The following is a 229436-nucleotide window of genomic DNA, read 5'->3' as shown; positions in this document are numbered from 1 at the left end:
ACCGCGGCACTGAAGACACCCGAGCAGCTTTCAAGCAGCGCGTTAAAATCACGAAAACTCGTCTTTCTTAGCTCTGACGCGATTCTCAGCAAGTGGATGCCCGTTTCGCTCATGCCATTCTGACTGCGCAGAAAACGCAGCACGGTTTTCATCAAACCAGGCTTGCCGGTATCTTTCCAACAATGGCCCTTTTTCCTCCAGACGTCGGTGTTCATTTTCAACACCAGCCTGCGCTTCAAAGATCCATTTCTTATCTGTCATCGAACCAGACACCGCTTGCATCGGAAACTACAATCGAACCCTCGGTAGTACTGCGCCTAAATTTCGATCTAAGATCCTCGGGCAACCGGTTCAGCGCATCTTCGACAATATCGACAAGCTCGTTTCGATCAATTGCACTTCCAGGCAGTATTTTGAGATTGAGATACTCAATTACATCTCGCCCAGAAAAGCCCAACGGGCTAACAAAAATCAGATCCGGGTCAATGCTCTTGCTGCGGCGCTCAGCGAAAAACTTTTCGGCTTCAACTGTCGGAGTTGCCAACTTGCGCGCGAACCCATCGAACCAAACATCATATTCCTGTTCTGTCAGATCGCTGGGGGAGATTTGTCCATCGAAGGCAGCTTTGACCTGATCACCGAGATCTGACCCACGCACCAGGTTTCCATCTTCATCGAAACCGACGCCAAGGCCCTTTCGCCGCCGTTCTTCAAAAAAAACTCGCTCTCTCGGCCCAGGATTGGTCACCTTCTCCATGAAAAACGTATCCCAGGCCTCCTGCTCCTCTGCAGTGAGATCATCTGGCGACAACTTTCCGTCAAGCGTAGCTTTCACTCGCTCATTGACGCCGTTGTTTCCCTTGTGTTCTCCTGTCATCTCACACGCCCTTTGCGGCAAATGATAGTACAATAGAGTTGGTAACACTACGCAGGCATTGCGTTACCACGAACTGGCTCGCCCGCAAAAAAAACAGGGAGACTTCAAGTGAATGCGATCGAAACAGCATTCAACATCGCCGGTGCCAGCACAGTAGTAATTGGCGTCCTGTACGCACGGCATCTTCTCAATACTGCCGGTCGTGACCATTCGCATGATCCGGAACTCGTCAAGCAGTTCCGCGAAACAGCACCGTATCACCTTCTCGAAGATCTGGTAGCCGACTAAATGAATATTTTTATTGATTTCGAAGCATCGTCGTTCAGCCCCCAATCTTGGCCTATTGAGGTTGGGCTGGCATGGCTCGAAGGCAGCAAGGTCATTGTAAAGAGTCGACTCATACGCACGCGAGCAGGTTGGGATCCTGCTGATTGGGATCCGAAATCCGAGGCCATTCACGGTCTTCCGTATTTGAGCGTTCTCAGCGCCGGATTGGACGCTGACGCCGTCAGCCAGTGGCTTCTGGATATTGCACGGGAAAACAGCTTGATCTCAGATGCGCCCGAGTATGATCAACGTTGGCTTGACCGATTGCTCGAACGGCCCGGTCCGCAAATCATGGATTTCGACCAAGCTGTATGGAATGCATTTTCGGATGACGGGAATCCTGCCACCTCCCGCGTGGCCCGTGTTTACAAAACTAAAGCGAACCGACCCACGACGCACCGCGCTGGACCAGACGCGGCCGACTTGGCTTATGCGTGGCGTGCCGGGACAAAGAAATGAGACAGCTCCAACCAGCCTTTCTGGATGCCAGGTCTGCAATCTTCTGAGCGCTCATCTTCCTGGCATTCTGGGTTGAGCATTTTTGAGCTATCTGCAATGCAAAGACTGCGAGTAACAACAGCTTGGGCGCGGTATTGCGAACGTGCATATCCCAAGCTCGAAGGGCACACTTTTTCACGCCCTGCACCGTACAATACTATGGTGCAGTGTCAGAAATCGTCATCCACTTCCCTGTGTCGCACTTGAAATGCCCGCTGCAGTAGAAGAGCATTTTTCTGTCTCTGCTCATGCAGCCGCGGGCTGACAAATCGCGGATCATACTCTTCGGGCTCATACAATGGAACGCTTAGCATAGCGGCAACTGCAAATGTCTCGCCGATTGGTACGCACAAATCTCCGGCTTCTATCTGCTTTACTTGTAACGCCGACAATCCGGCTTTTTCGGCAAGCATTTCGACTGACATCTTATGCTGAAGCCGTACTTCCTGTATCATCAAACCGAGTATCTCAGCTGCTTCTGCGGCCATTTCATTGTGTCTGCCTTCAATAGTGCCTTGGGTATCAATAAAGTCAGGAGGATTTCCAAGTTGTCCGTCAAGAATGCCAAGTTTGAGCTTCTTGTCGGTCTGATCTGGCATCTCAATCTCTGCTTCAGCTATTGGTCAAATCAAAAAACCTCATTCGCCCGGCTTAAGTCAAAAACGTCTACGCATGACCTCTTTTGCCCATCCGTGCTCCACCATGGGGACTGTTCCCGCCGAATCCCTTTGTCGGTTTGATTGGCACCGCTGCGGAAATGCGGAAACTGTTTAGTTCCGTTGTTAATTAAAACGACGCGTTCAAGCAAAGCCGGGTCTGGGATTTCAAGTGCTGTTTCGTAGAGCGCTCGAGACATACAGATCCCAGCTCCTTGATCGACACATACATATCCCTGAATGGCATCTCTAAACAGATGCATCCAACGGTTCTCTTCCAATCCCACTTGCTCTGCTGCCAAGGTTGTCCAACCCAGTGGGGATATCTCCAAAGCCTCGCACTCTTCACCACGAAACTGCTGGCTTCGGCATCGGAATTTCGTGGCGTGAGCAAGCTCCTGCCCTACCAATAGAAGTGCTCCTTCAAAGCTGGTGCACCCATTGATTTCAAGTTCCAAAAGCGGGCGCAGGAATGGGCGATCGAGAAGGCTCGTTACGAAACGGCGCGCCAAAGGTTGCGGAATGCTCTTAACGATGACTTCGTCTCGGGCCTTTCTTGCCGCCAAATCCGCCAAGGCTATGAAATTCAACGAACCACCTTCAAGCACTCGTGTCGCTCCAGATCTCTTTATCTATTTTTTAGATAATCTAAAATCCAGATTAGGGATCGTCAAGCACACAAATGTTTGGCGGTCATGTCAAAAACTATTAGAAGCAGTGGGCACAAAGCTTTGTGCCAAGCCATTGTAGACGCAAGGAAGCGTTCAGGATTGTCGCAGGAGCAATTGGCCGAAAGACTACATTGCCAGCAATCCTTAGTGGCCCGAATAGAAAGCGAAGAACGCCGTATAGATGTTGTTGAGCTTATTGTTATTTGCAGGGCTTTAGGCGTCGAGCCTGAAGAAGTTTTAAAAACTACCGAAGCTGCCACGCGGCACGATCATTATCTTTAAACTTATCCGAAAAAGACCAAAACAAGTTGGCTCCTTGTCTGGAACATGCGGAAGCACGTTTATCTCCAACTTTCAGAACAATTATTTGGGACCAGAAATCAAATCGAGGATGCAAAGACTGATGGGCAAGACAACGTTGCAAGTCAGGAAGTGGTTTGTGCCGACGATGCCAAATTAGACCTTGGCCCAGTTGAACTCCGAAACGTCTCCTACAAGACACACGCATTTGGTGTTTCGGTGCCGCCCACCGGGACAACGAGGTACCGAGTGATGTCGTCGACCCTATGTTGGGACCGGATGTGAAATTCTGGAAGCCCGAAGAAAAAATAAACTGGCCACACCCCGCAAAACTGGCATGGCATCAGGACAACATTTTTTTCCAAATGGCCGCCGAAGGTTCCGCTCCTTGGGAATAAATATTAGCTTGCGAATATGAAAAACTTAATTTCCCGCGGCATATCGAAGGCCCTTGGCCGTGGCAGACCACAGCCACTCGAAAACTCAGAGGCTATTCTGGAGGAAATTAAGAGTACTCAAATGCCACGGGAAAAATCCAAAATCTTGTCGCGCTGTCTGTCGATTGATTTGGAAGTTGATCCCAAGGAAGCCAAGTTGTTTGCCTTTGCAGCCGTGCCGGAAGGAGATGGAGAGGGGATTATTCATCGGAAAGGCGATCCGAAGGCCGCGCTTGAAAAGCTCGACTTGTTTTGCGCCGGTTTCGCACATGTCATTGGGCACAATATTCTGCGCCATGACCTGCCGCATCTCATGGCGGTCTCACCGCGCTTCGCAAAGCTCGCGGACGGACCGATTGACACGCTGTGGCTCAACCCCTTGGCGTTCCCGCGCAATCCCTATCATCATCTGGTCAAGCACTACCGTGATGGACGACTTCAAAGTGGTCACGTCAACGATCCCGAGCTCGACGCGCGTCTTGTTTTCGAGGTTCTTCGCAACCAGATCGAAGCCTTCGTATCGCTGAACACGTTGTCGCCAGAAACGATGATGGCCTATCACTGGTTGTGCTGCCGAGGTCCCGGTAGCGACGGATTTGATCGGTTGTTCAGCGACGTGCGCGGGGCGCCTATCCCGACAGAAGCAGAAGCGCACAAGGCCATTCAGAAGTTGCTTAAAGACTTGGCCTGCGGCGCGCAGGTGGACGGCTTGCTCGAGCGGCTCTCGGACACTGGGCTGGGCTGGCCGATGGCATATGCCCTTGCCTGGATTTCGGTCGCTGGTGGGGATTCTGTTATGCCGCCTTGGGTGCGGGCGCAATTCCGTGACGCAGCACGGCTCGTCAAAGACCTAAGAGATACGAATTGTCGTGATCCGCATTGTGCCTATTGCGCAGAGCACAACGATCCCACCCGTGCACTCGAACGCTGGTTCGGCTTTCCAAGTTTCCGCCCGGAGCCAATCGACGAGGACGGACGCCCGCTTCAAGAAAAGATTGTGGCGACGGCCATGGAGGGCGACAACCTCTTGGGTATCCTTCCAACGGGCACGGGTAAGTCTATCTGCTATCAGATTCCCGCGCTGTCTCGGTTCGACAAGACCGGGGCATTGACCGTCGTTATTTCGCCGCTTGTGGCGCTGATGGCGGACCAGGTTCAGGGCTTGGTTCGGGCCGGAATTTCCTCGGCGGTTACGATAAACGGGCTATTGTCTTTGCCTGAGCGTCAGGATGCGCTTGACAAGGTGCGGCTTGGGGATGCTGCGATCCTTTTGATTTCGCCCGAACAACTGCGCAGCACAACAGTTCGATCCGTTCTGGCACAGCGCGAGGTGGGGCTGTGGGTGCTGGACGAGGCGCACTGCGTGTCTAAATGGGGGCACGATTTCCGACCCGACTATCGCTACGTTTCGCGGTTTATCAAGGAAAGCTCAGCCGATGAGCCGGCTCCGGTACTTTGCTTGACCGCAACGGCAAAGCCGGACGTCGTGCAGGACATCCGCAGTCATTTCAAAGAGCGGTTGGGGTCCGAACTGGCGTTGATCGATGGTGGCGCGTCGCGTTCAAACCTGAGCTTCCAGGTGCTGCCAACGCAGCGGGCAACCAAGATGACCGATATCCTCGACACGATCGAGGCCCAACTTCCTCGCGAGGGCGTGTCTGGGGCGGTCGTCTATTGTGCGACCCGAAACGCTACAGAGCGCGTGGCGGAGTTCTTAAAACAACAGGGCATCGCCGCTGAACGGTATCACGCAGGCCTTAGCGCCGATGACAAGCGTGAGATTCAAGAGGACTTCCGCGTCGGCAATCTGCGCGTGATCGCGGCCACCAACGCCTTTGGGATGGGGGTCGACAAGCCGGACGTCCGTCTGGTGGTACACGGAGACGTGCCGGGGTCACTGGAAAACTACTTGCAGGAGGCGGGTCGCGCCGGACGGGACCGCGAGCCTGCAAACTGCGTCCTGTTGTTCAATACAGAAGACGTTGATCGTCAGTTCAGCCTCAGTGCGCGTTCTCGACTCGCGCGGCACGAAATCGGCGCGATCCTGAAGGCGCTTCGGCGTCTTGATGCTCGGACAGGAAAAGGCGGTGAAATTGTCGCAACACCCGGTGAGATCGTTCATGAGGAGAAAGAACGAGATTTCCAGCGGGACAGCAATACCGACGATACGCGAGTTAAGACGGCCGTCGCCTGGCTGGAAGAAGCCCATCTTCTGAACCGCGAAGAAAACCGGGTGCAGGTGTTCCCCGCCTCGCTCCGAGTAATAAGCATGAAGGAGGTCCGCGAAATCCTTGCATCCGCTGAGATCACCGAACGGCGGCGCGAGGATCTGGCCGCCATCGTGCTGCATATCATTAACGCGCCGCAGGAAGAGGGCATCACCACGGACGAGCTCTGCGGGGTCACTGGACTGACGATGTCGGGCGTTCGCAAAGCTTTGGCGGATCTCGAGGCCCTGGGGATTGCAAAGGATGATACAAACATCACCATCTTCGTACATGTGCGTGTCGAGAATGCCTCGCCGAAACGCTTCCAAGCGGCATCCCGGTTGGAAGCTGACCTTATTGCGACCCTTAGAGAGCAAGCACCAGACGCGGACATCAATGAGGCTTTGCCCTGCCATCTGGCCTCAGTGGCGCAGGCCCTGCGGGAGCGAGGACACGCCTCCGTGCGGCCCGATATTGTCGAGGGGCTGCTCCGCGGGATCGCGCAGGATGGCCGCGACATGGATGGCGGCAAAGGCAATATCGGCCTGCGTAAGGTGTCCAAAGGCAGTGTCATGGTACGAATGCAAAGATCATGGGGAGTAATCGAACAGACCGCTCAGCTTCGCCGGCAGGCCGCAGAGCGTTTGGTTTCTTACTTGATCAACAAGGTTCAGGCTGGCCTACGTGGGAAAGATGTTCCTGTCGAGACCACGCTTGGCGACCTTCTTGCAGCGATCAACAGCGATGCGCTGTTGCGGGCATCTGTCAATGATCCAGCAAAGCTGATGGACCGGGCGCTTCTGTGGCTGCACGAACAGCAGGTGGTGACTCTGGGCAAGGGATTGTCCGTGTTCCGCTCCGCCATGACGTTGCACATCAATCGGAAAGGCGGCACTTTTACCACCCAACATTTCGCGCCGCTCGAAGACCACTACTCTGAACAGACCGTCCAGACCCACGTGATGGCGGCATATGCGAGCAAAGGCATCGACGATATCGATCAGGCCCAGCGGCTCGCGCATGACTATTTCGCAATGGATCAGTCCGACTTCATGAAAGCTTGGATGCCGGGGAAAATTTCGGAATTCAGACGGCAGGCAACGCCTCAGTCCTATGCCGAGATCGTCGACAATCTGGGGAATTCTACACAAGAGCAGATCGTGCGTGACGACCGCGAACAGACCAATGTGCTTGTCCTCGCGGGGCCGGGATCGGGCAAGACCCGCGTGCTCGTCCATCGTGTCGCTTATCTGGTCAGGATCAAGCGCGAGGATCCAAACGGTATACTGGTGCTCGCCTATAATCGTCACGCGGCGGCCGAGATCCGGGAACGCTTGCGTCTACTGATCGGCGAAGATGCTCGCTTCGTGACGGTCTTGACCATCCATGCCTTAGCCATGAGGTTGATTGGCGCGAGTTTCGCCGGACGGGTGGCGGCCGATGAACCTGATTTCGAGACGCTTCTGATCGATGCGGCACGTCTCTTGCGTGGCGACGGGCTGGACAAAATCGAGGCCGAAGCCTTGCGAGAGACCTTGATCCAAGGGTTCCGATGGATTCTCGTGGACGAATATCAGGACGTTGGGCCCGAGGAATACGCCTTGATCGCCGCGGTGGCCGGTCGCAGTATCGACGACCCCGATCAACGGATCAGCCTGTTCGCGGTCGGCGATGACGACCAGAATATCTATGCGTTTGCCGGCGCATCGGTGCGCCACATCCGGCAATTCGAACAGGATTATTCAGCCAAGCCGGTCTTTCTGACCGACAATTACCGCTCGTCGAAAAACGTCATCAGCGCAGCGAACGCCGTGATCGAAGGATCTCGGGAACGTATGAAAACAGGGCATGGGATTACTGTCGACAAATCGCGGCAAAAGGACCCCGCCGGGGGTATCATGGAAAGCCTCGACCCGGTTGCGCAGGGGCGGGTCCAAATCCTTGGCTGCCCAGCCGGAAATGACGCTCAGGCCCTTGCGGCGGTCAACGAGATGATCCGCCTGTCAAAACTGATCCCGGATTGGAGCTGGAAGGGCGCGGCAATCATTTCTCGTGATTGGCGCAAGCTTCTGCCGGTCCGCGACTTTGCCGAGGCACATGGAATTCCCGTCGAAATGGCGAACGAAAACTTGCCAAGTGTTTGGCGTACCCGTGAGATGCGGACGTTCATCGACGGCCTTCGCGAGAGGCACACAGCCTTGGTCAGCTTGGGTGATCTTACGGAAACCCTGAATGCGATACCCACAAGCCGTTGGACTGACCGGATCGGCGAGGGACTCGGCCAACTTGCGCGTGAAGTTGATGGCAAGGCGCTCCCGAGCACTGACGTGATCGAATGGTTCGCTGAATGGTCGAAGGATTCATGGGGCGAGCAGCGCGGCCTCAAATTGTTGACGGCGCACCGCGCGAAGGGACTCGAATTCGATGATGTCGTGATCATGGATGGAGGTTGGGAACGGCCTTCGCGAAACGAAGATCAGGACGCGCCGAGGCGATTGTTCTATGTGGCTATGACACGTGCGCGGCGCAATTTGATCGTCATGAGCAACGACAATCACGAATACCTTCCCAGCGTGTCGCCTTCCGTTGTCACGCGGCAAGTGGTGCCCGACTTGGGGACAGTCCCTGGCCCACGCAGGTTCTTTCAATCGCCCGAAATGAAGATGGTCGACCTGTCATTCGCAGGACGCCAAGGAGTTCGGCACGTTGTTCATGACGCGATCGCTGAAGCGCAGGTCGGCGCGCCAGTCAGGCTCTCCAGTGTCGGAGATCGCTGGCAGATCGAGGATCTTCAAGGGCGGGCCCTCGGGCGGATGGCAAAAGCATTCTCGCCCCCGATTGGCGCGAAATTTGTCACCGGCGAGATTGCGGCCATCATACACTGGCGTAAGGAAGATGCCGATGAGAGTTTTCATCACCTGATGAAACGCGACAGGTGGGAAGTCGTTGTGCCAGAGCTTGTCTTCGAAGAGGTCAAGAGGACTGAAAGGGTTTTCGGAAAGCACCAGAACGGCAAGTAGGGCGGCAAGCGGGAGTTCGCTGCGGATAGCATGGAGGTCTCCTTTCCCATCGATTGCTCCCCGCGAAGGGCTCGCCGGTTCATGCATCTCTTCGGCATTACCATTGGCGACCGAGGTTCCAAGAGATTGCGGTAGTCGAGAAGTCGCAGCGGGGTCAGGCTAATCTGCAGGCGCTCCGGCAATTTGGGCCTCTTGTGCCTCCTTATTGCGCCAATCTTTCGGGGATATGCCGAAGTTCCGCGTGAAGGCTCGGGTGAGTGCCGATGTTTCGGACAAGCCGACCAATTGGGCGATCTCCTTGATCGAATGATCAGATGTGGTGAGCAGTTCGGAGGCCTTTTCCATCCGCAGCCGGTTGATCACCTTGGACGCCGTTGTTCCGTAGGAGGACAAGCGCTTGTTCAGCACCTTGGTGGTGATGCTGCACATCCGGGCGGCCTCGCTCACCGTCAGCGCCGGATCGGACAGCCTTGATCGCACGAGAATTTCGAAGCCTTCGAGGTAGTCCAGGGGCACATCGACCTGAACCGGTTCTTCGATATCATTGTCGTGGTTCACGAGGAGTTCGGGGTTGATTGGAAGCGACAGCCAGGCCGCCGGAAAGCGGATGGAGAATCCCCTGTTGTTGCACTTGATGCCCCGCACGCCATGAAACTGCTCCGGCAGCAGGGTCGGATCGCAGAGGCGCAGAACAACCTGGGTTGGATCCCATCGGAAATCGAGAACACGGTGCAGCAGGGAGATCCAGATCCCGACGAGAAAGGCGTCCGAATGGCCCGGCGACACCTCGGGTTCGAAATTGCGACTGGTGGTGAAGTAGGCGTGTTCCTCCTCGATCAGGAGCCGGAAGGACACCGCGTTGCTTTCCTTCGAGACGATCTGGGTGAACCGGGTGAAGAAATCGCCAAGGGTCACCGACTGGCCGAGGAGCGCCCCACGCGGCAGGAACTTCAACAGGTCTGTCTGTTGTCCCGCCAAGGCGCAGATATCCGGCCGGGTGATGTCGGCGATGGAGGCCAGCGCCGCATAGACCGTGTCATGCGGGATGAACTCGGCCGGGTTCAGGACCTGTTCCTCGCTCAATCCATGCAGCCCGAGCGCAAAGGCCGGATCCGCATCGAGCCGCCGCATCATCGCTACGACGGGGCCGAGGACCGTAGCACGTACGAGGGACAAACCGTCCTTTTGTTCTCCTTGCGGCATCCACATCACCCTTTCGCTCTCCGACACGCTACGGGCGCGGGCGCCTGACGGCCAAGCAGAAATTGGCTGAAATTGACCGGATCGGGTCAGAAAAATGCACCACGGGATCAGCGGGTCAAAAGAATCTCGGGGCACATGTGCATAGTGGGAGGATCGGTCCGCAGGAAGACCGACCCCTGGGAGGACACCGAATGACAACACTCAACCTGAAGGCGTTGCTGCCGGCCATGTCAATGGCAATTGCGCTCACGACGCCTGCCATTGCGCAGGATATCCCCAACATTCCCTCGGAGGTCACGCTGTTCAAGAACGTGATGGTCTTCGACGGGGTGAATGACGGCTTGAAAGATGTCGACGTGCTCGTCGTCAAGAACAAGATTCACAAGATTGCAGAGGACATTCCCGAATCCGGCACGTGGGAAGTCGAAGTTCGAACGGGCGGAAGCAAGCGCCTGCCCGATCCTGTTGGCGGTATCGACGGCTATTCTTTCACCATCCAGACCGAACGCGGTATCGAGACCAAAGAGGTCGAGGTCAATGTGATCGACGGCGGCGGACGCACCTTGATGCCGGGACTGATCGACAGCCATGTGCATGTGAATATGTACAAGGATGGCACGATCCCGGGCCTTCAGGACACGACATGGGAGGAGATCGGCGCACGTTCTGCGGCCTTTGCGCAGGAAATGCTGGCGATGGGCTTCACAACCGTGCGCGACATGTGCGGTGCACATGGTGGACTTCGTGCGGTAATCGACGAGGGTTCGCTTCCGGGCCCGCGGATATACTCGTCCGGCGCCTGCCTCAGCCAGACCGGTGGTCATGGCGACTGGGGGATCGCCGGGCAACGCAAGAACGAAAGCAATCTTGAACGGCTGGAGATCACGCGGCTTGTCGACGGCCCTGCCGAAGTGCTCCACGGCGCGCGGCGGAACTTTGCGCTTGGGGCCAACTACCTCAAGATCATGGTCAGTGGTGGTGTGACCTCCATCAAGGACCCGATCTACCAGTCCGCCTTTACAGACGAAGAAATCGCCGCTGCCGTCGAGGTGGCCGGGGACATGGATTCCTATGTCGCCATGCATGTCTTCATGGATAGCGACCTGTCGCGCGCGCTCGATCTCGGGGTCAAAGTGGTGGATCACGGCCTGACCATAACGGAACCGACGATGCAGAAGCTGGTAGAGAAGGAAGCGTTCTTCTCGCCCAACCTGACCGCGTTGGCGCCCGAGGCGCTTGAGCATCCGATGCACCAGGACCCGACCTTCCCGCCGACGGCGAAGTTCCTCTGGTTGCGGAAAAACAGCGAGCAGTTGTTTGATCTGGTGCGGAAGTACAAGCCGAAGATGGTGTTCGATTCCGACTACGTGCTGCTGACCGGTGTGCCGTACCGGCAGTCGATGGACTTCACCAAGGCTTTCATGGCGCGTGAGTTCGGCAACCTCTGGGCCTTGCAGATGATGACCTCGAATGGCGGCGAACTGGCCGCACTGACGGGACGCGGAAACCCCTATCCCGAAGGCAAGCTCGGCGTGATCGAGGAAGGTGCCTATGCCGATATCCTCATCGTTGACGGAAACCCGCTCGAAGACATCACTGCCATCGGCGCTGTCGATACATGGTTCGATGCCGAGCCACGCGGGCAGGACGTGCCGAGCATTCGCGTCATCATGAAGGACGGCAAGTTCTACAAGAACACGTTGAACTGAACTTTCGGCGGGGCGCTGGCTCCGCCGTCAACATTGCGGAAGGGCAAACTTATGAAGCATCTTTTCAAGTCCACATTACTGGCGGGCGTGGTGTCGCTCGCTGCCGGCATGTCCTCTGCGCAGGACGAAGCGCTGCCGCAGACCCTGTTCACCAATGTCCATGTTTTTGACGGCGTGAACGAGGCGCGGATCGAAAACGCCAGCGTTCTGGTCGAAGGCAACCTGATCAAGGAAATTTCGACGGACGGGATCGAAGCGCCCAACGCAACCATGATTGACGGCGGCGGGCGCACGCTCATGCCGGGGATGCATGACCAGCACGTGCATTTGCTGGTGTTCAACCCGCTCAGTGACGGGTTGCGCCAGAACATCACGCCCTTCCATCTTGGTGGCGTTGCAACGATCCGGTCCGAGCGCATCCTGATGAACGGGTTCACGACGGTTCGTGACCTCGGCGGACCGGCAAAGTCCATCGCGCGGATCATCGATACCGGTATGTTCCCCGGCCCGAGGATCTATTCCTCGGAGGCCTTCATCACGCAGACATCGGGCCATGCCGATTTCCGCAAGCTGAACGACCGGCATCCAACCCTGTCGGGGCAAGGCCCATCGCATTGGGTCGACACGGACATGAGCTTCATCGCGGATGGCCCGGAGCAGATCCGCATGGCGGTGCGCGAGAACCTGCGGCGCGGGGCAACCCAGATCAAGGTCATGGTCAGCGGTGGGGTCACGTCCGAGTTCGACCCGCTGCATTCGCTTCAGTACCAGGCGGACGAGATCCAGATGGCGGTCAAGACCGCCGAGCAATGGGGCACCTACGTCACCTGCCACGTGTTCACCGAGCAGGCGATCCGCAACTGTATCGACAACGGTGCAAAGACCGTTGAGCACATCCCGTTCCTGACCAAGGAGGCCGCCGAGATCATGGTCGAAAAGCAGATCATGTTCGCGACGGCGGTAGCCCCGGTCTACTCGGTGACGACCGAACAGGCGGAAGCCTTCTACACGCCAGCCTCGTTCGCCAAATGGAAGAGTGTCCGTGACGCCGCCGCCAACATGATCGAGGTGATCCAGACGACACCGGGCATGATCGACCTCTACACTCTGGGCACCGATCTCATCAACAACTGGGACCAGACGCTTGAGCAGGACAAGAAGATGAACGACGAGTTCAAATACCTGCACGAGGCCAAGTTCAAACCCTTCGACATTCTGCGCATGGCCACATCGAACGGCGCCCGCATGAACCGGCTTACGGGCTTGAACAATCCGTATCAAGACGGCCCGCTCGGCGTGGTCGAGGAAGGCGCTTACGCGGATCTCCTGCTGGTCGATGGCAACCCGCTCGAAGACATCCTTCTTCTGGCCGATCCTGATCCCAACCTGAAGGTCATCATGAAGGACGGCGTGATCTACAAGAACACGCTGGACTGAGGAGAGCGCGGGGCGGTCTCCCTCGTCCGCCCCGCGTTTTTTTGCCCGACGCAATCATCCCGGAAGGACTGACCGTGAAACACCTCACTCTTGCCACTCTCATGGCCCTCTGCAGTTCGATGGCGGTTGCTCAGGAGTGCGACGTCGCGCTTCTCAACGGCCGCGTCATGGACCCGGAAACCAATCTTGATGCCGTGCGCAATGTCTGCGTGACCGGCGACAGGATCACCGCGATCACCGAAGATGCCTTGACGGGCAAGCGCGAGATCGACGTTTCCGGGCATGTAGTCGCGCCGGGATTCATCAACACCCATTCGCATTCCTTTGGCGGCTTCGATCAGAAGATGATGGCCCATGATGGCACGACGACGATCCTCGATACCGAGAGCGGCGTGGCGGATGCCGACCTGTTCTACGACAAGTACGAGGGCAATTCCTTTCTCAACTTCGGTTCCGGGATGGGGCACGAGGAGATCCGGCGTGTCGTGATGGATGGGGTTTCAGTCGAGCTGGCATCCGATCCGACCTACATCCTCAAGTCACGCGGTGCAGCCGAGGAAGAAGACGGACATGCCAGCTGGGCGCTGGATGTTCCGACTGCGGATCAGCTCGTCGAAGTCATGACCATGTATGAAAAGGGTCTTCGCGCCGGGGCGATCACCGTCAACACGACGGTGGGATACATGGGATACAACACCTATCCGAAGGAGATTTTCGCGCTTCAGAAAATGGCGAAGAAGTATGACCGCTTCTTTGGCGCCCATACCCGTTTCGGTCCGACCGAGAGCCTGCCGCTCTACTATTCCCTGGGCGCAAACGAGGTGATCGCAAACGCCGTTGCGCTCGACGGGGCCCTGATCCTTTCCCACATCCAGAACCAGGGGTGGGAAGAAATCTACGAGCTTGCGCGCCGCCTGCAAATGCGCGGAATGACCATCTTCGCGGAATACTACCCGGCCATCACCGGCAATCCGAACATCGCGACACCGCAACTGCTGCCGGACAAGATCGAGGCGAACAATATCGTTCCGACCCGCGATATCTTCGATACCAGCACCGGCGAACTCTACGAGTCCGACGAGGAGTTCTTCCGGCAGCAGAAGGAGGATCCGAGCAAGCCGATTTTCATCACAGTCCGCCCCGAAGCAGACCTGGAGCGCTGGATCCACATGAAGGATATTGCGATCGCCAACGACATCGTCGGCTTCACCGTCGATGGCGAACCGCTGCCGATCGAGGCCGATTTCACGGAGTACGGGGGGCACCCGCGCAATGCCGGCACCTATGGCATCGTGTTCCGCGAGGCCCGTGAACAGGGCATCGCGCTGATGGAGATGGTGAACAACGCCTCCTACATTCCCGCGAAGTACTTTTCCAAGGTGGACCTGAAGGCGATGCAGGAACGCGGCCGGATGCAGGAAGGCATGATCGCGGATATCACGATCTTCGACCCCGACACGATCACCGAAACATCATCGATGAAGAAGGGCATGAACGGCTCCTTCACCAAGGGAATCCCCTACGTTCTGGTGAGCGGGCAGGTCATTATCGACGACGGTGTCGCTAATATCGACCTGCGGCCCGGGCAGCCGATCCGTTACCCGGTCATCGAAGGGGGCGAGATCGATCTGGACCTCGGGGACAAGGAATTCACCTGGCACGCCGACATCGAAACGCCAGAGGATGAGCATTCCGAGTTCCCGCTCCGCCCTGCCGAGCTGGAACACTCCATTCCCGGAGCTCCGGGGCATTGAACCCACAAGAACGGTCAGGGCAGCCATGCTGTACTGACCACAACATCGAAGCAATTCCGGGTGGCAAGATGAACAGGATCCTTCTTTCGACAGCCCTTTGCGTCTCTGCGACAGTTGCAGCGGCGCAGGACACAAAAGACATGCGCACCTTCCTGTTTATCGGCGCATCCAACAGCGCCGCCTGGGAGATGCAGATCGCCAATCCCGGGGACCGCGCGGCCTCGGTGAAGGGTGGGATCGAGGCGCTCGGCGGCGAGCTTTTGAGCTACTATTGGGGGCTTGGGAACGGGAAGAACTACATCACCGTCGCCCTGCCGGACGACCCCACCTTCATCCAGGCCTTCTATGTCAGCCGTCTCGGTGACGGGTTGCTGGAGGATTACCAGATGATCGAATTGATGAGCAGCGCCGACATGGCCGAAGCCCTCGCCCGTGTGCCGGAGATCAAGGCGCAGGACGATCTCAAGTAACCGGACTGCACACTCGGGACGATCCAGAAGGGAACATCAAATGAACTTCAGCCCTGTGTGTGTCGGCGGAGTCGTATTATGCAAATAGTTGCCATTGGCCTGCTGTCCGCCTTCTTTCTCTTCGCCAGTTCGATCAAGATCCTTGGCTGGCAGAAGCTCATCTTCGAAACGCAACTGGCGATGTTCGTCAAATACGGGCTGAACCGTCAGATCATGGCGCTTGTCGGTGGTGTCGAGCTTTTCGGGGCGGTGGCGATCTGGTTTCAAGGCAGCTTGCTCGGGCCGCTCGGGGCCGCTGCCCTTCTGGGCACGTCGCTTGGCGCAATCGGTTGTCATCTGATCTGGGACACTTGGAAAGACGGTGTGCCTGCCATGATCACGGCTACGCTTTCGGCCTTCGTCCTCTGGACGGGCCGGGATGTCGTACTGGCGATACTTGCATGAGCGGGCCGAAGAAGAATCAAGAGCAACAAGAGAGACCTCATATGGGACAGGCAAGGCTTCTCGGTACGGTCATCGTCGCTGGCTTCTGGTTATCAACCGGAGCCTTGGCGCAGGAAAGCCGGTCAACGTCCGCCCTGGAGGCCGCCGCAGCGGTCTCGCTCGGTGGCCCGGCATCCACGCAGGCCCAACTGGAACAAGACCGAGTGCGGCGGTTGCAGGACTCTCGCTGGCCGGGGCTGGATGCGGCATTGGACCCCTTGGAGGCATCGCGGCAACGCTTTGCCGAACGCACCGGCCTGAACCTCTCCTTCGACTACCAGGCCTATTACCAGTCCGCGACCGAGAGCCTGACCGATATCGACGAGGCCGCCTTGGGCCAGGCGCGCATTCTGGGCCAGTGGACGCTGCTCAATCGCGGCGGCGAAAATCCCGGGCAATTGGTCTTCACATTGGAGAACCGCCATCTGCTCGGCACGGACATCGCGCCAAGCGGGCTTGCCGGGGAAATCGGCTATGCGGGCGTCACCGCAACGACATTCAGTGACACCGACACGACCCTCTCCGTCGCCTACTGGTCCCAGACGCTCGCTGGCGGGAAGGCCGGTTTCGTGGCCGGCCGGATCGATCCGGGAGACTACTCGGACATCCTCGGCTACGTGAACCCACGCACGACTTTCTCCAATTTCTCGATCCTGTTCAGCCCGGTCCTGCCGATCCCCGATCCCGGCTTCGGCATTGCGGGGGGCGGTTTCCTGACCGACCAGATCTATGCCCTCGGTGTCCTGTCGGATGCAAACGGCTCGCTGACCGATGTCGAGTGGTTTCCCGGTGGCCCCGAGTTCTACAAATACGCCGAGATCGGATGGACGCCCGAACGCTCGAAGCGCTTTCTAACCAACGTTCACCTCGGGGTATTTCACGTCGATGAACGCACCGAGGCAGGCGTGCCGGAGAGCTACGGGGCGATCCTGTCTGCCAACCACACGATCAACGAGGAATTCATGATCTACGGACGCCTCGGCTGGTCGGAGGGTGAGGCGCCGATCGCCCGACGCGCAGCCAACGCTGGACTTCTATGGCGGCCGGGCCTCTATGACGACCTCTTTGGGTTTGGCGCGACCGTTGCGGACCCGGTAGATGAAACGCTCGACACCCAGACCACAATGGAGGCCTTCTATCGGTTGGACCTGTCGGACAATGTCGCCCTGACGGCGGACGTCCAGCACATGATCAACCCGGGCTTCAACGATCAGGACACGACCGTTTTCGGCTTGAGGCTGCGGATCAATCTTTGACCTGAGTAGCGGCGGATAGAATGCCGTCTGGTTGGGAGTGTCGTGCCTGCGCCGGAACGGCCCATGCAGCCATCGCGGCCAAGGAGGCGACCCCTTGGATGATTGGCATTGCGTCAGGCGAAAGTCTTGACGGCAGAACAACCGTCGAATTTGGCTTGTTGCTCTGCAATGTCAGCCATTCCAATGAAGCTGTCGGATGCTCTCAAGCGGGGGCATGGCGGTTCGCTTAGATCTTTCCACAGAAGGCGGCCACGGAGGTCGCCACCGTCAGAAAGGTTGGAACCGATGACAAACACCCTCAAGAACACCGTATTCGCCGCCCTTGCCGCCTCACTCGCCCTCGCTGCCCCGATGGCCGCCAATGCCGGTGACATCGGTGAGAAAGCCCTCAAGGGCGCTGTGGCCGGCGCCGTGCTGACCGAAATCACCGGCGGCGACGCCAAGGACGGCCTGGCCCTCGGCGCAGCCGCCGGTGCGCTCGGTGGCAAGATCGCCGAAGACCGGGATCGTCAAGATCGCAAGGACGATCGCAAGAAGGGTGGCAACAAGCACAAGCGCTGATCCCGCAACGAGACAACCGGAACGGTTTACCCCTTCCAACCGACGCTGGAGAGATCCGGCATCTGCTTCAAACCCGTTAGGCCTCATGCCTGCCGGGTTTGTTGCGTCAGGGTGGTTCAGGAAGACGGAGAAACGTGAAAGTGCGGGCCTATGATCCGAGCAGTCCGGCCTCTACTCAGATCGTTCGCCCTATGCCAGGGGCGCTTCTGTTGCTGGCTGCTCCCTGAAGTCGCTGGGGGGCTGTCCGTACCATCTTCGGAATGCCGTGCTGAAGGTACTGGCGTCGCTATATCCGAGAAGATAGGCGATCTCGGTGAGCGGAAGCGTGCTGTTGAGCAGATAGTCCCGGGCCAGAGCCTTTCGCAGATTGGCGACGACCGCTGCGAAGCTCGTGCCCTCGTCGGTCAGTCGGCGGGCCAGCGTTCGGGCGCTCATCCCAAGTTCCGCCGCAATTGCGTCCTGCTGGGCCGTGCCGGCTGCAAGACGCGCCGTGATCTGCCTCTCAACAACCCGGGCCACACTGTTGGGTGTCTGCGGCATCCGAGCCAGCGTGTTCTCGCAAATGACCGAAAGCGTCCGCTGCAAGTTGTCGTCGGCCGTCAACAGCGGCACATCCATATCAGCCGCCTTGAAGGCAATGCTGTTCTCCGCGGCACCAAACAGGACATTGCAGCCAAAGAACCTGTCGAGGGCCTCGGTGCCGGTCAGCCGCTGATGCGCGAACCGAACATGCGTCGGACGGATTTGCCGATTGGAGTAGTCCCGCAGGGCGAAGACCGTGCCAACGGCTCCAAACTCGGCATATTGCCCGGTCGGAATGCTTGCTGGCACATCGTAGTGCCAGGTCAGCCGGGTGGTTTCCGGGCCTTCTTCCATGGCCGTCTTGCTCGCGTCACCGATCACGCGCTGAAAACGGGTGATGTTTCGAAGGTAACCGCCAACGGTAGGTGCCGAAACGCCGACATAGGCGAGCAACCCGGCCTTCCTGACCAGGTCCGGCGACTGTGCCAGGCGGTATCCGACAAGGTCGTCCCTGGTCAAAGCGCTCGCCTTTTCAAACAACCAGGCAGTCTTGTCGAAGGACCAGCGAGCATCCGGGTCTTCGAGTTGAGATCTGGTTATCCCGAACTCCTTTCGGATATCCCGCTCGGAAAGGCCTGTTTTCTTCAACTCACCGACAATGATCTGTCCCCAGATTGCGCTGTGTTTTGGAATCTCGGATTTCATTTCTGGTCCGTAGTCTCGGTGTCTGACGTGTTGCGCCACGTTAAGGCCCGTCTGACCTTCTTGCCAGTTGCCAAAGCCAACGTTCGAACAACGCAACGCCCGTTTCGTTCAATACCCGCAGTGCCTTTCACACACTCGCCACCAAGGTAGGCGCGACGTCGGTCGCGAGTAACTCGAGATCCGTGCGGTGTGACACACCGAGTAGCGGCGCACATCGTCCGGGTTGGGCAGCTTGCTTGTTCGCTGTGGCTTTCGAAGCCGCCATTCTCGGCGCGCTACTTAAAAGTCCGCTCTGGGCCGAGCGTATAGCCTTAGATTGGAGGTACGGCACGCACGGCGACCAATTGTCTGGCCGCCACCCTTTCGCGATGTATCATATACAGCCCCGCACTGATGATGATCGCAATGCCAAGCAGGCTAAGCGTGTTCGGGAAGTCATTGAAGACAAGATAGCCGAACAAGGTTGCGACAGGCAGCTCAAAATACTGCAGCGGTGCCAGCGTGACGGAAGGCGCGAAAGACAGCGCGTAGGTCATCATCATGTGGCTCACCGTCGCGAAAAAGCCAGCGCCAAGAAGCCACAACAATGCGATGTCTGTCGGCCAAACGGGATCAAACAAATCAGAGCCGGAACCTTGCGCAACAATTAGAGCTGGAATGCAAAACAGGCTGGCGATCAGGCCGGTGTGGAATTGCAGGGTCACAGGGTGCACCCGACGCGACAACCCCCGGGTCACAAGAATGTAGAAAGCGAAACCAACTGCCGTGCCAAGCGGAATAATGGCAACCGCGCCGAAAGCTGCGAAACTGGGCTGGATGACGAACAACACCCCGACAAACCCCACAAGCGCTGCGCCAACGCGACGCGGGCCGACGTCTTCACCAAGATAGAACTTGCCGACCAACAAGACGATGAACGGGGCTACGAACACGATTGCCAGCGCATCGGCAAGGGGCATCACCCGGATCGCGGCAATAAAGCAAAATGTTGCGAACACCAGCAGCAATGAGCGGAAAACCAGCACCATCACCTGACCTTTCGCCACGCGCAACGACAGTCCCATTATCCAGATGAAAGGCGCCATTAGCGCGCATTGCACCACAAACCGCGCAGCCGTAATCTGTCCCACCGGCACACTGGCCGACGCGAGTTTCGCAGACACGTCCAGCAAAGGAGCGGTTAGGCAAAACCCCAGCATCAGAGCAACGCCGACAAGGGTGCGATCCGGAGATTGAGGTATGGGTTCAGCAGAGGTCATCGTTTCATTTAGAGATGTCGCCAAATGCGTGTCTGTTCTCAATACGACGACAGGCAAAAATCCCGCAATGCACGAGTTCGGGTTGAATTGGATATAGCGCTCGTGGCGAATGTCTCCTCTGAAGGGCCGCACAGTCGCATCAGGTGGCTGGGTCAAAGGGCAGATAATGGCCCTCCTTGCATCGCATAGCGCCCACATCCAGAACGTACTGCACTGCATCTGTGTTCAGCCTCGAGCCCTTTCTACCATTTGGTTGACGAGTAATCCCGCAGCCGATAACCAGTGTTCAATGGAAAACACTACGACTATCGCAATGACTTGGTGGCTGGCCTCCTGACAGGGTGGCCGGATGACCAAACGTATTCCGAGGCCGCCGCATGGGCGGCCTTTTGTTTTCCGAGCTTCCCGGTGCGCCGCCTCCTTTTTATGAGAAGACGCAAATGAACAAACCAACCATTCTGACAGGTGACCGCACCACAGGACCGCTTCACATCGGGCACTATGCAGGCTCGCTTGCAAACCGGCTGCGCTATCAGGACAGTCATGAACAATTTCTGCTGCTGGCGGATACTCAAGCCCTAACCGACAACGTCCATGACCCGCAGAAGGTGCGGCGCTGCGTGATGGAGGTCGCGCTGGACTATTTAGCCGTGGGCATTGATCCCGGTCGCACTACAATCTGCCTGCAATTGCATCTTCCGGCGCTGGCCGAGCTGTCGGTGCTCTACTTGAACTTTGTCACGGTCGCGCGGCTCGAACGCAACCCGACGATCAAGGACGAAATTCGCGTGCGCGGGTTCGGACGGGATATCCCCGCCGGATTTCTATGTTACCCGGCGGCACAGGCGGCGGACATCACCGCTTTCAAGGCGACGGTCGTGCCGGTCGGTGAGGATCAGGCCCCGCTGATCGAGCAAACGAACGAGATCGTCCGGCGCATCAAAGCAACCGCAGGCGACGCCGTCTTGCCCGAGGTGCGGGCGATCATCCCCCGGGCGGGCCGGTTGCCCGGTATCGACGGCAAGGCCAAGATGTCGAAATCCAGCGGTAACGCCATTGCGCTGTCCGCATCGTCCGAGGAGATCCGAAATGCTGTCAGGGCGATGTTCACCGATCCGAACCACCTGCGTGTCGAAGACCCGGGCCGCATCGAGGGCAATGTCGTCTTCACCTATCTCGACGCCTTCGATCCGGACCAGGACGGGCTTGCCGAGCTCAAGGCTCAGTATCGGAGAGGCGGGCTTGGCGATAGCAAGATCAAGGCGCGTCTGGAAGCTATCCTTCAGGAGCTCATCGCCCCAATTCGCGAGCGTAGGGCACAGCTCTCCGAAGACCGGGGATACATTCTTGATGTGATCAAAGAAGGCACGGAACGGGCGCGAGAGCGCACCGAGACGACAAGGCGGGAAGTGGTGAGTGCCTTACATCTGTTCCAGTTGTAGATGACCAGAGGCGGGCAACCGGATGAAAGTCCGTTTCGCCCGCGCTTTCGACCTTCGCCCCTCTCTCACTCACGGTGCCCGACCTATTGTCATGTCGTAAGCTTAGGCAGCAGTTTCATCTCGCTCATGGAGGGCCGGTGAGTTAAAGGCCGTTAGCAACCAACCGTAGTCCGGATCGAACGTGTACAGCCGTTCCGGCGCTAAACGCTCTTGCAAAAGGTCGATGACCGCTGCCTCGTAATCACGTGAACCTTCGAACAACTCCTCAAAGGTAGTCCTTGAACATTCAAACTCGACCTGATCGATAATCGGCATCAATCCGGGGCGCCCTTGGCGGTCAACCCAATCCCACCGGGTGATCAGTACGCCGCTTGCCGAGCAGAACTCTGAAAAGAGTTCAAATCGGACGCGCCTGTCCTTTTCGTTGAGGATCAAGCGGCCGTTGGCGACGGCATCAGCCAGAAGTTTGAACAAGCCAACATCTTTATTCATCGTGTTCCCTTTGTTTTGCTGTTTGCATGGGGGACGTGTGTTCACAGCAGGAAAACAAAAAATAGTTTGTTTGGGAGATCGAAGGTTTACCAGCCCATTCGAGCTATGATGACACGCGGCAAGTACCCACTTTGTGGCTGAAACCCAGATAGATCAGCCGAAGCCCCTGCCCGTTACAACGTTGGTTGGCCGGCTTACAGTCAGACACAACCAGAGATCGGTACACATAACACCCGTTCAGCGACGTTCGCGCTTTGTAGCGGATTCGGCGCTCGCGCAGGAGTTGACTTACCGGGTCGGCATCAAAGCCGAGCAAAATAGTGAGAGAAACAAGAGTTCTGGAACGTGGCAACGATGTCAGTGTCAACTTGTAAGCGACGGACTAAACTTTATTTTGATAAATCCAGTTCAGAAAGGCATCCACATCTGACAAGTCTTTTACTCCGATGCGTTTACGGACTGCTTCAATGACTTCGCAAACCCGACCGTATGCGTCTGGTGAGAAGAGAGTGACCGTATTGGGTGGGTTTGCACCGAGTGCGCGCAATGCGGCCGCGGTATTGCCGTTAAACACAGCATATCGCTTAGGCGCATAAGTGCACAACATCTCAGTAACCATATTGATTCCCACACCCTTTGTCTCTGAAGCAGGCCCCCTCATTTTTGAGTAACCTTCTTTGACAGGGAGTTTTGCTGCGTTCTCCGCAAGCGCAAACAGCTTTAAGGTTTTCTTGGGCTGAGTAAGCGCAGCCTGCCCACGTCGATGAATGTCGCCAGAATGCCAGAGGTGATTGTGCCCGTCCCCGGACGTAACAAGATCTCGGAACAAAGATTGAAATTTGTCTCTATCAAATTGTGATAGACTTTGCCGCGCGGCCATATTTGAAAGTTCTCTCTGAACCAACCTTGCGCGCCGTCGGTCGCGCCTCCGCGTCATAAGCGCTTCCATCTGCAGACGGTCCTGACGAAATTCTTCGTGAAGGGAGGTCAACGTCGCTAAGTCGAACACAGCGGTGTTAGCTTCATCAATCTCTTTCTCGACGCGGCGCAGGGTATGCTGCGCTATTTCGTACCCAGAACAGTACTGTTCAAGTACGATTGGATCGAGTTCCTCGGATGTGTTTTCCGATCGATACGATGAGAACACATCGTTTAACTGTGCGAGCAACGGATCGTTCAGTTCAAGTTTCCAAGACAGAGAAATTTCTTCATTCTTAGTCAAGGCTCCTCCTGTGAGGTTCGCCGAGCCCATCAATATTCGCGCATCTGTTTTTCCTATGCCCAAGTATATCTTTGGGTGAAATGTCGATCCTGAAGAGTTTTTGACCAAATAAACTTTGAGCGTTTCGTATTGCCGCGAGAGATCGAGGAGTTCCTTGAGGGCCTTAGGCTCGGTTATCCAAAAGTCACGGCCAACGAACATCTCAAGTTTCGCACCGGCAGTCAGGCGTGAGTGAAGCGCCCGAATAACCTTTTTGAGCCCTTTTGCCTTCAGAAATGCTACGGCAATCGAAATTTCAGTTGCATTTTCAACGACACGCCGCAATGCGTCCAGATGATTTCCTGTAACGCTCTCGCTTGCGTTACGCACCAGGCAAGGCTCTTTAATACCGGTTGCGCCATCTTTCATGGTATTTCGCGTTCCTTTTTCTTTGGAAGCCTTCATTATGTGAACGTTTTATGCTCTTAAACCTGAAGCACCCCAAGCAGGCTTGCGGTTTCATTTTTGGCTCTCAATCAGCTTTGGCCTTGGTGCCAATTTCCGCATTTGTGGTAGTCCTCAAGGGTCGTCACCCCTTTCGGTTTCCGAACGCTATCCCCTCAAAACTCAATTTAACCCGTCAGGCGTATTTTAATGCGTAGTCAACAAATTCCTTGTGTAGCGATCGCTTCACACTCCACCTACCTGCCCCGTCCGGCTTTTCTCGCTGGTCACAAGTCGTGAGTACCAATCGTTGTTTAGCTCGAGAGATACCAACAAAATAAGCTGATCGCTCCTCTTTCTCCTTACCCCAAAAGGTCTCTTTTTCGACGCCCATCATCACTACGGTGTGGAACTCAAGCCCCTTACTCTTGTGGATCGACATTATTCTAACTGAGTGATCGGTAGAAAACGCCGCCAAAGCCACGTCGAGTTTGGTTCCATCTTTAGTAAGTTCCGATATGTGTGTCACTGCTTTCTCAATCAGCTCATTGAGCCTATTGCCCTGAGAATAATCGGCCGAAAGCGCAACAACGACATCGCGACCTATCACTTTGATTAACTTGTCCACGACCTCTGCGAGCGAATTTTGATCCGTATACTTGATTTGCCCGTTTGCCAATTTTCCGCGAACATCTGCGACAAACCGATCCCATCGCGAACGGGCACGATATTCCTGTTCTTCGTCGAGACTTTCATTGTACACCACAGCCTGCAGAAGGCGGCGAAAGGCTTCCGGTTGTGCACTTCCACTGACCACGAGGAAAAAGTCCGTCAATAGTCGCACGACTGGTTCGGAAGCGAAGTCCTGTGTTTGGTCTTCCTCACGAAATGGTATCTTTTTCTCGCGAAATGCAGCTCGCAAGGCTTGGCAATATAGGTTCTGCTGCTTGCTTACGAGCACGGCGATATCGGATGGGGGCAGACCGTCCTTCTCTATCCATCCCTTGACCATATTTGCCAGATAAGAGGCTTCATCCTTGGCGTCCCCAAATTGAAGAACATCGATCTCGCCATCGTCGCCAACAAGATTGTCCTCATCGACCGCGGCAGACGGATCCATAACTCTAACCATCGCGTTCTGCATCCTTCGAAGCCGAGGCGCAGAGCGAAAGTTATGATATAAATTCAAGGCTTTTGCTTCGAAGTCGCCAACATAAGTCTTAAAGATACCGTCGAGCGCTCCTGCCCAACCCATGATCCGCTGTTTGGAGTCGCCCACAGCAACCAACTTAGTGTTCGAACTGAGGAAACAGGCTGTGATCAGTGCATATTGTTCTTTTGTGCAATCTTGGAACTCGTCCAAGAATGCATGACTATAGGTCTGTTGTATGGCCTTCCTTGCAATTGAGCTTGATTCAACAATCGTAACGGCCAGCGGCACCATATCATTAAACGTTATGGATTTTCCTTGCACCCGAGCAGCCCCGATACTGTAGTCAGCGTCAAGGGCATCTGCCCCTGTAAGCGCCAGCCGGAAACGATCGATGATACGCTTGCTGAACGCATGGAATGTATAGCTATCAAACCGTGCCGCCAGTTCCGGGCCTAAGCGTTTGTAAACCCGTGACTTTAGGTTGTGGCTCGCGTCTACCTTAAACGATATCGCAAGGATTCTCTTGGGATAACGGCACACGCCTGTGCGTAGTAAAAAATCCGCTCGCTGCGCCAACATCTCAGTCTTGCCAGCACCAGGGCCGGCGGTCAGTAGCAAGTTCTGATCCTTATCTGTTGCAGCTGATTGAGCGTTTGGCTCCAGGATTAAGTTATCTGATGGTCTCCAACGATCCGCGCGTATCATTCGGGTAGAGCCTGCAGTTCTTTTCGAATTTGCGCGAGCATACGATTTAATACGTCAGGCAAATCATTTTTCAGTTCTTGGTTCGTCAAACTGGCCATTGCCTGAATATGCCAAACGGGTTTACTGCCAAGATTGAACCGCTTGTGATAGGCATCGAAGTACTTGAGTTCATCTTCCTCGTATTGGTTGCCTACAACGTCATGCTTCTTTCCCAGAACCAACTTGAGATCATCTTCATCAGGGTTTTGAAGCTGTTCATCACCGAGATCGTAGGCTTCTGGATAGGCCCTTAGCATGAGAAAATCGAGATCAAGTGGGGACGAAAAGAATACTCCATGATCTTCAAGACGTGAGAGCCATCCGAAGTCGTCTATCATCAGACCATCGTCGCTGTCCCATTTGGGGATACTGTTTACTTCCGCCAAAGTAATGCTTGTATTCTCAACGTCAGCATATTCCAATAGTTGCCTGGCCGCATACTTTAGCCTTCCCCAACCGCCCTGAAACCGTGCCAGATCGAGATCAAGCAGAGTGACATGAGGGATCCCGAGACCATGCAAAAGGCGCCAGAAGTGGTTAACATGCCGCCCACCGAGCGGAACTACAGAAATCGACGCGTCGTCGGCCAATATCCCTTCCGCAGCAAGCAGTCGTGGTAACACAACTTCTTCGCTGTCACCTTCACCCAGAACGACGAAGCGAGAAAAATATAGCTCCGGAAAAGATTTTACAGCCTCACGAACGAATTTGTGCGCGACGTCGTCATCTTTGGGCAATTCGATATGCCTGATTATAGTGGTGCGGTTCTCATCCAGCCGCATGTATCTAATGGTTTCCGGTGGAACACGTCGCATGAGCGACGGCGAGTGGGTAGCAAGAAAAGCCTGAGCATCCTGCCCGCCGGCGAACTTCTTGAGTGCCTGGACAACGCGTCCAAGATAGTGTGGTGATAAGCTGTTCTCTGGCTCCTCCAAAGCGATTAAGGTGAATACCGCAGGCCGCAGTTTATCGATGTCAAATGCCTCCAACAGTTTACCATCGAGCACATCTGAGCCGATCTGGTAAATACCCAGTACAATCGACAGATAGAGAATAGACTGCTGCCCGTCGCTTAGACGCGAAAAATCGACGACTTGCTCACCGTGGCCGGGCGTGAAACCAATATTAAGGTGACGTAAAAGGTTTTCTAAATCGCTTCGACCAAAGGAAACCGATGGGCTTGCAAAATAATCACCCTTGTGCAGATCGCCCCATTGGCTCGAAAGCGCGCCTGTCAGACCCTCGATTGCCTCGTTTCCGGCAAGAGCTGTGCTGATTTCTTCTGTTAAACCGGAGACTTTGTCACGTTCACTGGACCAGTCTGCCGATCGAAGGGCACGGCCTAAAAGTGCGTTCGCCGAATAGGAGATATGATCTGCTGGGTCACGCCGGGCGGGCAAATAGTGAACTTGAATAGAATTCCGGTCGTGCTTCGCAACTCGACTCTGCTCGAGTGGGTTTCCATCATTGTCCGCCTTCATGACAAAGGTGAAATTCTCCTCGATGTCATCATCAAGATCGAGCGTGGCTTCCAGCCGGAAACGTACTTGAGCCGGCCCGTTTACACCTACCAATTGCATGTGTGAAAAATTGCCGGGAATCGCCGGTGCTTCTTTGTTCTCCTCTGTCTCCAGTTCAGGGAACTCGAAGTCGGCCTCAATCCAGAGTTCCCGGTCGGCCGGTTCGTCGTTGGGCTGTTCGTCATCCGCGATGTGAAAATCAGACTTTCGAACCTTGCGCTGAGCAGGATCCAGGCTAAACATTCTCATCAAAGCTTGCAGAACCACTGTCTTTCCCGCCCCATTTGGACCGAGGAGAAATGTCAGGTCATCCAATTCCAATTCTGTGTAAGGCGCAGAAAATGATCTGAAATTGCTGAGGCGCAAACGAACGAGTTTCATAATTCTCCTAATCTTCTACTAAAATTCCAAAACGAATTCGCTCTTAAGCTAAGAGCACAAGCAGCTATATTCGCGTATTACGTGTGTTTGAAATTGGGCTCAAGACTCTAATGGAATTTCAAATACAAGAATGAACAGCCAGGGGTATTTCGCCCGACATTAAGAACTCAATCGACGCAGACCATGCTGAAACCCACCAAGGAGCTTGACCACCGTACAGACACGGCGTTCGCCACCTTACAAACAAAAGTGTGCCAGAGAGCCACAACAACAAAACCAAGTTGCGAACCCAAAAAATCGCGACAGTTCGCTGGAGCAAGACAGTTTTGCCAGACCAGCAAGTGAATAACGAGGATTGGTCCTATCGGACCAACGCGCCTTGGCACACGCCAGCTTTTTGGAGCGCGCGCGCGCCAAGGCGCTGACTACCCCAAAGGCATTCCAATTCCCTTGGATACGCCACCGCCTCAAAAGCGGTGGCAAAGTTTTTATGGTGAAAGTTGCAGTTTGGGCTGGTTAAATTGCAAACTGATGCAGGCTTTCACAACAATTTACATGGAGTTTCATCCATCACATTAGGAATACCCGCAACTGCGGCAGGTCATGCACCCTAAAACCACTACCATGTCGAACTATCCCTCATAATGGTCATCGAAACTTTTATTTTACCGATGGCCTCTCCTAACCTTCATACAACACCATGAAGGCAGGAATCATGAAGGAAGAACTTAAATTTTCTTTTTTTAGTCATGCAATTATATATTTTTTTGATCTTTTAACCATGCATAATAGCAAAAAGCTGAAATATGGCTGGCGGCTGGTCGACCACGAAAATGGGCATTTTACCGGGGTGGACACATCGCTTCCGAACAAAGCCCTGCGCGCGGCATTTCTAGGGCGTGAAATCCCCGCGCTGGCCGCCTATGAAACCATCCGGCCTGAGGTCAAGTACGGCGAAAACAGCCGCATCGACTTTTTGCTGACCCAACCCGGCCTGCCCGATGCCTATGTCGAGGTCAAAAGTGTCACCCTGTCCCGCCAACCCGGTCTGGCCGAATTTCCCGACAGCGTGACCGCGCGCGGCACCAAACATCTGGGAGAGCTGGCTGCAACGGCAGCGCAAGGCCACCGGGCGATCATGCTGTATCTGGTGCAACGCACCGACTGCGACCGCTTTGCTCTGGCTGCCGATATCGACCCCGCCTATGCAGCCGCGTTCGAGGCCGCACAAGGGGTCGAGCGGCTGATCTGCGGTACCACGATCACGCCCGAAGGGGTCTGGGTCGACACCGACAAGATCTGGCACGTCGACGGTCGCCCTTAGTCAAGAATTTGGAAGTCGCCCAGATAAGACCCCGTGTCGGGGTTGAACGCCTGATAACCACCGCTTTCTGTCCGGCCCACCGTCGCGCACAGCTTTGCCCCCTGCCGGAACGCGGCCCATTGACTGCATATTGCATCGCCTTCCAGCCACCACGCGCCTGTGTCTTGCCCTAGCCGAGGCACCAGCACCGCGAACTGGCCATCGCGGCCAATCCGCGCCGAGCCCGAGATGTGAAACCGTTCGAATGTGATCCTACGATCCTGCGCCAAAAGCGCGGCCACATCGGTCGCGGACAGCGTCTGAACCTCTTCCCGACATCCCACAAGGGTCAAAACTGCAAGGATCAGACCCTTTTTCATATTCACCATCCTTTACGCGCCACACATGTCTGTACCGGCTTTCTGCACTTGCGCAGATCACAAGATCGCGCGCAAATTTACTTTTGACACGCCATGATTTAAGATCATAACCCATACTGAAGGTTGAATTTCCAGGCTTTGCGCCTCATCTGAACCATCGATCCCGCCGCGACCGGACGCCCTCTGGTACTTTCTGCACAAGCAGCGTAAAAGGAGCGCTGCGCGAAACATTTGGAGCCTCGCACCGATGAAAGAACATCGTGGCCGTCTGACCAAGGACGGTATCCGCATTTACGAACAGGGTGACTTTGCCGGGATGCACGCGGCAGGGGCCTTGGCTGCGCGGATATTGGATGACATCGCCCCGCATGTCTTTCCCGGCCAAACCACAGGCGCGATTGACGGGCTGATCACTCAGATGGTCGAAGACGCGGGCGCGACCTCGGCAACCATCGGCTACAAGGGCTATCAGCACGCCAGCTGTATCAGCGTCAATCACGTGGTCTGCCACGGCATTCCCGGTGACAAGCGGTTGAAAGAGGGCGATATCCTGAATATCGACGTCACGGTCATCGTGGATGGCTGGTTCGGTGACACCTCGCGCATGTATGTGGCCGGAAAGCTGCCCCGCAAGGCTGAGCGTCTGATCCAAGTGACCCATGATGCCCTGTTCAAGGGGATCGAGATGGTTAAACCCGGCAACACTTTCGGTGATATCGGCCACGCTATTCAGGCCTATGTCGAAGCGCACCGTATGAGCGTTGTACGCGATTTCTGCGGTCACGGTCTGGGACGTGTGTTCCACGCGCCGCCCAACGTGCTGCATTACGGCCGCCCAGGCACCGGCGCTGTGTTGGAAGAGGGCATGTTCTTCACCATCGAACCCATGGTCAATCTGGGCCGCCCCGAGACCAAGACGCTGGCCGATGACTGGACCGCTGTGACCCGCGACAAGTCTCTGTCGGCGCAGTTCGAACATTCGGTTGGCGTGACGGCAAACGGGGTTGAGATTTTCACCCTGTCGCCGGGTGATATGTTCCACCCGACCTATTCGTCCTGATCTTTGGCCTGATCGCGTAGAAGCTTCAGCAACAGGGTCTCGTCCCGCCACGGGATGACGGCGTCATGGATGAAAACCGGCGCGCGCAGCGGTTTACGCTCGGGGCCGGTGGCTGAGTCTGTGGCAGCATCCTGCTTGGGTGCCCAGAACAATGGGAGTAATGCGCGATCCATGCGGCAAGCCTAGCATGTTTGGCAATCAGAGTCCCAAAAGCTCGGGTAGTTGTGACATCTGCGTGAACACCTCGGCGCCCAAAGCGGACAATCCCGCGCCGTCATCATGGGCGGCATAAGCCAGACAGCGCATCTCGGCCCGGATCGCAGCAGTGACGCCATTTTCGCTGTCTTCGATGACAACCGGGCGGACAGCACCGAAATGCTGCGCTGCGGTCAGAAACAGGGTCGGGTCCGGCTTGGCGGTCCCCATTACCTGGGCCGAGAACATGACGTCCTTGAATCGATCCCAAAGCCCGTTCTGGCCCAGCGTGATCTGCATTTTCTCTGGGCGGCCATTCGAGGCCACGCAATAGGGAACACTGGCGGTCTCCAGCCGCCGCAACACGTTCCGAACACCGGGCACCAGAGGCGTTCCGGCGCGCAAGGCGGCGTAAACCTCGGTATAGATTTGCTCCACCCAGTCGTCGGGCAGATCTGCCCCAAGGTTGCGCGCCTGTTGGTGGACGCCGCTCATGGTGCCGCCTACGAACAGAGACATGCATTCCGACAGCGACACATGCAAATCGTAACGTGCAAGGTTGTCGACCAGAACCTGATTGGTCAGCCTTTCGCTGTCCACCAGAACGCCGTCACAATCGAAGATGACCAGATCATGCATCGGCGCGGTCCTTCCACATCAGAGTGATATGCGTGTCGCCGTATTTGCGGGCGTCTTGCAGGATGAACCCCTCGGGCGGTTGCATCGGCGCGTTCTCCTCCCACACAATCAGCGCGTCGTCCGCGAACCACCCTTGGGTCAGAGCCGCGATGGCCTTCTGGCCCATCGACTTGCCATAGGGCGGGTCGAGGAAGAGCAAATCATAAGGCGCGTCGGTGTTTTCACCCAGCCGGGTCGCGTCGCGTCGGATCAACTGGGTGCGGTCTGCACTGCGGGTCAGGTCGATATTCTTTCGGATCAGACCCTGCGCCACGCGCCCGTCATCTACGAAGGTCACATGGGAAGCACCACGCGACAGTGCCTCAAGCCCCAGCGCACCAGTGCCTGCAAACACGTCCAGCACACGCAGCCCGTCAAAATCAATCTGATGGCTGAGGACGTTGAACAGGCTTTCGCGCACCCGGTCCGTGGTAGGCCGCAGATGCGCGCCCATGTCGCCTTTGCCGACCGAGGCCAGGGCTCGGCCTCGGAAATCTCCGGCGATAATCCTCACGCTTTGAGCAGCGGTTTCAGGTCCGCATTCGGGTCAGCCACAACGGCGGGATCGGCGGTTTTTCCTGCGTCGATCAGGCGTTTGCCGACCATATAAGCACGAGGGTCGTTCATCGCATCCACCGCAATCAGTTGATCGCCTTTGTAGTACCAGAAGGACACGGTTGCGCCCTCACCTTGCCGGGTCACGACGCGGTCATAGCCCGTGTTCAGACCCGCGATCTGCAGCTTGACGTCATACTGGTCGGACCAGAACCACGGTGTTGCAGTGTAATCCTTGGCCGCGCCCAGCATGTTCTGGGCCACGATCTCGGCCTGATCAATGGCGTTGGGCACGCTTTCCAAACGAATGCGCCCTTCGCCATGCGGGAAAGACGCACAATCGCCTGCCGCCCAAATCGACGGATTGGATGTGCGGCCATGGGCGTCGGTCTTGATACCGTTCTCCAGCTCCAGCCCCGCCATCTCTGCCAGTTGGGTCGCGGGCGCGATGCCCACACCAACCACAACGAAATCAACGGCAATCTCGGTGCCATCGGTCAGAACCGCGCCCACCACCTTGCCATCCTCGCCCAGCAGACGGTCCAGCCCGACGCCTTCACGGATATCGGCACCGTATCCGGAATGCAGCGCGCGGAAGTAATCGCTGGTCTCAGGTGCAGCGACCCGTTGCAGGATTCGGTCTGCCATCTCGACCAAGGTCACATTGACGCCGCGCTTGGCGCAAACCGCAGCCGCCTCGAGCCCGATATAGCCACCGCCCACGATCAGCGCGCGGGCGCCGTCGGTCACGCGCGGCTCCATCTCGTCGATATGAGCCAAATCCCGCACCACATGCACGCCTGCCAGATCGCCACCAATCGAGGCAGGCAAGCGGCGGGGGTCAGACCCGGTGGTCAGGGCCAGTTCGTCATAGGAAATGACTTCATCACCCAGCCACACGGTCTTGGCTTGCGGATCAATCGCGGTCACACGCTGACCCAGACGCAGGGTGATGTTGTTCTCGGCATAAAAGCTCACGGGGCGCAGGAACAGGCGCTCCAGCTCCATCTCGCCCAGCAAATAAGCCTTGGACAGGGGCGGGCGCTGATAAGGCAGATGCGACTCGGCCCCGATCAGGGTGATGTCCCCTTCAAACCCGTCTTTGCGCAGACGCGCCACCAGCGATGCACCCGCCTGCCCGGCACCGATCACGACAATATGGCTCATCTTCCCCTCACCCTGTCGAATTCCCGTGGTCTCCTCCACGCGACCACCTATATTGCGGCTAAGCCCGACTCTGCAAATCCAAACGACAGGAGCACAAAAATGATTTCAACAGGTGATACGCTGCCCGACGCCACACTGACCCAGATCGGTGCGGAAGGCCCCGAGGAGGTCCGGATTTCCGATAAAACAAACGGGCGCAAAGTGGTGATATTTGCCGTCCCCGGCGCGTTCACGCCCACCTGCCATTCGGCCCATGTGCCCAGCTTCATGCGCACCAAGGATCAGTTCGATGCCAAAGGCGTGGACGAAATCATCTGCCTGTCGGTCAACGACCCCTTCGTGATGAAAGCCTGGGGCGAGGCCACCGGCGCGTCAGGTGCGGGCCTGACCATGCTGGCAGATGCCGCGTCCGAATTCACCAAGGCCATCGGCATGGATTTCGACGCTCCGCCAGCCGGGCTGATCGCGCGCTCGAAACGCTATGCGATGCTGGTCGAGGATGGCAAAGTCACCGCGCTGAACCTGGAAGAAAGCCCCGGCGCGTGCGAAATCTCGGCTGGTGAGGGTCTTTTGGACGTCATCTGATCCGGTTTGGCCCCGGTTCTGTCGGGGCCTTTGCCCTATTTAACTTGATAGATACCCCTGAACGGCAAATACTCGGCCTAGTTGTTCAGGGAGTCCTTTTATGAAGCTCAAGTCCATTACCCTATGTCTGGGCACAGCAGGCGCACTGGCCGCGTGCGGCCCGGCCCCCACACCACAACAACAAGCCGCCCGCCAACATGAGATCGCCTGCCTTAGCGGCACGGTCGGCGGCGCGCTATTGGGTGGCGTCATCGGCAATCAGTTTGGCGGCGGGACCGGCAAGACGATCCTGACAGCAGCAGGGGCTGCCGTCGGCGGGATCGAAGGTCAGAAATTCGCGTGCTGAGGGGGACATCATGAAACTTGGGATTTTGACACTTGGCCTGACCCTTTTGGCTGGGTCCGTTGCGGCCGAAACGGTAGCAGAGCTGCATGAGAATGAATTGAAAGCCATCGACGCCAACAACGATGGATTTCTGTCAAAGGATGAGTTCAACGCTTTTTCCGACTATGCGTTTCAGGCGATGGACGAAGACAAGAACGGCACTCTGGGGTTAGACGAAGCCAAGCCCTTTCTGGACATAAAGCAATTCCAAAGCGTTGACCGCAATCAGGATAACATTATCTCTCGGTCAGAGTTCGATGCGCAGATGAACGACGACTTCACGTCTGCCGACAAAGACGGGAACGGCCAGTTGGACTAGGGCCGCCCGAACCCGACAGGAGCGTATGATGAACAAATGGATATCGCTGGGTGTTCTGGGTTTGCTAGCGGCTTGCGACGTGCCGCAGGCGCCGATTGTGACAGGACCAGACGGCCAGCAACGGATTCAGATCAATACCAGCGGGATGACCTGCTATGATACGCGCTGTCTGTATATTGACCCGGCGGCGCGGTCGGTGCGGTCGAACGGCCTGCGCACGACGCGCATCCCCGGCAATATCGACGTCAGCAGCGGCACCGTCACGCCGGATGAGTTCCGTCAAATGGGCGTTGCCGCCTCGCTGGCGGGTGGCGTCGGCTCGGCAAGCGACCGGGGTTAAACCAGACTGTCCATCTTGCGGGCCAGCTTGGCGTCCAGCGCCGACAAACCGCCCACATCATGGGTGGACAGTGTCACCTCGACCCTGTTGTAGACATTGAACCATTCGGGGTGATGGTTCCATTTCTCAGCAAAGATGGCCACTTGGGTCATCCAGCCGAAGGCCTGGACAAAATTCTTGAACGTGAAGGTCTTGGTGATCGCATCCCGGCCTTCAACCATGGTCCAGCCGGTTTGAAACAACGGGTCCAGAAGGGGGCCGCGCGTTTCGGTCGACAAAAGTTCGGTCATTGCTGTTCCTCCGGGTTCGCTTTTCTGAACGGGCCGTAATCCGTCAGAATCTCGATCTCTTCTCCCACTGCGTGGGCCTCGGCGTCCAGATATTTTCGGATCGCGTCCGCAAAGCCAGGGTCGTTGACCCAGTGTAGGCTGTGCGTGCGCGTTGGTAGATAACCGCGGGCCAGCTTGTGTTCCCCCTGCGCCCCGGCCTCGACCCGAGACAAACCCTGCGCGATGGCGAAGTCGATCGCCCTATAATAGCACAGTTCGAAATGCAGGCACGCATGGTGCTCGACACAACCCCAATAGCGGCCATAAAGCGTTTCGCATCCGATGAAGTTCAACGCGCCAGCAATCGGGTATCTGTCACGCTCGGCCAGAACCAGCGCCATGTCGTCGGCCATGGTTTCATGGGCAATGTCAAAGAATTGACGTGTCAGGTATGGCATCCCCCATTTGCGCGAGCCGGTGTCCTGATAGAACCGCCAGAACGCGTCCCAATGTTCGGGCCGCAAGTCGTCACCGGTGAGCGTGCGGATTTCTCCACCAAACCCACAGGCCTGCGCGCGCTCCTTGCGGATATTCTTGCGTTTGCGCGACGAGAGCGCCGCCAGAAACCCGTCGAATTCCGAGTAGCCATCATTCAGCCAGTGAAACTGCTGCGAATGGCGCACCATCAGACCCATTTCTTCACCCGCTTCGGCCTCGGCCTCGGTGCAGAAGGTCGCGTGGATGGATGAGACCTGATTATCCGCCGCCAGTTGCACCGCACCTTGTACGAGGGCCGATAGCCCGACGCCCTCATAGCCCGGCCGAACCAGAAACCGTCGCCCCGTGGCGGGCGTAAACGGCACTGCGATTTGCAGCTTGGGGTAATAGCGCCCACCCGCATTTTCGTAGGCATGCGCCCAGTTGTGGTCGAAGATATACTCGCCCTGAGAATGCGACTTGGCATACATCGGTGCCGCCCCGATCAGCATCCCGTCCAGATAAGCGGTCAGATATTGCGGCTGCCAACCCGTGCCCCGCCCGACCGAGCCGCTATTTTCCAGCGCCAACAAAAACCGATGCGTGGTAAACGGGTCCATTGGACGACCACCATCCGTAGCCTCGGGGCAGGCACAGCTGTCCCACTCTGCCGCAGGGATTTGCGAGAGCGACCCCAGTACCCGAACCTCGATTTGCGCCTGATCCATGTGCCCTCCGCGTCTTGTCTTTATCTGTGACGGATGGGGTGGGGTTCAACCCGGGCGGGCGGCCAAATACCCTTCAAAGGTCACATTATCGGCAACCTTGCGGGCCTCTGCCTCTTGTTCGGGCGAGCGGATGGTCCAGCACAGGATCGGCACGCCCTGCGCCTTCAGCGCAGCCACGCGGGGGCGCGACAAGTCTGCGGCCTCATGGCTGATAAAGCCGGCCCCCACCCGATCGAAATCGGGGATGTCGCGCAGGTGGTCACAAACCGCATGCGGCAAATGCTCGACTTCGGGCTGGTAGGAACAGGTGGTGATCCCACGCGGCAGATTCGGTGCCAGCCGTGCCAGTTCAGCGACCGAGTTGGGGTTGAACGACATCAGCGCCACAGGCCCGTCATAGCCTTGCAACGCGCGCACCGTATCCGCCTCGAGCGGGCCGACATTAGGGCCCATCGCCCCATCCTGATCCTTCAGCTCGATCAACAGCGGGACCTTGCCCGAAACGATCTGCAACACCTCGTCGAAGGTCGGAATGCCGTCCTCGCCGTGCAAAAGCCGCGTGGCTTGCGCTTCATCCGCCGTGATCTGCTGGATCGGACCGGATCGGCCGGTCAGCCGTGTCATGTCGTAGTCATGAAATACCATGGCCCGGTTATCGCGGCTGCGTTGCAGGTCGATCTCGATCCCGTAACCGGCCTCGACTGCAGCGCGAATGGCCGCCCGGCTGTTTTCCGGGCGGTTGTCCGAGAGGTCATGCAGGGCTCGATGCGCAATCGGGGCCTGCAAGAGCACATCAGGTAGGGCAGGTATCATGCGACCTCGAAGATGCCTTCGATCTCGACCGCTACACCCAGCGGCAACGCAGCGGCACTGACAGCCGAGCGCGAGTGGCGGCCCGCTTCGCCCAGCGCCTCGACCAGAAAATCCGAGGCCCCGTTGATCACCTGCGGCTGCGCGGTGAAATCTGCGGTCGAGTTCACGAACCCGGTCAGCTTGATCACGCGTACCAGCTTGTCGATATCGCCACCACAGGCCGCCTTGACCTGCGCCAACAGGTTGATTGCACAGACCTTGGCCGCCGCGGCACCCGCTTGGACATCCATGTCATCACCCAGCTTGCCGGTGATCATCGTGCCGTCGTTCGAGATCTGGCCCGAGACATAGACGATATTGCCCACGCGCACGAAGGGCACATAGTTGGCGGCAGGCGCAGGTGCGTCCGGCAGGGTGACGCCTAGGCTGTCCAGTTTGGCTGCGATGCTCATGTGATACTCCTCAACTAAATTCGACTCGGACGGACGCTAACCGGGATAGCGCGGATCGAAAAGCATGAAACCGGCAGTTTTACGGTTGCCCGCGCAGTAAGCATAACTTCTCTTATTCGGGACTGTTGAAGTTGGGTCACTTTACGTTGACCACTTGTCCGGGTTACACGCTGAGTGTTTCAATCTATTTGAGAAACACCTATGTGACATTGAATTGCGCCGCTTGTTGCGGTCGAAGATAGTATTGATTGAACGTCCAGGCATTTTCATTCCTGACGTGTTGGAGTGGCAAAGACCGTGTTGAGCAAAGTCAGCTTGAAGCCTCTGATCCTTGTGTCCCTGGTGGCAACTCTTGGTGCCTGCGCCACGCGCCCGCCTGCTGACGCCCCTCCCGGAGAGGTCTTTGACCCCTATGAAAAGACCAATCGGGGTATTCACGACTTCAACCTCGGCGTTGACCGCTTTCTGTTCCGACCCGCGTCAAAAGGCTATGTGAAAATCTTCCCCGATCCGGTCGTGACCAGCTTCAGCAATTTCGCCGAGAACCTGACCTTGCCGGGACAGGCGCTGGACTATCTGTTGCAGGGCAACCTGAAACAGTCGGGCAACGCTTTGCTGCGCTTTGCCATCAACAGCACTGTAGGCGGGGCCGGGTTGTCCAAACCCGCAGACGAGCTGAACCTGCCGCCTGTCGATACCGATTTCGGCGAGACCCTGCATGTCTGGGGCGTGGGCGAAGGCGCCTACGTCGAATTGCCGTTCTATGGTCCCTCGACCCAGCGTGATGCGATTGGTGTTGTGTTCAACCTGTTCTCGAACCCGATCAACTTTTCCCCGGTGCGCCCGGTCGACAATATCGGTGTTTATGCCGAGGTGGTGCGCCGCATGGGCGATCGAGGCCGGTTCTCGGACACGGTGGACTCGATTCTGTATGAAAGTGCCGACAGCTATGCGCAGGCACAAACCATCTACCTGCAAAACCGCCGCTTTGAACTGGCGCGTGATGACGAAGACGCCTATCTGGGCCTGTATGACGACCCCTATTCCGTAACCGGGACCGACCCGGTCAGGGACCCCTATCTTGACCCTTTCGAGGACCCCTATGCCGAGTAATCTGATGAACCGACGCAGTTTCGTCGCCACCGGCCTGGCCGGGGCGCTGATGACCGCCCTGCCCGCCTACGCCCAGACCGAGGCCAGCGCAAAGGCGCTGGTGGTCAGCGTGGTGGATGACATCAACCGCGTGATCGCTTCGGGCAAATCCGAAAACGCGATGATCCGCGATTTCGAGAAGATCTTTACCCAATATGCCGACGTGCCAATCATGGCGCGTTACGTACTGGGTGCCGATGGCCGCTCGGCCAGCCCGGCGCAGTTGCGACAATTCACCAAAGCCTTTCAGGGCTATATCTCGAATAAATATGGCCGCCGCTTCCGTGAATTCATTGGCGGCCAGGTTACAGTTCGCAACGCCCGCAAAATCAAGGCTGGGTACGAAGTACGCACCTCGGTCAAGCTGCAGGGCTCGTCGCCGTTTGAGGTGACTTTCCTTGTATCCGACAAATCGGGCCGAGACCGGTTCTTCAACATGTTCATCGAAGGGGTGAACATGCTGCTGACCGAACGGACCGAGATTGGTGCGATGCTGGATGCCCGTGGTGGCGATCTGAACCGGTTGATCAAGGACCTGAACAAAGTCGGTTGAGCGTCTTTAAAAATGCAAGCAGCGCCGCGCAACCTTTTGGTCGCGCGGCGCTGTGCGTTTAGTTCAGGCGTTCACCGGTTTCCTGAGCAAAGTAAGACACTTTGCTCATGTCGAAGGCCAGATTCAGCATCTTGCCCGCCTGCGCGCTGGTTTCCGCGTGTAAACGCGCCGTGACCTGCTTGCCGCCCAGCTCCGAGACCACATAGGTGTCGGCCCCCGCGGGTTCGACCATGTCGACCAGGCATTCGGCCTCTTGCACGCCGTCGCCTGCGCGGAACCCGGCTTCGGCGATGTCTTCGGGACGCAGGCCCAGGATGACATCCTTGGGCAGCGCCAGATCGCGAGCGTCGTTCAGCACCAGTGTCTCACCACTGTCGCGCGCGATGGCGATCTGGGTCCCCGCTCCGTTCTTATGCGCCTGCGCCGGGATCAGGTTCATCGCGGGCGAGCCCATGAAGTCAGCAACAAACAGGTTGGCCGGGTTGCTATAGATCTCGGCCGGTGTGCCGATCTGCTGAACGACTCCACCTTTCAGCACGACGATCTTGGTCGCCAGTGTCATCGCCTCGATCTGGTCATGGGTCACGTAAACGATCGAGGCATCCAGCGTTTGGTGCAGCTTCTTGATCTCGGTCCGCATCTCGACCCGCAGCTTGGCGTCGAGGTTGGATAGCGGTTCATCGAACAGGAACAGCTTGGGATCACGCACCAGCGCCCGGCCCATCGCCACACGCTGGCGCTGACCGCCCGACAATTGGCTGGGGCGGCGGTTCAGCAGAGGTTCGATCTGCAACAGTTGCGCCACCTCTTTCAGCTTTGCATCCTGCGTCGCCTGATCTACCCCGCGCACTTTCATGCCAAAAGTGATGTTCTTGGCCACTGTCATCGTCGGGTATAGAGCGTAAGACTGGAATACCATCGCGATGTCACGGTCCTTGGGGCTGACATGGGTCATGTCATTGCCACCAATGGACAGGGTGCCGCCAGTGATCTCCTCCAACCCCGCAATACAGTTTAGCAGGGTAGACTTACCGCAGCCCGAGGGGCCAACCAGCACCAGGAAATCGCCCGGCTCGATCGAGATGTTGATGTCCTTCAGAATCTCGGTCGCACCGTAATTCTTATAGAGTTTGTTGATATCAAGGATGGGTGCCATGGGTCTTATCCCTTCACAGAACCGGCGGTCAGGCCGCGTATGAAATACTTACCGGCAACGACATAGACGAGCAGCGTCGGTAGCCCCGCGATAATCGCGGCGGCCATGTCGACGTTGTATTCTTTCACGCCGGTGGTGGAGTTTACGATGTTATTGAGCGCCACTGTCACGGGTTGCGTACCCGCCTGGCTGAACGACACGCCGAACAGGAAGTCGTTCCAGATCTGCGTGAACTGCCAGATCACGGTCACAACGATGATCGGCAGCGACAGCGGCAGGAAGATCGACCAGAAGATCCGCAGGAACCCGGCCCCATCAACGCGTGCTGCCTTGGTCAGCTCGGACGGGATGGTGACATAGTAGTTACGGAAAAACAGCGTGGTGAAGCCCAGCCCGTAGATCACATGGACAAAGATCAGGCCCGGAATGGTCCCGGCGATCCCCATCATGCCCAACAGGCGCGCCATCGGCAGCAAAACCACCTGAAACGGGATGAAGCAGCCAAACAGCATCAGCGAGAAAATGATGTTCGCGCCTTTGAACCGCCACTGCGCCACGACATAGCCGTTCAGCGCACCCAGCAGGGTCGAGATGGCCACTGCAGGCACCGCGATGAGGACCGAGTTCCAGAAATATGGCCGCAGGCCCTCGCACTGAATACCGGTACAGGCACCGGACCATGCGGTTTTCCAGGCATCAAAGCTGACCTCGCGCGGTAAAGAGATCAGGGACCCGGTGCGGATTTCCTCAAGGCTTTTCAGCGATGTGGTCAACATCACAAACAGCGGCATCAGGTAATACAGCGCAAACAGGCCCAGCAGGACGTACAGCAACCAACGCAGGGCAATCTTGCCAACGGCACTTTGGCTACGGGGTTCGGTTTCGGATTGGGGCATCGACAGATCAGTCATTTTTCGCCCTCAGCTCTGAGTAAAGATAGGGAACGACGATGGCAAAGACGACCAGCATCATGATCATCGCGGACGACGCCGCCTGACCAATATCGCCGCGCGAAAACGCCATGGCGTACATGTATGTGGCTGGCAGATCGGTTGCGTAACCCGGTCCACCACCTGTCAGGGCGATGACAAGGTCAAAGCTCTTGATCGCAAGGTGGGCCAGCACGATGAAGGCCGACAGGAAGATCGGCGCCATCGACGGGATGATAATCGCCGTATAGATGCGCCATGTTGGGATACCATCGACCTGGGCTGCCTTGATAATCTCTCCGTCCACCGACCGCAGGCCAGCGAGGAACAGCGCCATGACGAAGCCCGAGCTTTGCCAGATCGCGGCCATCACGATGGTGTAGATGGCGTAGTCGGGGTTCACCAGCCAGTCGAACTCGAAATTGGTAAAGCCCCAGCCCTGGACCATGGACTCGATCCCCAGACCGGGGTTCAAGATCCACTTCCACGCGGTGCCTGTCACGATCATCGACAGCGCCATCGGGTACAGATAGATCGTCCGGATGGCCCCTTCGACGCGGATTTTCTGATCCAGCAGGATCGCCAGCAACAGGCCCAACACCATCGCAATCACGATGAACAGCGCGCCAAAGATATACAGGTTGTTGATTGCCGTATCCCAGCGGGGCGAGTCGAACAGGCGTTCATACTGGATGAATCCCTTGATCTCGTATTTCGGCAACAGTTTCGATCGGGTTAGCGACACCCAGGCCGTCCATCCGATAAAGCCGTAGACAAAGATCAAAACGGCAATGAACGACGGTGCCAGCACCACCTTGGGCAGGTGGTTTTCCAGCCATTCGGACATGATTTCCTCCGGGGAAAGATGCTCTGCCCCGTCAGTATAGGGGGCAGAGCAATTTGGATCAGTAGCTGTTGGCCACTGCCGCCGCCAATTGCTGAACCGCGTCAGCCGACGACATATCCGAGTTGAAATGCGCGGTCACAACATCCGTGATCGCACCAGACTGCGAACCGCGCAGCGCCATGCCGTGGGCATAAGACGGCAACAGCGAGCCTGCATCCGAGGTCGAACCCATATCTTCGGCAGACAGGTTGGCGCAGATGTCAAAGTCATCCAGTGCCACGTCGGTCCGTGCCGGGATCGAGCCTTTGTTCAGGTTGAACACTTTCTGGAAGTTCGGTGCGACGATCAGCTTGGCCAGCAGGTCCTGACCGGCTTTCTTGTCATCTCCGTCCACGTCGAACATGGCAAAGCTGTCGACATTGTACAGATAGCCATCACCGGGGGTCGAGGCGCACAGGAAGTCCTCACCGGGCTTTTTGCCCGCCGCCAGGAACTCACCCTTGGCCCAGTCGCCCATGATTTGGAACGCGGCCTCACCGTTCATGACCATCGCCGTGGCCAGGTTCCAGTCGCGGCCCGAGAAATTCTCGTCCACGTAGCCGCGCATTGTGCGCATCTGGTCAAACACCTGCACCATCGTGTCCGAGGTCAGCGCCTCGGGGTCCAGATCAACCAGCGCTTTCTGGAAGAACTCGGGACCGCCAATGCCCAGTACTACGGTTTCAAAAACGGTCGCGTCCTGCCATGCCTGACCACCATGGGCCAGAGGGATCACACCTGCGGCTTGCAGCTTATCCGCGGCGGCGTTGAATTCGTCCCACGTGGTCGGCATCTCGATGCCATTTGCGGCCAGAACGTCGGCGTTGGCCCAGATCCAGTCAACGCGGTGTACGTTCACCGGCGCAGCGCACCACGTGCCCTCGCATTTCATATGGCCCGCGATCGAGGCGGGCAGAACGTCGGCCCAGCCTTCGGCCTCGGCCACGGACGAGATATCGGCCAGCACGCCCTCTTCATACCATTCCTGAATGGCGGGGCCTTTTAGCTGAACAGCAGTCGGCGCGTTGCCCGACAGAACGCGGGCGCGCAGCGCGGTCATCGCGGCATCACCGCCACCGCCGGCCACGGGCATATCGGTCCAGCTACCACCATTGGCCGCGAATTCCTCTTGCAGGACGGCAACTGACTTGGCCTCACCACCCGATGTCCACCAATGCAGAACTTCGGCCTGGGGGCCCGCCAACACCGACGATCCGGCCACAACAGCCAGCGTCGATACGGTGGCAAATGCAAAACGTTTCATTTCTTGTCTCCTCCCTGAGAACCTAAGAGGCTGCCGCAGCAGCGATGTCGGCCATACTGGGGCGCACGGGCCGTCTGGCAACTTGGAATCCGCGCCAAACCCGTGCGTCAGACCAATTTTTCACCGCTTCTGTTACAGCGTGTTACGTTGACATTGAATCTGTTTCCGTTCGTTACAATTGACGATATCGGAGGAACAGTGACTGGGAGGACAAACCGCGTGAGTATCCCGCGACTTTTGGTGGTGGATGACGACCCCGAGATGCGGGCGATGATGACCCAGTTCCTGCAGCAGAACGGGTTCATCGCCCTGCCCGCCAGTTCTGAAAATGAAATCCGTGGACATCTGGGGGCGGGCCGCATTGACCTGATCTTGCTGGACGTGATGCTGGGCGATGAAAATGGCGTCGAGATCTGCGCCCGCCTGCGCGCCGAACAGGATGTGCCGATCATTCTGGTCTCGGCCCTCTCAGCCGACCATCAGCGCATGGCGGGGTATGAGGTCGGGGCCGATGACTATATCGCCAAGCCTTTCAACCCGCAGCTTCTGCTGGCTCGCGTGCGGGCGGTGATGCAACGGGCGCGGCGGTCATCGTCGCTTGCCTACCGCCGTCGCATCCACAGCTTCCGCTTTGACGGCTGGCTCTATGACGGCAAACGCGATGAGGTGCATTCGCCCGAGGGCTATTTGGTGGCGCTGTCCCAGCGTGAGACGGCGTTGCTCAAGGTTTTGCTGGCCAATCCGCATATCCCCCTGACAAGGGATGAGATCGTCGCCGCGCTGGATGTCACCGGCGGCACCGACAAACCCGAGGCGCAGGGCCGCGCCATCGACATGCTGGTGGGGCGGTTGCGGTCAAAGATCGAAGTCAACCCGAAGGACCCGCAGATGCTGCGCACCGAACGCGGCGTCGGCTATGTTTTTGCCGCTGACGTGTCGGTGCAAGAGGAATGACACTGCGCCTGCGCAATCTAGGCTGGTTTTGGGTGATCTCAGCGTTCGCAACAGGGGTGGTATCGGCCAGCCTGTGGTTTGCTTCGGCCCGCGCCTGGAATCAGTTCCTGACGCAATCCTTCGTCGCAGGGTTCACCGTCTACGAAGACCTGCGCACCGGGATCGCTCCGGCCGCTCCGCTGTCCATTATGCCCTTGTCACCGGCGGATACCGTGCTGGCCGGTATGGGAGAGTTCCAGCAAATGTCTGGGTCTTCGGGCCGTCGGTTCCTGACCAACCTTTCGATCCTGACCGACAGTTCAGCGCCGCTCAACGGGCGTGAATTGACGCTGGCGATCCTGTCCGATCGTCTGGTCTATCCGGTCTCGGACATCGTCTCGCGCAGTGATCAGACCGGGCCTGAAAAGATGGGTAACCTGACCCGGTTGCTGGCCACCTATTGCAGCGAACCGATCCTGATTGCGCAATTCGGGCGCGGGCCGTGGTATCGCGTGGATGGCACCGGGATCTGGGGCTGTGGCGCGGCGCCGACCGATCTGCGCCTGCCCGCGATATTGCTGGGCATCGTGGCTCTGGCGGTCCTTCTGACCTCGGTCGGCAACGTGTCTGATACGTTCACCCGGTTTGCCCATGCCCTGCGCGACCGTCGGAGGCGCGGAGGCCCCGACAGCTATGACGCCGACGGGCCAACCGAGCTGCGTGATATCGTGTCTGCGGTGAACGCCCATCTAGACGCCGAACGCGCCTTGCTAGAGCAACGTGCCACGGTCTTGTCGGGCGTCAGCCACGATCTTGGCACCCCCGCTACCCGCGTCCGGCTGCGCGCCGCGTTGATCGTCGATGACGAGCTGCGAGAAAAGCTGGAAGCGGATGTGGACCAGATGACCGGCATGATCGAAAGCGTTCTGACCTACACGCGTTCAGAACTGAGCGTCGAGGAACCGCGACAGATTTCCCTGACATCTCTGGTCGAATCTGTCGTCGACGATTATCAGGACATGGATCTGCCGGTGACGCTTCAGAATGTCGATCCGGTCACGGTCGAGGGTGCTCCGTCCGTTTTCATGTCCCGCCGCGGGCATGGGACGCTGCTGGAAACCCGGCGCATGTTGGTAATAGGTCGGCCCATTTCGCTGAAACGGGCACTGACCAACCTAATCGACAATGCGCTGAAATATGGCCGCCACGCCGAGGTCCAGTTGGAAACCGACGCGCACACCGCAACGATCACGGTCGAGGACAAGGGCAATGACCTGTCCGTTCATGAGATCGAGGCCCTGATGGCCCCGTTTCAGCGCGGATCAAATACAGGCTCGTCAGACGGGTTTGGCCTGGGTCTGACAATTGCTGCCACAGTGGCTGACCAGCATGGTGGCGGGCTGCATTTCGAGGCCGGAGATCAGGGGCTGCGCGCCCGATTGACGATCACGCGGCAGTAATCTGTCAGCCCATGTAGCTTCGCACCAAAGCGCTGGCGATCAGGGACCACCCATCCGCAATGACAAAAAAAGCCAGTTTGAACGGCAGTGAAACCGTTGCAGGTGGCACCATCATCATCCCCATCGACATCAGCACCGCAGCTACCACGAGGTCGATGATCAGAAAGGGCAGGAAGATCAGAAAACCGATCTGAAAGGCCCGCGCAATCTCGGACAACATGAAAGAGGGCATCAGGATCGACAACGGCGCATCCGGCGACACGCCCACCGCATTGCCTTCGGGACGCAGTGCAGCCATGGCGTAGAACGTGTCAGGGTCCAGTCGCGCGGCCATGAAGGCGCGAAACGGTTGAAGGGCGCGTTCCAAAGCGGGCTCGACCTCCATCGTTTCGTCGACCATGGGTTGGATGCCAGTGGTCCAGGCTTCGTTAAAGACGGGCTCCATTATGAAATAGGTCAGAAACAAAGCCAGGCTGACGATCAGCATGTTGGGGGGCGATTGTTGCAACCCAATCCCTTGCCGAAGGATGGCCAGCACGGTGATCAGAAAAGGAAAACAGGTGATCATGATCGCCAGCCCAGGTGCGAGGCTGAGCACGGTAAGCAACAGGATCAATTGGATCGTCCGCGCCGAGATGGAACCCCCGTCACCCAGCGACAAGGACACATCCTGCGCTTCTGCAAAAGACGGTGTCAGCAGCAGCGCCACGATGATCCAGGGCAGAACGCGCATCAACCGATCCCGTTTTGCAGATCGGCAATCTCGGTCAGGCGCACGGCCAGTTGTCCGGCCTGATCGCCTTCCATCTCTTCCAGCAAGCCGCGGGCCACCAGCTGGTCCCCTACATAAAGATCCACCGGATCCTCGATCCGTTTGTCCAAAGTCAGCACCGCATTTTCACCCATGTTCAACAGATCGCGGATCAGTGGGCGGGCGCGGCCGACCGAGACCGTGATCTCGATCGGGACCGATTCAAACGGGTTGGATTTTTCGCTTTTGGGACTTTGGGGATCACTCATTGCTCAATGCCTCTTTTGCCTCGAATACATACGCGTCGAACGCGGCGCGGATCGACGTCAGCAGGCCGCCGCAATCCACCTCGCGCCGCGAGATACCGACCTGCAATCTAGCCTGGCCGGGTTTGATCTGCGGGTCTGAGATGACTTGCGCCATCTTGGCCATCCCCTCGGGCAGCATCTCTTTCACCTCAGCCGCGAGGCCTTCGGGGACGAAAACCTGTATCGGCTCATTGATCTGTTCGCGAGCCATGTCGGTCAGTTGTTCGGCCAGCCGGATGATATAACCTCGCTCCAAAGTTTCGGGCAGAACCGCGAGCATCAGGCTGTTGAACATCGGTTCCAGCGACAGTGTCATCCGTGTTACCGCCTCATGATAGGTGAAGGACATGTCCTCAAGCGACTTGGCCAACTCGGTCGAGATCCGGCCTCGGTTTTGCTCCTGTGCCTGAACGGCATCTTCCCAACCGGCGGCATAGCCCTGTTCGAACGCCGCCAGACGCTGTTCCTCCAACCCGTCCTCATCCAGCAAGTGCAGCTTTCCACCGCCAGCCTGCAACGTGAAATCTTCCAGCAAATGGGCGATCGACATCAGACCTTTTCCTCGCCTTCTTCAAGCCAGCTGCGCAGGATTTCGACCGTTTCCTCCTGCTTGTCGCTAATCATCGCCCGCAGCCGATCTACCGGGTCCGCCCCGGGCTGAGCCGACAGTGCTGGAACATCCCCGCCGGTGGCCTGACCCGCGATCGGTGCGAATTGCCCGCCTTCTTCGGTCGCAATCTCACCCGTCAAAACCGAGCCTGGTTCGGGTAGACTTCCGGTAGGTAGTAGTGCCGTGGTCACAACCGGCTTGGTCAAAATAGGCCGGATCACGAACAACCCAAGGATCAGAGACACAATCGCCAGAACTGCCATCTGGATCAGCGACATTGCGTCGAAATGCACCTTCTGCCAGATCGAAGCCGAGGCCAGCGTGCCCTGCGGTTCAACAACCGGCAGGTCCATGGATTTCAGCGTGATCACGTCGCCGCGTTCCGCATCAAACCCCACAGCCGAGGCGACCAATTCCTTCAAGGCCTCCATCTCTGTTTCGGGCATGGGGGCAAAACCTTCCGTGCCCGTCGCATCCACACTGCGCGTTCCATTCACCAGTACGGCCACAGTCAGACGTTTGATCGCGCCGGGGGCGTTGTGAACCTCAAGCTCCGTCTCGGACACCTCGTAGTTTACCCGCTCGCGCGTCTGGGTGGCGTTCGAGTTCGACTCGTCGCCCCCCGCGCCGTCACCATCCGGCAGGTTCGACGCAACGGTGACATCGGCGGATTGATTGCGCGCGCTGTCTGAACGTTCTTCGACATCGGTGCTGATTGCCACACGACCGTTGGGGTCAAAGCGACGCTCGCGAATGGATTCGGTTTTCGTCACCGTATCTACGCTGACTTCTACAACGGCATTGCCCGTACCTACGCGGGCTTCGACCAAACGCAGGACCTTTTCCCGCAATTGCCGCGACTTGTCATCCGCCGTATCGGCGGCAACGGCGTTTTCCTGCGCGCCAATCACAGCCCCGTTCGAATCGATGATCGCCACATTCTCGGGCGCAAGACCACTGACCGCGGATGAGACCAGAAACCGGATCGCCTTGGCCTGATCTGACGTGATATCCGCCCCCGAAGACACCAGATAAACCGAGGCAGTCGGTGCAACGCTGCGCTGAAATGGATTGGTTGAACCCTTGGCGATGTGCACTCGCGCCTGGCTGATATGGGGTGCCCCTACAATCGTGCGGGCCAGTTCACCCTCTTTGGCGCGCCAATAAGCGGCGTCAAACATTTGCGAAGTGGTCCCGAACCCGCTGAGCGTATCCAGCAGATCGTACCCCCGGTTTCCATTCGCAGGCAAACCCTCGCTCGCCAGAGTCATGCGCAACTCATCCCGCTGCGACCCCGGCACGTAGATCGAGCCGCCCCGAATCTCAAAGGGCACGCCGCGCTGATCCAGTGACCGAACGATATCGCCCGCCGCCCCACTTTCCAGCCCGGCATAAAGCAAGGTCATCGACGGTGCCGTTATCAGCCGCGACATCGCAAGGACCCCAAGAAATACCAGCATAACCGCACCGGCAACGATGATTTGTTTTCGCCTGTCCAAACTTGTCCAGACAGTTCCAATCTGCTGCACGCTCACCTCCGACTCGCCGACATTCTGCTTGGCGCATCCCTTGTTTGACCGATTGCCCTTAATAATCGGTTAGTCCCTACCGGGTTATGACGATTGCAGAACGGATGGATGAGGACGTCATGACTGACGCAACTGCAGAACAGGCAGAAGCCCCAGAAAAGCCTGGGAAAAAGGGGTTGATACTAGGTGTGATTCTAGCCCTGTCCGGCGCGGGTGGAGGGTATTTTGTAACCACGTCCGGGCTGTTGCCAATAGGCGCCATGCCCAAGGCGCAAGAGGCGGTTGAAAAGGCGGAAAAAAAGCCTGCAAAAGCATTGCCTGACGTTGGATTCGTCGATCTTCCGCCGCTGATCCTGTCGCTGAACTCGGGCGATTCGCGGCACCTGAAATTTCACGCTCAGCTTGAGGTGAACTCGAACTATCTGGGCGATGTCGAAAAGATGAAGCCGCGAATCATGGATGTGCTGAACGGGTATCTGCGGGCGGTTGAAATCTCGGATCTTGAGGATTCGTTGGCCCTGGTGCGCATTCGCGGGCATCTGCTGCGGCGCATCGGCATTGTAGTTGGCGAGGATCGCGTTCGCGATGTCCTCGTGATGGAATTCGTTTTGAATTAGGAGGCGAAGTTGGAACTGATCGCAGATATTTTCCTAGTCGCAGGCGCCTTCGGCGCAGGTCTCTATTGCTTTGTTCTGTCTCGACGCCTCAAGCGATTCACCGATCTTGAAAAGGGCGTTGGCGGGGCCGTTGCCGTTCTTTCGGCACAGTCGGATGAATTAAAGAAATCGCTGGAGTCCGCGCGTGCGGCGTCGGACCGCTCCGGGGACACCTTGAAGCAATTGACGCAACGGGCGGAGACGGTCGCGCAGCGGTTGGAGCTGATGATGGCGTCGATGCATGACATCGTGCCGGATCAGGAAGCCCCAAAGGATACAGCCTCGCCCGCGACCGAGCCTACGGTGCCACCAGAGCCTGAGGTTGCAAAGGTTGAAGCTGCGGAAGCGCCCGAGCAAAAGGAGGAACCCGTTCCTGAGCCTGCGGAAAAACGAACGGCTGGTCCGATGTTTATGCGGCATGGTCGCAAGAGGCGTGAGGCCACGGCATGAAAACAAGGCAGAGCAACAAACCCAAAGGCGGCGTGCTTGCTGTGATCTCTTTGCTGATGATCGGATCGGCTGCGATTCGCGTCGGGTTGGAGGCTGGTCCGGCACTGGCCAAGAACGCCGAACCGACGGTCAAGCAAGCCAAGCCAGAAGGTATGGAAAAGCCCGGCGCACAGGAATTGTTGACAGAACTTCTGCGACGCGAAGCGGCGTTGGAAAAGCGCGAAGCCGCCGCAATCGACAAGGAAAAGGCGTTGGAAATCGCCGAGCAAGCCATCGAAACCCGAATGGTCGCTATGCAAGCGGCCGAAGAGAACCTGCGCGAAACGCTGGCCTATGCGGAAAAAGCGGCCGAGACCGACCTGACCCGGCTGACGGATGTGTATCAAAGCATGAAACCCAAAGACGCAGCCGCCTTGTTCGAGACGATGGATCCAGGTTTTGCCGCCGGTTTCCTGTCACGGATGCCTGCGGATGCCGCTGCTGGCGTGCTGGCGGGGATAAGCCCTGAGACCGCCTATACAATCAGCGTCATCATGGCGGGGCGCAACGCTGCCGCGCCACAGGAATGACGTCCATGTTCACCAAAGCCGCGTTTGAGTTTGCTGGAGGCCCCTCATGATCGGACTAGTCGGAATTGTCGTCATCTTCGTCATGGTGTTCGGTGGCTATCTGGCCGCTGGCGGCAAGATGACCATCATCATGAAATCTCTGCCGTTCGAAATGATGATGATCGGGGGCGCAGCGGTCGGAGCGTTTTTGATCAGCAACGACATGAGCGCGGTGAAGCATACGCTCAAGGACATGGGAAAGGTGTTCAAAGGTCCGAAATGGAAACCCGATGACTACCGCGACCTGTTATGCCTTCTGTTTTCCCTGATCCGCATCGCCAAAGCCAACCCGGTCGAGGTCGAGCAACATATAGAAGACCCCGAAAATTCCGCGGTGTTTTCGGCCTATCCGAAGATTCAATCCGACAAAGAGGCCGTGGATCTGATCTGTGACACGATGCGGTCGGCTTCGATGAACTACGACGACCCCCATCAGGTCGAAGAAGTTCTGGAAAAGCGGATGGAGGCGAATTTTCACCACGCCATGCATTCCAGCCATGCATTGCAGACGGTTGCGGATGGCTTGCCAGCCCTGGGGATCGTGGCTGCGGTTTTAGGGGTGATCAAGACCATGGGATCGATCGACCAGCCACCCGAGGTGCTGGGTAAACTGATCGGGGGGGCTCTGGTTGGGACCTTTCTGGGCGTGTTCCTGGCCTATGGTCTGGTCGGGCCATTCGCAGGAAAACTGAAGGCCGTGGTTGAGGAAGACAACCATTTCTATCAACTGATCAAAGAGGTTCTGGTCGCCAATCTGCACAACCACAACCCCGCGATGTGCATTGAAGTCGGTCGCCAGAACACGCCGACCCATAACCGCCCTGGTTTTTCGGAACTGGAAGAGGCGTTGAAAGAGCTGAAACAGGCGGCGGCATGATCCGACTTGGTCTTTTTCTTGCAGTGTTGCTTGCAGCAAACGGTGCCACTGCGCGTGAAGCCACCGTGCGCTCGGGAGAGCATGAGGACTACACCAGGCTGGTCATTCAGGTGCCGCCTGGCACCGGCTGGGTCCTCACCCAAACCAAGTATGGTGCGCGTCTGAACGTCACCCTGGAGGATGTTCATTTCGAAACCACTTCGGTCTTCCGCAGGCTGTCTCAAAACCGTTTGTCCGCCATTTCTCAGACCGAACCGGGCGGGCCATTGGAAATGCAATTCGGGTGTGACTGCGCGGCTTCGGCGTTTTTATACCAAGACACCATGATTGTGGTCGATATTGCCATTGCGCAGGCCCTGCCACCGATAGGTGCGGACATTCCTCCGCCCATCTTGCCGCAAGCAAACCGCGACACCGGGCTGCTGGCGGCCGCTCAGAACCGCAACGTCTTGCCAATGCCTGCGCTTCCGACGCCATTGCTTGGGTTTGAGGATCGCCTGTCAGAACGTCTATTACAAGGTGCAGACCGGGGCATCGTTGACCTTGAGCTTGCCCAGGTTGGCCCGCGATCGTCGATCTTTGACGGTGCCACGGAAGGGCCAGCAGACCCGACAGGGAATATCAGCGTATCGACGGTGCTCGATGAATTGAACGGTCTACTGGGGCCCGATTTGATCGGGTTTGAACAAGAACCTGCCTGCATATCCGATACAGAGTTGGGGTTCGGGACGTGGGGTGGCTCAGCCGATTTCCCTCAGCAAATAGCCACCTTAAGATCAGGTTTGTTTCAGGAATTCGATCGGGTTGATCAGGACACAGCGCTGTCTCTGGCAAAGCTGTACGCATTCTATGGCTTCGGCGCCGAGGCGATGCAGGCTTTGGCATTGGTGGAAGATCCCGATGCTGACGTAAACCGGGTTGCAGCAATTGCGCAGTATTTGGACGCAGGGCATGCGGCAGACGACAATCCGTTTGGTGGCTTGCAACGATGCGGGGGTGACGTTGCACTTTGGGCTGTTCTGATGGCCGGGGAATTATCCGCTGAAGCAAACTTGGACAGGGTAGAGCAATCATTTTCACGGCTGCCAACGCATCTAAGACGGCAATTTGGACCTGATCTATCCGAAATTTTGGTCGATGCAGGTCGGTTAGAAGCCGCTCGACGCGTATTGCGGTCTGTTGACCGGGCGGGAATTCAAAACGCCTCGGACACAACACGGGCCAGAGCTAAGGTCGCAGCCGCCGAAGGTGACGCTCCAAAAGCCGAGGCGTTGCTAAACGACGTGGTTGCATCCTCCGGCCCCAATCTGGACGCTCCGCTCGCTTTGGCGCGGCTGATCGAAAACCGATGGGTTGATCGAGGCGCCGCTTCACCCGAAGAAGTCGCCCTTGCGGCGTCTTTTTCGAACGAGTTTCGTAAATCCGAGATCGAGCCGCAGTTAAAACGGGCTCATGCTGTGGCCCTAAGTCTGACTCAGGAATTCGACCTAGCATTTGATGCTGCCTTGGAAATACCTGCAGGGCAAGAACGCCTGGCCACGTTGAACCGGATTTCTCACATTCTGGTGGAGAGGGCGGATGACATAACATTTCTACGTCGGGCGTTGGAATTTGCATCCGGTGATACGCAGGACCTGAGCACAGATACGGCTGTCGCGTTGGCAAACCGTCTGGTGAAGCTTGGGTTCCCTGGACCAGCGCTGGCTTTGTCGAACAGACCCCAAGATACGGTGCAACGGTCAGAGCGTGCACGGATCAGGGCACGCTCTGCCTTGCAAACGCAACGCCCTCACCAAGCTATGCTTGAACTGGAAGGGGACAGTTCGGAAGAGGCATTGCGTATCAGGCACCAAGCGATGCAAGCCCTTGGCGATTTCGATACAGCCGGAGAGCTATCGCGCACATTAGGGCAGGCGGAGCAGGCTGACCGAAATTTTTGGCTGGCCGACCGCCCCGAAGCCATTGATCAAGAGGAAGAAACGCAATTTGGTTTGGTTAGCAAGGCGACACAGGTCCTGATCACTCCTCCTGTTTCGCAACCTGACAAGCCTTTGGCCGAGGCGGCGGATTTACTTCAGGATAGTGTCGAAGCTAGGGAAAAAATCACCCAATTGCTTACTATTCTCGAGCAGTGAACCGTATCAATTGGGGCCCGATTCCCCGCGAGACTGCTATCGCGGGGGTGAAGAAACCAGCGACGCCAGATCGGCATATCTAGAATGCGGTTCAATCCAGGACAAGATCGCATCGCGGATCGCGTTAGCCCGATGCGCTCCGACAACTGGTTCTGCGAACTCGGAATATTTCGCCAAAACCTCATCGCGCGACATAGGCGCCTCAGGGCCACCGCGGGCGTGGATATCGCCCGAATGCAAAATGCGCCCGTCCGTTGTCTCAATTAATACATCTGCCCAGCGCCCACCCGGGAACCGTTGCGAATGCCTCTCTTCCTCGCTCACGTGTATACGGGAAATCAGGCCCGCGATCCGGGGGTCGGACAGTCCGGGCCCTGAGATATGCTCGGCTCCGATACGGCCATACAGAACCTGAACTGCAACAGCGAAGGGCAGAGAGTACTGTGCTTGCGAAGTGGTCGCGGGCATTCCAGAAAACAGTCGCACGGCCTCACAAAAAGTGTTGATCTGGATCGAATGGATCTGGTCACCGACCAAACTGTGGTTCGACATCAGCGCGCGGACCCCATCTATCGCGGCGTGGGCCCAGCGGCAGATCGGGTACGGCTTCACATATTGATACTCAACCTGCCAAAACCTGCCCAAATCCGCCCAATGCGGGGCGGCAGTCTCGGCCTCGATCGTGATGGCAGGTGCCCCGGTAAACCCCCGCTCGGCCAGAATCGCCGCGGACAGGCCGACCATCGCACCCCATCCCGAACCATCATGCAGCATCGTGGGATTGGCGATCTCGCGCATCATCTGGCTGCGCGGCCCATGATATTCGGCGATCCCCAGCGCCTGCCGCAACTGGTCTGGAGTGAGCCCGCGCAATCGGGCCGCCATTGCGACCACGCCCAGCGCATTCCAGGCCCCAGAGGTGTGATAATCGCTGACCGACGCGTGCAGCGAAATCCCCGCGCGGCCCGCGATTTCATAGCCAGAGATCACAGCAGCCAAGGCCTGCGGGCCAGTCAAATTCGGGCAATGCGTGGCAAGCGCAACCAACGCAGGCAGCACAACCACGCCGATATGGCCTTTGGTCGGGTTATACCCGTCATGCCCGTCCAGATTGTCTGTCTGTGTCGCCGCCGCATAGGCAGCGCCAGCCATACTGACGGGTCGCCCGTCAAACATCAGCCGAGCGCTAAAGGAAGAATCCGTGCTGGCGTAAAGCAATGCCGCCGTATCCCGCGCGATCACGCCTGCTTCCATCGGGCCGGAGGCAATCAGGATGCCCATAGTGTCCACCATCATCAGCGCCGCTGCCTCTTTGGCGCTGTCTGGCATTTCCTCGGGTGGACGATTTAGGACGAAATTTGCAACGCGGGCGAACGTATCGGTCATTCGGCAGGCTCTATAACGGGCTTAGAGACGTCACGCAGCCGATATCCCGCAGGATCAAAAGGAGGTTCAGCCAGAATAGTTGCGCGATGCGGTTTGCCGAGGATGAACACCTCAACCCTATCACCGGGCTTTGCGACTTGCGGGTTTGCGAACCCAAGGGCCAGCGATTTACCGACCGAATACCCGAAGCCACCCGATGTCACGCGCCCGACCGAATGACCATCTGGTGTAAAGATCGGCTCACCGCCCGAGGCGTCGGCGGTGTCCACCTCAATTTCGAACATCGACAAAACCTCACGCACAGGGTTGTCCTTGATGGCCAGATAGGCCTGCTTGTGCAGGAAATCCTTGTCCAGCTTGATGAGGCCGTCCAGCCCGACTTCTTGCGGCCAGTATTCCTGACTGTACTCTCGCCCCCACGAGCCGTAGCCCTTTTCGATACGCAGACTACCCAGCGCACGGCCGCCAACTGGGCCGCCGCCTTGCTCTTTCGCGGCCTCCAGCAAGGCCGTGTAAAGCGCAACCTGATCGCTCTCAGCGCAGTGCAGCTCCCACCCAAGGTCGCCGGTAAAACTGACACGGATGGCGAGGCAGGAAACGCCCGCCACGTCTATCTGACGTGAACGCATGAAGCGGAACCCTTCGTTGGACAGATCCGCATTGGTCAGCCGTTGCAGCACATCGCGCGATTTCGGGCCGGCGACGTTGAACCCGGCGATACGGTTTGTGGCAACCTCGAAACGGGTACCTTCAGGCAGATCAACCATGTTGAAGAACCGCTGGTGATAGCGCTCGGCCATGCCCGAGCCGATCATCATGTATTCGTCATCGGCGACTTTGGTGATGGTAAAGTCCCCGGCAACGCCTCCGCGCACTGAAATCAACGGGGTCAAACACGACCGGCCAACCTCGGTCGGTACCCGGTTGGCAACAAGACGATCCAGCCAATCATGTGCCCCTGGCCCCTTGATCACATAGTTGGCGAAGTTCGAGATGTCGATCACACCCACAATGTCGCGCAACATCTGCACCTCTCGGCCAACCGGTTCCCACCAATTCTGGCGGGTGAAGCCGTTGGTTTCGACCACACCGGGTTGATCAGCGAACCAGAGGGGGTGTTCCCACCCGCAGTTCAGACCAAAGACGCAGCCCATCTCCTTTTGCATCTGATAGGCCGGGCGCAGGCGCGCGGGGCGTCCGGCGCTGCGCTCTTCGTTCGGGAAATGGATGGCGAAGCGGTGCGTATAAACGTCCTGCACCCGCGCCTTTGTGAAGGCCTTGTCGGCCCAGTCGCCGAACCGCGCCAGATCCCAGGCGAACATGTCGTGTTGCGGCTCGCCCTCGATCATCCATTGCGCCGACAATAGGCCAAGCCCGCCCGATTGCGAAAATCCGGGGATGATCCCCGTGCAGCAGAAATAGTTCTGCAACTCGGGCACAGGCCCCCAGATTGCATTCGAATCCGGCGACCAGATCATCGGGCCATTGATTACCCGCTTCACCCCCGCAGTTGCCGCAACGGGCACGCGTTCGGTGGCCCGGATAACGTTTTCCATGATGCGGTCCAGATCGTCGGGGAACAGATCGTGGGCGAAATCCAGCGGTGTGCCGTTTTCGGCCCAAAACCGCATGTCCTTCTCATAGGCCCCGATCAGCAAGCCATTGCCCTCTTGCCGGAAGTAGTACTCGCCATCCCGGTCGGCGATGGACGGCAAACGACGGCCCAACGCGGCGACTTCATCAATCGCTTCGGTGACAAAATACTGATGTTCAGTCGGTTGCAGGGGCAGTTCGATCCCAGCCATCGCGGCCACTTCACGCCCCCACAATCCACCGGCATTGACCACCCACTGTGTGTGGATATCGCCCTTTTCGGTGCGTACGATCCACGTTCCGTCAGGCTGTTGATTAGTCCCTAACACGGGACAAAACCGTTCAATACTGGCGCCCATCGCGCGTGCTCCAGCGGCATAGGCATGTGTTACACCCGAGGGATCAACATTGCCGCCATCGGGTTCGAACATGATGCAGCGGATGTCATCGAACTGCGCTAGCGGGTGCAGTTCCATCGCCTGTTCGCGGCTGATCTCGTGGAAGTTCAGGCCGTAGAAACGCGCCTTGGCCTCTTGCAGACGCAGTTGGTGTTCGCGGTCCTCGGTTTGCGCCAGATAGAGCGACCCGGATTGAAACACGCCGCAGCCCTGTCCGGTTTCCTTCTCTAACTCTTTGTACAGGTTCATCGTGTAGTGCTGAATGCGCGTGATGTTGTTGTTGTCATGCAGCCCGTGGATATTGGCCGCTGCGTGCCACGTGGACCCACTGGTCAACTCATCGCGTTCCAGCAGGACAACGTCAGTCCAGCCCAGCTTGGCCAGATGATACAGGATCGAGCAGCCGACCAGCCCCCCTCCGATGACAACGGCCTGAGCATGGGTTTTCATTGGCGCACCTCCTACAGAGCTTGCACGAAAGTCAGCCACAGGTCAGGGGCTACTGATGCTCTGTTCCCGACGCAAAATGTCGGTAATGACGATCAAAGCGCCGGAAGCAAACACCGCGTCGGCGAATCATCGCCCGGTGACACCAAACGCGCGATGTCGTGAGCGTTTGTGTCTTGAAATGAGACGCACTGATTCTTTGATTAAATTAGGAAGCACGAAAATACGTGCCGAATAGGTCGAAACGCGACGGGACAGGCTGGTTTGAAACACGGTGAAGACCGCGTGGATCAGCAGAAATCTTGAAAAGTTCCTAAAATGTTCTATATTTGTTCCACGTGAATGTCTGAGGTGGAACGGAGGTATTCGAGCTATGGCCAACGCTGCCCGTCAAAGCTGGTACGACGCACCCAGCAACGACTATCACATGCTGCCCGTCACGGACCGGCAGATGCGCTATGCGCGCGCGATTGCCCAGCAATCGGCGCTTGAAATCCCGGTCGAGGCACAACGCGACCGCAGGGCCATGTCCCAGTGGATTTCGGCGCATAAACAGGATGACCCGTCACCATTCGCCAATTACCCGACCGGCAAACAGGTCGCTTTTGCCGAACGGATCTCGCGTTCCAAACGCAGACCGATACCGTCTGAGTGTTTCCGCGACAAGCAAATGATGTCCCGGTGGATTGACACCAACAAATAGGCTCTAGTCCGAGTGGTTTCGGGCATAAAGTGCCACGGCAGCGGCGACGAAGAGGCCCAGCAGGATGTAGCCTGTCACCGCTTCTGACACAGCCAACGCGCGGCACAGGCCGGTTGGGGCCATGTCGCCATATCCAACGGTGGTGAAGGTGACATATGAGAAATACAGGATGTCCCCCGGTCCGCTGGCACCGACCACGCAGTTGTCTTTATAGCCGAACGCACCATAGACGGCGGCGAACAGGAAGGGGACGACCTGAATAAAGGATACGCCCATCAAGAACAGCACGCGGCGCGGGGATTTCACCTGTGTCATATAGTACCACGATTGCGAGACGATCCACAGGAACAGGCCCACGGATGCAAACGTGCCCAACGTATCGCCCGCCGTTGATTCACTAAGGCGGGAAAGGCCGAACCAGGCAAAGAAGCTGGCCAAAACCATACCGCCTGCGGCAAGCAGGGTCGATTTCCATTCTTCCAACGTTGTCGGCTCGCGGCGCATGTCGTCTCCGTCTTTAACGGGTGCGATGATCGGGGTTTCGCCCCGCCCGTGCAACCGAGTGGTTTAGTCTGCGCCCAAATGTTCCTGCCCGCGTTGGCGCGCCAGCCCGATCTGCTTCTGCCGCTCGCGGAAGCGCTTCTTGTCAGCTTCCGAGGTTTCATCCACACATTGATGGCACGAGACGCCGTGTTCATATTCAGGACGTTTCATATCCTCGGGCAGGATCGGACGGCGACAGCCATGGCACAGGTTGTGGGGCCCCTCGACCAGCCCGTGCCCCACGGACACGCGATTGTCGAAGACGAAACACTCACCCTGCCAAGTGCTGTCCTCGGCGGGCATTTCCTCAAGATATCGCAGGATACCGCCTTTCAGGTGATAGACATCCTCGACCCCCTGACCCAGCAGGAAGTTGGTGGATTTCTCGCACCGGATACCGCCGGTGCAGAACATGGCAACACGCTTGTTGTGAAAGCGGTCCTTGTTTTCCTCCCACCAGGCCGGGAATTCGCGGAAACTAGCTGTTTCAGGGTCTATTGCTCCTTTAAACGTACCAATCGCCACCTCATAATCGTTGCGGGTGTCGATCACCACCACATCGTCGGAACGGATCAGGTCGTTCCACTCCTCCGGCTCGACATAGTTGCCGACACGGGCGCGCGGATCGACATCCGGCTGGCCCATGGTCACGATCTCTTTCTTCAGGCGCACCTTCATCTTGCCGAAAGGCGGATGGTCGGCGGTGGCCTCTTTCCATTCCAGATCGGCGCAACCCGGCAGCGCTTTGATATGCGCCAGCACGGCGTCAATCCCGGCGCGCGGGCCCGCGATGGTGCCGTTGATCCCCTCTTGCGCAAGCAGCAGCGTGCCTTTGACCGATTGCGCACGGCACAGGTCCAGCAAGGGTTCGCGCAGGGCGGTGTGATCAGCGAAACGGGTGAAGTGATAGAGGGCAGCGATGGTATACATGCGCGCGGTCTAGCCCCACGCGCGCAGAGTCGCAAGGGATCGGATTGACGCCCCCCGCGCGCGCCCTTACCGATAGCTGAAAAGGAGAGCGCGATGACCCATGCCCTGATCGTAATCGACGTCCAGAACGATTTCTGCCCCGGCGGTGCGTTGGCCGTTCCCGGCGGCGATGAGATCGTCGCCCCTATCAACGCGAGTATGGATGAGTTCGACGCGGTGATCCTGACGCAGGACTGGCATCCGGCAGGGCATTCCTCATTCGCCAGCACTCATGCAGGAAAGAACCCATTTGACGTAGCAGAAATGCCCTATGGCCCGCAGTTGCTCTGGCCGGATCATTGCGTGCAGGGAACGCAGGGCGCAGCGTTTCATCCCGATCTGCGCATTGAAGGCGATTTGATCATTCGCAAAGGGTTTCGCAGTGCGATTGACAGCTACTCAGCCTTTTTCGAGAACGATCAGACTACGCCAACCGGGTTGGAGGGCTATCTCAACACCCGAGGCATCCGCAAACTGACGATGGTGGGCCTGGCCACGGATTTCTGCGTTCACTTCTCAGCCGTGGACGCGGCGCGGTTGGGATTTGAGGTGACGGTGAATATGGGACTGTGCCGCGCGATTGATCTGGACGGCTCGCTGACGGCAGCAGAAACAGCGATGAAGGCTGCCGGTGTGACCTTGGCTTAGGGCGCAGAGCCCGAATCCAACAGATATTTCAAGATTACAAAAATAATAACCGCCAGCCCAAGAGCCACGCCAATGCGGGCGGGCAAGGTGCGGCGTTCCGGCGTTGCCGGGGATTTATAGCGCGGGTTCGGGGTCCAATCAGCGGTGTTGCGTCGCTGACCGTTGCGCGGGCGGGCCGATTTGACGTCCCGAAGGAATTTCCAAAAGTCGAATTCGCCGCAATATTCGCCCTGAACACCCATTTCCCGAATGTTGGCAAACAGCGCTTTCAAAATCCGTTCACGCTCGGCCTCGTCACGGGGTCGATAAAAGCCGTGCATCAACTGGCTTCCGGTCGCGTCCAGACCGAAACCTGCATCCTGAAAGATCTTGCGGATTTTCGGAGAAGCCGCCCGCAGTGCATCCGCCGTTTTCACATTGCGGAACATTGCGCGCAAAACGGGCTTTTTCGAAGCCCCCTCCGCGCCTTGCTCGCCTTCTCCGTCCCCCGGATCGACAACAACGATGTCAAAATCGTACTCGAGAACCATTCACTAACTTAACCTCGACTTCCCAACCCCTCTTCTCACTAACCGGTGAAAAGATCACACAATTTGCTCGCTTTGTGACCTGAGCTTGTCATTGTCACCAAACCAGCGACTCTTGCCATTCCACACACCGATTGATCTAACAACGGAAATCGCAGGAGTTCCTCATGGTCGATATTGCGGCACGTGTGTACAATCATAAATGGCAGATTGACCCAATTATACGGTCTTTAATCGACACAGATTTCTACAAACTGCTGATGTGCCAGTCAGTGTTTCGAAATCGGCCCCAAACGGAAGTGGTGTTTTCGCTGATCAATCGGTCGAATCACATCCCCCTCGCCAAGCTTATTGATGAGGGCGAACTGCGCGAACAGCTCGATCATATCCGCTCCCTCAGCCTCAGCCGCGGCGAAAGCACATGGCTGCGGGGCAACATGTTCTACGGCAAGCGGCAGATGTTCCGATCCGATTTCATGGAGTGGTTCGAGAACCTACGCCTGCCGCCCTACCATCTTGAACGCAAGGGCGATCAGTACGAACTGACCTTCGAAGGCAAATGGCATGAGGTCATGTTGTGGGAAATCCCGGCCCTAGCCGCGTTGATGGAATTGCGCTCGCGCGCGGTTCTGAACGACATGGGCCGGTTTGAGTTGCAGGTACTCTATGCCCGTGCCATGACGCGCGTTTGGGAAAAAATAGAGCAACTGCGCGACATTGATGGGCTGGGCATTGCGGATTTCGGCACCCGGCGGCGTCATTCTTTTCTGTGGCAGGATTGGTGCGTGCAGGCGATGATCGAAGGATTGGGGCCCGCATTTACCGGCACGTCAAACTGCCTGATCGCCATGCGGCGCGAGGTTGAGGCCATCGGCACCAACGCGCATGAGCTACCCATGGTCTATTCCGCGCTGGCCAACACGGACGCCGAATTGGCGCAAGCGCCCTATGATGTTCTCAGCGATTGGCATGATGAGCATGAGGGCAACCTGCGTATCATCCTGCCTGACACCTATGGCACTCAGGGCTTTTTGGATCGCGCGCCCGACTGGCTGGCAGGCTGGACTGGCATCCGCGTGGACAGTGGTGATCCGGCGACGGGGGCGGAAACCGCCATCAACTGGTGGAAATCACGCGGCGAGGATCCGCGCGAGAAGCGCGTGATCTTTTCCGACGGGCTGGATGTTGACAAGATCCGCGAGTTGCACGGCCAGTTTGCCGGACGGACCAATATTTCCTTTGGCTGGGGTACATTGCTGACCAACGATTTTCGCGGGTTGGTGCCGGATGACGCGCTTGCACCGTTTTCTCTGGTCTGCAAAGCGGTCTCGGCCAATGGGCGCCCGACGGTCAAATTGTCGGACAATCCCGAAAAGGCGATGGGTCCGGCGGATGAGATCGACCGTTACAAACGCGTCTTCGGGGTTGGTGCGCAACAGGCGATCGAAGTGATCGTTTAGACCCTAACCATGGAAAGTCGCCACGGTTTTGAGCTGTGAAAAGCCATAGAGCGCCTCGAAACCCTTTTCGCGGCCATGGCCAGATTTACCGACGCCACCAAAGGGCAGCTCGACGCCGCCGCCTGCCCCGTAATTATTGACGAAAACCTGCCCCGCATGCAGCCGTTTCGCCAGTCGCATCTGCCGCGCGCCGTCGCGGGTCCAGATGCTGGCGACAAGCCCATAGTCGGTACTGTTGGCGATCTCTGCGGCTTCGTCCTCGGTGTCGAACGGGATCAACACCTGCACTGGGCCGAAAATCTCATCCTGCGCCAACGTATGATCAGGCGGCACATCGGCGAACAGGGTTGGCCGCACATAAGCACCTTGAGCTGGAGCATCCTCAACGATTTGTCCCTGCGCCACGATGGTCAGATCTTTGCCTTTGGCCAGAAATCCTTCGACAATCTGTTGTTGCCGAGCCGAGATTAAAGGCCCCACCCGCAAATCCTGCACCGCAGGTCCAACGGTCAGATCAGCATAGGCCGCAACCATGCGCGCCTTGACTTGGCTATAAACCCCACGCTGCACCAGAATGCGGGACGAGGCCGAACAGGTCTGCCCCGCGTTCTGAATACCCGCATTCACCAGAAATGGAAGGGCCGCGTCCAGATCGGCATCATCAAACACCAGTTGCGGGGATTTTCCGCCCAATTCCAACGTCACTGGTACAACATTGGGACCCGCCGCCTGCTGCACCAAGGCTCCTGTCGCGACCGACCCCGTAAACGAGATATGGTGGACGCCCGGATGCGCCGACAGTGCGGCTCCAGCCTCGGCCCCTAAACCCGGCACCACGTTCAACGCACCAGCTGGCAAACCCGCTTGTTGGGCCAGATGGGCAAAGGCCAGCGCGGTCAGGCAGGCCTCTTCCGCCGGTTTCAGCACGCAGGCATTGCCCATCGCCAGTGCCGCCCCGACCGAACGCCCGATGATCTGCATCGGGTAATTCCACGGCACGATATGGCCCGTCACCCCATGGGGTTCGCGCAGGGTATAAACGGTGTAGCCGTCCAGATAGGGAATCGTCTCGCCCATAACCTTATCCGCCGCGCCGCCGTAGAATTCGCAATACCGCGCCAAGGCCACCGCATCCGCGCGCGCCTGAGTCAGCGGTTTGCCCACATCCATCGCCTCCAACGCGGCCAGATCGTCCACGCGTTCAAGTACCAACTGACCCAATCGGGTCAGGATCCGCCCGCGTTCCATTGCGGTTTTACGGCCCCAATCCTCATCTAGTGCTGCCTGCGCAGCCGCGACCGCCGCGTCGACATCAGACGAATCCCCCCGCGCGACGCGACAGATTTCCGTACCGTCCGAGGGGTTGATCAAAGGCAGGTCGACGCCAGCAGAGGGCGCGATCCACTCTCCACCAATCAAACAAAGTGCGGGGTTGAACCAAAGAGGATTGGGCATGTTTCTCTCCATTCAGGCTCTAATCATACATTTCAGCCAGCAAGCGTCCCGATATCAGGCAGCACCGGCGCGGCGTCGATCAGGGTACGGGTATAGCTGTGCTGCGGATGGGCAAAGACCTGCTCGGTCTCGCCTTGTTCCACGATCTTGCCCGCCTGCATGACCATCACCCGATCAGTGATCGTGCGCACCACGCTCAGGTCGTGGCTGATGAACAGATAGGTCAGGTCATAGGTCGCGCACAGCTCGGCCAGCAGATCCAGGATTTGCGCACGAACTGAAACATCAAGGGCCGAGACCGCTTCATCAAACAGGATCAATTCGGGGCGGATGATCAAGGCACGGGCAATGGCGATACGCTGACGCTGCCCGCCCGAGAACTCGTGGATGTATTTCCCAGCGTCATTAGGGCTGAGGCCGACGGCGGTCAGCATTTCTGCGATCCGGTCCTGCCGCTCGGTCCCAGTAGGCGGCGTGTCCAGCAAATGAAACGGTTCGGTGATCAAACGCGCGACTTTGTGGCGGGGGTTGAAGCTGCCATAGGGGTCCTGAAACACCACTTGCATTTTACGACGCACCGCAGGGTTTGGTTTGTGGCCCGTGAAAACAGGTGCGCCATCCAGACGGATTTCCCCCGCTTGCACCTCTTCCAAGCCCAGAATCGCACGCGTTAGGGTCGATTTTCCACATCCAGACTCACCTACCAAACCCAGTCGTTCACCACGATTGAGCGTAAAGCTGACCTGATCCACCGCGCGGTGGTGGCCCGGCTTGTCGAACAGACCCTTGCGCTGCAAGCGATAGTCGCGGACGACCTGAGTGACCTCTAACAACGGGCGATCCCCCGCTGTGTCGGGCAAGGCCACCTGATGACCCGAGGCCTCAAACAGCATACGGGTATAAGGGTGCTGCATGTTTCGCAGCAGATCGTCGGTGGGGCCAGCTTCCACGACCTCGCCGTGCCGCATCACGACGATCTGGTCTGCCATGTCAGCGACCACGGCCAGATCATGGGTGATCATCAGCAGACCCATGCCGTATTCGCGCACCAACCCCTTCAGCAGATCGAGGATTTGCGCCTGCGTTGTTACATCCAGCGCGGTTGTCGGCTCATCCGCGATCAGCAACGTGGGCCGCAAGGCAATGGCCATGGCGATGACAACGCGCTGGCGTTGCCCGCCCGACAACTCATGAGGATAGCGAGACAGGGGAAAGCGCTCCGGGGGAAGGCCCACGCGGCGCAACACTTCCTTCGTGCGGTCCAGAGCCTGCGTGGCAGGCATGGCCTTATGGATCAGGATAGTTTCCATGACCTGATCGCCGATGGTCTTCACCGGGTTCAGGGCTGTCATCGGCTCCTGAAACACCATCCCGATTGCGGCCCCGCGCAGGGCACACATCTCAGCTTCGGGAGTGGTCAGCACGTCGCGCCCTTCCAGCCGGATCTCGCCCTGCGTCTGCGCCCCGTTGGGCAACAGCTGCATCACGGCCAAAGCGGTCATCGACTTGCCCGAGCCGCTTTCACCTGTCACGGCGACGATATGGCCAGAATCAATGGACAGGTTGACCTGTTTCAGGATCGGCACCCCGTGGATGGACAGCGACAGATTTTCGACCTCAAGCAAACTCATGCGCGCGCCACCCTGATCCGAGGGTCCAGCCAATCGCGCAGCCCATCGCCCAGCAGGTTCAGACCCAGCACCGTGACAATGATCGCCAGCCCTGGTATCAGAGCCAAATGCGGGGCAAAACTGACCATTGTCTGCGCATCGGCCAGCATGCGGCCCCAGCTAGGTGTGGGCGGTTGCGCACCAAGTCCGACGTAAGACAGCCCGGCTTCGGCCAGTATCCCCAGCGAGAACTGGATGGTGCCCTGTACGATCAGCAGATTGGCGACATTGGGCAGGATATGTTCCGCCGATATGCGCGCAGCACCCTTGCCCGAGACACGGGCGGCGAGGATGAACTCACGCTCCCACAGGGACAGCGCCGCGCCGCGGGTGATACGGGCGAAGACGGGGATGTTAAAGATACCGATGGCGATAATCGCGTTGATCGCCCCTGCGCCGAATACGGCTGTGATCAGGATCGCAATGACCAGCGATGGGAAGGCAAAGACCAGATCATTGCCGCGCATGATCACCTCATCCAGCCAAGATCCTTTGCGCGCCGCCGCTGTCAGGCCAAGCGGCACGCCCAGCGCCATACCGATCCCCACGGCAACTAGGGCGACCGCAATCGACGTGCGCGCACCGACCATAATCATCGAGAACATGTCGCGGCCGAAATGATCCGTGCCAAACCAGTTCTGCGCGCTTGGCGTCTTTAGCTTGCCGGGAATATCCAACGCGGCGTGGTCGTAAGGTGTCCAGACAAAGGACACCAAAGCCGCCAGCAGAACCACCGAGGACAGCAATGCGCCAAGGATCAGGTTGCGGCTCATGTCCGGCTCCTGAGGCGGGGATCGACGGCAGCATAAGCCAGATCGACCAGGAAATTCACGGTGATGACGGCAAAGACCAGCAACATGACAACCGATTCCACCACAATCAGATCACGGGCCGAGATCGCCTGAAACACCAAGCGCCCAAGGCCGGGCAGATAGAAGACCTGCTCGATAATGATCGACCCAGCCAAGAGGAATGAAAACTGCAGCCCAATGATGGTCAGCACCGGGATCAGCGCGTTGCGGACGCCGTGCCGCCACAGGGCCTGACGGCGCGACAGACCCTTGGCGCGAGCAGTGCGCATGAAATCCTCGCCCAGAATATCCAGCAGAGATGACCGCATGACCCGCGCCAGAATCGCTGCTTGCGGCAAGGCCAGCGCGACGGCGGGCAACGTCAACGAATGCAACCCGGTCCAAAACCCCTGATCCCAACCTGCGAACCCTCCGGCGTTGAACCAGCGCAGGTTTATGGCAAAGATCAGCACCAGCATCATGGCAAACCAGAAATTGGGCACCGCAATGCCCAGCTGCGTCGCACCCATCACGGTCAGATCGCCGGGCTTGCCCCGACGCGCAGCAGCGTAAATCCCGGCAGGGAAGGCAATCAGTGTCGACAAGGTCAATGCATAGAGCGCCAGCGGCAAAGACACCCAAAGCCGATCCTGGATCATCTGCGAAACTGGCGTGCGATAGGTATAGGAGGTGCCGAAATCACCCGCCAGCATTCCGCTGACCCAGTTGAAGTAGCGCTCAAGCTTTGAGCCATCCAAGCCCAACTCAGCCCGTAGCGCAGCTAGCGTGTCCTCTTGCGCGTTTACGCCCAGCATGAAGGATGCCGGATCGCCCGGTGCAACCTCGATCACTGCGAAGATCACGACCGAGGCAACGGCCAGGCTGATCATCAGCGATATCAAACGTTTGAGAGCGTAGCGCAGCATAGATCGCACGTTAGGGTCACAGGCGCCGTTGGTCCAGCGTCTAAGGTATCAGCAAATAAGCAGAAACCGCGTAGCCGACGATCGCGGCATAGCCCAGAGGATAGATCCACTTAACCGCGTAATTGTCCAACTTGCGCGCCGTGTCTTCGCGCCCGGCGACCTTGAGTCTGCGCAAGGCGACATTGAAAACGATCAGCGCTCCGGTCATCAGGAACATCCATTGCAGAACGAAATCCAGAAAGGTCAGATAGCCCAGCTTGGGCAGATCAGCAGAAATAGCCCAGTTGAAAGCAACGAAGACCAGCAGGTTGCCCCCCGCGATCTCGATCCGTTTGCGGTATTCGTCCAGAAAGAACAGCGCCCAGCCAACAGCAACGAGCACCAGCATGGGCATGAACACCCTGATCATGTAGTAAGTCTGATGCCTGCTGCCCTGAAAGGCCAGCGCCAACTGATCGCTATCTTGCCCCGACAGACCCTGAACCTGGGTTTTCACCATTCGCGCATTGCCCAGAACCCATTCTTCCTCGCCCAGCAGATCGCCCAGACCCGAGTAGTCTTCCAGCGGGTAATACGTCACGTAATCCGAGGGAAAGACTGAAACGACCTCGAAATAGAAATCCTGCGTGTCGAACGGATACTTGCGGAAATCGAAATGAGGGGCCTGCAAGGTCAGCGAAGATTTCTCGACATAAACCACCCGCCCGTCGCTGCGCAGCGAGGCGGCGGCCTCGTGTATCCATTTGTTGGATTGCTGATTGTGGATCACGAAAGCGGGCATGACGGCGCCAATCTCGGCCGCGTGGTCCGCCAGGTCAGAAGGGTTGAAGACCCGAATGTCTCGCCCCGTCTTCTCTGAGTCAAACGCCAGCAGAGGGTCCGTCCATTCGAACCGCAAAACCGCCACCGCCCCATAGTTTTCCGCCTTTTGATCGACGCTTGTAATCTGGTTGATCCTAATCCCGACGCCCACATTCAACGGATTTTCGGGGGTGCCGGCCAGTGCATCCAACCGGGTGCTAAGCGCATTTTGCGCACCCGCCATCGAGGCCAGCCCGCAGAGCGTACACACGCATAGCAAAAGAACACGGAAAGACGTCATGATACTGCTCACCCTGACCCTGGCAAAACTTGGGGCCGCGCAACACGGCCCCAGTTCCGGTCATTCAGACCAACTGATCTGCGTCAGATCGATGGCAGCCGTGGGCGCGTTCTCCCACAGGCCCTGCACACCTGCTTTGGCAACACCCAGCTTGGCCAGCTGGAACAGGTAGCCATTGACGAAATCAGTGGCGATCAGGCGTTGCGCATCGCCCAGCAATTTCTTGCGCTGATCCGGATCGGTGGTTTCGTTCAACAGTTCCATCAGAGCCTGAAAATCGCTGCTGTCATATTGGAAGTAATAGTCGGGCCGCGCATAGATGCCGATATCCATCGGCTCGGTATGGCTGACGATTGTTAGGCCGAAATCCTTGCCCTTGAACACCGATTCCAACCATTGCGCCCATTCAACATTGATGATCTCGGCCTTGATCCCGACCTCGGCCAGTTGCGCCGCGATGATCTCACCGCCGCGACGGGCGTAAGAGGGGGGCGGCAGGTGCAACGTGGTTTCGAACCCGTCAGCATAGCCTGCATCAGCCAGAAGCTGCGCGGCTTTCTTGGGGTCATAGGCCGAATTGCCGGTCAGATCGACATAGGCCGGATTGTGCGGTGCGAAATGAGTGCCGATGGGCGTGCCATAGCCGAACATCGCTCCGTCAATAATCGCCTGCCGATCGATCGCATGGGCCAAAGCCTGCCGCACGCGGATATCGTCAAAGGGCGGCTTTTTGTTATTCGTGGACAGGATCGTCTCGCCCTCGGTCGAACCGACCAGCACCTGAAACCGCGAATCCGCCTCGAACTGAGGCAGGTTTTCGGGGGCCGGGAAATTGTCGAACACATCCACATCATCGGCCATCATCGCAGCAAATGCAGCGGTCGGATCCGAGATAAACTTGAACGTAGCGGTCTCCAACGCGGGTTGATCGCCCCAATAGTTCGGGTTGCGGTTCAGCGTGATGCTGTCGCCCTGCACCCAGTCGCCAAAGGTATAGGCCCCGGTACCAACCGGGTTGGTCTTGATGTTCTCGATGCTTTCAGGCGCGACAATCACCGCATCGCCCCACGCCATGTTGAACAGGAAGTTCCCGTTCGGTGCAGACAACGTGACCTTGACAGTCAGCGGGTCCACCACCTCGACACTGTCGATCCCGGCAAACAGGGCTTTTTGCGCGTTGGCGCTGTCTTCGGCGCGGGCGCGGTCAAGGCTGAACTTGACGTCCTCGGCATCCATGGTCGAGCCGTCATGGAAGGTCACCCCATCATGCAGCTTGAAAGTATAGACGGTGCCGTCATCCGAAATCTCCCAGCTTTCCGCCAGCCCCGGCACGACCGAGCCATCGCCCATAAAACGGGTCAACCCTTCGAAGATATTAGTATAAACGACCGAATCGATGGCCTGCGCGGCGGCGCTTGTCGGGTCCAGATGCGGAGGCTCCAACTGCATCGCAATGGTAATATCGGATTTGGCCCAAGCCTGCCCGGCGAAGAGGCTGGCTCCCACGGCCAACACCGACGCAAAGGACCGAAACGTCTGCTTTGTCATGTAAATCACTCCCCACTGAAAATGTGTGACCCTTCGTTTCCGAGGGTCGTTCTGAGACCAATGTCCCCATAAACCCAAGGTCAATCAAGGAAATGTTCGCGCAACCGGGGTTTCTATGGCCCCTGTCGATCTGTTATGCCGCGCTGCAACATGAACCCCGGAGCAACGATCATGAGTGCCACCGCCCGCAAAAAAGCCCCAAACGCCCAGGATATCCGCGACCTCAAAGGCGGCGAGCCCATCGTCAGCTTGACCGCGTACACCACGCCGATGGCGCGGTTGATGGATGCCCATTGCGATTTCGTACTGGTGGGCGACAGCGTCGGCATGGTGCTGCACGGGCTGGAATCGACGCTGGGCGTGACGATGGAGATGATGGTGATGCACGGGCAAGCCGTCGCCCGGGGGCTGAGCAGCGCGATGATGGTCATCGACATGCCGTTCGGTAGCTATGAACACTCGCCGGCCGACGCCTTTCGCAATGCCGCGCGACTGATGGCCGAGACCGGCGCGGGGGCCGTCAAACTGGAGGGTGGGGTCGAAATGGCCGAGACCATCCGCTTTCTGGTCCAACGCGGCATTCCGGTGATGGCCCATATCGGCCTGACCCCACAATCGATCAACACGCTGGGTGGCTACAAGGTACAGGGCCGCGATGATCAGGCCGAGGCGGTTCTGGCCGACGCCCACGCCGTCGCAGGCGCAGGCGCGTTTTCGGTCGTGTTAGAGAAGGTTCCGCAAGGCCTGGCCGATCGCATCACAGCAGAGGTTGCGATCCCCACCATTGGCATCGGTGCATCTGCGGGCTGTGACGGGCAAATTCTTGTGGTCGACGACATGGTGGGCTTTTTCACCGCCTTCAAACCGAAATTCGTCAAACGCTATGCCGAACTTGGCCCCTTGGCCGAGGCCGCCATCGCCGAATACGCCGCCGAAGTGCGCGCCCGCAGCTTTCCGGCGGACGAACATGTTTTTGCGGATCAGGCCCCGTCCAAAGGACCAAAGACATGACAGCCCCCATCCTGCGCCGCCTTGCCGATCTGCGCGCGCTGACATCCCAATGGCACCGCAACGGCGAGGTCATCGGCGTGGTCCCCACCATGGGCGCGCTGCATCAGGGGCATCTGTCGCTGGTTGAGGCCGCCAAGGCCGGGGCCGACCGCGTCATTGTCACGATCTTTGTGAACCCCAAGCAGTTCAACAACCCCGAAGACTTGGCCAATTATCCGCGCACGGAACATGAGGACGCGCAGAAGTTGGCCCCCTATGGCGTCGACGCAATCTATGTGCCCGATCCCGATGAGATCTATCCACAGGGCTTTGCCTCCACCGTTTCCGTCACTGGCCTGACCAACGTGATGGAGGGCGAATTCCGGCCCGGGCATTTTGACGGCGTCGCCACCGTGGTGGCGAAACTGTTCCTGCAAACGCAGGCAGACAGAGCCTATTTCGGAGAAAAAGATTATCAACAACTGATGGTCGTGCGCCGTATGGCCCGCGATCTGGACATCCCGATTGAGGTGGTTGGCTGCCTCACCGTCCGCGAACCCTCGGGGCTGGCGATGTCGTCGCGCAACCTGCGTCTGTCTCCCGAGGGACTGGAAATCGCCGCCAACAAGCACCGGATCATGAGTGATCTGGCCGCCGCACTGCGGGACGGATCGGAGTTTGACGCTCTGGCCGCGCAGGCGGAAACCGATCTGCTGTCCGCAGGGTTTACGCAGGTCGAATATATCCAACTGCGCTGCGCCGAGACGCTGGAACCGCTGACCCATGCCGACCGCCCCGCCCGGCTGTTTGTGGCCGCTTGGGCAGATGGCGTGCGACTGATCGACAATATTCCGGTCTGAACGCTCTGGCACCCGCGCTATTGTTTGCGCTAAACTCCTGCAAAACCAATACCGGAGGGGGGCGCGGGGCATGACCTATATTCTCGCTATTGATCAGGGCACCACATCATCGCGGGCCATTCTGTTTGACGCTGAAATGCAGCGCGCGGGCACCGCGCAGCACGAATTCACCCAGCATTTCCCGCAGGAAGGTTGGGTCGAACACGACCCCGAGGAAATCTGGGACAGCGTATTGCGCGTCTGCCGCGAAGTGATGGACACCAACGGCGTCACCTCCGACCAGATCGCCGGTATCGGCATCACCAACCAGCGTGAAACCACCGTGGTCTGGGATCGCACCACCGGGAAACCGATCCACAACGCCATCGTCTGGCAGGACCGCCGCACCGCCGAGATTTGCGCGCGCTACAAACAAGCCGGGTGCGAGGATGATGTGACCGCCCAGACCGGCCTGCTACTTGACCCATATTTCTCGGGCACCAAGGTGAAATGGCTGCTGGATACTGTCCCCGGCGCGCGCGAAAAGGCCGAAGCCGGAGAGCTGCTGTTCGGCACCATCGACAGTTTTCTGATCTGGCGTCTGACCGAAGGCCGCAGCCATGCCACTGACGCCACGAACGCGGCACGCACCCTGTTGTTCGACATCCACAAAGGCGAATGGAGCACGGAGATCTGTGATCTGCTGGACGTGCCGATGAATATGCTGCCGCAGGTCCATGATTGTGCCTCGGACTTCGGAGAAACGACTCTGTTTGGGGGAAATATCCCAATTTTGGGTGTGGCGGGCGACCAGCAGGCCGCCACCATCGGGCAGGCGTGTTTTCAGCCGGGCATGATGAAATCCACCTATGGCACGGGCTGTTTCGCGCTGCTGAACACGGGCGACAAACCGGTTGAGTCGAAAAACCGCCTGCTGACAACCATCGCCTATCAGCTTGACGGCAAGCGGACCTATGCGCTTGAGGGTTCGATCTTTGTGGCCGGGGCTGCGGTGCAATGGCTGCGTGATGCGTTGCAGATCATCAAAACGGCCCCCGAAAGCGGCGACTTGGCGCAACAAGCAGACCCTAATCAGCATGTCGTGCTGGTGCCCGCTTTTACCGGGCTGGGCGCGCCTTACTGGAAACCCGATTGCCGGGGCGCAGTGTTTGGTCTCACCCGCAATTCGGGCCGAGCCGAATTCGCCAAAGCCACTTTGGAAAGCATCGCCTACCAGACCCGCGATCTGTGGCACGCCATGCAAGGCGATTGGGGCGCGGATACCGATGTGACGCTGCGCGTTGATGGTGGCGCCAGCGCCTCGGATTGGGCGATGCAAGGGTTGTCGGATTATCTGGGTGCTGAGGTTGACCGTCCGGTGATGCAGGAAACGACTGCCTTGGGCGCGGCGTGGCTGGCCGGAATGCGCGCGGGGGTCTATCCCGATCAGCAAGGGTTCTCGGAGACCTGGGCGCTGGATCGCCGATTCAAACCAGAGATGTCGCAAGAGGATCGCGACGCCGCCTATGATCGATGGAAACGAGCTGTGTCAGCTGCGATGGCGTTCTGAACCCGGTGAGGGATCAGCTATGATCCTTCATCAACCGCTGCTTCTGACGTGACCAATCGCGTTTGGCCTGCGATTCACGCTTATCGTGCAGTTTCTTACCCTTGGCGATGCCGATCTTCAGCTTAGCCCGACCCTTGTGGTTGAAATACAAAACCAGCGGCACCAGCGTCATGCCCTTTCGCTGAGTCGCGTTCCACAGATTCGACAATTCTTTGCGCGACACCAACAACTTGCGGCGGCGGCGTTCTTCGTGTTTGAAGACTTTCGCCTGCTCATAGGGCGCGATATAGCTGTTGATCAGCCACAGCTCACCGTCATCGACCGAGGCATAGCTTTCGGCAATGTTCGAACCACCCGCGCGCAGAGATTTGACCTCGGAGCCTTCCAGCACAATGCCGCACTCAATATCCTCTTCGATCGCGTAATCGAAGCGGGCCCGCCGGTTTTCGGCGATGACTTTGTAATTCGGGTCGGTCTTCTGCTTTTGCTTGGCCATGACGCGTTGATTTAGGCGGCTTGGCGCGGCCTTGCAAGCCCTCAGGTCTTGGCGGAGATGATCAGGTCGGGGCCGAAAATCGTGTCGGCGTGGTTGTGCAGATAAATCTTGAGCCAGGGCGTGAATCGCGCGGGGTGGCGCTGCACCTCGGCCAGAAGGTCGTGATAGTCGATCCAGCGGATATCCATCACCTCATCTGGGTTCGGTTCGATCTGCAATGGCCCACGTACATGGGCGAGGAACACGTCCACCACCTCATGCTCGATCATCGAATTGCCCACATCGGCGTGGTATTCCAGCCGGTGGCGATATTCTGGATAAAGCCCGGTAATCCCCAACTCTTCGCGCAGGCGGCGAACTGCGCATTCCGAGGGCGTCTCACCCCAGTCGGGATGGGTGCAGCAGGTATTCGCCCACAGGCCCGGCGTGTGGTATTTGCCCATCGCCCGACGTTGCAGCAAAATCTCGGTCCCGCGCACGACAAAGACCGACACCGCCTTGTGCCGCAAACCCTTTTCATGCGCTTCAAGCTTGTCCACGGGGGTCAACTCGCCATCGACCCAGGCCGGGATCATGATTCCCATCTTTCAACTCCTGCTGCCTGCCCGACGAACAGGTCGGACTCGTTCGGCTGCGTATTTCCAAGGTGGCGATGTTGAGCACTCATATCAATCGCACGAAAGGCCGCAGGGGGACTGCGGCCTTTCGATGAATCACAGTAGATCGGTGTCAGATATTATTCGCCCGAAACGCTGACGATATAGGCATAGACGTCTTCACCGCCGGATTTCAGCCGGAAGGTCATTTTCGACTTGGCCGCTGTGTCATCCAGATAGGTTTTCAGGAAGGCTTTGGGGTCCTGAACATATCCAACGAAAGTCGTTTCATCCCAGACCAGGCCATTTTCACCTGCAGCGACAAGGCTGTCGCCATATTTGAATCCATCAACGGTACCAGCGGTACGGCCTGCGATGGCATAGAGGTTCGGACCGGTCTTGCCGCCTTTGACGATGGCTTCACCGGAGGCATCGGCGATCTGGTGGCAGGACTTGCATTTGTTGAACGCTTTCTTGCCCGCTTCGGCGTCACCTTCTGCATAGGCAGGAAGGGCCAGAAGACCGGCAACTGCGGTGGCGAGGATACGATTCATAGCTTTTGCTCCGATACGAATTGGCTGCACTGAATGGATCGTCAGTGTAGATGAGAGTCAACGCGCAGATTGCCGCGCGATGGCACTGTGTCACAGCCCGACTTTGGTCGTCCTTAACTTAAGTCATGTATCTGTGACCAACAGGGTAACAGATCCCCTGTCTGTGGCGTCGCCTCAAAGACGGCGCGACCTATGGCGCGGGCCAGACAGACGGCCGCTGCGTGTCCCAGCGCTCCTATCTGCATCGGGTCACCCCCAAGCGGGCGGGTCCCCGTGCTGACTGCAAAGACCAGGTCCCCGTCGCCCGGCGTATGGGCGGGAACGATGGCGCGGGCAATACCATCATGGGCGGCAACCGCCATTCGATGACATTGCGACTTGGACAGTTTGGCGTCGGTGGCGACAATCGAGATGGTGGTATTTGCTTTGTCCGGCGCCGCCGGGTGCATGGCCTGCGCCTTGCGGCTGGGGGCTGGTTGCCCCAGACCCGAAGTCGGGTCGGGTCCCAGTCCTCCGAATTCACCACCCATTTCGAACGGCGCGGCCCAGAAATGGCGATCACCCGGCGTGGTGACACTGCCCAGTGGGTTCGCCGCCGCCAAAGCGCCGACCGTGATGCCATTGGGCAGAACGGCAGAAGCCGAGCCCAGCCCGCCCTTTTGCATCGCTGCCAATGCGCCGGTGCCGGCCCCAATGCTGCCGAGTTCAAATTGATCTGAGGCCGAGAGATACGCTTGATGACCCAAGCTGCGATACGGGTTTTCCACCCATGCCTTTTCACCGCCGTTCAGCAAGTCAAACAGGATGGCGCCCGGAACGATGGGGACCACAGCCGCGCCAACGGCGAAGCCCCGACCCTGCGCGCGCATAGCATCCGAGACGCCGGAGCAGGCATCTAACCCGAAGGCCGATCCCCCGGACAAAACGATGGCGTCGACTCGGTCCACGGATTTGTCCGGGGCGAGAAGGTCCGTCTCACGCGTGCCTGGAGCGCCGCCCATCACATGGACCGATGCGGTGAATGGGCTGGCGGAGGTCAGGACTGTGGTGCCGGATTTCAGCGCGGCGTCCTGTGCGTTGCCGACCAGCAGGCCGGGGATATCGGTGATCAGGTTTTTGGGTCCGGGTGTCACGACTAGCTGGTCCGATGGGGGCGGGAAGCGCGCAGGCGCGCTGCCTCCGGCGGGGATATTTTTGGCCAGATGAAGGGCGGATCAGATACAGCGGCCACCATCGACCTCCAAAGCTGTGCCGGTGATCATGCTCGCCTCATCCGAGCAAAGGAACAGGGCGGCGTTTGCCATGTCTTGCGGGGTTGAGAAGCGGCCAAGCGGGATAGTTGAGAGGAATTTGGCACGGATTTCCGGGGTGTCTTCGCCCATGAAGGATTTCAGCAGTGGAGTTTCACCGGCCACCGGGCAGATGGCGTTGACGCGCACGCCGGATGGGGCCAGTTCCACAGCCATGGTTTTGGTGGCCGTGATCATCCAGCCTTTGGACGCGTTGTACCAATTCAGGTTCGGGCGCGGCGACAGGCCCGCCGTGGAAGCCACATTGAGGATCGCGCCTGTGCCGCGTGCCTTCATCGCAGGGACAAAGGCGCAGGCGGTCAGGTAGACAGATTTCATGTTCACTTTGAAGACGCGGTCGAAATCATCCTCAGTCACGTCCTCTAGCGGAGTTGGCAAGTGGGTAACGCCCGCATTGTTGACCAGAATATCGAGGGTTCCGAAGGTTGCGGCTGCGGCGTCGGCCATGGCCTGAACCGAAGCTCGATCAGCTACATCCACCTGTTGCGCGGTGGCTTGGTCGCCAAGTGACGTGACCATGTCTTGTGCCGCGTCGCCGTTGATATCTGCAACCATCACGCGGGCACCTTCGGCTATGAATGTCTGCGCGATGCCTGCACCGAAACCGGATGCACCGCCGGTTACGATTGCCGTTTTACTCTTAAGCCTCATAGCCTTGCCCTCCCGTTTGGTGGTCAGACTAGCAAGGCGCGGGGAAACTGCCAGTTCAATCTTCGTTAACCCGTCCGCGCAGTGCCTTGACGTCAGAGCGCGCCTTTTTCGCTGCCAGCCGCCGTTTAACCGAGCCATAGGTGGGTTTGGTGGCGATGCGCCGTTTGGGTTTGACCAGCGCGCGGGAAATCAACTCGGCCAGACGGGCGTGGGCCAATTCTCGGTTCCGGGCTTGTGACCGAGTTTCCTCGCACTGGATGATGATCGCACCGTCTTTGGTCCAGCGCCGTCCGGCCAACCGTTTCAGCCGCGCCTTGACCGGATCGGGCAGGGATGGTGAGCGCGCGGCCTCGAACCGCAACTCGACCGCGGTCGAGACCTTGTTCACATTCTGCCCACCGGGGCCGGAGGACCGAACAAAGGTCTCGGTCATTTCCCAGTCTTGCAGGATGATATCGTCGGTGATGCGCAACATGAGGCGGACCTTAGCGGGCGCGGGCGGAAACAAAAAGGGCCGCCCCGGTGGGACGGCCCTTCGAAAGTACAGGAGGTTGGGTCGGTTAGATCAATCGACCAGCCGGGGTAAACACCCCGCCAAGGGCTGCCCTAGCAGGCGATCCCCCCGGTTGTTCCGACACCTCTCTCCAATCTCTTTCTCGACACTGGATCACCTCCTTTTCTATCTGTTGCGGTTGATAAGGATGGTGACACAAGATGCGCTATTCTCAAAGCACTTTTTTATGCGGGCTGTGCAGTCAATCGACCAACGATCACTTTGAACGGGATCAGGGCGATCAGGGCCAGCGACAGTTTTACCAGCCAATCCGCAAAGGCCAGCGTCACCCACAAGGGTGCCATCGGGCCGGTCAGCATGAAGGGCACGGGCTCCCACGCCCAGTTGATCGCGGCGTCCGCATTGGCGCCGAAGAACGTGACCGAGGCCGAGAAGGCCAGCGTAAAGAAGATCGCCGTATCCAGCGCAGATCCAACCAGTGTCGATACCAGTGGTGCGCGCCACCAGCGTCCGCCGCGAAGCGAATTAAACACGGTGACGTCGGTCAGTTGCGCGATCAGGAAAGCGGTGCCCGAGGCTACGGCGATGCGCAGCGGGACGGCGGCATAAGTGAACCCGTCACCTTGCAACAGGATCTGGCTGCCGATCAGCGAGCAGATGATGCCAGTGACAAACCCGGCGAACACGACCTTGCGGGCCGGGCCCACGCCGTAGACGCGGTTCATGATGTCCGTGACCAGAAAGGCCAGCGGATAGGTGAAAGCACCCCAGGTCAACAGCCCGTCAAAGATCAGGAACTGAACCAGAAAGTTCGAGGCCACGACAATGGCGGCCATGGCAAAAATGCCGGGAATAAAGCTGCGTTGCATATTTTGATGCCCGTTTTGTCAAGGTAGCGGCGACTTGGCCAAGGGACCGTCCCAAGGCAAGCCGTGCGTTTAGACCCTTGGGCCGTGTGTGTCAATCGGGCAGCAGATACTCGACCAGTTCGGTGCGTTGCAGCGCCAGAAAGTTGTCATCCGAGATCATGGTGGCGTGCAGGCGCTGCTGATCGTCGCGCCAGATCGAAAGCCCTTCGAGGTTGTCATGGGTGCCGGTGGTGGTTTCGAACAGAATCTCCTCAGAGCGGGGCACATCGCCGGTGATCAGCCAGCGGCGCAGACGTGAACGAAAGCCAGTCCAACCCACCGCACGTTCCAGCAGGTAGAACCGACCATCTGGGCCAAAATCAGCGGCAACGGGAAGAAATTTACCGCGCTGCGGCAAGGTAAAAGGCATCGACCAGCCCTGACCGTCCCAGCGATAGACGGGAATATCACCCTGCGCGGTGCGGTTCTTTTCCGGCAAGGTATAGAGACGACCGCTGGAATCCATCGCCAGCGCCTCGAACGACCCGTTGCCATTCAATGCGTCGAACGTTTTAGGGCGCGGCAGAACACGGGCTTTGGCCTTTAATCCGGTGTAATGCGCGACACGGTGGATACCCTCGAAAGAGACGTAATAGCTGCCATCCGGGGCAACGGCGATCCCTTCGGAATCGCCCGCTGTGCCAGACATGGCGCGCCCAGTGCTGGACAAAAGCCGCGCGTGGTCGGTCAGGGTGACGCCGGTGATCTGGCCCCTGTCGCGCTCGATCCGGGCCTCGATGACCGTGGACCGATCGCTAAGCGCGACTATGCGCCGCCCCTGATCATAGACATGAACGGCAGAAAATCCGCCGAACCACGCGGCGGGGTGTTTCCAGGTGTAGCTGCTCAGGTGCGAGGCCGTTTTTGCCTCAACTGCCCAAACAGCACCTGCGACCAGAGACGCGGTGATCAGTTGGATTGCAGAACGGCGGCGCATTGTTGGGGCAGATCGGCAAGTCGGTATTCTCGCCGGGGCTTCGGCGCAGGCGCGTTCGGGTCCGGTGGCGGCGGGTTGAGGATGTTGTTCACCCATTCCTGCGCCTGTGAACAGCCGTCACCCTTGGGGGGTGGGTCCTGATTGACACAGCCGCGCGACCCTTTCGGGCAAGCCAGGCGGACGTGGAAGTGATAGTGATGCCCCCACCACGGGCGGATCTTGCGTAAATAGGCACGGTTGCCTTTCTCATCCTTGCACATTTGCACTTTGGCACCGGGGAAGACAAAAATCCGAGCGACGCGCTTGTCCTTTGCAGCTTCGCGCAGCACTGCGTGGTGTTGCTTGGTCCAATTGCCGTTTACAAAGGCCCCGTTTTCACGGCGCAGGGAGATGGACGAGATATTCTCGCGCGCCTTGCGGGACAGGCGCATATTGTCACCGGGCAGCATCCAGATGTCGATATCCAGACCCAACTGGTGCGAGCGGTGTCCCGAGGTCATCGGCCCGCCCCTCGGCTGGCTGATGTCCCCGATATAGAGACCATTCCACCCCGGCTGTTTCGCCGCAAACCGGCTGAGGTCCTGCACGAAGTCGATCGCCTGCGGATGCCCCCAATTGCGGTTGCGCGACAGGCGCATGGCCTGCCAAGTCGGACCGGTTTCGGGCAGCTGCACCGACCCGGCCGCGCATCCGCGCGAATAACTGCCGAAAGCGGCCGGTTTTTGAGCCGAGCTTTGCTTTTGCGCGCCAAATAGCTGCTTGGCCAGAGGTTGCGCCCCGGCCGTGCCTGCCAGTGTCAATGCGGCCAGAACGGCCAAAAAACGTAATAAAATCATCTGCTCTGATCCCCTTCCGGTTTCACCCAGCGCATCAGGACTAGACCCAGAATAAACAAAGCGATGATTGGTGACACCCCCAGACGCGCACTGCCCGTCGCAGTTGTTGCAATTCCGATCAGCATGGGCGCGGCAAAGGCGGTTGCGCGCCCTGACAGACCATATAGGCCAAAGCTTTCCACCGGAGCCGTAGGATCGGTATGACGCACCATCAGCGACCGGCTGGCCGATTGCAGAATACCCCCCATACCGCCGATCAGAACGCCACAGCCGAAGAACACCATGTCCGGCAGGCCTGACCCTTCGGGCAATGTGATCCCGTAAATCTGTGTCCGGTCCATCGACACCACCGTGACGCAGACAAAGATCAGTACCCAGATGGCGACCAAGATCACTGGTTTAGGGCCGTATTTCTTGTCTGCCTTGCCCCCAATCCACGCAAAGATGGCCGAGGCCAGAACGCTCACAATTCCAAACACGCCGATCTTGATAAGGCCCCATTCCAGCACCAGCCGCGCATAGACCCCGCCAAAGCTGTAAAGCCCGTTCAACGCGTCACGGTAGAACATGGACGAGCCCAGATAAGTCGCCAGACTGACCCGGTGGCGCAAGTCCGAGATGGATTTGCCCAGCAGTTTCAGCGCATCCCCGACCGAGCCCTGTTTTCCGCTGTCAGGATCGTCCTTTACCCACAGGAAATAGGGCACCATGAACAGGATGAACCAGATCGCGGTAAAGGGTCCGACGAACCGCGTGCCCTCCTGATTGGCCGCATCCAGCCCTAGGATCGGTGCAATCCCAATCAGCGTCTTGCCGTTGGGTTGTTCGACAAACAGCGTCAGCATGATCGCCAGCGAGATCAACCCGCCAAAATAGCCAAAGGCAAAGCCCGAGCCTGAAATCTCACCCACTTCATTATCATCGCCCAGTTCGGGTAGTTGCGAGTTGATAAAGATCAGCGCGTATTCAGCGCCCACAAAGCCTAGACCAAAGGCCGACAGCATCAGCCACATGTTTGACCCATCAGGCAGCGTGTACCACAGCGCGGCGGACCCCACAGCATACATGACCGAGAAGGCAAAGATCCAAGGGATGCGCCGCCCCGACACATCGGCCATCGCTCCCAGCAACGGCGCACCAAATGCGATGATCAGCCCAGTGATCGTCAGGCAGTTGGCCCAAACCGTCTGCGCCCGCGCTGCGGCGGCTTCGGCATCCAGCCCGGTGCCGCTGAAATACCCCGCCGCAATCCCTGCGAAATAGGGGCCAAAGACAAATGTCACCAGCAATGTATGAAAAGGTTGCGACGCCCAATCGAAAAACCACCAGCCCCAGATGCGCTTGCGCTTGGAAATCTCTGCCATGACCGCCCCTGTTTTTTTCTTGCGTCAATAAGACGGGGCTTTGGGTCAATTCGCAAGCGTTCTGTGGGCGCGGGCTTGCTCTTTGACGCAAGGGCGCTTAGGTCTCAGGCAATCGACCACCCGGAGGCCCCATGCTGTCGTTGATCCAAATTCTGCTGCTGATCCTGGACATTGTCTGGTTCATCATTCTGGCCCATGTGATCATGAGCTGGCTGATCAACTTTCAGGTGCTCAACCTGCATCAGCAACTGGTTGCACAAATCTGGTACGGCCTGAACCGGATACTCGAACCGATCTATGGCCCCATACGGCGTTTTTTGCCCAATATGGGCGGTCTGGATCTGACACCTCTGGTCGTGCTGGTCGGTGTCTATGCGCTGCGGATCATTCTGATCAACAACATGGTCTATTTCGTCTGACCTCTTGTTCACCGAATCTTAGTATGTGATTGTCCTGTCTTAAGAGCAGAAAAACCTTAAAACAGGGCAACCCCGCAGATGTTCGACTCCGCGCCTTTGCTGCGAGATGTCTTTGGATTCGACGACTTCCGACCCGGTCAGGAAGAGATCGTCGACGCCGTGACGGCAGGCGAGAACGTGCTGGCCATAATGCCCACGGGCGGTGGCAAATCCCTGTGTTTCCAACTACCTGCCCTGTTGCGCGACGGGGTGACGGTGGTGATTTCCCCCCTGATCGCCCTGATGCGCGATCAGGTGCGCGGGCTGCAAGAGGCCGGGGTTGAGGCTGGCGCGCTGACCTCGGGCAACACCCCCGAAGAAACCGATGCGGTGTGGGAGGCGCTGGAGGCCGGGCGGCTGAAGCTGCTCTACATGGCTCCCGAACGTCTGGCCGCCGGGTCAGCTCTGGGCATGCTGCGCCGGATCAATGTCGGCCTTATTGCGGTGGACGAGGCGCATTGCGTCAGCCAATGGGGCCATGATTTCCGCCCCGATTACCTGCGGATCGGAGAGCTGCGGCGCGCACTGAACGTCCCCTTGGCGGCTTTTACCGCCACAGCGGATGCGGAAACGCAGGATGAGATTGTCGAGAAACTGTTCGACGGCACCGCACCCCGCAAATTCCTGCGCGGCTTTGACCGACCCAACATCCATCTGGCCTTTGCTGCCAAAGACGGGCCACGCAAACAGGTGCTGGATTTCGCCGCCGCGCGCAAAGGGCAATCCGGCATCGTTTATTGCGGCACCCGCAACAAGACCGAGGTGCTGGCGCAGGCCCTACGTGCCGAGGGGCATGTCGCTTGCCACTATCACGGCGGTATGGACCCCGAAGATCGCCGCATTGTCGAAACCCGCTTTGCGCGCGAAGATGGACTGATCGTGGTCGCGACCGTCGCCTTTGGTATGGGCATCGACAAACCCGATATCCGCTGGGTCGCCCACGCGGACCTGCCGAAATCCATAGAAGCCTATTATCAGGAGATCGGGCGCGCCGGACGTGACGGCGACCCTGCGGAAACGCTGACCCTGTTTGGCCCCGATGACATCCGCCTGCGCCGCGCGCAAATTGACGAGGGGCTGGCCCCACCGGAACGCCGCATGGCCGATCATGCCCGCCTGAACGCCTTGCTTGGGTTGGCCGAGGCGCTGGTCTGCCGCCGTCAAACCCTGCTGGGTTACTTCGGTGAACAGGCCGATTCCTGTGGCAAATGCGATCTATGCGATGCCCCGCCCGAGGTATTCGACGGCACCACGCCGGTTCGCATGGCCCTGTCTGCCATCTTGCGCACCGAGGAATGGTTCGGCGCAGGCCATCTGATCGACATTCTGCTGGCCAACGAAACCGACAAGGTCCGCGCGCGGCGGCATGATGCGCTGTCCACATGGGGCATTGGAAAAGACTGGTCCCGCCCGCAATGGCAGGCGATTTTCCGGCAGATGATGGGGCATGATCTGGTCCGCCCAGACCCCGACCGCCATGGCGCGCTGCGCATGACCGAAGCCGCCAAACCGATCCTGAAGGGCGAGGCGCAGATCAACCTGCGCAAGGACTCGATCCGCAAAGCCACCCGTCGCCCCGCCGTCAAAGCGATGGTGGCCGAAGAAGACGCGCCGCTGTTGTCCGCGCTCAAGGCCAAACGCCGCGCGCTGGCGGAATCGCAGCGGGTGCCCGCTTACGTCATTTTCCCCGACCGCACCCTGATCGAAATGGCCGAGACCCGCCCCATGACGTTGGACGAGATGGCTCGGATCGGCGGCGTCGGTGCAAAAAAGCTGGAACGCTATGGCGACACCTTCCTTGAGGTGATCGCAGGTGAGGCCGCCGCGCTGCACCCTGCCCGGCGCAAACTGGCCGGGCGCGATCAGGGGGACATCTACGACCAGCTTTTGGCCGTTCAGAACGATCTGGCACGTGGGCCTGACGGGATCGACAAACCGCTGACCTGCTCTGCCTCGCAATTGGCCAAGGTCGCGCAATTGCGCCCCGGTGATCAGCGCGGGCTGGAACAAGTGCTGGGCGATCGTCGTCACGAAAGGTTTGGGGCCGCTTTTCTGGACGTCTTGCAACAAGCGGGCTAGATACCCCGAACAGGCAAGCGAAGAGGGCGGATATGCTGGTAGTGATTTCCCCGGCCAAACGGCTGGACTGGGCCGAACGCGACGTGACGGTCACGCAACCGGATTTTCAGGATGACGCGATCCGGCTGTCGAAAACCGCCCGCAACCTGACGCTGGGCGATCTGAAAAAGCTGATGGACCTGAGCGATGATCTGGCCCGCCTTAACCGCGACCGCTATCGCGCCTTTTCCGATGCGCCCGAGGCCGACCTGACCCGCCCTGCCGCGCTGGCCTTTGCCGGTGACACCTATCAGGGACTTGAAGCCGCATCTTTGGATGCCGACGAAATGGCCTGGGCGCAGGATCGCTTGCGGATCCTGTCGGGCCTTTACGGTGTATTGCGTCCGCTGGACGCCATTCAGGCCTATCGGCTTGAGATGGGCAGCAAGCTGAAAACCCGGCGCGGCAAGAACCTGTATGAATACTGGCGCGATCAGCTGAGCAAAGCGCTGAACGCGCAGGGCGCGCAGATCGGGTCGGACGTGCTGGTGAACTGCGCCAGTCAGGAATATTTCGGCGCGGTTGATCCCAAAGCGCTCAAACTGCGGGTGATCACTCCTGTGTTCATGGAGGACAAGGCGGGCACCCCCAAGATCGTCAGCTTTTTCGCCAAAAAAGCGCGCGGGGCCATGGCGCGCTATGTCATCCAGCACCGCCTGACCGATCCTGCGGGGCTGTTGGACTTTGACAGCGGTGGGTATGAATACCGCCCCGACCTGTCATCCGAGAACAAACCCGTCTTTGTGCGCCCCTATCAGGCCTGATCCTGCATCGAAGTGTCATAGGCCACCAGCTCGACCGTATTGCCTTCGGGGTCTTCGGTGAAAATACCGCGCCAACCGATCCAGCCGAACTGCTCGACGCGGAAAGGCTGGCCCAACTGGTCATACCAGCGCAGGACGGCCTCTTGCTCCTGAAACGGCAAAGACAAAGCAATGTGATGCAGCGATGACCCGGCCCCGGTCGTGGGGCGGCCTGCACCTGCGGGATGCAAACCGGGGCGCGGAGCGGCCGTGTGGTGGAACAAGGCCAATACCTGCGTGTGGCCGCCAAATCCTGGGCCAATTCGAAAGAATGTGATGGCGCTGTTGTGGTCGCCGCTCAGGCGCTCCAACCCGATGACATCCTCATAGAATGCCACCATTGCGCGCATGTCTGCGCACCGAATGGCAATCTCGCCCAATGCGCGCGGTTGAAATCCACGGTCCGACATGGGTACAACCTAGGTGGGTTCCTTTGCGCTATCAATCACCGGCTGTGCGTCATCAGGCTCATGATCCAAGATCATCTGATGAATTTTCCGCTTTTGCAGCGGCTTGGTCAGGTAATGATCCAACCCCGCAGACAGGATACCCTGATCATCGCCCGCCATCGCATGCGCCGTCAGCGCAACGATTGGCACAGCGCGCCCGGTCTGGATCTCATGCCGCCGAATCTCACCCGTAGCCTGTTTTCCATCCATTCCGGGCATCGAGATATCCATGAAGATCAGGTCGGGGTTAAAATTCATATAAGCCTCAACCGCCTCGGCCCCGTTATTAGCAAAGCGCAGGTCAATGTTCAGCGTCTTGACCATCTTTTGCAGGATCAACTGGTTCGTCCTGTTATCCTCAGCCGCCAAGACGCGCATCAGGCGCTGATCCAAGGTGTCTGTGGCGGGCGCTGGCTCGGTTTCCTGTTGGGCGGGGGCATCCACCTTTTGTTGACCCAATGCAGTCAGGCGCGCGTAAAGCTCGGATCGCGGGATGGGTTTTTGCAAGACCCCTTCGATCAGGTGACGGGCGGGATTGGCATGTATAGTGCCGGGATTGGCAGACATGACCACAATAGGCAACTCACCCCAGCCCCGTTCCTTCAATGTGGTGGCAAGTTCCAACCCATCCATATCCGGCAGGTCGTGGTCGCACAGCACTAGATCGACCGATGAGTCGATAGCCGCCAACGCCTCACCCCCAGAGGTGCAGACAGTGACCCAAGACCCCAGCCGCCCAAGTTGTTTGGACAAGATCGCGCGGTTGACCGCCAAATCCTCAACCACCAGCACATGGTTGAGCCTGCCTTCAAGATCAGGTGGTTCGGGCTGAGGACCTTCGGCCGTGGGCAGTGATATCCGAAACCCAAAGCACGAACCCTGCCCCGGATCGCTTTCCACCCAGATCGTTCCGCCCATCAACGTGATCAGACGCTTGGTGATAGCCAGACCCAGCCCGGTTCCTTCGAACTGGCGGTTTTTCTCATCTTCGACCTGATTAAACTCTCCAAAGATGTGGTCAATTTTCGCCTGCTCGATCCCGATGCCGGTATCTTCGATTGCCACGTGAATATCGCAGCTTTGCGCCTCGGCATTGGGGACGCCGGTGACGCGGATCAGCACATGGCCATTGGCAGTGAATTTGACAGCGTTGCCCACCAAATTGGTCAGAACTTGCCGCACCCGCCCCGGATCGCCAACAAACAGTGTGGGCAGGAACAAGTCATAGTCGACCAGCAAGGTCAGCCCCTTGTTCCGCACACCCGGTTGCAGCAACATCGCGACCTCAAGGATACAGCGTTCGAAATCGAACTGCTCGGGGTGCAGGACCAGCTTGTCAGCCTCGATCTTCGAATAGTCCAGAACATCGTTGATGATGACCAGCAACGCCTCGCCCGAATTGCGAATTGTGTTGAGGTAGAGCCTTTGTTCCTCATCCAAAGGTGTCTCGTCCAGCAATTCGGTCATGCCGACGATCCCGTTCATTGGGGTTCTGATCTCGTGGCTCATATTCGCCAGAAAGGCCGACTTTGCCCGATTGGCCGCTTCGGCCCGTTCTCGCGCTGATCGCAATTCAGCCTCATGCCGGACTGAAGCCGAAATATTCAGCGCTAGACTAACCACATCGCCGCCGTTGCCACGCTGATCGATGAGTTTGAAGTAGTGACCGTTCCATAGACGAATGACTTCGGGTTGCGGGTTGGCTTGCGTCCACCGTACCTTCATTCTTTCTATCCAGTCCGGGGCAGCCTCATCTCCAAGGTCGATCAGGCCCTCGGCTGTGAGAATTTCCAGAATACGGGGATAGGCAATGCCCGGCGCCACTTCTTCAATTCCGTCAAAGACGCTCAGATAGGCCGTATTGGCGCCGATCAGACGGTTATTACTGTCGAAAAACGCAAACCCGTCATGGAAGGTTTGAATCGAGTGCCACAGCCGCCGCTCGGCCACTTCAATCTTTGCATTGGCCAGTGTGAGGTCCGATTTGACCTTCTCATTCTCACCGCGGTCGGTCTCAACCTCGGCCTGCGTCTCGCCAATTCGTTTGGTCAGAGCTATGGCGTGCAGGCCAAGCTTGCGGTTGGCCGCCGATAACTCGGCCTGTTTCATTTCAAGCAAGCGCTCAGCGGCAAGCCGCGCACGCCGTTCTTGTGCCAGTTTTGTTGCAAGACTCATCGTGGGCGATCCTCGGGCCATTCCGTCCCAGCATCCGGGCAGAGAGTGAAGAACTGCTTAAGCCGTTGCTTGGAAGCCAGGGCTTGTGTCAGACTTTTTGCAAACCGGAGGCTACCTATGACAAATGCACGCTATTTTTCTGCCGTCTGGCTGTTCTGCGCGGCAACGCAGCCCGCTTGGGCCGAATGCGCCACGGATGCGCAGGTTGACCGGTTTGTTCAGGATTATCTTTCCAACACGCCGACTGCGGCTCTGTCCGCCGATGGAACGATGCAAGACGCATTATGTACGCAGGCCAAAATTTCTACTGCGTTAGAGCCTTATTTGGGCCCAATCATCGGCTACAAAGCGGGTCTGACCAGCAAGCCCGCGCAGAACCGGTTTGGCGCGGATGAACCGGTGCAGGGGGTCTTGTACCGCGACATGATGGTCGCGAATGGCGCGACGGTTCCACTGAACTGGGGCGCACGCCCTGTGTTCGAGGCCGATCTGGTTCTGGTCGTGGGAGATGCTGATATCAACATGGCCACGACGCCGCTGGAGGTGATGCAAAACATATCAGCCATTCGCCCATTTATGGAACTACCGGACCTGACCCTCGCCGAAGGCGAACCGATCACGCCGATTACGTTGACTGCAATTGGGGTGGCGCCAAAATTGGGCGTTTTAGGGTCTGATATTCCTGTCTCCGACCCTGCCGCGATGTCCCAGGCCCTGCCAGATATGACCGTCACTTTGCGGGCGGCGGATGGGGAGGTGTTGGCAGAGGCTCCAGGCGCTGCAGTCATGGGGCACCCAGCCAATGCAGCGTTGTGGCTGATCTCGAAAGGGATCGAGTTTCAACCCGGCGATCTGATTTCGGTCGGCTCTTTCGGCCCGCTGGTCCCGCCCGCAAAGGGTAAAGGTGGCGCGTCGGTCAGCTATGACGGATTGCCCGGTGATCCCACAGTCAGCGTTGTATTCGATTAATCAGCGCCGGCCTTCGCGCAGCCACCCGCCGACAAGAAATCCACCGGCCAGCAAGAGCACCAACCACGGCGGCAAAAGCCCAGCCTGCGTGACATCGCGCGTTTCATAAGCGTCGCGTGGTGTTAGGCCGATCCATCCTCGTCCCGAGGCCGGTCGTCCGGCCCGCACATTTCGGATCGACGGCAAACCCTCCTCGACCCGGATGGTGCCACCGCGCAATCCCGCCAGAATAGGGTCCAGCACTTCCGAGGTCGCGATCGTGCGCTCGAACTCTTTTGGCGCGGCGGGGCCAAGGCCGATCACCGCCGAGTGCTCACCCTCCTGCAAACGATAGAGGCCAATCTCGGGCCCGTAATACTGCGCTTCGAACCGACCGGGCGAGACCTCGTCCAATGTCACCTCAAGCGTTTCGCCGTTGGGAAGCGTGACGGTCACGGGGCCGGCCTCATCTTCAAGGGTCTGGCGAATGATGCGCATGATTTGACCGTTGGCTTCGGCCCACAGCGCCTCTTCCTCTAGCTCGGGCTCTTTCATCATCCAATGCGCCAGACGGCGCAGCAGTTCCAATTGCGGTCCGCCGCCTTCGAACCCGCGGCTCCACAGCCACGCGTGATCCGAGGCCAACATCGCCACGCGCCCCTCACCCACACGGTCCAGCACCAGCAAGGGGCGGTCGTCCACGCCGGTCATCAGCATCTCACCCCGGCGCTGGTTCACGTCGATCTGCCGCAGCCATGCGCCCCAGTTTTCAGGATCACCCAGATCGGTCGTCACCGGATGGCGCTGACCCAGATCCGTCACCATAGGGACAAAGCGTTCTTCGATCACCCGTGCAGTTGGCTGCGCCGGAAGGATTGAGGCCAAAGGCGACCGGAAAATACTATCAGCGCTGGCAAAATCCGGCCCCGCCGCGATCAGAACTGCACCACCTTCATTGATGTAGTTACTGACATTGTCCAGATAGATGGCAGGCAGGATTCCGCGCCGTTTGTAGCGATCAAAGATGATCAAGTCGAAATCGTTGATCTTTTCCAAAAACAACTCACGCGTGGGGAAAGCGATCAGCGAAAGCTCATCCACCGGCACGCCGTCCTGTTTCTCGGGTGGACGCAGGATGGTGAAATGCACCAGATCGACCGAGCTGTCGGATTTCAGCAGGTTCCGCCATGTCCGCCCGCCGGGATGCGGCTCGCCTGAGACCAGCAGCACACGCAGGCGATCCCGCACGCCGTTCATCTGGATCAAGGCGGTGTTGTTGCGATCGGTCAGCTCACCTTCGGCCTGCGGAACGGTGAATTGCAGCACATTGCGCCCGCCATGAGGCAGCGTGACGGGCAATTCCACATCTGTGCCAATGGGAATGGTGAATTGCTCGGGCTCGGCCCCGTCGACCGAGATTTCAAGCGGCGCTGTAGTGGCACCGGCAGGGGCAGCGCCGCTATCCTCGACCCGCAGGGTCAGGGTCACGGGCTCGCCGATAATGGCAAAAGCCGGGGCGTTGCGGACAATCAGGCGGCGGTCCCAGTCGCTGGAGCGCCCGGTCTGCAACAGATGCATCGGCGCTGGCAGGTCCGGGGCCTGATCCGCGTCATGCACGATCCCGTCCGAAACGACAACGATACCCGCGATCCGGGCGCGGGGTTCTTCGGCCAACGCCTCATTCAACGCGGCCATAACCTGGGTGCCCTCGTCGCCGTCGCCATCGCCGACCTTGATGCGGCGCAGCTCGGTATTGTCGCGGGATTCGATCTCATCCGCCAGGGCATCCGCCGCTTGCGCTGTTTGTTCAGCCCGGTCCGACAAGGTCTGACTGGCGCTTTCGTCTTCGATCATCAGCACGATGTCGGTCAGAGGCGCACGGTCCTCGACCTGATAGACCGGCCCGGATAACGCCGCAATCACCACCAGGGCCGCCAGCCCACGCAATGCCCAGCCCGACAGACCACGCCACAGGGCAACAGCCACGCCGGCCAACGCAATCGCGCCCACCACAGCCAGAACGAGCCACGGGATCAGCGGATCAAAAAGTACGGTTCCCGTCATTGTCCCAACCTGTCCAGCAGAGCAGGCACATGCACCTGATCCGATTTGTAATTCCCGGTCAGCACATGCATCACCAGATTGACCCCGAAACGATTGGCCAGTTCGCGCTGCCGCTCTCCGGCATATCCGCGCCCGACGGGCAGAAGTGCCTGACCATTGCGATCCACCGCCCAGGCTGCTGCCCAGTCATTGCCACCAATCACCACCGGCGTCACATTGTCATTGAGGTTGCGGAAGGGCATCCCCTCGATCTGTTCCGCATCCAGCGGCGCGGCTTCAACCCACACATCCGCTCCGGCATGGCGACCCGGAAAATCCTGCAACAGGTAGAATGTCCGCGTCAGCACATGGTCACGCGGGATCGGCTCTAACGAAGGGATATTCAGCGGCGCGGCCAGTTGCTGTAGCTTGCGTCCATTGGGGCTGGCAGCCCCGAACCGCGCCACGTTGGAATCGCGCGTGTCAAACAGGATCATGCCACCCGAGCGCAGATAGGCGTTCAGCTTGGAATACGCCTCGACCGAGGGTTGCGGTTGATCCGGCGTGATCGGCCAGTAGAGCAGCGGGAAAAACGCCAGTTCATCACGCTCCAGATCAACGCCCACAGGCCCGGCCGGTTCCACCGACGTGCGGTAGAACAGGGTCTGCGCCAACCCGCGCATCCCGGCCTCTGCGATCTCATCCACGTCGGCATTTCCGGTCAGCACATGGGCCAACACCAGTTCAGTCGTTGCGTTCAGGGCAAACTCGGTCTCGTCGGGCGTTTGCGCCTGCACCTCGGGTGCGATCAGCACTGCGCCCAGCGCAATCGCCGCCGCGCGCGCAAGACCAAGCCGCCCCGACAACGCCAACGAGGCGATCACGTCCACGGTCAACAACAGCAGCGCAAGACTGAGCAATATGCCTCCAATCGGGGTTTCAGTGCTGATTTCCTGCCCTTTGATCGGCACATCCGAAGGCCAAGAGACCGGCGTCAGAACGGTATCTTCAGCCAAGACGTTCAACGCCAGCTTCTGTTTGCCGCTTTCATAGAGACCGGGGCGCAAGTCAGAACCGATCGTGCCCGTCACCAGATCAACCCCGTCGACACCGGCAAGATTCCCTGCATCCATCAAACCGCCAAAACCGTCCATGACTTGCACTGGCGCCCAGGTGGTGCCCTGCAACTGAGACTCTTGCCGCGACTTAGCGGCCGAGGCGACAGCCAGACGATCCAACATTTCGACGAACAAACCGGACAGAGGCAAGCTGGACCATTCCGCATCTGCCGTTACGTGAAACAGCACCACCTGCCCCAGACCCAGCGCTTTGCGCGTGACCAGTGGCGTCCCATCCGACAGCGATGCAATCACTCGATCCGCCAGATTAGGGTCAGGTTGCGCCATCACCTGCGTCGTAACGGAAACGTCCGACGGCACCCGTAAGCCATAAAAGGGCGAGCCTTCGGGGAAGGGGGCAAGCCCCTTGGCCTCACCCCAGCTCATCGCACCACCGACCGAGCGGCCACCGCTGCGCAGCCGTACCGGCAACAGCGTATCCTCGGCATCGCGGCCCAGATCGCTGGCAGCCATACGCGGTCCGGCAAAGCGCAACAGCAACCCGCCTTGTTCCACCCATTCGACAACAGCTTCTTGCTCACCCGCAGAAAGTTTCGCCACATCGGCCAGCACGATCACATCTGGGTTCGCGGGCAGAACATCCATCAACCCGCCTTCGACAAAATCCGCCGTAGGGGTCAAAACCTGCGTCAAGTAATGCAGCGGCGACAACAGCTCCAGCCCTTCGCGGTTCAGGGTTCCCGCGATCAGCGCAACCTCGCGCCTGCGCAGGCTGTCATCAGTCAAGGTCATCGCGCCCGCCGAGCGCTGGCCCTGAATTTCAAACCGAGTGATCCGTGCGCGCAGCTCGGACGGCAAGGCCAGTTCGACGTGCGCCTGCGTTTCGCCGCTGGCAAATTCCATCGCCGCGGATTGCAGGACGCGCATCACTCCAGCCGGGTCACGGCCCTGCGCCAAAACAGTGATCTGCTGGGCTGGGCCAGGTTCGGTCCGCTGCGCTGTCAGTTGGATCAGCCCGTCCTGATATGTGGCAGGCAAAAGGGCAACAACCGCTGACGCCGCCTGATACACCGTGACCTCACCCCGCCCTTGCAGTGTCGCTAGGATCGTTTCCTGGCCATCAAAGTCGAGACGATCACTGAACCAATGCGTGTCGAAGCCCCCGTCCAACTGATCAAGCGCAGCCAGGGTCTGTTCTATCTGCACCTCGGTCGGTTGCCAGGGTGTCGGCGCCAGCCCCGGCAACCTGCCACGCCAGTCTTCGGCGGATTGGAACACCGGTGCTTCGGGTTCCGTCAGGCTCAAGATCGCAACGGTGCGCCCGGCGCGTCCGGCCTCGGCCAGTTGCGCGTCAATCTGATCCAGCGTTGCGGACCAGCGGGTGGCCCCGGCCCAACTGGCATCCAGCACCAGCATCAGCGGGCCGGACCCCGCTTGATCACGCGAGGGGTTCAAAACCGGCCCTGCAAGTCCGATGATGATCGCCGCCGCCGCCAGCATCCGCAACAAAAGCAGCCACCACGGCGTGCGGTCCGAGACGCTTTCTTCATCCTTCAGCCCCAGCAACAGAGTCACAGCCGGAAACAGCCGCCGGATCGGCGCTGGCGGCACGGCGCGCAGGATCAGCCACAGGATCGGCAGGGTCAGCAGACCCAGCAACACCCATGGCGCGGTAAAACCGATGCCTGCCAAAATCGTCATACAGACCCCCGATCCAACGCACGATAAAGCCACAACAGAGCCGCCTGCGCGCTGTCACCCGTATGATGCAGCCCAAGTTGCCAACCGGTCGCGCGGCACAACTGCGTCAGCGCATCCTTGCGTTTGGCAAGCCGGTCCAGATAGCGATCGCGCAGCTCTCCGGCCTTCAATGTCTCGTGGCGGGTCGTGCCGCCGACGCTTTCGAAAATGGTCCGGCCACGATAGGGAAAGCTCTCCTCGGTCGGGTCCAGAATCTGCAACAGAACGCCGCGAACGCCCCGGTCCGCAGCTTTGGTCAGGGCCAGTTCGACCTCGTCCATGGGCCCCAGAAAATCGGAAATGAAAACGGCCCGCGCATGCGGGATCATGGCGCGGTGCTCGGGTGGAGCATAGTCGGCCTCGGCATCCTCGGACCAGGCTTGCGCCAGCCGCACGATCTGTGCGTTGCCGCGCCGAGGCGGCAGTGTTGTTCCCGTCAGGCCAACACGTTCGCCACCCCGTACCAGCAGGATGGCCGTGGCCAGACCCAGCAAGCGCGCCCGGTCGGCCTTGGTCGGGTGGTTCTTGTCAGACGCAAACCGCATCGAGGCGCCCTGATCGACCCACAGCATCACCGATTGCGCGATCTGCCATTCGCGCTCGCGCACAAATTGCTGATCCCCGCGCGCCGAGCGGCGATGGTCGATCATCCGACGACTGTCACCGATCTGCGCCGGGCGGTACTGCCAGAAATCATCTCCCAGACCCGACCGCCTGCGCCCATGATCGCCCAGCAGAACCGTTCCGGCCAGATGTTCAGCCCGCGCCAATAGGGGCGGCAGCCGGGACGCCTCGGCCTCGGATCTTTCACGAAGGGTCAGCGCGGCATTCACGCCGCAGCCTCGGTGCGGATCAAGCCGGCAGCGGTGCTTTCGATCAGATCAGCAAGGCTGTCCCCGCGCGCGCGCGCCGCGAAGTTCAGTGCCATCCGGTGGCTGAGCACAGGGCGCGCCATATCTAAGACGTCCTCGGCATTCGGGGCCAGCCGCCCTTGCAGCATCGCCCGCGCCCGCACGGTCATCATCAACGCCTGCGCCGCCCGCGGACCGGGGCCCCACGCAACGGTTTCGGCCACACGTTCAGACACGCCCGCCTCATCCGGGCGGAAGGCGCGAACCAGATCGAGGATCAGCTCAACCACCGAATCTCCGACGGGCATGCGCCGCAACAGAACCTGAGCGGCCAGCAATTCCTCTTTGGTGAAAATCTCATGCGCATCATCTTCTTCGACGCCTGTTGTGGCCAACAGAATATCCCGCTCGGTCTGACGATCAGGGTATTCCACGTCGATCTGCACAAGGAAGCGGTCCAACTGCGCCTCGGGCAGCGGATAGGTGCCTTCCTGCTCAATCGGGTTCTGCGTCGCCAATACGTGAAATGGCGTCCCCAGCGAGCGATCCTCGCCCGCCACTGTCACAGTGCGTTCCTGCATCGCTTGCAGCAGCGCCGATTGCGTCCGGGGGCTGGCGCGGTTGATCTCATCCGCCATCAGCAGCTGGCAAAAGATCGGGCCCGAAATAAAGCGGAAATGGCGGCTGCCATCTTCGGCGGTATCCAGAACCTCGGACCCCAGAATATCGGCAGGCATCAGGTCCGGCGTGAACTGGATGCGGTTGCCGTGCAGGCCCATCACTGTCGACAGCGTCTCGACCAATCGCGTCTTACCCAGACCGGGCAGACCGATCAGCAACGCATGCCCGCCGCACAGCAGAGCGGTCAGGGTCAGGTCCACGACCCTCTCCTGTCCGATAAAGCGACGGGTGATCGAGGACTTGGCCTCTTGCAGTTTGGTTTCCAGCGCTTCGATCTCGGACACGAGGTCGGCAGGTTCGGTCATGACTTTCCCTTCCGTGGACTAATATGGTTGAAGTGTATCGCGCGAAAAGGAAATGGCAAAAGTAATGAGCGGACAAAAACCTGTGACACCTTCCCCTGATGGCATTGCGGCATCAGTCAATGCCGCCAAAACCAAGGGCCTACCCCCGGTTCATCTGTGGAATCCTCCGTTTTGTGGCGATCTGGACATCCATATCGCCAAAGATGGCTCTTGGACTTATCTAGGGTCACCGATCAACCGGTTCGAGCTTGTGAAGCTATTTTCGTCAATTCTTAAGAAGGAAGACGGGAAATATTACCTCGTTACCCCGGTCGAGAAGGTGGGAATCACTGTCGAGGACGCACCTTTCGTGGCGGTCGATTTCGATGCGACGGGCAAGGGCACGGCGCAGACGCTATGTTTCACCACCCATGTGGGGGATGAAGCCGTCGCAGGGCCCGACCATCCAATCCGCATTGTCATCGACCCCGAATCCGAGGAACCCGCGCCCTACATCCTGATCCGCGCAAATCTTGAGGCGCGGATCGACCGCAAGAGCTTTTACCGGATGGTCGATATCGCCGAACATAGCGACGGGTGGTTCGGCGTCTGGTCGGGCGGGCAGTTTTTTCCCTTAATCCGGTCCGAGGAGTTGCCGGATTAGACCCGGCGCATCACGCGACGGTCCTGCGCCAACAGCACGGCGATTGCAACGATCCCCGCGCCCAGCGCGCGGGTCCAGTTCCAGTCCTCGCCCATTACCAGCATGATCAACATCACGTAAAACGGCGCAATGTTGATGTGGAATGCGGCCAGCGCCACGCCGATTTTGCCAACGGATGCGATGAAAAAGACCTGACTCAGCCCCATTGAGATCAGCGCATACATCACAAGCATACCCATCTGTTGCATATCGACCGGCGCTGTCGGTGCAACGCTGACACCCATTTGCGCGGCGCAGAAAAACAGAACCGAGGCCGTTACCAGCCCGCCGACAAAAGTGATCGTACTGCGCCCTGTCTGGCTAAGCGCCGGGAAATCCCGCGCCGTCGCCATACTGGCCCAGCAAAACAGGGCCGTGGACGCAATGGCGCAGGCCGCACCCAAACCTAATTGCGCCGGGGCCAGCGCGCTGGTTGCAATCAGCCCGCCGATGATCGACACGACCACGCCCAGCGCAAAATTCCACCGCAAGCGCCGCGTACCTGTCGCCAGTTCCAGCAGAGTTGCAAACAAGGGCGCGCCGGACGCAATAATCGCAACCGTCACCGGGTCAGTCAGCTTTTGCGCCAGAATGATCAGGAACATCCCCGACCCCAGCGCAGCGCCGACAAACATCGCGTGCCCCCAACGCGCGCGCAACACACGCGCGGGCCCATCCATCAACACCCAGACCGGCACCATCACCAGCACTGCCAACGCCAACCGCGCCAACAGCAACGTAATCGGAGGCCAAGTTTGCAGCAAAACCTCGGCCGCAGGAAACCCGGCTGCCCATGTCAGCATGGACGCCACTGCCAGGCCATTGCCGGATACAGCCGAGCGGCGCCCCGCAGACACAGAAAGAGTGTTCCCGCGCACGGGGTCAGGGCTCATCGCCATGGTGTCAGACCTTCTGTTGGAACGGTGGCCGAAAATGATCCACCGTGATGGCTGAAGGCTGGCTGATTCGGGCCGATGGTTCTGGCCGGTTTTCGACAAACTGTCGTTTTCAGTCTCTTTCGTTGAAATCGCCCCAAGGCTAAGGTCCGGCCAGCATCACGTGGGACCTCTTATGCCGAAATTCGCCGCCAACATCTCGCTGCTCTTTACTGAGCTGCCCTATCTCGACCGGTTTCAGGCCGCGGCGGAGGCCGGGTTTCAGGCAGTCGAGATCCTGTTTCCCTATGAGCTGGCTGCCAAGGAAACCAGCCGCGCCCTGCTGGCCAACGGGCTAGACCTGGTGCTGATCAACGCCCCTCCGCCCAACTACACCGGTGGCGAGCCAGGCTATGCTGCGGTCCCAGGTAGCGAAGCGCGGTTTCAGTCCGATATCCGCCGCGTCATGCGCTACGCCGATGTTTTGAAACCAGGGCTGATCCATATCATGTCGGGGTATTGCGCGGGACCAGATGCACTAAAAACCATGGTTGAGAACCTGAAATGGGCCGCCGATTTCGCCCCCAAACAGCACTTTACGATCGAGCCGCTGAACCCTGTCTCACAACCCAACTACTTCCTGAACGATTATTATCTGGCTGCCAAAGTTCTGGCCTTGGTGGACCGGCCCAATATCGGCCTGCAATATGACAGCTTCCACGCTCATATGATCCACGGTGACGCGCTGGACGTCTGGCACCGCTTTCACCACATTGTCACCCATGCTCAGATCGGTGCCGCCCCAGACCGGTCCGAGCCCGGACGCGGGCCAACAGACTTTGCTGCGCTTTTCGAGGCCTTTGACGAAATGGGCTATTCCGGCTGGGTCAGTGCCGAATATACCCCCTCAACAGCGCAAACTTTCAACAGTCTGGACTGGGTAGAGTTCTGATATCTGGCCTTTTCAAAAAAAATCGCGCAGACATCACCACAATGACTTGAAGGAACTGTGATGATCCCTGCCCGCTTTTCGCGCATTGTGTTCTGTCTGATCATGTCGGGGCTGATGTCCTGCATCGTCACAGGAATTGCCACTGTCAAGGCCATAGGATTTGGGCCCACCACATTCGGCGATTGGATGTCTGCTTGGGGGTTTTGCTGGCCCATCGCCTTTACGGTCATCTTTATCCTGGGACCCACCGTACAACAGTTGGTGAACCGTCTGGTCAAGACGCAGGATTGACCCGCTGCGAAGAGGGCCCGCCGGGCCTGATGAGCAGCGCTTCTTAGTGCGCCTCGGCCCAATTCGCGCCTTGCCCTGCATCCACGCTTAGCTTCACGTCCAGCTTCACCGCGGGGTCCGATGCCCCCTCCATCACATCGCGCGCCACACGAATCACCTGATCCACTGCATCCTCAGCCACTTCGAACAGCAATTCGTCATGCACCTGCAATAGCATCTTGGCAGGCAGCCCGTTGATCGCATCCGGCATCCGTACCATCGCGCGCCGGATTACATCTGCTGCCGTGCCCTGAATCGGCGCGTTGATCGCCGCCCGACGCGAGAACCCGGCATGCGGCCCCTTGGCATTGATCTCAGGCGTATGGATTTTGCGGCCGAACAGTGTCTGCACGTATCCGTTCTCTTTCGCAAAAGCGATGGTGTCGTCCATATATGTCCGTATACCCGGAAAGCGTTCGAAATAGCGGTCAATGAACCCCTGCGCCTCGGACCGAGGAATGCGCAGATTGCGCGCCAGACCAAAACCCGAAATCCCGTAAATCACACCAAAATTGATCGCCTTAGCCTGGCGGCGGATTTCAGGTGTCATCTCATCCAGCGGCACGTCAAACATCTCGGAGGCGGTCATGGCGTGAATGTCCAACCCATCCGAAAACGCCTGTTTCAGGGTCGAAATGTCAGCGATATGAGCCAAAATCCGCAATTCAATCTGGCTATAGTCGAGGCTAACCATCACATTGCCCGGCTCGGCAATAAACGCCTCACGAATGCGACGCCCTTCTTCGGTGCGCACCGGGATGTTCTGCAGGTTCGGATCGGTCGAGGCCAGACGTCCCGTATTCGCCCCTGTGATCGAATAAGACGTATGCACCCGGCCCGTATCCGGGTTGATATGGGTCTGCAACGCGTCGGTATAGGTCGATTTCAGCTTGGACAGCTGCCGCCAATCCAGCACGCGGCGGGGCAGTTCATGCTCAGTAGCGAGGTCCTCCAGAATGTCAGCCCCGGTCGAATACTTCCCGGTCTTGCCCTTTTTGCCGCCTTCCAGCCCCATCTTGTCGAACAGAATCTCGCCCAGTTGCGCGGGAGAGCCGACATTGAAATTCTCACCGGCCAATTCGTGAATTTCAGCCTCTAACCCGGCCATTTTTTGCGCGAAGGCGTTGGACATGCGGCTCAGGACATCGCGGTCCACCTTGATGCCGTGCATCTCCATTTCCTTGAGGACCGGCACCAGAGGCCGCTCCAGCGTCTCATACACGGTCGTCACCTGCACCTGATGCAGTTGCGGCTTGAACAGTTTCCAAAGGCGCAGCGTGATATCCGCATCCTCAGCGGCATAGGCAGTGGCCTCGTCAATCGGCACCTTGTCGAAAGTGATTGCGGATTTGCCGGACCCCAGCAGCGGTTTGATCGGAATGGGCGTGTGGTTCAGGTAACGCTCGGACAGCGTATCCATCCCATGCCCGTGTTCGCCGCCATGCATGGCGTAAGACATCAGCATCGTGTCGTCGATTGGCGCCACGTTCACGCCATAGCGCGCGAAAATCTTAGCGTCGTATTTCATGTTCTGGCCGATTTTCAGGATCGAGGCGTCCTGAAGCATCGGTTTGAGCAAAGTTAGAGCCTCATCCAGCTGCATCTGCCCCTCGGCCAGCGCGTCTGAGCCGAACAAGTCATCCGATGCCCCATCGCGGTGAGTTAGCGGGATGTAACAGGCCGAACCCGCCTCAACACTTAGCGAAATACCCACCAGATCGGCGATCATTTCGTTCAATCCGGTGGTCTCGGTATCGACGGCCACCCAGCCGGTCTGATAAGCGCGGTCGATCCACGCCTGCAGCGCGGTTGCATCGCGCACGCATTCGTATTTCGAGGCGTCGAAAGAGATATCCTCAGCCTCGGTCACAACTTCGGGCGCAGGCGCATCAGCAATCACCGGGGCCTCGGCCCCCAGCTTGTCGGCAATTCGCTTGGTGAGGGTGCGGAACTCCATATCCGCCAGGAACCCCAGCAAGGTCTCAGCGTCGGGGTCCTGAACCTCAAGATCATCCAGCGTGAAATCCAGCGGGGTGTTTTCGTCCAACTGCACCAGTTTTTTCGACAGCTCAATCTGGTCGCGCTTTTCGATCAGGGTCTGGCGGCGTTTGGGCTGTTTGATCTCTTCCGCGCGGTCCAGCAGGGTTTCCAGATCACCGTATTCATTGATCAACAGGGCCGCCGTTTTCACCCCAATCCCCGGCGCACCGGGCACGTTATCTACAGAATCCCCCGCAAGCGCCTGCACATCCACCACCCGTTCAGGCCCCACGCCGAACTTCTCAACCACGCCGTCGCGGTCGATACGCTTGTTCTTCATCGCGTCCAGCATTTCGACGCCGCCGCCCACCAGCTGCATCAGGTCTTTGTCCGAGCTGACAATGGTCACGCGCCCGCCTGCCTCACGCGCCTGGACGGCCAGCGTGGCGATGATATCGTCGGCTTCATAGCCTTCCAACTCCTTGCAGGCGATGTTGAAGGCGCGGGTCGCCTCGCGTGTCAGAGGCATCTGCGGACGCAGGTCTTCAGGCATAGCCTCGCGGTTGGCCTTGTAGAGGTCATAGAGGTCATTGCGGAACGTGTGCGAGCCTTTGTCAAAGATCACCGCCACGTGGGTCGGCGCATCCGGTCCCGCGTTCCCTTCGACATATTTCTGCAGCATGTTGCAGAAGCCCGATACAGCGCCGATGGGCAGCCCATCGGATTTGCGCGTCAGCGGGGGCAGCGCGTGATAAGCCCGAAAAATAAAGGCTGATCCGTCGATCAGATGCAGATGACACCCTTTTCCGAAATTGCTCATGCGCGCTCTCCCTGTCGGTCAGGGATCGTTCTGCCACAGGGGCAGACGGGTGACCAGTCAGGAACGTGCCCTAACCCCCAAAGAGACCGCTGAAAAAGTCCGAAAAACTATGCACCAGGGCCATTATGACCAGCACACCGAGGAACGCAAAAAACGCAAAGGCGAAAAACTGAAACAGAATGGCGCCAACACCGATAACCATTCCGGCGATGGCCGGGCGACGCCTTTCGTGACGCAGAAGGCCAATGACCGAAACAACAATCGCTAGCCCGCCAAGCATCGCCACACCGATTTGCAAAAAATCATCCAGATCGCGGGTTCGGGCTACAGGCTCGGGTTGCTCTGCCCCCGTGGCGGCACGCAGGGTCGATTTCCCGATCTCGGCCGCCAGTTCGCCAAGCGTGACGCCTGTAGATTGCTGACGCGCAAACGGTCCCGCCCAAAACACAAACAAGGCGGCGAACAACGCCAAAGCAGCGAAACAGAATCCGACCCAGCCAAAAACCGGGCTTGCGCTGTCCGTTTGAGTAATCTCAGTCATCACACTCACCTAAGACGAATGCGGCACAGCGTATCACGCAAATATGGGCGCTTTTTGGGAAAAAATGACTATTGGAGCAGTTGAAGCCGATCTGTGTTTAAAAAAACATAGATGCACAAGACACCCGCTCAGGACAAATCACGCGATACTGAAGGCGCGGTTCGTCTTGTCCCAGTTCATCCCGGATTGCTGCGCAATGTGCTGCATCTGCTTGTTCAATGACCGATCATTCAGCCTGCGACTTAACGAGCGTAACGGCACAAGGTTTCGTTCCCCGTACCCATCGATCAGAAAGAACATACGTATGTCGTCACGCAATCCATAGACGATGTTTTTCCCATGGATGTCCCGACCCACAATTTGGAACTCAAAAAGCTTTCGGACAAAGATGTTCAGATCATCCAATGTCTCAGCCGTCATTTCCTGCCGCGCGCACATCGACAGCAAGTTCTGCGCTAATGCGCCATCTTCGGTGCTGATCCTCTCGACCACGATGCCGGGCCCGACATCTGTCTGCACGACACCAAAGGACCGCGCCAGTGGCAGTCTGGAAATGTCCAGACCACTTTTCAGCGCCGCCTTCATCTCGCACTCCAGCTCTTTCAAGGCGTTTCGGAATGCTGAATCGGGCAGCAGACGACGCACAGCGCGTTTCATGATGGATCTGTTGCGGCGGATTCTGGGACGCGTCACTTTGACCAGCAACTCTGGCTGGTTGGGGCAGGCATAAACGTTCCGGTGGCCGCCCTTGGCCACAATATCCCGGTCTGAAAGGTGCATGACCTGCACGGAAAAGAGCATCTTCGCGCCCTGGAATCATAAAGCTATTTCGTCAGGATATAGAGTCTTCACTCGGGCGGAAATAGGACGCGTAACAGTTTTGTGACGGGCCTACTGATCCTGATCCGCCAGCACATATTTGCAATCGCAATAGGGGCACTCAACCCAGCCGGTATCCTCGGGGATCTGCAGCCAGACCCGCGGATGGCCCAGCGCACCCTCGCCGCCGTCGCAGGCAACACGAGAGGTTTCGACGATCTTGGTTTCCGGCGCTTCGATGGTCACGGCTGGCGATCCTTCTTCGGTTGTCGGCCTCGCGGGCATGGTTTAGGTGCGTTTATGAGCGATGAGCAAACCGGGGGCAAGAGCCACATGAGCGATGCGGCAATCAGGATCGAAGGGCTGCGCAAGACCTATCGCGGTGGTAAGGGTCAGCCTGAAAAGCACGCGCTGAAGGGCATTGATCTGACCGTCCCGCGCGGCTCGGTCTTTGGGTTATTGGGGCCGAACGGGGCCGGGAAATCGACTCTGATCAACATTCTGGCCGGTCTGGTGGTGAAATCGGCGGGTTCAGTGTCGATTTGGGGGTTTGATCAGGACCAACACCCCCGTCAGTCCCGCGCTGCCATTGGCGTGATGCCGCAAGAGCTGAACCTGGACCCGTTCTTCACCCCGCGCGGCGCATTGGAGGTGCAGGCCGGGCTCTATGGCGTACCCAAGTCGCAGCGTCGCAGCGATGAAATTCTCGAACTTGTGGGCCTCAGCGACAAGGCCGAGGCCTATGCCCGCACGCTATCGGGCGGCATGCGACGACGGCTTTTGCTGGCCAAGGCACTGGTGCACCACCCCAAGATTCTGGTTCTGGATGAACCCACGGCAGGCGTGGATATCGAACTGCGCCAGATGCTCTGGACCAATGTACGCAAGCTGAACGAACAGGGCATGACGATCATCCTGACCACGCATTATCTGGATGAAGCGCAAGAGATGTGTGACGAGATCGCCATCATCAACCACGGCGAAAAGATTGCGCAGGACAGCACCGCCAACCTGCTGGGTCGGATGGACAGCCGGACGATGGTGATCCTTCCCGACAGCCCCGTGGTGGATCTGCCCACAACCGATGGTGTCGAAGCCGCTTTGCGCGATGATGGCAGCCTTGTCCTGCAATATCGCAGCTCCCAGACCAGCGCTGAACAGGTGCTGGAGGCCGTGCGCGCCGCAGGCATCCGCATCCGCGACGTGCGCACCGAAGAGGCCGATCTCGAGGATGTGTTCCTCGCCCTGACCTCATCCCGTGCCGATGATGGCCCAGCGGATGATCTGGATCAGCCGCGCCGGGGGATGCACCGGGTCAAGCTTTAAGACCGGTCGATTCGCGCCTGATAGCAGTTGTTTCGGGCGGATCGCACGTGGACATAGGCGATGTCCGCACGGGCAAAGATGTCCTTTACCGCCGCACCAATCTGATCTGTCGGGGCGATCACCCCGGTGCCATAGACGATCCGGTCATCCAATCCATACCCCTTGATCAGATAGTCCGGAGAGGTGGTCAAAATCTCGGGCAGCTCCGTGCCCTCATATCGCTTACACGGGCTGGCACATAGAAAGATCGGACCCGTTTCCGCGTAAGGTTGTGCCTCTGGAAAAGGGCGATGCGCCAATATCAGCATTTCTTGGCCTTCTGGTATGTTTTGTAGGCAATGTCGGCAGGGATTGCCCGCACCTTTGGAAACGGCGTGCTCGGGTGAGGCGCCATATGCGTCCGGCCCTCCGGCCTGAAGCGCGCGGACTTGGGGGGTGGGAAGGGCAGTGATCTTGAACATCTCGGGTCTCCTTTTTCTGCCACCCTGCCCAGAGGGGAAACTGCAATCGACCCGTTTCCTGCGCAAAGGACTCGAAAAAGAACAAAAGGTGAATATAATGTGGAATCGCCATGTATGCCGAGCTGTCGATCACGTCGAATTTCACCTTTCTCACCGGGGCCTCGCACCCCGAGGAATACATGCAGCGTGCCGTCACACTTGGTCTGCCCGCCATCGCGATTGCCGATGACAACTCGGTCGCCGGGATCGTGCGTGCCCATACCCAGGCGCGCGAGATTGCCCGAAAGGTGCGCGAACGTGTGGAATGGGAGGGGCAGAACACGCCCATCGGCCCGCCCTGCCCCGATCACATTCCCAAACCGCCCTCCTACCCAATCCACGCGGTGCCACGCCTGATCCCTGCGGCACGGCTGATCTTCACCGACGCGCCCACCGTCACCGCCCTGCCTCTCAACCGGCAGGGCTGGGGCAACCTGTGCCGTATCCTGTCGGCGGGTCGCCTACGGGCCGAGAAAGGTGACTGTATCCTGCACCTGTCCGACCTGATGGAATTCTCCGACGGTCTGCACCTGCTGCTCTGGCCACAAGCGACCCGACCGCAGGGCGGCGCGAGTGCTTGGCGGACACAGGCGCAAAAGCTGACGCGCCGCTTTTCCGGGCGGATGCATCTGGTGATGCACCCCAGATATGATGGCGCAGACAGTGAGTATTTCTCTGTATTAGAGACTGAATCACAACAACTCAACCTCCCCACCCTCGCCAGCGCTGCGCCGATAATGCACCATGGTACCCGTCGCAAACTGGCCGATGTGCTGACCGCCATCCGACTGCGCCGCAAGGTCGACGATCTGGGCCGCGACGCTCTGGCCAATGGAGAGCAGCGCCTGCGCTCGGAAACCGAGATGCTGCGCATTTTCAAAGGCCATGAAGGCGCTGTGACCCGCGCCCATATGGTCAGCGAGCAGCTACAATTCTCGCTGGATGAGCTACGCTATGAATACCCCAACGAAGGCAGCGACCAGGAAACCCCGACCCAGCGCCTGCACCGTCTGGCCCATGAGGGGTTGAACTGGCGTTATCCGGCGGGCGCGTCCGAGAAGGCCAAGAAAATGCTGGCGCATGAACTGACCCTGATCGGCAAGCTGAAATATGAACCCTATTTCCTGACCGTCCGTGACATCGTCACCTTCGCCCGATCCCGCGATATCCTGTGTCAGGGGCGCGGCTCGGCGGCCAATTCGGTGGTCTGCTACTGCCTTGGCATCACCGAGGTCAGTCCAGAACTGGGCACGATGGTCTTTGAACGCTTTGTGTCCGAGGCGCGGGACGAGCCGCCCGATATCGATGTCGATTTCGAACATGAACGCCGCGAAGAGGTGATCCAGCACATCTATGACCGCTATGGCCGGGAACGCGCGGGCCTCTGCGCCACGGTCGTACATTATCGCGGCAAACGCGCCATCCGCGAGGTGGGGCGAGCGATGGGGTTGACCGAGGATACGATCTCGGCGCTCTCGTCACAGCTATGGGGGTTCTTCTCGGCCAAAGGTCTTGAAGCCGAACGCATGCGCGAGATTGGCCTTGATCCCGACGATAAACGCCTGAAACAGACTCTAATGCTGGTCTATGAGATTGACGGCTTCCCCCGCCATCTGTCTCAGCATGTGGGTGGGTTCATCATCACCGAAGGGCGGCTGGACGAACTTGTCCCCATCGAAAACGCCACGATGGAGGATCGTACGGTTATCTGTTGGGATAAGGATGACATCGATTCCTTAGGTATTCTGAAAGTCGATGTGCTCAGCCTCGGGATGCTGACCTGTATCCGCAAGGCGTTCGATCTGATCAGCCAGCACCACCAGACGGGCTATAGCCTCGCCACCCTGCCGCCCGAGGATCCGGCGGTGTATGACATGCTGTGCAAGGCGGACAGCGTCGGCGTGTTTCAGGTGGAATCGCGGGCTCAGATGAACTTTCTGCCCCGCATGCGACCGCGCAATTTCTATGATCTGGTGATCGAGGTCGCAATCATCCGCCCCGGCCCCATTCAGGGCGACATGGTCCACCCCTATATCCGCCGCCGGAACGGAGAGGAGGAGGTCAACTTCCCCTCGGATGCGTTGGGTGAAGTGTTGGGCAAAACGCTGGGCGTGCCGCTGTTTCAGGAGCAAGCCATGCAGATTGCCATCGTGGGCGCGGGGTTCACCCCGGAACAGGCGGACCGGCTACGGCGCTCGCTGGCGACGTTCAAGAAACATGGTAATGTCAGCGAATTCCGGGCCCTGTTTCTGCGCGGGATGGAGCGGAACGGCTATGAACAGGATTTTGCCGAGCGCTGTTTTTCGCAGATCGAAGGCTTCGGCTCTTACGGTTTTCCCGAAAGTCACGCGGCCAGCTTTGCGCTACTGGTTTATGCCTCAGCCTGGATCAAATGCCACCATCCGGGGATTTTCGCCTGCGCGCTGCTGAATTCGCAGCCGATGGGCTTCTATGCCCCCGCCCAGATCGTGCGCGATGCGCGCGAACATGGTGTTCAGGTGCGCCCGGTCTGTATCAATGCCAGTTTCTGGGACAATGTGATGGAACCCGACGGTCACGGCGGGTTGGCCCTGCGGCTGGGGTTCCGTCAGATCAAAGGCCTGAGCGAGGAAGATGCCAGCTGGCTGACCGCCGCGCGCGGCAATGGCTACCATCAGGTGGATGACGTGTGGCGTCGTGCCGGGCTTGGCCCCACGGTAATCGAACGGTTGGCTGAGGCCGATGCCTTCTCCGCCTGCGATCTGACAAGGCGCGAGGCGTTGTGGCAGGCCAAAGCGATTGCCACCGCCAAGCCCCTGCCGCTGTTTTCGCAGGATCTGGAAGGCGAGGCGCTGGACGAGCCTGCAGCCTATCTGCCGCAGATGACGTTGGGCGAGCAGGTGGTCGAGGATTACGTGGCCACCCGCCTCAGCCTCAAGGCGCATCCGGTGGCTCTGATACGGCATCTACTGACGCCAGAGCCGCGCGACAAAACCACACCTGTTGCGTGACGTCTGAACCGGGTATCCGCCCGGAACAGAGTCGAAAACGGACCAAATATGACCCGCCCCACCCTGCCGCCGCGCTTTCCCGCGACCCCGGACCAAATCAACGCGCAGGTCCGTGCCTTTTACGCCCGCGTACGCGAGGATGCGGTGCTGGGGCCGGTCTTCAACGCACATGTCCACGATTGGCCAGCACATGAGGACAAGATCGCCGCCTTCTGGAGCAACGCCATCCTGTATGAGCGTAGCTATGACGGCAATCCGCAGCGGGTCCATATCGAGCGGCCCGACGTGCAGCCCGACATGTTCGCACATTGGCTGGATTTGTTCGAAGAGGTCGCCACCCAGACCTTACCCCCGGAAACCTCCACACCATGGGTCGCGCTGGCCCGAAGAATCGGCGTGGGAATGAAGGCCGGTGTGCAATCTGCACGCCAACCCAAAGACGCACCTCCCATCCTGCGTTGATCCCAGGGCATGGCAGCTTTGCCATGTTAGCGGTAAAATAAGGGCTATGCGGGTCGGCCAAATGGGTTTACTCAGGGGTACGACAGCCCCATTACGCTGCGCCCCTACACCGACACATCACCCGAGGCCGCCTCATGAGCACTCAGAACACCACCCTTCGGGGGCTTGGCTATGCGTTTGCGGGCTTTGCGGTTTTTGCCAGCCATGATGTGCTGATCAAAGTGCTGGGTAGCACCTATTCGGTGATGCAGATCATCTTTTTCGCAACGCTGTTTTCCTTTGTGCCGATGGCGGTGACGATCCTGACCGACCGGACCACGGGCAATTTCCGACCACATCATCCGTGGCTGGTCCTGCTGCGCTCGGCCCTGATGGTGACGTCCATGGTCTGCGCCTTCTACGCTTTCTCGGCGCTGCCGCTGGCCGAGGTCTATTCGCTGCTATTTGCCTTCCCTCTGTTCGTCACTGTCCTGTCGATCCCAATCCTGGGGGAAGTCGTGCGCGCACAGCGTTGGGCCGCCGTCGGCTGTGGCCTGATCGGAGTTCTGATCGTCCTGCGCCCCGGTGCAACGGACATCACTCTGGGCCACCTCGCGGCCCTGACTGCAGCGTTTTCCAGCGCGTTAGGGTCTGTTTTGGTGCGCAAGATCGGGAATGAGGAACGCTCGGCCGTGCTGATCCTATATCCGATGCTGCTGGCCATTGTGGTCATGAGCTTGATGCAACCCGCCGTTTACCAACCTCCCTCGCTGCTGCATCTGGCGATGATGGCGCTGGTGGGCGTGTTCTCGGTCGTCGCACAACACTTGATCATCCTTGCCTATCGAGCCGCGCCCGCTGGGGTCGTCGCCCCCAGCCAATACAGTCAGATCATCTGGGCCACATTGTTCGGCATGGTCTTTTTCAACGAGCGGCCCGATGGCTGGGTCGCCGTTGGGGCCAGCATCATCATCGCCTCAGGCGTCTATGTGGTCTGGCGCGAAAGCCGGGCGAACACCTCGTCGGTCAATACCCCGGTTCTGCGGGTCCGCTCGCCACGCTCTGACACCGGCGCAAGCCGTCCCGGCAAATAAAAACGGCGCGCCATTCACAGCGCGCCGTCCTCAAAATCGCAGGTTGAGGGCCTTAGTAAACCACGACCGAGCGGATGCTTTCGCCCTTATGCATCAGGTCGAAACCGTGGTTAATGTCGTCCAGACCCATGGTGTGGGTGATCATCGGGTCGATCTCGATCTTGCCTTCCATGTACCAGTCGACAATTTTCGGCACATCGGTCCGGCCCCGCGCACCGCCAAAGGCCGTACCGCGCCACGAGCGGCCCGTGACCAGCTGGAACGGACGGGTCGAGATTTCGGCTCCCGCAGGCGCCACGCCGATGATGATCGATTCACCCCAGCCCTTATGCGCCGATTCCAATGCGGCACGCATCACGCCCACATTGCCAGTGGCGTCAAAGGTGTAATCCGCGCCACCTTTGGTCAGGTTGACCAGATAGGGCACCAGGTCGCCTTCAACTTCGGTCGGGTTCACGAAATCGGTCATGCCAAACTTGGTCGCCATCTCGACCTTGGCGGGGTTCAGGTCAACGCCAACGATTTGATCGGCCCCGGCCAGACGCAGGCCCTGAATGACGTTCAACCCGATACCGCCCAGGCCGAACACGATGGCGCGGCTGCCGATTTCCACCTTGGCAGTGTTGATCACAGCGCCGATCCCTGTGGTCACACCGCATCCGATATAACAGATCTTGTCGAAGGGCGCATCCTCACGCACCTTGGCCAGCGCGATTTCCGGCAGAACCGTGTGGTTCGAGAAAGTCGAGCAGCCCATGTAGTGCAGGATTGGATCACCATCCAAAGTCGAAAAGCGCGAGGTCCCATCCGGCATCAGGCCCTGCCCCTGCGTTTCACGGATCGCCTGGCACAGATTGGTCTTGGGGTGCAGACAGTATTCGCACTCCCGGCATTCCGGGGTGTAGAGCGGGATCACGTGGTCGCCCGGTTTCAGGCTGGTCACACCGGGGCCGACCTCGACCACGATGCCTGCTCCTTCATGGCCCAGAATCGCGGGGAACAGCCCCTCGGGATCCGCGCCCGACAGGGTGAATTCGTCGGTGTGGCAAATGCCGGTGGCCTTGATTTCCACCAGAACCTCACCCGCTTTGGGGCCTTCGAGGTTCACATCCATCACTTCCAAAGGTTTGCCTGCCTGAACGGCGACGGCGGCACGGGTGCGCATATTCGGTGTCTCCCTGTCACTTTTGCCTCGACCCTGCGTCAATTGCCGGGCGTTTTCAACTGCGCTTTGATGCCAGCTTTGCTAAACATCTGATATTGCAGAAACGACATTGCCGGAAAGAGGAACGCCAATGCACCGTTTTATTCCCACGCTGGCCCTGCTGACCGCCTGTGCCCAGCCCCCCGCGCCCGAGGATGCGCCCCTGTCGCCCGAACCCGCCCCGGTCGATCTGGCCTTTTGTCAGGGCGAAGCTGTTGCAGGCTCTGTCGGTCAACCGGTTTCGACCATTCAGGCCCAGTTGCCCGAACGGTCCCGCGTTCTGGGGCCGGGTGATCTGGCCACGCAGGATTACCGCATCGACCGGCTGAATGTTTTTGTAGATGAGACCGGGATCATCCAACGCCTGACCTGCGGGTAAGCGTGGACTCGGCGGGCGATTCTATGATAAGAACAAAATGGGAACATTTTGATGTCTGCCAATGCCAAAACGCCGAATACTCTCGCTCTGGTTTCCCCGTCTGGGGGCTGAACGGCTGATCCGCGCTGCGCGGGGGCTGCAAGATGGGCCTTTGGCTGTGGTGACTGAGCAGTCGAACATGCAGGTGATCACATCCCTGAACGCGGATGCGCAGACCGCTGGTCTGCGCGTGGGCCAACCAGTGCGCGACGCTCATGCCATGTGCGCCAATCTGGTGACACGCCCCCGCAACGCCCCGGCCGAGGCTGCGTTTCTGACCGCCCTGCGCCGGTGGGTGGGCAAATTCAGCCCATGGGTGGCTGAAGAAGCGCCAGACGGATTGATCGTGGACCTGTCAGGCTGCGCGCATCTGTTCGGCGGGGAAGAAGCGTTGTTGAACGTGATCGAAACCGACTGCGCCGATATGGGGCTCAGCGTGCAGATGGGCATCGCCGACACGCTGGGTGCGGCCTGGGCGCTGGCACGCTACGCGGGACAAGAGGCCACCTCCGACCGCAATGGCGACGCCATCAGCCAAGAGGCCCGCGCCACCCGCGCCCGCGCCACCAAGCGGCGGCACTGGACCAAGGGCGGGGCCGCACCGCAAATGGTGGCTGTGGGCAGTGGCGCGCGGATCACAGCGCCGGGGCAATCCTATGGCGCGCTCAGCCCGCTTCCCATTGCAGCGCTGCGGCTTGAGGATCAGGTGGTCGCACAGCTGAACCGTCTGGGCCTGCGCAGGATCGGCGACCTACTGGGGCAGCCGCGCGCGTCGCTGGCGCGGCGATTTGGGCGGGGACTGGTACTACGGCTGGATCAGGCGATGGGCAGCGCGCCCGAGCCGGTCTCGCCCGCCCGACCGCCGCATCACTTTGCGGTGCGGATGACCCTGCCCAACCCGATCGGTCTGACCGAAGACGTCATGGCCGCCATCGACCGCGTTCTACCGACGCTCTGCACCAAGCTAGAGGAGAAAGCGCGCGGGGTGCGGACTCTGCGGCTGGAAGCCCATCGCGCCGATCAGGCGGCTGAGATCATCGAGGTCGGGCTGGCCCGTCCAACCTATGATAAACACCGCATTCGCCCTTTGTTAGAGATGAAAATCGACCAAATCGATGCGGGCTATGGCATCGACATGCTACGACTTGAGGCGGTGCAGACGGAACCCATCCACGCCCGCACCATGGCCGGTCATGCCGAGGCGCGCCGCGTCGCCCGCAACCGATTGGACGGTAACACCGCTGTCGAAGACCTGATCGGAAAACTAGGTGCGCGGGTCGGGCTGGAGGCGATCACAAGGCGGCACCCGGCGGCCTCGCATATCCCCGAGAAAACCGCACAGGTGCTGGCTGCTGCGTGGTCCGAACCCGCGCAAGACTGGCCTGCACCACCGCGTCCGCGTCCCTTGCAGATGTGGCAACCCGAGCCAGTAGCCGCTCCAGATACCCCAGACGTGCCAGACACATTTCGCTGGCGCGGGCGAAACTGGCAACTGACACAAGCCACCGGGCCGGAACGGATCGCACCGGAATGGTGGCTGGATGACCCTAACTGGCGCAGCGGCGTGCGCGATTACTGGGTGGTTGTGACCGAACAGGGCGAGCGGCTGTGGCTGTTTTACGGCCACGGCGGCGCCATGTCGGCGGGCTGGTTTTGCCATGGTCAGTTTGGATAAACCCCTGATTAGAGTCTACTTACCGCGATACACCAGCCAATCCGGCAGGTAATCAATCAGCCGGATCACCCAGGAAAACGGCGCAGGGAAATCGGTGCGGAACCGGCGACGCGCCATGGCTTTGGCCACGCGATCCGCCGCGTCCTCGGGCGTCATCAGCATGGGCATTTTGAAACTGTTCTTCTCGGTCAGCCGGGTCTTGATGAACCCCGGATTGACGATCCGTACGGTTACACCCGATCCGGCCAAATCATGTCGCATCGTCTCGGCCAGCGACACCAGCGCCGCCTTGCTGGACGCATACCCAATCGCCGCTGGCAGACCGTGATAACCAGCCAAAGACCCGATCAGGGTGATATCCCCGCGCCCTGTCTGGACGAACCCCGGCACGGTTTCCCCCAGCACCCGCATGGCCCCAAGATAGTTCACATCGACCATCCTCAGCGCGCGTTCCGTATTCCAGTCACCACTCCGCATGGGATCATAGGCACCAGCGTTATAGACCAGCCCATCGACTGAGCCGGCCTCGGCCGCTGCCGCACAAACAGACTCTAAATCAGTAACATCCATCGCAATCGCACGGGCGTTGGGCAGGGTATCGCAAATCTCGGCCAGACGCTCTGCGTTGCGGGCCGACAGGATCAGATGCGCGCCCTGGCGGCTGAGGGTCTCGGCCAGAGCCCGCCCCAGCCCTTCACTGGCGCCGATGATCCAATATGTCTTTCCGTCAAAGCTGCTCATTCCGGGACCGTTTCATATGCTTTTCTGTTTTACGACCGCCGAGGGGTGCCGGATCACAGGCGGGACAGATAACGCACCTTGTAACCCGATGTCACAACCTAGTGCATTTTCGAAATTCTTCTAACCCGATTGATCCACCCAAGCCTATTCTGCGTATCTTATTGTAATACGTTACAGAACGAGGCTTGAATGTTCGACGAAACCCGGAGCGGCCGGAAAAAAATCGCAGTAATAGGCGCAGGCATCTCGGGTCTCTCCGCAGCTTACTACCTGTCAGAAAACAATGACGTAACCGTCTTCGAGGCCGAATCCCGGCTGGGCGGTCACGCGCGCACGGTCATGGCGGGAAAGAACGGCGATCAGCCGGTCGATACGGGTTTCATCGTATTCAACTACGTGACCTATCCTTATCTGACCGCCTTGTTTGATGAACTGAACGTGCCGGTTATCAAGTCGGAAATGAGCTTTGGTGCCACCATCGACAATGGCCGCATCGAATACGGGCTGAACAATCTGCGCACCCTGACCGCGCAGAAACGCAATCTTGCGCGCCCCGCATATTACAAAATGATCGCTGACATTCTGCGGTTCGGCAAAGAGGCCCCCGAGGCCGCACAAGACGACGACACCACGATCGGAGAGCTGGTGGATCAGCTGCGCCTTGGCCATTGGTTCCGCCACAATTACCTGATGCCCATGTGCGGCGCGATCTGGTCGACTCCGGTTGAGCTCGTGGACCAGTTCCCCGCCCGCTCATTGGTGCAGTTCTTCCGAAACCATGCACTGCTGGCCAGCGGACGCGCCAAGCAACATCAGTGGTATACAGTCAAAGGCGGCAGCATCGAATATGTGCGTCGCATCGACGCTGCGCTGCGTGCGCGCGGATGTGATATCCGATTGGCCGCGCCAGTTGATCACGTGAAACGCGACGATGTGGGTGTTACGGTCCACAGCCAAGGGCATGCGGACCAGTTTGACGAGATCATCCTGGCCACCCACTCCGATCAATCGCTGGCCATTCTGGGTGACAGCGCGACCGAAGGCGAACGCGCCGCACTTGGTGCAATCCGGTATCAACCGAACACAGCGATCCTGCATTGCGACGAACGCCAGATGCCCCGTCGCCGTGCCTGCTGGTCCAGTTGGACCTATCGGTCGCAAGCCGGAAACGTAGGCGTAACCTATTGGATGAACCGTCTGCAGAACATTCCCGACAGCGATCCGCTGTTCGTGTCGCTGAACGCTTCATCAGAAATTCCCGCGGATAAAATCTATGATCAGGTGGAATTTGCGCACCCGGTCTTCGACAAAGCGGCCCTGAAGGCACAAGGGCAAATCCGCGCGATGCAGGGACAGAACCGAACTTGGTTTGCCGGCGCCTATAACAGGCACGGCTTTCACGAAGATGGGATTGCCAGCGCGATGCATGTGGTCGAGCGCTTGAACGGCACCCAACACACTTTCGGAGCTGACAATGAGACTGATGCAGAAAACGCAGCCATCGTGGCCTCGGCAAGCGTCTGACTTCTGTCGGGCGACGCTCTTGTCCTTGGCCCTGCTGGTGCCGGGCGGCCTGCTGGCCGCTACCGGACTGAATGAGCTTGACGATCCGCAACTGCGCGGCACGGCTACCTATCGCTATCTTGGGCTGCCGCTTTACAACGGGCGGCTTTTCACGCCGGGCGGCGGGGCGTTCGACTGGAACAAGGACTTCGCGCTGGAACTGCAATACCGTCGTAACGTGTCGAAAAAGGTGCTGATCAACTCGACCCTGGACGAGATGGACCGCATCGGGCGTCCCGCCCCTGTGCGTGATCAGCTTGAGGTCTGCTTCAAGGCCGTAAAAAAGGGCGATCGGTATCTGGCAGTTTCGGATGGGCCAAATGAGGTGTCCTTCTGGCTGAACGGCGCAAAAACCTGCACCATGCGCCATCCGGGCATCAAGCGCAGTTTCATGTCGGTGTTTCTGGGCGAGAAAAGCCGCTCGGCCGCGTTCACGCAGAAGCTCAAAGGTCAGTAATGCTGTATCCGAGGGTCAGCCTCTATGCGCTGATGCTCGCGGCGGCGGGCATCCCGCTTTACATCCACCTGCCGCGCTTTGCTGCCGTCAATCTGGGTATAGGGTTGGGGGTGATCGGGACGGTTCTATTGCTGATCCGCCTGATTGATCTGGTGCAGGATCCGCTGATCGGATGGGCCATCGACCGCTGGCCGGGGGCGCAGCTTGCATTCGCCGCTGCCGCCGCGCTTGGGTTGGCCATCGGGTTTCCCTTGCTGTTCGGTCTACCCGAAGGGGCAAGTATCCCTGCATTAGTGTCTGTGTTAATCCTTCTATTCTCTGCCTACAGCCTAGGCACGATCCTTCTCTATGGGCGCAGCGCTACGCTTGCCAAGCGGGCCGACGCCCAGGAATTGATGACCCTGGCTGCGTGGCGCGAGGGCGGGCAACTGACGGGCGTCATTCTGGCAGCCATCGCCCCGGCTGTGTTCGTGGCGCTTGGCGCCGGGGCGCAAGGCTATCCCGCTTTTGGGCTGTTTCTGGGGGTGCTGGCCCTTCTCGCCCTTGCGATGACCATTCCAATCTGGCGGCGCGCGCCGATCACCGGACAAGGGATATCTCTGGCGGGGCTTGGACAAGCTGGTGCGTTGCGTCTTTTGGTTCTGGCGCTGGTGAACAGCCTTCCTGTGGCCATCACCTCGACCCTGTTTCTGTTCTTTGTTGAAGACAAGCTGCAACTGCCGGGCAAAGCGGGCCCACTGCTGATCCTGTTTTTCCTCAGCGCAGGCGTCAGCGTTCCGCTTTGGGCACGGCTGAGCAAGCGAATTGGCCCAAAACAGACTCTGATTATAGCCATGCCCCTGTCTATCGCGGGCTTTATTGGAGCGGCCATGCTGTCGGCTGGAAACCTAGCTGGCTTCGCCGCGATCTGCATCGCTTCGGGCGCGGCGTTGGGTGCCGATATGGTGGTGCTGCCTGCCATGTTCTCGGTTGTGCTGACGCGTGCAGGGCTGAATGCCTCAACCGCCTTTGGCATCTGGTCCTTTGCGGGCAAGCTGGGCCTTGCGCTGGCTGCTTTTTTCACCTTGCCGCTGCTGGAACGCAGCGGGTTCACTCCTGGTCAGGAGAACACGACCGAGGCGCTGAAAACGCTCACCCTCGCCTATGCCGTTCTTCCCTGCATCCTGAAACTCGGCGCGTTCGGACTGGTTCTGACGCTGCCTACTGAGGTCTCTGCCAAATGAAACTGCTTGTTGTTCTGCTTTTAGCCGTCTTGGCTCTGTTCGTCGCAAAGGGTCGATTTCTGAGCTTCCGATCGCAATCCCCCGCCGATTACACTGGAACCGGCCCTGCCTTCAAAATGAAAGAGAACCTGAACGGAGAGATCCTTTCCGAAGGTCTGATCTATGGCCCCAACGGCAAGATGACCAACAGCTTCGTCGCCCGCATGATTGGGGAATGGGACGGCAACACCGGGACGCTGGCCGAGTACTTTACCTATTCCAACGGCAAACAGATGACACGTAAATGGTATCTAACACTGGGTGCCGGCAACACATTCACGGCCACAGCCGACGATATCGTAGGCGAAGGGCAAGGCACGATTTCGGGTTCGACCGTCAAACTGACCTATCGGATTATCCTGCCCGAGGACTCGGGCGGGCATACACTGGATGTTACAGATTGGATGTATCTGACCGAAAGCGGCGTGATAATGAATCGCTCGGAAATGCGCAAATTTGGCATCAAAGTCGCCGAACTCGTCGCCACAATGCGCCCCGCGCCTGAGGTCAAAGCCGCGCATCTGAACGGGGCCAACGGGTATGACTCAGACAGCGAAGCAAGGCCCCTGCAATGACCCTGCGCAGGTTTCTGATCACCTTACTTGCCATCGCTGGCGTCGCTGCGCTGGCGTCATGCTCGGCCAAACCGCGGGTGCCCAAATCGTTCCTGTCAGACCGGCAGTTGAATCTAGAAGAGTTCTTTGAGGGTAAAACCGTCGCCTATGGCCAATTTCAGGATGTTCTGGGCAATGTCCCACGCCGGTTCACGGTGGATATCGACGGAACATGGGACGGCACAAACCTGACTCTGGTCGAAGATTTCGTCTATGATGACGGCGCGACCGAGCAGCGCATCTGGACCCTGACCAAAACCGGCGAGGATACTTGGACGGGCACGGCTCCGGGTGTGCTGGGTACGGCTAGCGGGATTGAACGCGGCGATACGTTCAATTGGAAATACAAGATCGATCTGCCGATCAAGGACGGCACCATGCGGGTGAATTTCAACGACTGGATGTGGTTGCTGACCGATGACCGGTTGCTGAACCGCGCCTATGTCTCGCGCTATGGTGTGCGCCTGGGCGAAGTCGTACTGTTCTTCGAAAAGAAATAGAAAAAGGGCAGGCGCAAGGGCCCGCCCCAAAATCAGAATTGCCTAGGTCGACTTAGAAGTTGAAGCGCGCACCAAAATCGGCACGGATAAAGCCATCTTCGTCGCCTTCTTTGATCTCGCCGATACCGCCGCGCAGCGATGCGCCGTTGCCCAGATCGTAGATTGCGCCAACACCGATGTTGCGCTCGTCATCATCCGCGTTGCCGTCACCATAAGCGACCAACAGCGTTGTCGCGGCTCCAACGTTATACGAGGCCGAGAAACCATATGCGGTGCCATTCTCGGCATCGTCCGCGACGTCATCGTCCGCCAGGAACAAAGTACCGTAGAAGTCACCCAATTCTGCACCAAGTGTCAGAACAGTAAGGCTTTCGTCGTCGCCATTCGCCAGATCTTTTTCACCATAGGCGACCGAAGCGGTAAAGGCGTCAAACGAGTATGACGCAAAAATATCCCAGCGGTCGGTGCTTTCATCAGACCCGTTCAGAGCAACAGTTTCCTGATCATATGAACCGCCAAAGCTCAGGTCGCCAAGCTGGTACTGAGCGAACACCGCGTTCGCGCCCGAACCCGTCGAACTGTATTCGAGGAACTCGTAGTTGACGCCAACATACTGACCCAGGAACTCTTCCAGGCCCGGTTCAATGCCGAAGTAGTCATCCAGGTTGTCAAACGAACCTGCCACGTTTCCGGCATCGACACGCAGCCCACCGTAGAGAACTGAGAAACGCGCGCCGTTCAGGCCCGCCTCAGTGGCTTCGCCATTGCCGTTGTCTTCGTCGGCTTGCAACCGGACGCGTGCCTGAAATTCAACGCCGCTGTCCGTTTCGACAATCCCGTCGATGTTCAGACGGAACCGCGAGATCAGGATCGTGTCGTCAGTGTCAACATTTGCAGTGTCCGTCGAGGTAACGACGCCACCAGCGGTGTTGAAATTGGTAACGTCGCCAGAGCGATCTTCTTCGTAGCCGATACCAAAGCGGGCGAAGCCGCTGAACTTTATTTCCGCCGAGGCGGCACCTGTGGCCGCAATCAGTGCAGTTGATGCGATGAGGAGTTTTTTCATGGTAAATCCATAAATTTCGAGAGGAGGATGGCCGCAAAGCTGCGCCCGACGCTCCTTTCGTGGATTTACAAAAAATACGTAATATGTAATTTTTGTCCAAATACCAGCATATCGTGCTCTGTTGCATCTATGCATCCATCTGCTTCTGGCGATGCAGCGTGTGTCCCCTACTTATGAGGGTTTTGCGCATTCTCCAGACTGATAACGCAGCTGTGATCCACAAAAATCATCCTGACTTCTTGCAAATCAATCGCGTCACTCATGTTGGAAAAATCAACCTGGCACCTTGGATGTTTGACCTGCCTTGCGACGGAAATCCGATTCGACGATTGGGCAAGGCGTCAATTGCTGGTGTAGAAGAAAGACAGCTTGCGGCTTACGCCTCCCGGCGGTCGGGGGAAAGGTTCAGCGGCGCGTACCTGTTCGCGGGCAGCGCGGTCCACTTCGCGCGAGCCCGAGCTGTCGACCACTTCGACAAATTCCAGCGTGCCGTCGGGGTTGATCTGGAAAAACACCTGCGCGAACCCTCGGGCCGACACAAAGACAAGCGGTGCTCGGTTCAGATGCACCAGTACCTGCCCTTCGTAATTGGTTTCATTCGCATTGCCCGGCCCGCGACCGCCTGATCGCGTACCGCTATTGCCGGATGTGAACGCGTCGACGCCCCGGCGACGATAGGCCGTCAAAGGCGACTCGATCTCTTGTGCAGGGAAGCGCAGGTTGCTGAAATCACGTGCGCCGTTGGCGATACCCCGTCGTTGAGGAACAGGCTGCCGTTCCGGGCGCTGCGGGCGGATCGAGGTTGTGACAGCCAATTCGGTCGGCGCGTCGTTTTCAACCGGCTCCAGCGCCGTTTCGGGCAAGTCAGGTTCAATCGCCTCACTTTCCAACGGAACAACCGGAATCGCCGTCGCCTCGGGAACTGGCGCAGCTTCAGTCGGGGGCAAAGCAGCCAGTTGTTCCTGCGCCGGCTCGACAGGCTGCGCCTCTTCCAGAGGTTCAGTCGATTCTGCCGCAGCATCCGGATCGCCCTCGGGCGTTTCGGCACGTTCGGCCACCTCAACAGGCGGAGTTTCGTCGGCCTCTTCGCTGGCGGACTGATCGCCATCGGTCCCGTCTACACTTTCAGCCACGTTTGGCTCGACTGGTTCAGTGGCCTCGGGCTGCACGACTTCGGCCTCTCCCAGATCCGGGGCAAAACTTTCTTCGGGGTTGTCCGACGCGACCAGCGCCTCGCTGATGGGAACCTCGGGGGTTTCGGGAATCTCTTCTTCGACCGTCTCTTCCTCGGCGGGGGGCTCGGGCGCTTCGGCCTGTTCCGGCTCAACGGCTTCTTCAGCCTCCTCGGCGAGGTCTTCGAAACTACTGCCCAGCTCAACTGAGTTCTGCGCAGCCGCCTCGCTGCCGTCTTCGGCCAGCCGCGGCGCAGTATAGAGCAACCCCATCAGGTGCAGGATCAACGACACCAGAATGGCTACGACGGCGATGACCACCGAACCCCGGATCATTGCAGCGCCTTTTCCGTCACGACAAAGACAGAACTTGCCCCAAGGCGGCGAAGCTGGCCGGTGATTTCAATAAGCCGCGCGCCGGGGGCCTCGCGGTCCGGTACGATGCGGACGGCACCGGGTTCGCGCCCTTCCATATAAAGCTCGGGCAGAATGGCGTTGCCGCGAAAGCTGAGCGTTCCGTCCCTGTGCAGCACCAGTGCATCCGGCGGCTCTCGCCCTTCCAGTTCCGAGGTGTTCACAAGTTCTAGGTCGGGGTCCAGAGGCGTAGCGATCGTTCCCGTGATCAGAAAGAAGATCAACATCAGGAACACGACATTGATCAAAGGAATCGTGGAGTCGCGCTTGCGACGCGGAGTACCTGAGCGGATCATTCCAGCACCAACACGCTGAGGTCTTCGCGCCCGCGCAGACGCACCAGCAAATCGACCAAACGTTGCGAGGTGGTGTCGGGATCAAGGCTGACCAGCACCTGCCCGGTCTCAATCTGTTCGGTCAGTTGGTCCAACGTGACCTCGGCCCCGTTCAGCGTCAGACGGTCGGGGCCAAGCTGAACGAACAACCGCTCGGTCTGTGTGTCCGAGGGCTGGCTGCCGCCGGTCGCATTGCTCAGTTCGACTTCGGCAAATTTCGAAAAGGTCGAGGTCAGCATGAAGAAAAGCAGCAACAGAAAGATCACGTCGATGAGGGGGGTCATCGACAAGGGCCGCCGGACAAAGGGCGCGCGGTTACGCATGTCCGGGCGCGGCAGCCATGGTCTGAGGTGCGTCAGGCAGTGGAATTGCTTGACCAGGCACAAGAATGGTCCGCAGCGCCTTGTCGGCAAACACCCGTTCCCGCGCGGTGCGGCTTTCGAACCAGGACAGCACCATCGAGGTGGGCATCGCCACCGCCAGGCCGACAGCAGTGGTAATCAGCGCCACCCAGATCCCGCCTGCAAGCAACGACGGGTCAACGGACGAGCCCGCAGATTGCAGGCTCTGAAACGCTTCGATCATGCCCAAAACCGTCCCAAACAGACCCAAAAGCGGGGCCAACTGCGCCACGGTGTCCAGCAAGCGAAACCCACGCTCCAATCCGGCCAGGGCCAGACCGGCCTCGGCATCCAGACGTTGATCCAAGCCGGGGGTTTCGGGCGCGTCCATGGCCACCTCGACAAGCGGGGCCAGATAGCTGCGGCTTTTGGCCAGACGCGCGCGGGCGGTCTGTACGTCACCGTCATCCCATGCCGCCAGCGCCTGCGACAGAACCCGGTGCCGCCCCACGCCCGAGGCTGCAAATTGCCAAAGTTTGTAAAGCGTCACCGCCAGCGTCACCACGGACATCGCAATCAGGATCGCAACAACCGGCCCGCCGAGTTCAAGGATCTGTTCTATTGCCTGTATCATCCCAACACCTCTGCATCCGTCCGGCTGCTCAGCGTCAGGGCGGCGTCACAGATCGGGCTGTCGGCACCGTCTACAAGACAAGAGCTAGTGCCATTGAAGAGCACCTGCCCCACCCCGGCGCAGGTGATACCGGTCAGATCGAACTGACGCACCCGCACGCGATCCTTTGGCATATCGCGGAATGAAAACAGCGTCAGACGCTCGACCGTACCTTCCGCATCGAAGATCACGGTCTGAAAGCTGGCCGTCTCAATCGCGGTGCCGGTGTCGTTTTGCACCACAAAGGTCAGCCGACAGGCCTCACCAGTATCTTGCATAGTGTTGAGTTCGATCTGCAATCCGCCCGTTTGGGACTGATCAGATTGCGCCAACGCTGCAAAAGGCAAAGTGCCGATCAGAACAGCGGCAACTGTCCGACGGAGAAACAACATGCGCGTGCTCCTGATTTGTTTCTTGCGGTCCGAAGGCCTGCGACGTTCCGCCGACATTCAGTTACACATATCCAACACAGTCCGTAGGTGAAAGCCATCCCGACAGCTTTGTGATTTGACGCAAAGTTCCGCCACCGCGCCGCTCGAGTTACTGCGATGTGACCAGGGCGCAAGCCAGCAGCCATTCCAGCGCATTGGATTTCATCCCGTGTTCAGCCGTTATGGCGATGCTGCGGCTTTCGAATATCTGCCCATATATTGGCCAGTCGTCCTGATTGAATGGATAAATTGCACCTTCGACCTTTTTAAGTTCCCATTCGTTAAGCTTGCCACCCGCCACGCCAAAGCTGATCTGACCGGGAATGGTTTCATCACCATAGTGGTCGGTCAGCAATGGGTCGGCAAAGCTGCGCTGACCCAGCCCCTGCACGAAACTGACATTGGCCGGGTTGCAACCCATCCCGAACCACATCCCCTCGACAGCCGCTTCGTATAATTCCGCAGGGATTTTGCCCGTTGCCGCGTATTGCAGCGCAATCTGCCCCGCCCGCCAGTTCGAGCCGGGGCCAAACCGCAGCCATCCCCGCCCCCAAACATAAGAATCCGTGTTGTGAAGCCCGAAATCCTGACCCATCCGCTTGCCGTTCAGGGCGCGATATTTGATCCAGTTTTCGATCCCGGCAACCAGCTTGGCATCCGTGGCCCGCCCTTCGCGCCCCGCCTTGACGTAGTCCAGAAAAGAATTGGCAAAAAACTCTGGTCGCACGCCCTCCAGCGGGGTCTCGGCACGGGGTTCGAACGGGTTGAAATCCTCGAACACCTGCCGCGTGGCGGCATGGCCTGTTGCACGGTATAAGACCGAGGCCGAGGCGATGCGCGCCCGCGAGACATCGGCGCGCGGATCGCCCTGCCCGTCCTCATTTTGAGGCACCGGCTGTTGTTCCGCCCAAAGCCAGGCTCGAAGCGCTTCGTCGATCAGCGCATCTCCAAGGGCCGCGTCCCCGCAAACCGTCTTGATCACATGGCCCAGCTTGGCGGCCCCATGGGCAAACCGATACGCAGCCCAGTCCTCCGGCGCATAGGCATACGTCACCTGAACCGGGTTCCACGAGACCGAGCCCAAAATCCCGCTGCTGGAATATTCAACGCCACCGATGATCCCGCCATCCGGCAACTGCGTGCGCCGCCAGATCGAGGCCCCCCACAGCGCCTCGTGGATCAGATCTGGCAGTACGGTTTCGCCATCCCCCCGGTCCAGGTCATTCTTTCGAGCTGCAACATCAACATGCGCGAAAGGTTTTCCGCTTTCTGGCAGGTTCAGTGCCAAAGCGCGGATATGGGGGTAGGTCTCGACCAGATCGGCCATGTGATAGACCACGTTCATATGCTGGATACGGCGATCCCAGTCACCCGCATCGTGCCAACCGCCCCACGCCTCCGGGTTCGCAGTCATCTGGGACGCGTCGGGGTAGTCTTCGACCCCCAAGGCCTCGGCCTGTTGCGCCAGGGATTTCGCGGCTGAGGCCTTGCCATACCCTTCGCGCGTGTCACCCAGTTTGACGCCGGTCTGCCAGACGGTCAGCCCATCTTCGGGATGACCGTTGCGCGGGCGGGTGCGGCCCTCGCCATATGGATCTGTGATCGCGCAGCCTGATCTTTGGTGGAAATACCACCGCGCCGCCAGCCGCAACGCCCCGTCATAAACCCTTTGCGTCACATTGAACGGAAACGACTGCCCGACCCCGTCGACCTGAATGTAGTACGATCCGATGTGATCAAGGTCCGAGAAATCGGCCTCATATACATCGCAGCCATTATAGTTAAGGTCCGGCCCATGCGGCTCGGACCCCGGTTTGGCCAGTCGCAATCGCCCCGATCGCAGTTCGGCCCCGTCCTCAGTCGAGATCAGGCGCCAAACCGTCTGTTCGGACAACAGCGCATCGGTATTGCCGCCTTGATTGTTCATGTCATGACCCCACCAGCTTCCGACATAGGCCTTTTTAGGGCCTAGTATTGGATAGCCTTGCTGGCAGAGATGGATGGATTCGCTGAAAGTCTCGGCCTGTTTCCGCGCCGCGGTTTTGGTCACAGACGGCCCGTTCAACGAGACAGTCGCACCGTCGGGAATAACGCGGTCCAGCACAAAGGTCAGTTGGTGCCGCTTGGTGCTTTCCCATCGCCTGACACCAATGGCGCGCGTCGCAACAGGGGTGGTTTTTCGATAAAGCGACCGGATCGTCGCGGGCTGGCCGTCGACCTGAACCTGCCATTGCGCGGGCTGGTCGGCCAAGGCGGCGGTCGGCGCCTCTTGAGGGCCTTGGCGAAAACCGCCTTTGCGGCTGCCCTTGGTTATCTGTGGCCATGGAGTAAAAAACTGCGGCTGTGTTTCGCTTTGACGACCCGAGAAATTGCCCTTTTCCCCGTTCAGCTTTCCACGCGCGCCAAAGGCATTGCCCGTATCTAGGGTCCAATTAGCCCGGTCCTGCGCCGTCACGACAACGGGTTGCGGCAGGTCGAACATCGTATCCATCACCGTCAGTTGGACCACGCTATCGCCCAAAAAACCCATAACAGGGTCTGGTAGCTCGCCTGCTGCGACACTGGAAACCAGCGTGTGGGCAAAGGCAAAGGGCGCAGACAAGGCCAGAGCCGTTCCTTGCAGCAATACTGCGCGCCGTGTGAGTCCCATTGGCTGTATTCCTTGCTTCGATGCGACTGTTTTACACCCTACGATCAAGACTGCGAACAAAGCGCCAGATCAATTTTGGGCGAAACAGGCTGTCAGGATACATAATCACTCCGCGCAGCCCTTCCAACAAGGCCACAGGTTTGCGGCCATATTGGAACTGATTGCGGACATTGGACCAATAGCGGTCAATCTCACGCGCGCGCAGCAGACGCCGCAGCTGCGCGCCGAATTTCTGTTGCATCGCGGGATTATTGGCGATCTTTTCGATGCAAGGCGCCATCTGGGTAAACCCCGTGTCGCGGGTCTGAAAATTCGCCCCGGTGGGCACCTGCCGATACAGCAACAGCGCAGGGCCCGGCACCACCTCAAACCGACCTTCCAGCGCGACGCGACTCCAGAACTCCCAATCCTCGCCGTTTTTCAGGCTGGTGTCATAGCCCCCGGCCTGTCGCGCTGCTTGCGTTCTGAGAGCCAGCGCGCCACCATTGACCACATAATTCTTGCGCAACAGTGCCGCCAATTGATCCTGTTCGGGGATCAGCGCGCGATTGTCCGCGCCGCGCAAATCTTCGCCGTCGACGTTGATCCGCTGAACGCCCGCAACGGCACCAACCGCGTCGCTGTTCGATAGCGATGCGTGGAACCGCTGCAACGCCTCAGAATGCAGCAGATCATCCGCATCCAGAAACAGAACAAACGCGCCATTGGCTTGTTCAAGCCCCAGATTGCGGGCGGCGCTGACGCCTTTTGCCGGGCCTGACACTGGCCGAAACCGGGCATCCTTCTGTGCGTAAGCATCGAAGATGCGTCGTGTGCCGTCGGTTGAGCCGTCGTCGATACAGATCACCTCGAACGCGGTTAGGGTTTGGCTGCTGACGCTGTCGAGCGTCTGCGTCACGAACCGTTCCATGTTGCGGGCGGGGATGATGATTGAAAACTCGGGCACGGGGTCGGTCATTTCAGCCGCCTCCGACCCGGTCGACCTGCACGGCCGAAGCGCTGTATTCGGCAAACTCCACCCGCATCAGGGCAGCCAGCATCCCGGCGCCACGATAGATCTCCAACAAGCCCCGATACCATCTGGGTTTCGAGCCGAACCCCAGGCACAGACACATCACACAGCCCCATCCGATGGCACCCACCCCTTTGACCGCACGCATTGCGACGCCTTTGCGCCGGATCAGGGCGATGCGCCCCAGCGTGTTGCCCTTGCGAAACCAGCGCCGTCCCAGCCATTTCAGCGTCGCGCGGTTTTCAGGCACGTCGTCCCAGACCATTGCCTGCGCCGCCGCCCGGATCACACCGCCTGATTGGCGCATGCGCGAAAAAAACTCTTCGTCCTCGCCGCCGGTGATATTGAACCGGGTATCAAAGCGCATGTTGCGGTCGCGAATGACGCGTGCATCGGCCATCGAGTTATTCGTCGCCGCTGACACCAGCGCAGCGCCCTGCTCATACGGCCCCATTCGAAACAGGTTCAGCGCTTCGACCCAGCCCGGCGGAGGGGTTCTGAACCTCGGCTCGACCGGGCCCTGCGCAGCAATCGTGTCCGGCAGTTGCATCGTGTCCAGCATCTGCAGAAGCCATTGGTCCGAGACCGCCTCATCATCATCCAGAAACGCGACATAGTCCGCGTCGGACGGCGCCTCGGCCAGCGTCCGGTTCCGGGCCGAAACAATGCCGCGTGCGGGTTCAATCACATAGATAACCGGCCAACGCGTAAGGGCGTGAATATCCCCTAACTCTGCTTGCGCCGTGGCTTCGGGCGCGTTGTCGGCAACCACGAGCGTCACGCGCACATCCCGATCCTCAAGCTTTTGCGCGTTCAGACTGTCGATCAGCGCCTTCAGCCCATGAGGCCGCAGGTAGGTTGCGATACAAATGGCAACATGAGGTCGCGTGCTATGGTAGGCATCAGCGCTCATAACCCGCCTGCTCCAGCGCCTGTCCGGCCAACTTGTCGAACCGGGCTTTCTTGCTGTCCGGCCACTCGGCCCAGCGCTTTACCGGGTTGAAATCCGCGGTCTTTGCCTGCGGTTGCCAACGCTGTTCGTTCGCAGCGGTTGAACGCGAGGACCCCCGCACCGGCATCTTGTCGATCTCGGCCCAAGGAAAGCGCGGGGCCTCCAGCCCGATATGGTCCAGCATCTGCTGCACGTGGCTGGGCGTATTGCCGACGATATCCTCGTATCGGACAACCATCGTATCAGCGTTTTCATTAGGGCCGCCGCTGCTGAAACTCAGAATCGCCTCGGCCCCCAAACGCCATTCATCGGCCAATTGGCGGAAATTTTTGCTGCGCAGGGAAAACCGCGAGAACGTTCTGAGCGAGGAGTCCAGCACGTCCCGCCCGTCCCTGAGACACAGAATTATCTTGGCGTCGGGAAAGATATAGCGTGCCAGCGACAGGTCCTGCACATGCGGGCATTTTAGTAGTATGTGCTGCCCCTCGGCCTGCGCCTGCAACTCGCGGAACCATGCCCCAGCCAGCATGGCCAGCATGTCATAATGCCCCAGCACTTCCTCATTGCGCGGGAAGTACCGCAGGAAATCACGCGAAAAGGCCGCTGCGTCGCCAGCCGCGTGAAGCAGCGGAAACTCATAGAGCCTGCCGGGATCGGCGGTGACGTCAGGGTGCATTCCCACCAGATCATGCACAAAATTCGTCCCCGAACGGGGCAAAACGCCAAAAATCAGGATCGGAGTACGGATGTCACCGCGCGCCCTGCGCGCAAGGGCGGCAAGATGTGCGCCCTGTTCGGCAGAGACTTGCGGCATGAAATCCCGGCCATCCAGAAACCGGGCCCCCAATATGCGGCGGGTCATACGCGTGATCTGGTTGATGCGCAGGTCCCCAAAAATCCGTGCTGTATCCCGGACGCCCATATTTTACCCGTGCGTTCCCGTCTTGATCGGTGGCAAAAGTTGCCAAGTGGGCCAAGGTAGATTGTCGCGCCCGAGAAACTGCGCGACAAACTCCATGTCGTCGCGGAATTGCTCGGCCAACATCACGCGAGTTTCGGGTGTGGGCGGCGACACTTTTGTTTTCAGATGCTGTTTATTCATAGCCAGAGCCTGCTTCAAGCCAGGTGCCTTCTTCATCCCTTTGACCAAATCTGCCAACCCAAGCGAACGCAGAACTGAACCACCCTTGCGTAATGCATTCTGAACGGCCTGGTTTTTGTATACGATAGTTTCGTGATGACGTTCAGTGATCGCAGAGGGGTTTTCCTCGGGCGCGACACCCAAATGTGCGCAAATGCGCCGATAGGTTCCCTGAGGATCTTTCGCCACGTCTTCGGACAGCAGGACAAGCAGTGCGCCTTTGTTGAAGTAGTCCAACCAGTTTTGCAGGTTCGCTTTGTAGTGGCTTTGCAGCGTGTAGGCCGGGTTCAGCGGCAGCGCATCTTCGAACGACGTATCGGGAGGAATGTGACCTTTGCGGATCTCGTGCAGATGATTTGAAAACGCCCGTTCGACCGGATCACGCAGAATACAGATCAGCTTGAAGTCGGGGTTATAGTCCCACGCCCGTTGTGCGGCATCGCGACTGTAGAAGTAATTGGGCGAGCATTCGCCCCGGATAACGCCCGGTTCAGCCGAGTCGAAGCGGGATTCATACCACTGAAACCCCAAATCGTAACGGGCATTGAAAAAATTGAGCTCTTTCGTTTCACTGGTCCGCACCGACGGGTGTTCGGAAAGCACATGATGCAGCCACGTGGTGGCTGCTTTTTGGACACCAATCCCGATAAAATTTGTCTTCGTCACTCGCTCACACCTTCGAAAAATAGGCCCTATGGCCCGACACCTTTACCCCTGCCGTCACCGGCGCAAAAACTTTGTGAACACGTCTTTCCTGACGACGATACTCAACGCATGCGGTAGTGTATGCAAGTATCGCTTGAGCAGGTAGCCCGGACCTGTCGCGATACGGTGCAACCACTCCAATCCCATGGACTGCATCCATCGCGGTGCTCGGGCGTAGTCCCCAACCACGTAGTGATAGCACCCTCCACAGGTCACCACCCAGGCGCATTGCGTCAGCTTCGGCGCGATACGGGCGGAAAAATACTGTTCTTTCGGCTTGCCGAGCCCCACCCACAAGATATCCGCACCGCTCGCATTGATATCGGCAATCACCGCCTCTTCATCGGCGGGATCAAAATACCCGTTGCGGCGCCCGGCAATGACAAGACCGGGATACATCTCTTGCAGGCGCGCTGCGCAATCTCGGTTGATCTCTTCGGTCGCGCCCAGCAGGTAAAAGCTGAGACCGTTTTTAGCAGCGACCTTAGCCGCCGAGTGGATGAAATCTGTGGTTGCGGTACGTTCGGGCACCCCGCCCTCTCCGTGCGCCATACGAGACGCCCAGACGACGATCTGGCCATCCGCATGGATGATATCGGCCGAATCCATCACACGGGCAAATCCTTCGTCCGTGGCATAGGTGGATATGGCATGCGCATTCGAGCTGAACACAGTCACCGCACGTGTCAACGCGCCAGATCGCCGTTTGAGCACATCTTCCGCCATTGCTTTGGTCAGGTCTTCATCCCCGGCTTGCGCGACGGGTACCCCTCCGACCAATATGTGCGGCAAGCGCATTTCGACCGTCTTGTTCATCAATACTCGTTCCAAATTCACCAGGTAACACTCGACGCTGGACTCAAAGTAACAGCCGCAGCGATTCTTACTATTAAATTAGAGTTTATCTTCCGTTCATCTTGGAAATTGACCCTACTTCGCACCAATTGCAGGCAAGCCGCACCGAATTAGTCATCAATCCTCCGAAACTTAGCACATTGTTTACGACATATGCGGTTTTCTCTGTTGAATACAGGTTTGTGGGCCTATGTTTTCTGTAGTCCGTGTTTCAGATTGTTAATTAGTTATGACTGATCAGTATCGCCGAGGATTGGATGTTGAATTGACGGGTTTCGGCCAGGCTCCGGCCGGCGATCCCGAACTTAGGGTGTTGTCGAATATCGCGTGGGCGATCCGACGTTCGATCCTGTGGATATTGCTGGTCGGATTTCTGGGCGGGGTGACCGCCTATCTGCTGTCCTACCTGTCGGACACGAAATACACCTCAAGCGCGAAGGTCATGATCGAGACCCGCGTTCAGACCGAAACGCAGTTTACGCCGCAGGTATCGGGCCTGCCCCTTTCCCTGACATCGCTTGAGAGTGAGTTGCAACTTCTGCGCTCGACCGATCTGATCGAAAATGTCGTGGATCGTCTTGAACTGCATACGGATCCGGAATTCTCGGGTGCTGAAACTGGCTTTACCCTTTCTCCTATTGCCTTGGCGCGCCGTTTGAAAAACGGGCTGGTCAGTGCACTCAGCGGGGGGGATGACGCGGACGAGGGTGGCGACAGTGGTCAAACCCTGGAAGAGATGCAGCGCGAAGCGACCATCGAGAAATTGCTGGAGGCACGCCGCATCGAACAGATCGGCGAAACCTCAGCCGTGTACGAAATTCGCGTCTCTGCGAAAACGCCGCAAAAAGCAGCCGTCATCGCCAACAGCCTGGCCAATGAGTACCTATTTGTCCTGACGCGCATGAAACGCGATGATCTAAGCCAGTCGCAGGAATGGTTGGCAACGCGGATCGGTCAGATACGCGAAGACCTGAACAAGCTCATCTCGGATCTTGAGGCACATTCGGTCGAAACGCCGTATTCACCGGAGGAATACGCCACCATCAAGGCACAGCGCATCAAGGCCGAGAAACGCGCCCGGCTGGTGAATGAAGAACTGTTTGTGCTGGATGAACAGACCAACACCATCCAACTGCTCAGAGACAATGGCAATGTCGCCGAAGCGGTAGAATTCGCCGTTCAATCGGCGCTGGTACCGCAGAGCACGGCCAATAATTCAGATGACGCGCAAGCGGTTCTGGACAGTGCGTTGGAAGCAGCACAGCGCAAAACGGAAATTCTGAACGGACAGCTAGCCACGCTGAATATCAGCATCAACACGTTCAAGGACCAGCAGGTACGCCAGGTTCAGCATGACTCGGTCACCAAGCGGATCGAGAATGAGATTCTTGTGGCAGAAGCAATCTATCGTGACTTTGTTTCGCAACTGGGGCGTCGGGCCGAACAGGGTGATTACCTGGATGCAGGGGCCCACATTATCGAAACTGCACGCGCTTCGGTCGATCCATCAGAGCCGAAACGGGCGCAAATGGCGATCGGGGTCATGATTGCAATGATCTTTGGCGGCCTGGGTTTTGCCGTGATCCGCGAACTGTTCCAAACGCGCCTCAGAACCACCTATGAGCTTGAAAACACCACGGGCGTCAAACTTTCGGCAATCATTCCCGAAGTTCGAAAGGACCCCCCCTTTGAAACCTTCTTTACCAATGACGGAAAGCTGGACCCAGAGTTGCTGCATTTCGGGCGTAAGCTTCTGGCCAGCAGCGATATTGGTCTGCGCACCCTACGCAACGAGAGTGAGCTGACCACCTCTCAAGCGGCCGAGTTCTTTACCAAGAATGTCGATAGCAAACACGGCCAGCGCTTTGCCGAGAATGGGTGCATGATCTTCTCTGGCGCGTCAGCGGTACCAGATGAGGGGAAAACGTCCGGCCTACTGCTGATCGGGTCGGTCTGCGCGCAAGCCGGGTATCGCACGTTGATCATTGACTGCGACACGGTCACTTCCACCTATCGCGACCTGTCGCAACTGTCCGTCGAAGGGTTGAAACACGGGGCAAAGCACCCAGCGTCGTTTCAGGACAACATTGTCAGCACCCCGCAAGACGGACTGGATATCCTGCCGTTGATCGGACCGTTGGAAGACGAGGCTCAGGCCAAAGAAGTGGGTGAGTTCCTGTGTTCTCCGGCCTTCCTGAACCTGCTCTATTCGCTGTCCGACATGTATGAAGTGATCCTTCTGGATACACCGCCGTTGTTGCGCGCGGTCGAGTCGGCTTACCTGTCGCAAATCTCGCACCGGGTGATCCTTTTTGCGCGCTGGAACAGCACGCATAAGAACACGGTCCTGCAGGCAATGCGCGAATTGGAAAATGCGGGCGTTCGCCCCTCGGCCCTGGTGGCTACGCGGGTCGATATGAAACAGGTCCGACACTACGGCGACCCGATCCTAGGATAAAAGACCAGTCCAAAGCAAAGGGGCGGCACTCCGACCTCGCAAAACGAAGCGGGCGCGGGTCAAAGACCTCATGCCCGTTGTAAGCCAGCTGCATTTTGGTGCTATTCGGTCAGAGGGACCTCTTGCGTGATCTCCTGCACCGAGACTTCTACGCTGTCACCGGGCAACAACTGGGTCAGTTTGTCTGCACCCAACTGTTGCAGTTGCCCGTCTACGACCCGAAAGATCGTGACCGAGTAGTCAATATCCGTAATCAGGTTTTCGGTTCCGATCTCGTCCGACGCGCCCGCCAGATATTTCGAGATCGTATCCATCTGATGCCGCGCATCACGGACGGACAGGCTGGCGGCGCGACGCTCTTGCAACAACCGCAGCGACCGTTCCTGATCATATTGCTCTTGATCGCGTTTCAAGCGGGTCAGGATCAGGCTTGTGGCTGCCAGATCCTCTTCGACCTCCAGCAAACGGGTTGCAGACAAAACGGTTGTACGGCGCGTATCAGCCATACGGGACCCCGGCGCGAGGCCCTTTTGGACCAGCGCGACGACCCGCGCCTCTTCCTCTTCATCGGCCGCGACAGCCTTGGCAAGCTCTACTTTCTGTTCTTCAAGAATCCGGATCCGCTCGGCCGCCTGAAATTGGGCATCTTCGAAATAGGCGCGCTCACCTGCTTCGTTTTCCTGATTGATGGTGCGAATCCGGACATGTTCTGCCACCAATTCCTTCAAGACCCTGGGAGATATAGAAACACTGGCCTGACTGGGCGGCGCCAGATCCATATCTTGCGCCAACTCGGATGAGGCGCGCCATGCAGTCACCAGCCCCTGTGCGTGTTGCAACGCAGCCTGACCATAGGTGGTCTGCCAGCGCAGCAGTTGGATCGGGTCAATGGTGACATCATCGGCCAGTAGCCGGCTCCTAACCCCCCCGGCCAAGGCAACCGCCTCGCGCGCAGTGATGGCGGGGCGAAAGTCGATCTGACCGGTGCGTGCAACATCGCCGCCGATGATAATCGGGCGGTATCCATTGCGGGCGATCTCGATCTCATCTCCGTCCAACTGGATGATATAGATCTCGCCATTCTGGTCATATTGCTTGACGATCTTGCCCGCTGCGTCCTGACGTACCAACTGCTCCAGCGCATCCGTCGACAGACCTTGCGCTTGGAACTGGCCCAGCCATTGCAGGTTGACCTCGCCATGGGCATCAATCGCCGCTTCGAAGGACAGATCTTGCAAACCCGTCAAAGTCACACGGACCTTGTCACCTGGCTCAAGGTTGAAATCCGCCGCCGCCGACATTGGCATCGCTAGCAGGGTGCACAATCCGAGTGCGCGGTACGCGGTGGACAGGCGCAACGCTGGGTTTCTAAATCTGCGTTTCATAAGCCATCATCCTATCGTCGGTCAGTTCGGGATCAGCAGCCGGTTCCGTTGCAAACGGCACCGATCGTGCGGAACAGGATTTTCAGATCGTACCAGAAGCCCAGATTTCGCGCATAATCGCTGTCGAAGATCGCCCTATGCGAGAACTCAACCTCGTTACGTTCGGACACCTGCCACAAGCCGGTGATCCCTGGCTTCATCAGCGTGTATTCGCGCCCCGGATACAATTCCTGCTGCTGAGGCATCATCGGACGTGGGCCGACAAGGCTCATGTCGCCGATCAGAACATTCCAAAGCTGAGGCAACTCATCCAACGAGGTCATACGGATGAAACGACCGAATTTTGTGACCCTCGGATCGTTGTCCAGCTTTTGCTTTGTTTCCCATTCGGACGCAGCGGTTGGATTTTCGGCCAAATGTTTCTGAAGTCGAAACTCTGCGTCAGAAACCATCGACCGGAACTTGAGGAAGTCGAACTCGCGACCGCCGATTCCAACACGGCTTTGGCGATAGATGGCAGGTCCGCCATCCAACTTCACCAAGACGGCAATCACCAACATGACCGGCAGCACAAACGGCAGACCGATTAGAACCAACAAAATATCCAGCAAACGCTTGCCTTTGACAGCGTAGAAGCTCCGCAAATTGGAGAACTCGTCACAGACCTTAATAGAACTTTGGTTTGGTTTATAAATTTCCGATTCTTCTAATTGGAAAGAACCTCGTATTTGGTTCATAATAACCCCCAAAAACTAACACAACGGACTAAAATCACGCCAACAAGTCTTCCAGCCGCGCAACACACCCGCTTGGGAATCTGCCCCAAAAAAACAAGGCAAAGACCCAACGATTGACTACTATCCGCTCAATAGATTTGGGGAACGCCGCACACGAACGCGACAACCCACCCTTTATTTTCTCCCGACTCACACATGATGTGCGGTCAGGATTTTTACCCCGCTAGATACTCGCACTAATGGTCTGATGTGACAACGGTTTTGTTAACCACCTGTTAACAAAACGACCACAATTTCGTGAACATGCTAAGTAAATTGACACGCTGCCTTAAAAATGGGCTGAACTTCACCCAAAACAAACCGCTGAGGCCAGTCCAAACAAGCCTTGCCACCCTTCGCGTATTGTCCCTGCGCTGAGCAGGGATTTTGTCAGTTTCCAGTTTTAACGGCGGATTTCTCAGCGATCTTCACGCGCAACCTTCCGTTGAATAGAAAATGAAGTCCGGCGATCAGAGCCGGAGCACTGCATCCGATCAGGAAGCTGAAGATCACGGCCTGAATTAGGCCTGTGCCCGTTAGAAGAAATGCCACAAAACACATTGCGGCAACCAGCGGACCTGACAGTAAATACAATATGACCATCGGTTTTGCTCTTGGTTTATGCGTCGTTTCTGCGTCTGCCTACCCTGAAACCAGAATGTGTGTTTTTTGGGGCAACTGTTGGAAAATATAGTTTCCCAAAGTCAAACAGTCGCGGGGTAACACATCAAATTGATCTCAAGTTCATCATATCATCATATTTTCAGGACCACGATATCCCTTTAGCCGGGATTCAAAATTCATTGTGCCAGTGGGCAAATTTGCGCCACCCGGCCCACTCGAATCTGTCGGTCTTCAGTTAAGAAGTTGTTAACGCTGAATTACTTCGAAGAGGGAAATCCGCTTGCGGACGCCCAGCCACGTATCTTCCGCCATGCTGCGGCAGCTGCCGTCTGATGCAGGCATGCGAATACCACGAACATCACGACAGCTGAAAGCGAAAGCAGCGCAAATTGTAACACGATTCCACCCGACTCAGCTGCGAGAACCGCCAGAGGCGCGAAAGCAACAGCTCCAGCAACGGCTTTGAATATCTCTGGCACGGGCACCGCAATGGGGTCGATGCGGCGGCCAATATGGTAGTAGGCCAGAAAACTCAGCAATCCGCTGATCAAAAAGGCAACGGCGGCACCCGGTGGGCCCAGAAGGTAGATTAAGACGAAAGATAGCGCGACATGCACAGCCAGCGAACACAAGGTAATGATCAATTGCAGCCCAGTCTTTTTGGCGCGCGAGAAGGCAAAGCTAAAATACGCCCCCTGCAACCCGAACGTAAATGAGGCTATCGCCAGAACCCGCAGATACCCTGTGGTTCGGTCAGCAAATTCAGGGTCGAACAGCAGATTGGCAAAAACGCTTGCCGCACAGATCAGCGCGGCCACGATGGGCACCGCAATCAGCATCAGAAACGAAAAATACCGCTCCAGCACCGCGTCTGACGATTGCGCGCCGCGTTTTTCTAGCGCCTCGAATATCGAAGGACCCCATACGCGGGACAGGGTCTCCATCGGAAGGCGCACAGTTCGGGAGGCCAAGGTTTGCGCCGCCGCGAAATAGCCCGCGTAGTCCATCCCCGCAAAGACGGCCAGCAAGGATTGCGTTGACATCGCAAAGAATGTGGCGGTGGAGGAGACGACAGCCACGGGAAACCCGAATAGAAGATAGGTTTTCAGCACCGCCCCTTTTGGCCGCGCCACGCCCGAGCGGCGCAGCGTTACCGCCAGTGCATAGGCCCCGGTCAGTGCTGCGCCCAGGGACATGCCAATCAGCGCGCTTTTGTAACCGCCACCGGTCAGAACAAATCCGACCGCAAGCGAAACGCCCAGCCCATGGCGCAGCAAGGTAACGGCTGCGTATTTCGGCCCCTCGTGGTACTGGCGCAGGCAGGCGGTTCCCAGTTCGTGCATCGCGTGGCTGATGCAATAGATCGCCGCAAAGAAAAGGCCGTCGATCCATCCACCAGGCAGGATGACCGACACCAGAGCTGCCAGAACGAACAGCGCCACAGCCAGGATCGCAGCCGTCGACAGGGACATGGCGATGGTTTTGCCTTCGAATTCCGGCGTGTGGTGGAATCGTCCGATCGCAATCGCCAACCAATGGAAGGTGAACGAAAACATCAGATTCCCAAGCAACAGGGTCAGCGTATAACGTCCGAAATCCGCAGGCCCCAGAACGCGGGTCATCACGACAAGGATCGCAATCGCAATCACCGCAGACATCATTCTGGGCACGAAAAACCACGTCATCGCAGGTCGGACCTTAGAAACGACAGATGAAAACTCATAAACAATCCCAATCGCCCGGTCGACACGCCGCACGTCCGCCGACCTTTCGCCTGTCTGGCTACTGTGACACCCGCCCGTCGAATGTACAGATGGTTTTTGAATCATGCGCCGCGCGCATAATTCATTTGCCGGGTCCACCGCGGCCGTGGCAAACTTTACCGAGTGATTAAAACCGGTGGAAAAATTCAAGCTGTCGACCCGATGAGGCGCGCCAATTCCTACCGCAAATTCTTTGGATAGACCTTACGCAGCGATGACGCCCCTGACCCGACAGACACAATACCAGCAACAATCCGGCGCAGCCTTCCATCATTGGATTCTGGCCGCCTGTCTGGTGATCATGCTGTTGGTTGGCACCGATGTGGTCTCGATCGTGCTGTGGCAAATGGGGCTGGCCAAGAAGATTGAAATCGTGCTGCTGATACCGATCATGGGCATCACGTTGCTGTATTATCGCCACTTGATCCGGGGCATGACGGCCTCACCCGAGATCACGCTGTTGATCTGTTTGACTGCCTTATCAATCACCTGGAGCGATTTTCCCGCCTATTCAATCGAGCGTCTCGTTCCCTTGATCGTGACGTCCGGGTTTGCCATCGCTTTGGGTAGCATGATGTCCATGCGTGGGCTTTTGATCTTTCTCGCCATCTATTTCGGGAGCTCGATGGTTCTGTCGATGGGCGCAATCATGACCCTGCCGCAAGCACGTGGTATCCCGCCCTGGGGGGACACCTGGAACGGGATCTATGCACACAAAAACGGGCTGGGACTGGCGGCAATGACGGCGATGCTGACGTGCTACTATGCGTCGCGACAATTCACAGGGCGGCTGAAAACCGTCTTTATGATCGGCGCCCTGCTGGGTGTCTTTTTGCTGATCGCCTCAGAATCGCGCACCTCTCAGGTCATCGGGCTGATCACGATGTCGGCGCTTTTGATCAGTCAGATCGTTCCGCGATTGGAAACAATTTGGGCCATAGGCTTCATTTTGTTTGCAGTTCTCTTTGTCGGTACGATTGCCTTCCTATTGGCCTCACCGATTGCCGAGCCTTTGTTTGCGCTGATCGGACGCAAACCCACCCTGTCCGAACGCATCCCGATCTGGGAGCTGGTCTGGCCCAATGTTAAAGAGCGGTTCTGGTTGGGCTGGGGTTATCTAGCCCATTGGAATGAAAACGCACCACACCTGCGGTTCTACGCCAGCAAGGGAGAGCTGGGGTTCCTGCCGCATTATTCGCATAACGGGTTGCTTGAGACCTTCTTGAATGCCGGTTTTATCGGCGTGGCCCTTCTATTTTTGGGTCTAATGAGGTTCTTTTTCTCGGTTTTCTACTGCATGCGCCACATCCCGCAGCGCGATCCGTTCGTATTCGTGTTTGTTCTGGGTATGATGTACCTGTTCTCGAACATCACCGAGAGCACGCTTCTTAGTCGGATGAGTTCCAGTTGGATTTTCTTCCTGGCCTACACGACCAAAATGAATCTGGTCGCCCGCGCGCTGCGGGCCGATGCACGGGCCCACTATGAGCTCCAGAACAGGACGCGCCGCGCTTCCCAATTCGTGTCAAAACCCACGTGAATGTTGCGACTTTTTTCTAAGCAAAGGGTAATTTCGGACCCTATGCAGTTGCAGAAAGATTGACAGGCGCACGGTGGGTAGTGTGGACTCTGGCCATTCGCGTATCGAGATCAATTTCGATTCAAAGGTATTTGGGGGAGGCCCAGTTGAAGACAGCAATATTCGCAGGCGGTAAGGGCTCTCGCCTGATAGAAGAAACCCGCATTCGTCCCAAGCCATTGGTGGAAATCGCCAACCGGCCGATCCTCTGGCACATCATGCAGCATTATTCGACCTATGGTCATCATGAATTCGTGCTGGCCCTTGGGTATATGGGCGATCTAATCAAGCAGTACATGTCCGATCTGTGTCAACATGACGGGAACCTGAGGATCGACTTTGCCAAGCGCGAGTTGTTTGGCGAACCTGAATACCGGAACCCCGCGCTGGACGCTCAAATGCCGCCTTGGACCGTGGATTTGATCGACACTGGCGTCGACACGATGACAGGCGGGCGTCTGGCTCGGCTACAGCCCTATCTGGGGAACGAGACCTTCATGCTGACCTATGGGGACGGCGTGTCAAACGTAGATCTGGACGCGCTGCTGGCCTTTCACCGGTCGCACGGCAAGCTGGCTACGATCACTATGGTGCGTCCCCTGACCACGTTCGGGCATCTTCAGGTGCGCGAGGATGGTCTGGTCGAAGGGTTCATGGAAAAGCCCGAAACCGCCGCAGATTGGATCAATGGCGGCTTCTTTGTTCTAGAGCCGGAAGTGTTCGACGCCGTCGCCAGTGTAAATGGCGACGAAATCATGTGGGAAGAAGGCCCCTTGCCCAAGCTGATGGAGCTGGGAGAGCTGATGGCCTATCGCCATCCCGGCTTCTGGTACTGCATGGATCACCTCGCCGACAAACGCCGTTTGGAAGATATGTGGAAGAACGGCAATCGCCCCTGGGCCACGTGGGAACAGGGCAACGGGCCGACGAACGGCTCGACCCGCCTGACCGGCGACGGTCATCGCCCCGGCATTGGCCGAGGCGGAAATCCGGGGGACTGGGTCCGCTACAAGTCCCTGTAAGCGTTTCGAATTAAACTGCCTGGAGCGTCTCAAGAACGGTCCGGGCACCGCGTTCACCGGATTTGAACGCCTCATCTGTCCACTGATAACCCCACTCGCCGAACCGTCCGACATAGGTGATGCCGACTTCGTCCAGCCATTTGTGGACGATCGGCAGCGCCTCTTCCCGGTCCAGATCGAAGATGATGTTGGCGTGCGTAATCAGACGCGCATCCTTGTGCAGGATCTCTTCATCCTCGGTGATCAACCCGATCTTGACCAGATCATCAATCACCGGCTGAATCAGGTCCTCGGGCGCGACATCCAGCGGTCTGTATTTGTTGGAATAATAGCATTCGGCCTGAACAGAACCACATCCCGGCGGACAGGTCTTAGTCGACATTTTGTGCGGAAAGCTTAGGCGGGTAAAGACGATGTCCTCGTCGTAGATATAGGTCCAGGTAGCCGGGGTAAAATCATCGCGCGCAAGGCCGATATTCACCGTCACACAAGTGGTGCAGGCCAGCTTGGCAGCCGCGTCCAGAACCGATTGCGGGGCGCCTTTGACCATCGGGATCAGGTCCGGCAACGGGATGGAGGAGATCAGCTTGTCATAATTCTCGGTCACACCATTTTCGAACCGGACTGTTTTGGCCACCGGATCAATCGCCACCACCTTGTGATCCAGATGCAGATCGGTTTTTTCCATGAAAGGCTTGAGGTATGAGATAAAGCCCCCCTCGGTCGGATACCGGAAGTCGGTGATATAGTGGACATCCGGCGTTTCGGCGAAAACCGCGCCTCGAATCACTTCTTCCATCGAGGGGCGATACAGGCGCGGGCCCATCCAGACGGTACTCATCTGATCGGCGTCCACGGTGTGATATTTCTTGCCGTAAACCGCCGGGAAATGCGTACCGAAGGTTTCCCCAAAGACCGAGATCAGCCATTCCAGATAATTCGCAGGCTTCTCGACCACTTCCTGTTTAGACGCCTCGATGAAATCCAGAATGCACTGGGTTTTCAGCTCATCAGGCAAGTTGTGCAGATTGGCCTGCGCCGGGTGCTTGACCCAGGCCCCGTGGTAATAGTTGTTCACGTATGCCTGCAGTTTTTCGTATTTGCCGTCCACGTTACTGGCAAACAGATCTTGAATACGCGGGTCTTTCGAGAAGGAAATATGCGGACCGTCGTCGAAGATGAAGCCGCTGTCATGGGCAAAGGTTGCCGTATGACCGCCGGGAAAAGCGTTTTTGTCGTACATCCGGCTTGAAACGCCCGCGCCATGCAGATGATGGGCCGCGCCCAGACCAGCCATGCCGGACCCAATGATAATGATGTTCTCGTCACTCATATCAGGTTTCTTTCGCAATCTCGCGGCGCCACCAGGCAATGGTGTCCGCAACTCCGGTTTCCAAAGTGAATTTCGGGGACCAGCCTAGCTCGGTCCGCGATCGGGTATTGTCGGCCTCGACCAGAGGCGGGTCGCCCGGCCGGGCCTCGCGCGCACCAAGACGCACCAGGTCTTCGGCACCAATCTGACGGGCGATTTCAAGGATCAGATCAGACAGCGGGATGGCCGTGCCGCTGCCGATATTGACCGGACCTTCAAGGTCGCTGTTCAGCAGGGCCACTATCGCGCTGGCAACATCGTCGACATGCAGGAAATCTCGTTTCTGCCGCCCATGAGTGCACAGGGCTTCGCGCCCTTGCAACAATGAGATCACTACATCCGCCGCCAATCGCCGTGGATTCTCACCCGGCCCGTACAGAAAGAAGAGTCGCGCCCAGGCCCCCGACAGATCCAGCGCGCCACACAACTTTTCAAAAGCGGTAGCCAACCCCGCCTTGGCCGCGCCGTATTCAGTTGCCGGTGTCAGGGGTGTCTCGCGCTCATGCAGCTTGATCGGCTTGGACCAGTCATATTCCATGCACGACCCGCAAAATGTAACCCGCTGCCCGCCCGCCTGTTCAAAGGCGAATAACAGGTCGATAGAGTGCTGCACCCAGAGGAAATTCTCCAACGCTTGCTGGTTTCCCGGCCCCATATACCAGGCCAACGCTAATAGATGGCTGGGTCGGTGCTGGTCCAACACCGCTTGGATCTCCGCGGCGTCAGTCGTATCAGCGTTGATCCAGGTCACGTCGCCGGAGACTTGCGGGGGTGGACCACTTCGATATGTGGCGATGACTCGGCGCCCGGCAGTGGCGAGCTGACGAACGCAAGCGCGTCCGATAAATCCCGCTGCACCCGTGACCAGAACCGTTGGTTTTTGCTGTTTCGAACTCATCATGGCTGGGGATACTATCTTGCGGAGCTTTCAGGAAATCAGACTGGATTGAGTGGCCAGGTCGCATCTGTTTCAGAAACAGTAAATGCAAAAAATGAACATTGTGCACCCGGTGCAGAGGCGTCAATTCGAATCCCTCGGCCAAGCTCCGTGCTTTTGAATGTGGTGGAGGAACTAAACGCCTGCGCAAACGTCAGTATTGGACCCCGCACGCAAAGCCAAATCGTCCTGTGGGAAACAACGCCGGCAGGCCGCAAGGGACAATCCGTGAAAATCATTAAACACCCGCCTTCATCAACGGCACCCAAACAAAAACAACCCGCACGACACGTGGTCAGAAATCAAACAAAATCTACCTTGCCTGGGATTCTGCAACCTAGGCCGGCCCCCAAAAACTTAAACACAGACAGCCTGATTTTCCACAATTTTCAGACTTTCCTTGGGGTGTTTGCCGGTGACGCTGAACAAGTGAGCAAGCGCAGGTTCGGAAAAAACCTTTGGAAGCTTGGCCGCCATATGAGATAGTTTGGCCTTATTTTGTGTTAAAGGATCAAGCGGTTGACCAGTTCCTCAGTTTCCACCACCGCCTCGCGCGATGTGCTGATCTTCTCTCAACGCAGATTGAACGACAACGTTTCGCGCTGTTCGGGGTTCGAATTCGAAGACGTTCTGACCGAAATAGAAGCGGTCGACATCGTGGCCCCAGCCCGAAAACGGGACCGGTCGCTGCCTTATGATCCCAAACGCTGGCTGTCCAAACGAACAGATCTGTTCCGGCACTGGCCGTCTGGTGCGCAGAAAGTGACGCTGCAAAAGGACTATGACATCTTTGTTTGCGACGTCCAGAAACCGCAGGAGCTGCTAACGCTGGATGCGATCCCGAACTGGCGCGAACACTGCGGTCTGGCCGTCTGTGTGCTGGAAGAGGTCTGGAGCAAGGACCTGCACGTCCACCTGCCTCTGATCCGATCTCTGGCTAAGTTCGACCTGATCGCCTGCGCCTTTGCCGAGGCTTGTGACACCCTGCACAGCATCACCGGCAAACCGGTGATTCACCTGCCTGGTGCTGCGGATATGATCCGGTTTGCACCAACCTCTCTTTCCGCTGAGCGCCCCATAGATATCTATTGCATGGGACGCAGACGGCCCGAGCTGCATGACCGTTTGCTCAAGGTAATCAAGGATCGCGCTGGCTTCTATCTATATGATTCCGCAACAAAACCTCCGACCACGGCGCAACATGCGGTGCATCGGGATTTGCTGGCAAATCTGGTTCAGCATTCCAAACTGTTCATGGTGGATATCGCCAAGATCGGCCATGCCGATCAGAAAAAAGGCAATATTGCCTGGGGTCCCCGCCATGTTGAGGGCATTGCTGGCGGGGCCGCTCAGGTCGGCTATGCGCCGGACTCGGATGACTATCGGCAGTATTTCGATTGGCCAGAATCCGTGTTCCGCCTGTCCGAGGATCCCGACGAGGCTATTGACCAGATCGTCGGGTTGTTGGAAACGCCGGGTAAGCTCGATCAGATGCGCCGGGTTAACATGGCCCAAGCCCTGAACAAACACGATTGGCTGCACCGCTGGGCGCAAATTCTTGAAAAGCTGGGTCTGCCGGAATCAGATGGGATGGCACACAGACGGCAAGTGCTGTCCGAAGTGTCTGAAATCTTATTGAGCGGAGACACAGTCCAAACGGCCTAGGCCCTTGTTTGTCGGTAGATGGGGGAAAGTTCGTGGGGCGGCATGTGGCACTCAATACCCCTTCAAAGCCAGTCAGAAAAACCAGTATGTGCTAAAATAAACATGCCGCCCACCCAAGCAGGATGACATTGTGGCAAAATTGTGTCCACGATTCTTGGGGAAACTTATTGTTCGCTTTTTGGAAACGATGACTCACTCCCGAATCAATTGGTTCCCGCATGGGCAAAAACACCCGCTCCCGCACCATCTCGGCCCACTTTTTAACGGGCATGTGGAGCGATGGATGTGATCGCCCCCTCAGGTCAGTTCCAGTTTTTTCTTCAACGGGCCACTGTTTTTGACAATGACGGCCTGCACCGGTTCGGACACGCCCTGGATCGTGATGCCGCCGGTCTTACCCAGCATGTCAGGAATACCCAGGCCGCACATTTCATGCATATAGGTTGAATAGACGATCCCGGCCTCGATTTTATTGGTGACAGTCTCGAAAGCCTCGGCAATGATCGACACATTGCCAATCGCCGTCACCGGGCTGGGTGCTGCTTGGTCCGAGGTCTTGCCCACCCGTCCGATAATGGCCCGGCCCGAGTGCACCCCAATCCCGATCTTCAGCGACTCAACAAGATGCTGACTAAGGCTGCCTTGCGTCTCTTGAACCAGCAACTGGCACTTGGCCGCTGCATAAAGCGCAGAGCGCGCGGCCTGGGTTTTGTGCGTCTCAAGTCCGAAAACAGCCGTCAGCCCGTCATTGGTGAACTTGTCGATATGGCCATTCTGCTCTTCGATCTGTTCGACCACCATGTCCAAAAGCTGGTTGAGGACAAAAATGACGTCATAGGGCAGTGACTTGTCCACGAATGGGCGGAAATCCTTGATCTTGAGGTTCAACACGCTGACCTCACGCTCGACCCCCCAGCCGAACGGATCGGATTTCAATGGCGTCGATGCGGCGCGCTGAGGCTGGATGATTGGGCGGAGGCTGACATCTCCGTTCACGCGCGCCTGACAGGCAAGGCGCATGTTCGGTTCCGCGTTGATCTTGTCGAGAAGTTTGCGTTCGGCCGGGCCGATCGGGCTGAGGCCATCCTGCTCGGACAGAACCACTACCCGGCAGGTTGAACACCGCGCCCGCCCGCCACAGACCGACAGGTGATCAATCCCGTTGTCGCGGCTTACATCCAGAATAGTCTTTCCTGGGGCCGCATCCACGGTCAGCCCTTCGCCATAAGTCACGCGCACCTTGCGGCGCAGGTTCTGGCCCAGCAAAAACAGAACGAACAGGGACAGCAGCGCGCACAGAATGATCACCACCCAGCCCTGCGCAATCGCCTGATATTCGGAAACGGCAGCGCGCACCTCGGTCAAGCGCAAGGCCAGTTCTGTCGCCTCTGCCCCGTCCGGATCAAGGCTGAGGCGCAACACCTCGCGCTTGGCCGCTGTCATCCATCCGGCCATCGCCACGATCGGTACGGCCACCGCCAGCGGCAAAAGCACCAACAAGCCGTCCTTGTACCAATGCTTCGGTCGAAGCCAGAAATGCACGCCAATCAGCCCGTGCCCCCAGACCAGCAACATCAGCGCATTCTGTTTGATCGCCGCAACCGGCCATAGCAGCGACAGTTCCTGCAAATAGCTGACGGGCACGCCGGTCAGCAACTCGGACCCGCGGGTGACGATGATATGGCTGACAAGCCAATAGGGAATGGCCAGCCCCAGAATGATCTGAAACCAGCGCCAGAACGGCATTTTCAAGCTTCGGATGCTGAGGATCGTGACCGCGCCCAACAGCACATGCACCGCCAGGGCGCCATAGAGCAGAACCGTTCCGGGGACCGAGCTCCAGATCGCGGACATAGCGGCCAGCATCCGGTCCATCCACTCCAGCGATACCAGCCCCAGACCGTGGTTGATAAAATGCCCCGTTGCATAGGCCAACAGCACCAGCCCCGACCACAACCGGGCCTGCTGAGTCACGGTTCCTCGCCCGTTGGCTTTGATCTCTCGATGTCTGACGGCCATCTTCAACGCCCCTGATCAATCGCTTGTTTCGTAATCACCTAAAATGGCTGACACGCAGGGGTAGAGGATTATTCACCACAAATCCGTTTTCGCCTTCACGTTCAGGTGTGGTCTTCGTGTGGAAAGAACAGCGGGTTAAGCGCCATGCCGCTTAAGCCTCAGTTTTTTTGGCCTTGGCAGTCCTATTGGCAACGTCACGCTTCGTTCAGGAAGGGCGCAAAAAAGGGGCCGCCGGTATCGGCAGCCCCCTAATTTTACTTGTTAGACCGGCCTTACAGAAGGAACTGATCGTCGTCCGGTAGCAAATGCTCCAGCAGATCAGCGACGGTCAGATCCAAAAGCTGGTCAGCTGTATCCAGCGCTTCGGTCTGAGCCCCGTTCAAAACCAAAAGCTCGGCTTCGTCTTCTTGGGTCAGCTCATCGGCATCGGGTTCGTCTGTGAACTCGAACATATCCCAGTCACGGGTGTCGACAAAAGCAACGCTTTCCTGGGGCTGAGCGGCAATTCTGGGCTCGCCCGGACCAGTCGTGCCGCTGCCGTCGATATCGTCACCATAGAAGATTTCGACATCGGCAACGTTGTCGACGGCGTTCCCGCCCACCACGGCCCCCTGATCGTTCAGGATCCACTCATAATACGTTTCACCTACATCAGTTTTCCACAGCAGACGATATCCGCCCTCATTGGTCTCTTCGACATGGATCGCGCTCCAGCCTTCAATCCTGTCTGGTCCAACAGCGCTGCCCCCTTCGGTCACGCCAACACTGCCATTGATCAGATAGCCGCTTGCGGTCGAAACCGCCAACGTGGTCGCACCATCAGATTCGATCGGAGTCGTCACATGGCCGATAGTGTCGTCATCGTTGAGGTCCACATTATAGAATGCTTCGACATCGACCACGTTGCCCACACTTTGACCCGAAACATAAACGCCCTGGTCATCCAGGATCCATTCAAAATACGCATTACCCTGATCGGTTTTCCACAAAAGACGATACCCGCCCGAGCCAGCAGCCTCAGCTTGAATCGCACTCCAACCGTCCAGCGTCTCATCACCGACAACAACGCTGTCCACAGTGATTGCAATTGGGGTATTCCCGCCGCCCAGAAGGTAAATACCATGAGACGCGTGTTGAAGAACCGTGCCTGTGTTCTCGATGTCTAGAATCTGTGTGGCCGATGAAATGCCAGCGTAATTATACGATTGCGATCCGTTCGAGAACTCGAAAAGCTCAACATCGCTGGACACTGTGAAAGAGGTCTGTGTCAGCACGTTGTAGAACGTATAGGTGCTGCCATTGTCTTGGAACAGGTAGGTATTCAATCCGCTTATAAAGCGAACGATGTCAAACCCCGTCCCGCCGGTGAATGAACCGTTATTGTCCTGCACAATGGCAGTGTCGTTTCCTTCACCACCGTCAACCGTATCCTGGCCGGTCCCGTTTGCGACATAGATGGTATCGTGGCCTGTACCGCCGTTGATCGTGTTATTGTTGCTGCCGTCCGAGAGCGAGTAAATGATGTCGTTGCCACCATTTCCGTTCAAAGTGTTGACGGCAGCATTGCCAGTAATTGTATCGCTTCCTGATCCGCCAGACGCGTTTTCGATCACCACACCATAAGCGATAGTAAAACCGCCCTGTACGCCATCGACATAGGAAATAGCACCACCACCGAACGGACTATAGTCAAGTGTCGCAGGGCGCAGGTCGATTATGGCGGCGGCGCTACCAGTATGTCGAATTGTGTCTATTCCACCAGTGTCCCAAATGGCCTGGTATCCAACACCGGCGGTATTGAACGACGCCAGATCATAGGTATTGGCACCGGAATTATAGGTGGTATTTGCTCCGTACATGGCTTGAAGTGCTGCAATATCCAGCGCCCCAAGACCGGTCGATCCGCCATACGTCGCATTCACCGGCAATTGGCCGTTCACCTGAGTCCAGCCATCATTGTACGACATCACAGTGAAAACACCCTGATTCAGGTTGCCATCGCCGTACGAAAAGAAGGGCGAAGTCACACCATTCAGAACCGTTGTGCCCAACCCGGTGTAATGCGGGTGGCCTAGGCCCAAGGCGTGACCAAGTTCGTGCAACAAAGTGGTAAAAAAGAAACCACCCGGGTCGCCGTTCCCGCCCAACCCTGTGGTCCAGAAATCTGTATTGAACGCGCCTTCGGACGGAGAGTTAGACGGCGTATAGTGATATCCGAGAGTGCTCGATGAACCGAAAAAAATTGCTCGAAGATGGGGCAATGATTTCGTAGATATCCGCTTCTAGCCAAGAAGATACTTCAACAAACTGTACGTTTGCCACGGCTTCGATGGCCGCCAGCGCCGCGCAGAAATCTGCCTTGTGGGACTCTGTCCAGGATTGAGAATCCAGGTATTGATCAAAATTATATGTAATGACCGTCGTGGTATTGGGGTTCCCATCGCCCTAGGCAACGTCACCCTGAATAGCACTAAGAGGGGAAGCCGAACTGGGTCCGGGAATAAAAGTGGTCATATCAACAACCTCAAGAATATTTCAGGCCTGCGTTACCAGCGCTGTAATTTCACGCCAAAGTTGTCATTAACAAGGCAACACTCCCGCCATGACGCAAAACAGCGTCGGGTGCAAATCACAATGCCAGCCCGCACAGACTCCGAACCCAAAGCGTTGTCTAGAGGACACGCGTTCGTGAGCATTCACGCATTTTGCGAGATTGACGTCAGGAATCGCGGGTTCGCTGGCGAGAAAACAGTAAGGGCATAAAGCTACATGTGCAAACAGCGGCAGTCGATATTCACTCAGCCACCTCTGGTTCAGCCGCGCTTTTCTTGAACTGCTGGTCAAACAGACGACGGAAGCTGCCGTTCTGTTTCATCAGCTCGTCCAGATTGCCTTGCTCAACAACGGCTCCATCCTGGACCACCATGATCTTGTCTGCTTCAAGGATCGTGGAAAGACGGTGCGCAATCACAACGACGGTCATATCTGCGGTCAGAGAATCCAAAGCTTGTTTTACGAGAGATTCGGATTCTGCGTCCAACGCGCTGGTGGCTTCGTCCAGCAACAGAATTTCCGCCTTTCGCAGGATCGCACGGGCGATGGCGATGCGCTGTTTCTGGCCTCCGGACAAAAACGTGCCGTTTTCTCCAACTTGCGTGTCATAGCCGTCGGACAGCTCCGTGATGAAGTCGTGGGCGTGTGCAGCCCGCGCCGCCGCAATCACCTCTTCGTCGGTGGCCTCTGGTGCAGAACATCGCAGGTTGTCCATCACCGAGGCCGAAAACAGGAACGTATCCTGCCCAACATAAGAAATCTTGCGCCGCAGAGACGCGTAGCTGGCATGGCGCAGGTCCTGGCCATCAATCTCCAGCTGTCCTTCATCGGGGTCATAAAATCGCATGATCAGACCGAAAATCGTAGATTTTCCGCCACCGGATTGACCGACAAGCGCGGTGGTCTTGCCCGCCTGGAAAGTCAGGTTCATGTCCTCGATGACAGGTATCGTACCTTTGTAGCCAAACGTCACATTGCGCAGTGCAATCTCACCGGGGCCGTCCAGCAAATCATGGGCATCGGGGCTCTCCTGCATCGTGTCTTCCTGGTCCAGCAAGCCAAACAGAAGACCGACACCAACCATGGCAGCTTCAATCTGAACCCGCATCTTGGAGAGGCGCTTAGCCGGCTCATAGGCCATCAACAGAGCCGTGATAAAGGACATCAACTGACCTGCAGTAGGCGGCTCGGACCCCGCGATACCCATCGTGCTGACGATCAGAACACCGGCAACTGCCAAACCGGCCAGAAACTCCATCAGCGGGCTGGCGATGGATTGTAGCCGGGCGATATCGTTTGCACGCTCCTCCACCTTGCGGATCGCGGTGTCCATCCGTGTAATCATGCGGTCTTCCAACGCAAAGACCTTGATTACTTTGATCCCCGCAGATGTCTCTTGCAGTACGCGAATGATCTCGGCCAGTGATTTGAACTCGGCCTGCATGATCGAACGTACGCTTTTCAACAAGCGGCGCACGCCATACAGCGCAACCGGTCCAACGAGGAAAAACATGATCGACAAGACGGGTTGCTGATAAACCATTACGATCACCAGACCCACGAGGGTTAAAGCATCACGCACAAACCCGGTGACCAGGATATCAATGAGTCTCCGCGCCGACTGAGCTCCATTTGTCGTCCTCATCAAAAGATCCGAGGATTCATTGGCCGAAAAGAAAGACACCCCATGGCGCAGCAGCTTGCGATACACCCGGTCTTGCTGGGCGGCCACAATACGGTTGCCAGCCCGCGCCAGATATATGGCCTGAACATAGGTAGCGAGCGCTTTGGCAAGAAAAAGACCTACAACGCCAAGCGCAATCAAAGAGGCATAGCTTCTCATTTCCGGGCTGGTCATGGCGTCCACGATGTATTCCATCATGAAAGCCGCCCCTGCGGTCGTAGCAGCAACTGCAATCATCGCAACGATTGCAACGGCATACAGTCTGCCCTGCGCAAAAAAGCTCTCGCTGATGAGACGACCCATATAGCCAGATCGCCATTCATCCCAGGCGCGCTTAATCATTGCATTCTCCAGATCGTGAAACCATGCGCTCGCCCAGATAACCCATATTCCGGTTTGCCAAAAGGGCAGATAATACACCGCGACAGACTAGCCCCGTCCGGGGGCGATCAAGTTCCGCGTCAAAATAGGTGGGGTCTATAGGCGAAACAAGTCTTACAAACTCTCGACAACCTGCCTAAAATTGCCTGACCGTACTCGGATAGGGCCGCTACCAAGCAGCAAAATGCCCACAGCGCAGATATCGACGGCGGAAGTCTGCGCAATTTTATTTACCCAATTTTGGCGATGTTCAAACTGCGAAATTGTGTTACTCTTGAGCACGTTAATATACGCACTACCATATTCAAAGCGATGATCACGTTGCGCACGCATAAATTGTTTTCTGCATCGCGGTCAGCCAGACTGACCTTCTTGTCGCACCGGCAAATGCAAGCCGCCAATTGCGCTTGTACTAGCCAATTGAGATACGTAGTAACGCGGTAGAGCATTTTTGGAATCCATATTGTGTCGATCCGGTCTTTCATTCTTAGTCTACCAAAAGATGTAGAGCGTCGGCGCTTCTGCGAGCGTGAGCTTACGCAACACGGGCTGCATCACGAATTTTGTGACGCGATATCTGGCGATCAGATGGCCGAGGCCGATCTGCGCTGCGTCTACGATGCCGATATGAACCGGATAAAGTTCAAGCGGCCTCTTAGTCGAGGAGAGGTCGCCTGCACATTGGGGCATCGAAAGATCTGGCAAATAATTGCCGAATCCGATCAGTGTGTCAGCTTGGTTCTTGAGGACGACGCCACCTTTATCGTTGACCCACAGCCTTTCCTGAACGCTCTCGAAGATTGCCCCGAGTGTTTTGAGGACGTGATGATCAAACTAGATGGCGTGCCGGGGAATAACCTTCAGGTTCTGACGTCATTTGCAGATCAACACCTTGTTTTATCAGACAGATTACCTCCAAGAACCACCGGCTATGTTCTGGGTCGCCGCGCTGCACAGCGTCTGTTGAAGCCCGAAGCGCCCATCTCGAGACCGATTGATATCGACTTGAAATTTTATTGGGAACATAACGTCCCCATTCTGACCCTGCGCAAGCAAATGATTACGGAACGGCAGAACAGCGAAAGCAATATTGATCCTTGTCGCCGCCGTGCCAAACCCGGCTCACCGTTGAATAGATTTGTCCGTAACCTGGTGTATCAGGCGAAATACACGCACGGACGGTTGAGTCACCCTCTGAACCCGGACATGATCGAAGGACTGGCCCCATTGATGCGGGCAGATAGTCAGGTTCAAAAGCACGCATGAAAAAAAACCTCGTGGTTGTCCGGGCGGGCAACAACTCGTTGCACCACAGATGGCAAGACTTGCCGTTAAAGCAGCGCGACTACGATTTGCTGGTCAGCTATTTCTCGGACGATGCTTTTGCGGCCTTCACCCCGCAGCCGGGCGTTGAGGCTGTTTTGATCAAGGGCGGCAAGTGGGATGGCTTATACAAGACGCTGTCCGACAGGGATCTGGACCACTATGACTTCATATGGTTGCCGGATGACGATCTGGACATCAGCGCGCAGGATGTGAACGCCCTGTTTCAAGCCATGCGCACTCATGGATTGCGCATCGCACAGCCATCACTGACACTCGACAGCTACTATTCGCATTTTGTTTTTAGCCGATGCCCCGGATTTGTGCTGCGCTATATCAACTATATCGAGATCATGGCCCCGTGCCTGCATCGGGATGTTTTGAAAAAGGCCCTGCCCCTGTTTCAAGGTACAATGAGCGGATACGGGCTGGACTACATCTGGTGTCGCTGGGCCGAGGCCGGAGCGTTCCGAACCGCCATTCTGGACGAAATCGCGATGCACCACACCCGTCCGGTAGGAAAGGCTCTAAAATCAGCCATGGCTGAAACCGGCAACCTGAGCTCCGAACAGGAAGAGGCCGTCCTGAAAGAGATGTTCGATCTGACCCGCCGCACCGTGCCCATCGTCTTTGCCGGGATCTTGCAGGGTGGGCAGCCGATCTCGGGGCGGGTGCAGCTTGGCTGGCGCATGTGCAAAAGCTGGATGTCCGCTCTGTCGGAGTTTCGCGACAGAGGATCAGCTCGATCAGGCATCCTCAAGATCGCGCGCCGGCAATTGTCCAAGCCGTTGGACATGACGACCATCACGTCAAAACAGAAAGGGCCCTGAATGAGCACGCGGCATTTCCTGATGGTTGGGGCCGGGCTTTCGGGCGCGGTCATCGGTCGGTCGCTGGCAGAGCGGGGTCACAAGATCACCGTTGTGGACAGCCGCGATCATATCGGCGGCAATTGTCACACCCATCGCGACGCAGAAACAGGCGTTCTGGTACATGTCTATGGCCCCCATATTTTCCACACCGATGACGAAGAGGTCTGGAATTACGTCAATCGCTTTGCGACATTCCGGCCGTATAAGAACCGGGTGAAAACAACATCACAAGGCCGGGTGTTCTCGCTGCCAGTCAATTTGCACACGATCAATCAGTACTTCGGCACCACCCTGCGCCCGGATGAGGCGCGCGCCTTTATCACCCAAGAACAGGCCGATACTTCGATCACCGACCCACAGAGCTTTGAGGAACAAGCGCTGCGCTATGTCGGCCGCGATCTCTATGTGGCGTTTTTTAGGGGCTACACAATCAAGCAATGGGGCTGCCACCCCTCTGAACTGCCTGCTTCGATCCTAAAACGTCTGCCGGTACGGTTCAACTACGACGACAACTACTTTTTTCACAGATTTCAAGGAATGCCGGAAGAAGGGTATTCCGACATGATTGCCGGTATCCTCGATCACCCTGCAATCACGGTTCAGCTGGAAACAACATTCAATCGCGAAATGGGCGCCGCGTTTGACCACGTGTTCTATTCCGGCCCGCTGGATGGCTATTTCGACTATGAGCTTGGTCGGCTGGGCTATCGCACTTTGGATTTCGAGCGGTTCACCTATGAAGGCGACTATCAGGGCTGCGCGGTCATGAACTATGGCGACGAGGACGTGCCCTTCACCCGCATTACCGAGCACAAGCATTTTGCCCCGTGGGAAGACCATCAGGGCTCGGTTTGCTACCGCGAATACTCGCGCGCAGCGGGCCCCGACGACATCCCGTATTACCCGATCCGGCAGGTGAAGGAAAAAGCCTTGTTGAAGGACTATGCGGATCTGGCCGAGGCGGCACAAAATGTCACCTTTGTGGGTCGACTCGGGACTTACCGCTATCTTGATATGGACGTCACCATTCGCGAGGCGCTGGATACGGCAAACGCCGCACAGACCGCGATTTCAAACGGGGAAAACCTGAAGCCGTTCTTCGTTTCGGTTCTGTAAACGGCGCATCCATACAGTTTGAAACCAAGGGCGTATGTGGCGTTTAGGCATGCGCCTCTTGGCTTTGATCCGTCAGCTTGCCCGAGGTGATTGCCGCCAAAGCAACCATAACCGCTGCTGTTCCCAACACCAAAGGCAATCCACCGATCTGATAGGTCAGACCGGAAAGTACCGTGCCCAGCAACCGGCCTGTGGCGTTGGCCATGTAGTAGAACCCCACATCCATCGTGACACGCTCGGATTTGGTGAAGGCGAGGATCAGGTAGGAATGCAGCGCCGAATTGACGGCAAACAGCGCCCCAAACACCAGCAAGCCAAGAACCAGTGTGATGGTCAGCCATGTTTGCGGTCCGTCCGAGATCAGAACCGCCACGGTCAGCGCCGACGGGACACAGAACAGGGCTGCGGCCCAGCTTCGGGCAGCGTTTATCAGGTCGCCTTTAGTTCGATCTTGGGAGCGCAGGATTTTGGGTGCGTTGGCCTGAATGACGCCATAGAGGATGATCCAGAACGCCATAAAGGTGCCGATCATGAAAAAGGCCGCGCGATTGCCCTCTTCCGTGCCATCGGACAAAACGGCGTAGAAATAGATCGGGATTCCGACCACGAACCACACGTCACGAGCACCAAACAGGAAGACCCGCGCGGCGGACAGCCAATTGACGTTGGCAGATTTTGAGAAAACCTCGGAGAACTTCGCGCCCTTGCGCCCTTTGGGCAGACCGGGAGGCATAAACCGGACAACCGCGAACAGGATCACCGCCAGAACGATCGCCATCACGATAATAGCCGCCTGAAAGCCCAGTGTAGCCAGCATGGCTGCACCAAGAAGGAAGCCCAGCCCTTTGACAGCGTTCTTTGATCCGGTCAGCAAGGCCACCCAGCGAAACAGCTCGCCGCCCTCTGTCGGGGCCAACAGTTTCACTGCGGATTTCGAGGACATCTTGGCCAGATCCTTGGCCACTCCGCTTGCGCCTTGCACGATCATGACATAGGTCACAGATGCGCCAATCGCCCAGTTAGGGTCTAGTTGTGTAAGTGCCAGCAATGCCACCACCTGCAACCCAAGCCCGGCATAAAGAGTCGAAGTCAGGCCAAACCGAGCCGCGATCCAGCCCGCTGCAAGGTTCGTCACCATCCCGGCAATTTCATAGAGGACAAACAGATACGCCAACTGCACTGGCGAGAAGCCCAGCGTATGAAAGTGCAGCAGCACCAGCATCCGCAAGGCTCCGTCGGTCAGCATAAAAGCCCAATAGGCCGCCGTAACCGCGATATAGGCCGACAGCCCCTCGGGCCGTTCGGTCACAGCGAGGCCCCGACCATCAGCGCCACATCCACCAGACGGTGCGCATAGCCCATTTCGTTGTCATACCAAGCATAGATCTTCACCTGCGTCCCGTTCACCACCATGGTCGAGGGCGCATCGACGATCGAGGAGCGTTCGTCATTGCTGTAGTCGGTGGATACCAGCGGCCGGGTCTCATAGCCCAGAATACCTTTTAGCTCGCCATCGGCGGCGGTTTTGAAGCAGGCGTTGACCTCTTCGACGGTTGTTTCGCGTTCAACCTCGAACACGCAATCGGTCAGCGAGGCATTCAGCAGCGGCACCCGCACCGCGTGGCCGTTCAAACGGCCTTTCAGTTCAGGGTAGATCAGCGTAATGGCCGTGGCCGAGCCGGTTGTGGTCGGGATCAGCGAGTTCAATGCCGACCGCGCGCGCCGCAGGTCCTTGGCGGGGCGGTCCACGATGGTTTGCGTGTTTGTCACATCGTGGATCGTGGTCATCGAACCGTGGCGAATGCGCAGATTTTCATGGATGACCTTTACGACCGGAGCCAGACAATTGGTGGTGCAGGACGCCGCGGTCACGATGTGATGGGCTGCGGGGTCATAAGTGCTTTCATTAACGCCCATCACGATATTGGCCGTGGGGCCGTCCTTGACCGGGGCTGAGACGACAACCTTCTTCACCCCTGCCTCGAAATACGGTGCCAGCTTAGCCTCGGTCTTGAACACGCCCGTACAGTCGATCACCACATCCACGCCATCCATAGGCAGGTCGGACAGGTCTTTGGTGCCAATGAACGGCAGGCGCGTGCCATTGATCGTCACGCTGTCGGCGTCATGGGTAAATTCCGCATCCCAGCGGCCATGAACAGTGTCAAATTCCAACAGGTGCGCATGCATCTCGGGGTCGCCAGCGCTATCATTGATCCAGGCGATCTTGGCGCCCTTCTCGAGCAGAGGTTTTAGGGCCAGTTTGCCCATCCGGCCAAGGCCGTTTACCGCGTAAGTCGTCATTGCATGTCCTCAACAGGTGTTCTGGCGATGTCATCCACGGCCGTTTGTAAAGCGATCCGATCCAGGCTTTCGACGGGTAGAGAGGTAAACGCCTCGATCCGTCGCTTCAGCGCGCCATAGGCGTTCTGGAAGGCCAGGCTTTTCTCGGCGTCCGTGCCCATGGCCTTGACCGGGTCAACCATGCCCCAATGGCCACTGATGGGTTGTCCTTCCCAGGCCGGACAATCCTCGTTCGCGGCCTGATTGCAGACGGTGAACACGAAATCCATCTCGGGCGCGCCATCGGCTGCAAATTCAGACATATGCTTGGACCGCAAAGCCGAAGTATCGTGCCCTTTGTCAGCCAGAACCTGCATCGCGAAGGGGTTCAATTCAGAGGTCGGCTGTGTGCCTGCAGAATAAACTTTGAACCGATCCCCACCCAAGCTGCGCAGGATGGATTCGGCAAAGATCGAACGGGCGGAGTTGCCCACACACAGAAAAAGGACGTTGTATTTCCGGTCCGGCATAGTCTTGGCTCCTTGGGTGGAGGGCATACAGATATCGGGCCGACCTTTGCAGCAATCTTTCAGCAGGAAGTCCAGCATGTGCTGCACATTCGTCATCTCGATTGAATATAGCAGCGATGTCCCCAACCGCTCCTGCCGCACCAATCCCGCGCGTTGCAGAGCATTCAGGTAGTTCGACAAGGTGCTGGGTTTAATATCCAGCTGCACTGCCAGTTCACCGGCAGGAACAGTGTCAGGAAAGCGTCGCATAAGCATGCGAAACACCATTAACCGCTGCGGATGGCCCAGGGTGGCCAACTGATCTGTTGTTTTATATTCCATATTTCACGAAATATTGAAATAAAGGATGTGCGACAACCACTATTCAGCGCTGTTACAAAAATTTCACAGTAAGGGTTCTGCACCCAGAGCCTAAGAACTGGGCTTGCGCGCCTGACCCGGACGGTTTAAACGAGCCCTCGCTTGCCTCAATAGCTCAGCTGGTAGAGCAGGTCCTTCGTAAGGACAAGGTCGGGGGTTCGAGTCCCTCTTGAGGCACCAAAAATAGCTGTATTTTACTAATTTTTGAATATTTTTGCGATAAATTGATAAATATCCCCTGATTTGCCCCCCGATTTTTTGTTGATGCCTGATGATCCCGGGTTGATTTCAATTCCATGCCCATCACCCACTTCCTACTGTTAAGAATGGCCATACTATTAAGCACATCCGCTTTGGCTCAGGAGCGGACCTTCGCCAAAACTGACTGAGCGTCTGCTAAGCGGACAAAGCGGACATATTCTTGCGCCGAATCTTGTCATCCGTATGCTCATTTTGAAGACAGAAGAAACGGAGCATGCGCCTACATGAAGTTTTTCTCCCGCAGATCTTTCTGGTCATTCTCAATGGTTTTGGTTTCGTTGACGACCGTACCAAGCCTTTCATTCGCACAAGTTTCGGAGAGTGTTACATCTCAAGTCATCTATGTTCCCTCCTATTCGCGGGTCTTCACGCAGGAGGGGCGCAGCGAACCGCTCGCGTCTACGCTAGTTGTGCACAACATTAGTCTTCAATCAGCGATCAAAGTTGAGAGCGTCGAATATTACGACAAAGCGGGGCAGCTTCTGGAAACTCTCCTAAATGAGCCCGTTCAACTGATGCCATTTGGGTCGATGAATGCGCTTGTACCTATTGGTAGCGTCGGGGACGGGATTGGCGCGAATTTCGTAGTTACCTGGTCGGCAGAAGTTCCGGTACTGCCCCCTATCGTAGAAGCGATCATGGTCGGAGGAAGCGGCACTCAAGGAATTTCGTTCACAAGTCGAGGTCAGGTGTTGTCTCAAAAACCCTAACACCGACCACCACTTTGCTTCTATGTAACCAGCTCAATCATCAAAGTAATACTCAAGCACAAGTGACTGGCGTTGGCTTTGGGTTCCAGGCAGATATTAGTGCATTTTCTCCGAGGGCTGTTAAGGACGGACAGCAAAAAAACAGACCCAGGCAAAACATTAAATTGATCTGTTCCTTCATCGCCTTACGCTGGAGATACGGAGGTCCAGCTCATGTATCGCACATTTGTTTCTTCAATTTTTGTGGCCATAGCCACGACCTGCTTTGCACAGGACTACGATGTAGTCATAACGAACGGGCGGGTCATCGATCCAGAGACAGGTTTGGACGCCGTCCGAAATCTAGGGATAAACGGCGGCGAGATATCTGCGATCTCCGAGTTCGCAATGGACGGTTCGGTGGAGATCGATGCAACCGATCTTGTAGTGGCGCCGGGGTTCATCGATTTACATGCACACGGCATGAACTTGGGCGATATGCGTATGCAGGCGATGCAAGGCGTAACAACTGTTCTGGAGTTGGAGTCCGGTATCCTCCCTATTGCAGATTGGTATGCAGAAATGGAACGGCAGCAGACACCGCTGAACTATGGGGCGTCTGCGGCTTGGACGTTTAGCCGAATAGCTGCCTTCACAGGTGAAGGGCCAGTTGCCGAACTATCCTATTTTCAAGATGCGCAGAGGTTCGACGATTGGAAAACAGAAATCGCCGATCCGCTTCGCATGGCGGAGTTGTTGGACTTAGTCGAGCAAGGATTGAAAGAGGGGGCATTGGGTATAGGCGTTAACGCAGGATACGCGCCTGGTTACGGTCAAAAAGAGTACTTCGCTTTGGCAAATATGGCCGCCGACTACGGCGTGGCTACCTATACGCACGTGCGGTACGCATCGAATTTGGAACCGCAGGGGTCTTTTGAGGCAATAAAAGAATTGATTGCGAACGCCGCGCTTACAGGCGCACACATGCATATCTGTCATATCAACAGTTCTTCATTGGAAGACATCCACGCCACCCTTGATTTGGTGGAACGGGCCCAAGCTCAAGGCATTAACGTCACGGTAGAGGCCTATCCTTATGGTGCCGCGAACACCGTTGTAGGAGCCGCGATGTTCTCAGGCGACGGATGGCGAGAACGCATGAGCTCTACGGCTAAGAACTTTCAATTGGGCGCAGATCGCATGACAGAAGAAGAGCTTACCGATTACCAGAACAACGAGCCGGGCACCTTCGTCACATGGCATTTTCTGGACGAGAACGATCCTGACGCACTAGCGCTATTAGATGCATCCGTTACCCACCCAGCAGTCATGATCGCCTCGGATGCGGTGTTCTGGTCCTACTTCGACGAAAGCGGGGCTGTTCTGAACTATGAAGGTAGTGATTGGCCACTTCCCGACAATGTATTTAGTCACCCGCGGTCGGCGGGAGCGTTTAGCAAAATCCTTCGATCTTATGTGCGCGAACGAGGCTTACTGTCACTGGAGGAGGCAATTCGCAAGATGTCCTTGATGCCAGCTCAAACGCTCGAGGGATTCGTTCCACAAATGAGGAAGAAGGGGCGGCTGCAAGTAGGAATGGATGCTGACATTGTCGTCTTTGACCCCACGACCGTATCAGACCTAGCCACCTACGAAAACGCGAACCAACCTGCCAAAGGTGTCCATACCGTTCTCGTAAACGGCTCATTAGTCGTTGAGAATGGTGAACTCAAAATAGACGCTGATTCAGGTCAACCAATCCGCCGCAAGCTCGAAAGATAAGGTGACCGCTTTGGGCTCGAAGCGGACGTTCAGAGATGTCAAGCCGATGCCTGGCTTGCGGACTAAGCAGACCTTAGGAAATCGAGCGATACATGCATAATCGTTTCCCATGCGTCTGTTCCTGGCAGAGGTACGTGATTTCTACCTTCCACGATTCTCAACTGTGCATCTCGCAGCAAAGAGGCCAGCAAGCTAGATTGGCTTACTGGATTGACGGAGTCTTCAGTTGTGTGAACTACGAGGACCGGCACCCGTACTTGGTCGAGGATGTTTGATACGTCGAAGGTGTCTATCGAACGCCTGAGTTCGATCGCTGTGTCCGGTGATGCAGAGGCCAACTGCATCTTGCACATGTCATCAATCTGTACCGCCGATGCTTCGGGCATAAATAACGTCGCATAAGCCTTGCCAAATGCACCGCTTGGCTTGCCCCAACCTTCTGATATGAGGTCAAGAAAGGTATCCGCCTGAACAGAGTTGGGTTCGGGCTCACGGACGGCGCGGCCCTGAACAAAACCACCGTACAGAACCATTCGGCTTACGCGCTCAGGATAGGCGGCCGCGAATGCCAGCGACACAGGCACCCCCTGTGAAGTCGCCCAGATCGGAAAGCGTTCGAGTCCAGCGTCGTCGGCCACAGCAAGCATGTCTTCGACCAGCAGTTCAAGCGTGAAGTCCGTCGCGGAGGCTCCCGAAAGCCCGGTCCCCCTCTGATCGTATCGCGTAAGAGAAAAATGTGCGCCAAGGCGATCAAGCGTCGGTCGCCTGACTTCACTCTCCCAATCCATATTCAGATGCGTCAGGAATTGCCCGGCCCTCATCAAAGGTGGACCTTCGCCGCTAGTAGCGTAGGCGATGACAGTGCCATCCGCGGATCGAGCAGCTTTGCTGATCTGGCGATCAGAGCGTGGTTTAGGTGTATCAGGGCTTGTCCGCGCGACGCTGGAGACTTCAACAGAGAACCGATACCCCCGCTTACTCAGCGTTTCGAGCATGCGGTTCGCACGATCGTTGTCGCCGATGGCCCGTCTGACCGCATTTATCCTGGTTGAAATAGTTGAATCTGAGACAATCCTGCCATCCCAGACATTTTCGACAAGATCGTCGCGCGAGACCACTATTTCTGGATTCCGCAAGAAGTATTCCAACACGCCGAAAACCTGCGGCTCAAGACGTACGGATTTACCTGACTTCCAAAACATCTGCCGATCAGTATCGACCGCGCAATCTCCGAAAGTGACCCTCATAGACTAAGCATGACTCAATGTGGGCAATCCGAGAAGGCCTAATTTTTCTCAAGAAAATCTGGATGCTCTCTTCAAGTATTCGCCCGCCTGCGAAGGCACAGTGTTCACGTCACACAAGGAACAAACACATGCCAACCCCTAGTTCTCTAATGCCTGACCTTCGCCAAATCGGATCTGATTGTGCATTCGGTCGCAGCCAGCAGTGCGATTACATATTTGCCGCCGTCCGTTCAGTGTTCATTCGACTTCGCCATTTAGCCAAAAAAACCCAAGACAACAGAACGCAATAATAGGTTAGTATGTCGTTCCCCGCGTTTTGGTTGATGCAGCAATCAAAATTTGAACGAAACGAGGCGACGGAAGCGGACAGTCCCATTCAAAAAGTGCTCGACTTGGCCTACTTATTCTCTGTGATTGACTACTCCGCATGGCCCGGCTTGGACGGGTTTGCAAAATTCATCGGTTTGCATTCTAAAACGCTGCAAAGAGAACTTACAAGACACGACACCACAGGGGCAGAACTCGTAGGCAGCGCGAAAATGCGTCAGGCGGAGCAATGGTTGACCGAGGGGCGCCTTTCCATAACAAAGATTGGAAAGAACTTGGGCTACAAAAACCTAAGTGCGTTTACACGAACGTGTCGCCGTTGGTTTGGATCGTCGCCTTGCCGGTTAAGGCACGACCTAGATGGTCGATGATTTGCTCGTGAAGTATGTCCGCTTTGCGAGTAAAACCTGAGAACAACAAATTACGATTTGATTATACAAAATATTGGAGTATCCTTTATCGAAGCAACCACATATAGATTGGCTGTTTAGGAGGGGGCGGTGAAAGTTCTTAGATCAGCGGTAGCAACTGTACTGACTGCAACGCTGATGACATGCCCCAATTTAGGCGCAGCAGACCAAGTCTCGGAGCAGATAGAAGCGCTGCTACGGTCAAATACGAATGCGAGTGGCACACTTTCTAACAGTAAGAGTTTGGACGCAGGAATCCTTGTGCCTCGTTTCTATACAGACAGAAAATTTGCGCCAGCTTGGACAAGTTTTGAATTGGTCGACGAACTGTTTCAGGAGTTGGATGGAGCAATTGATCAGGGCTTTACGCCGAGTGACTTCAAACTAGAAGAGCTTCGATCCGCTTTCAAAGACTCACAGGCTGGCGATGCCTCAAATAAAGCGCTGTTCGACATTTTGGCCACCGACGCCGCAGTAAAACTCGTGCATCATTTGGTTTTTGGAAAAGTCGATCCAAACGCATTGGACGACGATTGGAACTTCTCAAAACCAGTAATTCAACAAGACCCTTCCATTGTATTGAACCAATTTCTTCAAGGTGAAGGCTTCAGCGCTTTGATTGAACGCATCGATATCGACAATGCGCAATATACGATGCTCGTTGATGCATTGCGCAAATACAGAGCTATTGCAACAAAGGGAGGCTGGAACAAAGTCCCCGAAGAAACGGTTCTGAAACCGGAAATGGTGGATCCTGCCGTCGCCGAACTGCGAAAAAGGCTAGCGACGGAAGGCTACGATGGAACAAATGAATTTCCAGAAATCAGGCAAAACGGCATAGATCCAGCTTGGGTTTATGACGATTACTTGGTGCAGTTGGTTAAATCCTTTCAAAATCGTCATGGCTTGGAAGCAGATGGCGTCGTTGGTGGTAAGACTTTCGCGTCTCTCAACAAACCTGTCGAAGATCGCATAAACAAGTTGCGCCTCAGCCTGGAACGAGGCCGTTGGCTCATGCGGGAAATCGACGAAGAGTTCGTGCTGGTAAATATTGCAGGCGCTCGTACTTACTTGGTCACATCTGGCGGGACGCTTTGGACCACCCGATCAATCACAGGTTCAGCCTACCGCAAAACCCCAGTGTTCCGAGATGAGATTGAATACATGGAATTCAATCCGACTTGGACCGTTCCCGCCTCGATTTTTCGGAAAGACAAGCTTTCGCGCATCCGCAAGGATCCTGCCTATCTGGCGCGCAACAACTACTTAGTTCGGAACAAAGACGGTCACACAATTCCTGCCAACGCTGTGAACTGGGGGGCAAAGAATCCCGGCGTCACTTTGGTTCAGCAGCCGGGCCCAGACAATGCGTTAGGTTTAGTCAAGTTCATGTTTCCCAATAAATACGCAGTATACTTGCATGATACCAACGACCGCAGCCTTTTCGACCGAAATGAGCGGAACCTAAGTTCCGGCTGCGTGCGTCTTGAGTATCCGTTCGAACTTGCCAGCCTTTTGATGGAGGGAGAGCCGGACTGGAGCCGGCAAAAGATGCAATCCATTCTCGATAGCGGGAAGACAACGCGCGTTAACCTACCCAAGCCCATGCCGGTCCTTTTGACCTATTGGACTGCGTGGGTTGAAGATGGGGCTGTTCATTTCCGTGAGGACCCATACGAACGAGATGCTCGAATACTTGCGGCTTTGGACCGATGAACACGTCATCCTCAAAGAGATGCGCTATTCTGAATGTGCTAAATTGCTAGTAGGATTGGTGACCTCCAATTGGCAGAAATTCGAAGCAGTGTGAGCTGCAATAGGGGAGCACATGAGGGTTTGGCTCGTAAGAATAGTTGGGCTTGTTGCATTTCTCGCCTTCGCTGCCGTCGCTTTTGTCTGGTTGTTGCTTGCCGCTCCGATGTTCTCGGACATCCGGCGCGGCCTTGTGGAAAGAGTTCTTTCGGAACAAATTGGTCGGCCACTTCTTGTCAACGATGATGTAAGCGTCGCGCTTGGCCGCACGAGTTACATTCACGTCGGTGGCGTGGTCATCCCGAGCCAGACAATGCCGGAGTCACCTCTTGTAGAGTTGAACCTGCTGGAACTGGAGCTGGACATTGTCGCCTTGACCAACGGTCGTCTGTATTTTGACAATCTCGTCGTGGAAGGGCTCCAAGCAAATCTTCTTACAGCCGCAGACGGCACAACAAGCTGGCGAAAAGGCAGGCCAACACCCGGGCCCGTATCCGAGGAACCTGTATCAGCGGATGATCAAAAAGACGTAGCTAGCGCTGATAGTATCGATGAAAGCGACTCCGAAAGCAGTGGGATCCTGAACTTCCTGAGCGACAAGAACGTCAGTTTCACGTCAATCGGGTTAAACATCGACGACAAGGTCTCGGGCTTCTCGTTTGTGTTTGACCTTCAGTCACTCGCGCTCGAACAAGTAGATAATGGACAAAGAACAAAGGTCTCTGGTTCCGGCTCCGTAAACGGTCAGGGTTTCGAAATCGAAGGCGACTACCCCCATGACGCGCCATTTAAGACGCGAGCGAGTTTTGGAGAAATGACCGTGAGCTATGATGGCGAGCCCTTCACGGAAGACGAAGGTGGTGGCTATCGAGCTGTGTTGGAGATGGACACCGGTGAATTCGGTGATTTTCTAGATGTCATTGGGTTGGAACGCGTTTTGGAAGGGAATGGCCAGTTGCAGGCTGAGCTCGTGTCTCAGGACGCCCTGAAGATCGAGGCGTTTACAACTACCGTAAGCCTGGAGGATGGACAAAAACTCGAAGCTGAAGGTTCAATAGATGACCTCTACACCGCTCAGGGCGTCGATCTGCTTTTCAACGCACGGCTTCATCCGGAAGGACAGCCGCCGCCAGCAGCAAAAAGTATCCAAGAACTGAAGTTTACTGGCTTTGAAATGCATATGGTCGGATCCCTGGCTTCCTTCGAATTCGAGAAGTTGCTGTTCCAAACCAATGCATTTGACCAAGGGCTGGACGTAATCGGCCCAGCCTCAATCGAAAGCATTCGCCGCATGCCAGACGGACGGCTCGCCATGTTGGGCATTGCGCTACGAGCCGGTCCAATTGAAGAGCCTGTCCTGAAAGCCGAAGGTGAAATCCTCGATCTGCTTCAGCTTCAGGACGTGACTTTCGATGGGGAGCTAAACGGGCCCGCCAAGTTGATTTTGCCCAACCTCGATAAAGACTACGTTGACCAGTTCGGCGGCATCAAAGCCGACTTCAACGTATCCAATGCGGGCGGGCCGGTTTCTCTCAACAGGTTTAACGCGACCACTTACGACACCGATCTATGGGCGCTTGATCTTGCACTATCCGTCAACGAGCTAAAAGGGCTGGCCGGTCTCGATTTTGATGTGGAATTGGATGTCGACGACAGCGTCGAGTTTCTGACCGCAGTTAATCTACAACCTGTCGAGCTCGGGGCACTAGCTATCGATGCTGAAACCTCCAAACAGGGCGAGGACTTTGATGCCGCAATCCAGTTCGAAGCCGGGTCTTCGCATCTCCTTGCGACTTTGAACGCAAATTTCCCCGAGGGCACTTCTGTTGTTCGGGGCAACATCACGAGCGAAAAGCTCGATCTCAACGACCTGAAGAACCTGACTGCCGTGCTGAACCAACTGAAAAGTCTGGTAGGGGAGACCTCAAAAGAACCTGAAGCCGAAGTGCAACCTTTAGTTTCACCGAAGGAGACAGACGTGCAGCCCTTGGTATTGCCAAAGGAAAAAGGGAAACCTGCCGATCTTCTGGATGTGCAGCGCGTGCTACGAGAAGCTGACGTCGAGGTACAGATCGAATTCAAAGAGATTGTAGGCCAGCAAGGTGTAACGTCTGTTTCAAGCCAATTGTCAGCAAAAGAAGGAACCGTGGATTTCGGCCCCCTTCAGTTGGCTTACGGTGGCGGAAACTTCAGCCTTCGGGCGGTCATGGACCTGATTGATTCACCCGATAGGCTTTCATTGTCGGGATCAACCTCGGGATGGGAATTCGGTGAGATCCTTGATGAATTGGGAATTGGTATTGATGCCTATGGCCGTTTGAGCGGAGAGTTCAACGTTTCTGGCAGTACCGCCTCAGGCAAGGCCTTCATCAATTCCATGCGTGGCAATGCGTCTTTGTCGATGTCACAGGGCTATATCAGTACCAGTTTGCTGGAGTTAGCCGGGCTGGGCATCTTCCCATGGCTGTTTTCGGAGGAGTTCCGACAAGGCTATACCGACATCACTTGCGTGGTCGCCCCGGTTGAAATTCAAGCTGGGCGGGTGAGCTCAAACTCCATCGTTATTGAAACGGGATCGGTTCAATTGGTTGCAAAAGGGCAAGTGGATTGGCTGAACGATACGATAGCAATAAGAGCGGAGCCGCGGCGCGTTGGCAAACCCCTATCCCGAAGCGCTTGGCCCTTTGATGTAACGGGCCAGCTTACGTCACCAAAGTTCAAGCTGGATGTGGGTGGGTCGAGAAACAAGGCCCCGGAAGGCGCTGATGCCATGCCTGCCGACAGGCAGCCATGTGTGCCGGACATCAATCAATTGCAATAATCGGGCGCGTCCTAGTTCTTCAGCGGTTCCGGCTGCTCGGCCTGACACGCCAGAACGGCCTCAATGGCTTTAGCAGATCCGCTGAGATCGAGTTCAACCTCGGCCCCGCTTTCGCCAATGATCGTAACGCTTTGGCGCTTTCCAAACTCGGTTACAAACGCCGGGTTGTCGAAAAAGGCGTAGCCACCGGGAACTCCATTCTTGTAGACACCCACGGCTTCTCCTTCGAATTTCGCATCACCAAAGTCGAACCTTACGATGCCCGTCGCACCGTCTTCGATTTGAACCCAGGCCGGATTAAAGGCAGCAAAGAAGCCGCCAGCCTGATTGGGTGCTGCACCAATTTCAACGGTCATGTCATTTTCAAAGGGCTTCCACGCGAGACAGCCGTTGCCCTTTTCGGGATCAATCAGGATTGTCCAGTCCCCGGAATCACCCCACCGCTCCATACCAGCGGCATGAAGTAAGCTTGCACAAAACAAAGCCAATGTTGTCAGCGCATACCTGTACATTTTTAACCCCAGATTAGTTTTGAAGGTTTACCCATCCTACCGATCAAGGAAGATCAATCAAACGATACAGAAGAAGCTTAACCAGGTCACAAGTTGTTGGAGCGCAACAGTGAAGTCTGCTTCCTGCTCATAGCCGTATACGCTGCTATTGGAAGGAATGCCCGGTTTGAACAGTCTGCTGCACTTTGCAAAGTCCGCTTTCTGCGCATTGCTGTCATTGGGACATCGCGCGGCAGCGGTCAAAATGGGCTCGCTGCCGTCGTTAGTTGCGGTTTGCCCAAATGACCGTTTCGCGGACAAAGCGGATAGTCAAATGAAGTGCGGGAATTTCTGCTGTCGACCATTTGCTGACATCTGGCATTTACCGTCGATGCAGAGATGCGGCCCCCCAAGGCGACATTCGCTGCGGCCGCAACATAAGCGCAGTTCATTTGACAAATTCAGACGCGTTTTGACAAAATCAGACATGTCCAGTCCAATCATAACCCAGCATGAAATAATCGCTCTCGTGACTCCACATTTCAATGCGTCGGCGACAACGTCGTTCATTGATCCGTTTCGCGTGGCCAACTACTTGTCGGGGAGAAATAAGTTTTCGTGGACCCTTGTCTCAGAAAACGGCGGCGGGATCGAGGCCAGCAATGGAATGCTGATTGAAACCGCCCCCGTTAAAGACGTCAATGAAAGCAACCCTTGGCTCGTTCTTGTTAGTTCAAGCTGGACGCCCGAGCGCTACACGTTGCACGAGCTTCGCAATTTGTTTCAAAAGTGGTGGCGGTCGGGCGCGATCATCGGTGGATTGGACACAGGCGCGATCATACTTGCAAACGCAGGTATGCTGAAGGGAAAGACAGCGACGGTTCATTACGAACATATCGATGCATTCATCGAAATCGCCCCGGATACGGACGTGTCTGAGAATATGTTCGTGCAAGATGACCGCATATTCACGTGTTGCGGGGGCACGGCGTCTACTGATGCGGGGCTGCGGTTAGTGCATGCGGTGGCCGGCGAGAGCATTGCGAATGCGACGGCGCGGTATCTGTTTCATCACGAGGTTCGAGGCGAAGGGCGTTCGCAGAACCCCAAAGTCGTCGAGCCAATGGGCTATGTCACGTCTGGCGTTGTGCGAGCGGCAATCGACTTAATGGAAGCCCACCTCGAAACGACGCTGTCGATACCTGAGATCGCGGAAAGACTGGGTGTCTCACAACGTCAGCTCAGCCGATTGTTCGATCAGTACGTGTACAAATCACCTGTCGCCTATTATCGCGACATTCGCTTGGACCGGGCCCGCGGACTGGTTACCCAAACCGAATTGAAATTCAGTGAGATCGCGGCCGCATCCGGGTTCAACAGTCAGGTTCATTTCAGCCGCGCCTATAATCAACGGTTCGGTTTAACACCAAGCGCAGATCGGATCGAAGGTCGCGTCCCTTTCGAGTTCCGCGCCTGGCCGATGTACAAGCCGGATCTCAAGAGCGATGCGGACGCGTCGCGATCTGCATCGCCGTAAGCATTTTGTCCCGCTTCGCGGATAGCTCCGCCGTGGTTTTGCCCTCGGATGCTTTAACCATGCCGTCGACCAACAGTTTTACGGTATAGTCGTCTAGTCGTGGATCGCCCAGATCGTCCCACCATCCGTTAAACGTGTCTTTGAAATGGTCGCAAAAACCCTGTAACCCGCCCTCACCGGCGCCAAGGTGAAACAGGGTTGTCGGCCCCATGGCAGCCCATCGCAGTCCCGGCCCGGCCCACATGGCTTTGTCGATGTCTTCGACGCTCGCCACGCCTTTGACAACCATGTGTACCGCCTCACGCCAGATGGCCGCTTGCAGACGGTTGGCAACATGTCCTGGCATCCCCTTGTTGATGCGGATGGTCACCTTGCCGATGTCGACGTAGAAGGCTTCAGTCCGGTCTAACACTCCCGCCCCTGTTTCTGAGTTAGCCGTAAGTTCGATCAAGGGGATCAGGTGCGGTGGATTGAATGGGTGACCAAGGATTAAAGGGCTTGGGTCTTTCCAACCTTTTTGTAACGCCTCCAACGTCAGACCGGAGGTCGAGCTTGAGACAATCACGCCGGGTTGCAGCAGGGGCTCTATCTCTCGGTAGGTTGCGTGTTTGAGCGTCAGCCGTTCTGGCACGTTTTCCTGCACGAACTGGGCAGTTTGCACCGCTTCACCCGCGCGCGCAACAAAGCGCAATTCGTCAGGCGTGGCGCGCGGTTAGCCCTAATTCGTCCAAGGCGGGCCACGCCCTTTCAATGTACTTTCGCACGTTGGTTTCCGCGTTCGGATCAGGATCGAACACCGTCACGCAGCGCCCCGCTGCAAGAAAAAGCGCAGTCCAACTCGCGTCAATGACGCCAGCACCCAAGACGGCTGTATGTACAATCTCGTCCATCAGAAAAGCCCCGGGTAAAGCGGTGACGCAGCGGTCATACCGCCGTCAATTACAAAGAGCTGACCTGTCGCGAATGCAGCTTCGTTCGAGGCCAACCAAACCGCCATGGCGGCAATATCGTCAGGCTTACCGAACCGGCGAACAGCGTGACGGGCCAGTGCGTCCTGCTTCGCTTTTGCAGGGTCGTCAGCAAGATCAAACCCTGCATCGAGCATTCCGGTTTCGATCCAGCCAGGACAAATTGCGTTGCAACGAATGTCTGGTCCGTGATCCACGGCGATGGAACGCGTCAGCCCGTGCACGAACGCTTTTGACGCATTGTAAAGCGCCATGGACGGGTCCGCGACGTTGCCAGAAATCGAGCCGATGTTAATAATCGATCCGCCTTTGGGCATAAGCGGGACAAACGCGCGGCAGCAGTTAAAAACGCCACGTGCATTTACGCCCATCACCAGTTCCCAGTCGGCATCCGTGGTATCAACCACAGTTTTCTCGACCTGCACACCCGCATTGTTGACCAGAATGTCCGTCGCCTCGGCGATGATGTTCACTGCCGCAGGATCTGACACGTTGAGCTCATGCCAAACGACATCTTCAGGCAGTCCGCCGGGTCGAGGCCCACGTCCGCAAGTCGTAACGGTCGCGCCCTCGCTCAAAAACGCGTCTACGATACCGCGGCCGATGCCTTGCCTGCCGCCCGTCACAAAAGCGCACTTGCCCGCCAACCGCATCAGTGTGCCACCATCACGTGCCGGATCGCGGTATAGGCATCCAAGGCGTAAACTGACATGTCGCTGCCTGTACTCGAGCCTTTCATCGCGGCCCACGGTATTTCGGGCGTGGCAACGCCGTGGGTGTTCACCCATGTGAAACCATAGCGCAGCTTAGAAGTCATATTCATGGCGCGTCCCACATCGCGGGTCCAAACCGAGGATGCCAAACCATAGCTGGCTGAATTTGCGATCTTCAATGCCTCTTCCGCATCCGAGAACCGGGAAACGGTGACAACAGGACCAAAGATTTCATTACAGGCAACCTCCGCGTCGTTGTCTACATTGGCGATGACTATGGGCTTGTAGAAGAATCCGTCGCCGTCGCCTGCGGCGCCGCCTGAGACGATCTCCGCAGCGTTGCGCGCGCGGTTAACAAAACCAGCGACACGGTCGCGTTGAGAAGCGGACACAAGCGGCCCCATTTCCGTGCCTTTGGCCTTAGGCGCACCGATCTGGATCTGGTCAACCTGATCCTGAATTGCAGCTACGATCTGGTCATAAACACCATCAGCCACCATGATGCGGCAGGGTTGCGCGCAGTCCTGACCGGCGTTGAAATAGCTGCCATATCGAATCGTCTCGACTACAGCATCAAGATCTGCGTCTTCGAATACTATGACCGGGGCCTTCCCTCCCAGTTCAAGATGCACGTGACGGATTTGCTGAGAAGCCACGCGCATGGCCGCCATGTCGGTAGCTGGTGACCCCGTGATCGTTATTGCCTCCATCTCTGGGCTGTTGATCAACGCGTCACCAACGGACGGGCCGCGTCCGTGGATCACGTTCAGCACGCCCTTGGGAAGGACATCCTGTAATAGCTCCGCCAGACGCAGCGTAGACAGCGGCGTCAATTCAGAGGGTTTCAGTACAACAGGACAGCCAGCCGCAACCGGCGCGACCAGCTTCCATGACGCCATCATCAACGGATAGTTCCACGGCGCAATTGCAGCCACAGGCCCGACTGGATCACGGCGGATCATGGATGTGTGGCCTGCAACGTACTCGCCGGTCGCAGACCCCATCATGGTGCGAGCAGCGCCTGCGAAGAAACGAAAGACGTCGATGGTCAGCGGCATCTCGTCATCGTGCGCAGATGGCCACGGTTTGCCGACATCCAAACTTTCCAGCTCGGCCAGTTCTTGGCTATGCGCTTCGATCAAATCAGCAATCTGCAGCAGCAACGCCGCGCGCTCTGCCGGAGGGGTACTCGCGAATGCGTCAAACGCCTCTGCAGAGCTGCGGGTCGCCGCCTCAATCTGCTCCGGGCTTGCCTCGCGTACCGCCTCGAGCACCTCGCCTGTCGCCGGGTTTAGGGCATCGAGTGCCTCGCCTGTGCCTTCGACCAGCTCGCCGTTTATCAGCATTTTCGTTTGCATAGGTCCCTCCCTAGAACCCAACCTGATCGCCGCCCTTTAGCGCCAGACGCGCGCGCGCCTCTTCTGGAGTAGCAACTGTCAGACCCAGATTTTCGATGATGCGGCGGATGCGGATGACCTGCTGCGCATTTGACGTCGCAAGCTCGCCTTTGCCGATAAAGAGGCTGTCCTCCAGCCCGACGCGCAGGTTTCCGCCGCGCATCGCGCTTAGGGTGGCAAAGGGCATCTGATGCCGCCCTGCCGCCAGCACGGACCATTCGTAATTCTCGGGCCCAAACAGTTTGTTAGCGGTGTTGTGCATATGAACCAGATGATCGGGATCCGCAGCAACTCCGCCCAAGATGCCAAAAACCATCTGTATAAAGAATGGCGGCTTGATAATGCCCTGATCTACGAACCATTTGACGTTGTATAGGTGGCCCAGGTCATAGCATTCGAACTCGAATTTGGTGCCGTGATCGCCGCCGAGCTTTTCGATCGCATAGCGGATCGTTTTGAACGTGTTCGGAAAGATGAAATCTTCGGTCATCTCAAGAAACGGGCGTTCCCAGTCGAATTGAAATTCGGTGTACTTTTGCAGCATCGGGAAGATGCCAAAATTCATCGACCCCTTATTCAAGCTAGCCATCTCCGGGCTGGCAGACGTTGCCGCCAAAAGCCGGTCATCCATCGACATCCCCAGCCCGCCACCTGTCGAGACGTTTATCACAGCGTCAGTAGACTGCTTTATGACCGGCAAAAACTGAGCAAACAGTTCGGGACGAGGATCAGGTTTGCCAGTCTCTGGATGGCGGGCGTGCAGGTGGATGATCGATGCACCGGCTTGGGCGGCTTCAATGCTGGCGGTGGCAATCTCAGCAGGGGTAACCGGCAGGTGCGGCGACATGGAAGGGGTATGGATACCGCCCGTGGGTGCGCAGGTGATGATAACGGACTTTGGCATCAGAGTTTCATCTGCTGAACTTGCGCCGACAGCCCGCCATCGAGCACCCAAAGCTGACCGGAGGCATAGCGCGCTTCATCTGAGGCCAGCCAATTAACCAGATTGGCAATGTCCGTGGGTGTGCCATAGGTGCGCATCGGATGCACGTCTCGCACGGCCTTTTGCAGTGTTTCAATATTGCCGCCACCCCCGCCAGAACCATCACCGTTGAAAAAACTCTGTAGCATCGGTGTATCGATGTAGCCTGGGCAGATCGCATTGACGCGGATGCCTTCGGGACCATGATCGCAAGCCATGGCGCGAGTCAGCGCATGCACCGCGCCCTTCGTGGCGCAATAGGCAGCAAGGCCGGGATCGGCGATGAACCCGTCATACGAACCGAAATTGATCAGGCTAGCGCTGCTGCCCGACTTCGCAGCTTCACGCATCAGCGGCAGTGCGTATTTTGAAGTCAGGAATGTCCCCGTCGAGTTCACAGCAAAGCTCTGATTCCATTCCTCAAGCGTGGTTTCCTCCACGGTCTTTTCGATTTCGATCCCTGCGGCGTTCACCAGAATATCCAGTTTTCCCTGTCCACGTCGCACTGCTTGCATTGCGGCGATAGCATCGGCCTCTTGCGTTACATCAAGTTTCAAAAAGATGCTGCCATCGTCGTCATGGGCATTGAGCGATCCATGGGGTGTGAGATCGGCAGCGTAGACCGTCGCACCTTCCTTTATGAACCGCGCCACAATCGCGCGTCCTATGCCGCCGCGTGCGCCAGTCACCAGCGCGATTTTTCCGTCAAGCTTCATCAATTCTGGTCCTTCAAAGGGGGATAGCGGTAGCGATTTGCGGCTGCGGTCCAATCCATATGGTTTCGCACGTATTGCTGGCTGGCGTCGCTCGGCGGGTTGTAGTCCCAACTTTCGCTTGCGCCTGCTTCCATCGCAGCGTGCAGGGCCCGACGAGATTTTTGCGTTGCGATGATCTGTTTGCGCAGTGCTTTGCCATCCCAACGCGCGGCAACCTCCGCCGCAAAGTGTGACGCCGCATCGGCATATTCCGCATCTGCCGCGACATTGCGCATTTCCAAGGGATCTACGCTGAGATCATAAAGCTGAGCTGGATCACTGTCGCAATGAATGTATTTCAATACCCCGCGCCGGATCATTATCACGGGATAGCCCGTCATCTCTGCGCAGTATTCACCAATTGCTTCGTCAACCGGGTCGTCCTCGCCACGCATCAAGGGGACCAAACTGCGCCCGTCTATCGGTTCACCGAGCATTGACAGGTCGCCGCCGGCAAGTTCGATAAACGTTGGCAAAAGATCCACGAGCGAAACAGCATTACGCGCTGTCCCGACGGCAACGCCCGGCCCGGCCATGACCATGGGCACCCGGGCTGAATGTTCAAAGAAGTTCATCTTGTACCAGAGGCCACGCTCGCCCAGCATATCGCCGTGATCAGCAGTGACTATGACAATAGTGTTGTCCAGTTCTCCAATTTCCTCGAGGGTCTGAACAAGCTCACCTATCTTGCTGTCAAAATAGCTGACGTTGGCGAGATATGCCCGGCGGGCACGGCACACTTCCTCTTCCGTCAAGGGCACATACGAGGCTTCGATCCCGTCCAGCAAACGCCGAGAAAACGGATCTTGATCCTCAAGCTTTGGCACAAACGCCGGCATGTCGATGTTATCATCGGAGTAAAGGTTCCACCATTCGGGACGCGCCACATACGGATCGTGCGGATGGATGAAACTCGCCACCATAGCAAAAGGCGCATCCAGCCCGAGCGCCTTGTCCCTTGCGGCATTGATCAGCCAGCGTTTGGCGGCAAAAGCGACCTCGTCATCAAAATCGATCTGGAATGTCGCATGCGCCATACCGCTTTCTTTAACGGTCTGCATGTTGTGATACCACTTATCGATCCGCTCGTCAGGAGCTTCCCAATCCGGGGTCCAGGCAAAGTCCGCGGGGTAGATATCGGTGGTCACGCGATCCTCAAACCCGTGCATCTGATCGGGACCGACAAAGTGCATCTTGCCGGACAGGCACGTGCGATAGCTGAGCGATTTCAGATAATGTGCAAAAGTGGGCACTGACGCTTTGAATTCAGACGCGTTGTCATATGCCGCAATCCGGCTGATGTTCTGCCCTGACATAAAGGCAAAGCGCGACGGGGCGCAGAGCGGCGAGTTGCAATAAGCTGCATCAAAGCGCATCCCGCGCGCAGCCAACGCGTCCAAATGCGGAGTCTTGGCGATCTTATGTCCGTATGCCCCGGTGAAATGCGGCGCCAGTTGGTCCGCCATGATCACCAGAATATTCGGCCGCGTCACGCGGCACCTTTTTCGTAGGCGTCCAGAACAAGCCCGTGGAAATGGTGAACCGCGTGTTCCGATTTGCCCGAGCCATCGGGATCATGAACAATCCGCCCTTGCGTGAACGCCGGCGTATTCATCCCACGCTGTACACTTTCCACGAGGTTGATGTCTTCGACCTGAAGCACTTCGTCCAAGTATCGGATCGCATCTAACTCCATCTCGTCAGGCTCAGGCGTTTCAAGGAAAAAGTCGTAGGTTTCCAGTGTCCGATCCGGGTTCACGGGAATGATGTTCAACACAATCATGCTGGAGCGTCCGGGATAACGCATCAGGCACGTTGTCGGGTAAAGCCACCAAACGGCATGAGTCTTAACTGTCGCATTGGAAACGTCATAGGCGCTATTCGCGTTTTGACCCGCGTCCGCCATATGGCTGGAATAAATACCGTGGGTCGTCACCTTATAGGTGTCCATATCCACCAGATCGCAGAAGTCCTTGTGCGCGGTCGGGCAGTGATAGCACTCAAGGAAATTGTCGACGACGTTTTTCCAGTTCGACTTGATATCATAGGTCAGCCGATGGCCGAATGTCAGCTGATCCACATCAGGTGCCCAATGGCGCACCTCCGTTTCAAGGTTCCCGGATTGTTCAGCGAGGGGTCGCGCATTCGGATCGAGGTTAACGAAAACAAAGCCGCAGAATTCTTCGACCTGCACTTCATCAAGGCAAATTTCAGCCGGGTTGAAATCAACAAGGCTCTCAGTATGCGGCGCGCGCGCCAACTGCCCGTCCAGCTTGTAGACCCAAGCATGATAGGGACACATGATCCGCGTCGTGTTGCCTTCTTCTGACAGAAGCTCATGCGCGCGGTGCTTGCAGACATTATAAAAGGCCCGCAGAATTCCTTCCTTGCCGCGTACAATCGCAATCGGATTGCCCGCGATTTCCACGGTGCAATAAGCGCCCGGCTCGCGGGTCTTCTCAACATGACAAACCCATTGCCAAGTCCGAGCGATTACCGATTTCAGATCCGCATCGAACCACGAGTGATCCGTATAGGCCTCTGCCTTCAGGGAGTAGGAACGGGCTGGATCGCTACTGTAACCGCCAGAGATTTCAGCATCGTCGTTCATAACGTCCTCCCTTGCTTTGCAGCAGTGTAGGCAATCCAGCTGAAACGGTTTAACTAAAACCGCCGCAAGTTTAACATTTTTAGGCTTCGCTCGCCTATATTGGTCCCTTCGACTTTTTGGTCGTGTTCGCCTAGTCAAACGTCATTATGTTGGCTGGGAAGGATGCTTCAGGTTATGCCCAACTCGAAATGCGCACCCGCAGAGAACGTCTGCTCTCCGGCCATATCAACCGATGCTGCGTCCACAACTAGCGTCGCCTTTAGTCTTGGTGCGTACCTTCGCTGAAGTTCGTCCCAACTTCCGCTTTGCGAACAAACCAGCATAAATTACAAAAGGACAATTGACACTTAGCGAAACTGTTTCATGCAATGCGTCTCAAGGATTGGTAGGGGCGATAACATAAAGAGCCTTCAATGCTTCGCTGGGCTCGATCCCTGGCAAAGCAATGCGAAAAATCTCTTCCATTGTGCCTTGAGCGTACATCTCTGACAAAATGCGATCTATTAGCAATCGAAAATCATAGTCTCCTTTCGGTATCGCCAATCCTTGCTTTTCTATGGTTAGTATTTCTTGGGACAACTTGAATTTGCCCTTTAGTCCGGCAGCAATGTAGTTGACCAACAAAATCGACTGATCCGCAAAATACGCATCGATTTCGCCGTCTCTTAGCGCCTTGATACCGTCTGGGTGTGAACCGAACCGCACCATATTTGCTTCGATACCCTCCGCTTCAAAGGAATTGAGAACGGATGCTTCTGTTGTCGTGCTGCTTCTCATACCAATCTTCTTCCCCGCCAGCGCACTCATAGTGCCTTCGGCTTCGATTGGTAATAATATGGACGTGCCATCGACATATATTGGAAGCGAGAAATCAACAGCTTCGCGACGGGAAAGTGTTATGGTCGCAGCCCCACAGAGCATATCTATTTCTCCCGAGGCAACTTTGTCGAAACGATCCTTGGAGTCGACCGGAATGAACTGGACGTTCAATTCATTCAATTCCAGTTTCTTCGCAAGACGCTGTGCGACCTGATCGCAAATTAAGGGTGACAAGCCAAACGGCCGACCTTGGTCGTTGACGTAAGATAGTGGCGCAGCATCTATTCGAAAACCAAAGCGGATTTCGTTATTTTTTGTTATCCGTTCGATTGTCTGAGCAACCGCTCCGGTTGTGAATAGAACCATCACAATAAGTACAGAAAGCAAGCGCATGGGTTTTATTTCTTTAATCATTGTCCGTCCCACAGGAGTACAAGGCATCTCATGTCGAGAATAATACACATTGAGGCTCAAAAAAGTCAGATTATTAACGACAAGAGTTTCTGGGCGAGGGAAGAAAACCGCATCTTGGCACCGTAAGTAGCTGACTCAGTTTAGACTAGGGCATAGATTATTGGGCTGGGCTTAAGTTCGATTGTCCAGTATGGAATACATCTATTGGATGTCGCGGTATCAAACTAACACCGAACTGACTTTTTTCATGACAAAAAGTTAAAACATTCCGCTTTGGGCTCAGTGCAGCCAACAGTCACCGTATGGCACTCTATGCGTTTTGTGTGACTTACCGAATTGGGTTCAGCTGATACCATCGCTGCCGCGTTTCTGAAGGTTAGGCCCGAGTAAATAGGGCTCAAAGCGGTTATTCGCTTCACTCGGCATGAGCGGCTGCTTTGCGGACAAAGCTGCCATTAGCTAATAAGCAGCAATGGCAGCGGTTCGCGAAAGGGGGACATTTCAGCTCCACACGTAGGTCCGGACGACGGCCTGGACTTTAATCAATCACAGATTGCCCTCCGCACGTTTACCTTTTAACGCAGTTACACTAACTCGAAACACGGCCTTCTGTGCCACCGATATGACAAACGGCAGCGTCGAGGCGACATCGTACTGAAAAATTGTCTTGTCAGTTTGCCAAAGTGTACTCGGGTTTCTCTCCGCCACCACTAAACAAATTCGTATTTTTGACTTTGTTTGGTAAGCGCGTACAATTGTGCCAGCTTTAGGCGCAAAATCCGCAAGTTAGGCCACCTTCACAGCGACGAAGTGAGGAACGCGGGCGGCACGGGAGGGGGATATGAAGAGAACTTTTGGTTGGCTATTTGCCTTCGTGTTGCTTACCGGCTGCTGGGAGAAGGAAGAAGATGCGACCCAAACACTTATTCGACCTGTCAGAGCCATCGAGATTTCCGACCTCTCCAGTTTGCATGACCGATATTTTGTCGGAACAGCCAGGGCTGCGCGCGAAGTCTCTTTGGCCTTTCGCGTACCGGGCAATGTTGTTGGCGTCGATGTTCAGGTTGGGGACCTTGTAACGAAGGGCGCCATTATGGCAGCCTTGGATCCAGCTCCATACCAGGCTGAAGTAGACCGGCTTACCGCCGAACTAGCAAGCGCACAGGCAACGTTTGAGAACGCCAAGTTGCAAACAGATCGGCAACGATCGCTGGTCGAAAAGGACGTTGCTGCTCAGGCGACACTCGACCGATTTATCGCTGGCGAGACATCCGCTAAGGCGGCCATCAATTCTGTTCAAGGCGCTCTGGACAGAGCCACTCTGGATTTAACCTATACGAGTTTGGCGGCACCGTTCGATGGTCGTGTTGTCGGCAAATACATTGAAGATTTCGAAGAAGTCGCCGCTCAGACTCCGGTGCTGCGCATTTTGGATGCCGAACGCATCGAAGTGGTGATCGATATCCCCGAACGATACATCGCCCTGATCCCTCACATTGAAGACATCACCGTTACTTTTGATGCTCTGGGGGATGTGGTTCTACCGGCGGAAATCAGCGAGATTGGATCCGAGGCTTCGGCGACGACCCGAACCTTCCCTGTCACGTTGATTATGGATCAACCGGAAGACGCACTTGTTCTTCCGGGTATGGCAGGGCGCGTCCGTGGCCAGCCAAAGGAAGGGCACGAACCGTTCGATGCGATCATGGTTCCTGCCAGCGCGGTTTTCGTGCCTGAAGGGGAAACAGATCCGCATGTCTGGGTATTCGATGCCAGCTCAGAAACCGTAACGGCAAGGAAGGTTTCGCTTGGCACGCCCCGGTCGCAAGGGGTGGCCGTTAGTGAAGGTCTGGAATTTGGTGATGTGGTCGTCACTGCCGGAGCGAACTCTTTGCGAGAAGGCCAAAAAGTTTCACGACTTTCCGAGGATACAGAGTAATGGGTCTCGCGGCGTTCTCCATCCGCAACGCCAAATTCGTTTGGTTCACGGTAGTCATGCTTACGTTGGGCGGCATTTCGGCTTTCTTTAGTCTGGGGCAGCTAGAAGACCCCGAGTTCACTATCAAGACTGCGGTTGTGACCACCCTCTATCCTGGCGCCAGCCCTGAAGAAGTTGAGCAGGAGGTCACAGAACGGATCGAGCTGAAACTTCAGGAAATAAAGGAGATTGATTACATCTCGAGCGAAAGCAAGGCGGGTGTGTCGACGATTAAAGTCGAAATTCGCCCGAACTATTGGTCGGACCAGCTGCCGCAAATCTGGGACACACTACGTCGGAAAGTCAGAGACGTGGAAACAGACCTGCCCCCTGGCGCGGGTCGTCCTGCCATCAACGATGATTTCGGTGATGTCTTCGGTCTACTGCTGGCGATGACGTCCGATGGGTTCTCCGCTCAGGAGCTTGATGGGTATGCCGAAGATTTCAAGCGAGAGCTCTCGTTAATCGACGGTGTCGGCCGCGTCGATCTTTGGGGCGAACGCGACAGGGTGATTTATCTGGAAACACGGGAAGAAGCCTTGGCCGCATTGGGAGTCTCGGCTCAGACAATTCTCAACACGTTACAGACCCAGAATGCGATCGTGGATGCAGGGCGGGTAAACGTCGGTGACTACCGCATGCGCATTGCGCCCAGCGGAACCTTCACAAGCCCAACTGACATCGCAGATCTAGTCGTCCGACCAAGTGGTCTGGATCAGGCTCAAAGCGGTCAACGTCGTGGGCCAGAGTTGCTAAGGCTGGGCGACATCGTTGAGGTTAAAGAAGGCTACATTGACCCACCGATAACTATGATGCGTTATAACGCCCTTCCATCTATTGGTTTGGCCATATCCTTCCAGTCTGGGGTCAACGTTGTCAGTGTTGGTGAGGCGGTAGATGCGAGAGTATCAGAACTGATCGCAAGCCTGCCGATGGGCATCGAGGTTGAACGGGTTCATTGGCAATCCGATGACGTAAACCTTGCGGTCAGCAGTTTTCTGGTGAGCCTTGCCCAAGCCGTCGCAATCGTCCTGGTCGTTTTAACTTTGGCGATGGGTGTTCGGATGGGGATCATCATCGGCAGCGGGCTGATTCTAACAATCCTAACCACCTTCATACCCTTGGCAGCACTTGGCATAGATCTTCAGCGCATGTCCTTGGGTGCATTGATCATTGCGCTCGGCATGATGGTAGATAACTCGATCGTGGTAGCGGACGGCGCCATGGTCCGGATGTCGCAAGGAATGGACCGTGCAAAGGCCGCGATTGAGGCCGCAACGCGTCCCGCTATGTCGTTGCTTGGGGCCACGTTTGTCGCGGTCATGGCTTTCTACCCGATCTTTGCATCTGTCGAGAGCGCAGGGGAGTACTGCCGAACACTCTTCTCAGTTGTTGGGATCGCGTTGCTGGTCAGTTGGTTGCTGTCGATGACGGTAACACCACTTCAATGCGTTGCCATGCTACCGGAGCCAAAGGGTGGAGCAAGCGAGACCTTTGACACCGGTTTCTATGCGATTTACCGCCGCTTTCTGGCTGCGGCGATCCGCGTGCGTTATCTGACGATCGGGGTGGCTTTGGGTGCTTTGGTCATTGCCGGGGTTGGCTTTGGGTCTATCACACAGCTGTTCTTCCCGACCTCGTCGATGACCAAATACATGATCGACTATTACGCGCCTGAAGGAACTCGGATTGAAGCCGTGTCAGAAGCGATCTCGCGGATCGAAGAAAAGGTTGAAATGGACGATCGTGTCACTGGCATCGCCAGCTTTATCGGAGCTGGCCCGCCGCGTTTCTACCTGCCGGTCGACCCCGAGGGAACCAACCCATCATACGCGCAAGTCATTGTGAACGTCGAGGATTACCGCGACATTCCAGAGATGACCAAAGAGATATCGCTTTGGATATCAGCCAATATCCCCGAGGCGACCTCTTTCACACGCCAATTTGGTGTAGGACCTAGCAATACATGGGCGTTCGAGAACCGCATCGTCGGCCCGGCGGATGCTGATCCTGAGACATTACGCAAAATTGGTGACAGAGCAGTTGCGATACTAGATCAGCATCAATGGACGAAAGTGGCGCGCACCGATTGGCGCAACCGTGTCCTGAAAACAGTCCCAGCCTATGACCAGGACCGAGCGCGATGGACCGGCATCACCTATGAAGATCTTGGTAACACGACAAAACGTGCATTTGACGGGCGTTCGGTCGGCCTTTACCGCGAAGGTGACGAGTTGCTGCCAATCATCGTTCGGCCCGGCGCAGAAGACGTGGCTGCCGTTGACAACTTTGAACTGTTGCAACTTCAGTCACCGTTTTCTGTTGAGCCTGTGCCATTGGCGCAGGTCGTACGCGGCGTGAATATCCAGCTCGAAGACCCGACAATCAACCGTCGCGACCGGCGCCGTGTTCTGACTGTGCAAGCCAATTCAATCGATAGCGTAACTCTGCCAAGCTATCGCGCCGCAGTTCTTGCCGATTTCGAAGCTTTGGAGGCTGACTTGCCGCCGGGCTACAGCATGGAATGGGGTGGAGAGTACGAGGACACAGTTTCTGCGCAAGCGTCTTTGATTCCGGGTATGATCCCCGCGTTTTCGATCATGGCATTGATTGTAGTTGGGCTGTTTAACTCATACCGCAGACCGCTTGTCATTTTCCTGACTGTACCTTTTGTGCTGATAGGTATTGTTCCGAGCCTGCTCCTCACAAACACACCGTTTGGGTTCGTTGCCTTGCTCGGGGGCATGAGCCTGGCGGGCATGATGATCAAAAACGCAATCGTTCTGATCGATCAGATCAACGATAACTTGGCCGAAGGTCAGCCGGGCTACGACGCCGTTTTGAATGCCGGAGCCTCAAGACTGCGCCCTGTCGTACTGGCCGCCGCCACTACAGTTTTGGGTGTGATACCGCTACTGCCAGACGTGTTTTGGGTGGGTCTTGCTGTAACGATCATGGGCGGTTTGACGGTGGGTACGATGCTCACAATGATCCTGGTACCGGTCTTGTTCGCCACGCTGAGCGGCATTCGACAGTCACCGAAAGCCGTTTGACGTCATCTATAGCGGTCTTTGGATCGTTTTTTTCGAGCATGTACTTGTTGAGTGTAAACAACTCATTTGGGGGTAAAGATGGACAATACAGTACTCTACTTTCTGGTCGGCATCTTCGTGGTTGGCCTAGTCTCACTGGGATATTTTGCCAAAGGTAGCGGAGCACTGCTTGTGATCGTGATATTGGTTGGTGTGTTGTTAGCGATGATCGCATTTTTTGGGGGTTACTTTGGCGAGACACCGAAGTGAGCTTGTAGTGGCATCATTGAAGACGCCTCGCGAGTTACAGGAAACGTCAGTTGATCCGAGAAGGAGGCTCATTGGATTTGACGCTTGGTGACTACTTTGTTCAGTGCCATCTATAGGCACCATTTTCTGCGAAAACAGAGATCAGGCGCGCTTTTCGCCGATTGTGGCCACGCCCAGAACCGACAGTACTTTGGCCTCGATCTGCTCGGCATTCATACCAGCTACCGCGTACATATCCGCAGGGCTGGCCTGATTGATGAAGATGTCAGGCAGCACCATCGAACGGTATTTCAGACCCGCATCAAACACGCCTTCATCCGCCAACAATTGCGCCACGTGGCTGCCAAAGCCGCCAATCGCCCCTTCTTCAATGGTGATCAGCGCCTCGTGATTGGCGGCCAGATCCAGAATCAGGTCGCGGTCCAGCGGTTTGGCAAAACGCGCATCGGCGATCGTCGGCGTGATACCCTTAGCGGTAAGCGCCTCGGCCGCTTTTTGAACTTCGGCCAGACGGGTGCCGAAGGACAGCAGCGCAACCCGCGCGCCGGTTTGGATGATGCGACCTTTGCCAATTTCCAGAACTTCCCCGCGCTCGGGAAGGTCGACGCCTACACCCTCACCCCGCGGATAGCGGAACGCGATGGGGCCTTCGTTATGCGCAGCGGCGGTGGCGACCATGTGCATCAGCTCGGCCTCATCGGCGGCGGCCATCACCACCATGCCCGGCAGGTTGGACAGATAAGCGATGTCGAACGATCCTGCATGCGTCGCGCCATCGGCCCCCACAAGCCCCGCGCGGTCGATGGCGAACCGGACCGGCAGGCGTTGAATGGCCACGTCATGCACAACCTGATCATAACCGCGCTGCAGGAAAGTCGAATACATCGCGCAGAACGGCTTCATCCCGCCCGCAGCCAGCGCGGCGGCAAAGGTCACGCCGTGCTGTTCAGCAATCGCCACGTCGAAACAACGTGAGGGGTAGCGTTCTGCAAACAGGTTCAACCCAGTGCCATCTGGCATCGCCGCAGTCACAGCCACGATCTTGTCGTCGCGCTCGGCCTCTTCCACCAACGTCTTGCCAAAGACCGAGGTATAGGACGGCGCGTTTGATGGCGCTTTGTGCTGTTTGCCCGTCACTACGTCGAATTTCGCGGTTGCATGCCCCTTGTCGCGGGCTTGCTCGGCGGGGGCATAGCCTTTGCCCTTTTTGGTCAGGATGTGGATCAGGATCGGCCCGGTCGCCCGTGCCTTGACCGTGCGCAACACCGGCAGCAACTGGTCCATGTCATGCCCGTCGATGGGGCCGATATAGGAAAAGCCCAGTTCTTCGAAAAACGTGCCGCCCATGGCCATGCCCTTAAGCATTTCTTTGGCGCGTTTCGCCCCCTCGCGGAAGGGTTCCGGCAGCAGGGACACCGCGCCTTTGGCGGCGGCTTTCAGATCGTGGAACGGGGCCTCGGTATAAATCCGCGACAGATAGCTGGACAGCGCACCAACCGGGGGCGCAATGCTCATCTCATTGTCGTTCAGGATTACGATCAGGCGTTTTTTCAGGTGGCCCGCGTTGTTCATCGCCTCGAACGCCATGCCTGCGGACATCGACCCATCGCCGATCACAGCAATCGCATCGCCCAACCCTTCTGGCGTGACACCGCCCAAATCGCGCGCGACGGAAAACCCAAGCGCGGCACTGATCGAGGTACTGGAATGGGCAGCCCCGAACGGGTCATAGGGGCTTTCGCTGCGTTTGGTAAAGCCGCTGAGGCCGTCTTTCATGCGCAGTGTGCGGATCCGGTCGCGCCGTTCGGTCAGGATTTTGTGAGGATAGCACTGATGCCCCACATCCCAGATGATCTTGTCGCGCGGGGTGTCAAAGACGGCGTGCAGCGCGGTGGTCAGCTCGACGACACCCAAACCAGCGCCCAAATGCCCGCCGGTGACGGAAACGGCCGAGACGGTCTCAGCTCGCAGCTCATCCGCGACCTGCCGCAGCTGCGAATCCGAGAACTGCTTGAGGTCCGCAGGGCGGCTCACAAGATCCAGCAGGGGCGTATTCGGGCGGTCAGACATATGGCGCGTTCCTGGCTTAGCTGTCCCGGGCAATAACGAAGCGGGCGGCGTCCTTCAAGGTTTCAGCGGCAGTTCCATAGCCATCCAGCGCAGTACAGGCCTGATCCACCAGCTCCGCCGCGCGGGCCTTGGCGGCGTCCAGCCCCAGCAGCGAGACAAAGGTGGCCTTGCCCGCCTTTGCATCCTTTTGCAGACGCTTTCCGGCCTTTTCGGCATCGCCCTCAACATCCAAGATGTCATCCGCGATCTGAAAGGCAAGGCCCAGCGCGCGGGCATAGTGGCGCAGCGGGTCCGCATCCGCCTGCGCCAACCGCGCGCCCGCACAGGCAGACCATTCGATCAGCGCCCCGGTCTTACCTGCCTGCAACCGCGTGATCTGTTCCAGCGTCAGCGGAGCCTCCGCCGTTTCCGCCGCGATATCCAGCGCCTGCCCCAGCACCATACCTTGCGCACCGCTTGCTTTCGCCAGCGTTAGGGTCAAATCTGCGCGAATTGCGGCCTCGCCAACCTGCGCGTTCCCGCAAAGCTCAAACGCCAGCGTCTGCAGCGCGTCCCCGGCCAGAACGGCCGTACCCTCATCCCATTTCACATGAACCGTGGGCCGCCCCCGGCGCAGATCATCATCATCCATACAAGGCAGATCATCATGGACCAGCGAATACGCGTGCAGCGCTTCGATAGCCGTCGCGGGCCAAATGGCTCGTTCAGTCTCAACACCATGCAACCGAGCGCTCTCTAACACCAGAAACCCGCGCAGCCTTTTCCCGCCCTCGGTGGCATAAGCCATCGCCCGGGTCACATCCAGATCGTCCAACGCGCCCAGAACCCGATCAAAATGGGCTTGAATCCGCGCCGCATCCTGCGCCAGTCTGTCACTGAACATTTACTGACCTTCGACAGGCGTGGTCCCGATCGGCTGACCTTCGGCATCCAGCGTGATCGCAGCCACTTTTTCCTCGGCCCGCTTCAACTCATCCTCACAGCGCTTTTTCAACGCCGACCCGCGTTCGTACAGAGCAATGGATTGGTCCAATGCAACATCTCCACGCTCAAGCTGACCAACCACGGTCTCCAGCTCTTTCATGGCCTGTTCGAATGTCATCTGGTCAACGGGTGTCTCGGTCATTGGGCTGCCTTCATCAATTCTTCCACATGGGCACGGGTGGCCTCGGCCAAGGCTTTCAGATCATACCCGCCCTCCAGAGTCGAGACGATACGACCCTCACACACCTCTGCCGCGATCTGGCACAGCTCTGACGTGAGCCAGGCAAAATCCCCGGTGGACCAGTTCAATTCGGCCAGCGGATCATCCTGATGCGCATCGAACCCGGCCGAAATAATGATCAGCTCCGGCTCAAAGGCACGCAGACGCGGGAAGGCCAACCGTTCATAGGCCGCACGCATCTCGGCCCCACCTGTACCAGGTGCCAGAGGGATATTCAGCACCGTCTCATGAGCCCCGGTTTCATCGGGGCGTCCAGATCCCGGCCACAAGGGCATCTGCTGGCTGGTAATGACCAACGCGCGCTTTTCGTCCCACAGCAGATCCTGCGTGCCATTGCCGTGATGCACGTCGAAATCCACAACGGCCACGCGGCTCAGCCCGTGGTGATCCAGTGCATGTTTCGCCGCCAGTGCCGCATTGCCGAACAAGCAAAACCCCATGGCGGTGTCCGTCTCAGCATGATGCCCCGGAGGCCGCACTGCGCAGAACGCATTCGGCGCCTCACCACCCAGCACCAAATCCACCGCCCGAACAGCCGCCCCCGCCGCGCGATATCCCGCGCTCACCGAACCCGGCGACATGAACGTATCGCCGTCGATCTGCCGAAACCCATCCGCAGGTGCGCTGCGCCGAATGTCTTCAATATAGCTGTCCGGGTGAATACGCCGCAGATCATCATCTGCTGCCAAAGGCGCAGTCTTGCGATCCAAATCCAGCGGCTCCAAGGCATGCAGAATATGTTCCAATCGCGCGACCCGCTCAGGGTGGCCGTCCGGCGTCACATGTCCAAGACAATCCGCATGAGTCAAAAGCGCAGTCTTCATCAGGATCCCATCTTCATCTGGCTAAAAATATCCTCGCCGAAGGCAAAAAATCGCCGCGCAGCGGCCCTTAGTCCGGGGCCAACATGTACCCTGCACCGCGCACAGTTTGCAAATACCGCGGCTGCTTGGGGTCCTGTTCGATCTTGCGCCGCAAACGGGTGATCTGCACGTCCACCGCGCGCTCCTGCGCCTGGCCTTTGTCGCGGCCCAAATCTTCAACCAGCTTCGACCGGCTGATCGGCTCACCCGGTTGGGCTGAGAAAATCTTCATCAACTGACTTTCCGTAGCCGTCAGACGCACAGGTTCTTCGCCCTGCCACATTTCGCCCTTCTCAACATCATAGCGGATGGGTCCGAGGTTCAGGATCTTGCTAACCGTCTCTTGCGCAGGTGTCTCGGGCATCCGACGCAGGATCGCGTTGATCCGTAGCAACAATTCCTTGGGTTCGAACGGCTTGGCCAAATAGTCATCGGCCCCAGCCTCAAGCCCCGCGATCCGATGCTCGGTCTCGCCGCGCGCGGTCAGCAACAGGATCGGCGTCGAATGGGTTTCGCGCAGCGCCTTCGTTAGGCTGACACCATCTTCGCCCGGCATCATCACATCCAGCACGATCATGTCGAAATCCAACCCCGACAACACCCGCCGCGCGTGGGCTGCATCACGGGCCGACGTCACCAGAAACCCGTTCCGCATCAGAAACTTCTTGAGCAGATCCCGAATGCGTTCGTCATCGTCAACGATCAGCAGATGCGCGTCCATATCGCTCATGAGGTGGTATCCCGCAATTTCCTGTATGCATGACGCATATCAGCATCCATCATCGCTTCAAGCACTTTACGAAACCCTGAAACGGCCTCGGGGCCCGCTTCCTTGTACGCCGCCCGCATCCGAACGCGCTGCGCCTCGGACAAGGTAGTCTCCAATTCTCGGCCTCTCTCTGTCAGAAATAGGTGCCTTTCACGTTTGTCCACGGTTCCCACCCGACTTTCGACCAACCCGTCGTCAATCAAGGTTCGCAACACCCGGTTCAGAGACTGCTTTGTCACGCCCAATATGGCCAGCAGATTGTTCACCGTGGTTCCCGGAGCCCGGTTGATGAAGTGAATGGCCCGGTGATGGGCGCGACCATAGGCCAGTTCGGACAGGATACGATCAGGGTCCGCCGTAAACCCGCGATACGCGAAAAACATCGCTTCGATCCCTTGCCGTAGCTGCTCGTCCGTCAGAAACAGCAGGCTTTCTCCGCCAAAGACCTGGGCGGGACGGGTGTCGGACATCTTGTGCCTCATTCGTTACTTGGGTCGAGTTTATGTCAGCGTTATTGACATTCCAAGGGCAGACAGGTATCGAATCGCAGTTTTTGCGCAACATTATGTCCGCTTCGGACTTAAATAACGCAACAATCGGAAATTTCAGCCCGGTTCAGGAGGTTTCGCATGTCGGGATATGATGATCGTGATGGTGTCATCTGGTTGGATGGCAAACTGGTGCCCTGGCGCGAGGCCAATGTACACATCCTGACCCACGCGATGCACTATGCGTCTTCGGTCTTTGAGGGCGAACGCGCCTATGGCGGCAAAATCTTCAAAGGCCGCGAACATTCCGAGCGTCTGATCGCCTCGGCCGAGGCTCTGGACATGCCAATGCCGTATTCGGTGGACGATATCGAGGCCGCCAAGGAAGAAACCCTGAAAGCCAGCGGACTGCAGGACGCCTATGTGCGCGTTCTGGTCTGGCGCGGCTCGGGTGAGGATATGGGCGTCGCATCAGCCAAGAACCCGGTGCGGATGGCCGTGGCTGTCTGGCCTTGGGGCGCATATTACGGCGACGCCAAGATGCAGGGTGCGAAGCTGGATATCGCAGAATGGAAACGCCCCAGCCCCGAAACCATCCCGGTTCACGCAAAAGCGGCGGGTCTCTACATGATCTGCACCATCTCCAAGCACAAAGCCGAGGCCAAGGGATGCTCGGATGCCTTGTTCATGGACTACAACGGCTATGTGGCCGAGGCTACCGGCGCCAATGTCTTCTTCGTCAAAGATGGTGAGGTTCACACCCCTCTAGCCGACTGCTTTTTGAACGGCATCACCCGCCAGACCGTCATTCAGATGCTGAAAGACAAGGGCATCACTGTCCACGAACGCCGCATCAAGCCCGAGGAAATGGCCGAATTCGAACAATGCTGGCTGACCGGTACAGCGGCCGAGGTCACTCCGGTCGGGCAAATTGGCGATTATACGTTCGAGGTAGGCGACCTCACCCGCGAGATCGCCTCGGACTATGAGGCGTTGGTCCGCGCCTGATCCCAAACAACCAATTCTAACGAACCCCCGCGGATCCGCGGGGGTTTTCTTTTGCCAAACGTGCGGGATTTATTGCAGATCGTTCGAACCCATGGATGTATGCGCATAATCGTTTAGGTTAAGCATATGTTAGACCTGCTCAGCGATATCCTCACGCGCCTGTCCCTAAAAGGCACGTTCTACTTCCGCACATCGTTCACGCCGCCCTTTGGCGTCCAGGTGCCAGCCTTCGAAAACGTGGCCCGATTTCACTTTGTACAGCGGGGCGAGCTGAAGGTGCATGTCTCGACCACCGGCGAAACACTGCGGCTACGGCAAGGCGACCTGATCCTGATCCCGCACGGGTCCGCGCATGCTCTGCTCTGCAATGAGGTTAAACCGCTGGACGCTTTGCCTTTGGAAGAGGTGCTGGAAAAATCCGGCTACCAAGGCGACGGCGTTCTGGTCTATGGCGGCGAGGACAAAAGCCGGGATACGCAGCTGATCTGCGGGCATTTCTCGTTCACCGGCCCGCCAGGGCGACAGGGCACGGGACATATGCTAATCGACCGGCTCCCCCCCTATATCCTGATCGAGAACTACGGCGAAGAGGCCGGAGCCTGGATCGAATCGACCCTGCGCATGATCGGGTCCGAGGTCAGCGGCGCCCGCATTGGCGGCGATCTGATTGCGCTGAAACTATCCGAAGTGCTGTTTGCCCAAGCCATCCGCGCTCATCTGGAACATCAAAGCCCCAGCGAATCTGCCTTGGCTGGGTTTGCTGATCCCCGCGTGTCACGCGCGCTGACAGCTTTCCACCAGTCTCCGGCGCAGGACTGGAGCGTCGAGTTGCTGGCCCGCGAGGCCGGGATGTCACGCACGGCCTTTGCCCAATTATTCGCCGAAAAGATGGGCACGACTCCGATGCAATACCTGACCGACTGGCGCATGCAGATCGCCTGCCATGGTCTGACCGAAAGCCGCTGGAACGTCGCGGACGCAGCTGCAGAAGTAGGCTATGCGTCCGAGGCCGCATTCTCGCGCGTGTTCAAGAAGCAGGTCGGTCTGTCCCCGGCGGCTTATCGAGCCATGCACTGAAGCGACGGAATTTTGGACGATCTGCAGTATCACGTGAACGATCCGGACTGATGCGTTCGGGGTTACTGATTTATCTTGGACTCATACCAAGCTAAGGAAAGGAACCTTCCATGTCTGCCCGTTTCGTGACCCGCAACATTCACGCCTATCTGGATTACCCCGTTGCCATTGCGCTGATGACCTTGCCATTCATACTGGGTCTAGGCCAATCCAACCCGCTGGCGCTGTGGCTGTCGGTCGTGACCGGCGTCGCCGCATTTGTGCTGACCGTGCTGACAGATCACCATCTGGGGATTTGGCGTGTGCTGCCCTATAAACTGCACCTGACAGTCGATCTTCTGGTCGGGCTGACCTTCCTTGCTGCGCCCAGCCTGCTTGGATTTTCCGGCCTGGATGCGGTATTCTACTGGGTGAACGGTGCGGCAGTTGTTGTGGTGATCGCACTCAGCACGCCGGAACAGGACGTCGCGGCCTAAGCACCTTGTCCACAAGTGTCACAATATCATCGTGATACTTTCAAAAAACTGAGCCGCTTGTTTTACAAACAGGCGGCTCACTGCCGCTCACCAATCGCGTGGTCCCTAAGGACCACCAGACAGGAGAGCCCAAATGACCCGAATCCTACGCCCCAATCGCCGCGCCTTTCTGGCTGGCAGCACCGCCTTCGCCGCATCACTGTCCATGCCAGCCATCAGCCGCGCATCCTCGCGCCCGGTTTTCACCCACGGCGTTCAGTCGGGTGATGTTGACACCACCTCGGGTATGATCTGGACTCGCACCGATCGACCGGCTCGCGTGATGATGGAGGTCTCGACCACCGAGAGCTTTACCGATGCGCGCAAACTGACCCCTATGGATGCAATCCCCAACAGCGACTTGGCCGTCAAGCGGTTGGTCGACGGGTTGCCGTCGGATCAGGACATCTTCTATCGGTTTACCGCAGCGGATCTACACGACATTAGCGCTATATCAGAGCCTATTATTGGCCAATTTCGCACTGCACCGACCTCACGCCGGAATATCCGCTTTGCCTGGTCGGGCGATACCGCTGGGCAGGGTTGGGGCATCGACGACGAAGGGATGCGCACCTACGCCACCATGGCGCAGCACAAGCCCGATTTCTTCATCCACTCGGGCGACACGATTTATGCCGATGGTCCGATGCAGGATGAGGTCGTCAAGGGCGATCAACTGATCTGGAAAAACACAACCCTGATCGACGAGAAACGCAAAGTGGCTGAAACGCTGGACGAATTCCGTGGTCAGTGGAAATACAACATGATGGACGAGCATGTGCGCTCTATGAACGCCGTCTGCCCGACCTTTTTTCAGTGGGATGACCATGAGGTCGTGAACAACTGGTCGGATGCGAAAGACCTGATCTCGGACGACCGCTATTCTGAGAAATCGGTGCACGTGCTGCAATCCCGCGCTGCCCGTGCCTTCCACGAAATGACACCGCTGCGCATCACCCCGGCCGAGCCGGGGCGGGTGTATCGCAAGATCGCATATGGCCCAATGCTGGACGTGTTCTTTTTGGACCTACGCAGCTATCGCGGGCCGAACGGGGCCTCGATGGAGGATGAGATCACTGATCAGTCCCGCATTCTGGGGGCCGAGCAACTGGCTTGGCTGAAACGGGAACTGGCCGCGTCCGAGGCGACGTGGAAGGTTATCGCATCCGACATGCCAATCGGTCTGATCGTCTGGGACAACTGGCGGGAACAAGCCGGGGCCGAAGCCATCGCAAACGGCGATAGCGGCCCCGCCAAAGGGCGCGAGTTGGAGATTGCCGAACTGCTGCAATTTATCAAAACCGTCGGGATCACCAATACGGTCTGGTTCACCGCTGACGTTCACTATACCGCCGCGCACTATTACGACCCTAACAAAGCGCAATTCCAGGATTTTGAGCCGTTCTGGGAATTCGTCTCGGGCCCGCTGCATGCCGGAACTTTTGGGCCGAACGCCTTGGATGGGACCTTCGGTCCCGAGGTCAAATTCGTCAAAGCCCCGGCCGAGGGACAAGGTGTCAATCTACCCCCCAGCGCCGGTCTGCAGTTCTTTGGATTGGTGGATATCGACGGAGCCACCGAGCAGATGACAGTGCGTCTGATGGACCGCGCCGATACTGAGCTGTGGTCGATCACGCTGGACCCAAAGTCTCGCGCAATTTAATGGGATCAGAGCGCCCCAGACTTATGATCAGGGGCGCTCTGTCATTCCAACATTTAAAAATCCACGCCGCGCTGGGCTTTGATACCAGCTTGGAACGGGTGTTTCTCTTCCGTCATTTCGGTGACAAGATCTGCATAATCACGCAGCGCCTGCGGCGCGTCGCGGCCCGTAAGAAACACGCTGGTTTTGTCCGAGCGTGCATTCAGCCCATCAATGACCTGCTCGACCGACAGATACTCGTACCGAAGGGCAATGTTGATCTCGTCCAAAACCACCAGGTCATAGTGCCCGCTGGCCATCAGGTCACACGCCTTGCCAAAGGCGGCGTTGGCCGCGGCGATGTCACGCTCTCGGTCCTGCGTGTCCCAGGTAAAGCCCTCGCCCATTGTGTGCCATGTGACCAGATCGCGTTCTTCAAAGAAACGCCGTTCACCCGTTTTCCACTTACCCTTGATGAACTGCACAACGGCAACTTCATGGCCCCAGCCCAGCGCCCGAATGACCACACCAAACGCAGCCGAGGATTTACCCTTGCCCTTGCCGGTATTGATCAGGACCAGCCCGCGCTCGGGGTCTACGGCCTCGGAGACTTTCTTGCGGTGCTGGGCCTGCACCTTCTGCATCTTTTCCTTGTGATCCTGCGCATCACTCATGGTGGGAACCTTTCCTTGTGTTGCGCCCAACCTAGGTGAAGTTCGCGAAAGGTAAAGATCAGCCTTTGGGATCCGTGACTGAACGCGCTTTTGCCCGCTCCAGCCCCAGTTGCCGTTCGCGCAGGATCACCACCACATTTCCCGCGATAACCAACGCTGCCCCACCCAGCATGACCAAAGTCGGCAGCTCGTCGAACCAGACATAGCCGATGACCACCGCAAACAGCATCGTGGTATAGTCATAAGGTGCCAGCATCGAGGCTTGCGCGAACTTGTAGGACGTCGTGACCAATATCTGTGCAACCCCTCCTGTCAGCCCTACAAGTGCCAATATTAGGGTCTGTTCAAGCGTGGGCGCGGTCCATCCCCAAAATGCCGTCAAGGCGGACAGCAGCGTTGCCGTAACAGAAAAGTAAAAGGCCACGGCGGCGGGGTGATCGACCTGAACCAGTTGTCGGATATGGATTTGCACGAATCCTCGCGCCATCGTGGCAACCAGAACGCATAGCGCGCCGAGGGTTGCCGTGCTTTCCATGTTGTTGCCGCCCAGCCGAGGCCAGATCATGATCAGAACTCCCAGCAGCCCCAGACTGACCGCACCGATACGGATCATGCGAATGCGCTCACCCAGAATGACGGCCGCCAGAATCAGCGTGAAGATCGGCGTGGCGTAGCCAATGGCCGTGACCTCGGGCAGAGGCAGCAGGGCCAGCCCCGTAAAGGTCAGCCCCATGGCCGAAGTTCCCAGAACACCGCGCCAGACGTGGCCTATCGGCTTTCGGGTGATCAACCCTTGCGCCAGCTCTCCACGCCAGAGCAGCCAGCCAATTATCACAGGGATGGCGAAGAGCGAGCGAAAAAAGACCATCTCGCCCGGCGGGAACGTATCCGACAGCGCTTTGACCAATGCGGCCATAGCCGTGAACAGGAACAATGCGCCCAGCTTCAGACCCACCGCCAGGGCGGGTCGATGCGATGTTAAGGATTTTGCCATGGGCCGGACCCTGCGCCTTTAACGGGCAAAGATCAACCGGTCGCGTCGCCGTTTATCCACGTCCGCGGCAGGTCACTGCCGATTTCCTCGGCGAACTCGTGCAGAAAACGGATCATACGCGCGGTCCTTGCTTTTGCGATCTGCCGCCCGGTTTCAGTCAGCATGTCATCAGACAAGCTCAGCAGTTTCACTTTCCAATGGTCGAGCGAATAGTGCAGATCATCCAGCGCGCGATCAGCCGCAAACGGATCGGCTGCATCGTAGAGCGTGCGCCCCAATGCGCCCGAGACCGAAAAGTTCCGTGCAATCCCGATGGCGCCCAGCGCATCCAGCCTGTCGGCATCACGCAGGATGCGGGCCTCGGGCGTCTCGGGCGGGATATTGGCCGAGAAGCTATGTGCCTCAATGGCATGTTTGGTGGCGTCAACCTGGGCGCGGCTAAAGCCGAATCCACTTAGAATAGGCACTGATTCCGATGCGGACTTGCGCGAAGCCAGATGGCGATCTGGGTCATCTTTTGGCAAGTTGACCAGATCGTGCAGATAGCTGGCGGCAAGCAGGACGGTCATGTCAGTCTGGTCATCGGAAATGGCCCGAGCGTTTACCCAGACGCGGTCCAGATGGGCCAGATCATGGGCCGGGTCCGTTTCCATGCGTTGCGCCACGACAGCGCGCAGGCGGCTACGCAGGTCAGCCGATATGTCCACGGTTTTCTCCGATCTGACCGCGATGCAGCAGCAGGTGGTCCAGAATCACGCAGGCCATCATCGCCTCACCCACCGGGACGGCTCGGATGCCGACGCAGGGGTCGTGGCGGCCTTTGGTGATGATCTCGGTTTCCTCACCCGATTTGGTGATCGTCTTGCGTGTGGTCAGGATGGATGAGGTCGGCTTTACCGCAAACCGCACCACGATGTCCTGCCCGGTCGAGATACCGCCCAGAATTCCGCCCGCGTGGTTGGAGCTGTATTGCGGGCCGTTCTGACCCATGAAAATCTCATCGGCGTTGGCCTCACCTGTCAGTTCGGCGGCGGCCATGCCTTCGCCTATCTCGACACCTTTGACGGCATTGATCGACATCATTGCGGCTGCCAGATCAGTGTCTAACTTGGCATAAATTGGAGCGCCCAGCCCAGCGGGGACGCCCCGCGCGACGACTTCGACCACAGCGCCAACCGAGTTTCCAGATTTGCGCAGGTCATCCAGATAGGCGGCCCAGTCGTCGGCAGCTTGGGCGTCAGGTGTCCAGAACGGGTTCTGTTCGATCTGCGACCAGTCGAAGTTGGCGCGGTCGATTTTGTGTGGGCCGATCTGGGTCATATAGCCGGTGATCTGCACGTTGGGCGCGATCTGCTTGATCGCTTCACGCGCCAGCCCTCCGGCCGCGACGCGCGACGCGGTTTCACGGGCCGAGCTGCGCCCACCGCCGCGATAGTCGCGGATGCCGTATTTCTGCCAGTAGGTGATATCGGCATGTCCCGGACGGAACTTGTCGATGATGTCGCCGTAGTCCTTGGAGCGCTGGTCGGTGTTCTCAATCATCAGCTGAACCGGGGTGCCTGTAGTCTGACCTTCGAACACGCCTGAAAGGATTTTCACCTGATCGGGCTCACGGCGCTGGGTCGTGAACTTGTTCTGCCCGGGTTTGCGCTTGTCCAGCCAGTGCTGGATCATGGCTTCGTCTATGGCGACACCCGGAGGGCAACCATCCACCGTGGCGCCCAAGGCGGGGCCATGACTTTCACCCCAAGTGGTGACGCGGAAGAGGTGTCCAAAGCTGTTCATCGACATGGGGCGTGCTCCTTTGGAAATTGTGATTAGCGGGGAGTGTCTTTGGCCTCAAGCGGATTTGCATGCGGAAAGCGGGGGAAGGGGGCGCTGCCCCCGTCGCGCGGGCGCGACTCCCCCGAGGTATTTTCGAACAGAGGAACGATCAGGCCGCTTGTACGATTGAGGCGCGGGTTTTTGTGATTGTCAGAGCCGCCTGGGCGGCCTCGCGGCCTTTTTCGACGAAATGGGCGCGGTAGATGGCGTTGTGATGGTCGGTTTCCTGATACTGGTGCGGGGTCAGCGAGACCGACAGGACCGGCACACCTGTGTCCAACCCAGCGCGCATCAAACCGTCGACCACGGCCTGTGCCACGAAATCATGCCGGTAGATGCCGCCATCCACTACAAAGGCGGCGCAGGCGACGGCCGCGTAGCGCCCGGTTTGCGCCAGATCGCGCGCCAACAGGGGCATTTCGAACGCGCCAGGGACATCGTAGACGTCGATCTGGTCGGCGGGGATAAGTTGCTGGAACCCTTCCAGCGCATGATCGACAATATCGGAATGCCAGTTGGCTTTGACGAAAGCATATCGGGTGTGTGTCATTTGTGATCTCCCTAGCAAAGTCACCCAAGGCGATCACGAGCAGCCGCGCCGGGTGGCACGTTGCACGTTCTCTTTCATCCGGACTTTGACCGTCGGCTCTGGCCTCTCACCAGATCTGCTTGTCACCTCGTGCACCGAGGCCGCTCGCGGGCTTACGGGTCAGCGCCCGCATACCGCCGGTGGGGAATTTCACCCCGCCCTGAGAACGACGCGGACCTTGCCAAGATCGCTGCGAATCTGCAAGGCGTTCCGTTAGGAGATTTGATATGCACCCAAACCCGGCTTTCCGCTCTGAAGATCAGGCCTTAAGTGTCGAATTTGCCCGCGCGCGGGCCTTTGGCGTGGTGGCGTTGTCCACCGAAGGCGCTCCTTTGATCAGTCATGTGCCTTTCCTGCTGAGCGAAGATGGCACGTTCGCAGAATTGCATCTTGTGCGGACGAACCCGATTGTCCGCGCGCTGACAGAACCGCGCGCGGCGAAAATCGCCGTCACCGGGCCGGACGGCTATGTCTCCCCCGATTGGTACGGGGTCGAAGATCAGGTGCCGACGTGGAGTTATGTTGCGGTCCATCTGACGGGAATGATGGAACTGCGGCCGCACGATGAGTTGCAGGGCCTTTTGGACCGCCAGTCGGCCTTTTATGAGCAGCGGCTGTTGCCCAAACCACCCTGGACAACAGACAAGATGACGCCCGAGGCGCTGGACCGGATGATGCGCATGATCGTGCCCTGTCGGATACAGATGGATGATATTCAGGGCACCTGGAAGCTGAATCAGAACAAACCCGATGCTGTGCGCTTCGCGGCGGCGGATCAGGTCGGCGGTGGGATCGGGGTGGACTTGGCAAAGCTGGCCACGCTGATGCGCGGCCAGCGCTAGGGTCAGTTGCTGAAGGTGGCCAGATAGGCGGCGATATCTTCTGCACCTCTTTTCAGCTGCACGCTCATGTTGGGGCGGGCGGTTTCGTCGTCCAGGTAGTCTTTGATGAAGCGGATCGGATCTTTTGAATAGGCGGCAATGTTGTCTTCGGTCCAGACAAGCCCCTCTTGTCCGGCGCGGATCATATCATCGGTGAACATGCCAATAGGCAGGCGTTCGCTTCCATTCAAGTAGTCAGTTTCTGTACCCGCAACGCGCCCGACCACGCCAAATAGATTCGGTCCGGTGATTCCACCTTTGACCAGAACCTCATCACCCTTGATGATCGCGTGGCACGAGGAACACCGGTTATAAAGCGCCTTTCCTTTGGCTGCGTCCCCGGCGGCGCTGACCTGCGAGGACAGCGACAGAGCGAAAACAAACGTGATCAGGGGAAATTTGGGCATGGGATGCGTCCTGCTGAGAATTGTCCTTGCCCGCGCCTTCTTGCATTCATCTTTGAAGTGCAATCGAAATCGCGTCTCACCCGGGCATTCTGAAATATCTAATTTGAACTCATATATTTAGCTGGGTCAAATCTGGCGAAAGTTGAAATTTTCATGGCCAAAATCAGGAAAATTATGGGTGATTTCACCTGAAATCTCCGGCCAGAATACTGAGACCCATCAGGGTGACGGGCGTGCCCAAAGCAAACCGAATCACCCCAAGCAGACGTGGGCGAGCAAAGGTGGATTTTTCCGGTCAAACCGGCCCGGACCTTGAAAAAATACCCTGACGTTGTGACATGAATGCCCAGATGCGGCGTAGTGCGCGCCTATGACCGCTGGACGAACCGATTTCTCCCGGATAGATAGCCGCGATGAGACGCCGCTTTGATGCGGTGCTGATGCATGTTTGCCCGGTATCCTCCGGGCGCCGGAATCGGAGAAAACCTCGTGTCCCACGCAGAAGACCACGAAGGCACCCGCAGAGATTTCCTCTACTACGTCGCTGGCGGCGCAGGTGTCGTTGCGACGGGTGCAGCCGTATGGCCCCTGATCAACCAAATGAATCCCTCGGCAGACGTTCAGGCGCTGTCCTCGATCCGTGTGGACGTGAGCGGCGTTGAGCCGGGGACGCAGCTGACTGTGAAATGGCTGGGTAAACCCGTCTTTATCCGTCACCGCACCGGTGCCGAGATCCAAGAGGCCAAAGAGCAGGACGCCGAAGGTCTGGATGCGCTGCCCGATCCGCTGGCGCGCAACTTCAACCAACCGGCTGATGCGCCCGCGACCGACGAAAACCGCGTCATGCCCTCGCCCGAGGGCGAAGCCCCCGGTGCCTGGCTGGTTCAGATGGGCGTATGTACGCACCTGGGCTGTGTGCCGCTGGGTGATGCCGGTGACTTTGGCGGCTGGTTCTGCCCCTGCCACGGTTCGCACTACGACTTGGCTGGCCGAATCCGTAAAGGCCCCGCGCCTGAAAACCTGCCTGTTCCGCCTGCGGAATGGACAGACAACAGCACCATTAAACTCGGCTAAGGGAGACCCAGATGTCCGGAATTCCCCACGATCATTACGAGCCGAAGACAAACGGCGAGAAATGGCTGAACAGCCGCCTGCCCATCGTCGGCCTGATTTACGACACCATCATGATCCCCACCCCCAAGAACCTGAACTGGTGGTGGATCTGGGGCATCGTCCTGGCGTTCTGCCTGGCGCTGCAAATCGTCACCGGTATCGTTCTGGTGATGCACTACACCCCGCATGTTGATCTGGCCTTTGCCAGCATCGAGCACATCATGCGCAACGTGAATGGCGGCTATATGCTGCGCTACCTGCACATGAACGGCGCATCGCTGTTCTTTGTTGCGGTCTACATCCACATCTTCCGTGGCCTGTTCTACGGCTCGTACAAAGCCCCGCGTGAGATCACGTGGATCATCGGGATGCTGATTTACCTGATGATGATGGGTACTGCCTTCATGGGCTATGTTCTGCCCTGGGGTCAGATGTCCTTCTGGGGAGCGACCGTGATCACCGGACTGTTTGGCGCGATCCCTTTCGTTGGTGACGCGATCCAGACCTGGCTGCTGGGTGGACCCGCGGTGGATAACGCTACGCTGAACCGCTTCTTCTCGTTGCACTATCTGCTGCCGTTCGTGATTGCGGCGCTGGTGATCGTGCATATCTGGGCCTTCCACACCACCGGCAACAACAACCCCACGGGTGTTGAGGTTCGCCGTACGTCGAAAGCTGATGCCGAGAAAGACACTCTGCCCTTCTGGCCGTATTTCGTGATCAAGGATCTGTTCGCACTGGCCGTGATCCTGGTCGTGTTCTGGGCGGTTGTCGGCTTCATGCCGAACTATCTGGGCCACCCCGATAACTACATTGAAGCCAACCCGCTGGTCACGCCGGCACACATCGTGCCTGAATGGTACTTCCTGCCATTCTACGCGATCCTGCGTGCCTTCACCGGCGAGGTCTGGGTTGTGCAATTCGCCAGCTTCATCACCGGCGGCATCATCGACGCCAAATTCTTTGGTGTTCTGGCGATGTTCGGTGCGATCCTGGCGATGGCGCTGGCCCCGTGGCTGGACACATCGACAGTGCGTTCGGGCAAATACCGTCCGATGTTCAAATGGTGGTTCTACCTGCTGATCGTCGACTTCTTTGCCCTGATGTGGCTGGGTGCGATGCCCGCCGAGGAGCCCTATGCGACCTTCTCGCTGATCGCGTCCGCCTACTGGTTCGCCTATTTCTTCGTGATCCTGCCGATCCTGGGTGTAATCGAAAAGCCCGATGCACAGCCGGAGACGATCGAAGAAGACTTCAACGCGCATTATGGCAAGGCTGACGCCGACGCCACGCCGGCCGAGTAAGAAGAGGGACCGGAAACATGTTCAAGAAACTTGCAATCGGTGCCGCGTTTGCCTTGGCCCTTACCCCTGCTGCGTCTTTCGCGGCAGGTGGCGGCGAGCAGCATATCGAGGATTTCCACTTCTCGTTCGAAGGGCCGTTTGGCACCTGGGATCAGAACCAGCTGCAGCGCGGTCTTCAGATCTATACCGAGGTCTGCGCGGCCTGCCACGGCCTGCAATATGTACCTCTGCGTGATCTGGAAGCGCTGGGATACTCGGAAGAAGAAGTGATCGCCTATTCGGCAGAGAACTTCGAAGTGTTCGATCCCGAGCTGGATGATTTCCGCGCGGCCATCCCGACCGACCACTTCCCGGCCAACAATGGCGTTGGTGCACCGGACCTGAGCCTGATGGCCAAAGCACGTGCCGGATTCCACGGCCCATACGGTCTGGGGATCAACCAGCTGTTCAAAGGCATGGGTGGTGCGGAATACATCGCCTCGCTGCTGGACGGTTATACCGGTGAGGAAAAAGAAGAGGCCGGCACCATTCTCTATGAGAACAAGGCTTTCCCCGGTGGATGGATTTCAATGGCACCTCCTATGTCGGATGATCAGGTTGAATTCGCCGATGGCCACCCCGCCACGGTCGAAGCCATGTCCGAGGATATTGCGGCCTTCCTGATGTGGACGGCTGAGCCCAAGATGATGGAGCGCAAGTATTCCGGTTTTGTCGGCGTGATCTTCCTGTCGGTTCTGTCGGTGCTGCTGTACCTGGTGAACAAACGCCTGTGGGCCGGTGTCAAAGGTAAGCGCAAAGACTAAGGTTTTTGCATCGCTGAAATTAAAAACCTCCGCGCCGGAAGGCTGCGGGGGTTTTTTGTTGCAGGCGAGGTGAAGGGGCCAGCCCCTTCTTGGCCTACGGCCAATTCATCCCCGAGATATTTATGGCCAGATGAAGGACGGATCAGGCTTTGAGTTGGCTGCTCGTGTGACCGGTGATCGTGGCGGTGACGATCTGGCCCTCGGGTTGGGGGGTGGTGAAGGTGACTTCGGTGAATTGCTCGGTACGGCCCATATGCGGGTTCTCCATCAGAATGTGATGGGTTTTACCCAGTTGGGCGGTCAGGTGCTTGGCGACCTGCGCATCGCCAGCGGCGCGCAGGCGGGCGGCACGGGATTTGATGATATTGCCGTTGATCTGCTGCGGAATGCGGGCTGCCGGGGTGCCTTCGCGTTTGGAAAAAGGGAAGACGTGCAACCAGGTCAGATCGCAGTCGGTGACGAGCTTCAGCGAGTTCTCGAAATGCGCCTCGGTCTCGGTCGGGAAGCCAGCGATGATATCCGCGCCAAAGGTCATGTCGGGGCGCAGCTTGCGGGCCTCTTCGGTGAAGCGGATGGCGTCGTCGCGCAGGTGGCGGCGTTTCATGCGTTTCAGGATCAGATCGTCGCCATGTTGCAGCGACAGGTGCAAATGCGGCATCAGGCGCGGTTCCGTCGCGATAGCCTGCATAAGGTTTTCATCGACCTCGATCGAGTCGATCGAGCTGATCCGCAGGCGCGGCAGGTCGGGAACCAGCTTGAGGATACGCATCACCAGATCACCTAGCTTCGGCTGAGCAGGCAGGTCAGCGCCCCATGAGGTCAGGTCGACGCCGGTCAGCACGACCTCGTTATAGCCCCGGTCCACCAGCCGCTTGATTTGGTCCACCACCACGCCCGCAGGGACGCTGCGCGAGTTGCCACGCCCGTAGGGAATGATGCAGAAGGTGCAACGATGATCACAGCCGTTCTGGACCTGCACATAGGCGCGGGATCGGGTGCCGAAGCCATCGATCAGGTGACCTGCAGTCTCGGTCACGGACATGATGTCATCGACCTGTACCGCCTCGGTCTGACCGATGAAATCAGCGGCCATGCCTTTCCAGGTGTCGGGCTGCATCTTCTCGGTATTGCCGATGACCGCGTCGACCTCGTCCATTTTGGCGAAGGTTTCAGGTTCGGTCTGGGCGGCGCAGCCGGTGACGATCAGGCGCGCATCGGGGTTTTCCCGGCGCAGCTTGCGGATTTCCTGCCGGGCTTTGCGCACGGCCTCGGCCGTCACGGCGCAGGTGTTCACCACCACGGCGTTCGACAGGCCTGCCTGTTGTGACAGTTCTTTCATCGCCTCGGTCTCATAGGCGTTCAAGCGGCAGCCCAGAGTGGTGAACTTGGGCGCGCTCATCCCAGCATCCCCAGAAACTCAGGGGTCAGCGTTCCCGAGAAGACATGGGCCGTGGGGCCGGTCATCCAGACGCCATCCTCGCGCCAGTCGATCCAGATCGTGCCACCGTCCAGTTCGATCTGCACCTTGCGCCCGGTCAAGCCGCGCCGTGCAGCCGCCACCGCTGTGGCACAGGAGGACGAGCCAGAGGCCAGCGTGATGCCCACGCCGCGCTCCCACACGCGCATACGGATGTGATCGGGGCCGATGATCTGCGCCACCTGAACGTTTGTGCGTTCGGGATAAAGCGGGTGATATTCGTAGCGCGATCCGAATTCTTCCAGCGGGATTGCCTCGGCATTGTCCACAAAAAAGGTGCAGTGCGGGTTGCCCATTCCGGTCGCCGAAGGCCCGCCTTCGATGGGCAGTTCCAGCGTATCAACCTCTTCGGCCAGCGGGATCTGGTGCCACTCCAGCTGCGGCGGGCCCATATTGACCGAGGTCAGCCCGTTGCCCGCGTCGCGCGCATAAAGCGTGCCGCGTTCCGTCGTCAGGGTCAGCTCAGGCTTGCCGGTTTCCTCCATCAGGAAGCGGGCGATGCAGCGCGTGGCATTGCCGCACGCGGCCGAAGTCGACCCGTCCGCGTTGTAGAACACCAGATGCGCATCCGATTCGCCGTTTTCGATGACTGCCAACTGATCAAAGCCAACGCCAAACTGACGGTGCCCGATTCCCTTTGCCAGGGCTGGTGTTAGGTCAATGCTTTGCGCACGCGCATCCACAATGACAAAGTCATTGCCCAGCCCGTGCATCTTCATGAAGGGCAAACCCGAAGTCAGTATTCGTTGCATGGCGGGCATATAACCCTGCCTTTGAAATGAATCCACCCTATCGCGCAGATTCCTGAAAAAAGGGGTTGACCCCCCAGCGTCCCCTGCCTAATTAGGCCGCCTATCGGGTCGCCGGAACGTAAGAAATTACAGGCGAAACGATGCGTGAAATAAGGACTTGCACCCGATCGGGAAAATGCCTTAGAGAGCGCCACGGATCGAAGGATCCAGACAAAAGAGTGGGCCGTTAGCTCAGTTGGTAGAGCAACTGACTTTTAATCAGTGGGTCGCAGGTTCGAATCCTGCACGGCTCACCACTTTTTTCCTTTCTACAATGTTGTGTGTGAGTGATCTCTGGTCTTCTGCCATCGGGGTTTGTCTAACAGAAACAATGTAACACGGTTTCTGGTGTTGTGTTCTACGGCCGCATGGCAATGCGCCACATGGTTTGGATCGTTTTGTCATCCAGTTTGTAAGGTTTTCAATGGTCCGGAAAGAGGCGAGGCCCATATCCGCATAGCGAACAGCTATAAGATTTTGAAAAACATCAAGTTGGGTTACTCAACAGCCACTCCCTGATCCAGAACCATATTTAGAACAAACTCTGTTGCCGGGTCTGTTAGTTCGTGATCGGCAATGGCCTTGAACTGTTGGTGCAGTGGGGTCTTTCCCCAATTTCGCGTAGCGAAAGCAATCCGAGCCGCGAGGGTACGATCTCTTTCCAGAACCGTTAATAGGATTGCGATAATCTCACCTCTGAACCTCGGCTGAGACGATCCAGCCTCTGTTAAAGCCCGGACGAACGCCCATTTGTCATCATCCGTCATTTGATTACCTTGAAGTACCAGATCAATCGATTTGATTGCCAATGCTCCATCTGCCTCTATGCCAGCAAGCGCCCATTCAAATGCGTTTAGGCCCCCGTTATTTAGTGCTTTGATGTATCGCTGACGTACGATTGAGCGGGCATGCGTGTCGCTTTGCAGGCCAAGCAGGCGTATGATGGTGGGCCTGTAGACAAAGCGATCCAGTCTATTGAGCTCTTCCAAGATCTGGTTCGTTGAAACCCTGTCTCCTATCGGGCGCACCAAGTCGTAGGGTGCTCGACCAATTTCAATCAAGGCAGTGCTGTGTAATACGTGATCAGAGTGCCACAGATAGTCAGAGAAGAACGAAATTCGGTCAGAGCTATCCGTTTCTCCATAAGTCCAAAGCTGACCGACGGAGCGAAGTTTCCCGATAAACTCTTTTCGCTCTGGGGTCATCGTGAATATGCGTTTCCATCCCCTCGAAAAACTGCGCCCGGCTCTGTCTGTGCGCGTTGCTCCATATGTGAAAAGAACTGTATTCGTTGGATCAGAGCGGAACGCGCGCCTCGTTACGCTATCAACCAGAAATGGAATTTCGGGAATTTCTTTTAACCTGTCGTCCGAGCCCTTTAAGACTCGTCTAATTGAGAACTTGAATGGGTTCCCTGACGTGGGGCCAGCCAATACGATGACCTCGGCGGCAAGGACGTGATCAGCAATAGAGGCTTTTGGAAGCTCTACACAAACCGTACAAGCATGCAAAACGCGGGGAGCTGTTAGCCCAACAAAGCAGGTCAGAACGATCAAAAAACTTCGTATACTTGAACGCATCGTGTTTTCATCTTTTTCGAAACGACAAACAACAACATCGTTTTATAGAGATTTTTGTGTCCACAGGATAGTCAATGCCGGGAATAGTCTCCTCGCCAATCAACGAGAGCTAAGAAAAGGTTTGATTTCCGCACACTCCAGACTTTGTGTAACCAGTCCCGAACGTCAAAATGTGCAGACGGGTCGGAATGGGCTTCAATGCTGTTCGAATGGTCACGGTACAAAAGAACTAAGATACGCTTCTACAACGCCTCGTTAGCGGATCTCAGGTCCAAATCCTCCACGGCTCACCACTTTTTCAGAACAAATTACGCAAATGATTTAAGTCAGGTAACTTTCATCCATTACTTTAAACATCCGGTGGGCTTTCCTCGAAACTGAACCTGTCGCGGTGACCAACTAAATGGGTTGAATATCCGGAAACTGACAAGGCACGGAAATAGCGCCTCGCCCATCTTTTCCAAACCGAATGTCATTTTTCAAAACGACACTAGGGCTTACTTACCGCTGATCTTGGGCTTTCTTTTTCCATTTACCCTCTTACAGTTTCCAAACATCGACACATCAAAAGAGGCCTTGGACCGTGGCACGTATCGAAAACCTCTCGGCGCGATTGTTCAATGTTCCGCTGGCCGAGGTGCTGGTGGACGCAAAGCACGGCGATCACACGTTTTTCCAGCTTGTCACCGTCACGGTTCGCACGGATGACGGGGCCGAGGGGGTTGGCTATACCTATACCGGAGGCAAAGGCGGTCATGCCATTCTTGCGATGATCCAGCATGACTTGGCACCTTTTCTGGTCGGAAAGGACTCGGATCATATAGAAGATCTGTATGACGCCATGCAGTGGCATGTGCACTACGTGGCGCGGGGCGGCATCGCCTCATTTGCGATTTCGGCCGTCGATATTGCGCTGTGGGATCTGCGCGGCAAACGCACCGGCGCACCGCTTTGGCAAATGGCCGGGGGTACAGCGGACCGCTGCAAGGCTTATGCGGGGGGGATCGATCTGAACTTCTCGCTCGACAAGTTGTTGCGCCAGACCGAGGGCTATCTGTCACGCGGGTTCAACGGGGTGAAGATCAAGGTCGGCCAGCCTGATCTGGCTGATGATCTGGCCCGCGCAAAAGCTGTACGCGAGATGTTGGGGGCGGATAGGTTCTTTATGGTCGACGCGAATTATTCAATGACAGTGGATCAGGCGATCACCGCCGCTAAGGGATTCGCCGAGCACGATATCCTGTGGTTCGAAGAACCCACGATTCCTGATGACTACAAAGGCTATGGCCGTATCGCTGACGCCACGGGTGTTCCGCTGGCCATGGGGGAAAACCTGCACACCATCCATGAGTTCGAATACGCCTTTGACGACGCCAAACTAAGCTTCATCCAACCCGACGCGTCGAATTGCGGCGGCATCACCGGCTGGCTGCGGGTCGCGGCGCTGAGCGCCAAGCACAATATCCCTGTATGCAGCCACGGGATGCAGGAGCTGCACGTCAGTCTTGTGTCCGCGCAACCCAACGCGGGTTGGCTTGAGGTTCATTCTTTTCCCATCGACCAGTACACGACCCGCCCTCTGGTCGTTGAAAACTGTCTGGCGGTGGCCCCGAACACGCCGGGCATTGGGGTCGAATTTGATTGGGACAAGCTGAACGCCGAACATATGGAAGTGCCCGCGTAAGTCACGCGGGCACAGGTGCGCGCGTTACGCAAACACTTCTTTGAACCGGTCCACGCACAAACGGAACCCGTCCTCGAAATTGCCATTGCCGGGGTGATAGACACTTTCGAAGGACACCACGCCATCATAGCCATCCGAGCGGAGCGCAGCGGCAATCGGGGCGAACAACTCGGCCAGCTGACCCTCGCCCATCCGGCGCACTTCGAGCGTTGCGCGTGGCGTGTCCACCTTGACGTCCTTGATGTGGATATGCCCCAGATAGCCACCGCGCAGCTCGTCATACCCGTCGGGATAGGCCAGTTCATGACACCAGCAGTTGTTGCCGGGGTCCCACAGGACCTTCAGCACATCTTTGGCGTCAAGATCGTCAATCAGCTTGCGCGCGGTGTAGTTCGAGTTCACCAGCGTACCGTTCCCGGTCTCGACAACCAGCGTCACGCCCTCGGCTTTAGCCAGTTCTACGGCAGGCGCGATCAGGGGCGGCATCGTATCCCAGACACCATGGGCAACGTTCCATTTCTCGGCCCCGTTTTTGCCCCACAGAATCTGTTCTTTCCTTTGGGTCATGATCCGTACCAGCGGAGAGCCGACGATATGCGCCATGTCGATCACCCGCTTCAGCGCGTCCATATGTTTGACATGCAGCTCGTCTCCGGGCTGGTTGGCGGCTGTCATACCCGCGAAAATATGGCGCGACAGGCATGAGACGGGTTTGCCCCGATCCCGCAACAGCGCATCAATCTCGGCAATCTCCTGCGGGCTGTGATCGCCCACTTCGGTATCGCCGACGAATTGAAGTTCAGCATAGTCCAGACCGAATTCATCCATGACATCAACCGCATGTTTCAGATCGCGGGAAATCCCGTCGCAAATTACTCCTAATTTCATGACGGGCCTCCTTTAGCGATGCAGTTCGGCGCCGATGATCTCTTCGATCACCTTTGTGCAGATCCAGTTGTCGCCATCGGGGTATTTCGTTTTCCCGGCGTGAAAGATCTGCATCGCGGACGCGGCGGTCTGCATCGGAACCCCAAGCTCTCCGGCCACGGCCAGCGATATGGTCAGGTCCTTGTGCATGGTGGCGATATGGCTGCCGGTGGCGACAAACTTGCGATCAATGATGTTTTCAAGCGCCGTGTTCACCACGCCGCAGCCCGCGCTGGAGGACGCGAACACGTCCAGCAGGGCCTGACCGCTGACACCAGCCTTGGCAGCAAGGGCCGCAGCCTCGAACGTGGCCGAAAAGATCGAGCCGATCAGCGATTGCAGACAGGCTTTGACGGTCTGTCCGTCGCCGGCATGTTCCCCCACCCGGTGAATGGTGCCGGAAACGGCCTGCATCACCTCGGCGTTCTGGTCCAGAACCTCGGGCGCGGCGGCGGCCATCATTGTCAACGTGCCATTCTGCGCGCCGGGAAACCCGCCCGAAACGGGTGTGTCGATCAGGTGAATGCCTGACCCTTCCATGTCCTGCGCAATGCCGCGCGCTTCGGCGGGTGTGATCGTGGCCGACAGGATCACGGTTCCGCCCTTGGTCATGTTGGCCACCAGCCCATCCTCGCCCAGAATGACCGCGCGGGCCTGATCGCCGTTCATGACCATGACAAACACGCTGGCGGCGTGACGACCCACCTGACCCACGCTGTCCTTTGCCAACCCACCCATATCGGCAAATGCGGCCATGCGTGTTTCGCTCAGGTCAAAGCCCGAGGTTTCAAAGCCATTCTTGATCAGGTTCTTGGCCAGCCCGCTGCCCATATCCCCAAGACCGATTACGCCTGCGGTTTTCATTCGGAAACCTCCCGTTTTTCAGCCCTATCGGAGCGGGCTGATGCTGTGAAAAAGATGCGGTCCTGCATCGGTTTTCGCGGGGGTTTCACGCGTCTTGCAAAAGACGTCGGGCGCGTCCCAAAGACACCCCGCTGCCCGGTTAGGTGCGATCAGTAAAAGGGGATTACTGCCGTCAGGCAAGCACTTAAATGCAGCACCGATCAGGTAAAGGCTGCCATCAGGCCGCGCAGTTCGGCCAAGCCGCGCATCCGGCCAATCAAAGGGTAACCCGGCGTGCTGTGGCCGCCCCGGTCAGACAGCAACTCCTGCCCATGATCCGGGCGCATCGGAATTTGCCAATCGCTGCGGCCTGCTTGTTTTCTTCGTTTCTGCTCGGCCATCAATTCCCGCACGGTGCCCGCCATGTCGGTGTCGCCTTCCAGATGCGCGGCCTCGTAGAAATCGGGTTTTTCTGCGTCCGATCCTGCAATTCGTTTCGTGTTTCGCAGATGCGCGAAGTGGATTTTGCTGCCATGCCTGCGGACAAATTCCGGCCCGTCGAAACTGGCCGCCACGCCCAGCGATCCGGTACACAGCGTCGCGCCATTTGCTGGCAGGTCAACCGCGTCCAGAACGGCACCGTAGTCATCCACGCTGGACATCACGCGCGGTAGCCCGAGCAGAGAAAATGGCGGATCGTCCGGGTGACAGCACAGGCGCAGACCATGCTCCTGCGCGACCGGGGCAACCTCGGCCAAAAAGTCGACAAGGTGTGCGCGCAACCGGGTGCGGTCGATGTCGCGGTAGGTGTCCAGCAGGGCGCGGACATCCTCGACGCTCCACTGGTCATTGGCACCCGGTAGCCCGGCGGTGACATTGTGTTGCAGCCGGGATTTGGCCGTGTCGGACATTTCGGCGAACCGTTTGGAGGCCGCGTGCTGGACAAGTTCGGAATAATTCTCGGACGCGCCGGGACGTTTCAGGATGTGGATGTCGAACGTAGCAAAATCAGTCAGATCGAACAGCATGGAAGAGCCGCCATGGGGTTGCGGCGCGCGCAGGGCGGTGCGGGTCCAATCGAGGATCGGCATGAAGTTGTAGCACACCACCTCAATCCCGCGAGACGCCAGCGCGCGCAGGCTGAATTTATAGGCCTCAAGATGCGCTGCCATGTCCGTCGTCTGTGTTTTGATCGTCTCGGAAACGGGCAGGCTTTCGACGACGTCCCATTCAAAGCCGGCCTCGGCCAGCATGGCTTGCCGGTCGGCAATAGCCGGGACGTCCCAAGGCTGACCGGGCGGGATGTGGTGCAAGGCGGTGACGATGCCCTGAACGCCCACCTGATGCAGATCGGACAGGGCAATCGGGTCTTCTGGGCCAAACCAGCGCCAGCATTGTTTCATGGCAGCCATCCTTCATAAAGCGGGTGATCGGGTGTGATGGGCAGTGCCACTCGCTGCCCACTGCGTGCCGCATGGTAGATCGCGGTGACAAGACTGACCGAGGCCGCACCTTCGGCAAGCGTCACCGCCGTGTTCGGCTGCCCGCGCAGGGCTTTGCTGATTTCTGCGAAAAACCCCTCAAATCCGGCGGGTTCCGTGGGTGCGCGGCTAAGCACGGTGTCGATGTCTTTCTGCCGGGCGGGGTCGCGGGCCGTGAAGGTCCATTTCGCCTGACCCGGCGCGTAAGGTTCGGTGCCCGAGGTTGCGGTCAGGTGTTCAAACACGATCCGCAGGCGTGTTTCGTCCGTTGCCGCGCCCAGAGTGATGTTGCTGGTGCACAACGCGCCCGATGTCATGGCAAAGCAGATGGCCGCGCAGTCTTCGGTTTCGATCGGGTTGACCCGCGTTGTCACCATCGCCGAAACCGACGCAATGTCACCCGCGATATGTGTCAGCAGGTCGTGGTTGTGGATCGCATGGCCCAGCACAGCCCCACCGCGCTCGCCCTCCCACGTTCCGCGCCAGCGGACAGCGTAGTAATCGGCCCCGCGCGACCAGTGCGTTTCAAGCGCGGCGGTCTGGACGGCGCCGGTCAGACCTTCGTTCTGCAAGTGGCGGAGTTGCGACAGGGCCGGACCCCAGCGGTATTGAAAGACCGGGAACACCTGCTTGCCCGTGTTTCGCGCCGTTTCGATGATCTGGTCCACATCCCGCATCGAGGTGGCCAGAGGTTTCTCGCACACCACGTGCTTTCCGGCCTTCAGCGCGGCCAGCGTGATCGGCACATGCAGATGCGGCGGCAGGCAGATATCAATAAGGTCGATGGAGGGATCATCCAGTGCATCCTGAATCTCGGTGAGCGCCGCGAAATCAGCATCGCCCCTGATCTGTTCAATCCGGGCTGCATCCTTATCGACAACGGCGGCCGCGCGGAACCTATCGCCAAGCTGAGACAGCGCCGCCAGATGTTGCGCTCCGATACCCGCGCCGAGGATTGCGACATTGATCATGACGCCTCTGCCATTTCCTGCGCCCGCAGCGCCAGTTCCATGACCGTGAAGCAATGCGCCTGCGTCATCGCGGTTTCGGTGCGGTGTTGGATATCATGGGCCAGACGCGCGAAATACGGCAGGCCAGCGCCTGAGGCGTCGATCTTTTCACACCGCTCACCATTGACCAGAATCAGGTGATCTGTACCGGGTGCGCCGCCTACGTCCACATATTTACGCAGTTCGATATACCCCTCGGTTCCCAAGATCGTCAGCCGCCCATCACCCCAATTGGGCAGCGCTTCGGGCGTGTACCAATCCACCCGGATATAGCCAGTGGCATGGGCGCTGCGCAGGCTAAGCTCTCCGAAATCCTGCAACTCGGGGTCGTCGGGATTGGCATAGTTGGCGACAAATGCGTTGGTGATCTGGGCCGTATCCGACCCAGTATAGTGCAGAAACTGATCAATCTGGTGCGAGGCGATATCAGCCAAAATCCCCCCGTACCGGTCGCGTTTGAAGAACCAGTCCGGTCGGGTGGGTTTGTTCAGGCGGTGCGGGCCCAACCCGATGGTCTGCACGACACGCCCGATAGCCCCTGCCGAAACCAACTCGCTGGCGCGGGTGCTAACGGCGGTTTCGAACCGTTCTGAGAAATTGACCGACCAGATGCGCCCGGTCTCGGCCACGGCCCCTTTTATCTGATCCAACTGTTCGAAGGATGTACACCCGGGCTTGTCGGTCATAACATCCATGCCGTTTTGCATGGCCTTGACCGTCAGCGCCGCGCGGTCTGCCGGAACGGCCGAGACCAGGGCCAGATCGGCACCCCAGCCAAGCGCGTCCTCCAGGCGGTCAAACCGGGGGATGTCGGGGAACCGTTTCACATAACCGGGCAGAGTGACGGGGTCTCCCTCCGTCCAATAGCCGACACAGACAACCCCCGCTTTGCGCATGTTTTCAGTCATGCCATAGATATGGCGGTGATCCAGCCCAAGGGCGACGCAGGTCAGGCTCATGCGGATACTCTCGTTTTCAGGCCGGTTTCGCTGGCGATTTGCATCGCATCAATGACCGCATGGGTCAAAAGCGCGCTGCGGCCCGTGGCCATGGGCGGGCGTCCCGTGCGGATCGCTTCGGCAAAATCTTCGATCACCGATTGGTGCCATTCATGGGTAAAGGCCATCGGATCGGCGCCACCTCCGGTCGTTGCCGTTTCGCCGAAGGTTGTCTGAGTTCCATCCATCGCGGTGATCGTCAACACGCCTGCGCCCAGATGCGCCTTGGCGCGGGTGCCTTGGATCGTGATGGTCTCGGCCATGCCCGGAAATGCGGCGGTGGTGGCCATCAAATTTCCGATGGCACCGCTTTCAGTTTCGAACAAAGCACCGGCCCAATCCTCGGCCTCCAGATCATGCAGAGGCGTCTGCCGCATCATGGCCTGAACCGAGGTGATCGGTCCCAGCAGCCACATAGCCAGATCCAACGTATGGATCGCCTGCGAGATCATCACACCACCGCCATCGCGCGCATAGGTGCCGCGCCCCGGCGCGTCATAGTAGCTTTGGTCACGCCACCACGGCACACAGATATCGACCGTCGCGATTGAGCCCAGCTCGCCTGCCTCCAAGGCCGCCTTCAGCGCAGCCGAGGCCGCTCGTGCGCGGTGTTGAAACACGATGCCCAACGGCACCCCGGCAGTTTCGCACAGTTCGACGATCCGGGTGGCGGCTTGTAAATCCCGCTCAACCGGCTTTTCCATGAGAATAGGTTTACCTGCCGCTACAAGGGTTTGCACAAGTGACAAGCGCTGGTCCGGTGGGGTGGCGATGATTGCGAAATCGACGGATGGATCATTGGCGATCTCCTGAACCGATGCATAGGCCCGCGTGCCATGCCGGTTCGCAAATTGCGCGGTTTTTCCAGGGTCGCGACCCAGAACGCCAGCCAGTTTCAGGCCGCAGTCCGATGCGGAGATCGCAGCAACATGGGTGCCCGCAACCATCCCCAAACCAATCAGCGCAATGTTCATTCTTCCCCCCGGTTCCTGGGATCAGTCTGAGGCTTTGTACCCGAAAGATGCAAGCCGTAAAAAATGTGTTAACTGTTCCTTGGGCAAAGCACGGAGGGGAAATTGACAGGCAATTTAAAGGGCATGGCAGAAGACCTGTATCTGGGCATCAAAGACCTGCCCATAGTGTCCCCGCACGGTCATTGCGACCCAAGCTGGTTCGCGCAGGATGCAGCCTTTCCCAACCCGGCCGAGCTGTTGGTGGTGCCCGATCACTATGTGTTCCGCATGCTCTATTCCCAAGGCGTTCCGCTAGAGCAACTGGGGGTGGGCCCTGCGGGACGCGATGCGGATCCGCGTCAGGTGTTTCGCACCTTCGCCGCCCATTGGGACCTGTTTCTGGGCACGCCGTCGCGGATCTGGATCAGCTATGTTCTGCGCGAAACTCTGGGGATTTCTCAAGATCTGTCGCCGGACACCGCCGATGCGATCTATGATCAGATTGCCGACCGTCTGGTGCAGCCCGCGTTCCGGCCAAGGGCGCTCTTCCAACGGTTCGGGATCGAGGTTCTAGCCACCACGGACTCGGTTCTGGATGATCTGGCTCATCACAAGGCGATCCGCGACAGCGGTTGGAGCGGGCGCGTTGTTCCAACTTTCCGCCCCGACGGGGTTCTGGATGGAGCGGACCCGGATTTCGTCCAGAACCTGACTGCACTGGGTGCGATGACCGGTTGTGATGTCGGTAGCTTCAGCGGTTATATTGAAGCCCTGCGCCAGCGGCGTGCCACGTTCATCGAACTGGGTTGCACGGCCACCGACCACGGGATCGAGAAAGTGCAGACCGAATGGCTGGACGATCCCTACCCGATCTATCAACGGTTGCGGCAGGGCGCAGGCAGCGCCGAGGATGCACGGCGGTTCTATGGTCATATGCTGATCGAAATGGCGCAGATGTCGGTCGAGGACGGGCTGACCATGCAAATCCACGCGGGCAGCAGACGCAACACCAACCGCGCTGTGATGCAGGGCTTCGGGCGTGACAAAGGGGCAGACATTCCCATCGCGATGGATTGGGTGCATGGACTGGACGCGCTGCTGAACCGTGTTGGCAATTCGCCAAAGCTCCGCATAATCCTGTTCACACTGGACGAAGGCACCTATGCCCGAGAGCTCGCCCCGATGGCGGGTCACTGGCCCTGTCTGCGCATTGGCCCGCCGTGGTGGTTCCATGACAGCCCTGCGGGGATCGCGCGCTATTTCGATCAGGTGGTGGAAACGGCAGGTTACTTCAATTTGGCCGGGTTCAACGACGACACCCGCGCCTTTCTGTCGATCCCGGCGCGCCACGACATGTGGCGGCGCGGCGTGGCGCTGCATCTGTCCCAGCAAATCGAGCGTGGATATTTCGGGATGGTCGACGCCAAACGGCTGGCGCAACTTTTGACCACTGATCTCGCGCGGCAGGTCTACGGGCTGGAGCTATAGTATGGGGCTGATACTGCATTTCGGCCTCGGCAACTTCGCTCGTGCGCATTTGCTGGACTACACCGATCAGGCGCAGGGCTGGGATTTGGTCGGAGTCAGCTTGCGGTCTACAGCGATCCGGGACGGGTTGGCGCAGCAAGGGTTTGACTATGACCTGTGCGTGCAGGGTCAAGGTGTCCGGCGCATCCGGGTTCTGCGCGATGTTCTGACCCTACCCGATGACCGAGACGCGATTTTCCAGGCCATGGCTGAGGCAGATATCATCTCGGCCACAGTGACCGAGAAGGGCTATCATTTGGACAGCGCAGGTCGGTTGCAGTTGGACGATCCGGCCATCGCCACTGATCTTACAGGGCAAGGCCCGTCGACCCTGATCGGATTTCTGGCCTTCGGGCTTGCGGGGCGCAATAGCCCGGTATCGGTGCTGAGTTGTGACAATCGGGTGGGCAACGGCGACGCCCTGAAAACGGCCGTTGCTGATTTCGCCGCGGCCGCAGGGCTGGATCTGAACTGGGACAGGCTGAGCTTTCCAAGCGCGATGGTTGACCGGATCACTCCGGCGACCACGGATGCGGTGCGCGCCATCAGCGGCGATCCCATGGCCGTCCCGACCGAAGCGTTCTCGGAATGGGTGATCGAAGACAACTTCGCAGGCCCGCGCCCCGACTGGCCGGGCGTGCAATTCGTCAAGGACGTCGCTCCGCACGAATTGCGCAAATTGCGAATGCTGAACGGTGCGCATTCGCTGCTGGCCTACGCGGGGTTGGGACGTGAGCTAACCTATGTGCATGAGGCGATCCGCGACCCTGTTCTGCGTCCGCTTGTACAGGATTTGATGGCCGATGCCGGAAGAACGCTGCCAGACGAGGTACAGGATCAGGTCCCAAACTATGCCGCCGCCTTGATTGCCCGGTTCGAGAACCCCGAACTCGCCCACCGACTGGATCAGATCGCGATGGATGGCAGCCAGAAACTGCCTTACAGGTTCATCCCCACCCTGCGCGAGACCGGATCAGAAGCGGTGGCCGAAGGGGTGCGGGCGTGGATTGCCTATTGTGTGTCAGAGACCGCCAAAGGACGCGCGTTGAACGATCCCTTGGCAGCAGACATCGCGCGGGCGACCCAGCAGGATGAGCCGGACAAAGCGCTGTTGCAGATCATAGGAGCGCAAGATGTGTTGGCTGCGGTGCGGGGATAAGGGCCGCTATCGCTTCTCCCGTTTCCAGATGATCAGCCCGGCGCCCATGATCAGCGCAGCCCCAGTCAGCGTGCTGGCGTCCGGCACGGTATTGAAGAACAGATAACCCCAGATCGCCATGTAGATCAGGAAGGAATAGGTAAAGGGCATTAACTGGTTGGCGGTGCCAAAGCGATGCGCGTTTGTCAGCAATTGGTGGCCGCCCCATCCGAAGACGCCCAGTCCGATCAGCACGATCATGCTCCACAGGTTTTCGGGCTGGATCCAGAACCACACCGCAAAAGGCAACAGGACAACTGTTCCGGTGAGGCCCAGATAGAACTGCATCGTATCAACCGACACGACCCCGGACAGCCGTCGGGTCATGATCGAATACAGCGCCAGTGCCGTCGCGTTATAGACGATCAGTAACATGGTGGGGTGGAACACCGCGCCAAAGGGGCGGACGATCACCAGGACGCCAACAAAGCCCAGAAGGATGGCAAACCACCGCCACGGCCCCACGGTTTCCTTCAGGACAAAGACCGACAGGAAACACACGATCACCGGGCTTGAGAACATGATCGCAGACACCGCTGTCAGCGGCAGGAACCGAAGGGCGTAGAAGTTGAACACCGTGGCCGAAATCAGCAGCAGAGCCCGGCTGATCAGTTGCCACGGATGATCGGTATGAAACCGGCTGGGCTGGAAGCCCCCCTTTGCGATGACACCCAGCGAGATCACAAAATGGCCCGCATAGCGCATAAACGCCAGTTGAAAGGCCGGAAATCCGGCGACGGCCAGCCATTTCGCCCCCAAATCGACAAAGGAAAACAGCAGCCACGCCAGAAGCATCAACACGATGCCCAGACGCGGCAAATCTGCGGTCGATCGGGCGGCGACGGCCATCGCCTAGGGTTTGAACCGGTTGACGTAATAGTCGACCATCTGGCTGACCATATCGTCCGCCTGACCAGTGTCGCGCGCATCGTTCAACGCGGCCAAGGTGCCCTGTGACATCACACTACTGACACCCGCATCGCGCGCCATTTGGTCGTAATACCCGATATCCTTAGCAGCGTTCTTGATCGCAAAGGCCAGTTGATTCGGGTCCTGATTAACGCCGTAGGCGGTGACGAAATCCATCATCCCCGAATGCAGTGGCCCCGCAGCCATCACATCGTACAACTGCTTGCGATCCACCCCAGCCACATCGGCCATGGCGAAAGCCTCGGCCATGGCATTGGCCACGGTCATGCCGAAGAAGTTGTTGATCAGCTTGATCGTGTGCCCCGAGCCGACGGCTCCAAGGTGGAACACGTTCTCACCCAGATCTTCGAGCACAGGTTTTGCGGTGTCGAAAGCGGCCTGATCCCCCGAGGCCATGATGTTCAGCTTGCCCTCCAGCGCGTGTGAGGGCGTGCGCCCCAGCGGTGCGTCCAGATAGCTGCCCCCGGCGGCAGAGACCTCATCCGCGAGGGTCCGCGTGCTGCCGGGCAGCGAGGTGCCAAAGTCCACCACAATGCCGCCGGGCTTCAAACCCGCAATCACGCCGTTTTCCCCGCGCATCCGCGCCTCGACCTGATCCGAAGTGCCCATGCACAGCATCACGATGTCACTGGCAGCGGCCAGATCTTTTGCGTTTTGTGCCTCAACCGCGCCGCGGGCGATCGCAGCATCCAGATGGGTGCGATCGCGGTTGCCCAGAACCGTGACTGCATAGCCCATGTCCAGCAACCGGTTGACCATGGCCCCGCCCATCAGCCCGAGGCCAATAAATCCAACAGAAGGTTTGCTCATGCGAATTCCTTTCCATCAATTCGTCTTAAGTGTCTCTGCGCCCATCCTTTGCGAGCGCGTGTTCAGGCCTGCACCGGCAAGCCCGCACTCTGTTTCGCCAACGCCTCTTCAATCCGGGTGGCGACCGCAAGGGTACGCGCGGCGTCGGCCACATCAATCAGCGGAGCGACCCCGTCCATCACGTCGAGAAAATGATCCAACTGCGCGTCCAGCGGCACGCAGCTTTGGGCCGGTTTGTCGAACTCCACGCGCTCTGACGGGGTGCCCCAATCCTTGCCCTGCCACAGAGTCAGCGACGGGAAACTGATGGCCCCTCTTGTGCCGGTGATCCACATCATGTCCTGATGGGTGGTGCCGATATTGGGATTCTCGCCGATCCCGGCCTCAAACCCCCAGGGGCTGGGCGCGGTATCGGCGAAGCTGATGGTTCCCGTCGCCCCGTTTTCAAATGCAAGCGCCACCGCGCCGCTTTCAATCCTGTCCGTCTCGCGCAGCGAAGCGCCTCGCAAGGCGGCAATCTCGCTAATCTCGCCGATGACAAAGCGTAAAACGTCGATGTCGTGGACAAGATTGATCATCACCGGGCTGCCGCCCGAGGTGCGCCAGTTCTGTTCGAAATAAGCGTCCGGCTTTCGCATCGCCCATAAAAGCGAGACATTGATGACCCGCCCGATGACGCCCTCGGCGATCTTGGCCTTAAGATGTTGAAGGACTTGGTGATAGCGGCGATGGTGGCCGACCAGACTGCGGACCTGAGCCTGTTCAAGGGCACGGGCCAGCGCCTGCGCCTCGGCCACGGTGCCGGCAACGGGTTTTTCGATTAGCATATGCCATCCGCGTGCTGCCGCCGCCATGCCATGCGCGGCGTGCAGATGCGTTGGGGTGGCGATGATGACGCCGTCCACATCGTCCTGAATGTCATCCATACTGGCGAACCGGGTTGCGTCCACACGGATCGACATGTCCGGGTCAGCAAGCCCCACAAGATGACAGCCCGGATGTTGCTTAACGGCTTGGATATGGCGAATGCCGATCAGCCCGCCGCCAACGACGAGGATACGTTTCACTGCGCTGCTCCTGTTGCGCACGGCGTGGAGCCGTTATCTGCCAGAACAGATGTCATGTCCGGTTTCCCTCATGCGCAGAACGGAGAGGTCGAGTCCCACCGATGAATGTCGATATGCGGCTGGGTGGCCAGACGCGCGCGGGCGGCCTCCCAGTTCGAGCGACAGACACGCCAGTCGTGCAATTCGCGGTCAGGGTTGACGCGGGACCGGGCCACGAAATCCGGGAAATGCCCGCGCCCTGTGGGTTGCCCCGTCGCGCTGTAGCGTATGTCGAAGGACCAGCGGAATTGATCCGTGGTGTTGACCAGCGAGGCATGCGGGGTCAGAGGGTGAAACAGGACGATGCCTCCGGCTGTGACCGGCAGGGGGACAGCGGTCGTCTCATCCACAAACCCGTCCGCGATCCCGGTCTGGGTGCGCGCGCAATGGGGCAGGATGTCCTGATCCGGGGCTTTGGCCTGCACTTGCAAACAGCCGTTTTCGACCGTCGCATCGTTCACCGCGATCCAAACAGTGACCATGTCGGTCTGGTCCGCATCCTCCAGCGCAACAGCCCGGTCCTGATGCCAGTCCGTTGCAGTAATATGCGCGCGGATTTCATCATTTGCCAGCTTCCGCGCCGGAGGTTTCAGGCGCACGTGCTGAATGGGGTTGCTGGTCAGTTCCGAGCCGATCAGTTGCTCGACCACGTCCAAAAGCGGCTTGGCGGTCATCATCTCGAACACGGCGGGTCCGATGTGAAAAGGCGTATCGGCCATGATCCGGTCGCCGGGCAGAGAAATATCCATGGGCTGGAAATAGTCGCACCGGGCCTCGTAAGCGGCCAGCAGCTTGCCCCAGAAATCCAGACCCTCGGGGCTGGGCACCAGACCTTGCGCGAACCAGTCCGCATAAAGCCCATCCAGCAGGGTCGAGTATTCGTCGACCACCCGGTTCAGAATGTCAGGCGGAATAACGTCTGGCACGACCAGATAGCCATCGGTTTCAAAACGTGAGATTTGCTCTTGCGTCAGCATGGGTCGATCCTCACAACAGGATTGCGATGATATTGGGCCAGATCAGCAGCACCGAAAGCGCCAGAATCTGGATGCCGATAAAGGGCAGGAAGCCGCGGAAGATATCAGTCAGGCTGATATGGGGCGGGGCCACCGATTTCAGATAGAACGCGGCCGGTCCAAAGGGCGGCGACAGGAAGCTGACCTGCATGTTCATACAGAACACCACGCCGAACCAGATCGCTACGTGATTTGGCTGCAGCTGGCCGATCAGGCCGATCTCTTCGATGGGCAGGCGCAGCACGATGGGCAGGAAGACCGGGATGATCAGCAAGACGATCCCGACCCAATCCATGAACGCGCCCATGAACAGCAGGATCAGCATCATCACCAGAATGACCAGCATCGGTGGCAATTCCTGACCCACGATCAGATCAGCCACATATTGCGGTCCGCCCGCGATGGTATAGGCCCCCGCCAGCGATGCGGCACCAATCGTGACCCAGATGATCGTACCGGTGGATTTCAGAGTGCGCATAAGACTGTCCCAGACCAGCTCGAACGAGCCTTCTCCGCGCAGGATGGCGATGATCAGAACAGCGAACGCGCCCATTCCGGCAGCCTCGGTGATACCGGTGATGCCGCCGTAGATCGAACCCAGAACCACGCCGATCACAACCATCGGTGCGACCAGCCCTTTGCCCATATGCCAGCCAACGCGCGCGCGCTCTTTGCCGAAGACGAAGAAGATCAGCAGCAGCGCAACAATGGTTATGCCTGCGAACGAGGGCAGGTAATCCGCCGTCCCGAACCGCGCGGGCTCACCCTGACTGGCGGCATTCGATCCTGACAGTTCGAAGAACGCGGCCCGGATGAACAGAACGGTGGAAAATCCGGCAACGACGATACACATGAACGCGGCGAACAGCTTGCGCTTTTCGGTCGGCTCGGGGTCGTTCGGGTCGGGTTCAGGCAAGGGGGCATCATCGGGTTTCAGCCGGGTGCGGATGATGATGTAGAGGATGATCATCGACGCCAGCATGAAGCCGGGGATGAAGGACGCGGTGAACAGCGACTTGATCGAGGTTTCGGTGATCAGACCATAGATGATCAACACGATTGACGGCGGGATCATCGTCCCCAACGAGCCCGACGCACAGATCACACCGATGGCGAGGTTCTGGTTATACCCCAGCCGCAACATCTGCGGCAGGGCGATCAGGCCCAGCAGAACGACCTCACCCCCGATAATCCCCGACATCGCCGCCATGATCACCGCCATGATCGAGGTGACGATGGCAATCCCGCCCCGCGTCCGCGACAACCAGATATTGAGCGAGGAATACATGTCCTTGGCGATCCCCGAGCGTTCCAGCAGAGAGGCCATGAAGATGAACAAGGGCACGGATATGAGCACGTAATCCGTTAAGAGCCCGTATATTTTCTGTGCCAGAATATAGAGCGGCCCCGTCCCCGGCCTGCCGGTCAGCAGCCCGTCGCCAAAGGAAAATGGGTTGAGCAGCAGGTTGGGCTCGAATTTCAGCACCAATACAAGAACCGCCAGCGAGGCCGAGGCCAGACCCAGCGGCATCCCGATGGCCAGCAAGACGATAAGTGCGACCATCAGGATCAGTGAGATTGTTCCAATATCCATCAGTCTTGCCCCACTGCTTTTTTCAGCATTTCAATCTCTTCTTCATCAGGTTCGTCAGTGTGAATCTCGGGTTCCTTGTTCCAATCCGAGATCAGGTTCACGACCGCCTGAAACGCCACCAGCGTAATGACGATCAGCACCATTGGTTGCAGGGTCGCCGGGATCGGCGGGTTGAAAGCCGAGCCGAACAGCTCCCATTTATACAACTTGTTGACGAAGACCTGTTTGTAGCTGCCATAGACAAGGAAGAAGGCGAAAAGCACGATCAGAACGGTCGAGATCGTGTCGAACACCCGTTGCAGCCATCGTGGCACGGCGTCGTATAGCAGGAAAATGCGGATGTGGCTGCGCTGCTGCATCCCGTAGTAGCCAGACATCAGGAAGACGAAGCTGGCGAACCACAGGGTCATCTCGTTGGCCCATTCGGTGGGTTTTTCCAGAATGTAACGCAGGAAGACCTCGTAAAGCATCACAATGGTCATGATGGCGATCATCATCATGGTGACGCGCCCAATGAACAGGGCAAATCGGTCGATGGCGCTGAGCCCGCCATACTCCATTGCAGCCGGGCGCACGGTTCGGGCACCGATCACCGCAAGTATCGGAGTCAGGATCAGCGCGAGCATGTCAATAATGTCGATATGTCCGCCGAAGATGCCAGCGGCATTTGGCGTGATGTCGGCGCGCAGGTAAATCTCCTGCACCTGAGATTTCAGGGATTCCGAAGTGTAGGGCAGCCAATCCAGCAGAAAGGCAGGCAGGTGCCAGACCAGCCAACTGGCCGTTCCGACAAATGCCAAGGGTATCAGCCATTCAATAATTCCGCCCGTGGATTTCTGCATTTCCTGCCCCCTGTCGTTATGTCCTGGCCCGGAAGTGATCTATGAAGTCGCGGTCGGGCTCGACGCCGATGCCCGGCCCGGTCGGAACCGCGACACGGCCTGCGTTAGCTTTGACCTGACCCTGAATGTCCAAAGGAACGGTCAGCAGATCGTCCCGGAATTTGTTGTCCGTGGTGTCAAACTCCAGCATCGGCTCCCACGGGTGCAGGCCGCCCGGCATCGGAGGCATTGCCGCCAGCAGATGCAGGTTTGTGGAAACGGCAATTGCGCTGCCCCAGACGTGATTGACGACCGGAGTGAAATGGGCGTGGCACAAAGCCAGAATCCGCAGATACTCGGATACGCCACCCAAGGCGCAAACCTCGGGCTGGGCGATATCCAAGCCACGGCTTTCCAGCAGAGTGCGCCACGACCACCGATTGAACACCGCCTCGCCCCCAGCGATGTTGGTTTTCAGCCCTTTGCGCAACTCGCGGTATCCGTCGGTATCCTCGGGCGCGACAGGTTCTTCAAACCAATAGGCTCCAAGCTCGTCCAGAGCGCGTCCCACATAGAACGCATCCGACGTGGTATAGGCGTGGTTGGCATCGACCATGAACCGGAAATCGTCGCCGACACCGCGCCGCACGGCCTGACATAGCTTGACGTCTGGTTCGGGGCCAAAGCCGGTTTTCATCTTGGTGGCGACAAAGCCCATCTCTTTGATCGCGGCTGCCTCGTCCGTAAAGCGGCGCGCCAGATCATCGACGGGTTCATCGCGCAGCATCATACCGTAGCCATAACAGGGGACCGAGCTGCGATGCGCCCCACCAATCAGCTTGTGCAGCGGCAGGCCCGCCACTTTGCCAGCGATATCCCAAAGAGCGATATCCAAACCCGAAAGGGCCTGAAGGGGCATGCCACCCTGCCCATGATCTCGCAGAAGGTTGTAGACCTTGTGCCAGATCACGTCGCGGTCCATCGGATCCGATCCCAGCACCATGGGCTGGATCACCTGTTCGACAATGGTTTTGTTGGCAAGGGCGACCGTACCGGGGCCGAAACACTCACCCCATCCGGTAACGCCTTCGTCGGTCTGAACTTCGACCAGATGCGCGCTGCGCTTGTCGTAATATTGCTGCGAATAGCCCAAAACCTCGGGCATGTCGTAGCGCAGGACGTGACTAATGATCTTGGTGATTTTCATTCGACATACGTCCCTGAGAAAGGTCCGGAAAGGCCACGGATCGCAGCCTTTCCGAAGGATCGTCTCAGCATGACGCCGATTATTTCATCGCACCCATGTCTTTCAGGAACGCAATGTGGCTTTCCAACAGCGCCTTGGCTTCGGGCGTGGTGGCGAACTCGGTCCAGCCAACCTGAACGGCATCGCGGTAAGCGGCCAGATCTTCCGGGGTCCATTCATACAGCTGGATACCCTGGGCGCGCAGGTCTTTGGCGGTTTGCGCGTTCTGCACCTCGTTGATCGTGGCGTTGTGCAGGGCCAGGCTGTCCATCGCGACCTCGATGATCTTGCGATGATGCGCGGGCATGGATTCCCAGACATCCTTGCGGCAGGCCAGGTGATCCGCTGGCATCGAGTGGAAGCCCGGGAAGTTGGTGTGACCCGCGATCTCATACAGACCCAGACCCACGTTGTTGGTCAGGTTCGCCGCGTCGGCACCGTCGATGATGCCGGTTTCCAGCGCCGTGAAGATCTCGTTAAAGTCCATCACGATGGGCGAGGCACCCAGCTCGGCGAACACTTTCGTGGCCAGACCCGGAGGAGAACGGAATTTCCAATCCTTGAAGTCTTCGACCGTTGCGATCGGTTTGGTCGAGGACAGCGATTCCGGTCCCGGAATCCACCAGCCGACGAATTCCATGTTATAGCCGTTATACAGCTCGTTCAGCGCATCGCGGCCACCGCCATGCAGCAGCCATGCCATCTGCTGATAGGGGTTCTGATAGCCACCCAGCAGATCGCCTGCGAATTGGAATGCGGGGTTCTTACCGGTCTGATAGCCGCCACCCGTCATATCGCAATCCAGAATGCCCGTTGCGGCGGCGTCGAATGTCTCGACCGATTTGACGACGGACGAGGAATAGAACATCTCGACCTCGATCTCACCGTTGGACATTTCGGTGATGTCCTCGATGAACTTGGCCGCCATCTTGCCCGACAGCTGTTCCGGCGAGAAATGGGTTTGAATGCGCAGTTTTGTGGTTTCGGCAGCGGCGAATGTCGCGGCCATGGTCGTGGCTACGGCCACAGCGGCCGCGGTCGTCAATAATTTCATATTGTCCTCCCAGACGTTGAGCGTGGCGTGCTGAAGGTTTCTAAGCCCTCTCTTGAACGACGCTGCCTGACGTTAGGACGCCGAATCGCATGCGACAAGTAAAATGTGAAATTGAGCGTAATTTCGAGATTATTGCCCAAAAACGAAATTAGGGATAGGAAGAGCGAAGGGTAACGTTCAGGATAACTCTTTCGATGACCGCTGAAGTCGATATTTATCAAGATCTTAAGGTGCGGCTGATCTCGAACGGATTCGAACACGGGGCCAAGCTTCGGGCGGAAGACTTGCGGAAAGAATACAAATGTTCGGCCAGTTCGGTCCGTGAAGCCCTGTTCCGGCTTGCTGCTGTGGGCCTTGCAGATTTTCAGGAACAACGCGGGTTCCGCGTGCCGCAACGCGCGCCCCAGAAGTTGATCGAACTGACCCATGTCCGCATTCTGCTGGAAGCAGAGGGAACCGCATTGTCGATCCAAAACGGCGGCGTCGATTGGGAGGCACGCCTAACCGCAGCTCATCACAAACTAAGTCACATCGAAAGGCGCATCCGCGACAAGGACGATCCGAGTGACCTGATCGATATCTGGTTCGCCGCCGAGAAAGAGTTTCATGAAACTCTGATTTCAGCCTGCGGATCAGAGACGCTGAAACAAATGCATGGACGCGTCTATGCGCAATTCCGGCAACAATTGATGGTCGCGGATCGCCGGTTCGAATTCATTTCGATGAATATCGAACATCACGCCAATATTCTTGAGGCTGCGCTTTCAGGCGACCCGAAGCTGACCCAACAGAAAATACACGACCACCTGAAACGGCACCTGACCGGCGAAACGCTGGACGCTTAGAAATTCAGGTCATCTTCCAGATAAATTCGGATGATCTCTTCAAAACTGGATTCGGCCCTGAAACCAAGATTCAGCGCGCGGTCGGTTTGAAAATCGCGTGGCCAGTTCTTGACAATGGCTTCGATGGCCGGGTCCGGCACGTGTTTGATCCTGTCCACGGCCTCCTGCCCTGCCACATTGCGCAGCGCCTCGATCTGTTCGGCGACCGTGCAACTGATGCCGGGCATATTCAGCGCATGGCGGCCCTGCAAAAGTCGGATTTCCAGATCGGCAGCATGGGTCAGGAACTGGGCCGCTGACCGAGGGCTGGCGTGCCAGTGGCGAACGGTATCGGCGACCGGCAGGATCGCCTCGGCACCGTTCAGCGGCTCACGGATAATGCCCGAGAAGAACGATGAGGCCGCAGCATTGGCCTTGCCGGGGCGCACGCACAGGGTCGGCAGGCGCAGCGACAGGCCGTCGATATAACCTTTGCGGCTGAAATCCGTAATCAACAACTCGGACGCCGCTTTCTGCGCGCCATAGCTGGTCAAAGGTGCCGACAGGAATTCGTCGTCGATCTTGTCCGGGAAGGGCGCCCCAAATACGGCGATGGAAGAGGCAAATACAAACCTGGGCCGGTATTCCCCTTCAGATGCGTCATGTTCAACTTTCAGAGCGTTCAGTAGCGCCCATGTGGCCATCAGATTGACATCCCAACCCAAGGCGAAATCCGTTTCCGCCTGACCTGACACAATAGCTGCGAGGTGAAACACCAAATCAGGCCGACGGGCCGCCAAATCCTGTGCTGTGCCCATCGCAGCAATATCGCCTGCTATCTGCGTGCCAACGACCCCGTTGGGCGGAAAGGATTGATCGAACAGCGTAAGTTCGACGTCAGAGCCAAAAACCTGCTCGGTCCGGATGCGCTGCGCCAGTTTCTGGCCCAACATTCCGCCGCCACCTATGATCAGTATCTTTTTCACGTGATACCCCCCCGTTCCGTTGCTTTAGTTTCTTAGACAAAGCCACGTGATCCAATGCGGCCTCATCCTTTTCTTCAATCAAGTTGTCAAAACAGCCGCACGGTGATCAGAGCACGCGACGATTTTTGCACTTTTCCCGGTGACGGTCTGGGCCGCCGAATCTACCAGAAACAATTAGTTTTCCTCCAAGGGCCGCACCATTCCGGTCAGCTGTTCCAGATTGCCTGACGAATAGAGCCCAGCACCCTGACCCCAAGCTGGGACGCGATTGATCCTTGCTTCATTCGCCAGTTCCTTTTGGAGCGCCTGCCCGGCGCTCTATTGTCACATTTCCCGGCGCGGCAAATGATAGCGCTAATAATTCTTACTTTGAGGTCTTTTTGGCACTATTAAGATTGAAAATCCATTTTCGATTCGCCTTCATAATCTCGAAATCATGGAAAGTTTCGAAAAGGGTTCAAATCAAACCAACCCGATAGTGCCTAGCTGCGAAAGCGCTGGCACCGGGCACGCAATTCGGTTTGCGGTATTTTGCGCGGAGAAAACGCGATGACCACAAACCAAACCGATCAAAAGGACAGGGAATTCGGCCGATGACAAAAAAGATAAACAAAGAAGACCTGCGATCGCGCAAATGGTTTATGAACTCCGAAAACCTCGAGATGACAGCGCTGTATCTTGAGCGGTACCTGAATTACGGCCTAACGCGGGAAGAGCTTCAATCCGGCAAGCCTATCATCGGGATCGCCCAGACCGGTAGCGACCTGAGCCCTTGCAACCGGCACCATATCGAGCTGTCCAAACGTGTCCGCGACGGCATCATTGCGGCCGGCGGCACCTGTATCGAAATCCCTGTTCACCCGATTCAAGAGACGGGCAAGCGGCCCACAGCCTCGCTGGATCGTAACCTGGCCTATCTGTCGCTGGTGGAGAGCCTCTATGGGTATCCGTTGGATGGTGTGGTTCTGAATATCGGCTGTGACAAGACCACTCCGGCGCTGCTGATGGCGGCGGCGACGGTAAACATCCCCGCGATTGCACTGTCGGTCGGCCCAATGCTGAACGGTTGGTGGAAGGGCAAGCGCGCCGGATCCGGCACCGTGATCTGGTCCGCGCGCGAAGACTTGGCGGCGGGCAATATCGACACCGATGAGTTCATGGATATCGCCGCCGCTGCCGCCCCGTCCGTTGGCTATTGCAACACCATGGGCACTGCGACAACGATGAATTCTCTGGCCGAGGCGCTGGGGATGCAATTGCCAGGATCAGCAGCCATCCCGGCCCCTTATCGTGAACGTGGCCAGATCAGCTATGAAACCGGGCGTCGGATCGTCGAAATGGTATGGGAGGATCTGCGCCCCAGCGATGTCATGACCCGCGAAGCCTTTGAAAACGCCATCGTCGTGAACTCGGCCATTGGCGGCTCGACCAACGCTCCGATCCACCTGAACGCGGTTGCCCGCCATCTGGGTGTGCCGCTGGACAATGACGACTGGCAAAATTTGGGCCATGACGTGCCGCTGCTGGTCAACCTTCAGCCAGCAGGTGAGTATCTGGGCGAAGATTACCAACATGCGGGCGGTGTTCCCGCCGTCATTGGTGAATTGATCGCCGCCGACATGCTGCCGCATCCCAATGCGGTGACGGCCAATGGCAAGACGATGGGCGAAAACTGCGCGGCGCGCCGGTCGTTGAACGATGACGTCATCAAGCCGGTCAGCGCTCCGATCAAGGAACAGGCCGGGTTCATCAATCTGTCGGGCAATTTGTTCGAGAGTGCGATCATGAAGACCTCGGTCATTTCGCCCGCCTTTCACAAAGCCTATCTGTCAAACCCCGAGGACCCCAACGCATTCGAAGGGCGCGCGGTCGTCTTTGATGGCCCCGAGGATTTCCACCACCGCATTGACGACCCATCCGAGAATATCGACGCCAATTGTATCCTGATCATGCGCGGGGCTGGCCCCAAGGGATATCCCGGCGCGGCCGAGGTGGTGAATATGCGACCGCCGTCCTACCTGTTGAAACAGGGTATCGAAGCGCTTCCCTGCATCGGCGACGGGCGGCAGTCGGGCACTTCGGGCAGCCCCTCGATCCTGAATGCGGCGCCCGAGGCGGCGGCTGGTGGCGGCTTGGCTCTGGTCCAGAACGGTGATCGTCTGCGCATTGACTTGGGCAAGGGCACGGCCGACATGCTGGTGCCGCTGGACGAATTGAACGAGCGCGCCCGCGCATTGGAAACCAATGGCGGCTATGAAATGCCACCTCACCAGTCACCGTGGCAGGAAATCTTCCGCGAAAAGGTGGATCAGCTGGATCGCGGGATGATCCTGAAAGGGGCTGAAAACTACCGCGACATCGCCCGCAAATTCACCCCGCGCGATAATCACTGACACCTCTCGGCGGGGCGCAAACCCCGCCCATCCACAAATAAAAAGGTGCGCCACGATGCCCGACCTCCTGCAAATCGGAAATATCACCGAGCGGATGCAATCCCGCCTGTCTCCGGTCTTCAAAATTCATCAGTTGGATCAATACGAGGCCGCAGACATCACCCATGTCATCACAAACGGGCATGCCGGTATCCCGACCGATCTGATGAGGTCTTTGCCAAGCCTCAAGGCGATCAGCGTCTATGGCGTCGGCTATGACGCGGTTGATGCCAAGGCTGCCGCGCAGCTGGGTATTGTCGTAACCCACACCCCCAATGTGCTGAATGACGAGGTCGCCACAACCGCCGTTCTGCTGATGCTGTCCTGCTACCGCGAGCTTGTGCGCGACGATGCCTATGTCCGGTCTGGTCGGTGGGAGGCTGAAGGCAACGCGCCCCTGACCCGTTCGGCTGATCGTCAAAAGATCGGTATTCTGGGCCTGGGCCGCATCGGTCAGGCGATTGCGGACAAGCTGGCCCCTTGGTCGCCCGAAATCTCTTACCATTCACGCAGCCAAAAGGATGTACCTTATCAGTATTTCGGCTCCTTGGTGGATATGGCCGCGCATGTGGACGTTTTGATCTGCATCACGCCGGGTGGGCCCGCGACGAACAAGTTGGTCAATGCCGAGGTGCTGAAAGCCTTGGGCCCGGCAGGCACGCTGATTAACGTCAGCCGAGGCTCGGTTGTGGACGAAACGGCCCTTATCGAGGCGCTGCAACAGGGCGATCTGGGCTGGGCCGGATTGGACGTGTTCGAAAAAGAGCCACACGTGCCGCAAGCGCTACGCGATCTGCCGAATGTCGTATTGCTGCCACACGCCGGAAGCGCGACGGTTGAAACCCGCGCCGCCATGGGCGACCTGACCGTCGATAACCTGCTGCAACATCTGCAAGACGGATCGGTTTTGACCCCGGTGCCGGAATGCCAGAACTTCTAGCAGGCCACGCCGGCGCATGATCGAGTTCATCGTTGCGGTCTTTTTCCTGCTGATCACACCTGGTCCCGGCGTGCTGACAACGGCGGGGATCGGTTCGGCCTTTGGGTTTCGCGCTGGCTTTGCGTTTGTCGCCGGGTTGATGCTGGGCGGGTTCATCAACATGCTGCTGGTGATCTCGGGCGTTGCCGCTGTGGCCTTGGCTTTGCCCTTCCTGAGGACAGTGTTGCTGATCGCGTCGGTGAGCTATCTGGTATTTCTGGCATGGCGCATCGCAAGTGCCGGGTCGCGTGTGGGATTTGCGCCTGCTGCGACGCCGCTTGGGTTTCTGAACGGGCTGACGCTGCAATTCATCAACCCTAAAGCCTATGTCGTCAGCACTGCGCTGTTTTCCGGGTTCGCCTTTTTGCCCGACGCCCCGATCTGGGAGGCAGTGATCAAGATCATCCTATTCAACCTGATCTGGGTGCCCGTGCACCTGATCTGGCTCAGCGCCGGGGCGAAACTTGGCAGTTTGGATGTCAGCGAGACGTGGCACCGTCGGATAAACCTGGCAATGGCGGCCTCGTTGCTGGCGGTGGTTGGGATCGCCCTGGTTTCGGCCGTCTGAATGCGACCGGTGTCTTGGGATACGCCATGCAAATGCGGCCTGCGGGAACCCGCTTTGGACAAATTTACTTGGTTGAAGGAATGATATTTGGTCAAGTGATCCGAGACAGAACAGGATGACAATGCGAAACGAAACTCTCGACATACGCGGTGACTATGAAAAGAACGGATATGTTTCGCCGCTGGATATTCTGACCCCAAGCGAAGCGCAAAGGTTGCGCGACGACTTCGAAAGGGCCGAAGACGCAGTTTCGGGCGACAGCCAGCGACTGAAACTGCTGTATTCCTATCCCGATCGGCTGATACCCTCTTTTGATGCGTTATTGCGCCATCCTAATGTGATTGCTGCAGTCTCGCCTGTTCTGGGCCCCGATCTCATGGTCTGGAGCGGCGCTCTATTCGTTAAAGAAGCGCGGTCGCCCAAAATTGTCTCGTGGCATCAGGACCTGACATATTGGGGTTTGGACGATGCGCAGGAAGTCACATGTTGGGTGGCCCTCTCAGAGGCGTCCGAGCAAAGCGGCTGTATGCGGTTTGTTCCCGGCAGCCACCAGAACCGTATCGTCCCTCATGTGGACACTTTCGATGAGAACAACCTGCTGTCGCGCGGACAGGAGATAGCGGTGAATGTCGACGAGGCTGACACGGTTGCCGCCGCGTTGCACGCTGGTCAGGCCTCGATCCACCACGGCCATCTGTTTCACGCTTCGGGCCCCAACCAAACCAATGATCGCCGGATCGGCGCCGCCCTTCGGTTCATCAAACCGTCGATGAAACAAAAGAATGGCGCGCGTACTCTGGTCGCGCTGGTTTCAGGCCAGGATGAATTCGGACATTTCGAAATTGCGCCCGCTCCACAGGGGTTTCTGCATGAAGACGATTTTGCCTTATGCCAGCAGGATGCCGACAGAAAGAAGGAAATCCTGTTTGAAGGCGCCTAAAACCGGGCAGGAAGGCCACCGTTTTCGCTGGGGTGAATCTGACAAGGCGCAAAATGTGAGGGGGAAAATAAAATGACAAAACCAAATGTTGGCAAACAGGTTACTCCGACCAGTTTTGCGCATGTGGATGGCGGTACACGGGCGATTGGCACAGCAACCGATCGTTGGACAATGTTGTTTGTCTATCGCGGTCGGCATTGTCCTCGCTGCAAACGCTATTTGAACAAGTTAAATGCACGGCTGGCCGATTGGACCGATCGGATGAATGTCATTGTGGTCTCGGCCGATTCTCTGGACAAGGCTTTGGCAGACCGCGATGAGTTCGGATGGAATTTCGATCTATGTTATGGGCTTACAGTCCCGCAAATGCGCGATCTGGGCCTGTATGTCTCTGAACCCCTGTCCGAGGCGGAAACCTCGGATATGTTTGCCGAGCCTGGGACATTCGCAATCCGACCAGATGGCAGTTTGATGCTTGTAGACATCTCAAACGGTCCGGCAGCACGCCCCGATCTGGAGGAACTATTGGACGGAATGATCTTCAACATCGATAATGACCGTCCCGTCAGAGGCACCGCGTAACCGCGATCTCAAGTGACCCATCAGGGTGGTCAAATTCTCTTTTTTCGTCCTCGCGACCACTGGCCCAGTCCGTTAAGTCTGTCCATGGCTCTTCCCGCGGGGGTGATGTGAACGCGCCGCTCTCCGAGCCTGCGCCTTCACCGGTGCGACTACACCCGAACCTGTCCGAGCTCTATCGCTCCAATGTTGCTAGTCTTGCACATGCGTTATCGGACCCGTCGATCCTCACAGGAGCTTTGGAGATCATCCGGGTCCTTATCGAACGGGTCAC

General features: G+C 57.7%; 211 protein-coding genes, 2 tRNA genes and 1 riboswitch. Of the genes, 86 read left to right on the top strand and 127 right to left on the bottom strand.

The annotated features are described in order from the left end of the window. Nucleotides 1-48: 48 nt before the first annotated feature. Nucleotides 49-261 (bottom strand): type II toxin-antitoxin system CcdA family antitoxin, encoded by a 213-nt coding sequence (locus ACR0L1_RS07790; protein WP_480858084.1) that lies wholly within the window; start codon nt 259-261, stop codon nt 49-51. Then, a complete protein-coding gene (locus ACR0L1_RS07785; protein WP_480858082.1) occupies nt 251-877 on the bottom strand; it encodes a hypothetical protein in 627 nt (208 codons plus the stop codon). Before ACR0L1_RS07785 ends, ACR0L1_RS07790 begins: the two co-directional genes overlap by 11 nt. A gap of 108 nt (nt 878-985) precedes the next feature. Here ACR0L1_RS07785 and ACR0L1_RS07780 point away from each other — a divergent pair, with 108 nt between their 5' ends. Continuing rightward, a complete protein-coding gene (locus tag ACR0L1_RS07780) occupies nt 986-1165 on the top strand; it encodes a hypothetical protein (protein ID WP_480768452.1) in 180 nt (59 codons plus the stop codon). After that, nucleotides 1166-1663 carry a hypothetical protein gene (locus tag ACR0L1_RS07775; protein ID WP_480858080.1) on the top strand — a complete coding sequence of 166 codons (498 nt, stop codon included), beginning with the start codon at nt 1166-1168 and terminating at the stop codon, nt 1661-1663. It abuts the gene before it with no gap. A gap of 209 nt (nt 1664-1872) precedes the next feature. Here ACR0L1_RS07775 and ACR0L1_RS07770 read toward each other — a convergent pair whose 3' ends face one another. Together ACR0L1_RS07770 and ACR0L1_RS07765 are read right to left on the bottom strand one after the other, a co-directional pair. Beyond that, nucleotides 1873-2301, bottom strand: coding sequence for a helix-turn-helix domain-containing protein (locus tag ACR0L1_RS07770; RefSeq protein WP_480858078.1), 429 nt, complete (start codon nt 2299-2301; stop codon nt 1873-1875). A 29-nt stretch (nt 2302-2330) separates the two neighbouring features. After that, nucleotides 2331-2966: a hypothetical protein gene (locus ACR0L1_RS07765; protein ID WP_480858076.1), complete on the bottom strand. Its 636-nt coding sequence runs from the start codon at nt 2964-2966 to the stop codon at nt 2331-2333. Nucleotides 2967-3053: 87 nt separating this feature from the next. Here ACR0L1_RS07765 and ACR0L1_RS07760 point away from each other — a divergent pair, with 87 nt between their 5' ends. Together ACR0L1_RS07760 and ACR0L1_RS07755 are read left to right on the top strand one after the other, a co-directional pair. Next, a complete protein-coding gene (locus ACR0L1_RS07760; RefSeq protein WP_480858074.1) occupies nt 3054-3311 on the top strand; it encodes a helix-turn-helix domain-containing protein in 258 nt (85 codons plus the stop codon). 537 nt (nt 3312-3848) lie between these two features. Next, nucleotides 3849-8993, top strand: coding sequence for a RecQ family ATP-dependent DNA helicase (locus ACR0L1_RS07755; protein WP_480858072.1), 5145 nt, complete (start codon nt 3849-3851; stop codon nt 8991-8993). Between the two features lie 159 nt (nt 8994-9152). Here ACR0L1_RS07755 and ACR0L1_RS07750 read toward each other — a convergent pair whose 3' ends face one another. After that, the gene (locus ACR0L1_RS07750) at nt 9153-10196 is read right to left on the bottom strand and encodes a helix-turn-helix domain-containing protein (RefSeq protein ID WP_170357385.1); all 1044 of its coding nucleotides are present in this window, start codon (nt 10194-10196) and stop codon (nt 9153-9155) included. Between the two features lie 191 nt (nt 10197-10387). Here ACR0L1_RS07750 and ACR0L1_RS07745 point away from each other — a divergent pair, with 191 nt between their 5' ends. The 7 genes from ACR0L1_RS07745 to ACR0L1_RS07715 all read left to right on the top strand — a co-directional run bounded on the left by ACR0L1_RS07745 (nt 10388) and on the right by ACR0L1_RS07715 (nt 17866). Further along, nucleotides 10388-11905 carry a metal-dependent hydrolase family protein gene (locus ACR0L1_RS07745; RefSeq protein ID WP_170343540.1) on the top strand — a complete coding sequence of 506 codons (1518 nt, stop codon included), beginning with the start codon at nt 10388-10390 and terminating at the stop codon, nt 11903-11905. A gap of 51 nt (nt 11906-11956) precedes the next feature. Further along, nucleotides 11957-13342 (top strand): metal-dependent hydrolase family protein, encoded by a 1386-nt coding sequence (locus ACR0L1_RS07740; protein WP_170342821.1) that lies wholly within the window; start codon nt 11957-11959, stop codon nt 13340-13342. 74 nt (nt 13343-13416) lie between these two features. Continuing rightward, nucleotides 13417-15096, top strand: coding sequence for an amidohydrolase family protein (locus ACR0L1_RS07735; RefSeq protein WP_480858070.1), 1680 nt, complete (start codon nt 13417-13419; stop codon nt 15094-15096). 140 nt (nt 15097-15236) lie between these two features. Continuing rightward, nucleotides 15237-15566 (top strand): hypothetical protein, encoded by a 330-nt coding sequence (locus ACR0L1_RS07730; RefSeq protein ID WP_170357382.1) that lies wholly within the window; start codon nt 15237-15239, stop codon nt 15564-15566. Between the two features lie 78 nt (nt 15567-15644). Continuing rightward, nucleotides 15645-16010, top strand: a complete 366-nt coding sequence (locus ACR0L1_RS07725; protein WP_170342826.1) for a DoxX family protein — start codon at nt 15645-15647, stop codon at nt 16008-16010. Next, nucleotides 16007-17305, top strand: a complete 1299-nt coding sequence (locus ACR0L1_RS07720; RefSeq protein ID WP_480858067.1) for a carbohydrate porin — start codon at nt 16007-16009, stop codon at nt 17303-17305. Before ACR0L1_RS07725 ends, ACR0L1_RS07720 begins: the two co-directional genes overlap by 4 nt. 285 nt (nt 17306-17590) lie before the next feature. Next, a complete protein-coding gene (locus ACR0L1_RS07715) occupies nt 17591-17866 on the top strand; it encodes a glycine zipper domain-containing protein (protein ID WP_170343544.1) in 276 nt (91 codons plus the stop codon). A 189-nt stretch (nt 17867-18055) separates the two neighbouring features. Here ACR0L1_RS07715 and ACR0L1_RS07710 read toward each other — a convergent pair whose 3' ends face one another. Together ACR0L1_RS07710 and ACR0L1_RS07705 are read right to left on the bottom strand one after the other, a co-directional pair. Then, nucleotides 18056-19093, bottom strand: coding sequence for an AraC family transcriptional regulator (locus ACR0L1_RS07710; protein WP_170342831.1), 1038 nt, complete (start codon nt 19091-19093; stop codon nt 18056-18058). A gap of 311 nt (nt 19094-19404) precedes the next feature. Beyond that, nucleotides 19405-20352 carry a DMT family transporter gene (locus ACR0L1_RS07705; protein WP_480858065.1) on the bottom strand — a complete coding sequence of 316 codons (948 nt, stop codon included), beginning with the start codon at nt 20350-20352 and terminating at the stop codon, nt 19405-19407. A gap of 440 nt (nt 20353-20792) precedes the next feature. On the opposite strand from ACR0L1_RS07705, the gene trpS reads away from it, so the two are divergent. Beyond that, nucleotides 20793-21794, top strand: coding sequence for a tryptophan--tRNA ligase (trpS, locus tag ACR0L1_RS07700; RefSeq protein ID WP_480858063.1), 1002 nt, complete (start codon nt 20793-20795; stop codon nt 21792-21794). A 102-nt stretch (nt 21795-21896) separates the two neighbouring features. Here trpS and ACR0L1_RS07695 read toward each other — a convergent pair whose 3' ends face one another. The 4 genes from ACR0L1_RS07695 to ACR0L1_RS07680 all read right to left on the bottom strand — a co-directional run bounded on the left by ACR0L1_RS07695 (nt 21897) and on the right by ACR0L1_RS07680 (nt 27729). Next, entirely contained in the window at nt 21897-22286 is a 390-nt protein-coding gene (locus tag ACR0L1_RS07695; protein WP_480858061.1) for a recombinase family protein, read from the bottom strand. A gap of 382 nt (nt 22287-22668) precedes the next feature. Then, entirely contained in the window at nt 22669-23952 is a 1284-nt protein-coding gene (locus ACR0L1_RS07690; protein ID WP_480858060.1) for a phospholipase D-like domain-containing protein, read from the bottom strand. A gap of 175 nt (nt 23953-24127) precedes the next feature. After that, nucleotides 24128-25789 carry a UvrD-helicase domain-containing protein gene (locus ACR0L1_RS07685; protein WP_480858058.1) on the bottom strand — a complete coding sequence of 554 codons (1662 nt, stop codon included), beginning with the start codon at nt 25787-25789 and terminating at the stop codon, nt 24128-24130. After that, nucleotides 25786-27729, bottom strand: a complete 1944-nt coding sequence (locus ACR0L1_RS07680; protein WP_480858055.1) for an ATP-dependent nuclease — start codon at nt 27727-27729, stop codon at nt 25786-25788. The genes ACR0L1_RS07685 and ACR0L1_RS07680 overlap by 4 nt, the downstream gene beginning before the upstream one ends. Before the next feature lie 781 nt (nt 27730-28510). Here ACR0L1_RS07680 and sfsA point away from each other — a divergent pair. Then, nucleotides 28511-29053, top strand: a complete 543-nt coding sequence (sfsA, locus tag ACR0L1_RS07675) for a DNA/RNA nuclease SfsA (RefSeq protein WP_480858053.1) — start codon at nt 28511-28513, stop codon at nt 29051-29053. On the opposite strand, the gene ACR0L1_RS07670 is transcribed toward sfsA, so the two are convergent. Further along, entirely contained in the window at nt 29050-29412 is a 363-nt protein-coding gene (locus ACR0L1_RS07670) for a hypothetical protein (protein ID WP_480858051.1), read from the bottom strand. The two genes, sfsA and ACR0L1_RS07670, sit on opposite strands and share 4 nt — an antisense overlap. A gap of 247 nt (nt 29413-29659) precedes the next feature. On the opposite strand from ACR0L1_RS07670, the gene map reads away from it, so the two are divergent. Next, nucleotides 29660-30472, top strand: a complete 813-nt coding sequence (map, locus tag ACR0L1_RS07665; RefSeq protein WP_170772862.1) for a type I methionyl aminopeptidase — start codon at nt 29660-29662, stop codon at nt 30470-30472. On the opposite strand, the gene ACR0L1_RS07660 is transcribed toward map, so the two are convergent. Genes ACR0L1_RS07660 through ACR0L1_RS07645 form a run of 4 tightly spaced genes read right to left on the bottom strand, consistent with a single transcriptional unit; the run spans nt 30460 to nt 33067 of the window. Then, nucleotides 30460-30645, bottom strand: coding sequence for a hypothetical protein (locus tag ACR0L1_RS07660; protein WP_170772864.1), 186 nt, complete (start codon nt 30643-30645; stop codon nt 30460-30462). The two genes, map and ACR0L1_RS07660, sit on opposite strands and share 13 nt — an antisense overlap. A 25-nt stretch (nt 30646-30670) precedes the next feature. After that, a complete protein-coding gene (locus ACR0L1_RS07655; protein ID WP_480858049.1) occupies nt 30671-31306 on the bottom strand; it encodes an HAD family hydrolase in 636 nt (211 codons plus the stop codon). Further along, nucleotides 31299-31859: a 16S rRNA (guanine(966)-N(2))-methyltransferase RsmD gene (gene rsmD / locus ACR0L1_RS07650; protein WP_170789540.1), complete on the bottom strand. Its 561-nt coding sequence runs from the start codon at nt 31857-31859 to the stop codon at nt 31299-31301. The genes ACR0L1_RS07655 and rsmD overlap by 8 nt, the downstream gene beginning before the upstream one ends. Next, complete coding sequence (locus ACR0L1_RS07645; protein WP_480858047.1) at nt 31856-33067, bottom strand: NAD(P)/FAD-dependent oxidoreductase; 1212 nt, start codon at nt 33065-33067, stop codon at nt 31856-31858. Before ACR0L1_RS07645 ends, rsmD begins: the two co-directional genes overlap by 4 nt. Nucleotides 33068-33166: 99 nt before the next feature. Between ACR0L1_RS07645 and ACR0L1_RS07640 the strand changes: the two genes are divergently transcribed. From ACR0L1_RS07640 to ACR0L1_RS07625, 4 genes are all read left to right on the top strand, one after another. Next, entirely contained in the window at nt 33167-33652 is a 486-nt protein-coding gene (locus ACR0L1_RS07640) for a redoxin family protein (protein ID WP_480858045.1), read from the top strand. Nucleotides 33653-33752: 100 nt separating this feature from the next. Then, nucleotides 33753-33998, top strand: a complete 246-nt coding sequence (locus ACR0L1_RS07635) for a glycine zipper 2TM domain-containing protein (RefSeq protein WP_480858043.1) — start codon at nt 33753-33755, stop codon at nt 33996-33998. 10 nt (nt 33999-34008) lie between these two features. Next, the gene (locus ACR0L1_RS07630; protein WP_170789538.1) at nt 34009-34356 is read left to right on the top strand and encodes an EF-hand domain-containing protein; all 348 of its coding nucleotides are present in this window, start codon (nt 34009-34011) and stop codon (nt 34354-34356) included. A 28-nt stretch (nt 34357-34384) separates the two neighbouring features. Beyond that, entirely contained in the window at nt 34385-34696 is a 312-nt protein-coding gene (locus ACR0L1_RS07625; protein WP_170772872.1) for a hypothetical protein, read from the top strand. Here ACR0L1_RS07625 and ACR0L1_RS07620 read toward each other — a convergent pair. Genes ACR0L1_RS07620 through ACR0L1_RS07605 form a run of 4 tightly spaced genes read right to left on the bottom strand, consistent with a single transcriptional unit; the run spans nt 34693 to nt 37435 of the window. After that, on the bottom strand, nt 34693-34986 hold the full coding sequence (locus ACR0L1_RS07620) for a 4a-hydroxytetrahydrobiopterin dehydratase (RefSeq protein WP_170785182.1): 294 nt from the start codon (nt 34984-34986) through the stop codon (nt 34693-34695). The two genes, ACR0L1_RS07625 and ACR0L1_RS07620, sit on opposite strands and share 4 nt — an antisense overlap. Further along, nucleotides 34983-36170 carry a GNAT family N-acetyltransferase gene (locus tag ACR0L1_RS07615; protein WP_480858040.1) on the bottom strand — a complete coding sequence of 396 codons (1188 nt, stop codon included), beginning with the start codon at nt 36168-36170 and terminating at the stop codon, nt 34983-34985. Before ACR0L1_RS07615 ends, ACR0L1_RS07620 begins: the two co-directional genes overlap by 4 nt. A 45-nt stretch (nt 36171-36215) precedes the next feature. Continuing rightward, a complete protein-coding gene (locus ACR0L1_RS07610; protein WP_480858038.1) occupies nt 36216-36983 on the bottom strand; it encodes a glycerophosphodiester phosphodiesterase family protein in 768 nt (255 codons plus the stop codon). After that, on the bottom strand, nt 36980-37435 hold the full coding sequence (locus ACR0L1_RS07605) for a RidA family protein (protein ID WP_480503453.1): 456 nt from the start codon (nt 37433-37435) through the stop codon (nt 36980-36982). The genes ACR0L1_RS07610 and ACR0L1_RS07605 overlap by 4 nt, the downstream gene beginning before the upstream one ends. A gap of 315 nt (nt 37436-37750) precedes the next feature. Here ACR0L1_RS07605 and ACR0L1_RS07600 point away from each other — a divergent pair, with 315 nt between their 5' ends. Next, complete coding sequence (locus ACR0L1_RS07600) at nt 37751-38548, top strand: MlaA family lipoprotein (RefSeq protein ID WP_480858036.1); 798 nt, start codon at nt 37751-37753, stop codon at nt 38546-38548. Beyond that, nucleotides 38538-39140, top strand: a complete 603-nt coding sequence (locus ACR0L1_RS07595; RefSeq protein WP_170789534.1) for an MlaC/ttg2D family ABC transporter substrate-binding protein — start codon at nt 38538-38540, stop codon at nt 39138-39140. The genes ACR0L1_RS07600 and ACR0L1_RS07595 overlap by 11 nt, the downstream gene beginning before the upstream one ends. A 58-nt stretch (nt 39141-39198) precedes the next feature. Here the strand turns inward: ACR0L1_RS07595 and ACR0L1_RS07590 are convergent, their stop codons facing one another. From ACR0L1_RS07590 to ACR0L1_RS07575, 4 genes are read right to left on the bottom strand one after another with little or no spacing between them, the layout of a single operon-like run. Next, complete coding sequence (locus ACR0L1_RS07590) at nt 39199-40296, bottom strand: ABC transporter ATP-binding protein (RefSeq protein WP_480858033.1); 1098 nt, start codon at nt 40294-40296, stop codon at nt 39199-39201. 5 nt (nt 40297-40301) lie between these two features. Further along, complete coding sequence (locus tag ACR0L1_RS07585) at nt 40302-41207, bottom strand: carbohydrate ABC transporter permease (RefSeq protein WP_480858031.1); 906 nt, start codon at nt 41205-41207, stop codon at nt 40302-40304. Next, nucleotides 41200-42072 carry a carbohydrate ABC transporter permease gene (locus tag ACR0L1_RS07580; RefSeq protein WP_170387762.1) on the bottom strand — a complete coding sequence of 291 codons (873 nt, stop codon included), beginning with the start codon at nt 42070-42072 and terminating at the stop codon, nt 41200-41202. Before ACR0L1_RS07580 ends, ACR0L1_RS07585 begins: the two co-directional genes overlap by 8 nt. A gap of 58 nt (nt 42073-42130) precedes the next feature. Continuing rightward, the gene (locus ACR0L1_RS07575; protein WP_170355923.1) at nt 42131-43375 is read right to left on the bottom strand and encodes an ABC transporter substrate-binding protein; all 1245 of its coding nucleotides are present in this window, start codon (nt 43373-43375) and stop codon (nt 42131-42133) included. Nucleotides 43376-43594: 219 nt separating this feature from the next. Between ACR0L1_RS07575 and ACR0L1_RS07570 the strand changes: the two genes are divergently transcribed. Both ACR0L1_RS07570 and ACR0L1_RS07565 read left to right on the top strand, forming a co-directional pair. Next, complete coding sequence (locus ACR0L1_RS07570) at nt 43595-44329, top strand: response regulator transcription factor (protein WP_480858029.1); 735 nt, start codon at nt 43595-43597, stop codon at nt 44327-44329. After that, entirely contained in the window at nt 44326-45768 is a 1443-nt protein-coding gene (locus ACR0L1_RS07565) for a sensor histidine kinase (protein ID WP_480858027.1), read from the top strand. Before ACR0L1_RS07570 ends, ACR0L1_RS07565 begins: the two co-directional genes overlap by 4 nt. A gap of 4 nt (nt 45769-45772) precedes the next feature. Here ACR0L1_RS07565 and fliP read toward each other — a convergent pair whose 3' ends face one another. Genes fliP through fliF form a run of 4 tightly spaced genes read right to left on the bottom strand, consistent with a single transcriptional unit; the run spans nt 45773 to nt 48966 of the window. Beyond that, nucleotides 45773-46501: a flagellar type III secretion system pore protein FliP gene (fliP, locus tag ACR0L1_RS07560; protein WP_170789530.1), complete on the bottom strand. Its 729-nt coding sequence runs from the start codon at nt 46499-46501 to the stop codon at nt 45773-45775. Beyond that, a complete protein-coding gene (locus ACR0L1_RS07555) occupies nt 46501-46788 on the bottom strand; it encodes a FliM/FliN family flagellar motor switch protein (protein WP_480858024.1) in 288 nt (95 codons plus the stop codon). Before ACR0L1_RS07555 ends, fliP begins: the two co-directional genes overlap by 1 nt. Further along, nucleotides 46781-47377, bottom strand: coding sequence for a FliH/SctL family protein (locus ACR0L1_RS07550; protein ID WP_170789528.1), 597 nt, complete (start codon nt 47375-47377; stop codon nt 46781-46783). The genes ACR0L1_RS07555 and ACR0L1_RS07550 overlap by 8 nt, the downstream gene beginning before the upstream one ends. Continuing rightward, nucleotides 47377-48966 carry a flagellar basal-body MS-ring/collar protein FliF gene (gene fliF, locus ACR0L1_RS07545; protein ID WP_480858022.1) on the bottom strand — a complete coding sequence of 530 codons (1590 nt, stop codon included), beginning with the start codon at nt 48964-48966 and terminating at the stop codon, nt 47377-47379. The genes ACR0L1_RS07550 and fliF overlap by 1 nt, the downstream gene beginning before the upstream one ends. A gap of 119 nt (nt 48967-49085) precedes the next feature. Between fliF and ACR0L1_RS07540 the strand changes: the two genes are divergently transcribed. Genes ACR0L1_RS07540 through ACR0L1_RS07520 form a run of 5 tightly spaced genes read left to right on the top strand, consistent with a single transcriptional unit; the run spans nt 49086 to nt 53692 of the window. Next, nucleotides 49086-49583: a flagellar basal body-associated FliL family protein gene (locus ACR0L1_RS07540; protein WP_480503463.1), complete on the top strand. Its 498-nt coding sequence runs from the start codon at nt 49086-49088 to the stop codon at nt 49581-49583. Between the two features lie 9 nt (nt 49584-49592). Continuing rightward, nucleotides 49593-50072, top strand: coding sequence for a hypothetical protein (locus ACR0L1_RS07535; RefSeq protein WP_480503464.1), 480 nt, complete (start codon nt 49593-49595; stop codon nt 50070-50072). Continuing rightward, on the top strand, nt 50069-50641 hold the full coding sequence (locus ACR0L1_RS07530; RefSeq protein WP_480503465.1) for a MotE family protein: 573 nt from the start codon (nt 50069-50071) through the stop codon (nt 50639-50641). The genes ACR0L1_RS07535 and ACR0L1_RS07530 overlap by 4 nt, the downstream gene beginning before the upstream one ends. A 46-nt stretch (nt 50642-50687) precedes the next feature. After that, on the top strand, nt 50688-51557 hold the full coding sequence (gene motA, locus ACR0L1_RS07525) for a flagellar motor stator protein MotA (protein ID WP_170772900.1): 870 nt from the start codon (nt 50688-50690) through the stop codon (nt 51555-51557). Further along, nucleotides 51554-53692 carry a hypothetical protein gene (locus ACR0L1_RS07520; protein WP_480858020.1) on the top strand — a complete coding sequence of 713 codons (2139 nt, stop codon included), beginning with the start codon at nt 51554-51556 and terminating at the stop codon, nt 53690-53692. The genes motA and ACR0L1_RS07520 overlap by 4 nt, the downstream gene beginning before the upstream one ends. Before the next feature lie 36 nt (nt 53693-53728). On the opposite strand, the gene ACR0L1_RS07515 is transcribed toward ACR0L1_RS07520, so the two are convergent. Together ACR0L1_RS07515 and ACR0L1_RS07510 are read right to left on the bottom strand one after the other, a co-directional pair. Beyond that, nucleotides 53729-55078, bottom strand: coding sequence for an MmgE/PrpD family protein (locus tag ACR0L1_RS07515; protein WP_480858018.1), 1350 nt, complete (start codon nt 55076-55078; stop codon nt 53729-53731). Further along, the gene (locus ACR0L1_RS07510; RefSeq protein ID WP_480858016.1) at nt 55075-57519 is read right to left on the bottom strand and encodes a GcvT family protein; all 2445 of its coding nucleotides are present in this window, start codon (nt 57517-57519) and stop codon (nt 55075-55077) included. Before ACR0L1_RS07510 ends, ACR0L1_RS07515 begins: the two co-directional genes overlap by 4 nt. Before the next feature lie 370 nt (nt 57520-57889). Here ACR0L1_RS07510 and ACR0L1_RS07505 point away from each other — a divergent pair, with 370 nt between their 5' ends. Beyond that, nucleotides 57890-58219, top strand: coding sequence for a hypothetical protein (locus tag ACR0L1_RS07505; RefSeq protein ID WP_170789521.1), 330 nt, complete (start codon nt 57890-57892; stop codon nt 58217-58219). Nucleotides 58220-58222: 3 nt separating this feature from the next. Here ACR0L1_RS07505 and ACR0L1_RS07500 read toward each other — a convergent pair whose 3' ends face one another. Both ACR0L1_RS07500 and trhO read right to left on the bottom strand, forming a co-directional pair. Beyond that, the gene (locus ACR0L1_RS07500; RefSeq protein ID WP_170772909.1) at nt 58223-58723 is read right to left on the bottom strand and encodes a potassium channel family protein; all 501 of its coding nucleotides are present in this window, start codon (nt 58721-58723) and stop codon (nt 58223-58225) included. A 63-nt stretch (nt 58724-58786) separates the two neighbouring features. Continuing rightward, on the bottom strand, nt 58787-59692 hold the full coding sequence (trhO, locus tag ACR0L1_RS07495; RefSeq protein ID WP_170789519.1) for an oxygen-dependent tRNA uridine(34) hydroxylase TrhO: 906 nt from the start codon (nt 59690-59692) through the stop codon (nt 58787-58789). A 93-nt stretch (nt 59693-59785) separates the two neighbouring features. Here trhO and pncA point away from each other — a divergent pair, with 93 nt between their 5' ends. Further along, on the top strand, nt 59786-60379 hold the full coding sequence (pncA, locus tag ACR0L1_RS07490; RefSeq protein WP_480858013.1) for a bifunctional nicotinamidase/pyrazinamidase: 594 nt from the start codon (nt 59786-59788) through the stop codon (nt 60377-60379). On the opposite strand, the gene ACR0L1_RS07485 is transcribed toward pncA, so the two are convergent. Beyond that, complete coding sequence (locus ACR0L1_RS07485) at nt 60376-60909, bottom strand: hypothetical protein (protein WP_170772915.1); 534 nt, start codon at nt 60907-60909, stop codon at nt 60376-60378. The two genes, pncA and ACR0L1_RS07485, sit on opposite strands and share 4 nt — an antisense overlap. 164 nt (nt 60910-61073) lie before the next feature. Between ACR0L1_RS07485 and pncB the strand changes: the two genes are divergently transcribed. After that, nucleotides 61074-62366, top strand: a complete 1293-nt coding sequence (pncB, locus tag ACR0L1_RS07480) for a nicotinate phosphoribosyltransferase (RefSeq protein ID WP_480858010.1) — start codon at nt 61074-61076, stop codon at nt 62364-62366. Nucleotides 62367-62369: 3 nt separating this feature from the next. Here the strand turns inward: pncB and ACR0L1_RS07475 are convergent, their stop codons facing one another. Genes ACR0L1_RS07475 through ACR0L1_RS07450 form a run of 6 tightly spaced genes read right to left on the bottom strand, consistent with a single transcriptional unit; the run spans nt 62370 to nt 69858 of the window. Next, on the bottom strand, nt 62370-63821 hold the full coding sequence (locus ACR0L1_RS07475; protein WP_480858008.1) for an aldehyde dehydrogenase family protein: 1452 nt from the start codon (nt 63819-63821) through the stop codon (nt 62370-62372). Nucleotides 63822-63853: 32 nt separating this feature from the next. Continuing rightward, nucleotides 63854-65452 (bottom strand): ABC transporter ATP-binding protein, encoded by a 1599-nt coding sequence (locus ACR0L1_RS07470; RefSeq protein ID WP_480858007.1) that lies wholly within the window; start codon nt 65450-65452, stop codon nt 63854-63856. Then, complete coding sequence (locus ACR0L1_RS07465; RefSeq protein WP_170789514.1) at nt 65449-66264, bottom strand: ABC transporter permease; 816 nt, start codon at nt 66262-66264, stop codon at nt 65449-65451. Before ACR0L1_RS07465 ends, ACR0L1_RS07470 begins: the two co-directional genes overlap by 4 nt. Then, nucleotides 66261-67208, bottom strand: a complete 948-nt coding sequence (locus tag ACR0L1_RS07460) for an ABC transporter permease (RefSeq protein ID WP_170789513.1) — start codon at nt 67206-67208, stop codon at nt 66261-66263. Before ACR0L1_RS07460 ends, ACR0L1_RS07465 begins: the two co-directional genes overlap by 4 nt. A gap of 40 nt (nt 67209-67248) precedes the next feature. After that, nucleotides 67249-68310: a ligand-gated ion channel gene (locus ACR0L1_RS07455; RefSeq protein WP_170772928.1), complete on the bottom strand. Its 1062-nt coding sequence runs from the start codon at nt 68308-68310 to the stop codon at nt 67249-67251. Nucleotides 68311-68370: 60 nt separating this feature from the next. Next, nucleotides 68371-69858, bottom strand: a complete 1488-nt coding sequence (locus ACR0L1_RS07450; protein WP_170785238.1) for an ABC transporter substrate-binding protein — start codon at nt 69856-69858, stop codon at nt 68371-68373. A gap of 171 nt (nt 69859-70029) precedes the next feature. Here ACR0L1_RS07450 and panB point away from each other — a divergent pair, with 171 nt between their 5' ends. The 3 genes from panB (at nt 70030) to glpK (ending at nt 73257) form a co-directional block, all read left to right on the top strand. After that, nucleotides 70030-70869: a 3-methyl-2-oxobutanoate hydroxymethyltransferase gene (gene panB, locus ACR0L1_RS07445; protein ID WP_480858004.1), complete on the top strand. Its 840-nt coding sequence runs from the start codon at nt 70030-70032 to the stop codon at nt 70867-70869. Beyond that, nucleotides 70866-71708 (top strand): pantoate--beta-alanine ligase, encoded by an 843-nt coding sequence (gene panC / locus ACR0L1_RS07440; RefSeq protein ID WP_480858002.1) that lies wholly within the window; start codon nt 70866-70868, stop codon nt 71706-71708. Before panB ends, panC begins: the two co-directional genes overlap by 4 nt. 70 nt (nt 71709-71778) lie before the next feature. Next, nucleotides 71779-73257, top strand: a complete 1479-nt coding sequence (glpK, locus tag ACR0L1_RS07435; RefSeq protein ID WP_480858000.1) for a glycerol kinase GlpK — start codon at nt 71779-71781, stop codon at nt 73255-73257. 13 nt (nt 73258-73270) lie between these two features. On the opposite strand, the gene smpB is transcribed toward glpK, so the two are convergent. The 10 genes from smpB to ACR0L1_RS07385 form a co-directional block, all read right to left on the bottom strand. Further along, nucleotides 73271-73753 (bottom strand): SsrA-binding protein SmpB, encoded by a 483-nt coding sequence (gene smpB / locus ACR0L1_RS07430; RefSeq protein WP_170789508.1) that lies wholly within the window; start codon nt 73751-73753, stop codon nt 73271-73273. A 41-nt stretch (nt 73754-73794) separates the two neighbouring features. After that, entirely contained in the window at nt 73795-74337 is a 543-nt protein-coding gene (gene idi, locus ACR0L1_RS07425) for an isopentenyl-diphosphate Delta-isomerase (RefSeq protein WP_170355873.1), read from the bottom strand. A gap of 152 nt (nt 74338-74489) precedes the next feature. Beyond that, nucleotides 74490-74903: a c-type cytochrome gene (locus ACR0L1_RS07420; RefSeq protein WP_170772938.1), complete on the bottom strand. Its 414-nt coding sequence runs from the start codon at nt 74901-74903 to the stop codon at nt 74490-74492. Nucleotides 74904-75016: 113 nt separating this feature from the next. Then, nucleotides 75017-76036 carry a P1 family peptidase gene (locus ACR0L1_RS07415; protein WP_480857997.1) on the bottom strand — a complete coding sequence of 340 codons (1020 nt, stop codon included), beginning with the start codon at nt 76034-76036 and terminating at the stop codon, nt 75017-75019. An 81-nt stretch (nt 76037-76117) separates the two neighbouring features. Then, on the bottom strand, nt 76118-76864 hold the full coding sequence (locus ACR0L1_RS07410; protein ID WP_170789506.1) for an SDR family oxidoreductase: 747 nt from the start codon (nt 76862-76864) through the stop codon (nt 76118-76120). A 55-nt stretch (nt 76865-76919) separates the two neighbouring features. Then, nucleotides 76920-77339, bottom strand: coding sequence for an alternative ribosome rescue aminoacyl-tRNA hydrolase ArfB (gene arfB, locus ACR0L1_RS07405; RefSeq protein ID WP_480503479.1), 420 nt, complete (start codon nt 77337-77339; stop codon nt 76920-76922). 263 nt (nt 77340-77602) lie between these two features. Further along, nucleotides 77603-78247 (bottom strand): queuosine precursor transporter, encoded by a 645-nt coding sequence (locus tag ACR0L1_RS07400; protein ID WP_170789505.1) that lies wholly within the window; start codon nt 78245-78247, stop codon nt 77603-77605. Between the two features lie 91 nt (nt 78248-78338). After that, complete coding sequence (locus ACR0L1_RS07395; RefSeq protein ID WP_480857995.1) at nt 78339-79223, bottom strand: esterase-like activity of phytase family protein; 885 nt, start codon at nt 79221-79223, stop codon at nt 78339-78341. Then, nucleotides 79196-80059 carry a penicillin-insensitive murein endopeptidase gene (gene mepA / locus ACR0L1_RS07390; protein WP_170789503.1) on the bottom strand — a complete coding sequence of 288 codons (864 nt, stop codon included), beginning with the start codon at nt 80057-80059 and terminating at the stop codon, nt 79196-79198. The genes ACR0L1_RS07395 and mepA overlap by 28 nt, the downstream gene beginning before the upstream one ends. Continuing rightward, nucleotides 80056-81423 carry an MFS transporter gene (locus tag ACR0L1_RS07385; RefSeq protein WP_170789502.1) on the bottom strand — a complete coding sequence of 456 codons (1368 nt, stop codon included), beginning with the start codon at nt 81421-81423 and terminating at the stop codon, nt 80056-80058. Before ACR0L1_RS07385 ends, mepA begins: the two co-directional genes overlap by 4 nt. Nucleotides 81424-81554: 131 nt before the next feature. Here ACR0L1_RS07385 and ACR0L1_RS07380 point away from each other — a divergent pair, with 131 nt between their 5' ends. The 3 genes from ACR0L1_RS07380 (at nt 81555) to yaaA (ending at nt 84763) form a co-directional block, all read left to right on the top strand. After that, the gene (locus ACR0L1_RS07380) at nt 81555-81842 is read left to right on the top strand and encodes a YggT family protein (RefSeq protein WP_170772954.1); all 288 of its coding nucleotides are present in this window, start codon (nt 81555-81557) and stop codon (nt 81840-81842) included. Between the two features lie 78 nt (nt 81843-81920). Continuing rightward, nucleotides 81921-83960 (top strand): DNA helicase RecQ, encoded by a 2040-nt coding sequence (gene recQ / locus ACR0L1_RS07375; protein WP_480857992.1) that lies wholly within the window; start codon nt 81921-81923, stop codon nt 83958-83960. 32 nt (nt 83961-83992) lie between these two features. Beyond that, the gene (gene yaaA / locus ACR0L1_RS07370) at nt 83993-84763 is read left to right on the top strand and encodes a peroxide stress protein YaaA (RefSeq protein WP_480857990.1); all 771 of its coding nucleotides are present in this window, start codon (nt 83993-83995) and stop codon (nt 84761-84763) included. Here the strand turns inward: yaaA and ACR0L1_RS07365 are convergent. Both ACR0L1_RS07365 and ACR0L1_RS07360 read right to left on the bottom strand, forming a co-directional pair. Further along, entirely contained in the window at nt 84754-85212 is a 459-nt protein-coding gene (locus tag ACR0L1_RS07365; RefSeq protein WP_480857988.1) for a VOC family protein, read from the bottom strand. The genes yaaA and ACR0L1_RS07365 overlap by 10 nt on opposite strands. A 9-nt stretch (nt 85213-85221) precedes the next feature. Further along, nucleotides 85222-87426, bottom strand: coding sequence for a response regulator (locus ACR0L1_RS07360; RefSeq protein ID WP_480857986.1), 2205 nt, complete (start codon nt 87424-87426; stop codon nt 85222-85224). A gap of 117 nt (nt 87427-87543) precedes the next feature. Here ACR0L1_RS07360 and ACR0L1_RS07355 point away from each other — a divergent pair, with 117 nt between their 5' ends. Beyond that, the gene (locus ACR0L1_RS07355; RefSeq protein WP_170785266.1) at nt 87544-88395 is read left to right on the top strand and encodes a 2-keto-4-pentenoate hydratase; all 852 of its coding nucleotides are present in this window, start codon (nt 87544-87546) and stop codon (nt 88393-88395) included. On the opposite strand, the gene ACR0L1_RS07350 is transcribed toward ACR0L1_RS07355, so the two are convergent. From ACR0L1_RS07350 to ACR0L1_RS07335, 4 genes are read right to left on the bottom strand one after another with little or no spacing between them, the layout of a single operon-like run. Then, nucleotides 88396-90438, bottom strand: a complete 2043-nt coding sequence (locus tag ACR0L1_RS07350; RefSeq protein WP_480857985.1) for a hypothetical protein — start codon at nt 90436-90438, stop codon at nt 88396-88398. Further along, entirely contained in the window at nt 90435-93197 is a 2763-nt protein-coding gene (locus ACR0L1_RS07345; protein ID WP_480857983.1) for a DUF4159 domain-containing protein, read from the bottom strand. The genes ACR0L1_RS07350 and ACR0L1_RS07345 overlap by 4 nt, the downstream gene beginning before the upstream one ends. Next, the gene (locus tag ACR0L1_RS07340; RefSeq protein WP_480503489.1) at nt 93194-94069 is read right to left on the bottom strand and encodes a DUF58 domain-containing protein; all 876 of its coding nucleotides are present in this window, start codon (nt 94067-94069) and stop codon (nt 93194-93196) included. The genes ACR0L1_RS07345 and ACR0L1_RS07340 overlap by 4 nt, the downstream gene beginning before the upstream one ends. Continuing rightward, nucleotides 94066-95073, bottom strand: coding sequence for an AAA family ATPase (locus tag ACR0L1_RS07335; protein WP_170789493.1), 1008 nt, complete (start codon nt 95071-95073; stop codon nt 94066-94068). The genes ACR0L1_RS07340 and ACR0L1_RS07335 overlap by 4 nt, the downstream gene beginning before the upstream one ends. A gap of 64 nt (nt 95074-95137) precedes the next feature. Between ACR0L1_RS07335 and ACR0L1_RS07330 the strand changes: the two genes are divergently transcribed. Beyond that, nucleotides 95138-95716, top strand: coding sequence for a DUF1285 domain-containing protein (locus ACR0L1_RS07330; protein WP_170789492.1), 579 nt, complete (start codon nt 95138-95140; stop codon nt 95714-95716). Here the strand turns inward: ACR0L1_RS07330 and ACR0L1_RS07325 are convergent. Beyond that, a complete protein-coding gene (locus ACR0L1_RS07325) occupies nt 95713-96654 on the bottom strand; it encodes a DMT family transporter (RefSeq protein ID WP_237217990.1) in 942 nt (313 codons plus the stop codon). The genes ACR0L1_RS07330 and ACR0L1_RS07325 overlap by 4 nt on opposite strands. A gap of 172 nt (nt 96655-96826) precedes the next feature. On the opposite strand from ACR0L1_RS07325, the gene ACR0L1_RS07320 reads away from it, so the two are divergent. Both ACR0L1_RS07320 and ACR0L1_RS07315 read left to right on the top strand, forming a co-directional pair. Beyond that, nucleotides 96827-97582: a hydroxypyruvate isomerase family protein gene (locus ACR0L1_RS07320; protein WP_480857980.1), complete on the top strand. Its 756-nt coding sequence runs from the start codon at nt 96827-96829 to the stop codon at nt 97580-97582. Between the two features lie 60 nt (nt 97583-97642). After that, nucleotides 97643-97873, top strand: a complete 231-nt coding sequence (locus ACR0L1_RS07315; RefSeq protein ID WP_170789490.1) for a DUF2798 domain-containing protein — start codon at nt 97643-97645, stop codon at nt 97871-97873. Nucleotides 97874-97916: 43 nt separating this feature from the next. On the opposite strand, the gene polA is transcribed toward ACR0L1_RS07315, so the two are convergent. From polA to ACR0L1_RS07295, 4 genes are all read right to left on the bottom strand, one after another. Then, nucleotides 97917-100712: a DNA polymerase I gene (polA, locus tag ACR0L1_RS07310; RefSeq protein ID WP_480857978.1), complete on the bottom strand. Its 2796-nt coding sequence runs from the start codon at nt 100710-100712 to the stop codon at nt 97917-97919. Between the two features lie 70 nt (nt 100713-100782). Then, on the bottom strand, nt 100783-101253 hold the full coding sequence (locus tag ACR0L1_RS07305) for a hypothetical protein (protein WP_480857976.1): 471 nt from the start codon (nt 101251-101253) through the stop codon (nt 100783-100785). Between the two features lie 138 nt (nt 101254-101391). Further along, the gene (locus ACR0L1_RS07300) at nt 101392-102054 is read right to left on the bottom strand and encodes a YrbL family protein (protein WP_480857974.1); all 663 of its coding nucleotides are present in this window, start codon (nt 102052-102054) and stop codon (nt 101392-101394) included. Nucleotides 102055-102144: 90 nt separating this feature from the next. Continuing rightward, nucleotides 102145-102318, bottom strand: coding sequence for a zinc-finger domain-containing protein (locus ACR0L1_RS07295; RefSeq protein ID WP_170772979.1), 174 nt, complete (start codon nt 102316-102318; stop codon nt 102145-102147). Between the two features lie 87 nt (nt 102319-102405). Here ACR0L1_RS07295 and ACR0L1_RS07290 point away from each other — a divergent pair, with 87 nt between their 5' ends. Then, complete coding sequence (locus ACR0L1_RS07290) at nt 102406-103398, top strand: ABC transporter ATP-binding protein (RefSeq protein ID WP_480858475.1); 993 nt, start codon at nt 102406-102408, stop codon at nt 103396-103398. Here the strand turns inward: ACR0L1_RS07290 and ACR0L1_RS07285 are convergent. After that, nucleotides 103395-103859, bottom strand: coding sequence for a DUF1203 domain-containing protein (locus ACR0L1_RS07285; protein ID WP_480503494.1), 465 nt, complete (start codon nt 103857-103859; stop codon nt 103395-103397). The genes ACR0L1_RS07290 and ACR0L1_RS07285 overlap by 4 nt on opposite strands. Before the next feature lie 110 nt (nt 103860-103969). Here ACR0L1_RS07285 and ACR0L1_RS07280 point away from each other — a divergent pair, with 110 nt between their 5' ends. The 3 genes from ACR0L1_RS07280 to ACR0L1_RS07270 all read left to right on the top strand — a co-directional run bounded on the left by ACR0L1_RS07280 (nt 103970) and on the right by ACR0L1_RS07270 (nt 108423). Continuing rightward, complete coding sequence (locus tag ACR0L1_RS07280) at nt 103970-106888, top strand: error-prone DNA polymerase (protein ID WP_480503495.1); 2919 nt, start codon at nt 103970-103972, stop codon at nt 106886-106888. A 48-nt stretch (nt 106889-106936) separates the two neighbouring features. Next, complete coding sequence (locus ACR0L1_RS07275; protein WP_170772985.1) at nt 106937-107350, top strand: group III truncated hemoglobin; 414 nt, start codon at nt 106937-106939, stop codon at nt 107348-107350. A 134-nt stretch (nt 107351-107484) separates the two neighbouring features. Beyond that, on the top strand, nt 107485-108423 hold the full coding sequence (locus tag ACR0L1_RS07270) for a DMT family transporter (RefSeq protein WP_170785291.1): 939 nt from the start codon (nt 107485-107487) through the stop codon (nt 108421-108423). A 52-nt stretch (nt 108424-108475) separates the two neighbouring features. Here the strand turns inward: ACR0L1_RS07270 and ACR0L1_RS07265 are convergent, their stop codons facing one another. Continuing rightward, nucleotides 108476-109588, bottom strand: a complete 1113-nt coding sequence (locus ACR0L1_RS07265; protein WP_170789483.1) for an S-(hydroxymethyl)glutathione dehydrogenase/class III alcohol dehydrogenase — start codon at nt 109586-109588, stop codon at nt 108476-108478. A gap of 130 nt (nt 109589-109718) precedes the next feature. On the opposite strand from ACR0L1_RS07265, the gene ACR0L1_RS07260 reads away from it, so the two are divergent. Continuing rightward, nucleotides 109719-110006: an I78 family peptidase inhibitor gene (locus ACR0L1_RS07260; RefSeq protein WP_170785295.1), complete on the top strand. Its 288-nt coding sequence runs from the start codon at nt 109719-109721 to the stop codon at nt 110004-110006. Between the two features lie 61 nt (nt 110007-110067). Continuing rightward, on the top strand, nt 110068-111720 hold the full coding sequence (locus tag ACR0L1_RS07255) for a Y-family DNA polymerase (RefSeq protein ID WP_480857970.1): 1653 nt from the start codon (nt 110068-110070) through the stop codon (nt 111718-111720). Between the two features lie 15 nt (nt 111721-111735). Here the strand turns inward: ACR0L1_RS07255 and ACR0L1_RS07250 are convergent, their stop codons facing one another. Then, a complete protein-coding gene (locus tag ACR0L1_RS07250; RefSeq protein WP_170785299.1) occupies nt 111736-112461 on the bottom strand; it encodes an SDR family NAD(P)-dependent oxidoreductase in 726 nt (241 codons plus the stop codon). Nucleotides 112462-112650: 189 nt separating this feature from the next. On the opposite strand from ACR0L1_RS07250, the gene ACR0L1_RS07245 reads away from it, so the two are divergent. The 5 genes from ACR0L1_RS07245 to ACR0L1_RS07225 are packed head-to-tail and all read left to right on the top strand — an operon-like array spanning nt 112651 to nt 116857. Then, on the top strand, nt 112651-113985 hold the full coding sequence (locus tag ACR0L1_RS07245; RefSeq protein WP_480857968.1) for an NAD(P)/FAD-dependent oxidoreductase: 1335 nt from the start codon (nt 112651-112653) through the stop codon (nt 113983-113985). After that, nucleotides 113936-114481 (top strand): hypothetical protein, encoded by a 546-nt coding sequence (locus ACR0L1_RS07240; RefSeq protein ID WP_170789480.1) that lies wholly within the window; start codon nt 113936-113938, stop codon nt 114479-114481. Before ACR0L1_RS07245 ends, ACR0L1_RS07240 begins: the two co-directional genes overlap by 50 nt. After that, nucleotides 114481-115704 (top strand): MFS transporter, encoded by a 1224-nt coding sequence (locus ACR0L1_RS07235; protein WP_480503500.1) that lies wholly within the window; start codon nt 114481-114483, stop codon nt 115702-115704. The genes ACR0L1_RS07240 and ACR0L1_RS07235 overlap by 1 nt, the downstream gene beginning before the upstream one ends. Further along, nucleotides 115701-116318 carry a DUF3833 domain-containing protein gene (locus tag ACR0L1_RS07230; RefSeq protein WP_480503501.1) on the top strand — a complete coding sequence of 206 codons (618 nt, stop codon included), beginning with the start codon at nt 115701-115703 and terminating at the stop codon, nt 116316-116318. The genes ACR0L1_RS07235 and ACR0L1_RS07230 overlap by 4 nt, the downstream gene beginning before the upstream one ends. Beyond that, the gene (locus tag ACR0L1_RS07225; protein ID WP_480857965.1) at nt 116315-116857 is read left to right on the top strand and encodes a DUF3833 domain-containing protein; all 543 of its coding nucleotides are present in this window, start codon (nt 116315-116317) and stop codon (nt 116855-116857) included. Before ACR0L1_RS07230 ends, ACR0L1_RS07225 begins: the two co-directional genes overlap by 4 nt. A gap of 52 nt (nt 116858-116909) precedes the next feature. On the opposite strand, the gene ACR0L1_RS07220 is transcribed toward ACR0L1_RS07225, so the two are convergent. The 12 genes from ACR0L1_RS07220 to ACR0L1_RS07165 all read right to left on the bottom strand — a co-directional run bounded on the left by ACR0L1_RS07220 (nt 116910) and on the right by ACR0L1_RS07165 (nt 128565). Then, nucleotides 116910-117923 carry a porin gene (locus ACR0L1_RS07220; RefSeq protein WP_480857963.1) on the bottom strand — a complete coding sequence of 338 codons (1014 nt, stop codon included), beginning with the start codon at nt 117921-117923 and terminating at the stop codon, nt 116910-116912. A 341-nt stretch (nt 117924-118264) separates the two neighbouring features. Beyond that, nucleotides 118265-119431 (bottom strand): energy transducer TonB family protein, encoded by a 1167-nt coding sequence (locus ACR0L1_RS07215; RefSeq protein ID WP_480857961.1) that lies wholly within the window; start codon nt 119429-119431, stop codon nt 118265-118267. Further along, nucleotides 119428-119805, bottom strand: a complete 378-nt coding sequence (locus ACR0L1_RS07210) for an ExbD/TolR family protein (protein ID WP_480857959.1) — start codon at nt 119803-119805, stop codon at nt 119428-119430. Before ACR0L1_RS07210 ends, ACR0L1_RS07215 begins: the two co-directional genes overlap by 4 nt. Beyond that, complete coding sequence (locus ACR0L1_RS07205; protein ID WP_170789475.1) at nt 119802-120128, bottom strand: ExbD/TolR family protein; 327 nt, start codon at nt 120126-120128, stop codon at nt 119802-119804. The genes ACR0L1_RS07210 and ACR0L1_RS07205 overlap by 4 nt, the downstream gene beginning before the upstream one ends. Before the next feature lie 31 nt (nt 120129-120159). After that, complete coding sequence (locus ACR0L1_RS07200; RefSeq protein WP_170785314.1) at nt 120160-120819, bottom strand: MotA/TolQ/ExbB proton channel family protein; 660 nt, start codon at nt 120817-120819, stop codon at nt 120160-120162. After that, complete coding sequence (locus tag ACR0L1_RS07195) at nt 120816-121250, bottom strand: hypothetical protein (RefSeq protein ID WP_480503506.1); 435 nt, start codon at nt 121248-121250, stop codon at nt 120816-120818. The genes ACR0L1_RS07200 and ACR0L1_RS07195 overlap by 4 nt, the downstream gene beginning before the upstream one ends. A gap of 148 nt (nt 121251-121398) precedes the next feature. Further along, complete coding sequence (locus ACR0L1_RS07190; protein WP_480857956.1) at nt 121399-123939, bottom strand: glycoside hydrolase family 9 protein; 2541 nt, start codon at nt 123937-123939, stop codon at nt 121399-121401. A 31-nt stretch (nt 123940-123970) separates the two neighbouring features. Beyond that, the gene (locus ACR0L1_RS07185; protein ID WP_480857954.1) at nt 123971-124897 is read right to left on the bottom strand and encodes a glycosyltransferase family 2 protein; all 927 of its coding nucleotides are present in this window, start codon (nt 124895-124897) and stop codon (nt 123971-123973) included. Nucleotide 124898: 1 nt separating this feature from the next. After that, a complete protein-coding gene (locus ACR0L1_RS07180) occupies nt 124899-125864 on the bottom strand; it encodes a glycosyltransferase family 2 protein (RefSeq protein WP_480857953.1) in 966 nt (321 codons plus the stop codon). Then, nucleotides 125854-126825 carry a sulfotransferase family protein gene (locus ACR0L1_RS07175; protein WP_170789469.1) on the bottom strand — a complete coding sequence of 324 codons (972 nt, stop codon included), beginning with the start codon at nt 126823-126825 and terminating at the stop codon, nt 125854-125856. Before ACR0L1_RS07175 ends, ACR0L1_RS07180 begins: the two co-directional genes overlap by 11 nt. Nucleotides 126826-126828: 3 nt before the next feature. Next, nucleotides 126829-127710 (bottom strand): sulfotransferase family protein, encoded by an 882-nt coding sequence (locus ACR0L1_RS07170; protein WP_480857951.1) that lies wholly within the window; start codon nt 127708-127710, stop codon nt 126829-126831. A 54-nt stretch (nt 127711-127764) separates the two neighbouring features. Continuing rightward, nucleotides 127765-128565 carry a WecB/TagA/CpsF family glycosyltransferase gene (locus ACR0L1_RS07165; protein WP_480857949.1) on the bottom strand — a complete coding sequence of 267 codons (801 nt, stop codon included), beginning with the start codon at nt 128563-128565 and terminating at the stop codon, nt 127765-127767. A 304-nt stretch (nt 128566-128869) separates the two neighbouring features. On the opposite strand from ACR0L1_RS07165, the gene ACR0L1_RS07160 reads away from it, so the two are divergent. After that, complete coding sequence (locus ACR0L1_RS07160) at nt 128870-131062, top strand: GumC family protein (RefSeq protein ID WP_480857947.1); 2193 nt, start codon at nt 128870-128872, stop codon at nt 131060-131062. Nucleotides 131063-131163: 101 nt separating this feature from the next. Here the strand turns inward: ACR0L1_RS07160 and ACR0L1_RS07155 are convergent, their stop codons facing one another. The 3 genes from ACR0L1_RS07155 to ACR0L1_RS07145 all read right to left on the bottom strand — a co-directional run bounded on the left by ACR0L1_RS07155 (nt 131164) and on the right by ACR0L1_RS07145 (nt 135532). After that, a complete protein-coding gene (locus ACR0L1_RS07155) occupies nt 131164-132447 on the bottom strand; it encodes a polysaccharide biosynthesis/export family protein (RefSeq protein ID WP_480503513.1) in 1284 nt (427 codons plus the stop codon). A 32-nt stretch (nt 132448-132479) separates the two neighbouring features. Next, nucleotides 132480-133091, bottom strand: a complete 612-nt coding sequence (locus ACR0L1_RS07150; protein WP_480857945.1) for a sugar transferase — start codon at nt 133089-133091, stop codon at nt 132480-132482. Between the two features lie 1013 nt (nt 133092-134104). Beyond that, nucleotides 134105-135532: an oligosaccharide flippase family protein gene (locus ACR0L1_RS07145; RefSeq protein ID WP_480857943.1), complete on the bottom strand. Its 1428-nt coding sequence runs from the start codon at nt 135530-135532 to the stop codon at nt 134105-134107. 292 nt (nt 135533-135824) lie between these two features. Between ACR0L1_RS07145 and ACR0L1_RS07140 the strand changes: the two genes are divergently transcribed. Both ACR0L1_RS07140 and ACR0L1_RS07135 read left to right on the top strand, forming a co-directional pair. Continuing rightward, nucleotides 135825-137150, top strand: coding sequence for an O-antigen ligase family protein (locus ACR0L1_RS07140; protein ID WP_480857941.1), 1326 nt, complete (start codon nt 135825-135827; stop codon nt 137148-137150). A 146-nt stretch (nt 137151-137296) separates the two neighbouring features. Beyond that, nucleotides 137297-138211 carry a sugar phosphate nucleotidyltransferase gene (locus ACR0L1_RS07135; RefSeq protein ID WP_170789463.1) on the top strand — a complete coding sequence of 305 codons (915 nt, stop codon included), beginning with the start codon at nt 137297-137299 and terminating at the stop codon, nt 138209-138211. 10 nt (nt 138212-138221) lie between these two features. Here ACR0L1_RS07135 and ACR0L1_RS07130 read toward each other — a convergent pair whose 3' ends face one another. After that, nucleotides 138222-139544 carry a protoporphyrinogen/coproporphyrinogen oxidase gene (locus tag ACR0L1_RS07130; RefSeq protein ID WP_480857939.1) on the bottom strand — a complete coding sequence of 441 codons (1323 nt, stop codon included), beginning with the start codon at nt 139542-139544 and terminating at the stop codon, nt 138222-138224. Nucleotide 139545: 1 nt separating this feature from the next. Continuing rightward, entirely contained in the window at nt 139546-140484 is a 939-nt protein-coding gene (locus tag ACR0L1_RS07125; RefSeq protein ID WP_480857937.1) for an NAD-dependent epimerase/dehydratase family protein, read from the bottom strand. A gap of 555 nt (nt 140485-141039) precedes the next feature. On the opposite strand from ACR0L1_RS07125, the gene ACR0L1_RS07120 reads away from it, so the two are divergent. After that, complete coding sequence (locus tag ACR0L1_RS07120) at nt 141040-142185, top strand: glycosyltransferase (RefSeq protein WP_480857936.1); 1146 nt, start codon at nt 141040-141042, stop codon at nt 142183-142185. A 297-nt stretch (nt 142186-142482) separates the two neighbouring features. On the opposite strand, the gene ACR0L1_RS07115 is transcribed toward ACR0L1_RS07120, so the two are convergent. From ACR0L1_RS07115 to ACR0L1_RS07105, 3 genes are all read right to left on the bottom strand, one after another. Further along, complete coding sequence (locus ACR0L1_RS07115; RefSeq protein ID WP_480857934.1) at nt 142483-144204, bottom strand: adenylate/guanylate cyclase domain-containing protein; 1722 nt, start codon at nt 144202-144204, stop codon at nt 142483-142485. A 272-nt stretch (nt 144205-144476) separates the two neighbouring features. Then, entirely contained in the window at nt 144477-146351 is a 1875-nt protein-coding gene (locus ACR0L1_RS07110) for a M10 family metallopeptidase C-terminal domain-containing protein (protein ID WP_480857932.1), read from the bottom strand. A 647-nt stretch (nt 146352-146998) separates the two neighbouring features. Further along, entirely contained in the window at nt 146999-148783 is a 1785-nt protein-coding gene (locus ACR0L1_RS07105) for an ABC transporter ATP-binding protein (RefSeq protein ID WP_480857930.1), read from the bottom strand. 504 nt (nt 148784-149287) lie between these two features. On the opposite strand from ACR0L1_RS07105, the gene ACR0L1_RS07100 reads away from it, so the two are divergent. From ACR0L1_RS07100 to glf, 3 genes are read left to right on the top strand one after another with little or no spacing between them, the layout of a single operon-like run. Continuing rightward, nucleotides 149288-150088: a glycosyltransferase family 25 protein gene (locus ACR0L1_RS07100; protein WP_480857928.1), complete on the top strand. Its 801-nt coding sequence runs from the start codon at nt 149288-149290 to the stop codon at nt 150086-150088. Then, nucleotides 150085-150975: a hypothetical protein gene (locus ACR0L1_RS07095; protein WP_480503523.1), complete on the top strand. Its 891-nt coding sequence runs from the start codon at nt 150085-150087 to the stop codon at nt 150973-150975. Before ACR0L1_RS07100 ends, ACR0L1_RS07095 begins: the two co-directional genes overlap by 4 nt. Beyond that, entirely contained in the window at nt 150976-152133 is a 1158-nt protein-coding gene (gene glf / locus ACR0L1_RS07090; RefSeq protein ID WP_480857925.1) for a UDP-galactopyranose mutase, read from the top strand. A gap of 43 nt (nt 152134-152176) precedes the next feature. On the opposite strand, the gene arsJ is transcribed toward glf, so the two are convergent. The 3 genes from arsJ to ACR0L1_RS07075 are packed head-to-tail and all read right to left on the bottom strand — an operon-like array spanning nt 152177 to nt 155267. Next, nucleotides 152177-153442, bottom strand: a complete 1266-nt coding sequence (gene arsJ / locus ACR0L1_RS07085; RefSeq protein ID WP_480857923.1) for an organoarsenical effux MFS transporter ArsJ — start codon at nt 153440-153442, stop codon at nt 152177-152179. Then, the gene (locus tag ACR0L1_RS07080) at nt 153439-154437 is read right to left on the bottom strand and encodes an ArsJ-associated glyceraldehyde-3-phosphate dehydrogenase (protein WP_480857921.1); all 999 of its coding nucleotides are present in this window, start codon (nt 154435-154437) and stop codon (nt 153439-153441) included. The genes arsJ and ACR0L1_RS07080 overlap by 4 nt, the downstream gene beginning before the upstream one ends. Continuing rightward, a complete protein-coding gene (locus tag ACR0L1_RS07075) occupies nt 154434-155267 on the bottom strand; it encodes an arsenate reductase/protein-tyrosine-phosphatase family protein (RefSeq protein ID WP_480503527.1) in 834 nt (277 codons plus the stop codon). Before ACR0L1_RS07075 ends, ACR0L1_RS07080 begins: the two co-directional genes overlap by 4 nt. Before the next feature lie 143 nt (nt 155268-155410). Between ACR0L1_RS07075 and ACR0L1_RS07070 the strand changes: the two genes are divergently transcribed. From ACR0L1_RS07070 to ACR0L1_RS07060, 3 genes are all read left to right on the top strand, one after another. Next, nucleotides 155411-155486, top strand: a tRNA-Thr gene (locus tag ACR0L1_RS07070). Nucleotides 155487-155791: 305 nt separating this feature from the next. Further along, nucleotides 155792-156277: a DUF3124 domain-containing protein gene (locus tag ACR0L1_RS07065; RefSeq protein WP_480857919.1), complete on the top strand. Its 486-nt coding sequence runs from the start codon at nt 155792-155794 to the stop codon at nt 156275-156277. Between the two features lie 213 nt (nt 156278-156490). Beyond that, entirely contained in the window at nt 156491-158038 is a 1548-nt protein-coding gene (locus tag ACR0L1_RS07060) for an amidohydrolase family protein (protein ID WP_480857918.1), read from the top strand. Between the two features lie 62 nt (nt 158039-158100). On the opposite strand, the gene ACR0L1_RS07055 is transcribed toward ACR0L1_RS07060, so the two are convergent. Next, nucleotides 158101-159240 (bottom strand): alpha/beta hydrolase, encoded by a 1140-nt coding sequence (locus ACR0L1_RS07055; protein WP_480857916.1) that lies wholly within the window; start codon nt 159238-159240, stop codon nt 158101-158103. 344 nt (nt 159241-159584) lie between these two features. On the opposite strand from ACR0L1_RS07055, the gene ACR0L1_RS07050 reads away from it, so the two are divergent. The 3 genes from ACR0L1_RS07050 to ACR0L1_RS07040 all read left to right on the top strand — a co-directional run bounded on the left by ACR0L1_RS07050 (nt 159585) and on the right by ACR0L1_RS07040 (nt 164595). Further along, nucleotides 159585-159983, top strand: coding sequence for a helix-turn-helix domain-containing protein (locus ACR0L1_RS07050; protein WP_480503538.1), 399 nt, complete (start codon nt 159585-159587; stop codon nt 159981-159983). Between the two features lie 129 nt (nt 159984-160112). Continuing rightward, nucleotides 160113-161738: a L,D-transpeptidase family protein gene (locus ACR0L1_RS07045; protein ID WP_480857914.1), complete on the top strand. Its 1626-nt coding sequence runs from the start codon at nt 160113-160115 to the stop codon at nt 161736-161738. A gap of 112 nt (nt 161739-161850) precedes the next feature. Further along, the gene (locus ACR0L1_RS07040) at nt 161851-164595 is read left to right on the top strand and encodes an AsmA family protein (protein ID WP_480857912.1); all 2745 of its coding nucleotides are present in this window, start codon (nt 161851-161853) and stop codon (nt 164593-164595) included. An 11-nt stretch (nt 164596-164606) separates the two neighbouring features. Here the strand turns inward: ACR0L1_RS07040 and ACR0L1_RS07035 are convergent, their stop codons facing one another. Then, complete coding sequence (locus tag ACR0L1_RS07035) at nt 164607-165107, bottom strand: hypothetical protein (protein WP_170791586.1); 501 nt, start codon at nt 165105-165107, stop codon at nt 164607-164609. Between the two features lie 166 nt (nt 165108-165273). Between ACR0L1_RS07035 and ACR0L1_RS07030 the strand changes: the two genes are divergently transcribed. After that, entirely contained in the window at nt 165274-166623 is a 1350-nt protein-coding gene (locus ACR0L1_RS07030) for a GlxA family transcriptional regulator (protein ID WP_480857910.1), read from the top strand. On the opposite strand, the gene ACR0L1_RS07025 is transcribed toward ACR0L1_RS07030, so the two are convergent. The 9 genes from ACR0L1_RS07025 to ACR0L1_RS06985 all read right to left on the bottom strand — a co-directional run bounded on the left by ACR0L1_RS07025 (nt 166583) and on the right by ACR0L1_RS06985 (nt 175282). After that, nucleotides 166583-167284 (bottom strand): 3-hydroxyacyl-CoA dehydrogenase family protein, encoded by a 702-nt coding sequence (locus ACR0L1_RS07025; RefSeq protein ID WP_480857908.1) that lies wholly within the window; start codon nt 167282-167284, stop codon nt 166583-166585. The two genes, ACR0L1_RS07030 and ACR0L1_RS07025, sit on opposite strands and share 41 nt — an antisense overlap. Before the next feature lie 34 nt (nt 167285-167318). Beyond that, nucleotides 167319-167513, bottom strand: a complete 195-nt coding sequence (locus tag ACR0L1_RS07020) for a 3-hydroxyacyl-CoA dehydrogenase NAD-binding domain-containing protein (RefSeq protein WP_480857906.1) — start codon at nt 167511-167513, stop codon at nt 167319-167321. Next, nucleotides 167513-168244: an SDR family NAD(P)-dependent oxidoreductase gene (locus ACR0L1_RS07015; RefSeq protein WP_170770728.1), complete on the bottom strand. Its 732-nt coding sequence runs from the start codon at nt 168242-168244 to the stop codon at nt 167513-167515. Before ACR0L1_RS07015 ends, ACR0L1_RS07020 begins: the two co-directional genes overlap by 1 nt. Further along, nucleotides 168244-169662 carry an aminobutyraldehyde dehydrogenase gene (locus tag ACR0L1_RS07010; protein ID WP_480857904.1) on the bottom strand — a complete coding sequence of 473 codons (1419 nt, stop codon included), beginning with the start codon at nt 169660-169662 and terminating at the stop codon, nt 168244-168246. The genes ACR0L1_RS07015 and ACR0L1_RS07010 overlap by 1 nt, the downstream gene beginning before the upstream one ends. Before the next feature lie 10 nt (nt 169663-169672). Beyond that, nucleotides 169673-170605: a 3,5-dioxohexanoate:acetyl-CoA acetone transferase gene (gene kce, locus ACR0L1_RS07005; protein WP_480857902.1), complete on the bottom strand. Its 933-nt coding sequence runs from the start codon at nt 170603-170605 to the stop codon at nt 169673-169675. Next, nucleotides 170605-171399, bottom strand: coding sequence for an SDR family NAD(P)-dependent oxidoreductase (locus ACR0L1_RS07000; protein WP_170785380.1), 795 nt, complete (start codon nt 171397-171399; stop codon nt 170605-170607). The genes kce and ACR0L1_RS07000 overlap by 1 nt, the downstream gene beginning before the upstream one ends. Continuing rightward, on the bottom strand, nt 171399-172931 hold the full coding sequence (betC, locus tag ACR0L1_RS06995; protein WP_480857900.1) for a choline-sulfatase: 1533 nt from the start codon (nt 172929-172931) through the stop codon (nt 171399-171401). The genes ACR0L1_RS07000 and betC overlap by 1 nt, the downstream gene beginning before the upstream one ends. After that, entirely contained in the window at nt 172928-174049 is a 1122-nt protein-coding gene (locus tag ACR0L1_RS06990; protein WP_480857898.1) for an aromatic ring-hydroxylating oxygenase subunit alpha, read from the bottom strand. Before ACR0L1_RS06990 ends, betC begins: the two co-directional genes overlap by 4 nt. A gap of 375 nt (nt 174050-174424) precedes the next feature. Continuing rightward, nucleotides 174425-175282 carry an amino acid ABC transporter substrate-binding protein gene (locus ACR0L1_RS06985; protein WP_170791581.1) on the bottom strand — a complete coding sequence of 286 codons (858 nt, stop codon included), beginning with the start codon at nt 175280-175282 and terminating at the stop codon, nt 174425-174427. An 841-nt stretch (nt 175283-176123) separates the two neighbouring features. Between ACR0L1_RS06985 and ACR0L1_RS06980 the strand changes: the two genes are divergently transcribed. From ACR0L1_RS06980 to ACR0L1_RS06970, 3 genes are all read left to right on the top strand, one after another. Further along, complete coding sequence (locus ACR0L1_RS06980; RefSeq protein WP_480857896.1) at nt 176124-177221, top strand: efflux RND transporter periplasmic adaptor subunit; 1098 nt, start codon at nt 176124-176126, stop codon at nt 177219-177221. Continuing rightward, on the top strand, nt 177221-180313 hold the full coding sequence (locus tag ACR0L1_RS06975; protein ID WP_480857894.1) for an efflux RND transporter permease subunit: 3093 nt from the start codon (nt 177221-177223) through the stop codon (nt 180311-180313). Before ACR0L1_RS06980 ends, ACR0L1_RS06975 begins: the two co-directional genes overlap by 1 nt. 78 nt (nt 180314-180391) lie before the next feature. Further along, on the top strand, nt 180392-180562 hold the full coding sequence (locus ACR0L1_RS06970) for a hypothetical protein (protein WP_170425586.1): 171 nt from the start codon (nt 180392-180394) through the stop codon (nt 180560-180562). A gap of 141 nt (nt 180563-180703) precedes the next feature. Here the strand turns inward: ACR0L1_RS06970 and dxs are convergent, their stop codons facing one another. From dxs to ACR0L1_RS06940, 6 genes are all read right to left on the bottom strand, one after another. Beyond that, nucleotides 180704-182632, bottom strand: coding sequence for a 1-deoxy-D-xylulose-5-phosphate synthase (gene dxs, locus ACR0L1_RS06965; protein ID WP_480857892.1), 1929 nt, complete (start codon nt 182630-182632; stop codon nt 180704-180706). 16 nt (nt 182633-182648) lie between these two features. After that, nucleotides 182649-183515 carry a polyprenyl synthetase family protein gene (locus tag ACR0L1_RS06960; protein ID WP_480857890.1) on the bottom strand — a complete coding sequence of 289 codons (867 nt, stop codon included), beginning with the start codon at nt 183513-183515 and terminating at the stop codon, nt 182649-182651. Beyond that, nucleotides 183516-183758 carry an exodeoxyribonuclease VII small subunit gene (locus ACR0L1_RS06955; RefSeq protein WP_480857888.1) on the bottom strand — a complete coding sequence of 81 codons (243 nt, stop codon included), beginning with the start codon at nt 183756-183758 and terminating at the stop codon, nt 183516-183518. Then, nucleotides 183755-184681: a histone deacetylase family protein gene (locus ACR0L1_RS06950; RefSeq protein ID WP_480857886.1), complete on the bottom strand. Its 927-nt coding sequence runs from the start codon at nt 184679-184681 to the stop codon at nt 183755-183757. The genes ACR0L1_RS06955 and ACR0L1_RS06950 overlap by 4 nt, the downstream gene beginning before the upstream one ends. Before the next feature lie 67 nt (nt 184682-184748). Then, nucleotides 184749-185450 (bottom strand): response regulator, encoded by a 702-nt coding sequence (locus ACR0L1_RS06945; protein ID WP_170770751.1) that lies wholly within the window; start codon nt 185448-185450, stop codon nt 184749-184751. Next, nucleotides 185447-185959 carry a MarR family winged helix-turn-helix transcriptional regulator gene (locus tag ACR0L1_RS06940; RefSeq protein WP_170770752.1) on the bottom strand — a complete coding sequence of 171 codons (513 nt, stop codon included), beginning with the start codon at nt 185957-185959 and terminating at the stop codon, nt 185447-185449. Before ACR0L1_RS06940 ends, ACR0L1_RS06945 begins: the two co-directional genes overlap by 4 nt. Nucleotides 185960-186118: 159 nt before the next feature. Between ACR0L1_RS06940 and ACR0L1_RS06935 the strand changes: the two genes are divergently transcribed. From ACR0L1_RS06935 to ACR0L1_RS06920, 4 genes are all read left to right on the top strand, one after another. After that, entirely contained in the window at nt 186119-186985 is an 867-nt protein-coding gene (locus ACR0L1_RS06935; protein ID WP_480857883.1) for a branched-chain amino acid aminotransferase, read from the top strand. Nucleotides 186986-187111: 126 nt separating this feature from the next. Further along, complete coding sequence (locus tag ACR0L1_RS06930; RefSeq protein WP_170785404.1) at nt 187112-188062, top strand: AraC family transcriptional regulator; 951 nt, start codon at nt 187112-187114, stop codon at nt 188060-188062. A 110-nt stretch (nt 188063-188172) separates the two neighbouring features. Continuing rightward, nucleotides 188173-188538, top strand: coding sequence for an SPW repeat domain-containing protein (locus ACR0L1_RS06925; protein ID WP_480857881.1), 366 nt, complete (start codon nt 188173-188175; stop codon nt 188536-188538). Nucleotides 188539-188671: 133 nt separating this feature from the next. Then, nucleotides 188672-190240, top strand: coding sequence for an alkaline phosphatase D family protein (locus ACR0L1_RS06920; RefSeq protein WP_480857879.1), 1569 nt, complete (start codon nt 188672-188674; stop codon nt 190238-190240). Nucleotides 190241-190293: 53 nt separating this feature from the next. Here the strand turns inward: ACR0L1_RS06920 and cobO are convergent, their stop codons facing one another. From cobO to ACR0L1_RS06895, 5 genes are all read right to left on the bottom strand, one after another. Beyond that, nucleotides 190294-190893: a cob(I)yrinic acid a,c-diamide adenosyltransferase gene (gene cobO / locus ACR0L1_RS06915; protein WP_480857877.1), complete on the bottom strand. Its 600-nt coding sequence runs from the start codon at nt 190891-190893 to the stop codon at nt 190294-190296. Between the two features lie 58 nt (nt 190894-190951). After that, the gene (locus ACR0L1_RS06910) at nt 190952-191887 is read right to left on the bottom strand and encodes a DMT family transporter (RefSeq protein ID WP_480857876.1); all 936 of its coding nucleotides are present in this window, start codon (nt 191885-191887) and stop codon (nt 190952-190954) included. A gap of 32 nt (nt 191888-191919) precedes the next feature. Continuing rightward, nucleotides 191920-192594: an HD domain-containing protein gene (locus ACR0L1_RS06905; RefSeq protein WP_480857874.1), complete on the bottom strand. Its 675-nt coding sequence runs from the start codon at nt 192592-192594 to the stop codon at nt 191920-191922. Continuing rightward, the gene (aroC, locus tag ACR0L1_RS06900; RefSeq protein WP_480857872.1) at nt 192578-193678 is read right to left on the bottom strand and encodes a chorismate synthase; all 1101 of its coding nucleotides are present in this window, start codon (nt 193676-193678) and stop codon (nt 192578-192580) included. The genes ACR0L1_RS06905 and aroC overlap by 17 nt, the downstream gene beginning before the upstream one ends. 142 nt (nt 193679-193820) lie before the next feature. Next, nucleotides 193821-194261, bottom strand: coding sequence for a 6,7-dimethyl-8-ribityllumazine synthase (locus ACR0L1_RS06895; protein WP_480857870.1), 441 nt, complete (start codon nt 194259-194261; stop codon nt 193821-193823). Between the two features lie 62 nt (nt 194262-194323). Continuing rightward, a riboswitch (FMN riboswitch) is annotated at nt 194324-194472 on the bottom strand. Nucleotides 194473-194527: 55 nt separating this feature from the next. Between ACR0L1_RS06895 and ACR0L1_RS06890 the strand changes: the two genes are divergently transcribed. After that, complete coding sequence (locus ACR0L1_RS06890; protein WP_480857868.1) at nt 194528-195142, top strand: FMN-binding negative transcriptional regulator; 615 nt, start codon at nt 194528-194530, stop codon at nt 195140-195142. A gap of 2 nt (nt 195143-195144) precedes the next feature. On the opposite strand, the gene ACR0L1_RS06885 is transcribed toward ACR0L1_RS06890, so the two are convergent. After that, nucleotides 195145-195588: a c-type cytochrome gene (locus ACR0L1_RS06885; RefSeq protein WP_480503559.1), complete on the bottom strand. Its 444-nt coding sequence runs from the start codon at nt 195586-195588 to the stop codon at nt 195145-195147. Between the two features lie 489 nt (nt 195589-196077). Here ACR0L1_RS06885 and petA point away from each other — a divergent pair, with 489 nt between their 5' ends. From petA to ACR0L1_RS06870, 3 genes are read left to right on the top strand one after another with little or no spacing between them, the layout of a single operon-like run. Next, nucleotides 196078-196662, top strand: coding sequence for a ubiquinol-cytochrome c reductase iron-sulfur subunit (petA, locus tag ACR0L1_RS06880; protein WP_170785419.1), 585 nt, complete (start codon nt 196078-196080; stop codon nt 196660-196662). 11 nt (nt 196663-196673) lie between these two features. Next, nucleotides 196674-198005 carry a cytochrome b gene (gene petB, locus ACR0L1_RS06875; protein WP_170770774.1) on the top strand — a complete coding sequence of 444 codons (1332 nt, stop codon included), beginning with the start codon at nt 196674-196676 and terminating at the stop codon, nt 198003-198005. A gap of 17 nt (nt 198006-198022) precedes the next feature. Then, nucleotides 198023-198808, top strand: coding sequence for a cytochrome c1 (locus ACR0L1_RS06870; RefSeq protein WP_480503561.1), 786 nt, complete (start codon nt 198023-198025; stop codon nt 198806-198808). Nucleotides 198809-198950: 142 nt separating this feature from the next. Here ACR0L1_RS06870 and mtaB read toward each other — a convergent pair whose 3' ends face one another. Together mtaB and dapF are read right to left on the bottom strand one after the other, a co-directional pair. Beyond that, nucleotides 198951-200207 (bottom strand): tRNA (N(6)-L-threonylcarbamoyladenosine(37)-C(2))-methylthiotransferase MtaB, encoded by a 1257-nt coding sequence (gene mtaB, locus ACR0L1_RS06865; RefSeq protein ID WP_480503562.1) that lies wholly within the window; start codon nt 200205-200207, stop codon nt 198951-198953. Beyond that, nucleotides 200204-201046 carry a diaminopimelate epimerase gene (gene dapF, locus ACR0L1_RS06860; protein ID WP_480857864.1) on the bottom strand — a complete coding sequence of 281 codons (843 nt, stop codon included), beginning with the start codon at nt 201044-201046 and terminating at the stop codon, nt 200204-200206. Before dapF ends, mtaB begins: the two co-directional genes overlap by 4 nt. 211 nt (nt 201047-201257) lie before the next feature. On the opposite strand from dapF, the gene ACR0L1_RS06855 reads away from it, so the two are divergent. Next, nucleotides 201258-201333 (top strand) — tRNA-Lys (locus ACR0L1_RS06855). Between the two features lie 240 nt (nt 201334-201573). On the opposite strand, the gene ACR0L1_RS06850 is transcribed toward ACR0L1_RS06855, so the two are convergent. Beyond that, complete coding sequence (locus tag ACR0L1_RS06850; RefSeq protein ID WP_480857862.1) at nt 201574-202632, bottom strand: hypothetical protein; 1059 nt, start codon at nt 202630-202632, stop codon at nt 201574-201576. 607 nt (nt 202633-203239) lie between these two features. Here ACR0L1_RS06850 and ACR0L1_RS06845 point away from each other — a divergent pair. After that, nucleotides 203240-204340, top strand: coding sequence for a mandelate racemase/muconate lactonizing enzyme family protein (locus tag ACR0L1_RS06845; RefSeq protein WP_480857860.1), 1101 nt, complete (start codon nt 203240-203242; stop codon nt 204338-204340). A 24-nt stretch (nt 204341-204364) separates the two neighbouring features. Here the strand turns inward: ACR0L1_RS06845 and ACR0L1_RS06840 are convergent, their stop codons facing one another. From ACR0L1_RS06840 to ACR0L1_RS06815, 6 genes are all read right to left on the bottom strand, one after another. Then, complete coding sequence (locus ACR0L1_RS06840) at nt 204365-205228, bottom strand: sugar phosphate isomerase/epimerase family protein (protein ID WP_480857858.1); 864 nt, start codon at nt 205226-205228, stop codon at nt 204365-204367. Between the two features lie 12 nt (nt 205229-205240). Further along, on the bottom strand, nt 205241-206131 hold the full coding sequence (locus tag ACR0L1_RS06835; RefSeq protein WP_170791552.1) for an NAD(P)-dependent oxidoreductase: 891 nt from the start codon (nt 206129-206131) through the stop codon (nt 205241-205243). 200 nt (nt 206132-206331) lie between these two features. Next, complete coding sequence (gene uxuA, locus ACR0L1_RS06830) at nt 206332-207513, bottom strand: mannonate dehydratase (protein WP_480857856.1); 1182 nt, start codon at nt 207511-207513, stop codon at nt 206332-206334. Then, nucleotides 207510-208562: a Gfo/Idh/MocA family protein gene (locus ACR0L1_RS06825; RefSeq protein WP_170770793.1), complete on the bottom strand. Its 1053-nt coding sequence runs from the start codon at nt 208560-208562 to the stop codon at nt 207510-207512. The genes uxuA and ACR0L1_RS06825 overlap by 4 nt, the downstream gene beginning before the upstream one ends. Further along, nucleotides 208559-209560, bottom strand: a complete 1002-nt coding sequence (locus tag ACR0L1_RS06820) for a Gfo/Idh/MocA family protein (RefSeq protein WP_480857854.1) — start codon at nt 209558-209560, stop codon at nt 208559-208561. The genes ACR0L1_RS06825 and ACR0L1_RS06820 overlap by 4 nt, the downstream gene beginning before the upstream one ends. Next, nucleotides 209557-210573 carry a Gfo/Idh/MocA family protein gene (locus tag ACR0L1_RS06815; protein WP_480857852.1) on the bottom strand — a complete coding sequence of 339 codons (1017 nt, stop codon included), beginning with the start codon at nt 210571-210573 and terminating at the stop codon, nt 209557-209559. The genes ACR0L1_RS06820 and ACR0L1_RS06815 overlap by 4 nt, the downstream gene beginning before the upstream one ends. 102 nt (nt 210574-210675) lie before the next feature. Between ACR0L1_RS06815 and uxaC the strand changes: the two genes are divergently transcribed. Beyond that, entirely contained in the window at nt 210676-212040 is a 1365-nt protein-coding gene (gene uxaC / locus ACR0L1_RS06810) for a glucuronate isomerase (RefSeq protein WP_480503590.1), read from the top strand. A gap of 1 nt (nt 212041) precedes the next feature. Continuing rightward, entirely contained in the window at nt 212042-213238 is a 1197-nt protein-coding gene (locus tag ACR0L1_RS06805) for a mannitol dehydrogenase family protein (RefSeq protein ID WP_480857850.1), read from the top strand. Between the two features lie 6 nt (nt 213239-213244). On the opposite strand, the gene ACR0L1_RS06800 is transcribed toward ACR0L1_RS06805, so the two are convergent. The 8 genes from ACR0L1_RS06800 to ACR0L1_RS06765 form a co-directional block, all read right to left on the bottom strand. Continuing rightward, nucleotides 213245-214126: a DMT family transporter gene (locus tag ACR0L1_RS06800; protein ID WP_480503592.1), complete on the bottom strand. Its 882-nt coding sequence runs from the start codon at nt 214124-214126 to the stop codon at nt 213245-213247. Between the two features lie 3 nt (nt 214127-214129). Next, nucleotides 214130-215017 (bottom strand): NAD(P)-dependent oxidoreductase, encoded by an 888-nt coding sequence (locus tag ACR0L1_RS06795; protein WP_480857848.1) that lies wholly within the window; start codon nt 215015-215017, stop codon nt 214130-214132. Between the two features lie 62 nt (nt 215018-215079). Next, nucleotides 215080-216084 (bottom strand): Gfo/Idh/MocA family protein, encoded by a 1005-nt coding sequence (locus tag ACR0L1_RS06790; RefSeq protein WP_480857846.1) that lies wholly within the window; start codon nt 216082-216084, stop codon nt 215080-215082. Nucleotides 216085-216152: 68 nt separating this feature from the next. After that, nucleotides 216153-217100 (bottom strand): phytanoyl-CoA dioxygenase family protein, encoded by a 948-nt coding sequence (locus ACR0L1_RS06785; protein WP_170791534.1) that lies wholly within the window; start codon nt 217098-217100, stop codon nt 216153-216155. Between the two features lie 10 nt (nt 217101-217110). Further along, nucleotides 217111-218733, bottom strand: a complete 1623-nt coding sequence (locus tag ACR0L1_RS06780; protein WP_480857844.1) for a TRAP transporter large permease — start codon at nt 218731-218733, stop codon at nt 217111-217113. Continuing rightward, complete coding sequence (locus tag ACR0L1_RS06775) at nt 218733-219575, bottom strand: TRAP transporter small permease subunit (protein ID WP_480857842.1); 843 nt, start codon at nt 219573-219575, stop codon at nt 218733-218735. The genes ACR0L1_RS06780 and ACR0L1_RS06775 overlap by 1 nt, the downstream gene beginning before the upstream one ends. 16 nt (nt 219576-219591) lie before the next feature. Beyond that, a complete protein-coding gene (locus tag ACR0L1_RS06770; protein WP_480503598.1) occupies nt 219592-220761 on the bottom strand; it encodes a mandelate racemase/muconate lactonizing enzyme family protein in 1170 nt (389 codons plus the stop codon). Between the two features lie 79 nt (nt 220762-220840). Then, on the bottom strand, nt 220841-221854 hold the full coding sequence (locus ACR0L1_RS06765; RefSeq protein ID WP_480857839.1) for a TRAP transporter substrate-binding protein: 1014 nt from the start codon (nt 221852-221854) through the stop codon (nt 220841-220843). Nucleotides 221855-222048: 194 nt separating this feature from the next. Here ACR0L1_RS06765 and ACR0L1_RS06760 point away from each other — a divergent pair, with 194 nt between their 5' ends. Then, nucleotides 222049-222699, top strand: a complete 651-nt coding sequence (locus ACR0L1_RS06760) for a GntR family transcriptional regulator (RefSeq protein ID WP_170770816.1) — start codon at nt 222049-222051, stop codon at nt 222697-222699. Here the strand turns inward: ACR0L1_RS06760 and denD are convergent. Beyond that, the gene (gene denD / locus ACR0L1_RS06755) at nt 222696-223664 is read right to left on the bottom strand and encodes a D-erythronate dehydrogenase (RefSeq protein WP_170791526.1); all 969 of its coding nucleotides are present in this window, start codon (nt 223662-223664) and stop codon (nt 222696-222698) included. The two genes, ACR0L1_RS06760 and denD, sit on opposite strands and share 4 nt — an antisense overlap. Nucleotides 223665-224257: 593 nt before the next feature. Here denD and ACR0L1_RS06750 point away from each other — a divergent pair. The 5 genes from ACR0L1_RS06750 to ACR0L1_RS06730 all read left to right on the top strand — a co-directional run bounded on the left by ACR0L1_RS06750 (nt 224258) and on the right by ACR0L1_RS06730 (nt 229165). Further along, nucleotides 224258-226057 (top strand): IlvD/Edd family dehydratase, encoded by a 1800-nt coding sequence (locus tag ACR0L1_RS06750; protein WP_480503600.1) that lies wholly within the window; start codon nt 224258-224260, stop codon nt 226055-226057. Between the two features lie 55 nt (nt 226058-226112). Next, nucleotides 226113-227036: a 2-hydroxyacid dehydrogenase gene (locus ACR0L1_RS06745; protein WP_480857837.1), complete on the top strand. Its 924-nt coding sequence runs from the start codon at nt 226113-226115 to the stop codon at nt 227034-227036. Between the two features lie 16 nt (nt 227037-227052). After that, on the top strand, nt 227053-227643 hold the full coding sequence (locus ACR0L1_RS06740; protein ID WP_480857835.1) for a LysE family translocator: 591 nt from the start codon (nt 227053-227055) through the stop codon (nt 227641-227643). Between the two features lie 121 nt (nt 227644-227764). Further along, nucleotides 227765-228583: a phytanoyl-CoA dioxygenase family protein gene (locus ACR0L1_RS06735; RefSeq protein ID WP_480503603.1), complete on the top strand. Its 819-nt coding sequence runs from the start codon at nt 227765-227767 to the stop codon at nt 228581-228583. A 72-nt stretch (nt 228584-228655) separates the two neighbouring features. Then, entirely contained in the window at nt 228656-229165 is a 510-nt protein-coding gene (locus ACR0L1_RS06730; protein ID WP_480503604.1) for a redoxin domain-containing protein, read from the top strand. The last annotated feature ends 271 nt before the right edge of the window (nt 229166-229436 follow it).

Source organism: Ruegeria sp. J8 (genome assembly GCF_056531925.1).
This window is presented reverse-complemented; position numbering and strand designations above follow the sequence as displayed.

What these genes read in the sequence shown, in the direction of transcription:
- ACR0L1_RS07305 (WP_480857976.1), bottom strand. Translation starts at nt 101,253, where the DNA reads ATGACTGAGATTACTCAAACGGACAGCGCAAGCCCGGTTTTTGGCTGG.
- ACR0L1_RS07140 (WP_480857941.1), top strand. Translation starts at nt 135,825, where the DNA reads ATGACGCCCCTGACCCGACAGACACAATACCAGCAACAATCCGGCGCA.
- ACR0L1_RS06730 (WP_480503604.1), top strand. Translation starts at nt 228,656, where the DNA reads ATGACAAAACCAAATGTTGGCAAACAGGTTACTCCGACCAGTTTTGCG.
- ACR0L1_RS06815 (WP_480857852.1), bottom strand. Translation starts at nt 210,573, where the DNA reads ATGAACATTGCGCTGATTGGTTTGGGGATGGTTGCGGGCACCCATGTT.
- ACR0L1_RS06955 (WP_480857888.1), bottom strand. Translation starts at nt 183,758, where the DNA reads ATGACCGAGACACCCGTTGACCAGATGACATTCGAACAGGCCATGAAA.
- ACR0L1_RS07645 (WP_480858047.1), bottom strand. Translation starts at nt 33,067, where the DNA reads ATGAGCCATATTGTCGTGATCGGTGCCGGGCAGGCGGGTGCATCGCTG.
- ACR0L1_RS07740 (WP_170342821.1), top strand. Translation starts at nt 11,957, where the DNA reads ATGAAGCATCTTTTCAAGTCCACATTACTGGCGGGCGTGGTGTCGCTC.
- ACR0L1_RS07635 (WP_480858043.1), top strand. Translation starts at nt 33,753, where the DNA reads ATGAAGCTCAAGTCCATTACCCTATGTCTGGGCACAGCAGGCGCACTG.
- petB (WP_170770774.1), top strand. Translation starts at nt 196,674, where the DNA reads ATGTCCGGAATTCCCCACGATCATTACGAGCCGAAGACAAACGGCGAG.
- ACR0L1_RS06825 (WP_170770793.1), bottom strand. Translation starts at nt 208,562, where the DNA reads ATGATCAATGTCGCAATCCTCGGCGCGGGTATCGGAGCGCAACATCTG.
- pncB (WP_480858010.1), top strand. Translation starts at nt 61,074, where the DNA reads ATGGTCGATATTGCGGCACGTGTGTACAATCATAAATGGCAGATTGAC.
- ACR0L1_RS07245 (WP_480857968.1), top strand. Translation starts at nt 112,651, where the DNA reads ATGTTCGACGAAACCCGGAGCGGCCGGAAAAAAATCGCAGTAATAGGC.
- ACR0L1_RS07050 (WP_480503538.1), top strand. Translation starts at nt 159,585, where the DNA reads ATGTCGTTCCCCGCGTTTTGGTTGATGCAGCAATCAAAATTTGAACGA.
- ACR0L1_RS07230 (WP_480503501.1), top strand. Translation starts at nt 115,701, where the DNA reads ATGAAACTGCTTGTTGTTCTGCTTTTAGCCGTCTTGGCTCTGTTCGTC.
- ACR0L1_RS06870 (WP_480503561.1), top strand. Translation starts at nt 198,023, where the DNA reads ATGTTCAAGAAACTTGCAATCGGTGCCGCGTTTGCCTTGGCCCTTACC.
- ACR0L1_RS07380 (WP_170772954.1), top strand. Translation starts at nt 81,555, where the DNA reads ATGCTGTCGTTGATCCAAATTCTGCTGCTGATCCTGGACATTGTCTGG.
- ACR0L1_RS06735 (WP_480503603.1), top strand. Translation starts at nt 227,765, where the DNA reads ATGCGAAACGAAACTCTCGACATACGCGGTGACTATGAAAAGAACGGA.
- ACR0L1_RS07540 (WP_480503463.1), top strand. Translation starts at nt 49,086, where the DNA reads ATGACTGACGCAACTGCAGAACAGGCAGAAGCCCCAGAAAAGCCTGGG.
- glf (WP_480857925.1), top strand. Translation starts at nt 150,976, where the DNA reads ATGAGCACGCGGCATTTCCTGATGGTTGGGGCCGGGCTTTCGGGCGCG.
- ACR0L1_RS07195 (WP_480503506.1), bottom strand. Translation starts at nt 121,250, where the DNA reads ATGTTGTTTCTCCGTCGGACAGTTGCCGCTGTTCTGATCGGCACTTTG.
- ACR0L1_RS07485 (WP_170772915.1), bottom strand. Translation starts at nt 60,909, where the DNA reads ATGGTTCTCGAGTACGATTTTGACATCGTTGTTGTCGATCCGGGGGAC.
- ACR0L1_RS07225 (WP_480857965.1), top strand. Translation starts at nt 116,315, where the DNA reads ATGACCCTGCGCAGGTTTCTGATCACCTTACTTGCCATCGCTGGCGTC.
- glpK (WP_480858000.1), top strand. Translation starts at nt 71,779, where the DNA reads ATGACCTATATTCTCGCTATTGATCAGGGCACCACATCATCGCGGGCC.
- ACR0L1_RS06890 (WP_480857868.1), top strand. Translation starts at nt 194,528, where the DNA reads ATGCACCCAAACCCGGCTTTCCGCTCTGAAGATCAGGCCTTAAGTGTC.
- ACR0L1_RS07330 (WP_170789492.1), top strand. Translation starts at nt 95,138, where the DNA reads ATGAGCGGACAAAAACCTGTGACACCTTCCCCTGATGGCATTGCGGCA.
- ACR0L1_RS07265 (WP_170789483.1), bottom strand. Translation starts at nt 109,588, where the DNA reads ATGCGCACCCGTGCCGCCGTCGCCGTTCAGGCAGGCAAACCTTTGGAA.
- ACR0L1_RS07620 (WP_170785182.1), bottom strand. Translation starts at nt 34,986, where the DNA reads ATGACCGAACTTTTGTCGACCGAAACGCGCGGCCCCCTTCTGGACCCG.
- ACR0L1_RS06985 (WP_170791581.1), bottom strand. Translation starts at nt 175,282, where the DNA reads ATGATTAAAGAAATAAAACCCATGCGCTTGCTTTCTGTACTTATTGTG.
- ACR0L1_RS07395 (WP_480857995.1), bottom strand. Translation starts at nt 79,223, where the DNA reads ATGCGCCGCCGTTCTGCAATCCAACTGATCACCGCGTCTCTGGTCGCA.
- aroC (WP_480857872.1), bottom strand. Translation starts at nt 193,678, where the DNA reads ATGTCGATGAACAGCTTTGGACACCTCTTCCGCGTCACCACTTGGGGT.
- ACR0L1_RS06785 (WP_170791534.1), bottom strand. Translation starts at nt 217,100, where the DNA reads ATGCTGACGCAAGAGCAAATCTCACGTTTTGAAACCGATGGCTATCTG.
- map (WP_170772862.1), top strand. Translation starts at nt 29,660, where the DNA reads ATGAAAGAACATCGTGGCCGTCTGACCAAGGACGGTATCCGCATTTAC.
- ACR0L1_RS07015 (WP_170770728.1), bottom strand. Translation starts at nt 168,244, where the DNA reads ATGCGGTTGGCGGGCAAGTGCGCTTTTGTGACGGGCGGCAGGCAAGGC.
- ACR0L1_RS07075 (WP_480503527.1), bottom strand. Translation starts at nt 155,267, where the DNA reads ATGGAATATAAAACAACAGATCAGTTGGCCACCCTGGGCCATCCGCAG.
- ACR0L1_RS07585 (WP_480858031.1), bottom strand. Translation starts at nt 41,207, where the DNA reads ATGACTGATCTGTCGATGCCCCAATCCGAAACCGAACCCCGTAGCCAA.
- ACR0L1_RS06765 (WP_480857839.1), bottom strand. Translation starts at nt 221,854, where the DNA reads ATGAAATTATTGACGACCGCGGCCGCTGTGGCCGTAGCCACGACCATG.
- ACR0L1_RS07315 (WP_170789490.1), top strand. Translation starts at nt 97,643, where the DNA reads ATGATCCCTGCCCGCTTTTCGCGCATTGTGTTCTGTCTGATCATGTCG.
- mepA (WP_170789503.1), bottom strand. Translation starts at nt 80,059, where the DNA reads ATGATTTTATTACGTTTTTTGGCCGTTCTGGCCGCATTGACACTGGCA.
- ACR0L1_RS07190 (WP_480857956.1), bottom strand. Translation starts at nt 123,939, where the DNA reads ATGGGACTCACACGGCGCGCAGTATTGCTGCAAGGAACGGCTCTGGCC.
- ACR0L1_RS07630 (WP_170789538.1), top strand. Translation starts at nt 34,009, where the DNA reads ATGAAACTTGGGATTTTGACACTTGGCCTGACCCTTTTGGCTGGGTCC.
- ACR0L1_RS07355 (WP_170785266.1), top strand. Translation starts at nt 87,544, where the DNA reads ATGACAAATGCACGCTATTTTTCTGCCGTCTGGCTGTTCTGCGCGGCA.
- ACR0L1_RS06960 (WP_480857890.1), bottom strand. Translation starts at nt 183,515, where the DNA reads ATGTTCAGTGACAGACTGGCGCAGGATGCGGCGCGGATTCAAGCCCAT.
- ACR0L1_RS07580 (WP_170387762.1), bottom strand. Translation starts at nt 42,072, where the DNA reads ATGTCCGAATGGCTGGAAAACCACCTGCCCAAGGTGGTGCTGGCACCG.
- ACR0L1_RS07220 (WP_480857963.1), bottom strand. Translation starts at nt 117,923, where the DNA reads ATGAAAAAACTCCTCATCGCATCAACTGCACTGATTGCGGCCACAGGT.
- ACR0L1_RS07465 (WP_170789514.1), bottom strand. Translation starts at nt 66,264, where the DNA reads ATGAGCCGCAACCTGATCCTTGGCGCATTGCTGTCCTCGGTGGTTCTG.
- ACR0L1_RS06970 (WP_170425586.1), top strand. Translation starts at nt 180,392, where the DNA reads ATGGACAATACAGTACTCTACTTTCTGGTCGGCATCTTCGTGGTTGGC.
- fliP (WP_170789530.1), bottom strand. Translation starts at nt 46,501, where the DNA reads ATGCGCGTTCTGCCCTGGATCATCGTGGCGCTGCTGCTGACACCGTCT.
- ACR0L1_RS07215 (WP_480857961.1), bottom strand. Translation starts at nt 119,431, where the DNA reads ATGATCCGGGGTTCGGTGGTCATCGCCGTCGTAGCCATTCTGGTGTCG.
- ACR0L1_RS06945 (WP_170770751.1), bottom strand. Translation starts at nt 185,450, where the DNA reads ATGAGCGATATGGACGCGCATCTGCTGATCGTTGACGATGACGAACGC.
- ACR0L1_RS07730 (WP_170357382.1), top strand. Translation starts at nt 15,237, where the DNA reads ATGCGCACCTTCCTGTTTATCGGCGCATCCAACAGCGCCGCCTGGGAG.
- ACR0L1_RS07115 (WP_480857934.1), bottom strand. Translation starts at nt 144,204, where the DNA reads ATGGCCGTCAGACATCGAGAGATCAAAGCCAACGGGCGAGGAACCGTG.
- panC (WP_480858002.1), top strand. Translation starts at nt 70,866, where the DNA reads ATGACAGCCCCCATCCTGCGCCGCCTTGCCGATCTGCGCGCGCTGACA.
- ACR0L1_RS07680 (WP_480858055.1), bottom strand. Translation starts at nt 27,729, where the DNA reads ATGAAACTCGTTCGTTTGCGCCTCAGCAATTTCAGATCATTTTCTGCG.
- ACR0L1_RS07250 (WP_170785299.1), bottom strand. Translation starts at nt 112,461, where the DNA reads ATGAGCAGCTTTGACGGAAAGACATATTGGATCATCGGCGCCAGTGAA.
- ACR0L1_RS07505 (WP_170789521.1), top strand. Translation starts at nt 57,890, where the DNA reads ATGGCCAACGCTGCCCGTCAAAGCTGGTACGACGCACCCAGCAACGAC.
- ACR0L1_RS06950 (WP_480857886.1), bottom strand. Translation starts at nt 184,681, where the DNA reads ATGAAGACTGCGCTTTTGACTCATGCGGATTGTCTTGGACATGTGACG.
- ACR0L1_RS07720 (WP_480858067.1), top strand. Translation starts at nt 16,007, where the DNA reads ATGAGCGGGCCGAAGAAGAATCAAGAGCAACAAGAGAGACCTCATATG.
- motA (WP_170772900.1), top strand. Translation starts at nt 50,688, where the DNA reads ATGATCGGACTAGTCGGAATTGTCGTCATCTTCGTCATGGTGTTCGGT.
- ACR0L1_RS06775 (WP_480857842.1), bottom strand. Translation starts at nt 219,575, where the DNA reads ATGCAGAAATCCACGGGCGGAATTATTGAATGGCTGATACCCTTGGCA.
- ACR0L1_RS07360 (WP_480857986.1), bottom strand. Translation starts at nt 87,426, where the DNA reads ATGAGTCTTGCAACAAAACTGGCACAAGAACGGCGTGCGCGGCTTGCC.
- ACR0L1_RS07555 (WP_480858024.1), bottom strand. Translation starts at nt 46,788, where the DNA reads ATGAGTGATCCCCAAAGTCCCAAAAGCGAAAAATCCAACCCGTTTGAA.
- ACR0L1_RS07290 (WP_480858475.1), top strand. Translation starts at nt 102,406, where the DNA reads ATGAGCGATGCGGCAATCAGGATCGAAGGGCTGCGCAAGACCTATCGC.
- yaaA (WP_480857990.1), top strand. Translation starts at nt 83,993, where the DNA reads ATGCTGGTAGTGATTTCCCCGGCCAAACGGCTGGACTGGGCCGAACGC.
- ACR0L1_RS07205 (WP_170789475.1), bottom strand. Translation starts at nt 120,128, where the DNA reads ATGACCCCCCTCATCGACGTGATCTTTCTGTTGCTGCTTTTCTTCATG.
- ACR0L1_RS07065 (WP_480857919.1), top strand. Translation starts at nt 155,792, where the DNA reads ATGAAGTTTTTCTCCCGCAGATCTTTCTGGTCATTCTCAATGGTTTTG.
- ACR0L1_RS07130 (WP_480857939.1), bottom strand. Translation starts at nt 139,544, where the DNA reads ATGAGTGACGAGAACATCATTATCATTGGGTCCGGCATGGCTGGTCTG.
- ACR0L1_RS07165 (WP_480857949.1), bottom strand. Translation starts at nt 128,565, where the DNA reads ATGAACAAGACGGTCGAAATGCGCTTGCCGCACATATTGGTCGGAGGG.
- ACR0L1_RS06780 (WP_480857844.1), bottom strand. Translation starts at nt 218,733, where the DNA reads ATGGATATTGGAACAATCTCACTGATCCTGATGGTCGCACTTATCGTC.
- polA (WP_480857978.1), bottom strand. Translation starts at nt 100,712, where the DNA reads ATGAGCAATTTCGGAAAAGGGTGTCATCTGCATCTGATCGACGGATCA.
- ACR0L1_RS06895 (WP_480857870.1), bottom strand. Translation starts at nt 194,261, where the DNA reads ATGACACACACCCGATATGCTTTCGTCAAAGCCAACTGGCATTCCGAT.
- ACR0L1_RS07745 (WP_170343540.1), top strand. Translation starts at nt 10,388, where the DNA reads ATGACAACACTCAACCTGAAGGCGTTGCTGCCGGCCATGTCAATGGCA.
- ACR0L1_RS06930 (WP_170785404.1), top strand. Translation starts at nt 187,112, where the DNA reads ATGTTAGACCTGCTCAGCGATATCCTCACGCGCCTGTCCCTAAAAGGC.
- ACR0L1_RS06835 (WP_170791552.1), bottom strand. Translation starts at nt 206,131, where the DNA reads ATGAAAACCGCAGGCGTAATCGGTCTTGGGGATATGGGCAGCGGGCTG.
- ACR0L1_RS07010 (WP_480857904.1), bottom strand. Translation starts at nt 169,662, where the DNA reads ATGCAAACGAAAATGCTGATAAACGGCGAGCTGGTCGAAGGCACAGGC.
- ACR0L1_RS07300 (WP_480857974.1), bottom strand. Translation starts at nt 102,054, where the DNA reads ATGCTCTTTTCCGTGCAGGTCATGCACCTTTCAGACCGGGATATTGTG.
- ACR0L1_RS06925 (WP_480857881.1), top strand. Translation starts at nt 188,173, where the DNA reads ATGTCTGCCCGTTTCGTGACCCGCAACATTCACGCCTATCTGGATTAC.
- ACR0L1_RS07145 (WP_480857943.1), bottom strand. Translation starts at nt 135,532, where the DNA reads ATGACGTGGTTTTTCGTGCCCAGAATGATGTCTGCGGTGATTGCGATT.
- ACR0L1_RS07155 (WP_480503513.1), bottom strand. Translation starts at nt 132,447, where the DNA reads ATGAAACGCAGATTTAGAAACCCAGCGTTGCGCCTGTCCACCGCGTAC.
- ACR0L1_RS07320 (WP_480857980.1), top strand. Translation starts at nt 96,827, where the DNA reads ATGCCGAAATTCGCCGCCAACATCTCGCTGCTCTTTACTGAGCTGCCC.
- ACR0L1_RS07755 (WP_480858072.1), top strand. Translation starts at nt 3,849, where the DNA reads ATGCCACGGGAAAAATCCAAAATCTTGTCGCGCTGTCTGTCGATTGAT.
- ACR0L1_RS07455 (WP_170772928.1), bottom strand. Translation starts at nt 68,310, where the DNA reads ATGACGTCTTTCCGTGTTCTTTTGCTATGCGTGTGTACGCTCTGCGGG.
- ACR0L1_RS07705 (WP_480858065.1), bottom strand. Translation starts at nt 20,352, where the DNA reads ATGACCTCTGCTGAACCCATACCTCAATCTCCGGATCGCACCCTTGTC.
- ACR0L1_RS07035 (WP_170791586.1), bottom strand. Translation starts at nt 165,107, where the DNA reads ATGTACAGGTATGCGCTGACAACATTGGCTTTGTTTTGTGCAAGCTTA.
- ACR0L1_RS07655 (WP_480858049.1), bottom strand. Translation starts at nt 31,306, where the DNA reads ATGCATGATCTGGTCATCTTCGATTGTGACGGCGTTCTGGTGGACAGC.
- ACR0L1_RS06820 (WP_480857854.1), bottom strand. Translation starts at nt 209,560, where the DNA reads ATGAGCCTGACCTGCGTCGCCCTTGGGCTGGATCACCGCCATATCTAT.
- ACR0L1_RS07235 (WP_480503500.1), top strand. Translation starts at nt 114,481, where the DNA reads ATGCTGTATCCGAGGGTCAGCCTCTATGCGCTGATGCTCGCGGCGGCG.
- ACR0L1_RS07020 (WP_480857906.1), bottom strand. Translation starts at nt 167,513, where the DNA reads ATGGACGAGATTGTACATACAGCCGTCTTGGGTGCTGGCGTCATTGAC.
- ACR0L1_RS06805 (WP_480857850.1), top strand. Translation starts at nt 212,042, where the DNA reads ATGGGGCTGATACTGCATTTCGGCCTCGGCAACTTCGCTCGTGCGCAT.
- ACR0L1_RS07660 (WP_170772864.1), bottom strand. Translation starts at nt 30,645, where the DNA reads ATGGATCGCGCATTACTCCCATTGTTCTGGGCACCCAAGCAGGATGCT.
- ACR0L1_RS06885 (WP_480503559.1), bottom strand. Translation starts at nt 195,588, where the DNA reads ATGCCCAAATTTCCCCTGATCACGTTTGTTTTCGCTCTGTCGCTGTCC.
- ACR0L1_RS07450 (WP_170785238.1), bottom strand. Translation starts at nt 69,858, where the DNA reads ATGACAAAGCAGACGTTTCGGTCCTTTGCGTCGGTGTTGGCCGTGGGA.
- ACR0L1_RS07550 (WP_170789528.1), bottom strand. Translation starts at nt 47,377, where the DNA reads ATGTCGATCGCCCATTTGCTGGAAGATTTCACGTTGCAGGCTGGCGGT.
- ACR0L1_RS07690 (WP_480858060.1), bottom strand. Translation starts at nt 23,952, where the DNA reads ATGAAGGCTTCCAAAGAAAAAGGAACGCGAAATACCATGAAAGATGGC.
- ACR0L1_RS07180 (WP_480857953.1), bottom strand. Translation starts at nt 125,864, where the DNA reads ATGAGCGCTGATGCCTACCATAGCACGCGACCTCATGTTGCCATTTGT.
- ACR0L1_RS06940 (WP_170770752.1), bottom strand. Translation starts at nt 185,959, where the DNA reads ATGTCCGACACCCGTCCCGCCCAGGTCTTTGGCGGAGAAAGCCTGCTG.
- ACR0L1_RS06980 (WP_480857896.1), top strand. Translation starts at nt 176,124, where the DNA reads ATGAAGAGAACTTTTGGTTGGCTATTTGCCTTCGTGTTGCTTACCGGC.
- ACR0L1_RS07685 (WP_480858058.1), bottom strand. Translation starts at nt 25,789, where the DNA reads ATGATACGCGCGGATCGTTGGAGACCATCAGATAACTTAATCCTGGAG.
- arfB (WP_480503479.1), bottom strand. Translation starts at nt 77,339, where the DNA reads ATGTTGCGCATCACCGACGATATCATCCTGCAAGACTGGGAAATGACC.
- ACR0L1_RS07400 (WP_170789505.1), bottom strand. Translation starts at nt 78,247, where the DNA reads ATGCAACGCAGCTTTATTCCCGGCATTTTTGCCATGGCCGCCATTGTC.
- ACR0L1_RS07040 (WP_480857912.1), top strand. Translation starts at nt 161,851, where the DNA reads ATGAGGGTTTGGCTCGTAAGAATAGTTGGGCTTGTTGCATTTCTCGCC.
- ACR0L1_RS07105 (WP_480857930.1), bottom strand. Translation starts at nt 148,783, where the DNA reads ATGATTAAGCGCGCCTGGGATGAATGGCGATCTGGCTATATGGGTCGT.
- ACR0L1_RS06795 (WP_480857848.1), bottom strand. Translation starts at nt 215,017, where the DNA reads ATGAGCAAACCTTCTGTTGGATTTATTGGCCTCGGGCTGATGGGCGGG.
- ACR0L1_RS07775 (WP_480858080.1), top strand. Translation starts at nt 1,166, where the DNA reads ATGAATATTTTTATTGATTTCGAAGCATCGTCGTTCAGCCCCCAATCT.
- recQ (WP_480857992.1), top strand. Translation starts at nt 81,921, where the DNA reads ATGTTCGACTCCGCGCCTTTGCTGCGAGATGTCTTTGGATTCGACGAC.
- ACR0L1_RS07275 (WP_170772985.1), top strand. Translation starts at nt 106,937, where the DNA reads ATGACCCGCCCCACCCTGCCGCCGCGCTTTCCCGCGACCCCGGACCAA.
- ACR0L1_RS07500 (WP_170772909.1), bottom strand. Translation starts at nt 58,723, where the DNA reads ATGCGCCGCGAGCCGACAACGTTGGAAGAATGGAAATCGACCCTGCTT.
- ACR0L1_RS07615 (WP_480858040.1), bottom strand. Translation starts at nt 36,170, where the DNA reads ATGGATCAGGCGCAAATCGAGGTTCGGGTACTGGGGTCGCTCTCGCAA.
- ACR0L1_RS07725 (WP_170342826.1), top strand. Translation starts at nt 15,645, where the DNA reads ATGCAAATAGTTGCCATTGGCCTGCTGTCCGCCTTCTTTCTCTTCGCC.
- ACR0L1_RS07760 (WP_480858074.1), top strand. Translation starts at nt 3,054, where the DNA reads ATGTCAAAAACTATTAGAAGCAGTGGGCACAAAGCTTTGTGCCAAGCC.
- ACR0L1_RS07210 (WP_480857959.1), bottom strand. Translation starts at nt 119,805, where the DNA reads ATGATCCGCTCAGGTACTCCGCGTCGCAAGCGCGACTCCACGATTCCT.
- ACR0L1_RS07530 (WP_480503465.1), top strand. Translation starts at nt 50,069, where the DNA reads ATGAAAACAAGGCAGAGCAACAAACCCAAAGGCGGCGTGCTTGCTGTG.
- dapF (WP_480857864.1), bottom strand. Translation starts at nt 201,046, where the DNA reads ATGCCCGCCATGCAACGAATACTGACTTCGGGTTTGCCCTTCATGAAG.
- ACR0L1_RS07770 (WP_480858078.1), bottom strand. Translation starts at nt 2,301, where the DNA reads ATGCCAGATCAGACCGACAAGAAGCTCAAACTTGGCATTCTTGACGGA.
- ACR0L1_RS06770 (WP_480503598.1), bottom strand. Translation starts at nt 220,761, where the DNA reads ATGAAAATCACCAAGATCATTAGTCACGTCCTGCGCTACGACATGCCC.
- ACR0L1_RS07260 (WP_170785295.1), top strand. Translation starts at nt 109,719, where the DNA reads ATGCACCGTTTTATTCCCACGCTGGCCCTGCTGACCGCCTGTGCCCAG.
- ACR0L1_RS07200 (WP_170785314.1), bottom strand. Translation starts at nt 120,819, where the DNA reads ATGATACAGGCAATAGAACAGATCCTTGAACTCGGCGGGCCGGTTGTT.
- ACR0L1_RS07080 (WP_480857921.1), bottom strand. Translation starts at nt 154,437, where the DNA reads ATGACGACTTACGCGGTAAACGGCCTTGGCCGGATGGGCAAACTGGCC.
- ACR0L1_RS07590 (WP_480858033.1), bottom strand. Translation starts at nt 40,296, where the DNA reads ATGGCACCCATCCTTGATATCAACAAACTCTATAAGAATTACGGTGCG.
- ACR0L1_RS06760 (WP_170770816.1), top strand. Translation starts at nt 222,049, where the DNA reads ATGACCGCTGAAGTCGATATTTATCAAGATCTTAAGGTGCGGCTGATC.
- uxuA (WP_480857856.1), bottom strand. Translation starts at nt 207,513, where the DNA reads ATGAAACAATGCTGGCGCTGGTTTGGCCCAGAAGACCCGATTGCCCTG.
- ACR0L1_RS07240 (WP_170789480.1), top strand. Translation starts at nt 113,936, where the DNA reads ATGAGACTGATGCAGAAAACGCAGCCATCGTGGCCTCGGCAAGCGTCT.
- ACR0L1_RS07175 (WP_170789469.1), bottom strand. Translation starts at nt 126,825, where the DNA reads ATGGGCGTCCGGGATACAGCACGGATTTTTGGGGACCTGCGCATCAAC.
- ACR0L1_RS07345 (WP_480857983.1), bottom strand. Translation starts at nt 93,197, where the DNA reads ATGACGATTTTGGCAGGCATCGGTTTTACCGCGCCATGGGTGTTGCTG.
- trhO (WP_170789519.1), bottom strand. Translation starts at nt 59,692, where the DNA reads ATGTATACCATCGCTGCCCTCTATCACTTCACCCGTTTCGCTGATCAC.
- ACR0L1_RS06750 (WP_480503600.1), top strand. Translation starts at nt 224,258, where the DNA reads ATGACAAAAAAGATAAACAAAGAAGACCTGCGATCGCGCAAATGGTTT.
- ACR0L1_RS07095 (WP_480503523.1), top strand. Translation starts at nt 150,085, where the DNA reads ATGAAAAAAAACCTCGTGGTTGTCCGGGCGGGCAACAACTCGTTGCAC.
- ACR0L1_RS07785 (WP_480858082.1), bottom strand. Translation starts at nt 877, where the DNA reads ATGACAGGAGAACACAAGGGAAACAACGGCGTCAATGAGCGAGTGAAA.
- ACR0L1_RS07325 (WP_237217990.1), bottom strand. Translation starts at nt 96,654, where the DNA reads ATGGCGATGAGCCCTGACCCCGTGCGCGGGAACACTCTTTCTGTGTCT.
- dxs (WP_480857892.1), bottom strand. Translation starts at nt 182,632, where the DNA reads ATGTCTGACCGCCCGAATACGCCCCTGCTGGATCTTGTGAGCCGCCCT.
- ACR0L1_RS06920 (WP_480857879.1), top strand. Translation starts at nt 188,672, where the DNA reads ATGACCCGAATCCTACGCCCCAATCGCCGCGCCTTTCTGGCTGGCAGC.
- ACR0L1_RS06935 (WP_480857883.1), top strand. Translation starts at nt 186,119, where the DNA reads ATGTCGGGATATGATGATCGTGATGGTGTCATCTGGTTGGATGGCAAA.
- ACR0L1_RS07605 (WP_480503453.1), bottom strand. Translation starts at nt 37,435, where the DNA reads ATGAGCATCGCAGCCAAACTGGACAGCCTAGGCGTCACCCTGCCGGAC.
- ACR0L1_RS07460 (WP_170789513.1), bottom strand. Translation starts at nt 67,208, where the DNA reads ATGCTGCGCTACGCTCTCAAACGTTTGATATCGCTGATGATCAGCCTG.
- smpB (WP_170789508.1), bottom strand. Translation starts at nt 73,753, where the DNA reads ATGGCCAAGCAAAAGCAGAAGACCGACCCGAATTACAAAGTCATCGCC.
- ACR0L1_RS07520 (WP_480858020.1), top strand. Translation starts at nt 51,554, where the DNA reads ATGATCCGACTTGGTCTTTTTCTTGCAGTGTTGCTTGCAGCAAACGGT.
- ACR0L1_RS07350 (WP_480857985.1), bottom strand. Translation starts at nt 90,438, where the DNA reads ATGACGGGAACCGTACTTTTTGATCCGCTGATCCCGTGGCTCGTTCTG.
- ACR0L1_RS07060 (WP_480857918.1), top strand. Translation starts at nt 156,491, where the DNA reads ATGTATCGCACATTTGTTTCTTCAATTTTTGTGGCCATAGCCACGACC.
- sfsA (WP_480858053.1), top strand. Translation starts at nt 28,511, where the DNA reads ATGCATAATAGCAAAAAGCTGAAATATGGCTGGCGGCTGGTCGACCAC.
- ACR0L1_RS07595 (WP_170789534.1), top strand. Translation starts at nt 38,538, where the DNA reads ATGCCGAGTAATCTGATGAACCGACGCAGTTTCGTCGCCACCGGCCTG.
- kce (WP_480857902.1), bottom strand. Translation starts at nt 170,605, where the DNA reads ATGCCAAAGTCCGTTATCATCACCTGCGCACCCACGGGCGGTATCCAT.
- ACR0L1_RS07335 (WP_170789493.1), bottom strand. Translation starts at nt 95,073, where the DNA reads ATGACCGAACCTGCCGACCTCGTGTCCGAGATCGAAGCGCTGGAAACC.
- ACR0L1_RS07285 (WP_480503494.1), bottom strand. Translation starts at nt 103,859, where the DNA reads ATGTTCAAGATCACTGCCCTTCCCACCCCCCAAGTCCGCGCGCTTCAG.
- ACR0L1_RS07710 (WP_170342831.1), bottom strand. Translation starts at nt 19,093, where the DNA reads ATGAAATCCGAGATTCCAAAACACAGCGCAATCTGGGGACAGATCATT.
- ACR0L1_RS06910 (WP_480857876.1), bottom strand. Translation starts at nt 191,887, where the DNA reads ATGGCAAAATCCTTAACATCGCATCGACCCGCCCTGGCGGTGGGTCTG.
- ACR0L1_RS07610 (WP_480858038.1), bottom strand. Translation starts at nt 36,983, where the DNA reads ATGATACCTGCCCTACCTGATGTGCTCTTGCAGGCCCCGATTGCGCAT.
- panB (WP_480858004.1), top strand. Translation starts at nt 70,030, where the DNA reads ATGAGTGCCACCGCCCGCAAAAAAGCCCCAAACGCCCAGGATATCCGC.
- trpS (WP_480858063.1), top strand. Translation starts at nt 20,793, where the DNA reads ATGAACAAACCAACCATTCTGACAGGTGACCGCACCACAGGACCGCTT.
- ACR0L1_RS07055 (WP_480857916.1), bottom strand. Translation starts at nt 159,240, where the DNA reads ATGTTTTGGAAGTCAGGTAAATCCGTACGTCTTGAGCCGCAGGTTTTC.
- ACR0L1_RS07575 (WP_170355923.1), bottom strand. Translation starts at nt 43,375, where the DNA reads ATGAAACGTTTTGCATTTGCCACCGTATCGACGCTGGCTGTTGTGGCC.
- ACR0L1_RS07475 (WP_480858008.1), bottom strand. Translation starts at nt 63,821, where the DNA reads ATGCCCAATCCTCTTTGGTTCAACCCCGCACTTTGTTTGATTGGTGGA.
- ACR0L1_RS06800 (WP_480503592.1), bottom strand. Translation starts at nt 214,126, where the DNA reads ATGGCCGTCGCCGCCCGATCGACCGCAGATTTGCCGCGTCTGGGCATC.
- mtaB (WP_480503562.1), bottom strand. Translation starts at nt 200,207, where the DNA reads ATGAGCGCGCCCAAGTTCACCACTCTGGGCTGCCGCTTGAACGCCTAT.
- idi (WP_170355873.1), bottom strand. Translation starts at nt 74,337, where the DNA reads ATGGGAATCATGATCCCGGCCTGGGTCGATGGCGAGTTGACCCCCGTG.
- ACR0L1_RS07420 (WP_170772938.1), bottom strand. Translation starts at nt 74,903, where the DNA reads ATGAATCGTATCCTCGCCACCGCAGTTGCCGGTCTTCTGGCCCTTCCT.
- ACR0L1_RS07695 (WP_480858061.1), bottom strand. Translation starts at nt 22,286, where the DNA reads ATGAATAAAGATGTTGGCTTGTTCAAACTTCTGGCTGATGCCGTCGCC.
- ACR0L1_RS06745 (WP_480857837.1), top strand. Translation starts at nt 226,113, where the DNA reads ATGCCCGACCTCCTGCAAATCGGAAATATCACCGAGCGGATGCAATCC.
- ACR0L1_RS06740 (WP_480857835.1), top strand. Translation starts at nt 227,053, where the DNA reads ATGATCGAGTTCATCGTTGCGGTCTTTTTCCTGCTGATCACACCTGGT.
- ACR0L1_RS07515 (WP_480858018.1), bottom strand. Translation starts at nt 55,078, where the DNA reads ATGACCGATACGTTCGCCCGCGTTGCAAATTTCGTCCTAAATCGTCCA.
- ACR0L1_RS07270 (WP_170785291.1), top strand. Translation starts at nt 107,485, where the DNA reads ATGAGCACTCAGAACACCACCCTTCGGGGGCTTGGCTATGCGTTTGCG.
- ACR0L1_RS07470 (WP_480858007.1), bottom strand. Translation starts at nt 65,452, where the DNA reads ATGAGTTTGCTTGAGGTCGAAAATCTGTCGCTGTCCATCCACGGGGTG.
- ACR0L1_RS06990 (WP_480857898.1), bottom strand. Translation starts at nt 174,049, where the DNA reads ATGAACGACGATGCTGAAATCTCTGGCGGTTACAGTAGCGATCCAGCC.
- cobO (WP_480857877.1), bottom strand. Translation starts at nt 190,893, where the DNA reads ATGAGTGATGCGCAGGATCACAAGGAAAAGATGCAGAAGGTGCAGGCC.
- ACR0L1_RS07790 (WP_480858084.1), bottom strand. Translation starts at nt 261, where the DNA reads ATGACAGATAAGAAATGGATCTTTGAAGCGCAGGCTGGTGTTGAAAAT.
- ACR0L1_RS07510 (WP_480858016.1), bottom strand. Translation starts at nt 57,519, where the DNA reads ATGAAAACCCATGCTCAGGCCGTTGTCATCGGAGGGGGGCTGGTCGGC.
- ACR0L1_RS07750 (WP_170357385.1), bottom strand. Translation starts at nt 10,196, where the DNA reads ATGCCGCAAGGAGAACAAAAGGACGGTTTGTCCCTCGTACGTGCTACG.
- ACR0L1_RS06975 (WP_480857894.1), top strand. Translation starts at nt 177,221, where the DNA reads ATGGGTCTCGCGGCGTTCTCCATCCGCAACGCCAAATTCGTTTGGTTC.
- ACR0L1_RS07185 (WP_480857954.1), bottom strand. Translation starts at nt 124,897, where the DNA reads ATGACCGACCCCGTGCCCGAGTTTTCAATCATCATCCCCGCCCGCAAC.
- ACR0L1_RS06840 (WP_480857858.1), bottom strand. Translation starts at nt 205,228, where the DNA reads ATGAAATTAGGAGTAATTTGCGACGGGATTTCCCGCGATCTGAAACAT.
- ACR0L1_RS07625 (WP_170772872.1), top strand. Translation starts at nt 34,385, where the DNA reads ATGAACAAATGGATATCGCTGGGTGTTCTGGGTTTGCTAGCGGCTTGC.
- ACR0L1_RS07125 (WP_480857937.1), bottom strand. Translation starts at nt 140,484, where the DNA reads ATGATGAGTTCGAAACAGCAAAAACCAACGGTTCTGGTCACGGGTGCA.
- pncA (WP_480858013.1), top strand. Translation starts at nt 59,786, where the DNA reads ATGACCCATGCCCTGATCGTAATCGACGTCCAGAACGATTTCTGCCCC.
- ACR0L1_RS07640 (WP_480858045.1), top strand. Translation starts at nt 33,167, where the DNA reads ATGATTTCAACAGGTGATACGCTGCCCGACGCCACACTGACCCAGATC.
- ACR0L1_RS07385 (WP_170789502.1), bottom strand. Translation starts at nt 81,423, where the DNA reads ATGGCAGAGATTTCCAAGCGCAAGCGCATCTGGGGCTGGTGGTTTTTC.
- ACR0L1_RS07410 (WP_170789506.1), bottom strand. Translation starts at nt 76,864, where the DNA reads ATGAGGCTTAAGAGTAAAACGGCAATCGTAACCGGCGGTGCATCCGGT.
- ACR0L1_RS07000 (WP_170785380.1), bottom strand. Translation starts at nt 171,399, where the DNA reads ATGAAGCTTGACGGAAAAATCGCGCTGGTGACTGGCGCACGCGGCGGC.
- ACR0L1_RS07255 (WP_480857970.1), top strand. Translation starts at nt 110,068, where the DNA reads ATGCCAAAACGCCGAATACTCTCGCTCTGGTTTCCCCGTCTGGGGGCT.
- ACR0L1_RS07670 (WP_480858051.1), bottom strand. Translation starts at nt 29,412, where the DNA reads ATGAAAAAGGGTCTGATCCTTGCAGTTTTGACCCTTGTGGGATGTCGG.
- ACR0L1_RS07365 (WP_480857988.1), bottom strand. Translation starts at nt 85,212, where the DNA reads ATGTCGGACCGTGGATTTCAACCGCGCGCATTGGGCGAGATTGCCATT.
- ACR0L1_RS07565 (WP_480858027.1), top strand. Translation starts at nt 44,326, where the DNA reads ATGACACTGCGCCTGCGCAATCTAGGCTGGTTTTGGGTGATCTCAGCG.
- ACR0L1_RS07280 (WP_480503495.1), top strand. Translation starts at nt 103,970, where the DNA reads ATGTATGCCGAGCTGTCGATCACGTCGAATTTCACCTTTCTCACCGGG.
- ACR0L1_RS07715 (WP_170343544.1), top strand. Translation starts at nt 17,591, where the DNA reads ATGACAAACACCCTCAAGAACACCGTATTCGCCGCCCTTGCCGCCTCA.